This window comes from Microcoleus sp. T3_A4, assembly GCF_036700465.1.
In the GTDB taxonomy this organism is placed as follows: domain Bacteria; phylum Cyanobacteriota; class Cyanobacteriia; order Cyanobacteriales; family Microcoleaceae; genus Microcoleus.
On the sequence record NZ_JAUBOY010000001.1, the window covers coordinates 117,904 to 309,015 of the forward strand.

149 protein-coding genes and 1 tRNA gene (1 of these 150 only partly in view) are annotated in these 191,112 nt (G+C 45.3%); 66 read left to right on the plus strand and 84 right to left on the minus strand.

Annotated features, from left to right (window positions below):
* The 3 genes from QUA07_RS00520 to QUA07_RS00530 form a co-directional block, all read right to left on the minus strand.
* On the minus strand, positions 1–894 hold the 5' portion of the coding sequence (locus tag QUA07_RS00520; RefSeq protein ID WP_333321552.1) for a hypothetical protein. The gene continues 168 nt to the left of window position 1, outside the view; the window shows 894 of its 1,062 coding nt (coding positions 1–894); it begins with the start codon at positions 892–894; its stop codon lies off the left edge, out of view.
* A gap of 56 nt (positions 895–950) precedes the next feature.
* Positions 951–3,227: an FkbM family methyltransferase gene (locus QUA07_RS00525; RefSeq protein WP_333321554.1), complete on the minus strand. Its 2,277-nt coding sequence runs from the start codon at positions 3,225–3,227 to the stop codon at positions 951–953.
* A 478-nt stretch (positions 3,228–3,705) separates the two neighbouring features.
* Positions 3,706–4,317: a DUF5678 domain-containing protein gene (locus QUA07_RS00530; protein WP_333321556.1), complete on the minus strand. Its 612-nt coding sequence runs from the start codon at positions 4,315–4,317 to the stop codon at positions 3,706–3,708.
* A 489-nt stretch (positions 4,318–4,806) separates the two neighbouring features.
* On the opposite strand from QUA07_RS00530, the gene QUA07_RS00535 reads away from it, so the two are divergent.
* Positions 4,807–5,796 carry a methyltransferase domain-containing protein gene (locus QUA07_RS00535; RefSeq protein ID WP_333321558.1) on the plus strand — a complete coding sequence of 330 codons (990 nt, stop codon included), beginning with the start codon at positions 4,807–4,809 and terminating at the stop codon, positions 5,794–5,796.
* A 172-nt stretch (positions 5,797–5,968) separates the two neighbouring features.
* On the opposite strand, the gene QUA07_RS00540 is transcribed toward QUA07_RS00535, so the two are convergent.
* The 4 genes from QUA07_RS00540 to nadD all read right to left on the minus strand — a co-directional run bounded on the left by QUA07_RS00540 (position 5,969) and on the right by nadD (position 15,687).
* Positions 5,969–11,809: an FkbM family methyltransferase gene (locus tag QUA07_RS00540; RefSeq protein WP_333321560.1), complete on the minus strand. Its 5,841-nt coding sequence runs from the start codon at positions 11,807–11,809 to the stop codon at positions 5,969–5,971.
* 357 nt (positions 11,810–12,166) lie between these two features.
* Positions 12,167–13,138 (minus strand): GDP-mannose 4,6-dehydratase, encoded by a 972-nt coding sequence (locus QUA07_RS00545; RefSeq protein ID WP_333321562.1) that lies wholly within the window; start codon positions 13,136–13,138, stop codon positions 12,167–12,169.
* A gap of 621 nt (positions 13,139–13,759) precedes the next feature.
* A complete protein-coding gene (locus QUA07_RS00550; RefSeq protein WP_333321564.1) occupies positions 13,760–14,779 on the minus strand; it encodes a type I glyceraldehyde-3-phosphate dehydrogenase in 1,020 nt (339 codons plus the stop codon).
* Between the two features lie 191 nt (positions 14,780–14,970).
* Positions 14,971–15,687: a nicotinate (nicotinamide) nucleotide adenylyltransferase gene (nadD, locus tag QUA07_RS00555; RefSeq protein WP_333321566.1), complete on the minus strand. Its 717-nt coding sequence runs from the start codon at positions 15,685–15,687 to the stop codon at positions 14,971–14,973.
* 620 nt (positions 15,688–16,307) lie between these two features.
* Here nadD and murC point away from each other — a divergent pair.
* The 4 genes from murC (at position 16,308) to QUA07_RS00575 (ending at position 20,134) form a co-directional block, all read left to right on the plus strand.
* On the plus strand, positions 16,308–17,864 hold the full coding sequence (gene murC / locus QUA07_RS00560) for a UDP-N-acetylmuramate--L-alanine ligase (protein WP_333321568.1): 1,557 nt from the start codon (positions 16,308–16,310) through the stop codon (positions 17,862–17,864).
* Between the two features lie 150 nt (positions 17,865–18,014).
* Positions 18,015–18,971, plus strand: coding sequence for a UDP-N-acetylmuramate dehydrogenase (murB, locus tag QUA07_RS00565; RefSeq protein WP_333057143.1), 957 nt, complete (start codon positions 18,015–18,017; stop codon positions 18,969–18,971).
* A gap of 62 nt (positions 18,972–19,033) precedes the next feature.
* A complete protein-coding gene (locus QUA07_RS00570) occupies positions 19,034–19,384 on the plus strand; it encodes a YbaB/EbfC family nucleoid-associated protein (protein WP_006634273.1) in 351 nt (116 codons plus the stop codon).
* Positions 19,385–19,633: 249 nt separating this feature from the next.
* The gene (locus tag QUA07_RS00575; RefSeq protein ID WP_333321570.1) at positions 19,634–20,134 is read left to right on the plus strand and encodes a low molecular weight protein-tyrosine-phosphatase; all 501 of its coding nucleotides are present in this window, start codon (positions 19,634–19,636) and stop codon (positions 20,132–20,134) included.
* 1 nt (position 20,135) lies between these two features.
* On the opposite strand, the gene QUA07_RS00580 is transcribed toward QUA07_RS00575, so the two are convergent.
* The 3 genes from QUA07_RS00580 to QUA07_RS00590 all read right to left on the minus strand — a co-directional run bounded on the left by QUA07_RS00580 (position 20,136) and on the right by QUA07_RS00590 (position 23,977).
* The gene (locus tag QUA07_RS00580) at positions 20,136–21,536 is read right to left on the minus strand and encodes a hypothetical protein (protein WP_333321572.1); all 1,401 of its coding nucleotides are present in this window, start codon (positions 21,534–21,536) and stop codon (positions 20,136–20,138) included.
* A gap of 50 nt (positions 21,537–21,586) precedes the next feature.
* Complete coding sequence (locus tag QUA07_RS00585; RefSeq protein WP_333321574.1) at positions 21,587–22,321, minus strand: response regulator transcription factor; 735 nt, start codon at positions 22,319–22,321, stop codon at positions 21,587–21,589.
* Positions 22,322–22,384: 63 nt separating this feature from the next.
* Positions 22,385–23,977, minus strand: coding sequence for a glucose-6-phosphate isomerase (locus QUA07_RS00590; RefSeq protein WP_333321576.1), 1,593 nt, complete (start codon positions 23,975–23,977; stop codon positions 22,385–22,387).
* Positions 23,978–24,440: 463 nt separating this feature from the next.
* On the opposite strand from QUA07_RS00590, the gene dusB reads away from it, so the two are divergent.
* Both dusB and argF read left to right on the plus strand, forming a co-directional pair.
* Positions 24,441–25,451: a tRNA dihydrouridine synthase DusB gene (dusB, locus tag QUA07_RS00595; RefSeq protein WP_242724764.1), complete on the plus strand. Its 1,011-nt coding sequence runs from the start codon at positions 24,441–24,443 to the stop codon at positions 25,449–25,451.
* A gap of 99 nt (positions 25,452–25,550) precedes the next feature.
* On the plus strand, positions 25,551–26,471 hold the full coding sequence (argF, locus tag QUA07_RS00600; RefSeq protein ID WP_333321578.1) for an ornithine carbamoyltransferase: 921 nt from the start codon (positions 25,551–25,553) through the stop codon (positions 26,469–26,471).
* Positions 26,472–26,596: 125 nt separating this feature from the next.
* On the opposite strand, the gene QUA07_RS00605 is transcribed toward argF, so the two are convergent.
* The 3 genes from QUA07_RS00605 to QUA07_RS00615 all read right to left on the minus strand — a co-directional run bounded on the left by QUA07_RS00605 (position 26,597) and on the right by QUA07_RS00615 (position 29,312).
* Entirely contained in the window at positions 26,597–26,953 is a 357-nt protein-coding gene (locus tag QUA07_RS00605) for a Uma2 family endonuclease (RefSeq protein ID WP_333321835.1), read from the minus strand.
* Between the two features lie 379 nt (positions 26,954–27,332).
* On the minus strand, positions 27,333–27,992 hold the full coding sequence (locus tag QUA07_RS00610) for a response regulator transcription factor (RefSeq protein ID WP_333321580.1): 660 nt from the start codon (positions 27,990–27,992) through the stop codon (positions 27,333–27,335).
* Between the two features lie 117 nt (positions 27,993–28,109).
* Entirely contained in the window at positions 28,110–29,312 is a 1,203-nt protein-coding gene (locus QUA07_RS00615; RefSeq protein ID WP_333321582.1) for a sensor histidine kinase, read from the minus strand.
* A 359-nt stretch (positions 29,313–29,671) separates the two neighbouring features.
* Between QUA07_RS00615 and QUA07_RS00620 the strand changes: the two genes are divergently transcribed.
* Positions 29,672–31,036: a calcium-binding protein gene (locus QUA07_RS00620; RefSeq protein ID WP_333321584.1), complete on the plus strand. Its 1,365-nt coding sequence runs from the start codon at positions 29,672–29,674 to the stop codon at positions 31,034–31,036.
* A 551-nt stretch (positions 31,037–31,587) separates the two neighbouring features.
* Here the strand turns inward: QUA07_RS00620 and QUA07_RS00625 are convergent.
* Both QUA07_RS00625 and QUA07_RS00630 read right to left on the minus strand, forming a co-directional pair.
* Positions 31,588–33,222, minus strand: a complete 1,635-nt coding sequence (locus QUA07_RS00625) for a family 10 glycosylhydrolase (protein ID WP_333321586.1) — start codon at positions 33,220–33,222, stop codon at positions 31,588–31,590.
* A gap of 172 nt (positions 33,223–33,394) precedes the next feature.
* Positions 33,395–33,634, minus strand: a complete 240-nt coding sequence (locus tag QUA07_RS00630; protein WP_333321588.1) for a CopG family transcriptional regulator — start codon at positions 33,632–33,634, stop codon at positions 33,395–33,397.
* Between the two features lie 142 nt (positions 33,635–33,776).
* Between QUA07_RS00630 and QUA07_RS00635 the strand changes: the two genes are divergently transcribed.
* The 4 genes from QUA07_RS00635 to QUA07_RS00650 all read left to right on the plus strand — a co-directional run bounded on the left by QUA07_RS00635 (position 33,777) and on the right by QUA07_RS00650 (position 38,508).
* Positions 33,777–34,064 carry a hypothetical protein gene (locus QUA07_RS00635; RefSeq protein WP_333321590.1) on the plus strand — a complete coding sequence of 96 codons (288 nt, stop codon included), beginning with the start codon at positions 33,777–33,779 and terminating at the stop codon, positions 34,062–34,064.
* A 12-nt stretch (positions 34,065–34,076) separates the two neighbouring features.
* Positions 34,077–34,400 (plus strand): hypothetical protein, encoded by a 324-nt coding sequence (locus QUA07_RS00640; protein ID WP_333321594.1) that lies wholly within the window; start codon positions 34,077–34,079, stop codon positions 34,398–34,400.
* Between the two features lie 53 nt (positions 34,401–34,453).
* Positions 34,454–37,015, plus strand: coding sequence for a BsuBI/PstI family type II restriction endonuclease (locus QUA07_RS00645; RefSeq protein ID WP_333321598.1), 2,562 nt, complete (start codon positions 34,454–34,456; stop codon positions 37,013–37,015).
* A 128-nt stretch (positions 37,016–37,143) separates the two neighbouring features.
* A complete protein-coding gene (locus tag QUA07_RS00650) occupies positions 37,144–38,508 on the plus strand; it encodes an MFS transporter (RefSeq protein ID WP_333321602.1) in 1,365 nt (454 codons plus the stop codon).
* Positions 38,509–38,832: 324 nt separating this feature from the next.
* On the opposite strand, the gene QUA07_RS00655 is transcribed toward QUA07_RS00650, so the two are convergent.
* Entirely contained in the window at positions 38,833–40,191 is a 1,359-nt protein-coding gene (locus QUA07_RS00655; protein WP_333321606.1) for a calcium-binding protein, read from the minus strand.
* Positions 40,192–40,404: 213 nt separating this feature from the next.
* Positions 40,405–41,766 carry a calcium-binding protein gene (locus QUA07_RS00660; RefSeq protein WP_333321611.1) on the minus strand — a complete coding sequence of 454 codons (1,362 nt, stop codon included), beginning with the start codon at positions 41,764–41,766 and terminating at the stop codon, positions 40,405–40,407.
* A 135-nt stretch (positions 41,767–41,901) separates the two neighbouring features.
* Here QUA07_RS00660 and QUA07_RS00665 point away from each other — a divergent pair, with 135 nt between their 5' ends.
* The 4 genes from QUA07_RS00665 (at position 41,902) to QUA07_RS00680 (ending at position 44,680) form a co-directional block, all read left to right on the plus strand.
* Complete coding sequence (locus tag QUA07_RS00665) at positions 41,902–42,105, plus strand: hypothetical protein (RefSeq protein ID WP_333080852.1); 204 nt, start codon at positions 41,902–41,904, stop codon at positions 42,103–42,105.
* 4 nt (positions 42,106–42,109) lie between these two features.
* The gene (locus QUA07_RS00670; protein WP_333321613.1) at positions 42,110–42,646 is read left to right on the plus strand and encodes a GNAT family N-acetyltransferase; all 537 of its coding nucleotides are present in this window, start codon (positions 42,110–42,112) and stop codon (positions 42,644–42,646) included.
* A gap of 323 nt (positions 42,647–42,969) precedes the next feature.
* Positions 42,970–43,716: a HEAT repeat domain-containing protein gene (locus QUA07_RS00675; RefSeq protein ID WP_333321615.1), complete on the plus strand. Its 747-nt coding sequence runs from the start codon at positions 42,970–42,972 to the stop codon at positions 43,714–43,716.
* A 37-nt stretch (positions 43,717–43,753) separates the two neighbouring features.
* Entirely contained in the window at positions 43,754–44,680 is a 927-nt protein-coding gene (locus tag QUA07_RS00680) for an Rpn family recombination-promoting nuclease/putative transposase (RefSeq protein ID WP_333321617.1), read from the plus strand.
* A 111-nt stretch (positions 44,681–44,791) separates the two neighbouring features.
* Here QUA07_RS00680 and QUA07_RS00685 read toward each other — a convergent pair whose 3' ends face one another.
* From QUA07_RS00685 to QUA07_RS00705, 5 genes are all read right to left on the minus strand, one after another.
* Entirely contained in the window at positions 44,792–45,565 is a 774-nt protein-coding gene (locus QUA07_RS00685; RefSeq protein WP_333208643.1) for a class II aldolase/adducin family protein, read from the minus strand.
* Between the two features lie 95 nt (positions 45,566–45,660).
* Positions 45,661–46,338, minus strand: coding sequence for a hypothetical protein (locus QUA07_RS00690; RefSeq protein ID WP_333321619.1), 678 nt, complete (start codon positions 46,336–46,338; stop codon positions 45,661–45,663).
* A gap of 176 nt (positions 46,339–46,514) precedes the next feature.
* A complete protein-coding gene (locus QUA07_RS00695) occupies positions 46,515–47,762 on the minus strand; it encodes an NAD(P)/FAD-dependent oxidoreductase (protein ID WP_333321621.1) in 1,248 nt (415 codons plus the stop codon).
* A gap of 24 nt (positions 47,763–47,786) precedes the next feature.
* Positions 47,787–47,945 (minus strand): rubredoxin, encoded by a 159-nt coding sequence (gene rd / locus QUA07_RS00700; protein WP_333321623.1) that lies wholly within the window; start codon positions 47,943–47,945, stop codon positions 47,787–47,789.
* 369 nt (positions 47,946–48,314) lie between these two features.
* Entirely contained in the window at positions 48,315–49,082 is a 768-nt protein-coding gene (locus QUA07_RS00705; protein WP_333321626.1) for a ChaB family protein, read from the minus strand.
* A gap of 594 nt (positions 49,083–49,676) precedes the next feature.
* Here QUA07_RS00705 and QUA07_RS00710 point away from each other — a divergent pair.
* From QUA07_RS00710 to QUA07_RS00725, 4 genes are all read left to right on the plus strand, one after another.
* On the plus strand, positions 49,677–50,366 hold the full coding sequence (locus QUA07_RS00710) for a polysaccharide deacetylase family protein (protein WP_333321628.1): 690 nt from the start codon (positions 49,677–49,679) through the stop codon (positions 50,364–50,366).
* Between the two features lie 4 nt (positions 50,367–50,370).
* Entirely contained in the window at positions 50,371–51,357 is a 987-nt protein-coding gene (locus QUA07_RS00715; protein WP_333321630.1) for a DUF6263 family protein, read from the plus strand.
* A gap of 166 nt (positions 51,358–51,523) precedes the next feature.
* The gene (locus tag QUA07_RS00720) at positions 51,524–53,005 is read left to right on the plus strand and encodes an S-layer homology domain-containing protein (RefSeq protein ID WP_333321633.1); all 1,482 of its coding nucleotides are present in this window, start codon (positions 51,524–51,526) and stop codon (positions 53,003–53,005) included.
* 279 nt (positions 53,006–53,284) lie between these two features.
* A complete protein-coding gene (locus QUA07_RS00725) occupies positions 53,285–53,959 on the plus strand; it encodes an acetoacetate decarboxylase family protein (RefSeq protein ID WP_333321635.1) in 675 nt (224 codons plus the stop codon).
* Between the two features lie 222 nt (positions 53,960–54,181).
* Here the strand turns inward: QUA07_RS00725 and QUA07_RS00730 are convergent, their stop codons facing one another.
* Entirely contained in the window at positions 54,182–54,661 is a 480-nt protein-coding gene (locus tag QUA07_RS00730) for an orange carotenoid protein N-terminal domain-containing protein (protein WP_333321637.1), read from the minus strand.
* A gap of 288 nt (positions 54,662–54,949) precedes the next feature.
* Between QUA07_RS00730 and QUA07_RS00735 the strand changes: the two genes are divergently transcribed.
* The gene (locus QUA07_RS00735; protein WP_333321639.1) at positions 54,950–55,537 is read left to right on the plus strand and encodes a Uma2 family endonuclease; all 588 of its coding nucleotides are present in this window, start codon (positions 54,950–54,952) and stop codon (positions 55,535–55,537) included.
* An 86-nt stretch (positions 55,538–55,623) separates the two neighbouring features.
* Here QUA07_RS00735 and QUA07_RS00740 read toward each other — a convergent pair whose 3' ends face one another.
* From QUA07_RS00740 to QUA07_RS00755, 4 genes are all read right to left on the minus strand, one after another.
* Positions 55,624–58,755 (minus strand): MFS transporter, encoded by a 3,132-nt coding sequence (locus tag QUA07_RS00740; RefSeq protein WP_333321641.1) that lies wholly within the window; start codon positions 58,753–58,755, stop codon positions 55,624–55,626.
* 454 nt (positions 58,756–59,209) lie between these two features.
* A complete protein-coding gene (locus QUA07_RS00745; protein ID WP_445242829.1) occupies positions 59,210–59,404 on the minus strand; it encodes a hypothetical protein in 195 nt (64 codons plus the stop codon).
* Between the two features lie 84 nt (positions 59,405–59,488).
* Positions 59,489–60,505, minus strand: a complete 1,017-nt coding sequence (locus QUA07_RS00750; RefSeq protein WP_333321643.1) for a hypothetical protein — start codon at positions 60,503–60,505, stop codon at positions 59,489–59,491.
* A gap of 45 nt (positions 60,506–60,550) precedes the next feature.
* On the minus strand, positions 60,551–60,952 hold the full coding sequence (locus tag QUA07_RS00755; protein ID WP_333321645.1) for a hypothetical protein: 402 nt from the start codon (positions 60,950–60,952) through the stop codon (positions 60,551–60,553).
* On the opposite strand from QUA07_RS00755, the gene proS reads away from it, so the two are divergent.
* From proS to QUA07_RS00770, 3 genes are all read left to right on the plus strand, one after another.
* Positions 60,951–62,756 carry a proline--tRNA ligase gene (gene proS / locus QUA07_RS00760; protein WP_333321647.1) on the plus strand — a complete coding sequence of 602 codons (1,806 nt, stop codon included), beginning with the start codon at positions 60,951–60,953 and terminating at the stop codon, positions 62,754–62,756. The genes QUA07_RS00755 and proS overlap by 2 nt on opposite strands.
* A gap of 419 nt (positions 62,757–63,175) precedes the next feature.
* A complete protein-coding gene (locus tag QUA07_RS00765; RefSeq protein WP_333321649.1) occupies positions 63,176–66,148 on the plus strand; it encodes an adenylate/guanylate cyclase domain-containing protein in 2,973 nt (990 codons plus the stop codon).
* 113 nt (positions 66,149–66,261) lie between these two features.
* A complete protein-coding gene (locus tag QUA07_RS00770) occupies positions 66,262–68,322 on the plus strand; it encodes an adenylate/guanylate cyclase domain-containing protein (protein WP_333321651.1) in 2,061 nt (686 codons plus the stop codon).
* A gap of 84 nt (positions 68,323–68,406) precedes the next feature.
* On the opposite strand, the gene rpmB is transcribed toward QUA07_RS00770, so the two are convergent.
* From rpmB to rppA, 5 genes are all read right to left on the minus strand, one after another.
* On the minus strand, positions 68,407–68,643 hold the full coding sequence (gene rpmB / locus QUA07_RS00775; RefSeq protein WP_006634309.1) for a 50S ribosomal protein L28: 237 nt from the start codon (positions 68,641–68,643) through the stop codon (positions 68,407–68,409).
* Positions 68,644–68,798: 155 nt separating this feature from the next.
* Entirely contained in the window at positions 68,799–70,787 is a 1,989-nt protein-coding gene (gene htpG / locus QUA07_RS00780; protein ID WP_333321653.1) for a molecular chaperone HtpG, read from the minus strand.
* Positions 70,788–71,040: 253 nt separating this feature from the next.
* Entirely contained in the window at positions 71,041–72,372 is a 1,332-nt protein-coding gene (rppB, locus tag QUA07_RS00785) for a two-component system sensor histidine kinase RppB (protein ID WP_333321654.1), read from the minus strand.
* A 188-nt stretch (positions 72,373–72,560) separates the two neighbouring features.
* A complete protein-coding gene (locus QUA07_RS00790; protein ID WP_333234509.1) occupies positions 72,561–72,791 on the minus strand; it encodes a hypothetical protein in 231 nt (76 codons plus the stop codon).
* Positions 72,792–72,877: 86 nt separating this feature from the next.
* The gene (gene rppA / locus QUA07_RS00795; protein ID WP_333321656.1) at positions 72,878–73,567 is read right to left on the minus strand and encodes a two-component system response regulator RppA; all 690 of its coding nucleotides are present in this window, start codon (positions 73,565–73,567) and stop codon (positions 72,878–72,880) included.
* Between the two features lie 301 nt (positions 73,568–73,868).
* On the opposite strand from rppA, the gene QUA07_RS00800 reads away from it, so the two are divergent.
* From QUA07_RS00800 to QUA07_RS00810, 3 genes are all read left to right on the plus strand, one after another.
* Entirely contained in the window at positions 73,869–74,873 is a 1,005-nt protein-coding gene (locus tag QUA07_RS00800) for a multicopper oxidase domain-containing protein (protein WP_333321658.1), read from the plus strand.
* A 160-nt stretch (positions 74,874–75,033) separates the two neighbouring features.
* Positions 75,034–76,065 (plus strand): helix-hairpin-helix domain-containing protein, encoded by a 1,032-nt coding sequence (locus QUA07_RS00805; protein ID WP_333321660.1) that lies wholly within the window; start codon positions 75,034–75,036, stop codon positions 76,063–76,065.
* A 73-nt stretch (positions 76,066–76,138) separates the two neighbouring features.
* Positions 76,139–77,083 carry an FTR1 family protein gene (locus QUA07_RS00810; protein ID WP_333321663.1) on the plus strand — a complete coding sequence of 315 codons (945 nt, stop codon included), beginning with the start codon at positions 76,139–76,141 and terminating at the stop codon, positions 77,081–77,083.
* Between the two features lie 113 nt (positions 77,084–77,196).
* On the opposite strand, the gene QUA07_RS00815 is transcribed toward QUA07_RS00810, so the two are convergent.
* The 6 genes from QUA07_RS00815 to QUA07_RS00840 all read right to left on the minus strand — a co-directional run bounded on the left by QUA07_RS00815 (position 77,197) and on the right by QUA07_RS00840 (position 84,351).
* Entirely contained in the window at positions 77,197–77,676 is a 480-nt protein-coding gene (locus tag QUA07_RS00815) for a hypothetical protein (protein ID WP_333321665.1), read from the minus strand.
* Positions 77,677–77,715: 39 nt separating this feature from the next.
* Complete coding sequence (locus QUA07_RS00820; protein ID WP_333321666.1) at positions 77,716–80,829, minus strand: efflux RND transporter permease subunit; 3,114 nt, start codon at positions 80,827–80,829, stop codon at positions 77,716–77,718.
* 90 nt (positions 80,830–80,919) lie between these two features.
* Positions 80,920–82,866 carry an efflux RND transporter periplasmic adaptor subunit gene (locus tag QUA07_RS00825; protein WP_333321668.1) on the minus strand — a complete coding sequence of 649 codons (1,947 nt, stop codon included), beginning with the start codon at positions 82,864–82,866 and terminating at the stop codon, positions 80,920–80,922.
* 202 nt (positions 82,867–83,068) lie between these two features.
* Positions 83,069–83,266 (minus strand): hypothetical protein, encoded by a 198-nt coding sequence (locus QUA07_RS00830; RefSeq protein WP_333321670.1) that lies wholly within the window; start codon positions 83,264–83,266, stop codon positions 83,069–83,071.
* Between the two features lie 172 nt (positions 83,267–83,438).
* Positions 83,439–83,576: a hypothetical protein gene (locus QUA07_RS00835; RefSeq protein WP_333321672.1), complete on the minus strand. Its 138-nt coding sequence runs from the start codon at positions 83,574–83,576 to the stop codon at positions 83,439–83,441.
* A gap of 43 nt (positions 83,577–83,619) precedes the next feature.
* The gene (locus QUA07_RS00840) at positions 83,620–84,351 is read right to left on the minus strand and encodes a DUF305 domain-containing protein (protein ID WP_333321674.1); all 732 of its coding nucleotides are present in this window, start codon (positions 84,349–84,351) and stop codon (positions 83,620–83,622) included.
* Positions 84,352–84,672: 321 nt separating this feature from the next.
* Between QUA07_RS00840 and QUA07_RS00845 the strand changes: the two genes are divergently transcribed.
* The 4 genes from QUA07_RS00845 (at position 84,673) to gloA (ending at position 88,230) form a co-directional block, all read left to right on the plus strand.
* Positions 84,673–84,867: a heavy-metal-associated domain-containing protein gene (locus QUA07_RS00845; RefSeq protein ID WP_333252630.1), complete on the plus strand. Its 195-nt coding sequence runs from the start codon at positions 84,673–84,675 to the stop codon at positions 84,865–84,867.
* 36 nt (positions 84,868–84,903) lie between these two features.
* Positions 84,904–87,159: a heavy metal translocating P-type ATPase gene (locus QUA07_RS00850; RefSeq protein ID WP_333321677.1), complete on the plus strand. Its 2,256-nt coding sequence runs from the start codon at positions 84,904–84,906 to the stop codon at positions 87,157–87,159.
* 19 nt (positions 87,160–87,178) lie between these two features.
* Positions 87,179–87,691: a cupredoxin domain-containing protein gene (locus tag QUA07_RS00855; protein ID WP_333321680.1), complete on the plus strand. Its 513-nt coding sequence runs from the start codon at positions 87,179–87,181 to the stop codon at positions 87,689–87,691.
* Between the two features lie 110 nt (positions 87,692–87,801).
* Entirely contained in the window at positions 87,802–88,230 is a 429-nt protein-coding gene (gene gloA / locus QUA07_RS00860; protein WP_333321684.1) for a lactoylglutathione lyase, read from the plus strand.
* Between the two features lie 115 nt (positions 88,231–88,345).
* On the opposite strand, the gene QUA07_RS00865 is transcribed toward gloA, so the two are convergent.
* From QUA07_RS00865 to QUA07_RS00875, 3 genes are all read right to left on the minus strand, one after another.
* Positions 88,346–90,121: a hypothetical protein gene (locus QUA07_RS00865; protein ID WP_333216259.1), complete on the minus strand. Its 1,776-nt coding sequence runs from the start codon at positions 90,119–90,121 to the stop codon at positions 88,346–88,348.
* A gap of 407 nt (positions 90,122–90,528) precedes the next feature.
* A complete protein-coding gene (locus QUA07_RS00870) occupies positions 90,529–91,500 on the minus strand; it encodes a DUF459 domain-containing protein (RefSeq protein WP_333321689.1) in 972 nt (323 codons plus the stop codon).
* A 5-nt stretch (positions 91,501–91,505) separates the two neighbouring features.
* The gene (locus QUA07_RS00875; protein WP_333321692.1) at positions 91,506–92,921 is read right to left on the minus strand and encodes an MBOAT family O-acyltransferase; all 1,416 of its coding nucleotides are present in this window, start codon (positions 92,919–92,921) and stop codon (positions 91,506–91,508) included.
* 275 nt (positions 92,922–93,196) lie between these two features.
* On the opposite strand from QUA07_RS00875, the gene QUA07_RS00880 reads away from it, so the two are divergent.
* The 3 genes from QUA07_RS00880 to QUA07_RS00890 all read left to right on the plus strand — a co-directional run bounded on the left by QUA07_RS00880 (position 93,197) and on the right by QUA07_RS00890 (position 96,706).
* A complete protein-coding gene (locus QUA07_RS00880) occupies positions 93,197–96,145 on the plus strand; it encodes an AAA family ATPase (protein ID WP_333321694.1) in 2,949 nt (982 codons plus the stop codon).
* Positions 96,146–96,227: 82 nt separating this feature from the next.
* Positions 96,228–96,458: a DUF433 domain-containing protein gene (locus QUA07_RS00885; RefSeq protein WP_332947108.1), complete on the plus strand. Its 231-nt coding sequence runs from the start codon at positions 96,228–96,230 to the stop codon at positions 96,456–96,458.
* The gene (locus QUA07_RS00890; RefSeq protein WP_332947107.1) at positions 96,455–96,706 is read left to right on the plus strand and encodes a DUF5615 family PIN-like protein; all 252 of its coding nucleotides are present in this window, start codon (positions 96,455–96,457) and stop codon (positions 96,704–96,706) included. Before QUA07_RS00885 ends, QUA07_RS00890 begins: the two co-directional genes overlap by 4 nt.
* Before the next feature lie 287 nt (positions 96,707–96,993).
* Here the strand turns inward: QUA07_RS00890 and QUA07_RS00895 are convergent, their stop codons facing one another.
* Positions 96,994–97,224: a photosystem II protein, Psb35-related gene (locus QUA07_RS00895; protein ID WP_006634333.1), complete on the minus strand. Its 231-nt coding sequence runs from the start codon at positions 97,222–97,224 to the stop codon at positions 96,994–96,996.
* Positions 97,225–97,790: 566 nt separating this feature from the next.
* Here QUA07_RS00895 and treS point away from each other — a divergent pair.
* Entirely contained in the window at positions 97,791–101,171 is a 3,381-nt protein-coding gene (treS, locus tag QUA07_RS00900; RefSeq protein WP_333321701.1) for a maltose alpha-D-glucosyltransferase, read from the plus strand.
* A gap of 347 nt (positions 101,172–101,518) precedes the next feature.
* Here the strand turns inward: treS and QUA07_RS00905 are convergent, their stop codons facing one another.
* The 4 genes from QUA07_RS00905 to QUA07_RS00920 all read right to left on the minus strand — a co-directional run bounded on the left by QUA07_RS00905 (position 101,519) and on the right by QUA07_RS00920 (position 107,703).
* On the minus strand, positions 101,519–101,839 hold the full coding sequence (locus QUA07_RS00905) for a 2Fe-2S iron-sulfur cluster-binding protein (RefSeq protein WP_242724852.1): 321 nt from the start codon (positions 101,837–101,839) through the stop codon (positions 101,519–101,521).
* Positions 101,840–101,951: 112 nt separating this feature from the next.
* Positions 101,952–102,599, minus strand: a complete 648-nt coding sequence (locus QUA07_RS00910; RefSeq protein ID WP_333205972.1) for a sigma-70 family RNA polymerase sigma factor — start codon at positions 102,597–102,599, stop codon at positions 101,952–101,954.
* 399 nt (positions 102,600–102,998) lie between these two features.
* Positions 102,999–106,709 carry a hydantoinase B/oxoprolinase family protein gene (locus QUA07_RS00915; RefSeq protein WP_333321705.1) on the minus strand — a complete coding sequence of 1,237 codons (3,711 nt, stop codon included), beginning with the start codon at positions 106,707–106,709 and terminating at the stop codon, positions 102,999–103,001.
* Positions 106,710–106,854: 145 nt separating this feature from the next.
* Entirely contained in the window at positions 106,855–107,703 is an 849-nt protein-coding gene (locus QUA07_RS00920; RefSeq protein ID WP_333321706.1) for a M28 family peptidase, read from the minus strand.
* A gap of 47 nt (positions 107,704–107,750) precedes the next feature.
* Between QUA07_RS00920 and QUA07_RS00925 the strand changes: the two genes are divergently transcribed.
* Together QUA07_RS00925 and QUA07_RS00930 are read left to right on the plus strand one after the other, a co-directional pair.
* Complete coding sequence (locus QUA07_RS00925) at positions 107,751–108,857, plus strand: AAA family ATPase (RefSeq protein ID WP_333321710.1); 1,107 nt, start codon at positions 107,751–107,753, stop codon at positions 108,855–108,857.
* Between the two features lies 1 nt (position 108,858).
* On the plus strand, positions 108,859–109,530 hold the full coding sequence (locus tag QUA07_RS00930; RefSeq protein WP_333321712.1) for a phage tail protein: 672 nt from the start codon (positions 108,859–108,861) through the stop codon (positions 109,528–109,530).
* Between the two features lie 30 nt (positions 109,531–109,560).
* Here the strand turns inward: QUA07_RS00930 and QUA07_RS00935 are convergent, their stop codons facing one another.
* Positions 109,561–110,634: a DMT family transporter gene (locus tag QUA07_RS00935; RefSeq protein ID WP_333321713.1), complete on the minus strand. Its 1,074-nt coding sequence runs from the start codon at positions 110,632–110,634 to the stop codon at positions 109,561–109,563.
* Between the two features lie 278 nt (positions 110,635–110,912).
* Here QUA07_RS00935 and sppA (QUA07_RS00940) point away from each other — a divergent pair, with 278 nt between their 5' ends.
* Both sppA (QUA07_RS00940) and aroH read left to right on the plus strand, forming a co-directional pair.
* Positions 110,913–111,731 (plus strand): signal peptide peptidase SppA, encoded by an 819-nt coding sequence (gene sppA, locus QUA07_RS00940; protein ID WP_333321714.1) that lies wholly within the window; start codon positions 110,913–110,915, stop codon positions 111,729–111,731.
* 108 nt (positions 111,732–111,839) lie between these two features.
* Entirely contained in the window at positions 111,840–112,265 is a 426-nt protein-coding gene (gene aroH, locus QUA07_RS00945; RefSeq protein ID WP_333321715.1) for a chorismate mutase, read from the plus strand.
* A gap of 160 nt (positions 112,266–112,425) precedes the next feature.
* On the opposite strand, the gene crtR is transcribed toward aroH, so the two are convergent.
* Complete coding sequence (gene crtR / locus QUA07_RS00950; RefSeq protein ID WP_333321716.1) at positions 112,426–113,316, minus strand: beta-carotene hydroxylase; 891 nt, start codon at positions 113,314–113,316, stop codon at positions 112,426–112,428.
* A 431-nt stretch (positions 113,317–113,747) separates the two neighbouring features.
* On the opposite strand from crtR, the gene pyk reads away from it, so the two are divergent.
* Both pyk and QUA07_RS00960 read left to right on the plus strand, forming a co-directional pair.
* Positions 113,748–115,535 (plus strand): pyruvate kinase, encoded by a 1,788-nt coding sequence (pyk, locus tag QUA07_RS00955; RefSeq protein ID WP_333321717.1) that lies wholly within the window; start codon positions 113,748–113,750, stop codon positions 115,533–115,535.
* A 94-nt stretch (positions 115,536–115,629) separates the two neighbouring features.
* Positions 115,630–115,701, plus strand: a tRNA-Thr gene (locus QUA07_RS00960).
* A gap of 508 nt (positions 115,702–116,209) precedes the next feature.
* Here the strand turns inward: QUA07_RS00960 and QUA07_RS00965 are convergent.
* From QUA07_RS00965 to QUA07_RS00990, 6 genes are all read right to left on the minus strand, one after another.
* On the minus strand, positions 116,210–117,268 hold the full coding sequence (locus QUA07_RS00965) for a potassium channel protein (protein WP_333321718.1): 1,059 nt from the start codon (positions 117,266–117,268) through the stop codon (positions 116,210–116,212).
* A 125-nt stretch (positions 117,269–117,393) separates the two neighbouring features.
* On the minus strand, positions 117,394–120,207 hold the full coding sequence (locus QUA07_RS00970) for an AAA-like domain-containing protein (protein WP_333321719.1): 2,814 nt from the start codon (positions 120,205–120,207) through the stop codon (positions 117,394–117,396).
* Between the two features lie 19 nt (positions 120,208–120,226).
* Entirely contained in the window at positions 120,227–120,742 is a 516-nt protein-coding gene (locus tag QUA07_RS00975) for a type IV pilin-like G/H family protein (protein WP_333321720.1), read from the minus strand.
* Positions 120,743–120,849: 107 nt separating this feature from the next.
* The gene (locus QUA07_RS00980; RefSeq protein WP_333321721.1) at positions 120,850–121,371 is read right to left on the minus strand and encodes a type IV pilin-like G/H family protein; all 522 of its coding nucleotides are present in this window, start codon (positions 121,369–121,371) and stop codon (positions 120,850–120,852) included.
* Positions 121,372–121,487: 116 nt separating this feature from the next.
* Positions 121,488–122,048, minus strand: a complete 561-nt coding sequence (locus QUA07_RS00985; RefSeq protein WP_333321722.1) for an SPFH domain-containing protein — start codon at positions 122,046–122,048, stop codon at positions 121,488–121,490.
* Positions 122,049–122,170: 122 nt separating this feature from the next.
* Positions 122,171–122,716: an NfeD family protein gene (locus QUA07_RS00990; RefSeq protein WP_333321723.1), complete on the minus strand. Its 546-nt coding sequence runs from the start codon at positions 122,714–122,716 to the stop codon at positions 122,171–122,173.
* Positions 122,717–122,891: 175 nt separating this feature from the next.
* On the opposite strand from QUA07_RS00990, the gene QUA07_RS00995 reads away from it, so the two are divergent.
* Positions 122,892–124,646, plus strand: coding sequence for an AAA-like domain-containing protein (locus QUA07_RS00995; RefSeq protein ID WP_333321729.1), 1,755 nt, complete (start codon positions 122,892–122,894; stop codon positions 124,644–124,646).
* 336 nt (positions 124,647–124,982) lie between these two features.
* Positions 124,983–126,083 (plus strand): iron-containing redox enzyme family protein, encoded by a 1,101-nt coding sequence (locus QUA07_RS01000; RefSeq protein ID WP_333321733.1) that lies wholly within the window; start codon positions 124,983–124,985, stop codon positions 126,081–126,083.
* 177 nt (positions 126,084–126,260) lie between these two features.
* Here the strand turns inward: QUA07_RS01000 and QUA07_RS01005 are convergent, their stop codons facing one another.
* On the minus strand, positions 126,261–126,980 hold the full coding sequence (locus QUA07_RS01005; protein ID WP_333321735.1) for an SAM-dependent methyltransferase: 720 nt from the start codon (positions 126,978–126,980) through the stop codon (positions 126,261–126,263).
* Between the two features lie 251 nt (positions 126,981–127,231).
* Here QUA07_RS01005 and QUA07_RS01010 point away from each other — a divergent pair, with 251 nt between their 5' ends.
* Complete coding sequence (locus QUA07_RS01010) at positions 127,232–127,864, plus strand: hypothetical protein (RefSeq protein WP_333321737.1); 633 nt, start codon at positions 127,232–127,234, stop codon at positions 127,862–127,864.
* 223 nt (positions 127,865–128,087) lie between these two features.
* Here QUA07_RS01010 and QUA07_RS01015 read toward each other — a convergent pair whose 3' ends face one another.
* Positions 128,088–128,330, minus strand: coding sequence for a ChaB family protein (locus QUA07_RS01015; RefSeq protein WP_333258473.1), 243 nt, complete (start codon positions 128,328–128,330; stop codon positions 128,088–128,090).
* A gap of 1,153 nt (positions 128,331–129,483) precedes the next feature.
* On the opposite strand from QUA07_RS01015, the gene QUA07_RS01020 reads away from it, so the two are divergent.
* Together QUA07_RS01020 and QUA07_RS01025 are read left to right on the plus strand one after the other, a co-directional pair.
* The gene (locus tag QUA07_RS01020) at positions 129,484–130,383 is read left to right on the plus strand and encodes a hypothetical protein (protein WP_333321739.1); all 900 of its coding nucleotides are present in this window, start codon (positions 129,484–129,486) and stop codon (positions 130,381–130,383) included.
* A gap of 71 nt (positions 130,384–130,454) precedes the next feature.
* A complete protein-coding gene (locus QUA07_RS01025) occupies positions 130,455–131,291 on the plus strand; it encodes a DUF4142 domain-containing protein (RefSeq protein ID WP_333321741.1) in 837 nt (278 codons plus the stop codon).
* 470 nt (positions 131,292–131,761) lie between these two features.
* Here QUA07_RS01025 and QUA07_RS01030 read toward each other — a convergent pair whose 3' ends face one another.
* Positions 131,762–132,130 carry a Lin0512 family protein gene (locus QUA07_RS01030; RefSeq protein WP_333321743.1) on the minus strand — a complete coding sequence of 123 codons (369 nt, stop codon included), beginning with the start codon at positions 132,128–132,130 and terminating at the stop codon, positions 131,762–131,764.
* A gap of 301 nt (positions 132,131–132,431) precedes the next feature.
* Between QUA07_RS01030 and QUA07_RS01035 the strand changes: the two genes are divergently transcribed.
* On the plus strand, positions 132,432–133,346 hold the full coding sequence (locus QUA07_RS01035) for a branched-chain amino acid transaminase (RefSeq protein WP_333321745.1): 915 nt from the start codon (positions 132,432–132,434) through the stop codon (positions 133,344–133,346).
* Between the two features lie 329 nt (positions 133,347–133,675).
* Here QUA07_RS01035 and fghA read toward each other — a convergent pair whose 3' ends face one another.
* Complete coding sequence (gene fghA / locus QUA07_RS01040) at positions 133,676–134,530, minus strand: S-formylglutathione hydrolase (protein ID WP_333321747.1); 855 nt, start codon at positions 134,528–134,530, stop codon at positions 133,676–133,678.
* 95 nt (positions 134,531–134,625) lie between these two features.
* On the minus strand, positions 134,626–135,735 hold the full coding sequence (locus QUA07_RS01045; protein WP_333321748.1) for an S-(hydroxymethyl)glutathione dehydrogenase/class III alcohol dehydrogenase: 1,110 nt from the start codon (positions 135,733–135,735) through the stop codon (positions 134,626–134,628).
* A 78-nt stretch (positions 135,736–135,813) separates the two neighbouring features.
* Here QUA07_RS01045 and QUA07_RS01050 point away from each other — a divergent pair, with 78 nt between their 5' ends.
* The 3 genes from QUA07_RS01050 to sppA (QUA07_RS01060) all read left to right on the plus strand — a co-directional run bounded on the left by QUA07_RS01050 (position 135,814) and on the right by sppA (QUA07_RS01060) (position 139,771).
* Positions 135,814–136,497: an SDR family oxidoreductase gene (locus tag QUA07_RS01050; protein WP_333321749.1), complete on the plus strand. Its 684-nt coding sequence runs from the start codon at positions 135,814–135,816 to the stop codon at positions 136,495–136,497.
* 145 nt (positions 136,498–136,642) lie between these two features.
* Complete coding sequence (gene fni, locus QUA07_RS01055; RefSeq protein ID WP_333321750.1) at positions 136,643–137,692, plus strand: type 2 isopentenyl-diphosphate Delta-isomerase; 1,050 nt, start codon at positions 136,643–136,645, stop codon at positions 137,690–137,692.
* Positions 137,693–137,950: 258 nt separating this feature from the next.
* The gene (gene sppA, locus QUA07_RS01060) at positions 137,951–139,771 is read left to right on the plus strand and encodes a signal peptide peptidase SppA (protein WP_333321751.1); all 1,821 of its coding nucleotides are present in this window, start codon (positions 137,951–137,953) and stop codon (positions 139,769–139,771) included.
* A 235-nt stretch (positions 139,772–140,006) separates the two neighbouring features.
* Here sppA (QUA07_RS01060) and QUA07_RS01065 read toward each other — a convergent pair whose 3' ends face one another.
* Positions 140,007–140,276, minus strand: coding sequence for a GlsB/YeaQ/YmgE family stress response membrane protein (locus QUA07_RS01065; RefSeq protein WP_333128479.1), 270 nt, complete (start codon positions 140,274–140,276; stop codon positions 140,007–140,009).
* A 299-nt stretch (positions 140,277–140,575) separates the two neighbouring features.
* On the opposite strand from QUA07_RS01065, the gene QUA07_RS01070 reads away from it, so the two are divergent.
* Entirely contained in the window at positions 140,576–141,763 is a 1,188-nt protein-coding gene (locus tag QUA07_RS01070) for a tetratricopeptide repeat protein (RefSeq protein ID WP_333321758.1), read from the plus strand.
* A gap of 125 nt (positions 141,764–141,888) precedes the next feature.
* Here QUA07_RS01070 and QUA07_RS01075 read toward each other — a convergent pair whose 3' ends face one another.
* Complete coding sequence (locus QUA07_RS01075) at positions 141,889–142,599, minus strand: carbonic anhydrase (protein WP_333321760.1); 711 nt, start codon at positions 142,597–142,599, stop codon at positions 141,889–141,891.
* Between the two features lie 234 nt (positions 142,600–142,833).
* Here QUA07_RS01075 and QUA07_RS01080 point away from each other — a divergent pair, with 234 nt between their 5' ends.
* Positions 142,834–143,649 (plus strand): MOSC N-terminal beta barrel domain-containing protein, encoded by an 816-nt coding sequence (locus QUA07_RS01080; RefSeq protein ID WP_333321763.1) that lies wholly within the window; start codon positions 142,834–142,836, stop codon positions 143,647–143,649.
* A gap of 19 nt (positions 143,650–143,668) precedes the next feature.
* On the opposite strand, the gene ylqF is transcribed toward QUA07_RS01080, so the two are convergent.
* Entirely contained in the window at positions 143,669–144,523 is an 855-nt protein-coding gene (gene ylqF, locus QUA07_RS01085) for a ribosome biogenesis GTPase YlqF (RefSeq protein ID WP_333321765.1), read from the minus strand.
* A 205-nt stretch (positions 144,524–144,728) separates the two neighbouring features.
* Complete coding sequence (locus QUA07_RS01090; RefSeq protein WP_333128466.1) at positions 144,729–145,142, minus strand: universal stress protein; 414 nt, start codon at positions 145,140–145,142, stop codon at positions 144,729–144,731.
* A 183-nt stretch (positions 145,143–145,325) separates the two neighbouring features.
* Here QUA07_RS01090 and QUA07_RS01095 point away from each other — a divergent pair, with 183 nt between their 5' ends.
* Both QUA07_RS01095 and QUA07_RS01100 read left to right on the plus strand, forming a co-directional pair.
* Positions 145,326–146,525 carry a phosphoglycerate kinase gene (locus QUA07_RS01095; RefSeq protein ID WP_333052811.1) on the plus strand — a complete coding sequence of 400 codons (1,200 nt, stop codon included), beginning with the start codon at positions 145,326–145,328 and terminating at the stop codon, positions 146,523–146,525.
* Positions 146,526–146,716: 191 nt separating this feature from the next.
* On the plus strand, positions 146,717–147,442 hold the full coding sequence (locus QUA07_RS01100; RefSeq protein WP_333321767.1) for a pentapeptide repeat-containing protein: 726 nt from the start codon (positions 146,717–146,719) through the stop codon (positions 147,440–147,442).
* Positions 147,443–147,541: 99 nt separating this feature from the next.
* Here the strand turns inward: QUA07_RS01100 and QUA07_RS01105 are convergent, their stop codons facing one another.
* The 3 genes from QUA07_RS01105 to QUA07_RS01115 all read right to left on the minus strand — a co-directional run bounded on the left by QUA07_RS01105 (position 147,542) and on the right by QUA07_RS01115 (position 152,796).
* A complete protein-coding gene (locus tag QUA07_RS01105; RefSeq protein WP_333037484.1) occupies positions 147,542–148,207 on the minus strand; it encodes a response regulator in 666 nt (221 codons plus the stop codon).
* A 313-nt stretch (positions 148,208–148,520) separates the two neighbouring features.
* Positions 148,521–149,864: an EAL domain-containing response regulator gene (locus QUA07_RS01110; RefSeq protein ID WP_333321769.1), complete on the minus strand. Its 1,344-nt coding sequence runs from the start codon at positions 149,862–149,864 to the stop codon at positions 148,521–148,523.
* A 1,027-nt stretch (positions 149,865–150,891) separates the two neighbouring features.
* Positions 150,892–152,796 (minus strand): serine/threonine-protein kinase, encoded by a 1,905-nt coding sequence (locus QUA07_RS01115; RefSeq protein WP_333321771.1) that lies wholly within the window; start codon positions 152,794–152,796, stop codon positions 150,892–150,894.
* 302 nt (positions 152,797–153,098) lie between these two features.
* Between QUA07_RS01115 and QUA07_RS01120 the strand changes: the two genes are divergently transcribed.
* Complete coding sequence (locus tag QUA07_RS01120; protein ID WP_333321773.1) at positions 153,099–154,628, plus strand: phenylacetate--CoA ligase family protein; 1,530 nt, start codon at positions 153,099–153,101, stop codon at positions 154,626–154,628.
* Between the two features lie 188 nt (positions 154,629–154,816).
* On the opposite strand, the gene QUA07_RS01125 is transcribed toward QUA07_RS01120, so the two are convergent.
* From QUA07_RS01125 to QUA07_RS01145, 5 genes are all read right to left on the minus strand, one after another.
* Positions 154,817–155,911 (minus strand): Rho termination factor (modular protein), encoded by a 1,095-nt coding sequence (locus tag QUA07_RS01125; RefSeq protein WP_333321775.1) that lies wholly within the window; start codon positions 155,909–155,911, stop codon positions 154,817–154,819.
* 420 nt (positions 155,912–156,331) lie between these two features.
* Complete coding sequence (locus QUA07_RS01130; protein ID WP_333321777.1) at positions 156,332–157,261, minus strand: ParB N-terminal domain-containing protein; 930 nt, start codon at positions 157,259–157,261, stop codon at positions 156,332–156,334.
* A complete protein-coding gene (locus QUA07_RS01135) occupies positions 157,261–158,763 on the minus strand; it encodes an AAA family ATPase (RefSeq protein ID WP_333321779.1) in 1,503 nt (500 codons plus the stop codon). Before QUA07_RS01135 ends, QUA07_RS01130 begins: the two co-directional genes overlap by 1 nt.
* A 182-nt stretch (positions 158,764–158,945) precedes the next feature.
* Positions 158,946–159,998, minus strand: coding sequence for a fatty acid desaturase (locus tag QUA07_RS01140; protein ID WP_333321783.1), 1,053 nt, complete (start codon positions 159,996–159,998; stop codon positions 158,946–158,948).
* A gap of 257 nt (positions 159,999–160,255) precedes the next feature.
* Positions 160,256–160,462 carry a hypothetical protein gene (locus QUA07_RS01145; protein WP_333321785.1) on the minus strand — a complete coding sequence of 69 codons (207 nt, stop codon included), beginning with the start codon at positions 160,460–160,462 and terminating at the stop codon, positions 160,256–160,258.
* A 195-nt stretch (positions 160,463–160,657) separates the two neighbouring features.
* On the opposite strand from QUA07_RS01145, the gene thrC reads away from it, so the two are divergent.
* The 3 genes from thrC (at position 160,658) to purU (ending at position 163,500) form a co-directional block, all read left to right on the plus strand.
* Complete coding sequence (gene thrC / locus QUA07_RS01150) at positions 160,658–161,782, plus strand: threonine synthase (RefSeq protein WP_333321788.1); 1,125 nt, start codon at positions 160,658–160,660, stop codon at positions 161,780–161,782.
* Between the two features lie 129 nt (positions 161,783–161,911).
* On the plus strand, positions 161,912–162,532 hold the full coding sequence (locus QUA07_RS01155; protein WP_333321790.1) for a Uma2 family endonuclease: 621 nt from the start codon (positions 161,912–161,914) through the stop codon (positions 162,530–162,532).
* Between the two features lie 113 nt (positions 162,533–162,645).
* Positions 162,646–163,500, plus strand: coding sequence for a formyltetrahydrofolate deformylase (purU, locus tag QUA07_RS01160; RefSeq protein ID WP_333321792.1), 855 nt, complete (start codon positions 162,646–162,648; stop codon positions 163,498–163,500).
* A gap of 137 nt (positions 163,501–163,637) precedes the next feature.
* Here the strand turns inward: purU and QUA07_RS01165 are convergent, their stop codons facing one another.
* Positions 163,638–164,627, minus strand: coding sequence for a mechanosensitive ion channel family protein (locus QUA07_RS01165; RefSeq protein WP_333321795.1), 990 nt, complete (start codon positions 164,625–164,627; stop codon positions 163,638–163,640).
* A gap of 415 nt (positions 164,628–165,042) precedes the next feature.
* Positions 165,043–165,678, minus strand: coding sequence for a hypothetical protein (locus QUA07_RS01170; protein WP_333321797.1), 636 nt, complete (start codon positions 165,676–165,678; stop codon positions 165,043–165,045).
* A gap of 129 nt (positions 165,679–165,807) precedes the next feature.
* Between QUA07_RS01170 and QUA07_RS01175 the strand changes: the two genes are divergently transcribed.
* Both QUA07_RS01175 and QUA07_RS01180 read left to right on the plus strand, forming a co-directional pair.
* Entirely contained in the window at positions 165,808–166,833 is a 1,026-nt protein-coding gene (locus QUA07_RS01175; RefSeq protein ID WP_333321799.1) for a YihY/virulence factor BrkB family protein, read from the plus strand.
* Positions 166,834–167,071: 238 nt separating this feature from the next.
* Positions 167,072–167,734: a hypothetical protein gene (locus QUA07_RS01180; protein ID WP_333321801.1), complete on the plus strand. Its 663-nt coding sequence runs from the start codon at positions 167,072–167,074 to the stop codon at positions 167,732–167,734.
* A 91-nt stretch (positions 167,735–167,825) separates the two neighbouring features.
* Here QUA07_RS01180 and QUA07_RS01185 read toward each other — a convergent pair whose 3' ends face one another.
* The 3 genes from QUA07_RS01185 to QUA07_RS01195 form a co-directional block, all read right to left on the minus strand.
* Positions 167,826–168,518, minus strand: coding sequence for an MAE_28990/MAE_18760 family HEPN-like nuclease (locus tag QUA07_RS01185; protein ID WP_333321803.1), 693 nt, complete (start codon positions 168,516–168,518; stop codon positions 167,826–167,828).
* Between the two features lie 2 nt (positions 168,519–168,520).
* Positions 168,521–169,603 (minus strand): DUF262 domain-containing protein, encoded by a 1,083-nt coding sequence (locus QUA07_RS01190; protein WP_333321805.1) that lies wholly within the window; start codon positions 169,601–169,603, stop codon positions 168,521–168,523.
* Between the two features lie 160 nt (positions 169,604–169,763).
* Entirely contained in the window at positions 169,764–169,997 is a 234-nt protein-coding gene (locus tag QUA07_RS01195; protein ID WP_333321807.1) for a hypothetical protein, read from the minus strand.
* Between the two features lie 204 nt (positions 169,998–170,201).
* Between QUA07_RS01195 and QUA07_RS01200 the strand changes: the two genes are divergently transcribed.
* Together QUA07_RS01200 and QUA07_RS01205 are read left to right on the plus strand one after the other, a co-directional pair.
* On the plus strand, positions 170,202–170,378 hold the full coding sequence (locus QUA07_RS01200) for a ribbon-helix-helix domain-containing protein (protein ID WP_190662896.1): 177 nt from the start codon (positions 170,202–170,204) through the stop codon (positions 170,376–170,378).
* Positions 170,379–170,431: 53 nt separating this feature from the next.
* A complete protein-coding gene (locus QUA07_RS01205) occupies positions 170,432–170,608 on the plus strand; it encodes a ribbon-helix-helix domain-containing protein (protein ID WP_333321809.1) in 177 nt (58 codons plus the stop codon).
* A gap of 117 nt (positions 170,609–170,725) precedes the next feature.
* Here the strand turns inward: QUA07_RS01205 and clpB are convergent, their stop codons facing one another.
* A complete protein-coding gene (gene clpB / locus QUA07_RS01210) occupies positions 170,726–173,341 on the minus strand; it encodes an ATP-dependent chaperone ClpB (protein WP_333321811.1) in 2,616 nt (871 codons plus the stop codon).
* Between the two features lie 542 nt (positions 173,342–173,883).
* Here clpB and QUA07_RS01215 point away from each other — a divergent pair.
* Entirely contained in the window at positions 173,884–174,576 is a 693-nt protein-coding gene (locus QUA07_RS01215; RefSeq protein ID WP_333321813.1) for a DUF2259 domain-containing protein, read from the plus strand.
* A gap of 481 nt (positions 174,577–175,057) precedes the next feature.
* Here QUA07_RS01215 and QUA07_RS01220 read toward each other — a convergent pair whose 3' ends face one another.
* From QUA07_RS01220 to polA, 4 genes are all read right to left on the minus strand, one after another.
* Positions 175,058–176,773: an ATP-binding protein gene (locus QUA07_RS01220; RefSeq protein WP_333321815.1), complete on the minus strand. Its 1,716-nt coding sequence runs from the start codon at positions 176,771–176,773 to the stop codon at positions 175,058–175,060.
* 457 nt (positions 176,774–177,230) lie between these two features.
* Positions 177,231–177,752, minus strand: coding sequence for a hypothetical protein (locus QUA07_RS01225; RefSeq protein WP_333321817.1), 522 nt, complete (start codon positions 177,750–177,752; stop codon positions 177,231–177,233).
* 531 nt (positions 177,753–178,283) lie between these two features.
* Positions 178,284–178,856: a thermonuclease family protein gene (locus QUA07_RS01230; RefSeq protein WP_333321819.1), complete on the minus strand. Its 573-nt coding sequence runs from the start codon at positions 178,854–178,856 to the stop codon at positions 178,284–178,286.
* 11 nt (positions 178,857–178,867) lie between these two features.
* The gene (gene polA / locus QUA07_RS01235) at positions 178,868–182,083 is read right to left on the minus strand and encodes a DNA polymerase I (RefSeq protein WP_333321822.1); all 3,216 of its coding nucleotides are present in this window, start codon (positions 182,081–182,083) and stop codon (positions 178,868–178,870) included.
* 200 nt (positions 182,084–182,283) lie between these two features.
* Between polA and QUA07_RS01240 the strand changes: the two genes are divergently transcribed.
* Positions 182,284–183,612, plus strand: a complete 1,329-nt coding sequence (locus QUA07_RS01240; RefSeq protein WP_333321824.1) for a J domain-containing protein — start codon at positions 182,284–182,286, stop codon at positions 183,610–183,612.
* A 47-nt stretch (positions 183,613–183,659) separates the two neighbouring features.
* Here QUA07_RS01240 and QUA07_RS01245 read toward each other — a convergent pair whose 3' ends face one another.
* The 3 genes from QUA07_RS01245 to QUA07_RS01255 form a co-directional block, all read right to left on the minus strand.
* Positions 183,660–185,345, minus strand: coding sequence for an EAL domain-containing protein (locus tag QUA07_RS01245; RefSeq protein ID WP_333169516.1), 1,686 nt, complete (start codon positions 185,343–185,345; stop codon positions 183,660–183,662).
* Positions 185,345–187,717, minus strand: a complete 2,373-nt coding sequence (locus QUA07_RS01250; protein WP_333321827.1) for a PAS domain S-box protein — start codon at positions 187,715–187,717, stop codon at positions 185,345–185,347. Before QUA07_RS01250 ends, QUA07_RS01245 begins: the two co-directional genes overlap by 1 nt.
* Positions 187,718–188,257: 540 nt before the next feature.
* Positions 188,258–189,448, minus strand: coding sequence for a WD40 repeat domain-containing protein (locus tag QUA07_RS01255; protein WP_333321829.1), 1,191 nt, complete (start codon positions 189,446–189,448; stop codon positions 188,258–188,260).
* Between the two features lie 252 nt (positions 189,449–189,700).
* On the opposite strand from QUA07_RS01255, the gene QUA07_RS01260 reads away from it, so the two are divergent.
* Both QUA07_RS01260 and QUA07_RS01265 read left to right on the plus strand, forming a co-directional pair.
* Complete coding sequence (locus QUA07_RS01260) at positions 189,701–190,075, plus strand: DUF1257 domain-containing protein (protein ID WP_333321831.1); 375 nt, start codon at positions 189,701–189,703, stop codon at positions 190,073–190,075.
* 46 nt (positions 190,076–190,121) lie between these two features.
* On the plus strand, positions 190,122–190,982 hold the full coding sequence (locus QUA07_RS01265) for a DUF6920 family protein (RefSeq protein ID WP_333321833.1): 861 nt from the start codon (positions 190,122–190,124) through the stop codon (positions 190,980–190,982).
* Positions 190,983–191,112: the final 130 nt, after the last annotated feature.

Below are 191,112 nucleotides of genomic sequence, written 5' to 3' on the forward strand. Positions count from 1 at the left end.
ATGAATGACTAAATTAGCTTTGGTTGCATCAACAATCGGTTTTTTAGAGTTTAGCGCCATGTAGACTAATCCATTGTCCCAAGCTACACGTCCAATCAAAAAATTAGGTATTTGAGGCCACAAATTTCGGGTAAATACTAAATAATCAATATAACAATCTTCACGGAGTTTCCCCGATCTAGCTACTAACTCCCTTAACTGATTTTCCCAATCATAGACACCTAAATCCAACATTACAGGAATATCAACATCATTTCGACGACCTATCATCAAAAAATTCTCAAATTTAGCTTTTACTTTGTCAATTGCTGGCATGAAATCACTTGTGAGAATGATATCTGCATTAACATATACTAAAATATCTGTTGATGAAATTCTTTGAGCTTGTTCAAACATATCATTCAGAAAAATTGTTCCATATTCATTACGTTTTACATTAGGAATATGGCGCAAACCCAACTCGCTTGCTATTTTAGCTGCTCCTTGTTCATCTCCAAACAAAATAATTTCAGGGCGAGGCTCAAGTAATGTCCAACTTTTTAACGCATTACGTTGAATTACCCTAGAGTGTCCGACAAAAGGCTTTGCTGTTGCAAAAATAGTTATGCAACTTCTGGATACTTGACTTCGGGCAGAATTCTGATTGCTTCTACTGAATATATCAATGGGTGGGTGTCCGCGCTCCAAGTCTGTCTTAATTTGCAGGAGTTTAGATTGCGATCGCTCCAAGTCTGTCTTAATTTGCTCTAACGAAGATTCTTTCTTCGACAATTCTAGTTTATGTTGATTCACGCTTGTGGCTTTGGACTCTTCTCTCCGCTGCTTTTCTCTCACATTCAGCCTTTCTTGATACAGTTCCATGTCATCAATTAATATATGTTCTAGATCATTCATCGTTATTTTTTCTTCTTTGCTACTCAGCAACTGCATAGCAACCGCTGAAGTTTTTCTTAGGAAAACTGTCCTGCCAGTATACCATTATAGCTTGTTGGCTTAATCGCAACTGCCTGACGAACCAATTGTTTCCACTCTTCTGAGTTGGTGAGTGAATAGGTATCGAGTTGTCGCCCTTTTTCTAAGGAGAAATTTGCAAAACTCTCTAACCAGTTGACGATTGTTTCTGTTTGGGAAGAAGGCGTGCATTTTAAGGATTCGTGCAAGCACTTTTGCATCTTGCCCACATCGCCGTTTTGGTAAGCATACCACGCATCCCAGACTAGAAGTCTGTAGGGCATCTGACTCTGAACACCTCGATCACTAACCGCATCTTGCTGGAAATGCGATCTATCCAACTCTTCTTGACTACGATGGAGTTGAGACTGATAATGCTGACATTCTTCCTGAACTTGGGCAAGTTGAGACTGATAATTCTGGGACTCTTCCTGAACTTGGGCAAGTTGAGACTGATAATTCTGGGACTCTTCCTGAACTTGGGCAAGTTGAGACTGATAATTCTGGGACTCTTCCTGAACTTGCACCAGTTGAGACTGATAATTCTGGGACTCTTCCTGAACTTGCACCAGTTGAGAGTAGAACCGCTTCAATTCATGTTGAAGTTGATGGTTTTGAGACTGTGACTGCTGCACTATTGCTTCTGTCTGACGCTGCTGAGCTTGGGACTGTTCCAATTCTCCTATAACCTGGACAAGTTGAGAGTGCGATCGCTTCCATTCCATGCTCCTGCTGCGGAGTTTAGACTGCGACTGTTCTAATTCTCCCTGAACTTGTCCAATTTGAGAACCCAATCGCTCCGCTTCCAACTGAATATGCTCTACTTGGGAGTTGCACTGTGCTAATTCGGCCTGAGTTTGATGCAGTTGAAAACGAGAGCGCTCTAATTCCCACTCAATTTGATGCAGTTGAGAATTCTTGTGTGCTAACTCTGCTCTATTTTGATGCAGTTGTGACTGCGACTGTTCCAATACTGCCTCAGTGGAGCGCAGTTGTGACTGCGACTGTTCCAATACTGCCTCAGTGGAGCGCAGTTGTGACTGAGATTGTTCCAATACTGCCTGAGTGGAGTGCAGTTGTGATTGAGATTGCTCCAACTCTGCCTGAGTGGAGTGCAGTTGTGATTGAGATTGCTCCAACTCTGCCTGAGTGGAGTGCAGTTGTGACTGAGATTGCTCCAACTCTGCCTGCGTCGAATGCAGTTGTGACTGAGATTGCTCCAACTCTGCCTGCGTCGAATGCAGTTGACCTTGATACTCTTGCAACAGTGTCTCAGCTTGTTGCATTTGATCTTGGAATTGTTCCAATACTTCCTGTGTTTGATGCAGTTGACTTTGGTACTGTTGCGCTTCCCCCTGAATCTTTTGGAGCAGAGCCTTACACTGTTCCAACTCCTCTCTAGTCTGGTGCAACTGAAACTTAGACAGCTCTAATTCTTCTGTTCCCGATATTGTTATTACATTTTTATTGTTTCCTGAACCATCGCTTGGGGGGGTTGTTTCATTATAGGGAGCGCAAACTTTTGCAACTTCATCTTGGGCTATATTAAAATCCCGAAAAGCAATAATGTTTCCATAGCCACCCTTCGGATAAAATATTGAATCTGGTTCTAAAGTAGACGATTGCAATTCAAATATTTTGGCTTCTGTATCAACCGCATTATCTATCATAATGCTGCAATTATATCCGCACTCCTTCAAGGCTCTGATACACTCCATAGTAGCGCCCACATACTTGGGCGACCAACCATATTGACCTTTTTCCTTATAGTCGCCACCCCCATATTCAAACATAACTACGGTTGGCAGCCAAGCTTTGGGTAATCCCCCCAATTTAGTAAGAACCGTAGACTCCGCACCTTCTATGTCTAGCTTTAAACAAGTTACTTTTTGAGCGTTTAAGTTTAACAGTAATTTAGATAAGGTCAATGATTGTACTTCTCGTGTTTCTGTAGAAACACCAAACCAGTCCGACTCAAGAGAAGCATAATTACTATCCCATCCAGCAGCCGCATTTCCTAAATGAATAGTCTTAGTGCCGTTGACATCTGATAGACAGGCTTCTATCAAAGTGATGCCGTCATATTGACACAAAACCCGCACTCCCTCCACAGGGAGGGGTTCAACGGCGATAGTTTTAAATCCCAGCATAGAAAACATCTCGCAGTAAAATGCAAATGTTCCCACCCCAACATCTATACAAAGGCCTTCTCGCTTTTCGTCTACCAGGGGAAGAACATAGCTTAAAATTCTTTGACAACAAGCTTCCACACGCATCAGCAATCCTCCTAACTTATGATTTTGATTCCAAAAATGAGTATGTAATAAATATTCTATTTTTAACTTTTACTCGCTCTAGGACAACCTACTCCCAAAATGGTTTCTCAGAAGCTTACCACAAATGAGGGTAATTTTTGCCCGATCGCCCCCAATGAACTCCAAATGAACTCAAGCCGTTGCCTTTCCAAGGATATCAGACTTCAGACCTCTGAGGATGTTCCCGCACGCACGAGGTATTATAGATGGCCGATCGCCCCTTGCCCTCAGCCATCGAGCTTAACAATAGATATTACCCCAAAAATCAACACAGGAAGACGATCGCACTCAATCGATCGACCAACACGCGCGATCGGGTAAACTAGAAAGGTCGATCGGGCTCTACCCGCGTGCCATTGACTCAAAGCCCAACTTCTGCATCAGAGTCAAGCACTGGACTCGGCACATACAAAATTAAATTAAAGTCGATCGAGGCAGTTTACTGCGATCGCCGCTTAAAAATAATTGTCTCCTCAGCTTGCTTAAATTCTATATCAAACAAATCAAACACCACCTCTCGACCCAAAAGTATTTCCTGGCAAAAATCTGTTTGTGCCCAAGCGACAGGCGCACTAAAAACATGACCATCTAACTCTATTTCCACCTCTCGTAATAAATATTCAATACTGCCACCAACTCCTTCTGCTTTATTATTAATTTCTCCTTCCGCCTTAGCACAGCCTAAATCCCTCCCTAATTTCTTGGTGATTAAACTGAGTTCAGCGCCCGAATCAACAAGTATTTTAACTTTCACTGCGTTATGAGACTTCATTATTAACTCATACTTAGGTTGCCAATCGTGAGCTTTTAATGTCCTCATTCTCACAGGATAAAAGCGGATAGGTTCTACAAACTCGCTTTCAAATATACGCTCAATTACATAATCTAAGCTTGACAAGCTTGGATCGATACCACTCTTCATTTTGTCATAATCGCGATCGTGACTAATCACCCCTTTGTTAGTATAAGCTATCCACTCACCCCGATATTTTTTTAACTCCGGTCGATGAGCTTTATACCAATCATTGGCTGTAGGATACTCTGGTTCCATAATTAAATCACTTTCTTGTATTTTATAAAATCATCTATCCTTGGGTTAATGATATCTCTCGCTACAAAATTTTATCAAACATAATTTACTTTTGTCGCGATCGGGCTTTTGTATCCCATTCTACTACATAGGGTAAGTTTTGCCCGATCGCCCCAATGAACTCCCAATGAACTCAAGCCGTTGCTTTCCCAAGGATATCAGACTTCAGCTCTCTGAGGATGTTCCCGCAAAACCAGGTATTATAGACAAGCGATCGCCCGCCAAGCCCTAAGCCATTCAGCTTGGAACAAAATTATCTATCCAAAAAGTAAACAAGCCAAAATCAACCCAAAAAAAGCTGTGACCCAATTCGACAAAGGCAATCAACTTCTACAAGGAGGTAAGTTTAGAGAGCTAACAGCCTCAACTGCACCACAGATAGCAAATTAACATCAAATCCGACAAGTAGCTCGGAAATAAAAATTTGGAAATAGCTTAAGGAGAAGCGACATGAGCAACATAGTAGAGCAAGATGAGAACTTAATTTTGTGCGTAGATGAGTCCTGGTCGGATGACTATGCTATTGGGATTCGGGGTTGGATTGTCAGCAAAAAGGGAAGTTTAGAGCAAGTTGAAATCTGTGTGGGCAATACTTGCGTGCCAATTACTTCTTGGCATCCGCGCCCTGACATAGCGATAGCGCTACCGCAATACTACAACGAAAAATGTGGCTTTGTGGTTCATCTAAACCGCACTGCTCAGCACAATGCCACATTTTTTGTGAAAGTTCCGGGAGGAACATCAAGTAAGACCATAGCTTTCGCCGGATCGAGACCACCTGAACCGGACAGAAATATCTTCCCCGAAGGTGGTGGAATTCACGGCGAGTTTATGCAGTTAGTCAATGATAAACATCTCAAAGTTTTAGAAATTGGCTCGCGAATCGTCTCCCCCGGAACTGTCAGCCACAGGCAATTATTGAGTGGCGCAGCTTCTTACACCGGCTTTGACTATTATCCAGATGCAAATACAGATGTGGTGGGGGACGCTCATAAATTGTCTCAATACTTTCCCGATAGGCGGTTTGATGCTGTTTTTTCTATGTCCGTGTTGGAACATTTAGCAATGCCTTGGGTAGCCGCAATGGAAATTAATAAGGTGCTAGAAATAGGAGGATTTACCTTTCATCACACTCATTTTTCCTGGCCTTCCCATGAGATACCTTGGGACTTTTGGCGTTTCACGGACGAAGGTCTTAAGGCTTTATTTACGCCAGCGTTAGGATTTGAAGTGATCAAAGCTGCTTTTCACGAACCGATGCGCTTGCACTTTGATTATCTGAGGCCTAGCCAAGAAAGATTTCCGCTTACTCCTGTATTTGGAGGAGTAGTCATCCTTGCTAAAAAAGTAGCAGAGATTAATTGTGACAAGTTCAGATGGGATGTAACACTGGAAGATGTTTTGATACCAGGCAGCCATTACCCAAAACCAAATACTTAAGTGTTATGTTCCCTATGCTTTCAGCTTCGCTAAAGCTGAAAGCATACACTAGGTCAATTGATTGAGTTGCAAGAGGCGGCGCAGCATTAGGTGGCTGATGGTTAATTGAAGGTATAAGAGAGACTTGGCTGTAGTTTGATCGCTTGTTGATAATAAGCGCGATCGCTTCATCCTATTCCCCAACCACAGTCATAATTTCCTTTAACTTATCATGAGCCTCAGAAAAACTTGGGTTTAAATAAACAGCCCTGCGGTAACACACGATCGCCCGCTCCTGCTTCCCTTGCTCTAACAGAGTATTGCCCAGGTTAAAGTATTCCTCTGCCGTTGTTTGAGGTTCCAAAATCACGGCTGCATAAGAACACTCGACAGCTTCATCTGGCTTACCAATTTGCGAAAAAACCTTAGCCAAGTTACGGTAAACACCAGCAAAATTCGGTTGAATCGCGATCGCCTTTTGGTAAGATGCGATTGCTTCTTGCCACTGTTGCTGCTGTGCGTGAATAGTCCCCAGGTTTGCTAAAGCTTGAGCAAAATCAGGTTGAATTTCCAAAGCGCGAAGGTACCAACTCTTTGCCTCATCCAGTTTACCCTGAGCTTGCAAGACATTCCCCAAAGTCTTGTACGCCGGAGCAAACTTGGGTTGAATCTTTAATACTTGCTCGCAAACTGCGATCGCATCTTCTAACTTTCCTTGAACTAAATACAACTCTGCCAGTTGATTTAACGGAGCTGCAGCACTCTCCATTTGTTGCAGTTGAGCCTGAACTTCGATGAGCTGAGACTTAGTTTGTGCGAGTTCTTCCTGAGTTTTTTGGTATTGAACCTGCCGGAGTTCAAGCTCTTCTTTAATTGGTTGCAGTTCTTCTTGAACTTCTTGTAGTTTAGTTGTAAATTGCTCAAATCCCCCTGCATTTTGGTGCAGTTTTGTCTGAGATTGCGATCGCTTCAATTCTTCCTGGGTTTCGTCTGGCTGAGAATCCAGTTGTCTGACTTCTTTGGATAAGGCATCTGTTCCAGCATCTTCAAGCTGTAACTCTCTGTAACTTTCTTGCCAGAGTTCAACATTATGCCAATAATTATCATTGGCAAGCTCTAAAATAATGGCAGGTACGTTTTGGCTTTGAATATCTTCTATTTGAGTCGGTTTAGGGCCGTGAAAGTGCAAAATCTTCGAGGCTGGATTTGTAGACCAATAAGACTTCCAATTCAGCGTAACATCTAGCCTCTCCCACTTATCTGCAAAAAACCTGTTATAAGCACCTTGGTCGAAAGCTAACTGGATAAGTTCGTCAAAATTCCTATCAATATATTCATTGAATTCTTTGTCTATTTTTTTGAGGTTTTTGACATTCATGTACAAAACCCCACTATTCATATAACTCCAATCATCTGGCGAAAATTCAGGTGCTGCTGCTAAAAAATTACAATCAAATTCCTCCAAATATTCGCACACATCGTCAACAAACATCACATCGCAATCTGTGTAGAAAATGTATTCATCATCTATGTCATAAATTTCTAAAATTTGCGGAATGTCTATTCTCAGTAAAGCTCCTGCTGCTACACTCCTGCCAGGTTCGTGTCGTGGGGTATTGAGCTTATCATAGTGGCGACTTCTATGATGTATGATTTCCACATGATTTCTCCTTAACCAATCAGTTAGTTCGTTTTCTTGACCATCATAAATACAAAACGGTTGTAAAGATGTTCTTTTGATGGCTGTATAAACGGCAACTTTAATCATTTGAGCATAAGCTTCAAATGCCGGGCTATCACTATTAACAGCAAAAAACCATTTTATTTGATTCTTTTTCAAGGAAGCTTTATCATCTAGTCTTTGAATGCGAGCGCGCGATTGAAATTGATATTTCTCTAGTTCTACTTGCATCCGATTCACCTTAGATTGCCAGCAGTCTTTTTCTATCACAAGTTGCATTATTTTAGATTGAGATATTGCTGAATTAACAGCTTGCTTCACTTGAGGAATTAAACGCTGGACAGTCAAATCTTCCACTTCATTTCGATCTCTGGATTCTACAACTTCCAAATCTTTGATAAAGAAAACAGCATCGCCTCGCATCACCTTTTCTTTCATTTCTTGTCGAGAGCGAGTATAGTAATGATTGAGCCGCAACTTTTTGGTTGAAACTCTTTCTGTTATTGAACCACCTAAAAATTCTTTGTTTTCTGTAACTATAGAATGTTCTTGATTTGCTGGCAGGAAAAAATGAGGACACTGAGGGCGCAGGATTTTGTCCGGTTGTACGATACTTTTTACATACCTATTTGGCTCATAGTCATCTTCCGAGCGCCTAGTATAATTTTGTATCTGTAGTCCTTCTGGTTTAGTTTGATGCCCTGAAGAGCCAAAATATAGCATATTGACTGCTACTCCAGCCACCCCATTAAATTCTGCCAAGACTTCTTTTAAATCCTCCTTTTCTGTAGGAAATAAAAACTCATCCACATCTATAAAAGCCATCCATTCTGATTCTTGTCTGTAATTTTCCAGACAATGCTCGTATGCCAATATTTGTCCGGGAACAAATGGCCAATCGTGCAAAATTACTTGCCCAGAACGAACATACTCTTCAATAATATCAATCGTGCCATCACTGCTATTATTGTTGTATAAATAAAATCTTTCAACCCCTACTATTTTATGAAACTCTAACCACTCTATTAGGTAGGGAGCTTCATCTTTCATAATTGCACAAACGCTGAGGTGACACTTTTCTCTTTTATTTTGTTGAACAGTTACAGTTGATTGAAATTCGTTTTCAGTTGGTTGCAATTGCAGCCATCCCATCTGAACGCGGGTGTTATCTTCCAAGATGACTTCAATATGTATTTTTGATTCCGTGAGATTTTCTGTTAATTCTAATACGGTTGAATAACCGCTGTATTCCGATCTAGGGATTCCAGGAAAGGCATTTTTCACATCGGGGCGATATTTCCACACAGGAATGCTACTGATAACTCGATCGTCAACCAGTAATTCAACACTCTTAGCTAAAGATTTTTTACCTAACACCCACCCGCCAATCAAAATCTTACCAGTATGTTGGGAACCTTTCGCGGGCGCGTCTATACTAAATCCCCACAGCAACTCAGTATCTTCTGAAGATATTGATACGGAATCTATCGTTTTCACACTTTTCACTTGGTGTTGAAACTCTGGGGCTATCGCCTGATTAGGATTATCGCGCAGCAGTGGCTCGCTATTCCAAGGATCGAATGCAATCATTTTTTGCATTTGCAAGTGGGGACGGAAGAAAAATTTGCACCGTTCATTTAGCATCGATGCGGCAAACGAGAATGTGCTATTGGAAATTGCCAAAACATCGCATTGGCTCAAAATGTAAAAATCAGGATAGAAAGGTGCTTCTGGCATTTCTACACCCAAATCTTTGACTGTTATCGGATTGTAATTCGCAAAATCCCCGACAACCGTTTCGATTTCATCGCTAGCAATAAACAAAACGGGTTCATCTAGAGTTTCCCACAGACCGTCCAGCCATTCCTTGTACCATCCACTCGGAGCAACGGTCAGATACGGCACAACAGTATGAACGCTTCTGTAATCACCGCGCCGCAAATGTAATCCAACAACTGTTTTACCTTTGGAACGCAAGCGATCTAGAGCCTCTATGACCTTCCCTTCGACTTCTGGTAGAGGTTTGAATAAAGATTGGAAATATTCTTTATGTTGGGCGTGATATTGAGTGTGAAACTGAAAATAGCCCTGGAAGTCTACATTTTTCAACGGTTCCGGTGCATTGAGAATTGCCGACTCGGAAAGTTTGTAAGGCTGCGCTTGTTCTCCAACTAGAGGTAAAGGCTTAGAAATACGCGCATCATGGTGACCGAATAGATACTGACCGATCCAAGCTGGTGTTTCTACCCTAAGATTGTGTTCCCTTGCGTAAGTTCTCAAAAACGCATACAGAAATATTTGATTTCCCAACCCAGCCATATTCTCCATGCCCAGTACGGATGAGGTAATCGCTGGTTTTTTCACATAGATTGCATCTCCCCAAGATGGGTGAATTGGGGTTGTGGTTGCTACCCGCTGAAAACCGTGGCCTTCGAGAAATTCGTCTAACTGGTCAATTAACGCGCAGCCTTCATACAGTTCTTCGTAATTAACTTCTGTGTTGATTAACTCAACAGATTTCAACCAATTGGTTGCTCCTTGCAAAGCCAAGAGTTCTGCACCTTGGATATCTATATTTAATATATTAAAGTCTGAAGGATTGAGTTCCTGTTCTTGCAGTAGAGTATCGAGTGTTTTGGACTGTACTGTTATTTGATGAGTTTCCGTGATGTGGGGATAAATCTCTTGATGGTGCTTCAAAGGCAGAATAGAACTGCTTTGATCGAAGGAAGTAACGTGCAAATCCACAGTACCATTGTGATCGCCGATCGCACAGTTGACCGAGCGGACATCGGGCATCCCGGTTAGATTTGTTTGCAGGCGTTCAAATACCGTTGGGTTGGCTTCTACGAACAGCACTTTTTGCGCGCCCATTTGTTGATATGCCGTGATTTCTATGCCTTCATGAGCCCCAACATGAATCACGCCACGTGGCGCGATGGCATACTGCCGACCAAGTTCCTGTATGTTAAGCTTTCCGTCGGTTACTTCACCCAAAACATTGGAGCGGAATCGCTCATTAACAGCCAAGAAATTGCTGAACTCAAAGTTTTCATCCTCTGGCAAAAAGGTGGGTTTGTATTCTAACCTATCCGGCAAAATCTTAAAAATTGAATAGCGGAATTTTTCCAAATACTCAAATGCTTCTTTTAACGTTGTTTTTGAATCGAGATAAGTTCCACCATATTCAAATTGCAGATAATCTACTCTACCTGTTTCTAGAAAATATTTAGCTCCATAGAGAACATCTAATTCGCCTCCCTCAACATCTATTTTGATAAAATTAATTCTTTTAATCCCGTGGCGCTGACAGTAATTGTCGATAGTTGTCGTCAAAACTGGTATTTCTTTAGGCGGATTCAGCCACCCTTCTTTTTCAACATCGAACCGGCGGTAAAATGTACTCAAGAGTGGATTGGCTTCGTAATAATAAAATGTCTTAACTTCTTCCTTCTGCCCTACAGCTAGATTGTTTGAAATTACTTTTTTATCTAGGTTCTGAATCAGCTTTTTGTAGACATGAGGAATTGGTTCAAACAGGTGAATTTCTACATCATTTCCTTGGCTCACCACTTCCGCTGTCCAATCCCCAGCATTAGCACCTACATCAAAAACTACATTTTTTTCCTTAATAAATCTCGCGACCACTTGGCTTTCACCACTACTTTGAAAGGTGGTATTTATTATTTTTTCTGTTTCTTTCTTTTCTTCTGGGGGCTTGGGCAAAGCAGTAGCTACCCGCAGTTCACCTGTTCGCGAAAACTCTTCCCATGCCTTAGTATTAGCATCTTGACAAAACTGAGCTAAAACTGATTTCGCTCGTTCAGGCACAGAAACTATGGCATCTTCAAAAATAACGGTATATCTGCTTGTTTTCGCCGATAGTGTAGCAATTATTTCATTAAGGCTCGGCCACTGTTCTATACGGTGAGGACTTGGTGGGGGAGACAAAAACAATCGAGCATCGTCAATCAGGATAAAATGTTCGCATTCAGAATTATTGATTATTTCCAATTCTTCAAGCAGCGGACACTCATCATCTTCTCCCGCTGTACCGCCGCCCATCCAATGAGCATCTAACCAAAACAGAGCAGGCTCATTGAGTTGAGGAACGACTAATTTAAGTTGTTCTTTTGTATGACCCCACAAAAATTCTATATTTTTTACATGGCTGTAAGCACTGGATGTAGATTCATATATGTGCTTAGCAAATTCTATTGTGAATACCTTTTGAAAATGCTCTGCCGCCCACACAGATGTGCTGCCTTGAAAAGTCCCCGTCTCTACAAATGTTGGCAAATTATATTCATTTTTCAGCACCAACATTAGCTGTTTGCAATCTCCCAAACCCATCTTAATTACTCCTATACATTTTTTTTAAACACATACCTACAGTCTCTCTGAACCAGCCTTTTTTTTGGCAGTGTTTAGAGATTAACATATCTTGGCTGCCCGTGAGATTTCAAAGACCTCATCCTGACAAGATAAAACCTAACTCGTTCCACAAATTCACTTTCAAATATACGATCGAACACATAACCCAATTTAGGTATATCAGCCGGAATCCCGTCCTTCATCTTTCGATAATCGCGATCGCAACTAATCACACCTTAGTTAGTATAAGCTATCCACTGACCCCGATATTTTTTCAACTCACGGCGATTGGCCTTATACCACTCCTTAGCTGTCGTATATTCTGCCTCCATATTTTCACCTGATAATTTCCCCTCCAATCTGCCTCGCTTCCACCATCATCCGCACCACATCAGGCATCTTATACTTCGCCTCCCATCCCAATTTTTCTTTTGCTTTAGCCGGATTTCCCCTCCCAACTGCAATCTCCGTTGGTCTGTAGAGACTAGCATCGGTTACTAAATGTTCCTGCCAATCCAAACCCGCAGAAACAAACGCTGTCTGCACAAACTCCTCCAAAGGATAGCTTACACCCGTGGCAATTACATAATCGTCCGGTTCATCCTGCTGCAACATCAAATACATCGCCTCCACATATTCCGGCGCCCAACCCCAGTCCCGCTGCACTGAAATATTTCCCAAATGCAGTTTTTCGGAACTACCCGCAGCAATTCGGCACACAACAGATACAATCTTTTGGGTGACGAACCTCTCCGGCCGCAGCGGCGACTCGTGATTGAACAGAATACCAGAACAAGCAAACAAATTGTAAGCTTCCCGATAATTCGCTACTTCCCAAAATGCCGTTGCTTTCGCTACCGCGTAAGGACTTCTGGGGCGAAAAGGCGTATTTTCATCCGCTGCACTGCCTCCAGTATCCCCAAAACATTCGCTAGAACTGGCATTGTAAAGTTTAATTTTGCCACCAGTAAACCGAATTGCTTCTAACAGATTTAATGTGCCTGTGGCAATGCTTTCGAGGGTTTCTACGGGTTGTTCAAAAGACAGACCGACGGAACTTTGACCTGCTAGATTGTACACCTCATCTGGCTCTATTTTGGCAAGCACTTGCAAGACGCTGCGAAAATCGTTGAGAGACATGGATTCTAGTTTTACTCTGTCTCGAATGCCCAAACGGCCCAGGTTTCCGAAACTAGACATTTGGGCGTCCCTGGAAGTGCCGCAAACTTCATAACCTCGATCGAGCAAAAGTTTAGCTAAATAAGCTCCGTCTTGACCTGATATACCACAAATTAGCGCTTTTCTCATACCACATTTGGCTTCCAAAACTACACCGTAGCTGTTGCTCTTTTTCCAGTTGTTTAACTTTTAGAAGTCGGAATTTTTATTTTTTTAATATTTGGGGTTTTCGGAGAACTTAACCAAAGCAATTTTAAGCGCTTACTACAAACAACAAATTTATCATCAAGCAGACCCGAAAGCCCGATCGAAGTATTATTGCAAAAAGTTCGATAGCTGGGAGTAACAGCATACAGATATCGTAGGGAGACGGCACTGCCCATTGGTGTCAACTTAACGTCAAACCCTGTCACAGACTGCTGTTTGACTATTAACCCTAGATCCCCCCTAGCCCCCCTTAATAAGGGGGGGACAAGAGTATTATCAAAGTCCCCTTCTTAAGGGGGATTTAGGGGGATCTAGACTTGGCTATAAACAAGAGATACCAAGGCTTTCAGGCTTAAGTTGACACCTGTGGACACTGCCGTGTCCTGCGCCATATTTCATTGTCTCCTCGCCAACTATCGACTGCCAAAAGTCTCTACCGCTCGAAAACAGAAATAATCAGTCAGCTAGAAATCGACTCAAAAGTACAAAATATCAGCATTTTTTACCTTCTGCCGAATGACTAATGCCTTCTGCCTTCGGGTACTAGGCTTCCCAACGTTCGGCGACTAATTCAGCCAAGTCAACCACCCGCTGACTGTAGCCCCACTCATTGTCGTACCAAGCCAACAGCTTCACCATGTCGCCATCCATCACCAGCGTCAAGCTGGCATCCAGTATCGAAGAAGCATCGTTTCCGCGATAGTCGCATGAAACTAAAGGCAAATCGTTGTACTCCAAAATCCCTTTCATGGAGCCAGAGGCAGCTTCTTGGAACACTTGATTTACTTGCTCGGTAAAAGTCTTTTTCTCTACCTGAGCCACAAAATCCACTACGGACACATTGGGAGTCGGCACGCGCATGGCAATACCATTTAACTTACCCTTCAATTCTGGAATCACCAAAGCCACAGCTTGCGCCGCTCCGGTAGAAGTCGGCACAATATTCATCGCAGCAGCCCGGGCCCGCCGCAAATCTCGGTGGCTGGCATCCAGCAAGCGCTGGTCGCCAGTATAGCTGTGGGTAGTGGTCATCATGCCTTTGACGATGCCAAAATTTTCGTGCAGCACTTTCAGTACAGGAGCCAGACAGTTAGTAGTACAGCTAGCATTGCTGATGACTGTGTAGTCACTGTGCTTGTAGTTGTGGTGGTTGACTCCCATCACATAAGTGCCAACTTCAGAACCCTTGCCGGGAGCGGTAATTAGCACTTTTTTAGCGCCGGCAGTGATATGCTTCGATGCACCAGCTTGGTCAACGAAGACACCGGTTGATTCAATAATCAGATCAATACCCCAATCTTTCCAAGGCAAGTTTAGCGGGTTGCGATCGCTCACGCATTTAACTGTCTTCCCATTTAGGGTAATGGAATTTTCATCCGCACTGATGTCCACATTCTTCAACGTTCCCATCATGGAATCGTATCTGAGCAAGTGAGCATTACTTCTGGGATCGGAAGTGTCATTAATAGCTACCAACTCTAGCTGGCTGTTTTCTCTGCCCAGCCAGCAGCGCGCAAAACTGCGCCCGATACGTCCAAAACCATTGATCGCGACTCGAATCACTTTAGTACCTCCTAACGATGGCAGCCCCTAGCTCAGGCTTAAATTTTGGAAAAATTTAAGAATTGACTTATGACACAAGATCATATCGCAAAGGTCGATCCTTTATAACTTTTTGTGTCGATCAAAAAAGCTTGAACTTTTCTAGAAGGCTGAAATTGCAAGGCAGAAGGCATTAGGCTTTCTGCCGCTGGTTACTGGTAAAGCTGATGGGCAGCAATATAAGTTTGTACAACTTCCGGGACTAAGTAGCGGAGGTTGCGACTTTCGGCGCAGCAGCGGCGGATGTGGCTCGACGAAATCTCGATCGCAGCCATGGACAGCACCTCCCAGCGAATTTTCACGTCCAAAAGAGCCATTTGTTCGGCAACTCGTCGGCCCACAGCATTTGCCTGAACCTGCATCCTGTCTCCCCCGGAATCGATGGGTTTTCCACTCGGACAATCTCCCCACTCTGACACTCCCTCTATCTCCTGGCTTTCTCCTGTCTCCCCATCTCCCTGAGTCGGACGTGGGGCCACCAACCAGTCGCACAACCGGGCAATTTCGGCGCACCGGTGCCATTTGGGGAGAGTAAGGAGTGCGTCACTACCAATAATCCAGTACCAGCGATGATCGCCTGGATACAATTTTTGCAAATACAGCAGGGTGTCGATCGCAAAACAACTGCCTCTGGGATTTGCCGACGACGGCGAAAGTAGGAAGTCGGGGCGATCGCCGATCGCCAGAGCGAGCATTTCCCGGCGCTGCTCAAAACTTGCCAAATCCGGGCGCTCTTTGTGAGGAGGAGAGCGATCCGGTACCCAAATGACTCGATCGAGATTAAATTGACTCGCCGCCGTCTCGGCCACCAACACGTGACCCCAGTGAACCGGATCAAAAGTCCCCCCCAAAATCGCTATTTTCCCCATATTTCCCCAAAATCAGGATTAGTAGAGACATCGCGCCAATTTTATGTTTATACACTTTTAACCGTAAGCTCTATCACTTTTCCACTTATTCGACTAACTGAATAACTTGGTATATATACAACTAAGTGAGAATACATATTATCTATAGTTGAGTTGCGATCGTGTCAATCTCTGACTTTCAAGAAAAAATGACCGTACAACTAGATAAATGACTACAAAATGAGCGAAATTTTGTTGTTCGTGGTAGTGTTTGTAAATCCTTATGGGTTTTACCCTCAATCTTGGTAGAAAGGTTGTGGGGCTTTTGCTGCCGTATCCCAGCACAGCAGGCGGATCGAAATAGAAAGAATGCAGGAGTATGCAATCACCCAAAATTAGTCTATTGACCCCGACCCCAGACCCCGTTTTCTGTTACCTGCAATTTTCGAGCTGTGACTGTTCCGGAAAACTACTCGGTACTAAGTCATATAGGATACAAGACAAACATCTCTACAAGTCCCGTAAATCTAGGGACGCGCAGAGAATTTTGTACAAAATCTCTAGCGAACTGTATCCTGAAAAAACAATTCTTGATATGATATCGCGTGTTATTGGCGTGGTGTGGTGTGTGAGGAGCAAAGATGCCGAGTTCTGTTGATTTTAGCGGTAGACCATTTCATTTCATCGGCATTGGTGGGATTGGGATGTCAGCCCTTGCCTACATTCTAGCTAAACGCAAGTTGCCTGTGTACGGCTCCGACATTAAATCGAGTCACATAACCGAGCGCTTGCAAGGAATGGGAGCTCATATTTTTTGGAGTCAAGACGCCAGCAATTTTGAATTATTTCAAACGGCCCTCAACGGTAGCAGTCCCGACTGCGGGCAACAGGAAAGGGCAGTATCCTCGATAGTCGCGGGTACGGTAGGGACTTCTGTCGCGACAGCCAAAGCTCTCCAATTGAACGGCAACGGTTCAAGCGCCCAAGCAATTCCGGGATTGCCTCAAGTAGTATGTTCGACGGCTATTCACCCAGCAAATGCCGAATATCGAGCTGCTTTAGATTTGGGCTGTCCGATTTTTCATCGATCGGATGTGTTGGCAGCGTTAATTCAAGATTACCAAAGCATAGCCGTAGCCGGGACTCATGGCAAAACTACTACTAGCAGCTTAATCGGCTTCATGCTGATGGCTGCCGGTCTAGACCCAACCATCGTAGTAGGAGGCGAGGTAAATGCTTGGGAAGGCAATGCCCGTTTGGGGGAAGGCCCCTACTTAGTTGCCGAGGCTGATGAATCCGACGGTTCTCTTGTTAAGCTAGTAGCCAAAATTGGCATAGTGACGAATGTTGAACTGGATCATCCAGACCATTACGATACCCTTGACCAGGTAATAGACACATTTAAGGTGTTTGCCCAAAACTGTCAAACCTTGGTGGGCTGCATTGACGACCAAATCGTCAAAGACTGCCTTCAGCCTAATGTCAGTTATAGCTTGCAGCCCGACAGCGGTGCTGACTACACGGCTTCGGGCGTGGAGTACGGAGCAGAAAGCACCAAGGCCCGGATTTGGGAGCGAGGAACTTTCCTAGGGGAAATGGAGTTGAAGTTGCTGGGCACACACAATCTCAGCAATGCACTAGCTGCGGTAGCAGTGGGCCGATTGTTGGGGTTAGAGTTTTCGGCCATTGCCAAAGCGATTGCTGGCTTTGAAGGAGCTCGCCGCCGTTTTGAGGTGCGGGGCTTTCACAATGAGATCCTGTTTGTGGACGACTACGCCCACCATCCTAGCGAAATTCGTGTCACCTTGGCGGCGGCTCGCTTGCGGATCGAAGGTAGCGAAAAAAATCCCAAATCCCGAAGAGTGGTTGCAATTTTTCAACCCCACCGTTACAGCCGGACTCTTACATTTTTGCCAGAATTTGCTCAATCTTTTGGGGATGCTGATTTGGTTGTGGCTTGCGATATTTATAGTGCTGGGGAACCAAATTTAGGAGAAATTAGCGGGCAGCAAGTTGCTGATTTGATTGCTAAAGAAGGCCGAGATGTTGAGTTTGCGCCTTCCCTAGAGTCAGTCACTAAGTTTTTAACCAAAAATCTGCAACCGGGGGATTTGGCTCTGTTTTTGGGCGCTGGTAATCTGAATCAGATTATTCCAGAGGTTATGGCTTTTTATCAACAAGCCGATCGCCCCGATTAGCTCGCGAACTGAGTAGAGTTGATCGACATTATGGCGTGGCACGTTGTGCCGAAACTTCTGTCGGACGGCTCGCTCAAAGCGGCCACATAAGTTAGCTAAACGAATTTTCAACCACGTCTTCGAGCGAAGGTATTTTTAAGGATTTTCAAGATGGTGACTATCTCGAATGACTCCTCTGTTAAGGACAATCGGCGAGTGTATTCTCCTATTTCTTTGCGGGGAACTGATTGCAAGATTAATTCCCAAGTTTCGCTGGCGGGCCTGACTTCCTTCCGAGTCGGTGGCCCGGCCGAGTGGTACGTTGCTCCCCGCAGTATGGAGGCTTTGCAAGCGAGTTTTGCCTGGGCACACGATGAGGGGGTGCCGGTGACTCTGCTGGGTGCAGGTTCTAATTTGTTGGTGAGCGATCGGGGTTTGTCCGGTTTGGTCGTCGGCACTCGCTACCTGAAACAGGTGAATTTTAATCCAGAAACAGGTCAAGTTACAGCGGGGGCGGGAGAGTCAATTCCCCGCCTCGCTTGGTTGGCGGCTAAACGGGGCTGGAAAGGTCTAGAATGGGCAGTCGGCATACCGGGTACGGTGGGAGGGGCTGTGGTGATGAATGCAGGCGCTCACAGAGGCTGTACTGCTGATATTCTAGTCAATGCTCGCGTCCTATCCCCTGGCGGCAAGGTGGAAATTCTGACTCCCCAAGAGTTGGAGTACCGCTACCGGACTTCGGTGCTGCAAGGGGGCGATCGGCTAGTAACAGAAGCGACTTTCCAGTTACAGCCGGGATTTGATCGATCGCAAGTAATGGCAGAAACTAATGACCATTTCAGCCAGCGGCGGACAACTCAACCTTACCACTTACCGAGCTGTGGCTCAGTCTTCCGTAACCCCGGCCCCAAGACGGCAGGTTGGTTCATCGAACAAGCGGGACTGAAGGGATATCAGATCGGCGGCGCACAAGTGGCTCAGCGCCATGCTAATTTTATTCTTAACTGCGGGTCGGCAACGGCCAATGATATTTTTCAAGTGATCCGCCACGTTCAACAGCAAGTCGAGCAGCGGTGGTCGCTGTTGTTGGAGCCAGAAGTTAGAATACTGGGAGAGTTTCCCTTCTAAGGCATCATTGAAGTAATACGGAAACGGCAGACTGCCAACCCACACACCATCAAAAAGTAGTTATGACAAAATCAGGACAAGGATTTGGCTTCGGCCTGGGAAAAATGAAAGAACTGACTGAAGCTTTCAAAAAAGCTCAGCAGGTTCAAGAAGGAGCTAAAAAGCTCCAAGAAGAGTTGGATGTAATGGAAATTGAGGGAACAGCCGGCGGCGGCTTGGTCAAGGTTTTTCTCAGTGGCAACCAAGAACCCCGCCGCGTGGAAATCTCACCGGATGCCCTCGGTGAAGGTGCTGATGTGGTTTCTGAACTCGTCACGGTGGCGATGCAGGATGCTTACGCTAAGTCTACGATGACGATGCGGGAGAAAATGGAAGAACTCACCGGTGGACTAAATCTCCCCGGTTTCGGTTAGTCATTAGTCATCAGTCAATTGTTGACTGTTGACTGTTGACTGTTAACTGTTGACTGTTGACTGTTGACTGTTGACTGTTGAGTGATTAAACTTTCTGGAAAACCCCTATACTAAGGTGCGTCGCTGCTCCATGTTCGATAGAACTTGCAGATTGACTCTGAAAGCGACGCACCCTACAAATTAGCAGTGTTGACTGACTAATAACTAATAACTAATAACTAATAACTAATAACTAATAACTAATAACTAATGACTAAATTATTATTTGTCTGCCTCGGAAATATCTGCCGATCGCCCTCAGCAGAAAATATAATGAATCACTTAATTGAACAAGCTGGTTTGAGCGATCGTATTAGCTGCGATTCTGCCGGAACTGCTAGCTATCACATTGGCAGCCCCCCTGACAGGCGGATGGCATTGGCGGCCAGGAAGCGAGACATTGAATTGTTAGGCGAAGCCCGCCAATTTACCAGGAAAGATTTTGAAAATTTTGATTTGATTCTGGCGATGGATCGGGATAATTATCGCAATATTCTTGCCCTGGATGCGGCTGGAAAGTATAAAGATAAAGTGCGGCTGATGTGCGATTTTTGCCAGAAATACGACCTTAAAGAAGTGCCAGATCCTTACTACGGTGGCCCGGAGGGATTCGATCGAGTAATTGATTTGCTGCACGATGCTTGCGAGGGTTTGTTGGAGTACGTTGTCAGTCAAGAAAAATTAACAGTTGGCGGTCAGCAATCAATTTAAATTAAAAAAGTGCCTTTTTCCGCCCGAATATTAGCCATGCTGTAGGGGGGACAACGCTAACAAAACTCGTAACTAGGGAGATAAAAGTTGTTCCCGCTCCTCCTCCCAAGATGATACTGGGTGACAAAGAAAAAGTTAAACTTGTCAATACAAAATGGGGAGAATTGATACTCAAAGCCGCAATTGGCAGCAAAATAGATGGATACCAAGGCATTAGCCAAGGTGTAGCAAACAAAAACAAAGTGAGAGTCGTCCATCCAATATCTGATACCAAATTAATTTCCGAATATTTTTTGCGGAATAATGATTTAATTAACGTCCCTGTATAGTAAACAATCCAGCTTAAATACGCAAAATATTTGACTAATAATAGAATACTTTTCCTAGTTTCAACACTTACATTGGGCAAAAAATTCAGAAATAGATTGATGCCATGGTGAAACGATCGAGCGGTTGCCCCGGCGGTTCCCGGATTTAAAAGACTTCTCCAAGCTGAAACTGTTGGCAGAAATGTATAAGTTATCACCGTGATAATTAATAAAGAAAGCAAGACTGATGCTGCTAAATCTTTCCACCGACGCTGCTTGCATAGGAAAGCAAAAACTAAGGGTAGCCAAATTATAGGTAAGGTTTTTACTAAAAAACCTACCCAAATTGCCAAAATTGCCAAAACATAACGTTGGTAATAAATACATCCTATTAAAACGATCAATGTATTGGCAAGAAGAACGTCAAGGTGAGCATTAGCTATTTGCTCGTTCAATAGCATGGGATTGACTAAATATGCCAGTGTTATGAGGTTACGGTTTTCAGAATTTATTAGCAACCGCCAAATTAAGTAGCCATTGAGCGTGTGTACCAACACGCAGATTATTTTAAAAATATAAACTGCTAGTAAAGGGCTAATTGCTCCACCCAGGGCTGATAGGGCAAAAAAGAATAAAGAAACGGGGCCGTAGGTAGAAGTTTGCCCCCAGTGGAGAAAGGGAGATAAGTTAGAAACGAAGCTAGCGGAACTATTCAGATAAGGATTAATTTTTTGTAAGGTCATCGCTCCGTAATGCAAGTACAAATAAATGTCACTGCTTTGGGGATAAGCTATGAGGGCAAGTGCGAGGAAGGGGATTGCATACTTGCAAATGTCTAAAAAGTTGAAATTTGTGTGCTTTTTTTGAATTAACCAGATAATATATGTAACTGTTGCTATCAAGTAGGAACCGTTAATTATAAGTCGGATGGGGCTGAAACCGCTGGTAGGGAAATCGTTATAGTTGTCTCCACCCTGTAAAACGCTGTAATACTTGGTGATTCCCATAGAGGTCATGGCCATACAGAAAATTATGGAAGATGCTAATGCTGCAGCATATAGAATTTTCTGATTTTTTAAGTAATTGTTGACCATGATGTTATTTATTTAGTGTGGTAAGTGCAGGTAACTTTCTTCGTTGGCAGTTATCTGACTAAATGATGTTCCATCGCAAAGCGAACGAGTTCTGCTCGGTTGTTACTGTCAGTTTTTCTGAATAAGCTGCTGACGTGCTTTTCGATAGTTCGAGGGCTGAGGTGAAGTCGGGAGCCTATTTGAATATTAGAAAGACCTTCTGTCAGCAAATCTAGCACTTCTCGTTCTCGCTGGGTCAAAGTCGGGGCGTTTTCGCTTGGAGATGCCCGTGAAGCGGAGCCATCCCGTAGGGAATCGCCTGTGTTTGACTTTTGAGTTAAAAAATCTTCTTCTGGCTTGTCATTGGCTCTGCTGCGTGCCTCTGTTGGCGTCGGTTCTGGTTCCGGGGAACGAGAGGGTGCCTGAGCGATTAGAGCGTAGCGATCGAGCAAAGAGCGAATAACCGCCCCCAACTCCTGGAGTTCAAAAGGCTTAGCCAGATAATTGTCGCACCCCATCTGATAGCCACGAATCCGTTCCTGCGTGCTCGTGCGTTCCGTCAAAAAAATCACCGGCAGCAAGCGGAAAGCGGGACGAGTCCGAACTCGTCGCACGAATTCGTAGCCATCCATCTCGGGCATTGTAATGTCGGTAACAATCAAGTGGGGCTGAAATTCATCTACCAAGCCTAAAGCTTCTTTGCCGTTCTCAGCAGCGATTACAGAGTATCCGGTAAATTCTAGATAATCGGTAATTGACAAGCGAGTCGCGAAATCGTCGTCAGCAACCAGAATCGTTAATGGCATGGGGGAATTAAAAATTAAACATTAAAAGTGAAATTAATCACTTTTAATGTTTAATTCTACTGTTTAATTCTCTTGATAACTTGCAGTTAAAGTAGCCGGTTGTCCTAATTTGCCCTCCAAAGCTACGCCGCGCCCGTTGGCTGCCAAATGCCGCAGAGTTTTGTAAATTGTCTCGATTTGCTCTGGTCTTCCTGCTTTTTTTGCTATTTCTGCTACAGACAGAGGTTTTTGGGTGTCTTTGAGCACTTGTAGTACCCGTTGCTGCAAGTCCAATACAGCAGCGGCTGCTTTTTTGCCTGCTTCAACCCCTGGCTGGTGATAGGCATTGACATTCACCAAGGAACCGTAAAAACCTACGGCTCTTTCGTAGAGGGCGATTAATGCTCCTACTGTCCGAGGGTTGACTTGGGGAATTGTGACAGTAATGGAATCTCGGTGATTTTCGTACAAAGCTTGTCGAGTTCCCTGCAATAAACCCGACAAATAATCTCCGGAAGTGACGCCGGTTTCTACTTCTGGGGAAATGCCTTGTCTGTCTTGCAAAACTTCGATAAATGTTAGGAAGAAATTCGGCACGCCGTCTCGCAGTTGCTGGACGTAGGCGTGTTGATCGGTGGTGCCTTTGTTGCCGTAAACTGCGATACCTTGATGAACTGTGTTGCCGTCTAAATCTTCCTGTTTGCCGATCGATTCCATGACTAATTGCTGCAAGTAGCGGCTGAACAATAGCAGTGAATCTTTGTAAGGCAAAACTACCATATCTTTTTCGCCACGTCCGTTGCCAGCAAAATACCAGGACATTGCTAACAAGGCGGCGGGATTGTTTTTAATTTCGGTGGTTCTGGTAGCTTCGTCCATGACTTTAGCGCCGTCTAGCATCGCCCGAATGTCGATGCCTTGCAAAGCGGCTGGCAAAAGTCCGACTGCTGACAATTCGGAAGTGCGTCCTCCCACCCAATCTGCCATTGGAAAAGTGGTAATCCAACCTTCGGATTTGGCTAATTTGTCTAGTTGGCTGTCAACTCCGGTGATGGCAATTGCTTGTTTGGCAAAATCCAGTTTTTCGGCGGCGAAGGCTTTTTGAACTTCGATCATACCGTTGCGGGGTTCGGGGGTGCCGCCGGATTTGGAGATAGTAATTACTAGGGTGCTGGCGAGTTTGTCTTTGATTTTGTTAAGGATGCGATCGATCCCAGCCGGATCTGTGTTGTCGATAAAATGTATTGCTAGGGGCGGAATGTCTGGGGATAAAGCTTCGGCGACAAATTGGGGGCCGAGGGCGGAACCGCCGATGCCGATCGAAATTATGTCGGTAAATTGCGGAGCAAAGGGCGGTTTAATATCGCGGTTTTGAACCTTCTTGACAAATGCTTCGACTTGTGATATGCCTTCGACTATTTCTTGTTTTAATTCTGGAGTGGGAGCTAAATCGGGGTTTCGCAGCCAGTAGTGGCCCACCATGCGGTTTTCGTCGGGATTGGCGATCGCACCTGCTTCCAAAGCTGCCATGTCTTTGAAAGCTTTGTCAAATTTGGGCTTCAGTGCTGCTGCGAAAGCGTCATCGAATCCCATGCGGCTGATATCGAGGTAAAGTCCCAATCCCTCGTGATAGTAAAGCCAGTCTTGATAGCGTTGCCAGAGTGCTGCGGCGTCCATAGGAATTCTCTACAATTTTTTTAATGTTCGATCGGCGTCGTCAGGAATCCACCAATTGTAGTTTAAAACGATCTGATGTACGGCTTTTGCACAATCCCAATAAATTTAATCATTAGTCGTCTGAAGGCAGCCGGTTCTGAAGGCAAGCAGAGCATTCGGCAGAATTAAACAATAAAAATATGACTTGGGCAACACTCTTAGTAGGTAGATCCCCCATTAATGGCCACACCCCATAGATAGAGCGAAGAGGCACAGAGATTTAACTGTGGTCGGCGTTGGCGTTTGAGTTCTGGTTTCACAATATTCAAATTCCGGCGATCGGGATGTGTAAAATAGGCATTGCCGTGAGGTTAAATATACTTTTAGCTGCCACTCAATAATCGGCTAAAAATATAGTTAACAACTGTCAACTATCGGAAGTGTAGTATAATATACAGATATTAGAATTAAAGTGCGATCCACTATGCTTGCTCTATCTCCCGAATTAAAAGAAAGGTTAGCAACTCCGCTCAAAATCGGCGATTTTGAAGTTAAAAGTCGCGTCCTGCAATCGCCATTATCCGGCGTTACCGATTTGGTATTTCGTCGCCTGGTGCGCCGCTACGCGCCGGATTCGATGATGTACACGGAAATGGTGAACGCTACGGGTTTGCACTACGTGAAGCAACTGCCGAGAATTATGGAAGTTGACCCAAACGAGCGTCCGATTAGCATTCAATTGTTTGACTGCCGGCCGGATTTCTTGGCAGAAGCGGCCCAGAAAGCAGTGGCAGAAGGAGCGGATACTGTTGATATTAATATGGGCTGTCCGGTTAACAAAATTACTAAAAACGGCGGCGGTTCTTCTCTGCTGCGAGATCCGGAAACAGCCGAGGCAATTGTGCGGGCTGTTGTGGAAGCGGTTGATGTTCCTGTCACGGTGAAAACTAGGATTGGTTGGACTGACAAAGAAATTAATATTTTGGAATTTGCGAAGCGGATGGAAGATGCGGGAGCAAAAATGATTACCGTGCACGGCCGCACTCGATCGCAAGGTTACACCGGCCCGGCAAAATGGGAGTGGATTCGCCGAGTTAAAGAAGTTTTATCGATTCCTGTTATTGCTAACGGGGATATTTTTTCAGTGGAAGCAGCGATGCGATGTCTGGAAGAAACCGGCGCCGATGGAGTGATGTGTTCGCGGGGAACTTTGGGCTATCCTTTTTTGGTGGGAGAAGTTGATTATTTCTTGAAAACTGGTGTGGAAAAGATAGCTCCGACACCAATTGAACGGCTCGAATGTGCTAAGGAACATTTGCGGGCTTTGTGGGAATATAAAGGTGAAAGCGGTGTCTGCCAAGCGCGCAAGCACTTAACCTGGTATGCTAAGGGTTTCCCCGGCGCTGGGGAATTGCGGGGCGTGTTGGCTGTGGTAGAAACGGTTGAACAAGGTTGCGATTCGATCGATCGCGCGATCGAGCAATTGCCCGCATAAACCTTACCCGCAGATGTCAATTAGGGATTACAGAAACAAAATTCACCTCTGCGGGCTAAGATTTAAGACACAGTTAAAAATTTGTGTGTGGGGGAAAGCATGGATTCGTTAAAAGGGCGAGATTTATTAAGTCTGGCAGATTTAAGCATAGATGAATTAAATTATTTGCTGGATCTAGCAGCCAGTTTAAAATCGGGAATGGTCAAGCTGAAACGCAATAAAGTTCTCGGCTTGTTATTTTCTAAAGCTTCAACGCGAACGCGGGTAAGTTTTACGGTGGCAATGTATAAATTGGGAGGGCAAGTGATTGACCTAAATCCCAACGTTACACAAGTCAGCCGCGGTGAACCTTTGGTAGATACAGCCAGGGTTTTAGACAGATATTTAGACATTTTGGCGATTCGGACTTTCGAGCAAAAGGACTTAGCAACTTTTGCCAACTATGCGAAAATTCCTGTAATTAATGCGCTGACAGATGACGAACACCCATGTCAAGTGCTGGCGGATTTAATGACAGTAAAAGAGTGTTTCGGCAAGTTGGAAGGGGTGACTTTGACTTATTTGGGCGATGGCAATAATATGGCTAATTCGCTGATGTTGGGCTGTGCAATGATGGGGATGAATGTGAGAATTGCTTGTCCTCAAGATTTTCTGCCCAATCCTGAAATTGTGGAAAAAGCGAAGGATATTGCTAAGGGAAAAACTGAGGTAACTGTTACTGTTGACGCCAAAGCTGCGGTGAAGAATGCTCAAGTTATTTATACTGATGTGTGGGCGAGTATGGGACAGGAAGAGGAAGCAAAAAGCAGGGTTCCTTTGTTTGAGCCTTATCAGGTAAATGAACAACTGGTGGATCTGGCCGATCGCAATGCGATTGTATTGCACTGTTTGCCGGCACACCGAGATGAAGAGATTACGGATGCGGTAATTGAAGGAAGTCGATCGCGCGTTTGGGATCAGGCAGAAAATCGGATGCACGCTCAGCAAGCTTTGCTCGCAAGCATTCTAGAAAGCGATTAGGAATTAGCTAAAAATTGGTCTTTCAAGCGGTTTTTAATAGTCCCTTTAGGGCGGGCGAGGAGCAATAGCCCACAAGAAAATTTAATTTTTGTGGAACGGGCATCTTGCCCGTTCTTAATGGGTGTTCAATTCGATATAATAGGTGGCAGCATTTCTTGAATTGCGATATTGAAAGCGGGAAATTCGATAGGTGAAATGCTCGCAGTTTCCGCAAGAATAACCTCGCTTTGATACCCATCTTCCGCAGGTTCTCGAAAAACGTGCAGTTGTCTTTCGCCCACATTGAGCACCCAATAATCGGCAATTCCCGATCGCGCGTAAGCTTTGGCTTTAATTTCGCGATCGAAAGTTAAGCTGCTGTCTGCCACTTCGATAATGAGATAGACTTCTGAGGGAGTCGGATGGTGAGTCGCATAGTCAAAAGGATCGATTCTGACTACGGCGATATCTGGTTCGGGTTCGGAATTGTCATCAAGGGCGATCGGATATTGAGTATAGACAGCAGCCTGGTCTGGTTTTCGAGAATTTAGCGCAACAGTGTCGCCGTGCGTCTAGTAGCACAAGTATGAGCAGTTCCTTTCGCACTCATTTTGATAATATTTCCTAAAATTAATTCACCTCGCTCCTCTGGGTGAAAAAATCCCATCTCTCCCAGCATCTGATATTTTTTAACTGTCCATTTGTGGATCGTAAAAGGGGCTTCTGTTATCAGCCTAGTTTCACCAAAAATATCGCAATTCCATCCAGGATAATTTGATTGTAGCTGAGGTAAAGTATGCAGCGGTAATCAGATCAGGATTGTGCAGCCTCTCTCTGCGATCTCTGCGCCCTCTGCGGTTAATAAAAAAACAATAAAGTGATTCAGGTTTCGATCGCAGAATGGGCATAAATTGCCAACTGCGATCGATTTCGCAAGTTTAACCGATTCAGTAAATGAGTGACATGAGTCTTCACTGTTCCCTCAGAAATAAACAACTGCTGGGCAATATCTCGGTTGGCTAAACCTTTACCAATCAACCGCAATACCTCTTGTTCGCGCGGGGTTAATTGTGCCACTGCAGGGAGTTGTGAGAGTTGAGTAGTAGGTGTTGGAGTCGTAGGTGCTGCACAAAATCCTGTTATTAGCTTATCCATTAAACCAGGAGCCAGTTGAGTATAACCCGATTGCACCAAACGAATTGCTTGTGCTAACTCTTCCGATGGCATATCTTTCAACAAATAGCCCTTGGCTCCGGCTCGCATCGCATCAACAATATATCCATCGTCATCAAAAGTAGTTAAAACCAAGACACTCGTGTTGGGAAATGACTGACAGATCAGGCGAGTTGCTTCTCTACCATCCATCACGGGCATTTTTAAATCCATTAATACAACATCGGGTTGGAGAGCTTCGACTTGCTCTATGGCAGCTTTACCGTTGTGGGCAATTCCAATCACTTCTAAATCTGATTCTAGGCTTAACATAGCCTTGAGTCCTTGGCAGATAAGCTGCTGATCGTCAACTAACAACAGACGAATCATGGGATATTCCTAAAATGTATTATCCCATGATAGTTCTTAATTACACAGACAAAGAAAAAACGCCAAAAGAGGTTACGTTAATTTTACACTTTGTTACATCAAGTAATTTATTTTCGCCTACCTACTTAACGGCAGGCTAACATCGATTCTACACCCCGCTCCGGGTGATGTTTCCAGGTGAAACTCTCCGTTGAGAGAAGCAATTCGCTCTTGCATCCCTCGCAATCCAAACCCGCCAGTACCACTTTCTAATTGGAACCCCCGCCCGTTATCTTCAAGAGTCAAAAGCACTCGATCGCACGTTGTTTGCAATTGCAGGCGAACCTCGGTAGCTTGGGCGTATTTGCAAATGTTGGTCAACGCTTCTTGCACGATGCGATATAGCGTTTTGACAACTGGAGGTGGTAACACAACTTCCACGCAAATGCTGCTGGTAACAGTGACACCCGTACTCTGGCGAAAGTCTTCCATCAGCGAGGCAATCCCCTGTTCCAAGGGTTCTTCTGCCTCTGCGTCTGCCCTTAGCGCATTTACCGATTGTCGAACTTCTTTCATCGCCACTTTACCGAGTCGCTGGGCTTGTTCCAAAAACGGTTGTGCCTCTATTGGGTCATGTTGCCAGAGTTTCATGGCGGTTTGCAGTTGAATGTTGAGCGAAGTCAAGGCGTGACCCAGGGAATCGTGAATCTCTCTTGCAATGCGATTGCGTTCCTGAACCGCTGCTAAATCTTCTATTTGCAGGGCATATTCCCGTAGCTGTGCGTGGGCTTGCGATAGTTGTTCCTGGGTTCTGCGTTCTGCTAGTAAGGTACTGACCAACTGCGACACGAAAAATAGCCCCAATCCAAACATCAACAATTCTGCAGTCTGGTGCATCCAAATTTGCTGTTGCTCGACATTAGGCAACATTAGGGGTATCACTCTTTGAAGATACTGAACTTGATGAAACATATACATTACCAGCGACAGACCTGCCACGATCCATCGACCGGGGGATTCAAATAAAAAACAACTGCGAATCAACACGATCAAATACAGCGTCGGTAGGATATGGAGATATCCCAAGGTAGTTCCGTAGAAGATCAGACTCATTTCGATCGCCGTATAGAGATAGCGAAACGAAGTTTTGCCCGCAGGTAAGATCCATCCCATCAAGCCCAGGGAGATCAGGATCAGAATGTGCTGTACGGGAAGACTTTGACGCTGCCACGCTTCGATGGCGGCCATCACTCCACAACTGCCTAACATGATCCATTCGGTGTACAGCAGAAAGCGAAATGGTTGAGGTTGGGTTTTTAGTAGGGATGCGATCGCAGTCATGGCAGGGGCTTCCAGTAGTTCTGGCTCTCAAATATTCCCCAAAAATACTGCAAGTCAGAGTGAATGTCGATAAAACTCGGCAATTTTCTAACTTTCGCTGATGCCACCCCTCGGAACTATGACTAAAGTTATAGCCGATCGGGATAGGAAGCGCGAACATCGGACTCGGCAGTGATGGGCGATCGCAACTTTTGGCAGATGAGGGGGAGATCGAAAATATCTATTTCGTTGATGTCAGAAGCGAGACGTTTTTCAGATGTGTTGAACTCGGTTGAGTTCCTAAGATTGTGACATAGCAAACCAAAGCAAACAGTTTTGATTTTGCTGAATACTTCACTTAATATTTAGGAGCAACGAACATGGCTGTAATTAATGGAACCAACGGCAACGACAATCTGAACGGTACTGCTGCGAGCGATACCTTGCGGGGATTAGACGGAAACGATAATCTGTTTGGCGGTTTTTTTGGGGACGATCTTCTGGATGGTGGAAACGGAAACGATACAGCGACCTATCTGGGATTTGGCAATAACATAAATGCTTCATTAGAGACGAACAAAGCAACTTTTTTTGGAGGTAGCGGGACTTTCATCAGTATTGAAAACTTAATTGGCGGTAACAATCAAGATATCTTAACTGGCAACGGTTTTGACAATCTGATTGATGGTGGCCCTAGCGGTGACGACATCTCGGGCCGGGCGGGGAACGATCGCCTACTTGGTGGAGCCGGATTCGATATTTTAAGAGGAGAATTAGGAAATGATAACCTTCGAGGTGGCGACGATACGGATTTGCTAGAAGGTGGCGATGGGTTTGATTTCCTAGCTGGCGATAAGGGCAACGATACGATGATTGGTGGCAGCGGAGACGACAACTTTCAATGGGTGGATGGCGACGGCAGCGATCTGATTCAAGGCGACAGCGGTGGCGATAACTTGTTGTTCAACGGTTCGATCGCGCAAGGGGATAATATTGATATCACCCAATCGGGCTTGAACATTGTATTGCAGCGCACCAATCTCGTCCCCGTAACCTTAACAACCACAGGCATAGAGAGTTTCAATGCAATTAACGGTGGCGGTGGCGATGATGTGTTAAATGTCCGCAATCTAGGCGCGACAAGCGGTGTCGAATTTATCCAATTCACGGGGGGAGAAGGCAACGATCGCCTGAATACAACTAATGTATCAGCAAACATCAATGCTAGTGGTGGTAATGGAAATGATATTCTCGTAAGCAGTAACGGGAACGACGAGCTATTTGGTAATGGAGGAAGTGACGTTCTTTCCGGGGGTAACGGGAGCGATCGAATTACAGGTGCCGAAAGAGGAGGAGGCAAGGGTGAATTTGATGTGCTAATTGGCGGTGCAGGAGCAGATACTTTTGTGCTCGGAGAGCTCGGGCAAACCAGTTATGATGATGGCAACGGCTTGTTAGACAATGCTGCGGACTTTTTCAATGGTAACATTGGCATTGATGGTCTGAGCGATTTTGCCCGCATCTTAGACTTCAGAATCGGTGAGGATGTTATTCAACTGGGTGGGTCGAGCAATAGCTACGTGCTCCGACCCGTCCCTGGTTCCCTGCAAGGAGGGAGTGCAGCTCAAGATGTGGGAATTTTCAAGAACAATGGATTTGCACAGCCCCTTGAGTTGATCGGGATCGTTCAAGATGCACCCTCTGGTCTAAATATCAACAATTCAGCGCAATTTAAATTCAGCTAGTTTTCAGGCGATCGCACTGCTTTAAGTTTGAATCGAGTACGGTGTTGTGTGGCACAAAAAACACACAACACCGTTTGGCGATCGACCCAAACATTGCCCGCAGTTTAATATTGGGGGAATACCAGAAACGCCAGCCGTTGTGGCTTGAAATTTAAGATATTGTCAGCTGGATCGGGCGCTATAAGATAGTTTGCGGTAATAGTTTCAGCCTAACTTGTTTTCATGCTGTCAGCTTAAAGCGTTTTCTGGCAGTCCGGGGTTTAAACCCCTGCCTCATAGCTTAAGGAATGAGAATTAAATAACTTAGAATTTTTATGGTTCTTGTGGGCTCGGCGTCCCGCCCGTCCAGAAAGGGCGGGCTAAGAGTGTCCAACCCCTACTTCCGACAAACTTGTGTAAATTATTTAATTCGCATCCTAAGTCGGTTAAAACCGACTGCAATTATTAGCATTATTATTTAAATGAATGTTATAAATAGATTATTCATGAATTAGTAAGGTACGCCATAAGCACCTTACTAACCCTGGGGTATTTCCGACTAAGCTGACACGCTACAAACTAGCAAAATTTACTTTTGTGACTTCACCTGCGGCAACATTAACTGTTTGTTGAATTTGACTTCCGTCAACTTTCAACTGATAAGTTCCCGGAGAAAGCTCGATCGCCCCAAACCATCCTTTGCCATCGGCGCGCAGTTGACGCACCTTGGCAGCAGCATCGATCGACTGCAATGTCAAGCTCGCACCGTCGCAAGTTTGAGCGCACCGCTGCAAATTTCCGGCGATCGCACCTGTAGTCGGCCGCGACTTCCAAGGCATATCGGGAACCGCTGCTGCTGTCGCCCACACAGGCTGAGTTTCATAGGTTTTGCCCGTCGCAGCATCAACGTATTGACTCGGCTGCGAAAGTGCGGTGTAAAACAAATCGTTGCTTTGGGGAACGTATTTCCAAGGCTGGCGGGGCAAATCACCGCTACCGCCCGATCGCAGTTCCACATTCGTGTACACGTTGCTGCTAGCGTAGGAATACAGCACCGTACCCGCTACGTGATTTCCTGTCGCAGAAGGCGCTTCGGCGCGGCGAACCTGCGCTAGGGTATCTTCGATGTAGTTGAGGTAATTGCCGGGGCCGATCGCAATTTGGCGGTTGTACTGGTGGTTTTTGGCGAACTCGATCCAGTGGTCATAAGCGAGTTTTTGCGATGGTTTGTACTCGCGCTGGTAAGTCATCGGCATCGCCATGTCTACGATCCCTTCTTCCAGCCAAGCGCGCCAATCCTGCAATACTTCTTTGTACGGCTGCGTTTGATACCAAGCTGCATCGTTTTTCGGGCCGTCGCCCCAGGCGATCGTGGCGGCGGTAATTTTAACGCGCGGTTTGATTGCAAGGCTTTCTACATAAAGCTTCCGCACTAAATTTGTTACCTGATCGCGCCGCCACTGCATCCACGCGGGATCGCTGGGTGCGGGTTTGCCCGATCGACCTGTTTGCTGATTGAAACGGGCGATCGCAGTTGGATTGTAGCCCCAAGTCGGCCCGCCGTAGCGCACATAATCCAACTGTACGCCGTCCACATCGTAGCGCTTGATCAAGTCCAAATAGACGGAAACAGTATAATCTACGGCGTCTGGATGACCGGGATCGAGGAAACCGGGTGATTCCCCCCCGTAAGTCAGCATCGCCCAATTGTCGTTTCCTGGGGCAGAAGGCCCGTGTTGTTGCCAAACGTGACCGGCGGGAAGTTTGGTGCCCGAAACCACCGGCAGCGTCACCATCCAAGCGTGTACTTCAATGCCTGCGGCGTGGGCTTTGTCAATCAAATCTTGCAGGGGATCGAAACCGGGGGGAACGTTGGGATCGAGAGTGCGGGGTTCGATCGCACTCGTGTAAAAGGCATCGCCACGGCGGCGGACTTGGGCGACGATGGCGTTGGCATTTGCCCGCTGCGCGTCTGCGATCAATTTTGTGACTTCTTGAGGGGTTTTGAAGCCGGGGTTGAAAGCGTCCACCCAGAAGGCGCGAAATTCGGCGGTTTGGGTTTGCGGGGGCATAGTTGCGTTAGCGAAGCCCTCGAAGAGGATCGCGCGGGATGGGAAGTTGGAGAACCAACCAGGAGTCAGCAGAAAACTAATTGTTAAGCCAATCAGGAACAAGCTTGACAAAAAGAATGTTTTGGTATTTCGCATCAGAAATGTGTGAGAGAGCGTTTAACAGTCCTTTACGGACTTTTGGTTTGAGCGTCCGCTTGACATTTTCGCACAATGGTACAGTTTTGTGTTGTAAACGGCAATTTTTTAATCTAATGTCATTAATAAATAAACAGATTGATTATGAGTAAACCGCCTCAAAAACCAGCAACTAACCGCTTGTTAATTTCACAAAAACTGCTTGGACTTCATCATCGCTGGCAAAGTCTCCAGCTTCGGCATCGGCAACGCCTTTATTAATCTCATCCAGCAGCCATTGATAGATGTCCAGGTAAGAAGCGATGGCTTCGTTCAAAACATAAGTTAAATCGCGATCGGTGACAGTAGCGATCGCCTTCAGCGCCTCTTTTTTTTCGGTATCTAGGAGAAATGTAAAACTTTCTTGACTCATGGCTGCCCTTTGCTGTTATGGGAAGAGAGTAAACTGGTAATATGATAGCGTATTGTTTCCAATTTTAGCGAAAATAAACTGAAAGGGCGAAAATTTGCTACCTGCTTGCTACAATAGGTAAAAAAACAGAGAGCGCCTTGATATGACTGCGATCGAACAGCCAGTAATTAAAACAAATTATGACTTATTTGACCTCGTGCGTACCAGACCCAAAATGTATTTAGGCAATAACGGAAAAACCCTGACTGCACTTATGGCTTTTGTGACTGGCTACTATTTTGCCTGTTTCCACAATGGACTTAAACTTGATGAAGGAACACCTCCATATTCGCACTTTGTTCACTGGATACCGTATCGACTTTTTGGAAAGCCAAACAACCTGCCTTGGGAGTTCATGGAAAACGAGCTCGGTCAATCTGCTGCTTTTTAAACTTTCTTCGAGATGCTTGACGAATTCCGCAGTCTCCAACCGTGTCTTCTTTCCAGCATACAGCCAAGTAGCAAACATCAACCAACTGGTAAAGTTTTAATTCATCAAGGAAATCCTGAAGATAGTTTGCCCCGACCTGTGCCGTCAATTATTATAATTTTTGGTTATCCAAATGTCCCAATTTGCTTCATTAGTTATGAATATGCCAATCATCCGCCTTATGAAACAATGTATCATTCATTAAAAGAAGCGCTGGAATTTGTCAAGGCATATCTAAATATTCAAATAAGTGAATGGAATTTTACAGAAACGGGTAACGATCGCATTCAAACATAAATTTTGCTGAAAAATTCTATTTACTTATTAAAATAAAAGTTAAATTAAATCTTATGCAATCCCATTTTCAAACACTAACTGTTCAAAGTAAAAATACCATAATTAGCAGCAATTTGCTCGATCGAGTAGATGGCTGGCGCCAAGAAGCAACCCGAAAGTTGCAGCAAAGCCAGAGAGGAGAAAAAGGACAATTTTTAACACCTTCCTCAGTCGCAAGTTTGATGGCGCGAATGTTTGAATTCAACTGTCCCGATATATCGCTTTTAGATGCCGGTGCAGGAATTGGTTCCCTGTTAGCAGCCGTTGTTTGGGAACTTTGCCAGCGCCCAAACAAACCGCACAGCCTTCACGTTACAGCTTATGAAATCGACCTTATTTTGATTGAATACCTCAAGCAAACTTTAGAATTGTGCAGTATAGAATGTCAGCGTTTTGGGATATCTTTTACCTGTGAGGTTCGCGAAATTGATTTTATTCAAGATAGCGCCGATATGTTGCAACCCAATCTATTTACACAACAAGCAAAACGGGAATTTAGCCATGCAATTATCAATCCTCCCTATGCCAAGATAGACGCTAAATCCCAAGCCCGCACCTTGCTGCGTTCTATAGGACTAGAAACCAGCAATCTCTACGCTGGCTTCACAGTTGCTGCCGCTCACCTGCTCAAACCAAACGGTGAATTAGTGTCGATTACTCCCCGCAGCTTTTGCAACGGTTTATACTTTCGAGACTTCCGCAAAGTATTCCTTCAAATGATGGCTTTACGCCAAGTACACATCTTTGAATCCCGACAGTTGCCATTTCGCGATGATGCTGTGCTGCAAGAAACTATTATTGTGCGCGCCACCAAACAAATAGAACAGCCAGATACTGTACTAATTACCTCAAGCGGCAGCGCGGACGATGACCTGGTTTTGTCTCACCAACTGCCCTATACCTCCCTAATTAATCCCAAAGATTCCGAGCAATTTATTCGGATTTTACCGGATTCTGTCAGCCAGAAAGTAGTAGAGCAAATGGCTCAATTTACTTGCACGCTAGAGGAATTAGGCTTAACAGTTTCCACCGGAAAAGTTGTAGATTTTCGTGTTCGCTCTGACTTGCGACTAAAACCTGAAAACGGTACAGTTCCGCTGATTTATCCTGCACACTTCTCCACTGGCGGTGTTGAATATCCCACAGCAACGAGAAAGCATCAAGCTTTAGCTGTCACGGAAAAAACTGCTGCACTCCTCGTACCTAACGAACATTATGTTTTGAGCAAGCGCTTCTCCTCAAAGGAAGAGAAAAAGCGAATTGTTGCAGTTGTCTGGGATGCCAATAAAATTAATAGTTCTCGCGTGGGTTTTGAGAACCATTTGAATTACTTTCACCAACAGGGACGCGGATTAGACCTCACCCTGGCGCGGGGATTGGCAGTTTATCTAAATTCGAGCTTGGTAGATGCGTTTTTCCGACTGTTCAACGGACACACTCAAGTTAATGCTACGGATTTACGCACTTTGAAGTATCCTAATGTAGAGCAATTACTTTTACTTGGCGCACAAATAGGAGAAGTATTTCCTACACAGCGGGAGATTGATCGACTTGTCGAGACACAACTGCTTAACGCGACAAATCCGTTAGAAAATAGCCCAATGACAATCAAGAACCGTATTGATGAATCTCTAGAAATACTTGCAGCGCTGGGGTTTCCAAAAGGTCAGCTTAACGAACGTTCCGCCTTAACCCTTCTGGCTTTGCTTGAGCTCAAGCCAAAGGAGGCTTGGGAATCGGCAAAATCTCCACTTCGGGGAATCACACCAATTATGGAATTTATGGAGCAGCAATACGGTAAAAAGTATGCGCCAAATACGCGGGAAACTGTGCGTCGCCAGACTGTGCATCAGTTTCTCGATGCAGGTTTAATTGTTGTTAATCCTGACAGTCCCGAACGTCCGGTGAATAGTCCAAAAACTGCATATCAGATAGAAGAAAGTGCTTTGGAACTGCTGCGAACTTATGGCACTTCTGACTGGGACAAGAATCTTCGCGCTTACCTCGCCTCCGTCGAAACGCTGAAGCAACGATATGCACAAGAGCGAAAAATGGCGCGAATTCCAATTACAATCGAAGGTGATGTAAAAACTCTTTCGCCCGGAGCTCATAACGTCTTAATATCAAAGATTGTCAGTGAGTTTGCTGAGCGCTTTACTCCTGCTGGCAGACTGCTTTATGTCGGAGATACCGATGAGAAGTTTGCTCATTTCAATCAAGCCTCGCTAACTGCATTAGGCGTTACAGTCGATGCTCACGGTAAGATGCCAGATGTAATTGTTCACTTCACTGAAAAAAACTGGTTGGTGTTGATTGAAGCTGTTACTTCTCACGGCCCGATTAATCCAAAACGCAAAACAGAGCTTGAGAATCTTTTTAGAAGTTCGACAGTACCTCTGGTGATGGTGACAGCTTTCCTCAGCCGCAAGGCAATGGCGGAATATTTATCTGATATTTCCTGGGAAACTGATGTCTGGCTAGCAGAAGACGCTACTCACCTGGTTCATTTTAACGGAGAAAATCTTTTGCAGGCTTATTCCAAAAATGAAAATATTTGTGAGTCAAAAGGATGCTAAAATTCACTGTTTATATGGCTGCCGCTGGCATCGGAATGACATATACTGTGATGCCAGGGGTTGAATTGACCGGAATTGTCGATCGCACTCAGTAAATCAAATAAGTAACTAGGTAAAATATCTCTGCAATGGAAAAAAAGCATAACGCTGGATTGTGGGTATCAGTATTATACTTCGCTCAAGGTCTCCCTTACACCGTCGTTAATTTAATGTCGGTGATTTTTTTGAAAGGTATGGGAACCAGCAACGAATTGATCGGATTGACAAGTCTGTTGTCTTTTCCCTGGGTTTTAAAAGGTTTGTGGGGGCCAGTTGTTGATTTGTATTCCACCAAACGCAAGTGGATTTTAACCACCGAAATCATTTGTGCTTTTCTGTTTGCTTTCCTGGCTTTTGGTGTATTGACGCCGGCACCGATTATTATATCACTTGTGATCTTTACCGCGATCGCCTTTGTGTCCGCTACTCACGATATCGCCATTGACGGATTTTATTTAAACACTCTAAATAAAGACCAACAAGCACTATTTGTCGGGGTTCGCAACACGGCTTATAGAGGTGCTGTCATTGCCGGTAGCGGTTTATTGGTTTTCTTAGCCGGGAAACTGGCCGAACAGCATTTAATCACCGGAAATACAGGCGACACCAAAATATATCAAAACATTCCGCTGTCACTTTTCGGTTCGGATTTTAGCGTGTCGGCGCTTAACTACGGATGGGCGACAGCCTTTGGCATTTGTGCGATTATGTTTGTGCTGATATATCTTTTTCAGCGGTGGTATCTTCCCTATCCTAGAAATTACGATCTGGAATCCGACACTCCTCAACAAAGAACCAGCTTTATCGAAGCATTCAAAACTTATTTTCAGCAAGATAAAATAGGTTGGATTGTGGCTTACGTCTTGATTTTTCGCTTGGGCGATGCCTTGACGTTTAAAATGGCTCCGCCATTTTTGATGGATAAAGTTGAGAAAGGAGGCTTAGCAGTTTCTACGTCGGATATGGGCTTATTATCCGGTACTTTAGGGGTAATGTTTCTGTTAATTGGAGGGTTGCTGGGCGGCTATTTAATTGCCAAACAAGGATTGAAAAAATGGATGTGGCCGACGGCAATTCTGCAAAATTCGACTAACGTGCTGTATTGGCTGTTGGCAATCAATCAACCGGGGATTGAATGGGCTTATGCTGTAAACTCGATCGAGCAATTTACTTACGGACTGGGCGTAGCTGCCTATACAGTGTTCTTGATGCGGACTGTCCGCCCTGAATACGAAGCATCTCACTATGCAATTACAACTGCTTTTATGGCCGCAGGAGTGCTGATTCCGGGCGTTTTTAGCGGCTACTTGCAGGCGAGTCTCGGTTATCAAAATTATTTTTTGATGAGCGCGCTGGCTGTGATTCCCGGTATGCTGACGATTTTCTTTCTGCCCCTAGAAGATGAGAAAAAATTAGCATCCATGCCCAGACCTGGACTGGACGATTTCGATTAATATCAAGTCCGGTCGCTATAACTATAATATTCGGGCGGGTCGGGTTTACCAATGTCTGCACTACTTTTGGAGATTTCGGTCAACCCCTCCCTACAGGAATATTGATGTTTGTAATCATGGAATGAGTATAAATCAATACGCTTGGGTTAGCGCTTTCAGACGAATTTCATTTCACGCATTTATGAGAGTTCCAGACTTGTGAAAGGAAATCAGATTATTCTTACCCCAAGCGTATTGGAGTATAAATTATGTGCGCTTGCGTTCATAAAATAAGGACACAACAATGTTGTGTCCCTACCGAATATCTGTATTGCCAGCCGCCAACTAAATCGCAATAAAATCACTAGCTGTTAGCGGACTACTTGGAATGCCAGGAATACTGGCAAGAACTTCGCCATTACGGGCCAGTTCAATCGTCGTTATAAAATCGCCTGCAGTAACCCTCACTTGGTTGAAGGTCAAACCTCCGCTCAAACCGATTAAATCTTGACCCTTTTGAAAGTCTACAAGTGTATCTGTACCGGCACCTGCTCCTAACACCAATACGTCGCGTCCAGCGCCACCAATTAAGAGATCCGCACCCATTGCGCCAATGAGTGTATCGTCTCCTTCTCCACCGTTCAAGTTATCATCTCCTTTGCCGCCTAATACCAGGTCGTTGCCGCTGCCACCGCTGATAATATCGTTGCCTTTGTTGCCACTGAGAGTGTCGTTTCCCCCATTGCCAGTGATAATATCGTCCCCTGCAAAACCTGATGCTGTATTGTTGGCATCGTCGCCTACTAAATTATTAATTTGGGAGAGTTCGAGAGCAGTTTTCATAGCCACAACGTTTGCTAAAAATGAGCTTCCCGGAGTGGTTCTTAATTGCTCTAAACTGCTGCGCGATTCCAGCGAGCTTGCCAAGTCGGGCAGTGCAAAGTCTAAGCCAGCTAACAGCTCTAAATAATCTGAATCTGGGAAAGTGAAATCAGGGCGGTTCAACTGGTCTACAGAGATTTCTCTCTGAGTAAAGCCGGGAGGAGGAGAAGTTAACAAACCGCTTTGGGTGTGCTTTTCCAAGACAAGTAGCGGGTTGATAACCGGGTTAGTAAATGTTTGAAGAACTACTTTTCCGGGGAGAAAAGCTTCTCCTCCCAAACTAACAAAATCGCCCTCAACTACGTAGTGAGTTACATTTTTTCCGGGGCCGACTTTCTGCTTGAATGTATTGACTGTACTCTGAGCAACTCCGGGAGAATTGAAGGTGACAACATCTCCGATCGCAGATGTGAATTCAGTGGCGGCTAGTTGCGTTATGGCGCCGCCCAAGCTGTGTCCCAGAAGGTCTGGTGGCAAGCGGCTGGGGTTTTTGGCTGTATCTTGACTGATTTGTGTCAACCAATTTCCTAATGCTTGTTTGTTAGCTTCAAATTGGTTGAAACCGGTGCCCCGCGGGTCTGCGTTGGCAATATCGTCTATGGGCGTGTCAGTGCCACGAAATACCAAAACAGGCGGTTTGTCTGGGGTGGTGGAAATTAAGCCGATCGCGTGAAATCCAGTTCCGGGATCGTCAAAGGTGCGATCGATTTGGTAGCCAGCAGCACTCAAGCCTGTTTGAACTAAAGTTTGAAACTGGGGCTGGTCATCTATGTAAGCAAGTTGCTTGGCTATAGTTTCGTAAGCGGCGGGGGAGGAGGGCATATTTTTTTATTTCCTGTCGTTTGAGGGGGAATTAGTTTTTAACCTACTTAACTAAGTTTACTATAAACTTCGTTTATTGACCATATTAATTGGTCATTTTTATGGGCTTTTTAGGGGCAAATTGATAGAGATTTTTTAATACAAAAAAACTCTCGCTACAAAACCCAGGCAGGTTTTGCGCCACCAAAAATACAAATTTTGAGCACCCTAAAGCTATACAAAATCTACCCGGGTAATAGCGCTGGCACCTACGCCTCTGAGAGTAGCAAGAATTTCCCCAGTAGCCGGGATAGTAATTAAAGCTCCGTCAACACCTTGAGTTACTATAACTTGAGGAAAAGTTAGACCCCTCGACAGTGTAATTAAATCTTCACTATCTTGAAAATCTAAAATCACATCTGCTCCGCCGCCGGATTCCAATACAAAGCGATCGCGCCCCGCACCACCAATTAAAAAATCGTTGCCAAACTCGCCGGAAACCAAATCATTTCCGTCGCCACCCTCCAAATAATCGTTATCTCTGCCGCCGTACAAGAAATCGTCGCCATCACCACCGATGATGCTGTCATTACCTCGATTGCCTCTGAGAGTATCGTTACCGCCGTTGCCGATAACTGTATCCTCTCCAGGGCCGCCGGTAGCAGTATTGTTCCGAGCGTCGCCTGATAAATAATTCGGTTGCAAGGGAGCTAAACCGTACTGCATTTGTCTGATTAACTGCACAAAAGAAAATTCTGGTGCTGTTCTCACACTCTCTGCACCGCCTCTGCTTCTGATCGCTACTGAGACATTTGGCAGGGCAAAATTCATCGCACCGATAAACTCGTTAAAATCGGAATCGTTGTTATAAGTAAATTCAGGACTGTTTAATTGTTCTACGGAAATTTGCCTCTGCAAAAAACCCACGGGCGGAGTAGTTAACAAATTTTCAGTTCGATGTTTTGCCAAAACAGTTAAGGGATTAATACTCGGATCGGTAAAACTTTGGATAAATACTTTACCCGGAATAAATGCTTCACCAAACAAGCTGACGAAATCTCCGCTGACAATGTAGTGAGTGACATTTTTGTTGCCGACTCTGCCGAGATTTCTCCGAAAACTGGTGAATGTATTCGCGGAGACTCCCGGAGAGTTGAAAGTAAAGATATCTCCGGTCAGAGATGTGTATTCGGTTGCTACAATTTGAGCGACTGCTCCGCCCCAACTGTGTCCGATGACATCTGGCAATAATTTGCTGGGGTTTTTACCAGTATTTTGACCGATTTCTGTGAGCCAATTTTTGATATTATCTTTGTTCTTTTCAAATTCAGGTAAACCAATGTCCCGCGAGTCGGAAAAGATAGCATCGCCGTCGATGAAGTCTGTACCTTTAAATACGATGACGGGCGGGTTTTCGGGATTGGATGAACCGAATCCGATCGCATAAAAGTTGGTTTCTGGGTCGTCGAATATGCGATCGATATAGTAGCCATTAGTATCTAGGAAAGTCGAAACTTCATTTTGCGCGCTCGGCTTTTGATTCAAAAAAACAATTGATTTAGCTAGAGCTTCATAAACAGCAGGCGAGGCACTCATAATATTATATTTTCTGTTCGTTGGTATTTGCGAGCGCTCAGGCTTGAGCTAATTGTCCAATGGCAGCAATTATAGCTGACAAGATTTGTATGGTACACTTGATAATATCAACTCAAGAATTAAGTTTTTGCGGTTATGGGTATCATTCGTCAATACATTGCTCCATTAATAGCGGTATTAGTATTTTTCGCGGCTCTGGTAGCAGTCAGTGCTCGCATATTTTTGCCTGGTGACATGGCTGCCCCGGCACCGATTGAGGAAGCGATCCCCCAAAAGCAAGCGGCAGTAGTCAATCCAATGTTCTTGGGGCTAAATGATGCGGCTCTCCGTGTCCGCTGAGCTGATGTCTGCTCAACTAATACCGGGTTACTGGCTGCGATCGGGATCGGGACTCGATCGAGCAAAACTGGTAAAATTTATGCACCGGACTTACCGAGAGCTTTACCCGGATGGGGAATTGGGACATTTGGCTCAAACTGTCGAGCAGTATTTTTCTAACCAGACGCCGGTTTGGTGGGTAGAGTGCCAGAAAAACAGCCAGGAAGAGGCAGAAATTTTGCCGGCGCTTCCCTCCCAGTATCTCAATCCCTCATCTCAAGCCCAAAATCTCCAATCCGTTGTCGGATGTTTGTGGTTGGGAAATGCGATCGACCAAACCACCGGAGAACGCTACGCTCACATTTTTTTGCTGTACGTAGCACCGGAACATCGCCGTCTAGGAGTCGGTGCAGCTTTAGTTATTCATGCTGAAAATTGGGCGCGGGAAAGGGGCGATCGGCAAATTGGTTTGCAAGTATTTCTCAGCAATCAGCCGGCGGTGAATCTCTATCAAAAATTAGGCTATCAAAGTCATTCCGTCTCGATGCTCAAGTCTCTTTGAAAAATAAATTCTACTGGTTGGGAATCAGGGCTAAAGTCCTGATTCATCCAAATTATGAGGACTGAATTCCTCACTACCAACTTAAGTAAAAGCAGAGATATTCGTTTGTAGTAACTCATATGTTGCACCATTCTCAATTAGCCTTTTATGAACAGGCTTTTGGGCCTGTTCCACAAAAGATAAATTTTCTTCTTGTGGAACAGGCCCGAAAGCCTGTTGCTGACAATGGTGCAATATCGCGCGCACCCTACAATTATTGACTGCTGAGTGCTGACTGCTGACTGAGTTGCTTAGGAGCATCCTCTGTGCGGTAAAGTTTTTTTATGAACAATAACGACTACTCCAACGCCCTTGATAGTGATACGGAACTGGAAAGCCCTTTGGATCAATTTGACGAATCCGAACCCCCGCTGCCAGATCCCGAGGAAATGCTGCCTTTGCTGGAATCCCCGGAACCTCAGCACCGGATGATTGCGGCGCGGGCTTTTTGCGAACTGCAGGACGATCGAGCAATTTCGCATTTAATTAATTTATTGAGAGACGGTTGCCCCTTGGTGCGAGTGAGCGCGGCTTATGCGTTGGGGCGAAATCCGAGTCCCGATGCTGTGGAACCGCTGATTCTTCAGCTTAATCGCGATTGGAACGGTTACGTTCGCAAAGGGGTAGTTTGGGCCTTGGGAAATTGCAGCGACCACCGCGCTTTGCCATCTTTAATTGATGCTCTGAAAACTGATATTTCGGCGGTGCGTTTGTGGGCGGCGAGTTCTCTGGGTCAAATGGCAAAAGTTGGTTACTATGTGGTGATTGCGGCGATTCCGCCGTTGATTGAAGCGCTGCGGGGAGATGCTGTATCTGCTGTGCGAAGTAATTCCGCTTGGGCGATCGGGCAACTGGCTCGCGAATTGCCGAATAATATAGTGTACGCTGGGGCGATCGATGGTCTGATTGAAGCTTTAGAAGAAGATGAAGATATGGGCGTGCGGGAAGATGCTAAATCTTCGCTCTTGCGAGTTGGCGACCCGCGCGGATTGCAGATAATTGAAGACTTAGAAATGGAAGGACTTTTGTGATTGAAACGCCCCAATTACTAATTACCCATTACTAATTATGCCTTTCATCAGTGCTAAAACAGAATTTGGTTTCAAAAAAATCTTTGCTTCGCCCCAGAGCAAAGACATTTTGATTAGCTTCCTCAATGCTATGCTCTATGACGCAGAGCCAACCATTGAAGACTTAGAAATTATTGACCCTTACGCCGCGCCGAGCGTTACTGGATTAAAAGACACTTACCTGGATGTTAAAGCCAAAATTACAGGCAACAAAACTGTGATTATTGAAATGCAGGTAATAAATGTAGAAGCTTTTACTAAACGGGTAGTGTACAATGCCACCAAAACCTACGCAACTCAACTCAGACCCAGGGAAGGATACTCTAAATTAAATCCTCTGATTGGTTTAACAATTACAGATTTTATTCTCTTTGAAAATACAGAAAAATTTCTCACCCATTTTGTATTTAAAGAACTCGAAGAAAACTTCGAGTATTATAACAGAGAAATCGAATTAGTGTTTGTCGAACTGCCCAAGTTTAACAAAGAACTGGAACAAGTAGAAAACCTAATTCAAAGCTGGATTTATTTTATAAAAAACGCTCCCCTATTCGATGAAATTCCCGAAAAATTTGCATCAATGCCCGAAATTCAAACAGCTTTTTCCATCGCCAGCAGAACTAATTTAACCCTTAAGGAATTAGAGGAATTGGAAAAGCGGGAAATGTTTTTTGAAGACCAACGCGGTGCTGTTATTAAAGGGATGCAAGAAGGTCGCCAAGAAGGTCGCCAAGAAGGTCTAATTGAGGGGCAAACAGCATTAATCCTGCGTCTACTCCGGCGGCGCACTGGCGAAATCCCACCAGAAACTAAAACTCGCATTCGGCAGTTATCTCTCGAACAATTAGAGGATTTAGGAGAAATCTTGTTAGATTTTACCAGTCAAGAGGATTTGATAGCTTGGCTTGACTCGGCTTCCGCATGAATTTATAACTTTTGCACTCCTGATACTAAATCCGGCTTTAATACCCCCTTCATTCTTTATTTGCCACAGGCGGACTGTGTTTGTGTAATAGCGGTTTCAACCGCCGAGTTTCTAATCTAATAAGTCGGGTTCCCGACGCACAATCATGTCATAAAGCGGTTGAAAGCTAAACCATCCCATACGGTGAGACCCTACTTGTTGCTGTGTCAAACGCGCACATTCTGGCTTGATGAGAATAGGTTTTCCTGCTGCTTCGGCCATTAACTGCGCTTGACAAGAACGTTCCATTGCAATAAACCACCAAGCCGCTTCATCTACTGTTTGACCTACTGTTAACAGTCCGTGATTTTGTAAAATAATAGCTTTTTTCTCACCTAAAGTTTTGGCGATGCGTTTAGCTTCTTCGATTTCCAAAACAACTCCGGTGTAATCGTCAAATAAAGCTTGGTCTTCATAAAAAGAACAAGCATCTTGCGTCAGCGGGTCAAGCAGGCGGCCCAAACTCGACCAACTTTTGCCGTAGGGAGAATGAGCGTGGGCTGCTGCGATTACGTCTGGGCGGGCGCTGTGCACTTGGGAATGAATGGCAAATGCTGCTTCGTTTACGGGTTTATTTCCTTCAACAACTTCGCCTTTGTGGTTGACTAAAATTAGGTCGCTGACTCGAATTAAACTAAAGTGCATCCCAAAGGAATTGACCCAGAAATGGTCTAGGTGTTCGGGATCGCGGACGGTGATGTGTCCGGCAATTCCTTCGCTGAATCCGAAGCGGGCAAATAATCGGAATGCGGCGGCTAAACGCTGTTTGCGGTGGCGGCGTTCTTCTTCAACTGAGTTGAATGTCGGGGGTTGAAAAGTGACTTTGGGGATTTTTATTGCAACCATAGATTTGGGAATTGGGCATTGGGAATTGGGCATTGGGCATTGGGCATTGTTAACCGTTGACTGTTAACAGTTAACTACTGACTACTGACTACTGACTACTGACTACTGACTTTATCTTCGCTGAGACGCAAACCTGCTATGTTTTTGCAGTCGAAGGTGGCGTTGTTGCCGGGGCGACGTTCTATTAATTCGATGATTTGTCCGGCGGGGTTTTGCAGAAACCACTGGGTTAATGAGCCGTAGTCTAGAGGACGCTCTGATAGCGGTTTAAAGTTTTTATTTTGCCATATTTTAGCAGCATTCTGCACGTTTTCGACTCGAATCGCGACGTGGTGAACTGCTGCTAATCCTCTTTCTTCCTGGAAACGGTTTTTTTGGTCGCCGGCTGCGTGGGGCGCATCTAATACTACTAAGCCGCCCGCTGGCATTAATAAGGTCATTAAATGCAGCCACAAGTCGGAGGGAACATTAATGTTTTCCGCACAAAAGTTAATCGGGAACAAGTCGGGGCCTTCAACTGTTTTGGCGCCGAAGGGGTAAAAAGATTTGGCGTAGTTTTCGAGTTCGGTGCGGCTAGGAAATGTGATGACAAAGTGGTCGATCGCAACTTGTTCGTCGTACAGGTGTGTTTCAAACGTCCAGGTTGTTAAATATTCGGGAGTGATAAATTTGGGGTTGAATTCCAGCAAGCCATTTTTTTCGATGAAAGGTGAGTCAAGATGGCCCTCAAGGTTGCGATCGAACTTTAGGGTTTGTAGATTCAAGTTTTTCATCTGTATTCGCCGATGTTAACTCCGCAAAACTGCGAATTGTGTCTACAAGCTGAAGTTGACACACATTTGGTGCGCCTTAATTCAAAAATAACACAAAACTTAATATTGGTAAGCCGATCGCCCGATCGCAACTCCCAAACCTTTATAGAGCAAGTATTCCCCAATCTAAAATCGTATCATTTGCCGATCGCGTTCCCGGCCAACCACGCCGTAGTCCAGGCACTTTGGAAGTTGAAACCGCCCGTCACGCCGTCGATATCCAAGATTTCGCCGGCAAAGAAAAGTCCGGGACAGCGGCGGCTTTCCATTGTCTTAAAATCTACTTCTTTGAGGTTGACACCGCCGCAGGTGACGAACTCTTCCTTAAATGCGCCTTTTCCGGCAATCTGATATTCGCCTTGAACGAGTTCTAGCAGGAGGCGATCGAGGATTTTGTTAGATAAGTCTGCCCAGCGTTTTTGCTCATCAATGCCGATCGAACTTGTCAAACGTTCCCAGAGGCGGCGCGGCACCGGAAACGGACAGCTAGAGACAATCAATCGGTGCGACAACTGCGACTTCACCGCTAGCAGTTGCTGCCGCAAAACTTCCGCATTGTACTGGGGAAGCCAATTAATCAGCACAGATGTTTTATAATGGCGATCGTGCAAAAATCTCGCACCCCAAGCAGAAAGTTTTAGTACAGCAGGCCCGCTTAAACCCCAGTGAGTAATTAGCAAAGGCCCGCTTTGTTCTAATTTAGCTCCCGGCAATTTCACCTTAGCATTAGGAACAGAAATTCCGGCTAAATCTTTGATTCTGCTGTCGGAAATATTAAAAGTAAATAGAGAAGGAACAGGCAGTTCTACAGTATTACCTAACTCTTTTGCCCACTTATAACCCGAAGGATTGCTGCCTGTAGCCAGAAGAATGCGATCGCACTTAAAACTCTCCCCAGACTTCAACTCAATTTCAAATCTAGGGGCGGTGTCCCCTTGTTCGCCCTCTGCGTTATTCCCGGTTAATTTCTTTACTGAAACGACTGCATCACCAGTGCGAATTTTTACGCCTGCATCCTCAGCAGCCCGGATCAAACAGTTAACAATTGTCGCCGAATCGTCTGTGATCGGAAACATTCGCCCGTCTTCTTCTGTTTTCAACTTCACACCGTGACCGGCAAACCATTCTACAGTATCGCGGGGTTGAAATCGAGTAAAAGCACCGCGCAGAGCTTTCCCACCTCTGGGGTAATTCTGCACTAAAACACCAGGGTCAAAACAAGCGTGAGTAACGTTGCAGCGCCCGCCGCCAGAGATGCGAACTTTTGCCAGGAGTTGCCGGCCAGCTTCTAGTAAAGTGACGCGGGCTTGCGGGTAGGTTTTGGCACAGGTAATTGCACTAAAAAAACCCGCAGCACCGCCACCTATGATTGTAATTTTGAGCATTCGATCGGACAAATTTTTTCTCGCTTATTCTGGTTCAAAATCGGATTTTGCCGCCCCGCAAATGGGACAAACCCAATCGTCGGGGATATCTTCAAAGGCAGTACCGGGAGCTATGCCTCCGTCGGGGTCGCCTAGTTCTGGATCGTAGACGTAATTGCAAACTGTACAAACGTATTTTTGCATTTGCTTAACTTAATTTTATATTGTAAGCCTATAGATTGTACTTGACAACGCAACCTAGTGCAATACCAATTTCAAACAGTAATGAGACTTTTCGTAATTTCCAAGTTTTTACGAATTAATATCGTTTCCGGTAGTACCGGAATTATTAGCCAAAATTAGGACACGGCAGTGCCGTGTCCCTACAATATTATTTTCGGTAGGGACACGGCAATGCCGTGTCATCTATATCATAAGGAGTGCAACCGGAATTGATATAAGTTTTGCACCATCTTCAAATCTAAAATCTAAAATCTAAAATCGTCAAAGCCTCCAAAACCGCAGTTCTAGAGGCTTGATTGTATTTTTTATTAGTTTACTGCGATTGGAAGACTAGACTTTCGTTAAAGGCTTAGTCCAAACGCCGCTTTCATCTTCTTCGTACTGCTGGTGAATGGCATTCCAAGCGGTGTGTTCCGCTTGTATCGAGTCGTTGCTTTCATCAAATGCGGCGTTGTAGGATTCCATAAAGGTTTTTTGAGCAGCTTCCGACAGGTGCGATCGCACTTCTGGAGATAAGTCTGCCGGACTATTGCAGCGACCTTTGACGGCGCGCGGCAGCGTCATTTCGCTAACTGAAACTTCTTCGCCACCTGCACTTTCTAGCAAGAGTTGAAATTCGCCCGATTTATCTGCGGGAACTTCTGCCATCACGAGAAATTCGCCTGCTTCAACACGGGTTTGATAGATAGTTGCTTTGTCTTCGGGCATTCCCAAAGCGACTAAAGCGGAAACTAGACCCGCACCGGCCGAACCTGCGATCGCGCCGCTAGCAGCACCCAACAGTACAGCACCCAGCGGGCCCGCCGATACTACTGCACCGACAAAGGGAATAAACAGGACACCGACGCCTGTTAGCAAACCCAAAAAAGAACCGAATAAGGAACCAAAAATCGCCCCGCTTCGGAGACCGCCTAATATCACATCTTTTTTAGTAATAAAGCCGGCAATTTTAGTTTTTGATTGAAAGTTTTTTCCCATTACTGAGATGTGGTCGCGGGAAACTCCGCGATCGAGCAAGCGCCGAATTACGCCGTCTAATTGTTCTTCTTCCTTAAATACGGCTGAAACTGTGCGTTCGGCTAAATATTCCTCGGTCATTTTTCCTCCTTGATGGTTTTTCGATTAGTTGTGCTGGTTTTCAGTATAGGAGCACACCGCAGGGCGATCGCATCAACCGCGAGATAGAGGTCGATACGAGCCGATATACTTTGAGGATCTATCAAAAGAGTTAAAGTTTTTTTTAAGTGCGATTGTTCATCTATGATTCGAGATAGTTATTCAGATAATATAATTTTTTAATCTTGCTATCTTATTCTATCTTAAAGGCTTAAATTTTATCGTAAATTCCGATAGCAAGCGCTTTCCATCAGCTTTTTGGGCTGCTAGATTTGCCTCAATTTTGTCTGGCTTCGCCTAATATTAGGCTAGTAGACCATAAATTTGCGAGCGAGTCAAATGCGGTTTTTAATTAATGATTTTTTCTGGAGTCAGCCCAGCATTAAAATCAATAGCAATATTTTTTACGGTAATTCGGGTTGTGGCAATGGGGGGCGGCAGTCGCAAGTTCCCGGCGTGCGGACAATTAGCGTTCCAATATCAACGGCAGTTGTCATATTTACCTCGATTGAGTTAACTTTATTCTATTGTAACGCAGCTTCATTTCTACCCGATCGCATTTATCAAGGTTAATCAATGCCATTAGCACCCCTGTTTCCTGTCGTTCATCCCATCCTCAAATCTGCTTTTCCCAGATGTCTGTGGACGGGAGATATCAACAGCCGAGAAATTGCCCTCACATTTGACGACGGGCCGCACCGTCAGCACACACCTCAACTTTTAAAAGTTTTAGATAAATACGACATCAAAGCTAGTTTTTTCTGGCTAGGTTTTTGCGTGGATCGGCATCCAGAAACGGCTAAAGAAGTGTACGATCGCGGACACTGGGTCGGCCTCCACGGCTATCAGCATATATCGTTTCCCAAACTAAAAACCCACGAACTCAAACAAAGTTTAGAAGACACGCAGAAAGCAATTGCCAAAGCTTGCGATTTAGACCCAAAATTAATCCTGGACGTGAGACCGCCCAATGGCATTTTTACGCCGCGAACATTAGAGTTATTGCAACAGTGGGAATATCGCCCCGTAATGTGGAGTGTCGTCCCGGAAGATTGGGTGCGACCGGGGGTGAGGAAAGTTATTAGTCGCATCGTGCAGCAAACTGAAAACGGATCTATTATTGTACTGCACGACGGCTATTGTGGCGGTGAAGATGTTGCAGCTTCGGCCGATAAAATAATTCCATTGCTTTTGTATAAAGGTTACAAATTCGTGACAGTCGATCGGCTGTGGGAACAGACCAACATTCAAATAACAGGAAATTAAATCCATGAAAAAAACACTGTTTGTAGCATCTCTTTGTTTGGCGAGTGCCGGATGGGCGATCGAGCTTTCTCCTGCTTCCCTAAGTGCAGAAACTCCACTTCTAGTGCAGCAGCCAGCCCCTGGCGTATCCGCGCCTGTCGCCAACTCCAAAACCCCACAAGTGGAACTGCTAAATCCGGGAGTGGAACCACGACAGGAACTGCGTTTAAAACCAGCTATTGATGTCAAAGAAACAACTGTGATGACCGTAAAAATGGATATGGAAATATCCGCATCCGGTCGGTCTTCGCCTGGGGCTAAAATTCCAGTATCGGTGATGACTTTCGAGACAAAAGTCACTAAAATTGATCCCAATGGCGATATTCACTACGAGTTTGCTTATACTAACTCAGATATCGCCGACGATACTGGAAATATGCCGCCAGCCGTCCGAGATGCCATGCGTTCCGCACTCAAAAGCATGGTGGGAGTGAAAGGCTCTTTCATCATGGACAATCGCGGTTTTCATAAAGGAGGCGACATTATTTTGCCCGAAGGAGCTGACAACAACCTCAAACAAATGGTTCGACAAATGTCTAAATCTCTAGAACAACTAGCCTCGCCGCTGCCTGCCGAAGCAGTCGGAAAAGGAGCCAAATGGCGCGTTTCTTCTTCCTCTGATTTCAGTGGCATGAATGTGAATGAAATTGCTACCTATGAATTGGATAGCTGGCAAAATGGGGTTGTGTCTCTGAATGTAAGTATAGAGCAGCAAGCCAACCCCCAAAATCTTACCTCTCCCCAACTGCCTGCTGGAACTACCCTAACCCTAAAATCTTTTAGTTCTCAGGGTCGGGGAGCAGCCACAATGCGCTTGGATAGATTAAATCCTTTTCGCTCTACTGTGTCTATTAGTTCAAATAGCGAAATGAGTGGTAAAACTGCTGGCAGTTCTGAAGAATTAACAATCACAACAAAAATGGCGATGGAGATGACTTTAGAGTCGAAGTAAGCTTTATTATAGGAACTCGAAAAATTAGGGACACGGCAGTGCCGTGTCCTTGGTCGTCGGTAAATTTTTAATAAATGGTATTAAATCTGGTTAATATAGCTGATATTATATAAACAAAGTTTCCCCAAGTTTGGAACGACAATTTGTAAGTAGAGGAGTCTGTTCTATGATTCGATCGCACAGACGGCAAGCTATTATCGGTTTAGTGGTAGCCCTAGTGATAATCATCGGAAATTTAATGTTTCCGGGTCTGAATGTAGCGCCGGCATTTGCTCAAGCCAAATTTAAGGATGTTAACAACCATTGGGCGCAAGCTTGTATTGAGGAGTTAGCAGATAAAAAAATTATCAGTGGCTACTACGAAGACGGCAGTTTTCGCCCGAATCGCCCCGTCAGCCGCGCTGAGTTTGCGGCGATGGTTCGCATGGCTTTTCCCGATGCCAAAACCGTCCGAGCTCCGATCGACTTTGCAGATATTCCTACAAATTACTGGGGTTTTAAAGCAATTCGAGAAGCTTATCAGACGGGTTTTATGTCTGGATACAGTGGCAGTATCTTTAACCCCACTTTGAATATTACCCGCTGGCAGGCTTTGGTAGCTTTAACCAGCGGCTTGAAATATACACCTACGGGGTCGGGGGCTGAGATTTTGGATGCGACTTTTGAAGATGCGCGGGACATTCCCGAACTAGCTAGAAGTGCGATCGCCGCCGCCACAGAAAAACAACTTGTGGTCAATTATCCCGCCGTCAAACAGCTAGAACCTACACGCAATGCTACTCGCGCCGAAGTCGCAACTTTTTTCTGTCAGGCGATCGCCAAACCCGGCCAAACTGCCTTAGTTCCTACCCAATATATTGCCCAAGTTCCGGCGAATATCGGCCCGCCGAGAACAACAGAAACCTCGGAAGCGGGGAAAGTTCGGGCGGAAGTTTCTTTCGTAAAAGAAGCAGAAAATGCTAAAAATCTCCGCATCAGAATTATCCGCGACGGTAAAAGTTTATTAGAAGAACCAGTGCTGATTCCGACTCGCTCTCTAGTAGATAACCCCGACCAAAGAGCCAGCGAAGAAATATCAGAAGGACGTTTTTTATCGCTACGAATCCGTGATTTAGACGGCGATAAGGAACCGGAAGTGCTGGCAGATTTAGTCTCAACCAAAAGCGGCGTCCGCTGCTGCAATTATTCGTTTATTTACCGCTACGACTCGGCAGCTAACAAATACACTCATATCAAGCATTTCTGGGGCAATGTGAGTTACGAAATAGTCGATTTGGGCAAAAATGATCTCCCAGAGTTTAAGAGTCAGGACGGTAGATTTTCCGAGGCTTTTACAAATTACGCTGATTCTCGCTTTCCGCTGCAAATTTGGCAGTACCGCCAAGGTAAAATGCAAGATGTTAGCAAACAGTATCCGGTGGAAGTATACACAAATTCTGCTGAGCTTTGGCTGGAATCTAACAAGCGTCTGAGTGAAAATGGGGAGGTGAAAGGGGTGTTGGCTGCCTTCATGGCGAACAAGTATGTCATGGGCCAGGAGGCGGAAGGTTGGCAGTTGTTGGAGAGGGTTTATCAAGGGCGCGATCGCACTCAATTCTTTGGGAAGTTGCGGGAGTTTTTGGTAAGTACGGGTTATGCCAGTAAGTAGACTTCGAGGTTTTTAACTGCAGATGAACCCGGATAAACGCTGATAATATCTGTAGGGGCGGGTTTGAATAATAATATCTAATTCCTATTGACAATATTACTAAACCCGCCCCCCTACAACAGATAACCCACGTCAATTATTCATCAAATTTCTCGTCACATATTAATTTGTTTAAATAAACTAAATTTCCTCACAAGGTGTGAAGAAATGCAAAGGGCTGTCGCTTTTTAGACCCTAAGCTAAAATAAAGATAAAATCTCAGATATTTAATCACTGAAAATGGTATATCCACCTGCACCTTGGAATCTGCAAGGTTATGCTGTTCAGACTTTACAATTGGTAGATGTGGCACGAGTGCGCCCCTTGGTTCCCTCTGAGTTAGAAATAGTCTCTTTATTGCCCGGAAAAACCCTAGGTGGCATTTATATATCCTCCTACGGGTTGGGTTCGGTGATGGAGTACAATGAGTTAATTGTAGTTAGCGCGATCGCCAATTATGCAGGAAAATGGGGCGCTTGGATTTCCCACATCTACGTAGACAATCCTAACTCGGTAGCCGGCGGACGCGAAATTTGGGGGCTTCCTAAAGAATTAGCTCAATTTAGTTGGGAAGGCAGCGATGCGGTAAAGGCAACACCGCTAGGCTACCGCGTCACGGTTTGCCAAGAAAACCGTCAACTGTGTAGCCTCAATTACAGCCAGCAAACTTTAGCCTTACCGCTGCCTTTTAGCGGAAATGTTTTCAGCGCTGACCGCAGCAATTTGCTGTTGTTTAAAGGAGGATTACAGTCTCGCATCGGTTTGATCCAAGGCGAATTAGAAGTGGCAGAAGAAAGTCCTTTTGCCACTTTAAACTTAGGCCAGCCCTTGCTAACATTTGCCTGCGAAGATATGCGTTTAACAGTCGGTGCGCCGGAATGTGTGGGAAACAGAGTCGTTGAATTCAGTTATTAGCTGTAAAGTGCGGGTATTTTCCGTCAACCTAAAAAAACAGAACAGCCAGAAACCCGGTTTCTTGAAGAAGCCGGGTTTCTGTCGCGACGTATTAGTTTGAGCTACTTACTAATCTTTTTGAGGAGTTAGGCATCCAACGGCTAAAAACCGGGTTTTTTCCTAAATGCGTCGTTGCGACATCCGAGAAACCGGGTTTTTTTTCGTAGTAAGTAAGTCCTATTTTTAAATGCCAGCCCCCGGAGCTGCTTCAGCACCCATTTCTAAAACTGTACCGCGAAGGAAATCAATTTGCTGCTGAAAGTCCATCCCCTGAACCTTTCCTAATAAAGCTTTTCCGGCGTCAGGAAGTTGATAGTCGGGAGGCATAGGAATAATAGTTCCTTCGTCCATTCCTACTGCTAGAAAATACCAAAAAGCCAGCTTGGTTTCTGGGCTCATCGAGCCGTACATCCGGCTGATTTCAGTATTGGCTTTTGAGGCAATGTCGCGCATTACTTGTAGTTGTGCTTCGTGGGGCAGGGGTTTGACTTGCTCGAACAAACCCTGAGCGATTTCGGAACCGGAAGCACCGGGAGCCGCTGGCGTTATTGACTTGCCCATTTCGGTGTAAACAAACCACAGCACACCTAATTGGTCGTCTACACTCAAGCTCTGGATATCTGCTTTTCCTTGGTCGTAAGCACCGGCAGTAGTAAAAGTCATTCAAGCCTCCAAAATAATATCTATTGCTCAGTTTTCTTATTTTTTAGAAAACTTTTGTTTGCTACTTAAGTTAAAGTACCTAATAAATAGTGATGCTAGAATCTTGCTTAAGACAGAGATGATCCCGGACATAAGTTCGGGGAGTAAATTAACCAAAATTGCGAAAATTTGCAACCAAAGGATGAGGAAAATTTGACCAGATTGTTGTTAGCGGAGCTCATGATTAGCATTGTTTAGCCGATCGACGATCGCCTATAATCGCAACAGACCTGTATTTAGGTGGCTGTTATGTCGATCGCAACTGCAAAACGCTTCACCATAGCGGAATATCATCGCCTCACAGAACTGGGGTTCTTTGGTGAGGACGATCGAGTTGAGTTAATTAATGGAGAACTTGTGAAAATGGCAGCTAAAGGTACCGCTCACGAAACCTGTCTGAGAAGATTATTGCGGGAATTAAGCGCCATAGTAGCAGAGCGGGCAACTTTACAGTGTCAATCTCCCATCGTTTTACCGACACACAGCGAACCTCAACCTGATTTTTCGCTCGTACAAAATCGCCCTGACGACTATCTATCCTCTCACCCCTGTCCAGGGGATATACTGTTGCTGATTGAGATTGCAGATTCTTCTTTGAGTTACGACAAAAAGGTTAAGCTCCCCCTTTATGCTGAAGCCGGAATCTCGAACTATTGGATATTTAATTTATTACAAACTTGCTTGGAATGTTACAGCGATCCGTATCAGAATGCCCCTGGCCAATTTGGTTGTCGCAGGACGCTGATTTTTCTGCCCAACGAGTCTGTTAATCTGCCTTATTTTCACGACTTGGCGCTCGATTTATCGAGAGTATTTCCGCCAACTATAGAATCCTGAAGGACTCTGATATTATTCCAAAGAAAATAGGCTGGCAAATAGCCAGCCTAGAATCAGGAGAACTTTATTTCCAATTGGTGGAAAATCTAGCTAAACAAACCCGAAATCCCGTTGACTGCTATTGCTCCCGCCAAAGCCGAAACAACCACAGAAGTCAGAGCCGTACCGAACAGCCACCAAGCAGCAGTTGCTGCGGCTTCGCGCGCATCTTCTGCTTGCTGCTTGGTCTTGTTTTTGAGCTGTTTAATGCGTTTTTTGGCTTCATTTTGCAGGCGTTCTGAACGCAATAAAACGCTGTCCCGGGCTCCTTCCATTTGGTCAACAATTCGGTGAGCGTCTGTCTCGGAAATATCGGAACGAGAACTCAGCAGGGCAACTAAAGTACCGCGATCGAACTCACCTAAACGCTCTTTAATCGCGTCAAATCCTGCCTGCGGGTCATCAAACACTTTACGCAAGTCCCGCTTGATGCCTTCGTAGTTGAGTTCTGGTCGATCGAGCGAATTGAGGTAATCCCGGATTTTCCCGAAAATACCATCCATTGCTGACTGGAACTTGTCCTGAACCATTTGAACTTGTTCGACAATTTGGTTGCGGACAGATTCAATTTGGTCGGCAATTCTGTTAGCTTCCTCGGACGAGATGTCTTCCCGCTGCGACAGCAATGCTACCAGAGTCGATCGATCGAAGTGCTTCAGGCGATCGCCCAAACTTTGCATCCCCATTCCCGGCTCACTAAACAGCAACTGCAAATCGCGTTTGATGCTTTCAGGATTGAGTTCTTCCTTGTCCGTATTCCGCAAGTAATTTTCCAAACTGCCTTGGAAATCCCGGACTGTTTTCTGAGCGCGAGATGCCAAGCGGCGGGGCGATTTCACGATGCTGCGAATCGAATCTTGCACGCGATCGATCGTCCGATTGATCTGTTCTTCGCTCAAATCTTCCCGCTGGGACAGCAACTTGACCAAAGTTTCGCGATCGACCTGAGAAAGTCTATCCCGAAGTGCCAAAGCACCCTCTTTCGGATTTTCAAACAATTGAGTTAAATCTCGATTGATGCCTTCTGGATCGAGTTCTTCCAGGTTTGTATTCCGCAGGTACTCGCCAATTTTTGCAGTAACTTCCTCGTACTGTTGCTTAGCTCTATCTGCCACCATTTGCGGCGCGTGGATAATGTTATCGCGCACAGATTCGATCCGGTCGATAGTCTGATTGATCTGTTCTTCGCTGAGGTCTTGGCGCTGTGACAGCAACTGCACCAGCGTATCGCGGTCGAATTGAGACAAGCGTTCTCTCAGCGCTTTAAATCCGGCTTCCGGGTCGTTTAACAGCGTTTGAAACTCGCGCTCGATAGCTTCAGGATTGAGCTCTTCCTTATTAGTATTGCGGAGATAGTCTTCTACCTTTTGTCGCAATTCTTGGGCTTTCGATTGCGCTTGCTCTTGCAATTCTTGAGCTCTAGAAATCACGCGATCGCGCGAACTTTCGAGCCGCCCAATTAACTGATCGGCTTCCTCTGGACTGAAATCTTCCCGCTGACCGAGCAACTGCACCAAAGTATCGCGGTTAAACTGCGAAAGGCGATCGCGCAAAGCCTCAAAACCAGCATCCCGATCTTCCAAAAGCGCTTGGAAATCCCGCTCGATACCTTCAGGATTCAATTCTTCCTTGCCGGTCGATCGCAAATAATTCTCAATCCGGCTCCGCAAATCTTGAGACTGTTCTTCACCTGCAGCAGCTTGCACAATTTCCAACACTTCTTGTCGGACACCTTCAAGCTGTTCGGCAATTTCCGTCACCTGTTCAGGAGCAAACCCCTCACGGCGGCTGAGAATCCCTACAAAATAATCGGGATTAAACAGCTCTAACTGGCGCAAAACGGCCCCCGGAGAAGCTTCCGGGTCGTAAATCACATCCCTAAATTCCTGCTTGATTGTCTCCCGGTTGAGATGCCAAGGTTGGGCATTCATCAAGTAGTTTTCCACATCAGCCTTAGCTGTATTGAAAGGCAGCGCAGGCACTTTGTCGCCCACCTTAGAAGCCAAAGATTTAGCTTGTTCCGTCCCTTTGGCTGTCAGTTGCTGCAACTGACCAGAGATTTTTTCAACATCCAAATCAGACAAATCCGTCCGCGACAAAACAGTGCCCACAAGAGATTCGACACCCAACTGCATCGCTCGCTTCATGCCGCTGCTGGATTTCGATTTGTTTTCCCTACTTTCCAGAATTTGAGACAGCTTGGCGTTGAGTTCGTCAGACTTCAGCAAATCGGGAGCCGCAAACTTGAGAAAATCAACCAACTCTAAATTCGGGTCTTTCTGCTCTTGCTGCTTGCCGAAAGTTTGCTTCCAAACGCCTTCGAGTTGGTCAGCAACTTGAGTTATTTCCTCTTGAGAAAAGTCTGTGCGACTCTTAACTAAATCCACAAAAGTCTGGCGGTTAACATTCTTCAGAACGTCGCTTCCCGCAAGAGATTTGATATCTGCATCGCCCAGCAACTTTTCAAATTGACCGCGAATTTCCTTAACATCTAGTTTCGGTAACTGCAAAGAACCCACATAATCTTGCAGTGTTTCGCGAATGCTCTCCGGGTCTACAGCCGAACTCAACTCGCGGCGTACAGCGGCAACAGATGCCTCTACAGTATTGACCATTTGGTCGCTGGCCATCTTGCCGCCGATCGCTGCACCAGCAGTACCCATGACGCCTTGAACGCCGGAAAAAGCAGTTTTTATCAAGGAACCGATCATGGAACCGACGGCGCTAGAACCGAGCCACACCAGCGTTAAGAAGTACGCCGACCAAATGACTACACCAATAATTGCCGCTCCGTCTACCGAGGCAATTGAAGTTAGTTTGACCGCCAGAAAACAAGCCAAAAATAAAGCCAGGTTAACGGTGACTAAAATCCAACCCCCGACTAGACCTTCGATTTTCCGAACTTTACTGCCTAAACTTTCCGACTCATCATCATCGTCATCGTCGGGTAAAGCCTCGTCCCAATTTGAGATTTTGGCAGCGATCGAGAAATTTGTTAACAGGAATTGGAAGCCGAAAGCCATAATGACTCCGGCGATTAATGCCACGAAAAACTGCGGGCTTAAAAACATCAGCCCTCCGATATCGGGGTGGTCAAATGGCACATCCATTTCTACTGGCATTTGGGCAATATTGAATTTGGGACTGTACAGCGACATTAATAACTCGCTTTCAAACATAATTTACCTCCTAATTTTTTATGCCTAACTCGGCATGGCGAAAATTATCCCCAACTTTTTTATAGGGGATTTTGTAATCTTTAGATGATGGTTTGTTTTGGTTCGGCTTTATCTTACGGAAAGCCTTATTTGTGAAATTGGGATGAGTAGTAAATCAGTTCTCTAGTTATCTCATCCTTATTGCTTATTATGGCTGTGGAAGCTAAAAAATAAATCCGTCTAAAGTCAGAAATCAGTCTTTCTGGGACTAATAGCAGCAGAGTTCGCATAAAAGTGGCAAGTTTGAGGCGGGGGGCGATCGCCACCAGTTCTAAATAGTAGTAAAGTGCGATGTGGTGTACTCTACATATCGTAGAGTGCGCTAGCGAGTTAGGATTCCGTTTGATTTTCCGGCTCAAAACGAGCGAGTAATTGCGATCGATCGAGCTGCATAATCATTCGCGCTCTCGATGGGTTATAGTTGAATTAAAGGCTCGATTAGTTGGGATAATTCTTCATCTATATTGCCAAAATACACTTGTAACAGACTCTCGACTATCGGGCGTTTACTTTGCTGAATACCTTGCTGAATACCTTGCTCGATAGCTTGCTGAATACCTTGCTGAGTTGCTTCTTCAAGCCGTTGTAAATAGAGTTGTGACAGTTCCATAATTAACTCCCGATTTTCTCGATATATAATAAATAGTAAAGTGATATTTAGCGCCCCCTACATATCGTAGAGCGCGCTGCTGAGTTAGGATTCCGGTTGGTTTTTCGACTCATCGAAACGAGCTAGTAATTCAGAGCGTTCGAGCTGCATAATCAGTCGCGTGCGATCGAGGGGTTCTAGCTGAATCAAAGGCTCGATTATTTGAGCTAATTCTTCATCAATCTCGCCAAATTTTACTTGTAGCAGATTCTCTACTATCAGGCGTTGAGCGCGCTGAATACCTTCCTGGATACCTTGCTGAATACCTTGCTGAATACCTTCCTGGATACCTTGCTGCATACCTTGCTGCATACCTTGCTGAATACCTTGCTGGACACCTTGCTGGATACCTCGCTGCGTTGCATCTTCCAGCCGTTGCAAGTAGAGGGGTGACAGTTCCATAATTAACTCCCGATCTTCTCGATCTATGTCTTGACGTACTTCTAATATCGTTCGCAAGTTGTACAACAATTCTAACGCATTCAACCGAAACACATTATCTGAGGGTAATTCTCTCAATTCGGCAACCGCTTGCTTCTGCACGTTTCCCTTCCCCAAAACTCTCAGCCACAGCGTTTCTGGAGTGCGGGGCAGTTGGTGAATGGCAATAATCGCTGCTTTCAGAGATGGGCCCAGAAAATAAACTCCATTTACCCAATTTTCCGGTTCGGGAATGGCTCGAAATCCAGCTAGCATCGTATCGGAAACAGTCGGCGACAGTATCCAGAGTTGGGGCAAGTCTGCCTCTGCAATCCGGGTATTTTCTCTAGCTGCGGCCCGTTCAAATTCGCCGTGGATATCGAAGAGTTTGCCCAGACAACTGCGAATTTCTCCGATTTGGACTGGGCTGCGGAAGGGTTCAAATACAGCGGGTTTTGCTGCGATTTGACCCAAAATGCCGAGGGCTGTTGCTTCGACTTCCGGTTCGGCTTTCGGGGAAAATAAAACGTCAACCTGCCTCACTTCTCCAGCGACATCCCGGCTGGTTTCTACATTACCGAGAGGGGTTAATAGTTCTTTCAAATACTGTTTAGCAAATTGGTCGTGGATGAATCTAGTCATGATAATTTTTAGCTATCAACTGTTTAAAAACCTCGCCATCAACTGTCAACTGTCAACTGTCAACTGTTTGCAGCATTTACCCTCACAGTTGCGAAGGCTGCGAATACAGCCGTAATCCTCGAAACGTTGACTGTGTTTGCGAACAGTAGGATAGGCAAGCAAATGTAAAGGAATTCCGATTATTTTGTAAAGCAATCGACCAGCAGCATGAACAATATCCCAAATTTCGCTTAAATTAGGTTCTCGAACAAATTCTCCTATTTCATCTTTTAAGGCAAGCCACTGAGATTGCACCGTAGGAGAGTGACAATTATCAAATACTGCCATACCTTTTTCGTAGTTTTGCCAAATTTTATTCATATATTTAATCAAATCCGCCTCACCTCTGATAATATCAGAAGTTAATCTGAGATTACAATCATCCGGTATTTTAAGGAAATCAGCCATGCGACTCTCTCAAATGCTTTTTGTTACCCTGCGCGAAGACCCGGCAGAAGCAGAAATTCCCAGTCACAAATTATTACTCCGTGCCGGATACATCCGGCGCATCGGTAGCGGAATTTACGCTTATCTACCTTTAATGTGGCGAGTTCTCAAAAAAGTATCTCAAATTGTCCGCGAAGAAATGGACGCTACCGGCGCTCAAGAATGTCTCCTCCCGCAATTGCAACCGGCCGATTTGTGGCGGGAATCCGGTCGCTGGGACACCTACACTCAAGCTGAAGGTATTATGTTTGCCATGACAGATAGGCAGCAGCGAGAATTGGGACTGGGCCCAACTCACGAAGAAGTGATTACTACAATTGCTAAAGATATGATTCGTTCCTATCGGCAATTGCCTTTACATCTTTATCAAATCCAAACTAAGTTCCGCGATGAAATTCGCCCGCGTTTCGGGTTGATGCGCGGTCGCGAATTCATTATGAAAGATGGCTATTCTTTCCACACTAACGAAGAAAGTCTGAAAAAAACTTATCAGGATATGGCTCAAGCTTATAGCAATATGCTGCGCCGATCGGGCTTGCAATTCCGAGCAGTAGATGCTGATTCTGGAGCAATTGGTGGCTCTGGTTCTCAAGAGTTTATGGTGTTGGCTGAAGCGGGAGAAGATGAAGTTCTTTATACTGAAGATGGTCAGTATGCAGCTAATGTGGAAAAGGCTGTATCGATGCCTGCTGATGCTGAACCGTCGCCATTTGCAACTTTTGAAAAGCGGGAAACGCCGGGAACTGAAACAATTGATAAACTTTGCAATTTTTTGAAATGTTCTCCGACGCAAGTTGTCAAAAATGTGCTTTACCAAGCTGTTTACGACAATGGCATGACTGTTTTGGTATTGGTAAGCATTCGCGGCGACCAAGATGTGAATCAGGTAAAGTTGCTGAATGAGTTGACGAAGTTAGCGGGCAATTATCAAGCTAAAACTGTTTTATTTTTGACTGTTCCCGATGCGGAAGCTCAGCGGAAATGGGCAGCTAAATCTTTACCTCTCGGTTATATGGCTCCCGATGTTGGTGATGATTATATCGCTGGAAGCAAGCAGGTAAACTCTAAGTTTTTGCGTTTAGTCGATCGCACTGCAGTTGACCTGACAAACTTTGTCACCGGTTCAAACGAATCAGGATACCACGTTGTCGGTGCTAATTGGAACAAAGAATTTCCTCTACCAGCAACGGTTGTGGGTGTCAGAACAGCCAAAAAGGGCGATCGGGCCGTGCACAACCCCGAACAAACCTTGCAAAGCGCCAGAGGCATCGAAGTCGGCCACATCTTCCAATTAGGAACCAAATACTCCCAAGCAATGGGCGCTACCTACACCAGCGAACAAGGCGAAGAAATGCCCTTTGTTATGGGCTGCTACGGCGTCGGCGTGTCGCGGCTAGCTCAATCGGCCGTAGAACAATCCTACGACAAAGACGGGATAATTTGGCCAGTGGCGATCGCCCCGTATCACGCCATCATTAGCATCCCTAATATTTCCGACGCCCAACAAGTAGAAGTCGCCGAAAAACTCTACGCAGAACTCAACCAATCGGGCATTGAAACGTTACTAGATGACCGCGATGAACGAGCCGGAGTCAAATTCAAAGATGCTGATTTAATCGGCATTCCCTATCGCATTGTTCCGGGCCGTTCGCTGAAAGCAGGCAAAGTTGAAGTCGTGGAAAGAGCCACTCACAAATCACATGAAATTCTTCTTGATGAAGTAAATTCTACTTTAAAACAGTGGATTGAAGCCGCCATCAACTAAGACTTTTTAACCCGTAAGGTGCGCGCTAGGCGCACCTACATTTAGGCTCGCAATGTGCGCGGTGTACACCCTACATTAGCTCCCCTCTTGGGAGCATCTCAATGAAAGCAGCCAGCTAGAAATTGGAGTTGGGAGGCAGGAGACAGGATGCAGCAGGAAAGAGGAGGAAAGAGGAGGAAAGAGGAAGAAAGAAGGAGCCAGAAGAAGTGTTTTTACAAATAATATGAGATGCTCTTCCCTCTTCCTGACATCCATGACATCCATGACATCCATGACATCCGTTACATCCGTTACATCTGTTACAGAATCCGTTGCCGAACTTCCCTCTTCCTGACATCCATGACATCCATGACATCCGTTACAGAATCCGTTGCCGAACTTCCTTGAGATGTGAAATTATCTAAAACTTAAAACTCGGTATGAATCTGAACCTAAATCAGTTTCTGCGATTCCCTCAATCCCGAATTGGGCGGTACTTGGCCCAAGTAACTGTCGTTGCTGTTGCTTACGCCGTGGGAGCGAGGCTAGCAATTTCAATTCAAGGTGTCAATCCTTTTGCTGCCTCGGTGTGGCCACCCGCAGGAATTGCACAAGCTGGACTTTTATTGTTTGGGAGTAAAGTCTGGCCTGCCATAGTTTTGGGCACATTTTTGCTCAATTTGGTTAACCCAAATGAACAAATATTCGTGGTTTGGCTGGGAGGAAACGCCGGGGCGATTCTGCAAGCTGTTTTTGCAGTAACTGTCCTGAGCTGGTTCCGGTTTCGTCCCTCTATCGAGCGCTTGAAAGATGTAATTAATTTAATCTTGTTTGGCGGTCTAATTGCTACTCAAATCAGTTGCACTATTGGGGTGTTTTCTCTATATTTAGCTGGAAAAATAGAGTGGAGTGAATATTGGTCTGCTCGATGGAATTGGTGGTTGGGAGACACAATGGGAGTTTTAATTATAACTCCCTTAATTTTAATATTTATTCGTCCTCAATTGGCAGGAGATCGTTTAAAAATACAAACAGAAACAAAGAAAAATTATTTAATTGAGCGAGGAGTATGGTTAATATTATTAATTGGGGTGAGCTGGCTGGTCTTTGAGTCGAAACAAGAAGCTTCTATTTCTCGTTATCCCCTGGAATATTTGCCGTTTCCTTTGATAATGTGGGCGGCGCTTCAATTCGGTCAGCGAGCCGCTGTCCTAGCATCGTTTATTGTCTCAATTATCGCAATTTTTGGCAGTTCTCATGGAGGGGGGCCCTTCACAGCCAAAGCTGACAATATTAATCAGGCTATCTTATTTTTGCAAGCTTTTATGGGTGTAATTACGATTACCTCGCTCTTATTGGCAGCGACAGTAGCTGAACGCACATCAGCAGAGTATTCTCTGCGGGAGAGCGAAATTAAGTATCGAGAATTGGTAGAAAATGCTAACAGTATTATTTTGAAAATGGATGCTGATGGCAATATTATTTTTTTTAACGAATTTGCCGAAAAATTCTTTGGTTACAAGGAGGAAGAAATTTTGGGAAAAAATGCCTTGGGAACCATTATTCCACAGACGGACATGGAAGGGAATAACTTAGAGTTGGTTTATAGTCAACTTTTACAAAATCCCGATCGCTTTACCAGCTATGAGAATGAAAATATCCGGCGCAGTGGCGATCGCGTTTGGGTATCTTGGGCAAATAAACCGCTGGTTGATTCAGCGGGCAAACTTTTGGGCATCCTCTGCATCGGGACAGATATCACCGATCGCCGAAAAGCTGAAATAGCGTTGCAAAAGCTTAATGAAAAGCTGGAAATCCGAGTTGAAGAGCGGACAAATGCCCTGAAACAAAGCGAAGTTCAGCTACAAAAACAGAAATCGGCATTAATTGATTTAGCCAAAAATAAAGCGCTGAATCAAGGCGACTTAACAAAAGCGCTTCAAGAAATAACTGAAACTGCTAGCCGTACTCTGGAAGTTGCCCGATCGAGCGTCTGGCTGTACGATCGCACTAAATCCAAGATGGAGTGCCTAGATTTGTTCGATCGCACTCTCAACCAACACTCACACGGTTTGAAATTAGCAGCAGCAGACTATCCTGTCTATTTTCAAATACTGCGAGAAGAACGCGCAATTGCTTCCTTTGACGCGCAAAACGATTTTAGAACTAAAGAATTTGCGGAATCTTACCTAATTCCCTTGGGCATCACTTCTATGCTAGATACGCCGATTCAAATAGGCGGAGAAACAGCAGGAGTTCTCTGTTTAGAACACGTAGGAATGCCCCGCTTTTGGACGATTGAAGAACAAAGTTTCGCTGTTTCTCTAGCAGACTCTGTAACTTTCGCAATGGAAGCGCGAGAACGCCAGCGGGCTGAAGAAGCGCTGCGGCAAGCTGAAGAAAAATACCGCAGCATCTTTGAAAATGCGATCGTCGGCATTTTTCAAACTACCCCAGATGGGCAATATCTCAGCGCCAATCCTGCTTTGCTTCGCATTTACGGTTACAGTTCACGCGAGGAATTGGTCGGCACATTAACTGATATTAGCCAACAGCTTTATGTTGACTCCGAACGCCGGGCAGAAATTGTCGGCTTAATAGAAGAACAAGGCAAAGTATCGGATTTTGAATCTCAAATTTACCGCCGAGATGGCAGCATAATTTGGATTTCGGAAAATACTTATACCGTGCGCGATTCCTACGGAAATTTGCTTTATTACGAAGGTACTGTTCAAGATATCACAACTCGCAAACAAGCTGAAGCAGCTTTGCGCTTAGAACAAGAAAAATCCGATCGTCTCCTGTTAAACGTTTTACCACAACCCATTGCCGACAGATTAAAACAAGACCAAAGCATCATCGCCGATACTTTTGCCGAAGTAACAGTATTATTTGCAGATATAGTCGGTTTTACCCAAATTAGTTCCCAAATTTCTCCGCCAGAATTAGTTTCTTTGCTTAACGACATTTTTTCCACATTCGATCGCCTAGCAGAAAAGCACGGATTGGAAAAAATTAAGACCATTGGCGACGCTTACATGGTTGTAGGAGGATTGCCGATGCCCCGCAGCGATCATGCAGAGGCGATCGCCCAAATGGCGATCGATATGCAGCAGGCAATTACTAACTTCAGTAATATCCACAATCAAGATTTCAACATCAGAATTGGCATTAACACCGGCCCAGTTGTCGCTGGAGTAATCGGTATTAAAAAATTTATTTACGATTTGTGGGGAGACACAGTTAACACCGCTTCCCGCATGGAATCCCACGGCTTGCCGGGGTGCATTCAAGTCACCTCTGCAATTTATGATATATTGCAGGACAAGTATGTATTTGAAAGTCGCGGCGCGATCGAAGTTAAAGGCAAAGGCGAGATGAACACTTACTTTCTTACAGGCATCAAGTTATAGCATAAAAAAAAATGAAGAAGGAAGAAGCAATATAAGAAGTCATGTTTCAAAATTAAGAATTACCTAATCTTCGGGCGCGGTTGCTATAGTTAGTTAAAAATCTAACCCTCAGTATGATTCCCCAAAAAATTCAGTTTCTGCGATTTCCTCAATCTAGAAATTGGCAATACTTAGCACGAGTATCGGCCATTGCTTTTGCTTACGCTGTGGGAGCAAAAATAGCTGTTTCAATCCCAGGCGTAAATACATTAGGTACGTGCGTCTGGCCACCCGCAGGAATTGCACAAGCTGCACTTTTATTGTTCGGGCGGCAGGTGTGGCCGGGAATAGCTTTAGGGGTTTTCTTTTTCGATACTATTAACCAAAAAGTATCCTTAATAAGTGGATTAGTATCTGCCTTAAGTGCTTGTCTGCAAGCTTTGATCGCATTTAGTTTGTTGCAGAAACTAAAGTTTCGCCCGTCACTAGAGCGGCTCATAGATGTAGTCAATTTAGTTTTCTGCGGGGCTGTAGTTGCCACTCAAATTAACTGCACTCTCGGCACGCTTCGCCTCTGTGTAACTGGTTTAGTTGAGTGGAGCGAATATTGGCACATTCGATGGAATTGGTATCTCGGAGATACATTAGGAGTTTTAATTTTTACTCCCCTGCTGTTGATTATATACAGCCCAAAACTAGCGCCAACTCCTTCACAAAATACAGGTTCTCAAACAATTGTAAATCGAATCAGTGCCGCAATATGCCTGGTGTTATTAGTAACAGTCAGTTGGCTAGTATACAACTCAAAAAGTGAAAGTAATCTGTCCGGTTATCCCCTCGAATACTTGCCATTTCCCTTGGTAATTTGGGCAACCATTCAATTCGGTCAGGTAGGGGCGGTTTTAGCATCTTTCATTGTATCCAGTATCGCCATTTGGGGAGGTTCTCAGGGAGGTGGCCCCTTTATTGCCAAAGCGGAAAATATCAATCAGGCAATCTTATTTTTGCAGGCTTTTATGAGCGTAATTGTAGTTACATCGCTGCTGTTGGCGGCGACAGTAGCCGAACGCGCCTCAGCCGAAAATTCGCTGCGCCAAAGCGAAATTAAGTATCGGGAATTAGTGGAAAATGCTAACAGCATTATTTTAAAAATAGATAGGGCAGGAAATATTACTTTTTTTAACGAATTTGCACAGAAATTTTTTGGTTACGATGAAAAAGAGATAATTGGCAAAAACGCCGTGGGAACAATCATTCCCCAGAGAGATACAAGAGGAAATGACTTGGCAGCCAAGTTGAGAGATATTTTGGAAAACCCAGAACAATATACGCGCAATGAAAATGAGAGTATCCGGCGCAACGGCGATCGCGTTTGGGTATCGTGGGCAAATAAACCGCTGTTTGACGCGGCAGGAAAGTTCGCGGGAATGCTGGCAATCGGTACGGATATCACAGACCGCAGGCGGGCTGAAATGCAGCTTGTAAAGCTGAATGACGAGTTAGAGTTTAGAGTGAAAGAACGAACTAATGCTCTGAATGAGACTTTAAGTGCACTGCGAGTTCAACAGGAACAATCAGAACGCTTGCTGTTAAATATTTTGCCTGAAGAAATAGCAAATCGGTTGAAGCGGGGAGACAGTACGATCGCCGACACTTTTGCTGATGTTACTGTCTTATTTGCGGACATAGTAGGCTTTACTCAACTCAGTTCGCGAGTTTCTCCAACGCAATTAGTTGCCTTGCTGAATGACATCTTTTCGACATTTGACAACCTAGCAGAAAAGCACGGATTGGAAAAAATTAAGACGATTGGCGACGCTTACATGGTAGTTGGAGGTCTGCCCATTCCTCGCAGGGCTCATGCAGAGGCGATCGCAGAAATGGCCCTCGATATGCAGGAGGCAATTACTGACTTCAGCAATCTCCACAATCAAGATTTCAGCATCAGAATCGGCATTAACAGTGGCCCGGTTGTTGCCGGAGTTATTGGAATTAAAAAATTTATTTACGATTTATGGGGAGACACCGTTAACACTGCTTCCCGCATGGAATCTCACGGCTTGCCGGGGTGCATTCACGTAACAGAGACAACTTATCAGCAGTTGCGAGAAAAGTATTCCTTTGAAAACCGCGGCGCGATCGAAGTTAAAGGCAAAGGTCAGATGACTACTTATTTACTACAATGCCGAAAATAGCTTTAGTAAAGGTTTTTCTCTAAAAATAAGGGCGATCGCACTCTCAAATGTGCGATCGCCCTCATTTTAATTTAGCCAAGTTTTTTAAAGCTTGTACAGGTTAATTCCAGCTTCCTTCGCCATGATTTCCAAACCCTTGTGTTGCAAGGTTTTAATTGCTTTTGTAGAAAGGTGCAATCTTACCCAGCGCTTCTCCTGTGGCCACCAAACCCGCTTCCACTGCAAATTGGCGTCTTGCAATTTGTGAGTGCGGTGGTGCGAGTGAGAAACTGCAAAACCGTTATTCGCCTTCTTTCCCGTTAGCTGACATTTCCGTGACATATTGCCCTCCAGATTACCGTTTTTTTGCGTGCAGCCTTTTATTATACCCGAAGGAAGAAGGAAGAAGGAAGAAGGAAGAAGGCTTGACTTATCCCTTTACCAATAGAAATAAACTCTTACTCCCCCCCTTAGCAAGGGGGGGTTGGGGGGGTTAATTACATTGCACGTTCAGTCAACTTTGTCAAGACTTGATTCGATCGCTCGACAAAATCCTTCATCCCTTCAGCATCGAAACCCTTCTGGGCCATCAAAGCCAAGTCGTAAACGTGGTGACAAATCATACTCGCCAACTGACTTGACGGAGACTCCCCGCCGCCTTGAATAATCGCACCCTGACTCAAACTCGCCAGATTTTGAATCAGCGGGTGAGACGTATTCACCAGCAAAACGTGGTCTTCGGGGAATTCGGCCGCTTGCTGCCGCAAAAGCGCCGTCATGTCCCGCATCCGGCGCACATCTTCCGGCAAAAGTACGATCGCAGGTGGCGTCCCCTCCGCAGAGTCAGACTTCAAAGCTTCTGTGCGAATGTTCACTTTCGGCTTATTGAGAGCTTTTTGGAACATTTCTTTAACTTGTTCGCTGCGAGTTTTATTCGTCGCCGGATCGACAATTTCCGCTTCTTTTTCTTTGTCAATTAGCGTGTCGTCGATGTCGGAATCAACCCGCGAGAATTTGACATCTGAGTGTTCTCGTTCCAAGAAACTGATAAAGTGCGTGTCGATGAAAGAATCCATAAACAGCACTTCTAAACCTTGGCTTTTGTGCATTGCCACGTAAGTTGCTTGAGAGGCAGGATCGGTACAATAAAACACGCGATTTTCATGGCGTTTTTGATTGCGTTCCAAATACTCTTTCAGCGTCGTGTAAGGTTGCGTCGAAGTAGAAGTTTCCGACTTCGGAGTCACATCCTGCCACAAATCTCCTTCCTCACTTTGCACCTGAACTTCGGGCGTTACAGTTTCTGGCTTCTCGGCTGTTTGTTCGTAGGTGCTGCGGTAGATTAAAATATCTTCGACTTGCTTTTTGAACTTGTCATCGTTGAGAGTTCCGAACTTGACAAAAGTGCCGATATCTTGCCAGCAGCGGATGTATTCGTTACGGTCGTCGCGGTAGACTTCTTTGAGGCGATCGCCCACTTTTTTCGCAATATAATCAGCGATTCTCCGCACAGTGCGATTGCTTTGCAAAGAACTGCGAGAAACGTTCAGCGGAATGTCGGTACTGTCAATAACGCCCCGCAGCGGCATCAAGAATTTCGGGATAATTTCTTCGCAGTGGTCGCTGACAAAAACCTGGTTGCAGAATAGCTTAATATTGCCTTGGGTAACATCGACATCCGGCCGCAGTTTTGGAAAATAAAGAATCCCGTTGACAATAAAAGGATAATCTGTATTCAGGTGTACCCACAGCAGCGGCTCGTCTTGGTACGGGTAAAGGTGGCGGTAAAGTTCTAAGTAATCTTCTTTTTGCAAGTTACTGGCTGATTCCCGCCAAATTGCTTTGTGCTTGTTGAGTTCCTCTCCCTCAAATTTGATGGGAACTGGCATGAAATCGCAGTAAGTTTTGATTAACTGCTTAATGCGACTGGGTTCTAAATATTCTTGTTCTTCGTCTTGGAGAGTAAGAGTAATAGTAGTGCCGCGTTCCGTGCGGGAAGATTCTGATAGTTCAAAAGCGGGAGACCCGTCGCAAGACCAGTGTACTGCTTGGGAGCCTTCTTGGTAAGAAAGAGTATCAATCTCTACTTTCTTCGCCACCATGAAAGAAGAGTAGAAACCTAGACCAAAGTGACCGATGATTGCGTCGTCGCCGTTGCCTTGGTATTTTTGAATAAATTCTTCTGCGCTGGAGAAAGCGACTTGGTTGATGTATTTTTTTACCTCATCGGCGGTCATGCCGATGCCGTTATCGGAAATTGAGAGGGTTTTGTTTTCTTTGTCGACCGCTATGGTGATTTGCGGTTCGCCCATGTCGCCGCCGTATTCGCCGGAACGAGAAACCATTTTGAGTTTGGCAATGGCATCCACTCCGTTAGAAATTAGTTCCCGCAAGAAGACTTCGTGGTCAGTATATAGCGACTTCTTGATAATCGGGAAAATATTCTCGGTATGGATGGAGATTGTTCCCTGTTCTAAAACTGTCATAATTTTTCTCTCTGATGACTGCTAATTGCTGAGAAATAGCTATTTAATGATTTTCGGCGATCGTGCTCTCTTCTGCAAAAGGGATTACCACAAAAAGATGATTCGGTTTTCCCCACATCTTGCACAATTCTCAATCAGCCTTTGACGGGCGGGCAGGATGCCCACCCCACAACAAGAATCACTCTTTGTGGAACAGGCCGGAAAGCCTGTTCTTGAGGATGGTGCAAGATGTCAGTTTCCCTCACATAGTAGCTCACAAAGGCAACCGCAGCAGGAAAGTAGCGCCCTGCCCCAATTCGCTGCTGGCGCTGAGGCTGCCACGATGTGCCCGGGCAATGGTTTGGGCGATCGCCAATCCCAGTCCCGAACCGCCGGTATGGCGCGATCGATCGCTATTGACTCGGTAAAATCGATCGAATATTCGCTCTAAATCTGCCGCGGCGATCCCAATACCGGTATCTTGAACCTGAACGATCGCCTCGATGTGATTGCAATCTAAAATAACTGTTACTTTCCCGCCCGCCGGAGTGTATTGAATGGCATTAACAATTAAATTAGCAACTAAGCGATAAAGTTGGTCGGAATTGCCGACAACATTTAATTGCTGCTGTACGCGCATTTCGGATGTTAGGGCTACCTTTGAGGCGATCGCCAAAGCTGCCAATTCCTCTACTAAATCGCTAACAAGGTCATTCAAACAACACAATTGAGGGCGATCGCGTATCACTTGATTATCCATGCGAGCCAGTAGCAGCAAATCAGCCACTAACTGAGTCAGTCGTCGGTTTTGGCGCTCTACAGTTCGCAAAATTTCCCGCGCTTCTTTTTCATCCAATTGAGGCGTCAACAGCGCCGATTCTACTGTCGCCTGCGAAGCCGCTAAAGGCGTCCGCAATTCGTGAGCAGCATCCGCTGTAAACTGTTGGATTTGTCGGTAGGAAGAATAAATCGGTTTCATGGCCAATCCTGCCAACAACCAACTAGCAAAGCCTATCAAAATCAATGCTGTAGGCAATCCTAATTTCAAAACCCATTTCACTGTACTGAGATAATCATTGAAGTCTTGCAGGCTCCGCCCAACTTGAAAATATCCCCAATCTTGCTGTGTTTGGGTGTGTAGCGCTACAGAAATTTGGTGGTAAACATTGCCTTTGGTATCAGTTATTGTTTGCCAGTATTGGGAGTTAAATGCTGGTGGTAATTCTTCGGGATAAGCGCCTGCGGTAGCAATTAATTTGCCCGAATCATCAAATAAACGAATATAGTAATAGCCTTGGTTGATAGCGCTTAAAATATGGCGGCTTGGCAACTGTTCTGTAATGCCTTTAACTCCCATTAGGCGGAGGTTGGGCAAAAGTTCGTTTACTATTGGCTCCAAGCGTCCGGGCTGCTGCAATTTGAGTTCTAGGCTGTCGTGTAGCGTCCCGGCTACCGATTCTAATTCCCGGTCTATGGCTACCCAGTGAGCGTGGGCGATCGCCTTGTATACCCCAAATCCCAACAAGCTTAAAATCAAACCCATTACAGCCGCATAGGAAATGGCTAATTGCCAGCGAGTTCGATTAAATAGTTTATTTTGATTCACCTTTCATATCTTGCTAGTAATTGTAATTGGTAATTAGTTGAAGATGATATTTTTTTTCCTACCACAGAGAACGCAGAGGAGGAGAAAAGAGAGAATAAGCTCTTAAATAATCAGGTTTATGACACCCGTGTCTAAGTCTTATAAAAATAAACATTTCCAGGTAATAATACATTTTTTATATTTGGCTGTCATGCCAAATCCTCATGTTTTAGGAGTTCTGCATATTCGCTTATTCCGAGTTCCGCAAGTTGTCGGTCTTCTTCGGCAAATTCGCCGTAGAGTGCAGCTAAGTTAGTTTCATCGATTGCTGGAATAGTAGCTAATCGGGCACGGAATTTTAGGAAGGCAATAAATTCAAATACTTGTTTGAGTTGTTCTAGATCGAGCTTTTCTAGCTCTTGTTGGATTAAATCTTTCATAGCAGTCATTTTGACTATCGAGTTTTCTATATTATAGCCAGATACTGGAAACGAGATATAATCCGCCCGCTGTTGCCCCTACAGCTTTAATTTCTCATGCGGTATCCGACGCCGTGTACAGTTTCAATTAAATTCGTGCCGCCAACAGACTCAAGTTTTCGCCGCAGCAAGCGCACTTGAGCTGCTACCACATTGCTAAAGGTATCTGCACTCGCCTCCCATAGCTGATTCCGAATTTGGTCAGTGGTGATAATTTGGTTGGGATGTTTCATAAAGTATTCTAGAAGTTGAAACTCTTTCTTTGTTAGATCAATTATCTGGTTGTTGCCACTTCGATCGAGATGGCACACAGTTCGATTTCCGCAGTCCAAAACCAGATTTCCTACCTGTAGCTGTTGCGGTTGAATTTGGGGCGATCGCCTTTGCAAAGCCCGCAATCTTGCTAATAGTTCCGCCATGCCAAACGGTTTAACTAAATAATCGTCAGCCCCGGCGTCTAGTCCCGCAACTTTATCTTCCATTCGGTCTTTTGCTGTTAGCATCAAAACTGGCAGAGCGCTATTTTTAGCACGCAATCTCCGCAGCAGTTCCAATCCTGACAATCCTGGTAGCAACCAGTCAAAAATAGCCAGGTTATATTGCATCCAGTGACTGTCTAAATATTCCCAAGCTTCACTGCCATCCAAAGCCCAATCAACTATATATTTTTCCTGCTTTAAGGTTCGCTCGATCGCTTTCCCTAAATCGGGCTCATCTTCAACTAGCAAAACTCTCATAACTCTAATTTATAGCGGTAAATCCTTATACATTGTTAGCGCTCGGCAGCATCTACCCCAACATCTAACCTCACATACTGAGATGAAATCAGCATGAAATTTTATGACCGAAACTAATTGGATCGCAAGCCCCCGGATTGATTCCAACGCACAGGCTGACTGACGGGAATAAATCTAAAATCTACAATCTAAAATTGATTGACTTCGCAGAAAAAGATCACAGTTGACAATAATTGACAACAAGCTGGAAATGTCTTATACTCAAACGCAATCAAAATTTTGAGAATATTTTTCAATAAGTATGACAGATTTATCCGATCGTCCCGCCATGAAAAAGCCGGGACGCTGGAGTCGCCGCCAACTGCTACAGCTAGGAATAGCTGGGGCTGGGGTAGCGGGCGGCGCGATCGCACTTCAACATTTGACTCGCAAACCGACATCAGTCGCGAGAATACCGCCCCTGCCCGCAGATGCACTCACCGTCAGCAATATCAACCCGATGCAAATTGCGCGGGATTTTGATTACGGCACGGTGACGCACGAAAACGGGCGCACAGTTCGGGAATTTCGCCTGGAAGCTAATACTTCGATCGTCCAACTTAACAGCGCCGTCACTTTCAACACCTGGAACGTCAACAATCGCGTGCCGGGGCCGACATTGAGGGCAACTGAGGGCGATCGAATCCGCGTCATTTTTTATAACAAAGCCGGAGATTCTCATTCGCTGCACTTTCACGGCGTTCATACCAGCGAAATGGATGGCGTTAAACCAGTGAAACACGGTTCGGTATTTATTTATGAATTCGATGCCAATCCCTACGGAGTGCATCTATATCACTGTCATATTGAACCCGTAACTCGCCATATAGGTAAAGGACTCTATGGAATGTTCATCATCGATCCGCCAAAACCCCGCCCTCCCGCCGATGAAATCTTGTTAATCATGGGAGGATACGACGTAAACGACGACAAAAAAAACGAGCTTTACGCTTTTAACGGGTTGCCCAATTATTACATGAACAACCCGATACCTATTTACCAAAATCAGCTAATCCGGCTCTACGTTCTCAACATGATTGAGTATGAAGCGGCAGTAAGTTTTCACCTGCACGCCAACTTTTTTGACGTATATCGCACGGGAATGACTTTGACTCCCAGTGAAAGAACCGATGTCATCACAATGGGAGTAGCTGAAAGACATATTTTAGAATTTACTTACGGCTATGCTGGAAAATTTATGTTTCATCCCCATCAAGATGCGATCGCCGAAGCTGGCTGCATGGGGGTATTTGAAGTCATCACTTAAACCAAATTCTGCTACCAGAGTGGGGCGATTCAAATAAAGTATGAAATTATTTGACAAGCTCGATCGCAAATAGGTAGAATGAATAGCTCACAAATAATTGAGAATTATTCTTAATAACTTGTGAGTCGAAAAGCACATAACGTAAAAATTAGCAACTGCCATGTTACAATCCTTTCGCTTATTACCGACCGCCACGGCTACAGCCATCCTCGTTGCTCTGGCTGGTTGCGCTTCCACCCCCACGGCCAGCAACACCGACAGCAGCGCCTCACCCGTTGCTACAGCCAGTCCCGCATCCACAAGCGGTCACAGCATGAACCACGGCGGCAAAGGCGGCATCAACATCAATACTGCCATTCTTTCAGAGTTAGATAAACTCGAAGCCAAGTTAGGAGTACCGGCACTTTCTAACAAAATTCAAGCCAGCCGTCCTTACGGCAAAGTCGAAGAATTAGTCTCCAAAAATGTCATTACTCAAGCCCAATTCGACCAAATAAAAGACTTGGTAACTATTGAAAATGTGGTGCTGACAGGCGAACCCAAAGATGTAGACTACATGACTAAACTTGGCTTGATGAAAGGGCATCTTTTCGTAGCCCAAGAACTATTGGATCAAGGCAAACCCGACCAGGCAGAACCACACATCGGGCATCCAGTCGAAGAAATTTATGCCGATGTGGAAGATCAGCTAAACGATCGTAAAATTCCTGAATTTAAGACTACTTTAATTAAATTGCAGGATTTAGTTAAAGCGGGTGCAAAAGATCCGGCTCAAGTGAAGGCGGAATTTGACACATCAATGCAAGCAGTTGACGGAGCAATTGCCGCCCTTCCCGAAACGCAGCGCAAAGATCCGAAATTCGTGCTGCAAGTGATTAACGGCTTGCTAGATACAGCTAATTCCGAATACGGAGCCGCAGTTGCTAACGGCAAAATTTCCGCAATTATTGAATATCAAGATTCGCGGGGTTTTGTCATGTACGCGGAAATGCTGTACAAAGATATAGCCGAGCAAGTGGCTAAAACCAGCCCGGAAATTGACAAAGCAATTGTGGCTAACATGACAGAACTGAAGACAAATTGGCCAACGGCGATCGCACCCCCCGCCCCCGTCAAAACCACCGAACAAGTCAACCAGCTAGTTAAAACCATCGAAAGCGACAGCCAAAAAGTTCTCAAACCCGCCTCTTAAAAAAGTTAACTGAAACCACGGTAATTGGTAAAAAGATTACCAATTACCTCCCGATATTACCTCAACTAAAAAAATGAATTTTGGCGAAGCATTGCCCACATTTGTAATTACTCTCCGCGAAGGAGTCGAAGCCGCCTTAGTTGTCGGAATCGTTCTCGCTTGTCTCAAAAAGTCGGGACAAAGTTATTTAAGTCCTTGGGTTTTCGGCGGTGTTGGCGTTGGACTGATTGCCAGCGCTTTGATAGGTGTACTTTTCGGCTGGACTATTCAAATTTTGTCCGCATCCAATCAGCCTTTTGCACCGATTATGGAGTCGCTGCTAGAGGCAATCTTTGGGCTTGTGGCGATCGCAATGCTGAGTTGGATGCTGATTTGGATGACCAAGCAAGCGCGATTTATGAAAGCCGAAGTCGAAGGCGCTGTGAGTGCCGCCTTAACGCACAACTCTCATGCCGGTTGGGGCGTATTTAGTTTAGTTTTTATTGCCGTTTTGCGCGAAGGGTTTGAAACTGTTTTGTTTGTCGTCGCCAAGTTTCAACAAGGCATTATTCCAGCCCTCGGCGCTTTGGGAGGAATACTTTCAGCAGCCGGACTTGGTGTCCTGCTGTTTAAATGGGGAGTCAAAATTAATATCCGCCTGTTTTTCAAATATATGGGCATTTTATTGCTCTTCATTGTAGCGGGTTTAGTGGTATCTACTTTGGGATTATTTGACAGCGCGGTGAATATTTTATCGCAAGCAAATCGCGAGTCAGCAGGGATGTGTTTCTATTACGAAAGATTTACTAAAATCCACTCCTGCATTCTCGGGCCGATGGTGTGGAATACCTCGAAATTGCTTCCCGAAGAAAAGTTTCCCGGTTTGTTGTTGAGTGCGCTGTTTGGCTACACGGATAAGCTCTATGTCGTGCAGGCGATCGCCTATTTGATATTTTTAGGTACTGTCGGTGGCATCTACTTCCAAAGTCTGGCAGGTAGAGTTTTCTTCCCATTCAAAAAAACTCAGGTAACGAAATAGGAAATAAAGTGCGAGCGAAACGCGATCGGCTTGTTAGTGGAAATGCAGAAGGCAGTTGTTTGTTGCTAATAACTAATGCGCCCCTAACTTAGAGCGCATTAGTTATTAGCTATCTATTGATTGAAGGTAAAACGACCGTCAACTTTTTCTCCGTTAATATCCGCAGTCACTTTCACGGGATAACTTCCTGCATCTTTGCCGGGAAACACCACAGCGTAATGTTTGCCCTCAGCATCATACTTGAGAGCTAGGGTTTGCTGCTTTCCATTCGGCAACTGCACTTGAGCCGTCACTTTGGCGTTAGGAACTGGTTCTTTTTTCTCCCCTTTTTGCAAAAATAAATCTAAATGAGTTCCGGTAGCTTCTTTTTCCGGTACAAACTCTAAATAGTAAGCTCCCGACTTTACAACTTGCCCCCCTTGAGTTGCTGTTGCAGGAGCAGTGGCGGGAGGCGAAGACGCAGGTTGAGAGGCGACAGGAGGGGAGGCTGGAGTGGTATTTGGATCGCTTGCTTGGTCGCCTTTACTGCAAGCTCCCAAAAACATCAATCCGACACTACCTAGAACAATTAAATTTGACTTAAGCGATTTCATTTGTTTGACTCCTTGCTGACTGACAATAATTAGAAAATATCACACATTAACTACCTTGCCGTCTTCAATAACTCGCTGAGGTTGTTGAGGTCGTAAAAAATGCCCAAATTGAGCATACAAAGCTGGTAAAACTAACAGAGTCAAGGCAGTAGAAGTAAATAACCCTCCTAAAACTACGACTGACAGCGGTTGCAAAATTTCCTTGCCCGCCCCACCTTCAAATACTAAAGGTGCTAAACCCAAAGCTGAAGTTAAAGCGGTCATCAGGATGGCGTTGAGCCGTTCCATCGAGCCTTTAATAATTGCTTCCTTAAAAGGCAGTCCTTCAGCCAATTTAGTGTTGTAGTTGTCTACTAATAACAAGCCGTTACGGGTAGCAACGCCAAATAATGTGACAAAGCCAACCAGGGAAGCTACAGAGATGATGCTACCAGTCAAAGCTACCGCAATTACTCCTCCCACTAAGCCGATCGGCAAATTAATCATAATCATAGCAGTTGAAGGAATTGACTTGACGGACAAGTACATCAATACTGTAATTACCAAAAAGGCGATCGCACTAAATATCATAATATTTTGCGAAGCTCTTTGCTCGGCTTCAAATTGACCACCGTACTGGATAAAATAGCCAAAAGGCAACTGCACCTCTCGTTTGACTTTAGCTTGAATTTCATTCACAACCGATCGCAAATCCCTACCTTTAGCATTAGCCGCCGCTACAATCAGGCGAGAAACATTCTCGCGGTTAATCGTATTGGGGCCCGTACCGTATTTAACAGTCGCAACTTGGGCGAGGGGAATCTTGTTACCGCTTGGAGTATCAACCAGCAAATTCTGAATAGTTTCTAAGTTATTTCGGGCTTCCGGCTGCAACCAAACAACTAAGTCAAAAGTTTGCTGCACCTCCAAAACTTGAGAAACAACCTTGCCGTTTAAAGCTGTCTCAATTATTTCAGAAATCTCTCCGATTTTTAAACCGTATCTACCCGCAGCTTGACGGTTAAACTTAATTTGAATTTGTGGCACTGGCACCTGCGGTTCTAGTTGCAAATCCACAATGCCTTCCACTGTTTTCATTTGCTCTTCAACTTTGGCACCGATGCTGCGAAGCTGATCCAAATCCGGGCCAAAGATTTTGACAGCAATCTGACTCCTGACACCAGATAAAACCTCATCCATCCGGTGAGAAATAAAACCGCCGATATTTGGTGCAACTCCCGGCAATTTACCAAACTCCTGCCGCAGCGACTCCAAAGTTTTCGGCCTGTTTTTCATGCCCTCCTCGCTTAAACCGATATCAATGTGAGCTAAATTAACTCCTGCAGCATCAGCATCACCCGGAGCTCTGCCCGATCGCACTTGCACGTATTGAAACCTGGTATCATCCTTCAGTGCATCTTCAATAGCAAAAGCCGCGCTATCTGTTGTCTCCAAAGACACCCCCGGATAAAGCATAATAGTATTCACCAAAGTTTGCTCCTGAAACTCCGGCAAAAACACCCGCCCAAAAGATGGCAAAATAATTAATGCAGCCACTATACTAGCAGCCGCAAAAGCTAAAATAATCGCCGAATAACGCATTGAAATTCTGATACAATAATGATAAATATGCTTGCAAAATCTCGGCAACCAAGGTTCTTTACCACTCATGCGTTTGGTAGGCAACAAAATAGCGCAAAGGGCCGGAGATATTAACAGCGATTCCAGACTAGAAATCACCACAACTACCAAATAAGTAATCCCCATAGGCGTAAAAATTCGACCTTCTACACCGGGCAAAGTAAAAATTGGCGAAAACACCACAATGCCAATAACAGTGGCTCCAATTAACGAATCGCGCACCTCCTGACTGCCATCAAAAATCACATCCATCACCGGGCGACGATGAAGAGAAGACGCATTTTCTCTCAAATTGCGGTAGGTATTTTCGGCATAGACGATCGCATCGTCGATCGCAGTGCCGATCGCCACCGACAAACCCCCCAAAGTCATCGTATTCAGCCCCAGCCCCAGCCAATACATCGCCAGCAACGCCAACAGCCAAGTTAGGAAGAAATCCAGCAAAACAACCGCCAGAGTGCGCCAATTCATCAAAAACGGGATGAGAATCAGGGTGACGATAATGCTACCTTCAACTAAAGCCGATCGCACATTCTCCACCGAGGAATTAATATATTCTTCCTGTCGAAAAGTCACAGTAACTGTAATATCTTTTGGCAGAGCTTCCTGCACCTCAGCCATTGCTGCCTCAACCGCTTTCGTTACCGTCGGAGTATCAGCAACTGGCTGTCTGTTTACCATGACAATCACAGCTTTTTTGCCGTTGAAACTGCCATCGCCCCGCTTGATTGCAGCACCAATCTTGACATCAGCCACATCACTAATTCTGACGGGTGTTCCGTGGCGAGAGTCGATCGCCGATTGCTGCAAATCTTCCAGAGACTCAATCCGCCCCACCCCCCGGATTAAAGTTTCTCGATCCGGCGTAATTAAATACCCCCCCGGCGCGTTAACATTCGCAGCCGCCGCCGCTTCAGCAACTTGCTGCAAAGACACATTAAAAGCTTTCAACTTGGCAGGTTCTACTAATACTTGATACTGCCTTTCTTCGCCGCCGTAAGCTACTACTTGAGCAACGCCAGTCACTGCCAAAAGCCGATTTGTGACTTGCCAATCAACTAGACGGCGCACTTCCATCAAAGGAGTAGTTTCCGAGGTAAAAGCATAGGTAATAACAGTGCCCACAGGAGAAGTTGTGGGAGAAATTTGTGGTGTTTCTACCCCAGCCGGAAGTTTGCTTTGCGCTTGCTGCAACCGTTCTGTGATCAACTGCCGCGCTTGATAAATTTCAGTTCCCCAATCAAAGATTACCTTAACCGCAGAAAGGCCCACAGCCGAAGACGATCGCACTGCTGTCACCCCAGGAGTTCCATTAATTGCACTTTCAATTGGTAGTGTTACCAAAGACTCGATTTCTTCCGGCGCGAGCCCCGGTGCTTCTGTCTGAATTTCGACTTGCGGCGGTGCAAAAGGAGGGAAGACATCAAGGGACATTTTGGGGATGATAGAAAATGTCCACAGACTAACAATAATCGTGGCGACAAGGACTAGCCAGCGACGGTTAATTACCCATCTAAGAATAGTGCTGAACATTTAATAATTTGGGAATTGGGCATTGGGAATTGGGCATTGGGCATTGATAAAAACAGCTCTCCGTGTATCCGTGACTTTCGTGTCGTGCTGTTACTTTAAACTCTTGACTTCTGTCTCTTGAGTTTTAACGTGATGGTTGTTATTGTTTAACAGCAATTCCTCGTCCCAGGTCGATGTAGAGGCGGAAAAACCATTATTTGCAGCATGGTTTCCAGAATCCGCTGCTATTGCTGGCAATTTGCGCCGATTTCCCCACAACACGCCGGCTGTGAAAGTCAGAGATGCGATCGCAACTCCTCCCCCTATTCCCGCCCACCATAAAGACACGGGTAAATTATTAAAATTAACCTCTGTTGCTTTTGGAGTTGCGTCTTTCTTTGCCTCGTCTTTTGAGGGCTTGCTGTCCCCCCGCAAAGATTGTGCGTAAAGTTGAGGTGCTCGCTGCGTTACTATCAAATCTCCCTCGAATAAACCCCTCTTAACTTCAACTAAATCTCCGGCCGTTTGACCGAGTTCAATTTCAACCGCTTGATAAGCATTGCCATTTTGGACGTAAACGGTTTTTTTCCCGCTAACATCCACTACCGCCGCACTCGGAATTGCTAAAATATTTGTGGCAGTTTTGTCTGTTAAAATCTCCAACTCCGCAAACAGTCCTGGCTTTAATTCACCGTTAATATTATCTAGTTCTGCTTTCACGGGTACAACCCGCGTTTCTCCTGACACGGATGACCCAATTAAGGCGATTTTTCCCTTGAAAGTGCGATCGGGTAAATTAGCGACTTTTACCCTGACTTCCTGGCCCTGTTTTACTTGATTCAGGTCTTTTTCGTAAATATTGGCTGTGGCAAAAACGCGGCTGTCATTTAAGAGGCTCATCAACGGTTTTTCAGCGTTTACTGACTCGCCTGGGGTAATTTCGCGATCGGCTACCGTGCCCGAAATCGGAGCAACTACGGTAACGAGTCCTTGATCGTTGGCAACAGTTCCTAATTGTTGCAGTCGCGCTTGATAGGCTGCGTCAGCCAAGCGAATGCGCGACTGAGCGACTTCGACGGCAGTTTTGCCGCGTTTGAGTTGGTTCTCGGCTTCTAGGACTTCCCGGCGACTCTGAGCTCTGGTAAGTTGAGCTTTTGCTTCTGCTACTCTGCCTTGAGATTCCCGCAATTCCCGCATTGGCAGGTCTACTTCGGCTTGTTTAATTTCGGTTTGGGCTTTGATAACTTCAGGACGGCTTTTTGCCTTAGCAACAGCGGCTTTTGCTTCTGCGAAGTGGGCTTGCGATTCCAGCATTGTGCGCCGCGCGATCGCCCCAGATGCCACTAATTCTTTGTCGCGATCGAACTGTTCTTTAGCCACTGTCAGTTCAGTTTCTGCCCGCGCTATTTCTGCTTGCGCTATTTCAACTTGACGCTGATAGTTTTCTTGAGCGGCTTGCACCACGGAACGATTATTTACTAATTCTTGTTCTTGCTGGTACTGCTTAGTTACCGCTGTCAACTGGGTTTGGGCTTGGGCGATTTCTGCTGCGGATATTTGACTTTGGCGATCGTAATTTTCTCGTGCTAGTTTGAAATCTCCTTCCGCTTGCTGCAAATCGGCCTCAGCTTCGGCACGTTTCGAGAGAGATTCAACCCGCAATTGTCCTAATTCTGAACTCGATACAACCGCAAGGGTTTGACCTTTTGATACTTTGTCCCCAGGCTTAACCAGCAACTCTACTACTTTCCCAGCAACAGGAGCCGTAACTTCTACTTTTTCGTTGGGTAAAGTTTCAATTTGTCCTGTGGTTTTGATGCCGATATCTAGTCGCTGGCGAGCGGCAGGGGAGACTTTAATTCCTAATCGTTTTGCTGTTTCGGCATCGACAGAAATAGCAGCAGGAGTTTCAGTTGTTTCGCCGCTATGGTGAAATTCATTTCCGTGGCCAGCGTGGGCAAAAACAGCGGCAGGAGAACTTAGCAAAATTAGGCTGAACAAACTTCCCGAAAAGCTGCTAATAATTGCCGGAGATTGAGCATATTTATGAAATATCATCTTTGGCATTGTCCTTGAAATCAGGTTGAGTGCCACAGGTTTAGCAGTTGGTATTTTGCCAAGGTAAGTAAGTGATACCCATTAAGTAAAGTTACTTATTAGCATTTTCCAAGAAGCGACCGCTAAGCAATGACCAAGAGCTAGAAATGCTCTACTCAACCTAGTATTTCATGGTCAAATGAAATTAGGATGAAATTTCGCATCAGCAGCCCAGATGCCCACCAGATTCTAAAATACGAAGATAAGTTTCGCCTAATGACAAGCGATTGGGCTGTATATTTTTTTCCGGTTTTTTAATCTCTGCTCGCGCTTCAATTTCGTTTGTCAATGCGCTGACTAGATCATCTACGGCTGTATTTGATTTATAACTGGTGTTTAATTCCAAGCTATTCAATATCATACACTACCCTCTCTATCTATATAGCTTTTTGCTGACCTATCTACTACTTTAGACGTAGATTCGATCCAGTGTCTACAGTATTCTTACGTAACTTTCTACTACTTTAGAGGTAGGACGGTTCAATTATCTACAGTATGTGTAGTGTAGGTACTCTCAGGAAACTGAGGTGGAGTCAGACAAATGCTGACAGCCACAGTCGAGCTACATTACTTTGTCTACCAAGGTTGTCGCCACTTTTTCCTTTGCTCAATTTCTTGCTTTTGTGAAGCAAGTATTTTCGGAAATCTTGAGCTACTGTGATTAATGTCACTCATTTTGGGGATTTGTGTCACCTTTTGTTTAGGGTAGCTAAATTACTGTTTATACCAAGCTTGCCGCCACTGTTTCATTTGCTGAATTTCTTGCTTTTGCGAAGTCAGAATTTCTTGAGCTAATTTCTTCATTTCCGGGCGTTTTGACTTCTTCAAAGCATCTTCAGCCATCACTAAAGCTCCTTCGTGGTGAGGAATCATCGCATTAATAAATCGCAAGTCAAATTGGTCGTCAGCGGCCCCTAAATCCATGCTCATCATCATGCTTTGCATTTGTTCGGGAGTCATTGCCATCATGTGACCCATGGGACCGTGATAAGCCATCGGCGTACTGCTGGCTTTGGGATACCAAGTTTTTCGCCACTCTTTCATTTGATTTATTTCGCGTTTTTGAGCAGCAATTATATCAGTGGCAAGTTTCTTCATTTCTGGGCGTTTGGATTGTTTAAGCACATCTTGAGCCATGTTTACAGCACCTTGATGGTGTACTGTCATGCCATCAATAAATCGCAAATCGTAGTCGGCATCAGCAGGGCCTAAATCCATTGACATATCGTGATTCATGCCATGATTCATGCCATGATTCATGCCACCCATGCCACCGCCTTGTACCACGTCTTGCTTGTTGTTTGCTTCAGTTGCAGCCGTAACATTTGGGGCTTGAGTTTCGCTGGAAGGGGCTTTTGAACAAGCTGCAAGCACTCCACTGGTAAAAGCGGCTGTGGCGGTCAACATCAGCGCTGCAAAGCCTGTTTTCAATGAAATTGGTTTCATAGAGCTTATATCCTTAAAACTGCCATTTATTTTCAGTTTTTCATATATAAATGAAATTAGGATGAAATTTTTCTGGCAAACTTGTAAAGAATTATTTCTGTGCCCTCGATCGCACTCAAAGTTAAGATTTACAGAACTCACTTGCACCTAATTATCTATGTACACAGTGCGCGCCTTACCCCTAGGGGTAGCGTGTCAAACCACTTTTTTCATAATTCCTGATTTATTTTGCAATTCCCCTTGACTCTCCAGTGTACTGGAGACATTACAATACAGTTAATTCATTGATTGAGCAGAGTAGTTTCTGCTGAGGTTCAAATTATGACTTTTCAGCTAAAAGTTCCTAAGATGGCTTGTTCTGCTTGTGCGACTACAATCACAAAAGCAGTCCAAGCCATTGACTCAGCCTCAACGGTTGAGGCTGATCTCAAGACAAAATTGGTCACGATTCACACCGCTAAGTCAGAAAGTGAAGTTAGGAAAGCGATCGCATCGGCGGGCTATCCAACTATTTAAAGACAAAGGGTAAATGTCTCATTGAGGATGGCATCTATGGACAATCTCACACTTAAATTGCGGGGCATGAGTTGTGCTTCTTGTGCTTCATCTATCGAACAAGCAATTCAATCTGTTCCCGGCGTAATTGAGTGCCATGTCAATTTTGGGATGGAACAAGCAACCATCCAATACGATTCCAAGCAAACCAACTTAGAAACAATTCAATCGGCGGTTGATGATGCGGGATACCAAGCTTTGCCGCTTCAAGAAATGGCGGCGCCAGAGGATGATTCCGAACAAGCCGATCGCAAATCTGAATCTCAAACCTTGCAGCGGAAACTCTGGACAGCAGGTATCATCAGCATCCTGCTAGTTGTGGGCGCTATTCCAGCCATGACCGGCTTGCACCTGCCATTTATTCCCGCGTGGCTGCACAATTATTGGCTGCAATTAGCCCTGACATCCCCCGTACAATTCTGGTGCGGGAAATCGTTTTATGTGGGAGCTTGGAAATCCCTAAAACGGCGGGTGGCGACAATGGATACCTTGATTGCCTTGGGTACCAGTGCTGCTTACTTTTATTCTGTATTTGTGACATTTTTCCCAGGTTTATTCACAGCCAAAGGTTTAAATTCTGGCGTTTACTACGAAGTTGCAGCCAGCGTTATCGCCTTAATTTTGTTGGGGAAAACCCTAGAAAATCGGGCGAAGGGAGAGACTTCGGAGGCCATTCGCAAACTCATGGGTTTGCAAGCAAAAACTGCTCGGATAATTCGCAACGGGGAAGAGTTGGAAGTGCCGATCGCCCAAGTGGAAATTGGCGACATCGTGCAGGTGCGGCCGGGAGAGCAAATCCCGGTAGACGGAGATGTTATTGAAGGCTCTTCCACAGTAGACGAAGCAATGGTTACGGGAGAAAGTTTGCCTGTCAAAAAGCAGCTTGGCGACGAAGTTATCGGAGCCACAATTAACAAAACTGGCAGCTTCAAGTTTCGGGCGACAAGAGTTGGTAAAGATACATTTTTAGCTCAAATTGTCAAGATGGTGCAGGACGCACAGGGGTCAAAAGCACCGATCCAAAAGTTAGCAGACCAAGTGACTGGTTGGTTTGTTCCCACAGTAATTGCCGTCGCTTTAGCTACTTTTCTTATCTGGTTTAACGCGACGGGAAACTTCACTCTAGCCACAGTGACAATGGTGGAAGTGCTGATTATTGCCTGTCCCTGCGCTTTGGGTTTGGCGACTCCGACTGCTGTGATGGTGGGAACTGGTAAAGGTGCAGAAAATGGGATTTTAATTAAAGGAGCCGAGAGTTTAGAATTGGCTCATAAAATCCAAATTATCGTATTAGATAAAACGGGAACTCTCACAGAAGGCAAGCCGACTGTAACTGATTTTGTGACAATTAAAGGAACGGAGAATAGCAATGAGTTAAAGTTGCTGCAATTGGCGGCGTCTGTAGAGCGAAATTCGGAGCATCCTTTGGGGGAAGCTGTTGTTAGATATGCTCAATCTCAAGAGGTTAATTTGACGGATGTTAAGGATTTTGAGGCGATCGCCGGGAGTGGCGTGCGCGGGGTTGTAGGCGGAAAGTCGATCGCCCTGGGAACGCTGAGGTGGATGCAGGAACTAGGCTGCGATACTGAATATCTGGAACTGCGCGCGAGAGCTTTGGAAGCTGCGAGCAAAACGGTTGTTTGGATGGCTGTAGCAGGCAAAATAGAGGCAATTCTGGGCATTGCGGATGCTCTCAAACCATCGTCAGCGCAGGCGGTGAAAGCACTTCAAAAACTCGGTTTAGAGGTGGCGATGCTGACGGGGGACAACCGCGCGACTGCGGAGTCGATCGCCCAATCCGTGGGCATTACTCGCGTTTTTGCGGAAGTTAGACCCGACCAAAAAGCAGCTCAAATCCAAGCCCTGCAACGGGGAGGAAAAATTGTCGCGATGGTGGGAGATGGGATTAACGACGCACCGGCTTTGGCCTTAGCAGACGTGGGAATTGCGATCGGCACCGGCACAGATGTGGCGATCGCCGCCAGCGACATTACCTTAATTTCAGGAGATTTGCAAGGCATAGTTACAGCAATTAAACTTTCCCGTGCCACCATGCGGAACATCCGCGAGAATCTGTTTTTTGCGTTTATTTATAACATCGCTGGAATACCAATCGCGGCGGGCATTTTGTACCCCATTTTTGGCTGGCTGCTAAATCCAATTATCGCTGGTGCAGCAATGGCTTTCAGTTCAGTCTCTGTACTTACTAATGCTTTGCGATTGCGGAATTTTCAAGCCAAATCTAGTGCATAAATTTGGAGGAATTAGAAAAATGTTACAGCCTAGTCAAATTTGGGGAAGTCTCGCGAGTTTAGGACTTGTGATGGGAATGGCATCGGGAGTTCAAGCTTCCGAAATGTCCGTCCAGCATTCTACTTCAACGACTAAATTCCGCAGCATTGAACAGCCACTAGGTTTAAAAGTTGGCGTCACAATAGGTGGTTTGACATTAATCGGTTTGGAATTGTGGTGGTTTTTGTTCAGTAAAGCTAAAGGGCAGCAAGCTGAATATATTCAGGGGATACAAGAGTTGACTATTACTGTAGACGGGGGTTATGAGCCTGCCACTGTAGTTGTGAAAGTCGGTCAATTAGTCAGGCTCAATTTCTTGAGGCGCGATCCCAACAGTTGTCTTGAAAAAGTGTTGTTACCAGATTTTCACATTGTGCGAGAATTACCTCTAAATCAGGTAACGGCTGTTGAATTCACCCCTCAACAACCTGGACGATACCTATTTACTTGCGGCATGAATATGTTTAGGGGTGTGGTGGAAGTACAAAGCTAAATCAAATAGACAGTTGTCAACCTGCGGCAATTGCGACGGTTGAGGCGCGAGTTTTTTCAGCAAGAAATCGCTAAAATAGATGAAAGCTTAAAAAATTTGGAGTGAGCTAAATGCAACTACTACACACGATGCTCCGAGTCGGCAACCTGGAAGAGTCCCTCAAATTTTACACCGAGGTTCTGGGCATGAAATTGCTGCGAAAAAAGGACTATCCAGACGGTAAATTTACTCTGGCTTTTGTGGGCTACGGCCACGAATCAGACACTACAGTTTTGGAATTAACATACAACTGGGGCGTCACAGAGTACAATTTGGGGGATGCTTACGGTCATATTGCGATCGGCGTTGACGACATTTACGGTACTTGCGAAGAAATTAAAGCCCGCGGCGGTAAAGTTAGTCGCGAACCGGGCCCGATGAAGCACGGTTCAACAGTCATCGCTTTTGTGCAAGATCCAGATGGATATAAAGTTGAATTAATTCAACTGGAAAATCAAGGTAGCAACACCCATAAAGTAGCAGCAACAACCGCATCCTAACTTTCTTAAGAGGGGGAAGGGGAAGGAAAAACTATCTTCCCTCTTCCGTTTTCCTTTGGACAACAGTCGTACCCACAACTGTCAACTGTCAACTGTCAACTGTCAACTGAAACTTTTAATTCGATCGCACCGACGGGACAAACTGCTGCAAATAAATTTTTTGCCACAATATAGAAAAACTGCTCCCTATTTGGCTTAAGCTATCAAATTTTGGAATTAATTTAGATTCTCGGCGCTGGTCTAAAGCAGCTATCCCAGAAAAAAATACAGATAATACTAACAAAAATACTACTATCACACTAAATAAAATAGTCCAATAAACTAGAAATTCGCTTGTGTAGCTGACCCCGAATATCCAGTTAATCACTAAATCCGATAAATACAAAAACAGCCCTACTGAAAACCCCACCCTGAATAATAGCCACGTCCACTTAAACATATCTGTTGCAGTCTTGCTATTTTTGGACGCAGAAAGTTCTAACTCTCTAATTTGGCTGTTAATATTTGAGGTGATTTCATACAAAGTATACTGCAAAGCATCTCTGATATAATTGAGTTCATTGTCCAGGTTTATGCACTGCTCGGATGTACTTTTATCCAAGCTCAGGTTTTGGATTTGTTTGCGGTGCGCCGCCAGTTTATTGTCTAGAGTGTAATCCCATTTTTCCAGCCGATCTACAGTCAAATATAAAAGTTCCTTATTAGCATCTAACAAGCTCTGGCAATTTATGATTGACTTAACTAACTTGCTGAGATTGTTGATATACTCCTCTAGAGTATTTTGGGATTCCCTTTGTTTAGCTGACAATAAACTTGCGAGTTCGACATCCCGATCGCCACACAGCGACAAAGCCTCACCATACAAGTCGTCAATTTCCATTTTACCGAAATACAGAGACGCTTTGTACTCTTCTATTTCGGGAAGAGTCAGACATTCTAAGGGCTGATATTTTACATTAAATTTATATACAAGCGCTGTCATAATCTGCGCCGATTTGCGGTCTAGGTTATCTTTGTAAGGTTCTAAAATAATTGTAGCTAGATTTTTGACTTTCGCTTCCGGGTGGTGCAGGAACTCAAAAATTTTGGCAAGTATTTTAGAGAATTCCCAGTCATTAAAATTATTTTCTGCAACTTCCAAAAAGTTTGTTACCGCTGCATCGTTTTCAGCATTCAATTTGTACGGGCCCGTAAGTGCGATCGCAGCAAATACTCGATCGATCCAAAACAGATATTCTTCGCAATCCATTGGCAGAATGGGCAGCAGCCAGCTAGGGCCGTACACCCAAAAATCGAGACAATTCTCATATTCCTTGTGGCTGTCATGTCTGCTGCTGTCACCTAAAGCAAATTTGTTGCTTGCTAATAGTTGAATTTGCTCTTCTACAACCCGTCGCTCAATTTCCTCTGCATTGATTGTGGAATTGACAGCACCTTCCTTGCCTTGCCCTTGCCCTGCTTCATCCAACCAAATTGACTTAATACTAACAGCCCCAGACCACCGAATTAAAGGAGTCACTCCCCCTCGCGCTTCCTGTTCTAACGCCGCCAGCAGATTTTTGCTAAAATCACTTGCTCTAGCTTCTCTCTCACTTGATATCAGCCCCTCTCGTACCTTCCCCAATGCCTGAATTGCCAAAGCCCGAAACAGCAAATTCGGATGCGGTTTTCTGACGGCTTGCGGTATATTTTCTCTGAATATTCCGCTGTTGGGTACGCCCAAAACTTCAGCAAAAGGCTCGATGCCGCACTGTTGCAGGAATTTTTCAACTAGGTTTATTCTTTGCCAAGGTTGAGTATATTTAGTGAGAAGGAAGATTAGTGCTGTGCCGCTGCACCCCCTTGACTCAGGGATGTTAGTGCGATCGAGTTTCCACACATTGCTCGTCATAATTTGTCGCGATGACAATTACTATATCTTGACGCTGTTGTTTGATGCTCACTTCAATTTTACATCTACTGCTGCTTTTTGTCAATATTCTTCCTGGACGCATAGGGAATTTGAAACCCGGTTTCACGAGGAAGTTTATTATAACTCAAGCCTAGATTTTCCCTATAAAGCTAGTTAATAAAAGCCAATATGAACCCCGAACTAAATATCAATAGTCCGGACTGTTTTTAGTTCTTAGGCTGAAACCCTCGATTTTCCGTTGGTAGTTCGATCGCCGAATCGCCTTGAAACCCTTATTCTACGGTTGGCAATCAAAAACTGTCCGAAGTATTGTAAATATATTATTTAGCAATAATTGGTCAAATGTCCAAAGTATAGGTTGGGCAACGAAACCCAACCTAATATAGTTATTTTTTGGTTGGGGCTTTTAATATTTTGTCGCTTACCATTTGATCAACGATTAAGTCGCTGATAATTTGAGCTCCGTGGGAGGTAAAGTGCAAGCCGTCATTATTTTTAACATAGCCTCGCTTACCCGATTTATTAGCAACTACTGGAACAAATTTTCCTGCTTGTGCAAATGTCTCCCAAGTAGAAATAAATTCGATTTTGGATGAAGATTTGCTGGCATTTTTATAAATATCGTTCATGATGGGAAAAGCTTTTAGATACGAAGATTTGTTAGGGATCGATTGACCGACCCAATACACTTTTCTGACGGATGACGAATCCAGTAACTTGGCATATCTTTCAACTCTTTCTTGATAAGCTTTTTGCCATTCCTTGGTCAGGACAGCGCGGCCTTTTCCTTGAGAATCAATAATATTTTGACGGTCATTTGCTCCGAACAAAACTATCACTACATCCGGCTGGTAATTATTAAAAATTTGGCTAGTTCTGGCATACCAATCATAATAATCTATCCGATTTAATCCAGTCGAGACCTTATAGTCTATTTTGGTATCGGCGATATTGTATTTTTTCTTAAGAGTGTACTGGAGTTGAATTCCTAAGTCGAACATTACGGAATCTCCAATAAATAAAAATTTGCGATAAGGTATGGTCAGTTTGGGTTTAGCTGGAGTTGGTTTTTTAGCAGTAGCAGGCTTTGGGGGTTGAACGGCAGTTTTTGTTTCGGTTTTGACAGGAGGAAGTTCTGATTCTTTGGGGATGGTATCGAAGTTAATATCTTTAATTTTGCTCCAAAAATCTTGTTCGGATTTTCGGAAACCGTCTATTTCAATCTGGCGCGCGGCTTGTTTAATTTCTGGACTGGCGAAAGGAGTGGAAGCGAAGCTTTTCAGAAATAATGATAAATTGGAAAATATTAAAGTGAGAATGACAGAAGTAACAATTAGCAAAAATTCCCGGTCTTTCATATTTCTTAAAAATTAAAGTAAATAAAAGGCGGAACGGTACTTGGCCCCAACATCAAGATAGTATACACGAGCAGCGAAACTAAGACAACCCGAAAGAAAATGTTTTTTAATGACAATAGGGTTTGCAATCGTTGGGAGATGCGATCGCCCCACAAGTTGATCGCGCCAATGACTGCAATTACTAAATACAATTGCCAAAAGTTAAATTGAAAAGTTGCTACAGCAGGATTGACAATTCCTTCAAAAAAACTCACCGCAGTTTCCCAGTTGGGAGTGCCGAAAAATACCCAACTACAAGTAACAAAACTAAATGTTAACAACCAACTGCAAAATTTAGCAAATCGGGGAAAGGCATAGTCTAATTTAAAGTGGATAGCTTGGGGGATATCTTTACATAAATGGTTGACAATTAATCCTAAACCGTGAATTGCTCCCCAGAAAATAAAGTTTAAACCGGCGCCGTGCCACAATCCGCCGATCGCCATTGTTAAAAATAGATTTAGGTACTTTCTCAACTTGCCGTATTTGTTGCCGCCCAAGGGAAAGTAAAGGTAATCCCTCAGCCACTCGGAAAGACTGATGTGCCACCTTTTCCAAAATTCTTGCAGACTGAGCGATCGGTATGGCATATTAAAGTTAGCAATGGGTTTAAAACCCAGCAAACAGGAGATGCCGTTGGCTAAATCCGAGTAGCCGCTGAAATCTACGTAAATCAAACAGGAATAGGAAATTGCCGCGAGGATTAAATCGATGCTGCTGTACTGCTGGGGGACTTTGAATGGCAAGTCAGTGAAGTTAAACAAAAAGCTGGCTAAAGTATATTTTTTGAATAGTCCCGACAAAATCAAAACTATAACTTCTTCAATTTTATAGTCGTATTTTTCCTGTGAATTTAGCTGCAAGTAAAATTCGCGAGCTCGCGAGATTGGCCCGGAGGCAATTTGCGGAAAGTAGGTAATGTAGGCGGCATAGTCTATAAATTTTGGGCAGGGGATTTTCTGCTGGTAGCAGTCGATCAAATGAGAAATCATTCTAAAAGTATAGAAAGACACGCCGACGGGGGCGATTATTTGCAAAACTGGAAAGTTGGCTGGAATTTGTAGCTGGTTCAGGATCTCAAATAAAGAAGTTACAAAGAAGTTGCAATATTTAAAGATGCCGAGATAGCCAATGTTAAAAATGAGACCGGAGATTAAAGCAATTTTTTTATACTTACTGTTGCAGAGAACCCGGAGAATGATATAATTAGAAAATGTAGAGAGAATGAGGAGCAAGAGAAAGTCGAAACTCCAAAAGGAATAAAATAATAAACTTGAAATTAACAAGACAATTTTATACAAATCGACTTGGGGTTTCACAGAGACGATCAGGCTAAAAATAATTAGGAAAAAAACTAGAAATTGGTAAGTGGGAAATAGCATAAGTCTCCGCCGATAAAAAATCTTGTTTCGGGCAATATTTTTATAAGTACGGCCAGCTAACCTATCCCGAAGGATATCGCCAGAGTCGGTCAGAACGCACCAAATTTCGGGGTGGATTGCGGAGTGTAAGCTTTTGCAACAGGTCAATTAGGTCACAACTTCCGCCGTAGTTAACCGCACTCATAAATTCATAATCCTGTTTAAAGATTATGATGGTTGTGAGACTATGTATTAACGGATAACAACAGGAATCCCCTTGATTGCGAGGAACCAACGTGCAGCCAACAGACCCTAGCAAATTTACAGATCAAGCCTGGGAAGCCATTGTCAAATCCCAGGATGTAGCCCGCCGCTTTGCCAATCAGCAGCTAGAGGTTGAACATTTAGCCATCGCCCTTCTCGAACAGCAAGGCCAGGCAAACAGCATTCTCAGCAAAGCTGGAGTCGATGCCGCCCGCTTTGCCCAGCAGTTAGATGCTTTTGCCAAACGACAGCCCAGAGTTGCCAACGCTGACCAACTATACCTCGGTCGCGGCTTAGAAGTGATGTTAGATGTTGCCGAGGCCACCAGGGCGACTTGGCAAGATAATTTTATCGCCGTTGAACATTTATTAATTGGCTTAGTAGAAGACGAACGAGTCGGCCGCAGGTTGCTGACAAAAGGCGATGGGCCGCCGGGCCGCCCCGGTTACGATCGCAAACCCCCAGCCGGTACACTCGATCGACCAAAACTCGAAGAAGCAATCAAATCTTTCCGCGCCACTGCTAAAGCCCAAGAAAAAAATTCCGAAACGAAAGGCAGCCGCAGCAACGCTAAAGCCCAAGATCAAGATGGCGAAGCTAACTCCGACGCCCTCAGCAAGTATGGCCGCGATTTGACAGAAGCCGCCAAAGCCGGCAAACTCGACCCAGTAATCGGCCGCGACGAGGAAATCCGCCGCGTGGTACAAGTTCTTTCCCGTCGTCAAAAAAACAATCCAGTGTTAATTGGCGATCCCGGAGTCGGAAAAACTGCGATCGCCGAAGGTTTAGCCCAGCGAATTGTCAACGGCGACGTACCGGAATCTTTGAAAAATCGCCAGCTATTTAGCCTCGACATGGGCAGTTTAATTGCTGGGGCAAAATTCCGGGGCGAATTTGAAGAACGATTGCGGTCTGTTCTGCGGGAAGTCATCGATTCCGACGGGCAAATTGTCCTATTTATTGACGAATTGCACACGGTTGTCGGGACTGGCGGCGGCGGCAGTTCCGGTTCGGGAATGGATGCGGGAAATTTGTTAAAACCGATGTTAGCGAGAGGCGAATTGCGCTGCATCGGCGCTACAACTCTCGACGAATTCCGCAAGAATATTGAAAAAGATCCTGCACTAGAACGCAGATTTCAACAAGTATTTGTCGGCGAACCCAGCGTTGAAGATACTGTTTCGATTTTGCGCGGATTGAAAGACCGTTACGAACGCCACCACGGGGTAAAAATTACAGATTCGGCCCTGGTAGCTGCTGCAACTCTGTCTTTTCGCTATATTTCCGATCGCTTTTTGCCGGATAAGGCGATCGACCTGGTAGATGAAGCGGCCGCCCACTTGAAAATGGAGATTACCTCTAAACCCGTGGAATTGGAAGGAATCGACCGCCGGGTGATGCAGTTGGAAATGGAAAAATTGTCGATCGAGGGCGAAGGAAAAGGTGCTCTCGCCCCTGGGCTCGGCTTCCGCGTCGAACGCATCACATCGGAGATTGACATCTTAAAAGTCAAGCAGGAAAAATTGTCCTCTCAGTGGTTGGGCGAAAAGCAGTTGTTGGATGCAATCAATAAATTGAAAGCAGAAGAAGACCAACTGCGAGTGCAAATCGAACAAGCAGAAAGGGCTTACGATTTGAATAAAGCCGCACAGTTAAAGTACGGCAAGTTGGAAACTGCGGTGCGCGATCGCGAAGCGAAAGAAGCGGAACTTTTGAAACAGCAAGCTCAAGGTTCTTCCCTGCTGCGCGAAAAAGTTACTGAGGGCGATATTGCGGAAATTGTCGCTAAATGGACGGGCATTCCGGTTAACCGATTGTTAGAATCAGAACGCCAAAAATTGCTGCAATTGGAAAAACACTTGCACCAAAAAGTCATCGGTCAAGAGGAAGCTGTAACAGCCGTGGCAGCGGCAATTCGGCGCGCTAGGGCGGGCATGAAAGACCCCGGCAGGCCGATCGGCTCTTTCTTGTTTATGGGCCCCACAGGCGTTGGAAAAACTGAGTTAGCGCGGGCGTTGGCGGAGTTTTTGTTTGACAGCGATGATGCGATCGTCCGCATCGATATGTCGGAATACATGGAGAAGCACAGCGTTTCCCGGTTGGTAGGAGCTCCTCCCGGATATGTCGGTTACGACGAAGGCGGACAACTTTCCGAAGCAGTGCGGAGACATCCTTATTCGGTAGTGCTGTTTGACGAAGTGGAAAAAGCGCACCCCGACGTATTTAACATTTTGCTGCAAGTGTTGGATGACGGCAGAATTACCGATTCTCAAGGTCGAGTGGTTGACTTTAGAAATACCGTAATTGTGATGACTAGCAATATCGGCAGCGACCACATTTTAGACGTGTTTACTAAGAAGGAAAAAACCGTCAAAAAACCTGCTAATCGGAAGCAGGAAACGAAAGATTTGTCAAGTCAAAAGACAGATTATAAAGTGGCTGCCGACGGTACTGTCGAGGTGTCGGCCCAGCGAGTTGATGGTGATACTGTAACCAAGAGTGAAAACAAGACTGAAAACAAGACTGAAAATGAAAATTTATTGACTCAAGAACGGGAGACAGACCAAGAGTACGAACAGATGTTAAAACGGGTGATGACAGCGCTGCGATCGCACTTCCGGCCCGAATTTCTCAATCGGGTGGACGAGATAATTTTGTTCCACACTTTGAGCAAGGTCGAATTGCGGCAAATTGTCAGCATTCAAGTCAAGCGGATCGAGCGTTTGTTGGCAGAGCAAAAAATTACTTTGGAACTGTCCGATGCGGCGAAAAACCATATCACAGATGTCGGTTACGACCCGGTTTACGGCGCTCGTCCCTTGAAACGCGCCATCCAGCGGGAGCTGGAAAACCCGCTGGCTAACAAGATTCTGGAAAATGCGTTTGTTGAGGGCGATACAATTGCGATCGACTGTGAAAATAACTCTTTGCAATTTCGCAAAAAAGACTCTCTCCCCGCGCTAGTAGGTAACAGTTTGTAGTTGCATTTAGGAACAGGCTTTCTGGCCTGTTCCACCCAAAATTAATCTTCTTTTGTCCCAGAAATCCTGGTAGTTTAAAATCATGAAACAACTAACTAGAATCACTCTGAATCCAGAAGTAATGGGAGGAAAACCCTGCATTCGCGGCTTGCGAGTCACTGTGGGTACTATAGTCGGACTGATGGCATCCGGACACTTACCGTCAGGCATTTTGCAGGCTTATCCCTACCTGGAAGAAGCAGATATATATGAAGCACTTGCCTATGCAGCGTGGCGAGTTGAAGAAGTAGAAATTCCTCTCAAAATAGCGTGAAAATTTTGATTGATATGAACCTGTCACCTGAATGGACTGTCGTATTTACTAAATACGGAATAGAGTCTCTTCATTGGTCTACAGTCGGCGATCCTCGTGCCACCGATCGCGTTATTATGGAGTGGGCGCGAGTAAATGACTATGCCGTATTCACTCATGATTTAGATTTTGGCGCACTGCTGGCCGCAACCCAAGCTGATGCTCTAGCGTGTCATTCAAGTCCGTATTCAAGACGTGCTGCCTGCTAATATAGAGAGTTTGATTGTGGAAGTGTTCCATCAATTTGAGCCACAAATTGAGTCGGGGGCGTTCATTTCTGTGGATGAAACGCGCTCTAGGGTGAGAATTTTGCCGATTACACTTCGATAATTATTTATGGCCTGTTTCACAAAAATTAATCTGCTTGTGGAACAGGCATCTTGCCTGTAATTCAAAAATTAAGAACAGGCATCTTGCCTGTTCCACAAAAAATTAATCTGCTTGTGCAACAGGCATCTTGCCTGTTCTTGAAAATAGTCAAGCCTGCTACTTAATATTACGAATTGCTCATCGTGCGGCTGCCGTAAGCATCCATGCTGTAGGCGGGAACGCGAACGCGGTAATCAATTTCTGTTCCCGTCACTGATTTTGCCAGTTGTTCAAAAGATTCATCGTTCCAATTCCGCTCGTGGATGGGCTTTGACTGTTCGCCCAGGAAATATGCTTGAGTGCCAATTACTGAGGCCGCGACCCAACCGACGATTAAAAGAGCGATTACAATAGTCATTTTTGCTTTTTCCTTAACTTTTGTTGCTTTATGTAAACTAATGTAACGAAAATTATTAATAAACGTCAAGGTAGTGTAATGTCGTGGCAACCGTCCGGCAGGTAGTAAATACCGCACCTAATCCTGAGTCTGTAGGGTGCGCTTAGTGTCAACAAGGGCTCGATCCCCCCTAGCCCCCCTTAATAAGGGGGGAACAAGAGTGTTCTCAAAGTCCCCCTTATCAAGGGGGATTTAGGGGGATCTAGACTGGGCTAGCAGCGAGAGATACAGAGGGGTTTCAGGCTTAAGTTGACACGCCTTGGTAAGGTGGGCGCTACCGCCCATCGGTAGCTAGCACAGTACCCGGATTGTGAACTGTATCCGAAATAGCAAAACAGATTTTTGAGATTTTATAGTTAAGAAATTATAAGTTTTGCGTTAATAAATTACGATTAAAAGTCTGCCGCTGGCATGAGGAATTGCGGTCAAATTATGAGTTATGATTTATCGGTTTGGATGGGAACTAACAAATCCCAATTACCAAATTTTAAGTACAAATTACTAATTACCAATCATCGCTACAAATCATGCCCAACTCAATGTTAAATGACGACCCCTTGTGGTTCAAAGACGCGATTATTTACGAAGTACCAGTTCGGGCTTTTGCCGACAGCAATGCAGACGGGATCGGCGACTTTAGAGGACTCACAGAAAAACTGGATTACCTGCAAAACTTGGGAGTAACAGCAATTTGGGTACTGCCATTTTTTCCTTCACCGCTCCGAGACGACGGCTACGATACATCTCACTATACTACGGTCAACCCGATTTACGGCACATTAGAGGACTTTAAAGACCTTTTAGAAGCAGCGCACCAACGGGGAATTAGGGTCATTATTGAGTTAATTGTTAACCACACTTCCGACCAGCACGCTTGGTTTCAGCGAGCGCGTCGCGCCCCGAAAGGCAGTAACGAAAGAGATTTTTATGTGTGGAGTGACACGCCGGAAAAATATCAAGATGCTCGGATTATTTTCCAAGATTTTGAAACATCTAATTGGGCTTGGGATGCGGTAGCAAAAGCTTATTACTGGCACCGTTTTTATTCCCACCAACCCGATTTGAATTACGACAATCCCGCCGTCCGCCAAGCCATTTTAGATGTAGTAGATTTCTGGTTGGCACTGGGAGTAGACGGACTGCGAATGGATGCGGTGCCTTACCTGTACGAGCGCGAAGGTACTAACTGCGAAAACCTGCCCGAAACTCACCTATTCCTGAAGCAATTGCGGCAGCACGTAGATGAGAAATTCCCGAACCGGATGCTGCTGGCTGAGGCGAATCAGTGGCCGGAGGATGCGGTTGAATATTACGCTAATGGGGATGAATGTCACATGAACTTTCATTTTCCGCTGATGCCGCGTTTATTTATGGCTTTGCATATGGAAGATAGCTTCCCAATTAGCGACATTCTCCAGCAAACTCCACATATTCCCAATAATTGTCAGTGGGCATTATTTTTGCGGAATCATGATGAATTGACGCTGGAAATGGTGAGTGATGAAGACCGAGATTATATGTATCGGGTTTATGCTCAAGACACTCAGGCGAGAATTAATTTGGGCATCCGCCGCCGCTTGGCTCCTTTGATGGGAAATAACCGCCGCCGCATTGAGTTGATGAATGCTTTGCTGCTGTCTCTTCCGGGTACGCCGGTGCTTTACTACGGCGATGAAATTGGCATGGGAGACAATATCTATTTGGGCGATCGCAACGGGGTGAGAACTCCGATGCAGTGGAGTGGCGATCGCAATGCCGGTTTTAGCCGCGCGAACCCGCAGCGCCTGTACGCACCGCCAATTGTTGACCCTGAATATCACTACGAATCTGTTAACGTGGACGCGCAGCGGGCGAATCCGAGTTCTCTTTGGTGGTGGATGAAACGCCTGATTGCAATTAGGCAGCGCTTCCAAGCATTCGGTCGCGGAACTTGCGAGTTTCTGTACCCGGAAAACCGCAAAGTTTTAGCTTTTGTACGCACTTATCAAGACGAACACATCCTCGTAGTGGCTAATTTGTCACGCTTTGTCCAGACGGCAGAATTAGACCTGGCGCCTTTTAAAGGTGCTGTTCCGGTGGAGATTTTCGGCCGCACGGAGTTTCCTGCTGTTGGCGATTCGCCTTACTTTTTGAGTTTGAGTCCTCACACGTTTTACTGGTTTACTCTTACTGTTAAACACGAAGATTTTTCGCTGCACGGTGTTCCCACAGACTTGCCTACTTTGGCGGTCATAGGTAATTGGAAAACTGCTTTTGCTACAAGTCAGTTAAGCGATATGCTGCTTAATCTTTTGCCGGGATACTTGCGGCGTAATCGCTGGTTTAGCGGTTCTGATAGGACAATTCAATCTTTAGAAATAAGTGAGGTTGTACCGATTGAATGTAAAGATAGCGCGGGAGAGGAATCTCAAGTTTACATTCTGTTTTTGCGGTTGAATTATACTGAAGGTATGCCGGAAACTTACGTTTTGCCTTTAGGGTGGGAAGAGATTAAAGGCGATGTGGACGATCGGGCGATCGCGCGCCTGCACTTCCCAGAAACCAAAAAGGAAATCGGGGTACTATTTGATGCTGCTGGGGAGAAAGGTTTTCTGAGCGCGCTGCTGGGGGCGATCGGCAATTCTCGCAGTTACAGAGGTGGTGCAGGTCAACTGGTAGGAATTGCCGACAGTTCATTCAACTCAGAACAAGATTTATCGCAGCTCGATCCTCACCTGTTTAAAAAAGAACAAAGCAATACATCCGCAGGTTACGGCGACCGCTTCGTCCTGAAAATATTGCGAAAAATCGAGGAAGGAATCAACCCCGAATTAGAAATCGGACGCTTTTTAACAGAGCGCAACTCGATCCAACACTATGCTCCAATTGCCGGAGCATTGGAATATCACACACCAGCACAACAAGTCCTTACAGTCGGAATCCTACAAAAATTAATCCCCGACAGCGTAGATGCTTGGTCTTATACATTAGACACACTGCGCGACTATTTCGAGCAAGTAATGACAGTAGAAGCAAAGCATTCTGGCGAGAATTTATCTACTGCCCCGGAAAATTATTTGCCGAACGCTTTGACCGGACAAACCCAGCGACAGCCAAACTCGCTAGTAGCGGATTTATCCCTAGAAATTCCGCCATTAGCTCGCGAACTCATCGGCTCTTACTTAGCATCAGCCGAGCTTTTAGGTCAACGGACAGCCGAACTTCACCTCGCTTTAGCGTCTGACGCAGAAAATCCCGCTTTTGCCCCAGAAAGCTTCACCTCCTTTTACCAGCGTTCCATCTATCAACACATGAGAAATCTGGCGGGAAGAACTTTGCTGGATCTGAAAAAACGGCTGTCCAAACTGCCGCCAGAAATACAAAAATCGGCGCAAAAGCTCCTCAACCGCGAAGATTTGCTCATGGAACGTTTCAAGTCTATTTTGAACTTGAGAATCACCGCCGATAGAATTCGCTGTCACGGGGACTTTCATTTCGGGCAAGTTCTTTATACAGGTAAAGACTTCGTAATTATTGATTTCGGAGGAGAACGCGATCGACCCTTAAGCGAGCGGCGGATGAAGAGGTCGCCCCTGCGAGATGTTGCAGGAATGCTGCAATCTATAAGTTACGCTGTTACTTTGGCACTCCGCAATGAAGTAGAAAGCGGCATGATTCGCCCTGAAAATCTCCCGGAGATGCAGCAGTGGGCGAACGTTTGGCACCGCTGGGTCAGCCTAACTTTTGTCAAGAGTTATTTGGCGACTGCAGCCGATGCAAGTTTCTTGCCCAAATCTATACCGGAACTACAAGTTTTGCTGGATGCTTACATTTTGGAAAAAGCGGTTGCCGAGCTAGCCTACGAACTCAATTACCGCTTAGATTTCGCGGAAATTCCGCTTCAGCGGATTCTACAATTGCTGAATTAATAAGGGCGGGTTTATCTATACTCGTTAGGGTGCGTGGCTTTTTAGTTCCTCAATTAACAGCGAGATGCTAGAAAGTCACGCACCTTATATCAATTCCGGTTGCACTCATACATGATTGTTGACTGTTGACTGTTGACTGTTGACTGTTGAATCGGGGTCGAAAAACTGAATGGTTGAGTGTTAACTGTTGACTCGATTTTATTATTCTGATGCAACCGGAAACGATATGACACCATACCAAATCTACTTTGATAACGATTTGATCGGCGAATATAATGCGCTCTTCTACAAACAAATTTCGCGCCCCGCGAGGCTAGAAGAAAAGATGGTAAAAAAATGATTTCGTATTACTTAAAATAAAGAGCGGCTTGATATAAAACTTGTTCTTGATGAGTTAACAAAGTGCAGTCAGAAAGCGGGTAAGCCACACAAGTAACAGCATAGCCAGCTTGCAATTCTGAGGGCTTCAAAAACTTTTGTTCGCTTTGGTCGATTTCACCGCTCAGCAGTTTGACAACGCAAGCAGAACACTCTCCTTGCTTGCATCCATTCGGCAAGCGGATGCCGGCATCTTCTGCCATATCTAAGATATACTGGTCGTCTGGTACTGCGATCGTGCGATCGAGCGCAAGTTCCTGATTCACCAACCGAACTTGATAAACTGCCATTTTTTTCTTATTCCTTGCGAAAGGGCGGGTTTACGATGCTGTTAGTCCTAGCAAATATTTCGGGTAAAACCCGCCCCTACAACTAGAAAGGGCGGATTTATATGGTGTATATCTAGACAAGTGCTTCTTGATAATCGAGATTTTCATCGAGATAAATAGCCCGAATATCCTCCGGCAAATTTGATTCTAAAGTTTGATATCCTTTTTGCAGTAAAGCCTTTACCTGAGCTGGCGAAATAGCTTCGCCTTCTGCTTGCAAATAAGCTGCAATTCGAGTTTCGCTCCAGCGGAAAGTCTGAGCCATCAACACCACTAAACGCGGCAGCGGCGCTAACAATTCTAAGGCTTGTTTGACGTAACACCATAGGGGAGGCGGAGCCGATTGTAAAGAGTAGTGAATCGACTCAACAGGGGGCAATTCCGCTTGATTGATGCAGACGGCGGTGACATTAATCAGCCAGTTTTGGAGACTGAGATTTCCGCCATCAGACTCTTGGATTTCGCGGCGCAAATCGAGGCCTCGGAGTTCGTGATAGATGTGCAGCCAAGTGTGGGCAAACAGGTAATCGCCTTGTACGGGCGATCGTACGGAATGGCGAATCAGGGAGTGTACAATTTGAGCGTAGCGGCAAAAAATCGCCGTGAAGAACCTACCCTGATCGGGATGGTTTTGAAACAGAGTCAATAATTCCTGGTCGCTGTGGTGAAACAGGGATTTGACCACAGGATGGTTGAATTCGGAAAAATTAGGTGTTTGCACAATTGTTCTGGAAAGGTTTGGAGAATAAATGCGGGTGCAGCCCGATTCTACACGATTTGTCGATCGACATTCCAGAGTTGAGGGCCATTTTTTAGCGGTGCGGTGCCAGCAGAGCGGTATTTCTGGCATTTTGTCCCTCTTTCAAGATAATATATACTTTTCACTTGTGCGAGCGAGCTTTTCACACCTCAGAAAAGTTATCAAAAACTCTGGCTATATTACTTCCCCTAAAAAAGAATCTTCACCAGAACAATGCGTGTCGGTTCATCACGATAAATTAAAAGCTATGGCTTACTTATATCGTTTCCGGTAGCATCAGGATGATGCCGAGGACAGGGCACTGCCGTGTCCTGACTGTGGGTAATATTAATTCTGCTGCTACCGGAGTTGATATTACTACTATAAATAACCATATCCTCCGCCCCCCGGAGTCTCAATGACAAACACATCCCCCGGCTGCATTTCCACACTCGCCGTACTCCCCAAATCCTCAACTTTTCCATCAACGGTTTCAACATAATTCCGTCCAACTTTCCCCGCTTCACCCCCATTCAAACCGCAAGGAGAAATCACACGCCGGCCCGATAAAATACCAGCAGTCATCGCATCCCGAAACCGCACCCTGCGTACCACTCCATTACCGCCACGATGATATCCATTCCCGCCGCTATTAGCCCGAATTGCAAAACTTTCCAACAACACCGGGAACCGCCATTCTAATACTTCAGGATCAGTTAAACGCGAATTAGTCATGTGGGTTTGAACCGCATCCGTACCATCAAAACTTGCACCCGCACCCGCACCGCCGCAAATAGTTTCATAATATTGATAGCGCTGATTTCCAAAGGTAAAATTATTCATAGTTCCCTGAGAAGCAGCCATCACTCCCAAAGCGCAATACAAAGCATCGGTAATATTCTGCGAAGTTTCCACATTACCTGCAACCACCGCCGCTGGATAGCGAGGATTCAGCATACAGCCTTCGGGATTGATGATTTCGAGAGGTTTCAAACAGCCCGCATTTAGAGGAATATCGTCATCTACCAACGTGCGGAAAACATACAAAACAGCAGCTTTGCACACGGCTGCGGGAGCATTAAAATTGTTGGATTGTTGAGCAGAAGTGCCTGTAAAATCTATTTTTGCACTGCGCGCAGATTTGTCAATTGTAATCGCTACCTTAATTTGTCCGCCACTATCCATCGGATAAGTAAACTCGCCATCTTGCAAAACATCAATTACCCGCCGCACTGACTCCTCAGCATTGTCTTGCACAAAGCCCATATAAGCTTGCACAGTCTCTAATCCATAATGTTCTACCATCTTGAGAAGTTCTTCTGCGCCGCGCTTGTTAGCAGCAATTTGTGCTTGCAAATCGGCTATGTTTTGAGCGGAATTGCGAACAAAAAAATTCCCCGCTGTCAGAAGTTCTAGTAATTCTTTTTCTCGAAAATTGCCCTCGCTTACTAACAATAAATTGTCAAGCAATACACCTTCTTCAGTTACTGTTGTACTGTTAGGAGGCATGGAACCGGGAGTAATGCCGCCGATGTCAGCGTGGTGTCCCCGCGAGGCAACATAAAACAAAGGAAGGGAGGAATCACCATCAAATACTGGAGTAATAACGGTGATATCTGGTAAATGCGTGCCGCCGTTGTAGGGATTGTTAGAAACATAAACATCGCCCGGTTGAATCGCATTGCCTTGTGCTAAAATTAAAGCTTCAACGCTTTCGCTCATCGAACCCAGATGTACGGGAATGTGCGGCGCGTTGGCAACTAATTGCCCGTTTTTGTCGAAAATTGCACAGGAAAAGTCGAGACGTTCTTTGATGTTGACTGAGGAACTTGTGTTTTGCAATGTGACGCCCATTTGTTCGGCGATCGCCCGAAACAAATTATTAAAAATTTCCAGCAAAACCGGATCTGACTTAACCGCAGATAAACGCGAATCAACGCGGATATTATCTGCGTCCATCTGCGTGCATCTGCGGTTCAAAATTAAATCATTATTTTCGGTGATTTCCCCTTCCCAGCCCGGTTCTATAATATTAGTTCCCGTAGCTTCAACAATCATAGCAGGGCCTTCTATGCAGTCGCCCGATCGCAAATCGTCTCTCTGATAAACAGGCGTTTCCTGCCACCCGCCAGCAACATACATTTGCACCGTTGAAATTGGTTGCACAGGCAAGATACCCGTGCCACCAGAGGGGGAAATTGTGGATGCTTCCGGCACATCCATTCTTTCTACAACTTCCACAGAAACCGCTTCCACAATCAGCGGTTTTTCGGGCATAATAAAACTGTAACGCTGTCGGTGTGCTGATTCAAATTCAGCCTGCATGACCTCAATATTGTCAGCAAAATCTACCGCCAAAACCGAGTCACTTCCCTGATATTTTAAGCGCAGCTTCCTAATAACTAAAACCTCTGACTCATTCTCTGCATTCTCTGTGCCTCTGCGGTTCAATTCCCTCTTCCCCTCAGCCTCCAATGCAGTTAAAATATGATGTAAATCAGTAATTAATTCGAGACTTAATTGTTGCTCGATCGCCCTTTCACGAATAGCCCGCACATCAGCCAAACCCATACCGTAAGCCGACAACACACCCGCATAAGGGTGAATAAACACCCGTTTCATCCCCAAAGCATCGGCGATCGCACAAGCGTGTTGGCCGCCCGCACCGCCGAAACAGCACAATGTATACTCCGAAACATCGTAACCGCGCTGAAGCGAGATTTTTTTGACAGCATTTGCCATCTTTTCCACCGCGATCGCCAAAAAACCCTCCGCCACCTCTTCGGCCGTTCTATCGCCCCCAATTTCCCCCGCTAATTGCACAAATTTTTGCTTTACTACGTCAGGGGCGATCGGCAAATCTCCATTCAATCCAAATACTTTCGGGAAAAAATCCGGTTGAATTTTACCCAACATCACATTACAATCAGTCACCGTCAAGGGGCCGCCTTTGCGATAGCAAGCGGGCCCAGGATTGGCCCCTGCAGACTCCGGCCCGACGCGGTAGCGAGCCCCGTCAAAAAAGACTATTGAACCGCCGCCGGCTGCTACAGTGTGAATTGCCATCACGGGCGATCGCAATCTCACCCCAGCAATTTCTGTCTCAAATTCGCGTTCGTATTCGCCGTTAAAATGGGCAACATCTGTCGAAGTTCCGCCCATATCAAAGGTAATAATTTTATCAAAACCTGCCTTTTTGCTGGTTTGAACAGCACCGACAATTCCCCCAGCAGGCCCGGATAAAATACTGTTTTTTCCTTGAAATTGTGCCGCGTCCACTAAGCCGCCATTCGATTGCATGAACATTAATTTGGGGAATTGGGAATTGGGAATTGGGAATTGGGCATTGGGCATTAATAATCCCTCGTTCCCGGAATCGGCCTCGATTAACTGACTGATTACTTGTTCGACGTATCGACGTAAAATCGGAGATAAATAAGCATCGACAACCGCAGTATCTCCCCGCGAAACTAATTTCATCAGCGGGCTAACTTCGTGAGATACTGAAATTTGAGTAAAGCCAATTTCTTTCGCTATTTTAGCAACTTGTTTTTCGTGTTCCGAGTAGCGGTAGCCGTGCATGAATACGATCGCACAACTGCGAATTCCCTCATCGTATGCTTGCTGCAAAGACGGGATAAACTCGGGATTGACAGCAGTTAACTCCTCACCTTGAGCGCTGTAGCGTTCTGCAACTTCAATAACTCGATCGTACAGCATCTGGGGCAAAACAATGTGGCGCGCGAAAATATTGGGGCGGTTTTGATAGCCAATTCTCAGCGCATCGCGGAAACCTTTAGTAATTAACAGAATTGTGCGATCGCCCTTTCGTTCCAGCAAAGCATTTGTCGCCACCGTCGTCCCCATTTTAATCGCTTCAATTTCGGCGGCGGGTATAGCTGCGTCGGCGGCAATTCCCAAAATGTCGCGAATTCCTTGCACTGCTGCGTCTGTGTAGCGTTCTGGGTTTTCCGACAGCAGCTTGTGAATGACTAATTTACCGTCGGGGCTGTTGGCGACAATATCGGTAAAAGTGCCGCCGCGATCGATCCAAAATTGCCAGCGAGTGCGATCGGGAGAAGTAGGATTCATATCTCTTTTTTTTGAAATTTTTGCTTGATTAATTTACAAGTATTCAACAAACTTCTGTTCGAGTCAATTCATAAAGCTCATAACTTCTGGTCATAAAAGTCATAATTTCTGGTCGCTCAAACTAGCAGGCGCTCGATCGTGTTAATTATAGATGTCGAATTCCCTTGACTAGCCCCTGACAAACACCAGCCAGAAAATCCAAATCCAAAGTCTCAATCCTATCGCTTTCTCGATGATAATGCGGATTTCGCATATTAGCAGTATCAGTCACCATAATAGCCGGATAACCATTATCCCAAAAAGGAACATGATCGCTGCGGCGAGTATCCGGCACAATTAAACCTCGATTCGGCACCGGCAGCCACTCGCAGGGCTGACCAGATTTGCGAATTTGGCCACTCAAATTAATCAAATCGGGAACCGTCCGCAAAGTGCCAATTAAAGCAATAAAATTACCACTATTTGGATAAAAATATTTCAAGCCAGCGGGATAGCTTTGAGAATTAGGATTATGGTTGCAATAACCCAACATTTCCAAAGAAATCATTAACCGGATTGACTTTTGCTGTTGCTTGTATTTAGCTGCATGATGACTGCTTCCCAAATAACCGTATTCTTCCATATCGAAGGCGACTAATTGCACTGGATATTTGAGCGGTCCAGATGCGATATCCCTTGCGAGTTCCAGCAAAACAGCAACACCAGTAGCATTATCATCTGCCCCAGGTGATCCGGGTACAGTATCGTAATGAGCACCAATTACGATCGGCGGCAACCGCTTCTTAACCGCCGGATCGGAGGGGGGTAAATCCAAAATCAAATTGTGATGAATTCGGCCGCGCACCGCAAAATCGTCAATTTCTACAGTTCCCCACTGTGCCAACTGTTCGCGGATGTATTGCTGGGCATAAAAATGCCCTTCGGATGCGAGGTATGGATTGCGATCGCGTACAATTTGAATCAGATGGCTGTGCAAGCGTTCTTTGAGATTCATGCGATCGGAGATACAATGAGTACACTAAGATTATATTGGATTAAATTATGATTGGAGAAGTCAGAATCGAAAATTATAAGTCCATTCAAAAGCTGAAGCTAGAATTAGGACGAGTAACTGTATTGATCGGTGAAAATGGTTGCGGTAAGAGTAATATCCTAGAGGCGATCGCCCTGGCTTCTGCGGCGGCTGATGACAAGCTGGATAACGAGTTTTTAGCTTCTCGGGGCATCAGAGTGACAGAACCTCAATTAATGCGATCGGCCTTTGAAATGGAAAATTTGGTTAAAGATATCAAAATTGACTTAAGATGGAATGATGGACAAGAATTTAAGTTTCGTTTACAAAATGATAACTCTCCCTATTCTCAGTGGCTTAATGACAGCAATTATTATAGTTCTTATACTCCAGTCTACGATTTTGCCAGTTATTATACTGACACCCATATAGAAAAAAATAAAATTTTTAAACATCAGGCTTACCAAATACTTTTTTTAAAAAAATTTATAATTTACTCTCCGGAAAACCAAGCCTTACGAACTTTTGAAAAAGAAGGTCAAATTCAACCATTAGGCATTAATGGAGAAGGTTTGTTTAAACTTTTAAAATTTTTGAGTTCAGATAACCAGCAGCAGCTTAATGAAATTAAAAAAAAGCTGCAACTGATAGATTGGTTTCAAGATTTTGAAGCTCCTCCAAATTTATCAAATATTCAAAACTCTCTCCAAATTAAAGATAGATATTTAGATAAAAATTTAACTTACTTAGACCAAAAAAGCTCTAATGAAGGCTTTTTATTTTTACTCTTTTACTTTGCCTTGTTCATTAGCGATATCACACCTAAATTTTTTGCAATTGATAACATTGACGCTTCCCTCAACCCCAGATTATGTCGTCGCTTAATCCAAGAATTAGAACAACTCGCAAAAAAACACGACAAACAAGTTATATTTACAACTCACAACCCGGCTGTTTTGGACGGTTTGGATTTAGATGATGATGAACAGCGGCTGTTTGTGATCTACCGCAACCAATTAGGGCATACTAAAGCTAGACGCATTCTCAAACCTGAACCTCTCGAAGGACAGGAACCTGTAAAATTATCCGAGGCTTTTTTGAGAGGCTATATCGGAGGGCTTCCTAAGAATTTTTAATATGATTAGTTTTGGATTAATTACTGAGGGATTGACTGACCAGATTGTGATTGAAAATATTTTAGCAGGATATTTCAAGAATCCCGATCTAACGATTAACCCACTACAACCAGAAAGAGATAAAGATGATGAAAATAAATTTAAAGGTTATGGTAGTTGGAGTCAAGTCTTTGCTTATTGCCGTTTAAGAGATTTTAAAGAGTCGTTTCAATTTAATGACTATATCATTATCCAAATAGACACGGATGTTTCACAAGATTATGGTATCCCACAGCAAGACGAAAATGGTGAATTTACTCCTCAAGAGTTGATTGGCAAAGTTATTGAAAAGTTCAAACAAGAAATTGGCGAAGATTTCTACAGTCAATGTCAACAGCGAATCATTTGGGCTATCTCAGTACACTCTATTGAGTGTTGGTTGCTGCCACTGTATTATAAAGACAACAAAAAGTCTAAATTCAAAAAGTGTTTAGAAACGTTAAATAAGGAGCTTGTAAAGAAACATGATTTTACAATTGACGCCAAAAAGCCTGAATATTATCGGGACATTTCCAAACAATATCGCAAGCATAAGGATTTGATGGCTTGTTACCAACACAATCCCAGTTTGACAAATTTTGTAGTAGAGATTGAAAGCAAAAAAATTGTTATTCCTTTAGAAGACGAGTGGTAAAGTTTCCCAATTCTCCATAAACTCCACCTGCTAAACTTCCGATTCCATTTCGCCTACCCGCACCTGCACCGGCAATTCTACAGAATTCAACTCAGAAGACTCTAACAATCCTGTTGCTTCAACTTCAGCACTCGCTTCACCGTGCCGCACTTTTCGCAATTTCTCACCCAAAGTATCCCGCTGATTAATCAAATAAATACTAACCAAAGTCAGCCCCACCCCCATCGATTGCAGCGGATTGAGAACTTCGCCCAAAAACAAATTGCCGAACAGCAAAGCAAATACAGGCGTAAGAAAGGTAAGAGAACTTAAACTTGTTAGACTGCCACTCGAAGCAAAATAAAAGAATAAACCGTAGGCGATCGCACTTCCGAACACAGTAGAATAACCTAACGCCATCCAGCCGGAAAAATCAATATTCACAAACTGATCAGACTCAGTTGCAGCCGAAATTGCCAACAGCGGCAAACCGCCCAAAATCATGTGCCAGCCCGTCGCCACTACCGGGTCAACATACCGGCAAACCCAGCGCACCAAAACCGTACCCACAGCCATCGACAAAGCAGCCAACAGCATCAACCATTCTCCCCCCTGAAACAACTGTTCGATACCCGCAGAAACTTGCCTGTTTTCAGGATGAAAAAGCCCCAAAATCCAGCCATCCGGCAACCCAATTAAACTGATGCCGACTACGCCAATCACTAATCCCAACCAGCCCCAAAAACCAATTTTTTCTTGAAATAGCCACAAACATAAAATCGCCACAGCTAGCGGCTGAGAATCAATCATCACCGAACCCAAGCCCGCACCGGTTCTCGCCAAACCTTCGGCTAAAAAGCCTTGAAACAAAGTAGCGTCAACCAAAGCAAACAGCGAAATCCACAGCCAAGCTTTCCAACCCTGCGGCTGCGGTTTGCCCATGAATGCCGCCGCCAGCAGCACCAACACGCCCGCAGGTACTAAACGCACGAATGCCACAAACAGCGGCGTTGTGTGCGGCATCACGCCCTTCATGGCTACCATCGCGGTTCCCCACAGGAAAAACGGTGCAATCAGCAACAGCGGGGCAAAAGGCAGTTTTGAATCGGTAAGCTTTAGCTGCATGGCGGAGACTCCAAATAATTGATGAGAGTGGCTCTCAGGAAAATGATGTAGATTTGTTAAGCAATTTTTACAATTATATATTGGTGTTGGGTTAAGTGCGATCGCACAAATCTCGGCAATTATGAACAGGCTTTCCGGCCTGTTCCACAATCGAGAATTTTCTTGTGGAACAGGCCGGAAAGCCTGTTGCGAACACAGGCACAACATCTACCCCGATGAATAAGGCACACTATAAGAAGTTAGCTACAAAAATCCGTAACATTGCCTGTACACTGCCCATGATTTGGCCATTCAAGCCTCGCTACCGCAAACAAATCGCCCGTATCGAAATCACCGGCGCCATTGCCGGAGAAACCCGTAAACGAGTCCTAGAAGCTCTCAAAACCGTTGAAGAACGCAAATTTCCCGCCTTGCTGCTGCGGATAGACAGCCCCGGCGGCACTGTCGGCGATTCCCAGGAAATTTACAGCGCACTCAAGCGTTTGCGCGAAAAAGTCAAAATTGTCGCCAGTTTCGGCAATATTTCAGCTTCTGGCGGAGTTTACATCGGCATGGGAGCCGAGCATATCGTTGCCAATCCCGGTACAATTACTGGCAGCATTGGTGTGATTATCCGGGGCAACAATCTAGAACGGCTGTTAGAAAAAGTAGGCGTTTCTTTTCAGGTGATTAAATCGGGGCCGTATAAAGATATCTTGGCATTCGATCGAGAATTGACAGATCCTGAACAGCAAATTCTGCAAGACTTGATCGACACCAGCTACCAGCAATTCGTGGGAACCGTTGCTGAAGCCCGGAAATTGACCGTTGAAAACGTGAAAAGTTTTGCCGATGGTCGGGTTTTTACCGGTCAGCAAGCCTTAGAATTGGGTTTGGTCGATCGACTGGGAACAGAAGAGGACGCTCGCCGCCTTGCCGCCGAACTCGCAGGCCTCGACCCGGAAAAAACCGAGTCTTGCACGCTAGAAAAACAAAAACCTTTCCTAAATCGTGTCTTGGGGAGTAGTCTGGATATATCCGGGCTTTCAGCTTACAATAATTTGCTGGAATTCGAGCTTTCTACTAGCGGTTTGCCGCTGTGGATGTATCGCCCGTGATTAAATAGTCAGTTGGCAGTTGGCAGTAGTCAGTTGACAGTGGTAATTGGTAATTAGTAATGGGTAATTGTAACTAGCAACTGACAACTAGCAACTGACAACTGACTAATGACTAATAACAAAAATATGGAGGAAATTTGCGTGGAGTGGCAAGTGCGGGGGATTCGTGGGGCAACAACTGCTAGCGAGAATTCGGTGGCAGCAATTCGAGAAGCGGTGAGAGAATTGTTAGATGAATTAGAAGCAAAAAATGATATAAATCCAGATTTAATTATTAGTGCTACGTTTTCTGCTACTCGCGATTTAGATGCTGTGTTTCCGGCCGCGATCGCCCGCGAACGTTCTCACTGGTGCAATGTTCCTTTGTTGGACGTACAGCAAATGCACGTTGAAGGTGCTTTGGAACGCTGCATTCGGTTTTTAATTCACGTCAATTGGCCGGCACATACTGAAATTTATCATCCTTATTTGCGGGGAGCTCAAAATTTGCGTCCCGATAGGAATTTAGCGGTGGCGGTGGCTGGGGAAAAATAATAGATTCACTTTGGGCTTGATTTAAAAGTTAACTCACCATTACAGGTGGGTTTATTTTTTACGACGGGACTTGATACAGGACAAAACCTGCCCTGGGGATATATGCTTAAAAGCTTTTATTAGAAAAAAACCCGGTTTCTTTGAGAAGCCGGGTTTTTTGTCAATCAGACGCTTTCTTGTGATGCAGCCTAATCCCTAAAAAAATGTCATATATAAAACTCCAAAAGTCCTTTTTCCCTTCCAATATTCCCAAAGTTTGAGGAGAACCCTTTTCATCTAACAGCGGCTTGACAGCCTCATAAGCAGGCTTGTAATTGTACCAAGGAATCGAAGGCCACAAGTGATGGATCAGATGATAATTCTGCCCCAAAATTAAGATATTCAGAATCGGACTCGGATATACTCTGGCATTTTTCCAGCGATCGCGCTCGTGAAACGGACGGTGCGGCAAATAATCAAAAAATAACCCCAAGGCCAACCCCACCACCAAAGCCGGAGAAAACCAAAAATTCAGGACGTAATCTAAATGGCCGTATTGAATCGAGATATACACGATCGCGATCACAAACAAACGGCTGAGAAACCATTCCAATAATTCGTATTTCCGCCACAGTTTGCGCTTAAAAAAGAAAATCTCGTGGTAAAAAAACCTCGCAGCAATCAACCACAAAGGCCCGCCCGTAGAAACATAATGGTCTGGATCGTTATCTGGGTCATTGACATGGGCGTGATGCTGCATATGTACCCGTGTAAACACCGGAAAAGCAAAACCCAACATCAGCGCGCTACCGTGTCCCAAAATAGCATTGATCGTGCGATCGCGATGGGCCGCATTGTGAGACGCATCGTGAATCACAGTTCCAGCCATGTGCAAAGCCAACACGTTCAGCGTAAAACAGCACCACTGCGGCCATCCCCAGCACCAGAAACCCAAGTTAGAAATCACGATAATCACTACTGCACTCAAAAACAGCAGCAGTGTCGGATTGAAGTCACCGGGAGGACTCAGAAACTCTTTCGGCACTGTCAGCGGCCGTCCTGCCTCCGACATCTTTGTTAAGACTCCTTAATATTTCACACTTGCGTAGTATAAGATACAAGCCGGACAATAGTAAAGTTTTATGAAAGAACAGAGTTCGATCGCCAGACACAAACGTCTGCACAAGCAAAAAAGTATTGCTGTTGTACAAGGATACCAGTGCTAGAGTAGCCACAAGAGCTCAGCAGACCAAATAAAATAAATGGGTATGTCTGTATTTATGTCAAGCCTGAGAGCGAAAAATTTGCAAAAAAGAGCGCTCCCCAAGAAAAGATTACCGATCGGTAAAAAGTCAGATATTCTATATATTGTTCAATACCTACTTTTTTGACGACTATCAAAATTTTTAAGAGTTGAGACTAGCGTCATTGCTTGTAGTGCAAAGATGAAACGTTAGCCGAAATTTAAACAAGAAATCCACCTGCCTCCCCAGAACACCGCTGATGCAATTGCCAAAAGCCCTACGCCGGACTAAAATCGTCGCCACCATTGGCCCAGCAACTTCTGACCCACAAGTGCTGCGCCAGCTCATAGAAGCAGGTGCCACAACTTTGCGACTCAACTTTTCCCACGGAACAGAAGAAGACCACCAGCGCAGCATTCGCTTAATCCGGCAAACATCCTTTGAACTCAACCAGCCGGTTGCCATCCTCCAAGACCTCCAAGGCCCGAAAATTCGTTTAGGGCGCTTTGAGACAGGCTCTATAGTTGTCAAAAACGGCGATCCTTTCATTCTCACCAGTCGCCAAGTTCCAGGCACCGAACTCATTTCTTCCGTCACCTACGACCCCCTAGCAGACGAAGTTCCAGAGGGAGCAGTAATTCTGCTTGACGACGGGAAAGTGGAAATGCTGGTCGAAAAAGTAGACCGCGCGGCGCGGGAATTGTACTGCCGCGTCGTAGTCGGCGGGCCGCTTTCCAACAACAAAGGGGTGAATTTTCCGGGAGTTTACCTGTCAATTAAAGCGCTGACTGATAAAGACCGCAAAGATTTAATGTTCGGCCTCGACCAAGGTGTCGATTGGGTAGCCCTGAGCTTTGTGCGGAATCCCCAAGATGTGCTCGAAATTAAAGAGCTCATTGCCAGTGCGGGCAAGCAAGTACCGGTGATTGCCAAGATCGAAAAGCACGAGGCGATCGAACAAATGGAGGAAATTCTCACCCTTTGCAACGGCGTGATGGTCGCCCGCGGCGATTTGGGAGTGGAACTACCCGCCGAAGACGTGCCGATTTTGCAAAAGCGCCTGATTGCTACCTCCAACCGCCTGGGTATTCCGGTAATTACCGCTACCCAGATGCTCGACAGCATGGTAAGTAATCCTCGTCCCACCCGCGCCGAGATTTCCGACGTGGCAAACGCGATTCTGGACGGAACTGATGCGGTGATGCTGTCAAATGAAACTGCTGTCGGCAAGTTCCCCGTCGAAGCGGTGGCGACGATGGCAAGAATTGCGGTGCGGATGGAGAGAGAAGGAATTAAGCGGAATATTAGGAATGTAGAAGATATTGGTCGATCGATCCCCAACGGTATCAGCCAAGCAGTCAGCCAAATCTCCGAACAATTGAACGCGGCGGCCATCATGACGCTGACCAAAACCGGCGCCACAGCGCGCAATGTCTCGAAGTTCCGACCGAAAACTCCGATTTTGGCAGTTACTCCTCACGTAGACGTAGCCCGACAACTGCAATTAGTATGGGGAGTAAAACCCTTGCTGGTGCTGGATTTGCCCTCCACCGGCCAGACATTTCACTCTGCCATGACAGTCGCCCAGGAAAAAGAGTTAGTGTCCGACGGAGATCTAGTGGTGATGACCGCCGGTACTCTGCAAGGGGTTGCGGGATCGACGGATTTGATCAAAGTTGAGGTAGTGACAGCAGTTTTAGGCAAAGGCACCGGTGTCGGTTTGGGATCGGTGAGTGGCCTGGCCAGGGTTGCTCGCACTGCTGCGGATGTAGGCAATTTCCACCCTGGAGAAATTTTGGTAGTGGAACACACAAGCGTCGCTTTTGTGGAGATGATTCGGAAAGCCGCAGGTGTGGTGACGGAGGAGGACAGTTTGACTTCTCACGCCGCGATTATCGGTTTGCGCTTGGGCGTGCCGGTGATGGTGGGCGTAAAGAATGCCACGCGGGTAATTCGGGACGGAACTATGCTGACGCTGGATATGCAGCGGGGTTTAGTTTATTCCGGGGCCAGAGGCGGCTCAACTGACGCGGAAGTGACCGTTTAACTGTTGGTGAGCAAGGAGTTGTGGAATTTTGAATTAAATTCTACGACTCCTTGCTTTTTTCGCTATAGTTGTGCTATAATCCAAAATTGTCTGTGCCGATGTAGCTCAGGGGTAGAGTATTCGATTCGTAATCGAACGGTCGTGGGTTCAAATCCCACCATCGGCTTTGGGTTTCAGCGATTTTTGTCTATGACTTGTCTATGATTGTTGCAAATCTGTAGCAAAACGCAGTTTAACTGCTCAAAAATGCTCTGGGCAAAGTAGCCGAGAGCATTTTTATTTGCCCTAAATCCTTGTGTGGTGGAGATTGTGAATTTTTTAAATTCATATCGTTTCCGGTTGCATCGGTATTGTTCAAATGTCCAAACAGTCAGTTGTCATATCAATTCCGGTTGTATCGGAAGGATGAAACCGCAGAGGACACAGAGGATACAGAGAAAGGGAAGAGAGAGATGAATACAGGACGATGCCAACGGATTTGATATCATATCGTTTCCGGTTGCATTGGAATAATAAAATCGAGTCAACATTTAACACTCAACAATTCAGTTTTTCGACCCCTCCTTCTACAGTCAACAGTCAACAGTCAACAGTCAACAGTCAACAGTCAACAGTCAACAGTTAACAGTCAACAGTCAACAGTCAACAGCCAACAGTACAAACCTGACATCGTATTACTTTGGGGGCCGGGGGATGCGAAAACTCAGGGGACTGAGGATTTGATTGAGAGTTCGCAGTTGTTCAGCAGTACCCAAACAAATCAGCATATCTCCTCCTTCGATCGCAGTTTCTCCGGTAGGCCCGACAATCAAAGTCCCGCCAGCGCGCCGCACTGCTAAAATCAAGGCCCCCGATTGCGATCGCAACTTGGCATTTCTCAAAGTTTGCCCGACGTAGACACAAGTATTGGGATCGACCAAAAATTCTTCCATGTAAAAAGAACTCTCGGTGCCCGTCAAAACACCGTCTAAAAAATCCATAACTTGAGGTCGCAAAGCCGCCGCCGCCATGCGTTTTCCGCCGGTAATGTAGGGGGATACGACGGCATCGGCGCCGCCCCGCTGCAACTTCTTTACCGCTTCTTCTGTGGTGCCGCGGGCGATCGCCCGTACCTTCGGATTCAGAGTTTTCGCTGACAGGACAGTGTATAAATTCTCGGCATCCGAAGGCAAAGCTGCTACTATGCAAATTGCGCGATCGATCCCCACACTCACCAAAATTTCGTCTAGAGTTGCGTCTCCTTGGACAGCCGTGTACCCCAGTGCCAAAGCTGCCTCAACCGACTGCACCGCCGAATCTATCACCACAAAAGAGATGTTTTCGGCCTGAAATTCCAAGGCAATTTGGCGGCCAGTGCGCCCAAAACCGCAGAGAATATAATGCCCGATCAAAGAATCTACCAATCGTCGCTGCTGCCTAATTCTTGCTCCTTCTTGAAAATATCCTTGAATCAGCGCTTCTGTAAAGCGGTTGACGATGAAACCTATCACAATCACGCCCATCAAAATCAGGCATATGGTAAACATTCGCCCACGTTGACCGAGGGGGTGAAGTTCACCGTAGCCGACAGTTGCTAGGGTAAAGACTGTCATGTAAGCGGCATCGAGCAAAGACCATTTTTCCACCAGGCAATACCAGAGAGTACCCGTGCAGAAAATGCCACCCAGGGCGATGACTCCGTTTCTTAAGTCTTTTTGCAGGCGCTGGTACTTTTGTTCTAGAGTTGAATACACCGATCGGGCTGACCTATTACCTATTACCTGCTACCAATTTTAACGATATCAGCCCTAGACGCAGGGGCGGTCAAAAAGCCAGTTTCTGCCTAGATACTTTGGTGCCCAACTCAAGATTTTGACTCTTAACCCGGTTTTTTTTGCGTGAGTTCCGACTGAGTTCCAATCCCATCGCAGAGGTGGCGATCGTTTGGATTTGCGATCGGATTTGTCTGAAAATAATTGCGGGCTCCATCGCAACCCTGCAGCAACAAATCGTCTAGATTAAAATTCCACAGCATCACCGTACCGTCAGCACTAGCAGTAGCGATCGCTTTGCCGTCTGGACTAAAACTCGCACTCCAAACAGCATCATTGTTACCTTTTAAAGTTTTGAGCAATGTACCGTCAATGTTCCACAGCCTCACCATTTTGTCTGTGCTTGCAGATAGCAACATTTGACTGTCGGGACTAAAGCTGATATTTGTCAATCCACTTGTATGCTTTAAAATACTTAGCGGTGTGCCGTCTTTGCTCCAAATTCTCGCAGTTCCCCCAGCATTTGCACTCGCCAGCATTGCTCCGTTTGGACTGAAAGTTACACTCATAATTTTATCACTTTCAACCTGTAAAGTTCGGAGCAATTTGATATCGTTGCTTGCTTCGATTGAGTGCTGTTTTTGCAACTTTTCCACAACCTTTGTCAAACTCCAAAGTTTAACAGTACCATCAGTGCCAGCCGCAGCAATTATCTGGCCGTCTGGGCTAAAACTCGTGCTGGTTATCCAACCTCGCTCCACTTTTAAACTTAACAATTCTTCACCGTTTATTTTCCATAGTTTAACTGTCCCATCGGCACTGGCTGAAGCAATGATTTTACCATCTGGACTCAAACATACGCTTGTTATTTGACCGTTGTGTCCTTTTAAATCATGAATCAATTTGCCATTTTTTTGCCAAATTTTTACACTTCTGTCGTCGCTGGCTGAGACAATAATCTCACCGCTAGAATTGAAAATTGCCCTTCTAATTTTATCAGTATGCCCGGTCAATGTTGCTTGCAAAGATCCATTAGTTTGCCAAAGCTTGATATAATTATCATCGGTAGCAGTCACAATTGTTTGACTGTCGGGACTGAAACTCGCGAAAGCAAGGGTACTGGCTTGAGTCTGCAAGCGGCGGCGTTCCCGAAAGTTGTAAACTGCCTGTTCGAGGGCGATCGCCACTCGCATCTGAATATCTGAACTCACTCCGAGCGATCGTTTCATTTCTGTAACAGCTCTGATGCTTTCTAGCAAAGCTTCTTCTTTTTTATCCGCAGCAAATAGCGTTTCAGATAGCAAAATGAGAGTGAGAATTTTGTTGTTTCTTTCTTCGATTGACGGTTTAACCCAAAAAGCTACTATCAGGATTGATATTAATATGGCTGCGGCTCCTGTAACTGTTTGCACTCTCAGTTGTTGCTCGCGCCAAAGTTTAGCGGCAATCGCTTTTTTCTGCTTTTGTGCTTCGCTTAGTTCCTCTAGTAACTTTTTTTCGCGGCGCAGTTGTTCAATTTCTGTTTGAGTTTGTTTTTCGCGATCGCGCAATTTGGCAAATTCCGCTTCTTGACTCGCACCTAAAAATTGATAATCTTGGGTGTTCAAGCTTTTATTTGCCGCCCACTGTCGCGCATCTTCCAGTGCTTGACCGCGCAACAAGCGAGATTCGTCTTGACAATTTGTAGCTATCCATGCTGTTAGGGATTCAGCATAGGGGCGCAAGTCGCCGAGCGCTTTTTCTACCCAGCTATGGCTGAATATAGCTGCGTAAATGCGGTTGGATACGGTTAATTTGCCGGCTCGTTTTACTACTAACCCACTCAGCCGCAATTCTGTTTGTTCGGGAGTATCATCCGCCCAGATTCCTCCTACCAGGGCGGGCACGGGGGCATCGCCCCTACAATCGGGGGGTTCTGAAAGTGGCAATATTTTTTGGTAGAGTCCTAATAACCTACTGGCGTGGTGCTGACTTCTGAGAAGGCGATCGCGAATTGTTTTGATGTGTACCGGTTCATCCGATGATTCCCAATTATCAATAATATTAGATTGCACTATCTCGCTAATTAATAAGTGATTTGTAGTATTTTTTTCAGTTTGGCTTTCATCCGTTGAATCTGATATAATAGAAGCGGGCGCTAAGCTTTTTAAATGGTGTAGAATCAGCTTGCAAAGCTTTTGAGTCAGAAATGGCTGTCCTCCAGTCCAGTCCAAAATCTCTTTTAAAACCTCTTGAGGATTGTCTACTTTTCCCTCAAACCCCTTTGCTAAAGGCAGAGCTTCCTGTAACTTAAAACCCTGCAATTCAATAGCTAAACCGATATTAAAGGGTGTGCGAGTTGCATCGCTAATTAAATCCGATGGCGTAGCTACTCCCAGCAAAGCAAATGTAATGCGCTGGTATTCTGAAGAGTGAGCGCGTTTATTGTAGCAACATCTAATTAATGCAAAAAAATCATCTAGCGGTTCTTGGAAACTCAGAACGCTATCAATTTCATCAATAAAAATGACCAGGTTTTGAGAAATTTTGACCAGCAGCAATTCTTCAATTAACTCTCCTAAACGCTGCACCGGCGGCATCAACTCTCTCTCCCGCCACCAAGCCATAAACTCGACGGGGTTAAACAGGTTGAAGCTGCACAAGAGTTTGTAAGCGACACCGCCGTACCACTTATCTAGAGAGACTTGCTGGTTGCCAATGTCCGAAAGGTCGATCGTAGCACAGGCAATGCCATCAGCCGAGAGTTTTTGTACAGTTCGCACCAGCAAACTGGATTTGCCCATTTGTCGGGAATTGAGCACGTAACAAAACTCTCCGGCTTTCAGGGCTTGATAAAGTTCTGAGTCAGCTTGTCGCACTACATAAGTAGGTGCATTTTGCGGGAGACTGCCGCCGATTTGATATTGGTAATCGACTGTCATTATCTAGCCTCTAGTTAGATTAGTTTTTCAGTTCTATAGTGCCTGTAGCACAAGCAATTTTACCATTTTGATTGGTGGGTTCTGGTGGTTTAATTGTACCAGGAGAATCAGCTTTGCACAATATAGATGTGGTCGTTATTGTATTTTTAGAAGAATTTGAGTCTACTTTTGTAGCAGGAATTACAAAGACACCACCGACATAGCTTTTAAGGTCTTTTTGCTTTGAGACTCCATAATTAAATGTTGCTGTTTTTGTGGTCAGTAGTGAATATTGGTAAGTTTTTGTCTCGGTTTTAATGCCAATTCCTAACGCTTTAACAGAAGTTCTAAAAAGACTTTTTTCGGCAAAATAGGCTTGCTGACATTGGTTTATTGAGCTAACAGACTCGTAGGCTTCCGATTCCTTTACGATCCTAACCCTAGTCAGAAATAATCGCACAGGGAACGAAACAATTACTCCAAGCCCGATTAAAACTAATAAGCGTCCCCAACCATCAAATGAAATGCTAGCTGATTTATAATTTTGTTGACTCATTGTTTTGTATTCTCTCTATTTGTTGTAAAGACTTTAGTCCGGTAAATCTCAATTGAATGCCGATTTGAGCTTGGTAATCGACTGTCATTATATTGCGTATAGTTAGATTATTTTGGCACTTGTCTTGTGCCTTGGCCACAAGCAATTTTACCATTCTCATAGGTGGGTTCCGCTGGTTTAATTGTACCGGGAGAATCAGCTTGGCAGAATATGGATATTGTTGTTATTATTTCATCTTTAGCAGCCTTGGGCTCAACTTCTTTAACAGGAACTAGAAAGACACCGCCGACATAACTCTTAAGTTGTGGTTGCTTGGAGACTCCATAATTAAAAGCAGTTTTCTTTGTGGCGCGAACTGAATACTTGTAATTTGTTGTCTCCGTTTTTATCCCAAGTTCCAAAGCATTAACAGAACTCGAAAAAAGTCTTTTTTCGGCAAAATATGCTTGCTGAGCTTTGTTAATTGAGCTAACATACTGTTTTGCTTCCGCCTGCTTGCTTCTATTGGTTTTATTTAGATAAAATGGCACAGCTATCCCATTCATTACTCCAATACCAGTTATAAGTAATAAGCATCCGCAACCGCGAGAAGCTGCATTGCGAACTATTGCTTCTTGATTTTTAGTCATGGTTTTGTCTCCTTAGATGGTATATACGATGCGAATTAAAGTCGGCGAGGCAGAACCTCTGGATCTGCGTTACCAGGAAGAGCCTGGTAACGAGGAAAACGAGGGAATACTAATCCTTAAGCTCGCAGCTTTTGTACTTCTTTCCTGTCAATGGATGTTGGCTGAACCACTTTGCTGCCGATCGCAAAATCGCGCAATTCCACTCTCGTAAACTTCACACCCCAAGGATCTGTCGTTGTATCCAACTCTTCCACTAAAGCATTATTAATCTCATGTCGAGCCGTGTAGAGTTCCTCAACAGATAATTTAGCAAGGTGAGTGCGAATTGAAAGAATCAGCATATTTAACATCGCTTCCTTGAGATTCTGCACTTTGTAGGAAGCTTTTTCTAAGTCAATGATTCGCCAGTACACAATAAAATCAACATTGATGGCCACCCGATCGCGCGTTGTGCATTCTTGCGGTGGCAAGTTTAAAATTTGCTCGCGCAGAGTTTGTTTATAGGCGACTGTTTCGACAAAGGGAATCAAAAATGTTATACCCGGTTCGAGCTTTTTTCGATCATACTTTCCGAAAATTTCAACTAATGCCTCATCTCCTTGACGGACAATTTTTACGCTGTTGGCTAAGGATACTCCGGTGATGGCAAACAATACCGTCAAAAAATACTGATACATAGTGAATCTCCTGGTAAATAGTTGACAGTTGACATTTGATAGTGATTTCTTAGTCTCTTAGAGGGACTTTGTTTGGCAAGAAGCGATTTCAATCGCCGAGTAATAAAAGAGCTAACTGAGATTTAGCTGTTGATATGAATTAATCTGTCAGGTACAACAATCAGCGTGTTTCCTTCGCGGCGCAAAACGTAAACTTTTTGTCTGGGTGCGATCGCCCCTTGGGAATCTTCGTTGCGAGCTTTCCAAGAAGCCCCTTCATAAATCACCATTCCGGTTTCTCCGGGGAAAATTTCGGAGATAGTTGTCGCTTCCGTTGCTTCGGGAATCACAAACTTTTTGCGAACAATAAAAATTGGTCGAATCCAGATGCTCAGCGCGAGGGCTATCCCCATCCAGTAGAAGATTTGCCAGTCAAAATCTTCATACATTATGTTCGCCCAACTAAACTGAAATGCTACAGCTCCTCTCCACAAAATAAAGGCTTCAATTAAAGCCGAAGCTCCCATCATTAGCAGGTAAAATCTGTATTTTTGGGGCTGAGTTTTGATAATTAATAGCTCCATCGCACTAAGCACAACTCCGATCAGCAACCAGAATAGGGGCGGGGTGAAGGCGAAACCTGGTTGATTAGTGGCTGACGCCAGCGACCAAATTAAGATAGAATACACAATGCTTTTACCTCGTTTTGATGGGATTCAACCTTGTTATTTCTAATCTAATCAGGTGGCTATTTGAGTTGGCGACTGAGTTATTGGAAAAATCATCGACTTTTCATCGACTTTTCATCGACTTTAGGTACGGTTGGCATTTATGATGGTTTCAGTGTTTTGATTGTGATAAGCAATGCCACGATCGCTAAGGGTGCGCGAAGAGTGCATTCGCGCAGTTAAATCCTGCCTCCTGAGAAATGGTTTCCCCAGTCAGAAAATCCTGGCTGAGGATTTAGGGATGGCCCAATCTACAGTCAGCCATTTTCTGAATGGCAAACCTGTGGATTATGCCAATTTCATCGAAATTTGTCGCGGATTGGGGCAGGAATGGCGCGATATAGCCGATTTTGAGGCGAATTCAGAGCCAGAGGAGGTACTGCTGGTGAGGGCCAAAGTGGCGATCGTCCGATCGACCTTACACAATACGCTTTCTCAGCAGTTACACCAAGCTTTGAGTGCGGGAGGCCACGAGGTCTTTTTTATTAACAACACCAGCGACTCAGGCTCATATTTAAAGCGTTGCGATTATTTGTTGTTGCTGATTTCCCAAGAATCGGCCGCGAGCGAAATGATATTGGAACAAGTGCAGCTAGCCAAAGAACTGCACAATTCAACTGCTCATAAACCCGCAATTTTACCGATTTTACTTGAATCAAATACACCGCTTTCTTTCGATTTACTGAGCTATTTAACAGGAATTCAGCCCTGGCTGTGGCGCGGTGTTGGCGACTCATTTAAGTTATTATCACAAATTTTAACCATTATCAAAGAAGGTCGCACATCGTTAACTGCCGACCATGAATTAGCTGTAGAATGGAACGCAATTACTAGCACCAAACAGTCAATAATTCAACCCCTGCCAGCAGCGCCGCCAGAATTGCCGGGAGGACAAGTTGAAATAGCTTCTCGTTTTTATATCGATCGCCCTCCGATCGAATCCCGCTGTTACGAGACGATCGCCCAACCGGGAGCACTGATCCGCATAAAAGCACCCAGACAAATGGGCAAAACTTCCTTGATGGCGAGGATTTTGCATCACGCAGAACAGCAAGGTTCTCGCACGGTAGCGCTGAGTTTTCAGCTAGCCAATCGGAAAATCTTCGCTAATTCAGATACATTTTTGCAGTGGTTTTGTGCTAGCATCGGTCAAGAGTTAGGAATGCTGGAGCAGTTGCCCAAGTGTTGGGAATTAGCCGCTTTGATTGGCAGCAATCAGTGCTGCAAGGCTTATTTTGAACAGTATTTGCTTTCAGAATCCTCAAAACCTCTGACGTTAGGCTTGGATGAGAGCGATCGCCTGTTTGAATCACCGGAAATTGCCGACGACTTTTTTGGGTTATTGCGAGCTTTACACGAAGAAGCAAAACGGCGAGATATTTGGAAAAGATTGCGTTTGATTGTGGTACATTCGACCGAAGTTTATATCCCGCTGGATGTGAATAAATCGCCGTTTAATGTGGGGTTGCCCATTGATTTGCCTGAGTTTAATTCGCAGCAAGTGCAAGACTTAGCAGCGCGACACGGAATCAATTGGAGTGATACAGAAGTGGCAGAAATGATGGCGCTAGTGGGAGGAAATCCCTATTTAGTGCGACTAGGAATGTATCATATTTCGCGTCAAGATGTGACTTTAGATCGGTTAGTGAAAGAATCTGCAACTGAAGCGGGAATTTATAGCGATCATTTGCGGCGGCATTTATGGAATTTAGAGAAATATTCGGAATTAATGGAGGCGATGAGAGAGGTTGTGAGTGTTTCCCAGCCAGTTAGATTGAGGTCAGAATTGGGGTTTAAGTTAAATAGTATGGGGTTGGTGAAATTGGATGGAAATCATTGCATTCCCAGATGTCGGTTGTATCAGGAGTATTTTGGCGATCGCCTAGGTTGATAGTCATAGGTTGTACAGTTTTCAAGAACGGGCAAGATGCCCGTTCCACAAAAACTCCATTTTCTTGTGGAACGGGCATCTTGCCCGTTGCTAAACAGGTGATTGAGAATGATGCCTGATATAAGTTAATACCAATTGCCTAAACGTTGTTACCTTTACTCACAAGTTGAAAAGGGTATGAGGCGGTAGCGGTCAAATCTCTATCAATGGAAGGGTGTATGCGGCTGATGGATTCGGTATCGTGAAATTAAGTAGCCATTATCCTCAGCAATCTGCAACGGTTGGCTGTTTTGGCAGGCAGCACCACAATAATTAGAGTTAGCATAACTTGATTCCATGCAAAACACGATAGACATACTTCCTTCTTCAGACTCGCGGACTCTTTCCAAAAAGCAATCCGTACTCCCAAATTATGAAGCAGCCGATCGACAATTTGTCAATTTGCTAGAAGTCGAGGATTTAGACAAGACGGTGGCGACAAAACCGTTACTTGTCAGCGATTTTGAAAGCGCGATCGCCTATGCAATTCAAGCAGCTTACCAACAGGAACCGGGCGATGAGGCCGCTCACCGCTTCTTGCAGCGCGTACTTTACCGTATCAACCGCCTCAACTTGTTTTGGTACGATGATTTGCGCCGCTACAACAACGAGCGATCGCACTATTTGCGTTCCGTGCGCGATCGCATTGAGGAACCTTGGCAGCAGTGGGAAATCGCACAACTCGACATTGCAGCGCTGCAAAAATTGCCGGATGTCAAGCAAGCCCTGCGCGATCGCGCGGCCGCCGATGTCGATCCTCCGCTAACTGAGCTCGATCGCTATTTGCGCGAACACATGACTGAAGAGGGATACAAACACCTGCTGGCGATCGCCTCCTTCGACGGTTTAGTGGAAGCCAGCCGTGTTTCTCGCATCATCGGCGGTGCCGGCAACGAAATTCAGTGCACCCTTACGCGAGTGCTGATCGAAGAATACGGCGGCGGTCGTCTCCCCCGCAAGCATTCGACCTTTTTTGCCCAAATGCTGGCTGAATTCGGGATGAGTACGGAACCCGAAGCGTACTTCGATTTAGTGCCTTGGCAAGTGCTCGCAAGCATTAATCACAACTTTCTGCTGACGGAACGCAAGCGCCATTTTCTGCGCTACAACGGTGGACTCACTTATTTTGAGGTCGCGGGGCCCGTGGCTTACCGCAATTATCTAGCCGCCGCCCAGCGTCTGGGCCTGTCGCAGGCTGCGATGGGTTATTGGGAACTGCACATCAAAGAAGATGAGCGTCACGGCCGCTGGATGTTGGATGAAGTGGCGATCCCGCTGGTTGATAGATACCCACAGGAGGCTTGGGAACTGGTGTTGGGGTACGATCAGGAGAAGTCGATCGGCGATCGGGCTGGGGCTGCTGTGGTGCGATCGATCAAAGCCACAGAACGGAATTAACGGCTATTTAGGGTGCATAAGTCTTGGATGCACCCTAGATCTTGCACCTTTCTCAATAAGCCTTTGAGCAACAGGCAAGATGCCTGTTCCACAAAGAGTGTATTTCTTGTGGAACAGGCATCTTGTCTGTTGCTGACAATGGTGGAACACGCAAGATGCACCTGCCAGCGCTGTATTTCACAATGCTGTCATTAACTGAATGAGCTCGATCGACAAATCTCTTTGCGACTTTTGGTGCTTCTTAAACAAAACTCCAGCCAGCAGATAGATATTTTCCGTATAAAAAGCCATTCCCTGTTCTCTGAGAGTGGCGATCGCGCTTTTCACTTTGGGTTCCGAACTATAATAGCCAAAAGTTAAAGGTGCAATTTCAAAATTCGCAACCGAGTAGCCTCGATCCAAGGCATAATCGATCAAACCCACAGGATTAGAATAGCTAGAAACCATCAGCAAAACTTCATCGCTGCCCAAAGATAAAAGTTTCTTAGCAATTGTACAACCATCATTCCCGCCGTGCAACAGTGGCTGGTAGATTTTATCATCTACCGCAGGCAAGTAAGGGGGATTTGAGATGACACAATCCGCCGACTCGTATAAAGGCGAATCAAAAAAAGAGCAATTGTTGACGGTGTATTTTTCGCTGAGTTGATATTCTTTAATTTGAGACTGAGCAATTTTCCAAGCTACATTATTTAGCTCAAATCCCTGTATTGTCCCATCAAAATCACTTCTCAGCAAAGACTTAATAACTGGACTTCCCTCTCCTGAACCAAACTCTACGATAAGTCGAGAATTGTCACTAGCATTTAACACTAAACTTTCCAAGCAGTGCGCGTAAAAATCCGATTCTTCCGGGCAGTGGAATACCTGTTTGAGAGGATGGGATGAAGTGAGCATAAATTCTGTAACAAAGTTGACTATTTTAAAAGTATCGAATAAGTAATATCCCAGCCATCTGTCGCAAGAGCTATTTTATCAAACTCCTCTGCAATCTCTCTCTTCCTGTTTGATCTCGTGCGAGCAAATAACTATTACTGCCGACAGATTCTACAATTAACTAGATTAATCCGATTGACAGATTGCAATTATAGCGATTGCTGGTGAGATAGTACCTAAGCAAATAATTGTAAGTTTTAAAAGTGTCAGATATGAGCTTTTTTAATTATTCAGTTCCGCCTCTGCGCCGGAAACAGATTAACATTGAGGTTCAGGAGTTAGAAGGGCTTTGGCAGGTTCAGTTTCCCCTTGGCAAAGATCGATTTTATTCACAATTTTACACTTGTCTCGATCGAACTTGCTTGCTGTGGAGCTTGCTGTTAATAGCCATCTTCGGCACAGCACAATTTTTTTCTGTGAGTTGGATGCTGCAAGCAGGTTTGTGGTCAGCGCTCAGCCTCGTAGGTACAGCAGCAATGGTAAGCATGACATACTCTTGGGTCAAAATAGAACGCCTGATTTGGGTGCTTTACGGTTGGGTAATACTAATGTTATTAGGATTGTTGCTGACCGATTTAGCAATTTTTCTCAGTTGGGGAAAAGTGTTGGCGAATCTCTGTACCCTGTGGTTGGGCATGAGCGGAATAGGGTATTTAGGGACTGGATTTGCAGTGCGATCGCGCGCGCTTTTAGCAGCAAGTTTATTTCACCTGTTGGGGATTTTAATTTTGCCTTACACTGGCGGTTGGTCTTTCCTCTTTACTGGAACCGTAATGGTATTTAGCTTGCTCGTTTTAGCCGAACTGCAATGGGATATGCGCCAGCCTATTAACAGGCTGCATTAACTTCTATACCACCGCGATTCTAACAACTATCAACGTAAAGCATTAACCACAAGTGATGAGTACATTGCTCATGAATGATGATATCATGCCCGCTAGAATAACGTCACTGCAATTGGTTGGTAGTAATAATTCTTCGTTCTCATCAAAATTTGAGGAATGAAGCCCTCACTACACAACGGATAGGGGTTATGTTAGCGGACACGATATTACTGATTGCTGATAACTAATTGCCACCAGACTGTACAGATTTGCGGGTTTGGTTAGTATCGTCGCCCTTGTGATGCCACGTGCCACCTTCGCCTTTAACATATTCAGATTTTACACTGTTCCAAGCAACGCTAGTAGCACCATCTGCGCTCATTCCATCTTCGCTAGCGCTCTTAAAAGCAGCCTGAAAAATTTGTTTAGCTCCTTGGGGGAGTTCTTGTGCTTCTGAAGGTAAGGTGTCAAATTGTTGTTCTGGCATAATGACCTCTAATTATTAAACATAAATTTAATCTTATATACGAGAAGCAACTACTTTCCTCTCTCTAAAAGCAAGTTTTAAACCGGATTTTTATCATTCCTAGGACAGATGTAATATTAAATTTATTCTGAGCGGCTAAGGCCATTGACTTGCCGTTGCAGGTTCAGCCGTATTTGGGTAATTTATTTTCTGAAACAGCCCTTAATCGGATTTGGGCTTTTTCACTTGCAAATTTATAAATAGAGATGAAAATTAGATAGCGAATTCTGGCAATAATTCGATACAGCCTAGTTGAGGTCTGCTTGTGAAATGTGTTAGGGAATAAGCGCTATCTGGCATAGTTTTGGCTTTACTATAGGAGAGTTTAGCCGATCGCACTCAGAAGCAATTCTCACGAGTGCGCCACCCCTGCTTAATTTAATGTCGCACGGGCCCGACTCGGATAGCCCTCAGTTCGCCTTCCTGTTTAACGCAAGTCAAAGCCCAGTCAAAAGCCTTGCTGTTTCGGGATTGTAGGTGTTCGGGCTACTCAGAGCGAGCGATCGGCGTTTTGAGATAATTTAGTTTCCTGAGAAAGTTTGAGCTGTATGCTACCAGGGGCAAAATTGTCAGCAGCAAGTTAAGAAAAAATAGCGATCAAAAAAATTTTAAACTAACTCATCTGGCGGAGTGCTAACCCAAAAGTGACGGTGACAAAATCCAGAATTTCTGCCTCAAAGCACCAGCAGCCGGGGAAAATTTATAGGAATATCAGCGCCCTTGTCTCAGAAAGCCGGTTGATGCGTATATGTCTCGTTACTCAACCCAAAATTTTTCAGATCAACCAGCTTTTTATCCCCCGTATACAAATTTTAATTTAGCTAGTCTGCCGCTCAATCAAATTTCATCCACCACCTGAAATAAAAAGCCATTTTGTCAAATATTCCTAAAGATGAATGGCGAACTTGAAGCATACGTAATAGCTTATAAACTGTTAACGTAGCGGTGTAATTAATCAGGAAAAAATCATCGAGGCAACGGGACTAAATTTGCTCCCTTACCTTCATTATCCCGCAGCAAAGGTTATAAAATTTGCACGTTACGCTGTCAAGTTGACCCTGCTGTTTTGGCATCACAAGCGATCGCAGCACTCTATGCAAAAGCAAGCATTACCATGAAATCTTCTAAATTGTTGAAAGTTGTTTTAGCAAGCGCTTGTACTTTAGGTTTAGCAACGGTTTCCTTAGCACTGCCTGCTTCAGCCCAGTCGGGCGGTGCTGGCGGCGGCGGTGCTGGCGGCGGTGCTGGCGGCGGTGCCGGCACAGGCACAAGCGGTACAAGCGGTACAAGCGGTACCGGTACAACTGGCACGGGTATAAGCGGTACTGGCACAAGCGGTACAAGCGGTACTGGCACAAGTGGTACAAGCGGTACGACTGGCACGGATACAACCGGTACCAGCGGTACGAGTGGCATCGGTACAAGCGGTACAAGCGATACAACGGGTACGAGTGGCACCGGTACAAGCGGTACAACGGGTACGAGTGGCACCGGTACAAGCGGTACAACGGGTACGAGTGGCACCGATACAAGCGGTACAAGCGGTACGAGTGGCACCGATACAAGCGGTACAAGCGGTACGAGTGGCACGGGTACAACGGGTACAAGCGGTACAACTGGTACGACCGGCACCGGCACAAGCGGTACAACCGATACCACTGGCACGGGTACAACGGGTACAAGCGGTACAACTGGTACGACCGGCACCGGCACAAGCGGTACAACCGATACGACTGGCACGGGTACAACGGGTACAAGCGGTACAACCGGTACGACTGGCACGGGTACAAGCGGTACAACCGATACGACTGGCACTGGTACAACAGGTACAACCGATACGACTGGCACTGGTACAACAGGTACAACTGGTACGACATCGACGCCGGCTGATACTAATTCTGGAGTTTTGAGTGCTCGGCGCGATAGCCCCAACAATTTCGGGTGGCTGGGTGCCTTGGGCGCGTTTGGTTTGATCAACTTGTTTCGGAAAGGCAGTACGCCATCCCATCGCTAGTTTGGGGGGATTCCCTACGGGATAGCTTCGCTTGACGTACTTTTGAAAACAACTTAGAGGCTTAGAAATTCATGACTTCACTCAATCGCAAAAGTTTGTTCAAAAAATTGGTAACAGTTGCCGGAATTGCCGGCGTTAGTTCCTTGATAGCTGTGCCGGGATTCGCAGAATTAAACCGCCAGACTCACGGCTTCAACCAGTCGGGCGATCGAGTTTTTGAGCTTGCTGATAGCGACTTAAACGATCCTAATTCTCCGGGACCTTCTGTTACAGATCCTAACAACAACAATCCTGGCGGTTCTCCCAACACTCCAAATACCCCCACCAACAACACTCCCGGCCGTTCTCCCAACACTCCAAATACCCCCACCAACAACACTCCCGGCCGTTCTCCAAATAGCCCCATCAACAACACTCCCAGCCGTTCTCCCAACACTCCCACAGGTGCCGAAACTTCGCCTAATTCTCTCAGCAGCCAAGACAGAAACTTTGTCATGCAAGCAGGTCAAATTGGTATGCTGGAAGTGGAACTCGGCAGATTGGCAGTGCAGCGCGGTTCTAGTGCAGGTGTGAAACAATACGGGCAAGAAATGGTTGAGGAACACACCCAGGCTAATCAAGAACTGATGCAGGTAGCAATGCAAAAAGGCGTAAAACTGCCAACCGAAATGAGCAGCCAGAACACAGCTTTGATGGATCGACTTTCCGGACTATCCGGTACAAGTTTTGACACCGCTTACAAGCAGGCTATGATCGACAGCCACACTCAGGCTATTGCTTTGTTTCAGGCTCAATCTCAACAGGGACAAGATCCCGAATTGAAGGCTTGGGCCACCCAGAAGTTGCCGAACCTTCAGGCACACTTGCAAATGGTTAACCAAATGTTGGCAGATACCAGCAAGCCGTAATATTAGGTAGAGGAGGTAGAGTCAGATCGCGTTTTAGGCGATCGGACTCTACCTTTTGTGTTTTGATAGCCAACATTAATAAATTCTTTTAAACGCTATAATTTTTGAGAACAATGGAAGATTTTCTCCGCAGCTTGTTGGGCAGCAATATTACAGCGACGTGGCTGTTATTAATCGTAGGGTTTTGCTGGATTGCTTACATACCCGGTCGCCTGAGAAATTAAAAATTATCCATTAAAACTTCAAAATTAACTAGGTAGGCGCAAGCGCAAATAAACCTTACCGTTGAACAGACTAAGTTATAGCGTGCCTCAGAGCATCAGCTTTTCTATGATATTTCATGCCAGATCTCTGACGCCCCCTAAAACTTAGCCTAAATTAATCATTTTTTAACAGACAGGCGTTCGATCGCCCGATCGCGGAAACAAGCAAGTGCGATCGGGCGATTTATTCAAACAATACAAAATTAATTAGTCCTCAGTGTCCACAAAAACACTCACAGCCGCCACAGCGATTAGCATTTCATCATTTTTATCATTCAGAGAGGCGATCGCCCTTCCTGGCACAATCATGCCTCCTTGCTCCACAATCAGAGTTTTGCTGCCAAAAGGCAGCACCCCCAACACCTCCTCCGCGCGCACTTGTTCCGGGTAAGGAACAGCCACCTTAACCTCAACAATCATCTGATTGGGGTCAGTCAAACCCGCCACTTCCCAGACGCCTAGGAGAGCATTGTGAGCGATCGCATTCCGTACAGCCCTTGCACAGGCTACAGTCGGTTCCTGCCCGTGCTGGTCTATACCCATCCCCATTTCAATGATGAAACATTTACGTGCCATTGTTGCCCCTTGGTTGATTTTTGTTTGTAGTCGTTAGCGTAGCCCTCGAAGAGGATCGCACTTTTTGCCAAAACAATTATCAACCAAACTGACCGCTCTCGATATCTCGATATTATTTTATAAATTGATATCAAAACAAAAGAATAATACCAGTCTTAAAAAACAATCCAACTGTAGGCAAGCTTCAAATCCTTATGAAATCAGTCCTTCTCAATCTCAAATCTCAAATGGTATAACTTATGGTAATATAACCAAATTCAGCTTTCCTCGCGGACTGCCAAACTCATCGCCAGCTTGAATCATGGATAGTTTTCTACCAATTGCCTACTTTCAAAACCAATTTCTCCCATTTACCGACGCCAAAATTTCCATAGCAACCCACGCACTGCACTACGGAACCGGAGTTTTAGGCGGGTTGCGGGGAATTCCCGACCCCCAAAATGCCGATCGAATATTGCTATTTAGATTAGACCGCCACTGTCAAAGATTAAGTCAAAGTGCCAGCTTCCTTCACTGCGATTTACCAGCCAGCAAAATCCAACAAATAATTATTGATTTTGTCCAGAAAAACAAACCAACAAAATCATTTTATATCCGCCCTTTTATCTACACATCCAGTTTAGGAATTGCCCCCCGACTGCACAACGTAGAAACCGACTTTTTTGTCTACGGATTAGAACTTTCCGACTATTTGCCCAAAGAAGGAGTCAACTGTAGAATTAGCTCTTGGTATCGGCAAGAAGACCGCAGTTTGCCCTTAAGAGGTAAAATTAGCGGCGCCTACATCACCTCAGCTTTAGCTAAAACAGAAGCAGTAGAATCCGGCTTCGACGAAGCAATTATGATGAACACTCAGGGAAAAGTCAGCGAAGCTTCAGGAATGAACATATTTGTCGCAAGAAACGGTAAATTAGTTACTCCCGGTTTCGAGCAAGATATTCTCGAAGGAATTACCAGAGACAGCGTAATCACAATCGCCAGAGACTTAGGAATTGAAGTCATAGAAAGACCCGTTGATAGATCAGAACTGTTGATTGCAGACGAGATTTTCCTCTGCGGAACCGCAGCCAAAATTACGCCAATTAAGCGAGTAGAAAACTATCACTTGCCCACAAACCGACCCATCACCGAAAAGATTTTGGACAAACTAACCGGGATTATCGAAAATCGCGACAGCAATTATAAAGACTGGGTATTTCCGATTGATCTTAATTAACCGAAAATACCTGTGCTCGTAGAAGCGAGTTTACTCGTTACCAGGCTCTGCCTGGTAAAGCAAATCAGGAGGCTCTGTCTCCACATTTTATCTGTTCTAGGGCTGCCACGAAGTAGACGCATGAAAAACCCGGTTTCTGGGCCCCCGTGCGTAATTCCTATTTTACTTGTCACTCGTTACCAGGCTCTGCCTGGTAAAGCAGATCAGGAGGCTGTGCCTCCACATTTCATGGCAGCCTTTCGAGGCAGAGCCTCTGGATATCGGTTCCCCGGCAGAGCCTAAGAACCAGTTGTTGTGGAGCAGGCATCTTGCCTGCTTCCTGCTAGAAACTACCCGCACAAAACAGCCGCGTGATGGCGAATGTGATCCTCCATAAAACTAGCTATAAAATAATAGCTATGATCGTAACCTTCCTGCATCCTTAAAGTTAGTGGCTGTCCCGCTTTTGCACAAGCCTCCGCGAACACTTCCGGCAACAACTGCCCGTCAGCCAGATAGGAATCAGCAGTGCCGCAGTCAATCAGAATCGGAGAGTTGTATTGCGCCTCAAGCACCAATTCGCTAGCATCCCAAGTCTTCCAGAGTTCTTTGTCGCTGCCGAGGTAGTGTCCAAAAGCTTTTTGTCCCCAAGGGCAGCGCATTGGCGCGGAAATAGGCGCAAAAGCGGAAACTGAAAGATAGCGAGATCCATTTTTCAAAGCACAAATTAAAGCCCCGTGTCCGCCCATCGAATGACCGAAAATTCCTTGTTTTTCCGGTATCGCCGGAAAATTTTCGGCGATTAAATTCGGCAATTCATCAACGACATAACTGTACATTCGATAGTGAGAATTCCAAGGTGAGGCTGTCGCATCAACATAAAAACCCGCACCACTTCCTAAATCCCAATCGTCATCTTCCGCAGGGATGCCAGTGTTGCGCGGGCTAGTGTCGGGCGCAACCAGCATTAACCCATATTTTGCCGCAAATTGTTGCGCCCCCGCTTTTGCCATAAAGTTCTCTTCTGTGCAGGTTAAACCTGATAGGAAATACACAACGGGTACGGGTTGAGATAAAGCTTGCGGCGGCTGATAAACAGCAAATTTCATCTCGCTGTTGCAAGCGGAGGATTGATGGCTATAAAAGCCGAGTTTGCCACCGAAACTTTTCTGTTCTTTGTGCAGTTTTAGGGATTCTGAGAGCATAATTGGGAATTGGGAATTGGGAATTGGGCATTAAGCTTTGTTCTATCCGTTACATCCGTTACAAAATCCGTTGCCGAACTTCTTCCTTCATAAACTCAAAATGTCAAAACTGTGCGAATTACTTCGCCTTTGTGCATCAATTCAAAGGCTTCATTGATTTTGTCGATCGGCATTACCTGAGTTACCAGACTGTCAATATCAATTTTACCGTCCATATACCAATCAACAATCTTAGGAACATCAGTTCGACCTTTCGCACCGCCAAAAGCCGTCCCTTTCCAAACCCGGCCAGTTACTAGCTGAAACGGGCGGGTACTAATTTCTTGACCGGCTCCCGCTACCCCGACAATTACGCTCACGCCCCAACCTTTGTGGCAGCATTCCAAAGCTTGTCGCATCACATTAATGTTGCCGATACATTCAAAACTGTAATCAGCTCCACCTTTGGTTAAATCTACCAAATAAGGTACTAAATCGCCTTCCACTTCGCGGGGATTGACAAAGTGAGTCATGCCGAATTTTTCCGCCATCTCTCGCTTGTCGGGATTCAAGTCTACGCCGACAATCATGTTAGCTCCCACCATGCGAGCCGCTTGAATTACATTCAAACCCACGCCGCCCAAACCGAAAACTACCACATTAGAACCAGGCTCTACTTTCGCAGTATTTATGACAGCGCCGATGCCAGTTGTGACGCCGCAGCCGATTAAACAAACTTTATCAAAAGGAGCATCTTCGCGAATTTTTGCTACTGCAATTTCTGGCAATACTGTATAATTAGCGAAGGTAGAAGTTCCCATGTAATGGTAAAGTTTCTGTCCGTCTATGGAAAACCTGCTCGTGCCGTCGGGCATAACTCCCTGGCCTTGAGTCACGCGAATTGCTTGACAGAGATTTGTTTTGCGGCTCAAACAATATTCGCAGTTGCGACATTCGGGAATGTAGAGAGGAATTACCCGATCGCCCACTTTGACACTCGTGACTCCCGGCCCAACTTCTGCGACAATGCCGGCTCCCTCGTGGCCTAAAATAGCCGGAAACAAACCTTCAGGATCGGCACCGGAAAGAGTGTAAGCATCAGTGTGACAAACACCCGTGGCTTTAATTTCCACCAGCACCTCTCCAGCCCTCGGCCCATCCAGATCCACCGTTTCAATACTCAAAGGTTTGCCGGCACTACGAGCAACTGCTGCTTTTACTTTCATGCTTTCTCCTGCGATCGATTTGTCAATTCACCAGTCAATATGTATTGTATTACTTAATGTCAAACTTGGAGCAAATCTATGACAAAATTAATTGTAATTACCGGAGTCAGTCGCGGTCTAGGTCTTGCCATGACCGAAAAGTTTATTGAATTGGGACATACAGTTGTGGGATGCGCCCGTTCTTCCGAAGCGGTGGAAAAACTCCAACAAAAATATAGTGCGCCCCACCATTTTACTTGTTTGGATGTCACCAACGACGATCGAGTAAAAGCTTGGGCAACAGAAATTATGGCAAAAAAGGAGCCGCCAGATTTGCTCATCAACAATGCAGCTTTAGTCAACCATCCCGCGCCGCTTTGGTTGGTCAGCAGCGAAGAATTTTCCCAGCTAGTAGATATTAATATTAAAGGTACAACTAATGTAATTCGCCACTTTGTCCCGGCAATGATTGCTCGAAAAAACGGCATAATTGTCAACTTTAGTTCTGGTTGGGGAAGGTCAACTTCGCCGGAATTTGCGCCCTATTGCGCTTCTAAGTGGGCAATAGAAGGACTTACGCGAGCGCTCGCTCAAGAATTGCCCGCAGGTATGGCAGCAGTTCCTTTGAATCCGGGAATAATTCACACCGATATGCTGGAGATTTGTTTCGGCGAAGATGCGGCAAGTTACACATCAGTCAAAGCCTGGGTGCAAAAAGCAGTTCCTTTTTTACTAAAATTAAAACCTTCAGATAACGGAATGCCGCTGACTGTTCCTGGATAATACAGCAACCCTGGCAGGATTTACGCACATCTTTCTTTTCTTCTCCTCTGTGCCCTCTGTGCCCTCTGCAGTTCATTAAAAAAATTCAAAAATGAAATAAAATTGCTATATTCCCAAATCACAACTCTTTCCCCAAATAGCCACAGTGAACTTGCCGCTAACCTCCCCGTCGCAAACCGAAACCCGCAAAGCAGACCACCTGCGGATCTGCCTCGAAGAAGACGTACAATTTCGCGAAACTACCAGCGGCCTAGAACGCTACCGTTTTGATCACTGCTGTTTGCCAGAACTCGATCGCACCCAAATCGATTTAACCTCCACATTTCTCGGCAAAAAACTAGCCGTTCCCCTGCTAATTTCCTCGATGACCGGCGGCACAGAATTAGCCCAGACAATCAATTATCGCCTCGCTGATGTCGCTCAAGAATACAAACTAGCAATGGGAGTCGGTTCCCAGCGAATAGTTGTAGAAAATCCTCACCTAGCTCCTACATTTGCCGTCCGTCGCCGCGCTCCCGATATTCTACTGTTTGCCAATATCGGAGCCGTTCAATTAAACTACAATTACGGTTTGGAAGAGTGCCAAAAAATTGTTGATATTCTCGAAGCAGACGCACTAATTTTGCACCTCAATCCGCTGCAAGAGTGCGTCCAAACCGAAGGCGATACTAACTTTAAAGGACTGCTAGATAAAATTGCAAAATTGTGCGATAAATTACCAGTACCAGTTATTGCTAAAGAAGTCGGCAACGGTATTTCAGGAAAAATGGCAAAGAAATTGCTCGCCGCCGGGGTAGGTGCGATCGACATTGCCGGAGCCGGAGGTACTTCTTGGGCGAAAATAGAAGGAGAGCGAGCTAAAGATGGGAAGCAGCGCAGGTTGGGCGCAACCTTTGCCGACTGGGGAATACCGACAGCCGAGTGCATTGTCAGCACCCGCGCCGTAGCACCGGATGTTCCTCTGATTGCCTCTGGAGGCTTGCAGAATGGGTTGGATGCAGCGAAGGCTATAGCCCTTGGCGCGGATATTGCGGGACTGGCGCGACCGTTTTTACAAGCTGCTGCGGAATCGGAATCAGCCGCAGGCGTTCTAGCTGAGGCTTTAATTGCAGAAATCGCCACCGTGATGTTCTGTACGGGCTGCGGTAATTTGGGTGAGTTAAAACATTCTGGGGTTTTGGAAAGGTTAAGATAAAAGAGAGTCAGCAGTCAAAAGTCATTAGTCAGCAGTCAAAAGTCATTAGCTAATAACTACGACAGGAAATAATTGTTTAGTCCTAGTTGCAGGAATTACCCATAATATCGTTTGCGCTGGCATCGGAATAATATTTTTTCGAGTGCAGTGCGAGCGACCAGCTCCCACGCTCGGTATTATTCCGTTCTAACCGGATTTGCTATAACTAATGACTAATGACTATTGACTATTGACTAATAACTAATTACCAATTATCTAATGAAAGATTTCCTAAAATATACCTGTGCAAGTTTACTGGGAACCTTCCTAGGAATGTTGCTGCTGGGCAGCATCGGATTGGGGGGACTGGTACTACTAATTGCTATGGCGGCATCGTCGTCTAAAGATTCAGGCCCGCAAGTCAAAGATAAGTCTGTATTGGTATTAGACCTTTCTTTAAATATCACCGACAGCAAACCGAGCCGTAGCACTAGCGCGGCGATTGAAGAAGTGCTTTCGGAAGATTCCGGCGATACAGTGACGCTGCGGACTGTTTTAGACACGATCGAATATGCGAAAAAAGACCCGAAAATCGTTGGCATTTATCTCGAAGGTAGCTCGGATTCGAGCAGCAGCGGGTTTGCCAATCTCAAAGAAGTTCGATCGGCCTTGCAGCGTTTCCGAGATGCCAAAAAACCCATTTTTGCTTACCAGATGGACTGGAATGAGCGAGATTATTACCTCGGTTCTGTTGCTAATACAATTGCCGTCAACCCTTACGGCGCTTTGGAAATCAACGGTTTTAGCAGTCAGGGAATGTTTTTCACGGGTGCTTTGGAAAAATACGGCGTGGGAGTGCAAGTGACTCGCGTCGGCAAATACAAGTCAGCCGTTGAGCCGTTTTTGCTCACAAAAATGAGTCCCGAAAATCGCCAGCAAACTCAAAAGTTGCTCGGAGATATGTGGGGAGAATACCTGAAAACTGTCGCTCCGAGCCGCAAAGTGACTGTTCCGCAACTGCAAGCGCTTGCAGATAAGGGCGGAACTTTGATGGCTGACGAAGCTCTCAAAAACAAGTTAGTTGATAAAGTTGTATACTTTGACGAAATATCGACCGAACTCAAAAAACTCACAGGAACCGATCGCGAAAACAAATCTTTCAAGCAAATTAGTTTGAAAAACTACGCAAGAGTTGCTGAGGATAAAAACTCAACTCGCGCTAACAAGAAAAACCAAATTGCTATACTTTACGCTGAAGGAGAGATTGTAGACGGCGAAGGGGGCCCGACTGAAGTAGGAGGCGATCGCATCGCTAAAGAAATGCGGAAAATCCGAGAAGATGACGACGTAAAAGCAGTGGTTTTGCGGGTCAACAGTCCTGGAGGCAGCGCGACGGCGGCCGAAGTCATTGGACGCGAAGTGATGCTGACGGGGAAAAAGAAACCTGTTATCGTTTCGATGGGCAATTTAGCAGCATCTGGTGGCTATTGGATTGCGATGGGTTCCAGCCGCATTTTTGCCGAACCCAGTACGATTACCGGTTCGATCGGCGTTTTTGGAATGTTGCTCAACGTCGAAAAGTTGGCTGCTAACAACGGCCTAACTTGGGACGTGGTGAAAACCGCCCGCTTTGCGGATACTAACACGGTTTCCCGTCCGAAAAATCCTCAAGAATTGGCGAATATTCAGAGGGTAGTCGATCGCATTTACGATCGATTTATTACTAAAGTCGCCGACTCCCGCAAACTGCCGAAAAACAAGGTACAAGAAATTGCTCAAGGCAGAGTGTGGTCTGGTACGGCTGCGAAACAGTTGGGTTTGGTCGATGAAATTGGCGGCCTTGAAGATGCTGTGAGAGAAGCTGCTAAGCAAGCTAAACTCGGCGACGATTGGAAGTTGGAAGAATATCCAAAACGCCGCACTTTGGAGGAGCGAATTTTGGAAAGAATTTCCGGCGTTCACGTGTTGCAACGAGCCGCCAAACTCGACCCGCTAACGGCGGAATTTAAGAAAATGCAAGATGACTTGGCTGTGATCAAGTCTATGAACGACCCGCAGGGGATTTATGTTCGCTTGCCTTTCAACTTGCGGATTGATTAATTAATTGATGATACCAAATCCGGGATTTTTACCTGTTTATTCTTCAGTCCCCCTCTGTTCGGACGAAAGTTTGGCTCTGGAACCGTTGTAAGCGCTGAGTCTGATAGGGGTTTTTAACCCGGATTTGGTAAAAGTAGGCTGACGCACCTACAAACAACTGAAAAACCCGGTTTCTTGAAGAAACCGGGTTTATGAATACCTTAAAAGTCGATCGACTGGGAATTGGCAATATTTGTTATGCAGCACGCTGAGTTAACAATCCCCAGATGAATAGTAAAACGATCGCGCCTACGACTGCAAAAGCTATGCTGGGTAAAGTCAATGCTCCGAAGGATGCTCCCCCGCTCGTCCCCAGTAAGACTTGACCTAGATAACCTCCCACTAGCGCGCCCAAAATTCCTAAACCTGTTGTTGCCAGAAAACCGCCGCCTTGACTTCCCGGATAAATGGCTTTGGCGATCGCACCGGCAATCAGTCCTAAAACGATCCAAGCAATAATTCCCATTTCTCTTTCTCCTGAATACTTAAACTTTTCTTGTGCCTTGTCTTATGTTCTTAGAATAACAACCCCTATCCCGCTCTTACCTCTACCGCAGGGATGAACCGGAAGTGGTAGGATTTCTCATTAATCGTCCGAGTTTGAGGCTTTTTAATATCTCAAAAGAGTTAACCCACTTTTTCGAGGGAAGAAAGGTACTTATGCTCAAAGCAAAAAGGAAATAGGAGAATTTTTTCTGGGACTTTTTGTGTTTTACTGGTAAAAAAATTACAATAATTTTGTGAAATGAGGAAAGTTTGCGCCCGATGGATCTGACTCTGTGCATGATTGTGAAGAATGAAGAGGCAACACTGTCGCGGACTTTGGACAGCGTTAAGGGTGTTGTTGACGAAATGGTTGTGGTGGATACGGGATCGGGCGATCGCACCCGTGAAATTGCCAGAGAATCCGGGGCGAGGGTTTATGACTTTGAATGGTGCGACGACTTCGCAGCGGCGCGCAATGAGTGCCTGAAGCACGCCCAGGGCGACTGGATTTTGGTGTTGGATGCCGATGAGGTTTTGGTACCGGAGATTGTGCCTCAAATTAAGCAGGCAATTGCGAGCGATCGGCTGCTGCTAATCAATCTCATCCGCCAAGAAATCGGTGCCTCTCAATCTCCCTATTCCCTAGTGTCGCGCTTGTTTCGCAATCGCCTCGATATCCGCTTTTCTCGCCCCTACCACGCAATGGTAGACGACAGCGTGGCTGAGATTTTGCAGAGGGAACCACAATGGAAAATAGTTTCTCTCCCCGATGTGGCGATTTGGCACTCTGGTTATCAAAAAGATGCGATCGCCGCAAAAAGTAAATTCCAAAAAGCTCAAGCAGCAATGGAACGCTATATCGCTTATTATCCAAACGATGCTTATGCTTGTAGCAAATTAGGTGCGCTGTATGTAGAAAGCGGGCAAATCGGGCGGGGAATTAATTTATTAACCAAAGGCTTGACTGCCGAGGCAATTGATGATTCTATTGTTTACGAACTGAACTATCATTTGGGAATTGCTTATCGCCAGCAGCAGCAGTTTGCCAAAGCAAAAGAACATTATCAAGCTGCAATTAATACCAATGTGTTCCCGCCGCTCAAGTTGGGTGCTTACAATAATTTGGGCAATTTGTTCAAAGAGGAAGGAGATTTGAAATCTGCTGAAAAAGCTTACAAAGCAGCTTTAAAAATTGACCCTAATTTTGGAGTAGGTCACTACAATTTGGGACTGACGCTGAAGGCAGCCGGAAATTTAGCAGATGCCATCGCCTATTACAGACAAGCGATTAAAATCGATCCAGAACACGCGGAAGCTCATCAAAACTTGGCAGTAGCCTTGCTGAAAATTGGCAAAATGCCAGAGAGTTTAGCAGAATTCAAAAGAGCGATCGCCCTTCACGAACAGCGCCGCCCATTTGAAGCAGAACGCCTGCGCCGGGGACTGCAAGAAATGGGTTTACTTTAAACTTGCATATCTACTTTATCGTTACCCAATAATTCTTAGGGGCAATCCCCTATGGTTTCCCCTCGCTCCCCAAGGGTAGGCAAAGAAAGGCACTACCCTACAAATTCTGAAAATTACCAGCAAAATCAAGCAATTATCTCTACTTTGCCGCTATCCAAATCGTAGCGGCCCCCAACCACTTTAAGCTTGCCCGCTTTGACTGCTTTAGCTAAAATAGGCGAGGAGGATTGTAACTTATTTACATTCATTTTCACATTAGCTCTGACTGCGTTATCCCAGGCATCGCCTTTTTGACCTTTGGTCGAATCAACTGCTGGTTTAATCGCTGCCACCAAAGTGCTAATGTGACCCGGCACAGCTTTGCCATCTAAAGCTGCTTTGACAGCACCACAGCGTTCGTGACCCAGAATTACTAATAGGGGCACGCCTAATTCTAAGGTCGCATATTCTATATTTCCGAGCACCACATCGTCGAGAAAATTGCCAGCTACTCGGATATCAAATAAATCCCCCAATCCTTGGTCGAAAATAATTTCGGGAGCAACCCGCGAATCAGAACAAGCCAGGATGGTTGCAAACGGATGTTGACCCTTTGCTACTTCTACAACTCGCGATCGAGCTTGGTCGGGAAATGTCCGTTTTTGCTGAATGTAGCGTTGATTCCCCGCCATCAATTTCTTGAGAGCACCGTCGGGAGTAATGCCAGAGATTGCCTCTGCCTTTGCTGCTTCGGCTTGTAAAAACGCAGGTGCCAAGCTTGCCGCCAGCATCCCTGCACCAGCCCTCAACATTAAATTGCGTCGCGAAATCATGCTTCTACTTCCGCTTTCAGTCATTGCTTAAAACTCGGTTCAATTTTTTCTATTTTATACCATAATATCTACCACAAGCTCAGTCAGACTTCTTTGATTTTTCTGTACAAGGTGTTCCGGCACAATGTAACATTCAAAAAAGTGGCCCATTTTTATTTCATTCATATTTTATTTAGTAAAGTCAACTGCCGTCATCCTTCTACCGGCAGGGGATGCTAGAATATATCTAAAACGACAATTATTTACCAATGGCTCGAAATGTCCTACGTCGCCAGCATTCATATCTATCCGGTCAAGTCCCTTGACGGCATAGCAGTCAGTCAAGCCACTATTCTAGCCAGCGGAGCTCTAGAAGGCGATCGTTCTTTTGCAATCTGCGATGCAGCAGGAGAATTGGTTAACACTAAGCACAACAGCGGAGTCCGTTTTCTACGCTTATCCTTTGACATCAAAAAGAGAATTGCCGGTCTGAAAATTCAAGGCACTGAACAAGAAATATTTTTTCATGTAGATAGAGAACGCTTGGGAATAGAATCTTGGTTGAGCAACTACTTCGGTTTCCCCGTCAAGTTGATTGAAAACTTGCTGACTGGTTTTCCCGACAATCTCGCTGCACCAGGGCCAAGCATTATTAGTACCGAAACAATTGCCGAAGTTGCATCTTGGTTTCCGAGAGTTTGCGTTAACGAGATGCGCCAGCGCTTGCGAGCTAATATTGAAATAGGAGATGTCCCGGCTTTTTGGGAAGACCAACTTTTCTCACAATCCGATGAAATTGTGAGGTTTAAAATAGGGACTGTAATATTTGAAGCTATTAATCCCGGTCAGCCATGTATCCTATCTACGCGAAATTATGGGGCGAAAGCAGGCGATCCAAATTTTAACAATATACTAACAGCCAAACAGAAGGAAATCATGCCTGAATTGGTAAAACAAGGGCCTTTAAATCACTTTAGTCGGCTGATAGTTAACACGCGACTCGCACCTCAACCAGCAGAAAAAATATTACACATAGGAGACGAAGTTCACATTATCAGCGTCAGCAACTCTCTATTGAATACCATTTCTGATTAGTTGTAGGTTACGAGTCTGATCAAGCCGGCGGCAACTCCAAAGAAAGTTGACCCAAAACACCAGTTCTAAAATCGTTTAACATCTGCCGCGCCGTTCGTTCGACATCTCCTTTATACTTGTCTTTTGCGACCTCGTGCAAATAATCTTCACCATTACTAGATGCTGGATCTAATTTATACCTGGATTTGAAACCAGATAGTGATATCAACGTGTCATCAGCCGCCTCCAGCCCTTGCAGCAAATCTACCATCGCTGCTGCTACTACCTGATTGTCGTAAGCTGCTTCGCCAATATCTTCGCAAATAGCTAATTTTATGGCATTTTCTTGATTGTTAATTCGGGTTGGGATCACTCCGGGCGCGTCTAATAATTCAATTTCGTCAGAAATGCGAATCCATCGGAGCGATTTAGTTACTCCAGCTCTGCGGGCACTGTCCACCACTCTCCGCCCTAACAGCCGATTAATTAGAGCAGATTTTCCGACATTGGGAAAGCCCATCACCACTGCACGGACTGGACGGGGCAGCATACCTCGATCGAACCTTCTTTTATTTAGCTGCACCCCAGCATTCTGCACCGCATCCGCCACAGCGTCTACTCCGTGACCGTGCTCGGCATTGGTAAAATACGCCGTTTCCTCTTGGGTATCAAACCATGTTTCCCACGCCTCGCGCGATCGAGGTGTAATCATATCCATGCGGTTGATGACCAATACTCGCGGCTTGCCGCCCACCCAACTCGGCATTTGGGGGTGATAAGTAGCCAATGGAATGCGGGCATCTCGGACTTCTAGCACCACATCTACCCGCTTTAACTGTTCTTTTAATGCCCGTTCAGCTTTGGCAATGTGACCGGGATACCAGTGAATTTTCATTAGTTATTAGTTATTAGTTATTAGTCAGCAGTCATTAGTCAGCAGTCATTAGTCAGCAGCCATTAGTCGCTGTGTCAGGGCGGGTTTAAGCATACCCTGGATTTACATATATAGATACAGGTGAACCCGCCCCTCAAGAATCTACGTTTATTTAGTCGGACATGATACAACACGTGACTAATGACTAATGACTAATAACTAATAACTAAGGCACAATCAAAACTGCACAAGGAGACAGATTGATCACCCGATTGGTAACGCTGTCAGACGCCCCATCATCGGTTAAACCCATCCCCCGACAGCCCATCACAATCAAATCGGCCCCAATTTCGTCAGCCACATCGCAAATCGTGAAAGCAGGTTTGCCTTCCCGTTCGATGATTTCAGCTTCAATTCCCTGCTGGGAAAACATCGATTGGGCCTCAGAAAGAAGTTTAGCGACTGCTTCGGGGGAAGTCATCACCTCTCGCGCGGGGGCGTCGGCCTCCTCGGCTGGGGGTTCGACTACCGAGAGAATAACTAAGCGAGAACCGTAGGTTTTTACGATATTGACCACCTTTTCGGCAGCTTCGCGGGCTTCTCGGCTTTGATCTACAGGAAATAAGACTGTCTTGAACATACTGCACATCTCCGGGACACGGACTCCGATAAAATGTTTAGGTTAAGCCAATCAGTGCCGTTTGTTCCATCTTCCGTTTTTTGTACGGGCGCGGTTGAATGCGTCCGAGGCCGGGGTGCAAGTTACCAGTGCCGCCATTTCAACGGAATTCGACAAAAACACACATATTAGGAGGTTAATCCTGTGACAAAAAAAACTGTAGCAAATTTATCGGCATCGGACTTATCGGGCAAACGGGTATTGGTGCGGGCGGACTTTAACGTGCCGCTCGACAACGGCAATATCACCGATGATACTCGCATCCGGGCGGCTCTGCCGACAATTCAAGATTTAGCGTCCAAGGGCGCTAAGGTGATTTTGTGCAGCCACTTCGGCCGTCCCAAGGGTGTGACAGAGAAGTTGCGCTTGACGCCGGTTGCTGTGCGCCTGTCGGAATTGTTGGGCAAAGAGGTCAAAAAGACTGACGACTGCATCGGTGATGAAGTCGCTGCTACAGTCGCCGCGATGCAAGATGGCGATGTGCTGTTGCTGGAAAATGTCCGCTTCTACCCAGAAGAAGAAGCAAATGACCCGGAATTTGCTAAGAAGTTAGCTTCTGTGGCCGATTTGTATGTCAATGATGCTTTTGGTACTGCTCACCGGGCTCACGCTTCTACTGAGGGCGTTACTAAGTATCTGAGTCCTTCTGTGGCTGGGTTTTTGATGGAGAAGGAACTGCAATATCTCGGCAGTGCGATCGACAATCCTCAGCGTCCCTTAGCTGCTATAATCGGCGGTTCTAAGGTTTCCAGCAAGATTGGAGTCATCGAAAAACTGCTCGAAAAGTGCGACAAACTGCTGTTGGGCGGTGGCATGGTTTTCACGTTCTACAAAGCTCGCGGCTTGAACGTTGGCAAGTCTTTGGTGGAAGATGACAAGCTGGAACTGGCTAAGTCTTTGGAAGCTAAGGCGAAGGAACGGGGAGTTGCTTTTCTGTTACCTACTGATGTGGTAGTTGCTGACAAGTTTGCTGCTGATGCTAACACTCAAACTGTTCCTGTAGAAAGCATCCCCGACGGTTGGATGGGTTTGGATATCGGCCCGGATTCAGTAAAAACTTTCCAAGATGCTTTGGCCGATTGCAAAACTGTCATCTGGAACGGGCCGATGGGCGTGTTTGAGATGGAGAAGTTTGCGGTGGGAACTGAAGGAATCGCTCATTCTTTGGCTGGACTTACTAAAACTGGTACTACCACAATTATCGGTGGTGGTGACTCGGTGGCGGCTGTTGAACAGTTGAATTTAGGTGAACAAATGAGCCACATTTCTACTGGTGGCGGTGCTAGTTTGGAGCTACTCGAAGGTAAGGAATTGCCTGGTGTTGCTGCTTTAGATGAAGCTTAATTAAGTTAAGTAGGGCGGGCTTTGCCCGCCTTGCTGTCAGCAGGTCTATATCCTTGGCTGCGAATCATTTTTTTGAGGGTTTACCGCAGAGGGCGCAGAGAACGCAGAGTAAGAGAAAAGAGAGAAAGATATGGGTTTAAATTCTACAGTTTGCTAGTATAATTTGTTTGAAGTAGCAGTGAGGTTTGTTTGTGAAACTTAAACTCTTGGCAACTGTAACGGCAAGTTTAGCTTTGTTTGGGCTGACAGCTCCCGTTAAGGCTCAAAATCCCGATCATGTTAGGCAATTGCTGGAAACTAAAGAGTGCGAGGGCTGTGACTTAAGAAATGCTGATTTGTTCAAGGCTAGCTTGTACAGAGCTAATTTAAGAGGAGCGGATTTAAGCGGAGCAAATCTCTATGAAGCTAATTTGCTAGAAGCGGATTTAAGTGATGCTAATTTGGCAAATGCTAACTTAGTTAATGCCGAGATGTACGGTGCTGAATTGAATGGTGCTAATCTGCGAAATGCGGATTTGTCTAATGCTTTTTTGGGGCGAGCGAATCTGACGAGTGCGGATTTGCGCGGTGCTAAACTTTTTAATGCGAATCTGGGCGAAGCTTATCTGCTGCAAGCTAATTTGTCGAATGCCGATTTAAGGCGGTCGCTGTTGTTTAGAGTTAATTTGAATCGTGCGAATTTAAGCGGAGCGGATATGTCTTTCGCGGATGTGCGCGATACTAATTTGCAGAATGCTATTTTGTCAAATACTAGGCTTCCTCGGGCTCAATTGACCGGGACAAATATTGAGGCGGCGAATAATGTGCGGCAGGCTGATTTGGAACGTGCCAACTTGCGAGGTACGAATTTGGGGCCAGGGGTTTGCGTGATAACTAATTTTCCTTATTGTGTTTTGAATGTGGAAGAAAAATTTTAGACTCTAGTTCCAAGATTCATCTGGGGAGTAAATCTAAAATCTAAAATCTAAAATCTAAAATCCCCTGGCTGGCTGGCGCACCCTAAGTTGAGATCCGAGCTAAGTTTGAGGTGGTTTGTATCCTCTTTCTAGGGCAAATCTCACAAGCTGGGCACGATTTTCTAACTGTAATTTGCTGAAAATGCTGCCTAAATGAGCTTGCACAGTCCGGGGGCTAATAAACAGCCGATCGCTAATTTGTTTGTTAGTATAACCCTGGATAACCTCCCAAAAAACTCTTTCCTCGGCTGGTGTTAAAGGCAAAGGTGCAGGTGCTGGCAATACTGCCACAAATTGTGGTTCCACCGCCCTACCGCTAGAAGTTTGCAGCAGTCGGACAATTTCGGCGTGAATGCGGTGAGAGCGCTCTAACTGCGCTTTTACCTTAGCTAAAATTTCTTCAGACTGAAAAGGTTTTACCAGATAATCGTCACCGCCGATCGAATGACCTTCAACTTTTGACTCCAACTCGCCTTGACCCGACAAAAATATAAAGGGGACTAACTGTCCCAAACGGGTAGTTCGCAAACGGCGACAAAACTCAAACCCGTCCATTTCCGGCATCATGACATCTGAAATTACCAAATCTGGGGGGGCATTTTCAAACATGGAGAGCGCCTCAACCCCTGAATTAGCGCATTCCACCCGATATCCTTGACTTTCCAGGTACATTGCTAAGACTGTTTGACAGTCTGCTTCGTCGTCCACCACTAATATTCTTTCCATGACAGGCTTGCACCAATTCCAGTTGGACAGTTATTGAAACTGCCAGTCCCAAAGTAGGAACTTAATTGAGTTTACCTGCTGCAACTTAATAAAGGCTTGCAATTTCAAGACGCCACAATTTCTCAAATAATCCAATTAGCGGCGCCTAGCGCCTAAAAGGGGAAGCAGTAGAGCAATATGGGGAACAATCTCTTTCTTTGATTGGCCTATCATCAAAAGGTACAACTTTTTATGAAGAAGCGTCAACTTTTATGCCGAAAATATAAGGTAAAAGAAAGAATTTTATCCTATAAAACAGAAATTTTGGTGACACTTACACTATTCCTAGACCCGACATTGAAAGGTTTTTAGATTTTTCGGGTTCGGACACAGGTACAAAAGGAACAACGCGACCAGGTGCTGCTGGGGGCGGCGCGAACAAACTCGGGTCGGCAACCAACATACTTTCAATTATCGCTGCTGGTTCGGGGCGACTGAACAGATACCCCTGCATGATATCGCACTGATGTTGTTTCAAAAAATCTAGTTCTGCTTCTGTTTCCACTCCCTCAGCAATTACAGTCATATTCAAACTGTGACCCAGTAAAATTACTGCTGTAGTAATAGCAGCATTTTGAGTATCTTCGTTGGCATTACGGACGAAAATTCGATCGATCTTTAAACTGTCAAAAGCAAATTGCTTAAGATATCCTAAAGTAGCGTAACCGGTGCCGAAGTCGTCAATAGCAATCCGAATTCCTAGAGCTTTTAGTTGGTTTAAAGTAGCGCCTGCTACTGTCGCATTTTCCACCAAAGCGCTTTCGGTCATTTCTAATTCTAAATTAGCAGGCTCTAAACCTGTAGTTTCCAATATTTGGACGATTCGCGCCTTGAGTTCCGGGTCGGACAACTGCCGGGCCGACAAGTTTACTGATATTGTAAAGGGCGAAAACCCCGCCGCTAGCCAACTAGCGGCTTGAGCGCAAGCTGAAAGCAGTACCCACTCACCAATCTGAATAATTAAACCTGTTTCTTCTGCTAAGGGAATAAATTCGCAGGGAGAAATTATACCTCGATCGGGATTTTGCCAGCGCACTAAAGCTTCGGCGCCGATAACTTGACCAGTCGCAATATTCACCTGCGGCTGATAGTATACCTGAAACTCACCTTGTGCCAAAGCGTGGCGCAGCAAAGCTTCGAGAGCAAACTTTTCCGGAGAGAGGGTTGTAACCTTGGTGGAGTCGTTAACTAAATCTTTGAGTCTGGCTTCTGCTTGGTGAAGTGCGACTGTTAGCGGTTGAGTAATAGTTTGCCGTTTCAAGACGCGAGAAGCAATGGCTCCCAGCAATTCAGCTTTGGTAAACGGCTTTGTCAAGTAATCGTCTGCCCCCAATTCCATCCCCCGACGAAAATCGGTTTTGTCACTTTGAGCCGTGAGGAAAATAAATGGAATTGTTGCAGCTAGCGAGTTTTGCCGCAGAGTCCGCAACACGTCATAACCGTCGAGTTCCGGCATCTGCACGTCACACAAAATTAAATCCGGTATCTCCGAAAGTGCCATCTGCACCCCAGCTCGACCGTTCTCTGCCGCAATGACCCGGTAGCTGTGAGATTCCAGGAGTTGCAGAAGAGTTTCCCGGATTAATTCGTCGTCCTCAATTACCAAAATTTTGAGCATGATACTTAGATAACAGATGGCACTATATATCTGAACCTGACTAACTCTAGCATACTCAAACTAGGGAATTAGTAATTGGGCCAATTAGCCAATAAATGATTAGCCAAATGGCTGAATATTTTCCCTCGGTTCTTAAGTCACAATCAAAGAACTGCCTAAATTGGGAAGATTTCGCTCTCTTTCAAGAGCAGAAAACTGCTGCGCCCGACTCCTTTGATAAACTTTTATTACAAAATAGCCAATATTTCTCATAAAAAAAATTAGCGAACAGTTTCAGTGCGCCGATGGCGAAAATTACTCAGGCTATCACTTATATGATGTCCGGTTAATTGTTCATAATTAGTCCGTGTTTGTACTAAAAACTAGAGTTTTCTCTCCATGGATGAATCAGGATGCAGCATCCTGATTCATCCAAAAAAATATACTTGCTTTCAGACAACAGTAGTGGAGAGATAAAAATTTTAGATTAAGGTTCAATCTCCCAGATTCATCTGTGAAGTAAATCTAACATCTAAAATCGACTAACGGAAAACTTAATTATGGTTCTATAGCAATCATTGCCGGAGTCGTAATTTTTTTACCCCACCCCAACCCTCCCCTTGGGTTCGGGGAGGGAGTAAGAAGTTCACACATGATTTAGGATTGCTATATAACCGGAAATCCTATTATCCACGGCCTAAATTCACAGGCTGAGTGGAATTCGCGCAAAACTTGGAATCTACAATTGCAGAAGTGATACTGACAGCGTGCATGGATGATGACGGAATTATCCGGGCTTGCGGAACTACCACGGTCTTTTTACAAACCAGCTCGCTACTGCCTACAGAGGCAAAGTTCCAAGCATAAAATTCGGGACTGCTGACTGTCGCATTGGCCGGATGTAAACCTAGTGCAGTCACTAATACTAATCCAAAAGTCACTAAAGCTACGATCGCGAATCTCAGCATATTCTTTGTTTGAACAGGAAAACTTACCTGATTGGTATTACCTTATTATTGCCTGGGTGGATAGAGAGCGTCAATAGCAGTTATTCCGCCGTCAGGTTCAACTCGTAAGCGATCGGCTCAGATGCTTGAGAAACTACCACGAATTCATAAAAACCAGCATCATCCAGCAATCCAGACCAACTAAGTCCTTCTGCATCTTCCAGCAAAGCTCGCGCGCCCTTTGTCCGCCCCGGAGTATAAATTGACAGTAGGGTAGATTTGCGCGGTGCTTGCAAATTCACGCGCAAAGTTTGATTTTGAGCGAACCTGGCAATGTAAGCTTTCCCTTCTCCGGGTTTGAGATTCCCTGTGAGGCTTTTGCTCTTCGATAGGCGGTCAAATTCAACGCTTTCAACAGTTGCTCCAGCTTGTAAGGCTTCGAGTTCGTCGGCGGTAATTGCTTGCCAAATTTGTCCGATCGGCAAACCAATGATATTGCGATCGCGCGGCTGTTGTGGAAACCAATAAAAGAACCTAGCATCAGCCAAATCGTACAAAGCCCGACTACTCAAATTCAGCTTGTTAACCTCAGTTTTCCAGCGATCGATATCAGTGGTGTCGTAAGTGCCCAACCGCGCTCTAGCGTCGCTGCTGAGATTTTCCAGCTTATCGAGCAACTCGTCGCCGATTTTCTGCCACCTTTCGCGCCATTGGCGATCTTCATCGCCTTCTTTTAACAATCGTCCCCCCAATTCCGGGTATTTGGCATAAAAAGTCTCGTCCACAAGGTTGACGTAACCGCTATAGAATCGATCGTCAATTTTGAGCTTGACAAAGCGATCTTGCAAAGCATCTTCTTGCTGCTGCTTCGGGCTTGGAGGCTGGGAAACTTTCTGCACTTTTGATTGCAGATTTAACAAAGAATTGCCCGCAAACCAGCCAACTCCCCCCATAGTTGATAGCACAGCCACCACAAACAAAACCATTTTCCAAGCAGGCATCTTTTGCTGATTGCCAATAGCAGCAATTCGCACCGGAGTTCCCGGCAGTTTTGGTGTGGGAGCGGGCACGGGTATAGGCGAGAAATCTGGTGGCTGGGTGATCCCAAAATCCGGGGCTGGTGGCAAAGGTGGCTGTAACGGCGGATTGCCGGAGAGAGCGAGCATTACCTCGCGAGCCGAGGAGTAACGCTGGCTCGGCTGCTGAGCAAGCATTTTATCCAGCACCAGGGACAAATTCGGAGACAGAGAACATTCCCCCCGCCAGTTCCAATTCAGGGTATGGCTGTCGATCAATTGATGGGGTTCCTTCCCAGTCAGCAACACCAAAACCGTGGCCGCCAGAGCGTACAAATCGCTGTGGGGAGAGACAATGCCCATCTGCATCTGTTCGACGGGAGCATAGCCGAGCTTGCCGATGCGAGTCGCGGGGGCGGGAGTGCCGTTAGCCTCAGCGAATAGAGACTCTACGGTGGCGGCGACTTGTTTTACTCCGCCAAAGTCGATCAGCACGGGCATCCCGTCAGAACTCCGCAGAATCAGGTTGTCCGGGGAGATGTCGCGGTGAATCACTCCCAAAGAGTGAATGTATTCGAGCACGGGCAAAATCTGCAGCAGTAATTGATTGATTTCTGCTTCTATAAACCGCAAACCCTGACGCTTGCGGGCGTCGAGCAAAAAGCGGTAAGTTTGGCCAGGCACGTAGTCTTGGACGAAAAATAGGTAGCCTCGATCGCTGATACTGACGCGGAAGAGTTCGCGAAAGCGCGGGATTTGATTGTGTTGCAGCTTGTAGAGCACTCCCGCTTCCCGCTCGAACAGTTCCTCGGATTTTTGTAAAGCGTAACTTCCATGTACTTGGGGCGCAAATTCTTTTAAAACGCAGGGTTCGTTAAATCGGTGGGCATCTTCTGCTAGGTAGGTGCGCCCGAAGCCTCCGTGTCCCAATTCGCGGACGATGCGGTAGTGATTGTTGAGAGTTATGCCGGGGTAGATGGGATTGTTCATTGGAACTTGCTGCGTCGGATTTTCACGCTTGACTGAGACTGGGAGTTTTGGGCGATCGCTGAATTAATCTTGCCACAGTGTATCAGTGTTTATTAGTCGATCGGCAGCTTGGCTATCCCCTGTGGTTATTGTGAAAACAGCGGTTTCGTGCTATGGAAGTTTATCTACTGCGCCATATTTTCGAGCGACCTCAAAATGTGTTCAAATTTTTAGTGTCCAGCCCAATGTGCGATCGGGTGTTAGCGCTACTAATTGAATCTTGAGCGATCGAGGTGCTAAATACCCATTTTAAGGAGCAAATCATGCAGCCAGAACAGCGTCAGCGAGCAATGGGGGCTTTTGAAGAGTTTTTAAGGGCGCCGCTTCAGGAACGATTGCAACACCAGCAGAATCGAGTTGCCGAATCCGGGGCGATCGCGCTTTTTCAAAAAGTCGCGGCCACAGTACCAGCTTACCAGACTTTCCTAGCTGCACTTAACATCAATCCCGCCTCAATTCAAACCTTTGAAGACTTCCAAAAATTGCCGCTAATTACCAAAGAGAATTATTTACGCTGTCACCCGCTACCTGAGTTGTGTCACCAGGGGAAATTAGAAACTTGCGATTTCATTGCTGTTTCATCTGGTTCGACAGGAAACCCGACGTTTTGGCCGCGTTTTATCAGCGACGAGTTGCAAATTGCCGCTCGTTTTGAACAAATATTTCACGACAGTTTTTACGCCGACCAACGCTCAACTTTAGCTGTCATTTGCTTTGCGTTGGGAACTTGGGTAGGCGGAATGTACACGGCAAATTGCTGCCGCTATCTAGCGAGTAAGGGCTATCCAGTTACAGTTGTGACGCCTGGGAATAATAAGACTGAAATATTTCGAGTAGTGCAGGAACTTGGGGAGCATTTTGAGCAAGTAGTTTTGTTGGGATATCCGCCGTTTATCAAGGATGTGATAGATAGCGGAATTGCTGGGGGTGTGGAGTGGCAAAAATATCGAATTAAGATGGTGTTTGCGGGGGAAGTGTTTAGCGAAGAATGGCGGAGTTTGGTGAGCGATCGCACTAATTCTGACAATCTATATTACAACTCTGCGAGCCTTTACGGTACGGCAGACGCGGGCGTTTTGGGCAACGAGACACCGCTGAGTATTTGCATCCGCCGCTTTTTAGCAAACAATCCCGAAGCAGCACGCAATTTATTCGGGGAATCGCGGTTGCCAACGCTGGTGCAGTACGATCCGAAAAGCCGCTTTTTTGAAGTGAATAATGACGGCACGCTGTTATTTTCGGGCGACAACGGCATCCCGCTAATACGCTATCACATCTCGGATAACGGCGGTTTAATTTGTTACGAAGCAATGCTCAATTTTTTGGCAGAATGGGGATTTAATCCTGTCGCACGTTTGCAGCAAGAAGCAGGTATGAAAGTTTCTGATTTTCCCAGAGGAATTCGCTGCTTGCCATTTGTGTATGTATTTGGGCGATCGCACTTTACCGTTTCCTACTTCGGTGCCAACATTTACCCGGAAAATGTCACCGTAGGTTTAGAAGTTCCCACCATTCGGGAATGGGTGACGGGAAAATTTGTACTGCAAGTCAAGGAAGATGCGGATCAAAATCGGTTTTTATCGGTGGTTGTGGAATTAGCAGCGGGGGTGGAGGGCGACGAGGAGATGCAGCAGGCGATCGCATCTTCAATTCTCGCGCAATTGCGGCGGCTAAACAGCGAATTTGCTAATTACGTGCCGCCAGAATATCAGTTACCTGTGGTGACATTAACGGAGACGGGCGATGCGGAGTATTTTCCGATTGGGGTAAAGCACAGATACACGCGGCAGTAAACCGTGTTTTTGTGAGTAGGGGCTGGACTAAATTGTATCGGGATCGATATTTAATTATCGCAGTTTCGCGGCCAGGCGATCGGCTCGTTTCTGCGCCCAAAACTATTCTGAAAGCCCGATCGCGCTTTTTGGCATAAAACGCGATCGAACACCGAACAATTAGTTTTTAACTATTAGCAACTACCGTTTTATCTGCCGTCAGCTTCCCTGAGAGCCGCCAGAATTTCTGGTCGTTTCATGCGCGCGTAGCCCCGCAGTTTCCGCTCTTTACCGATCGCCTTCAACCCTCTCAGCGAAAGACTTTCGTAGTCATCCTCTGGGGACGGGGACGGAAACGGCAACTCTAACTGCAACTGCGGTAACTGAGGTTTTTGCTGTGCTTTCGACTGCTTCTTAGGCTGCGTTTTTGACTGCTTCTTCGGCTGTGCTTCGGGCTGTATTTCTGAGTGCGTAGCTGTGGCTCCCAGTTGGCGGCGGAGCGTTTCAATTTGATTTTTTAGGTCATTTTCTACGTCTTCAATGGCGTCGGAAACAAACTGATTAATTGTTTCGACTGTGCGTTCTAATTTTATTGACAGCAGTTTTTCCAGTTCATCCAACTGTCTCAAAGCACCTTCAAGATTTACCTCAGAAATAACAGCCGATGTTGGCGGACGGTTGCTGCTCGATTGTTCAATTTTTTTAGCCATTTTATCTACCTTTTCATGAAATGCTTTTTCCACTTGTTCGAGCAAATGCTTAATCTGTTCTATTTGGTTACGCTCAAAGTTCTGCTCAGTTAGAGCTTTTACGTGCTTTTTTAGCAGGTCTTCATTTTTTTTAACAGATTGTTCTATTTGTTTTGTTAGACTATCTACCTTTTTTTGAAATGATAGCTCAAATTGTTGCAGTAGAGTGTCAATTTGTGCTGTTTTCTGAGTCGGTTGCGGAGCTAAATGTTCCATTTCTGCTTGAGCAACAGCTACCTCCTCGTCGGTCATTTCAAATACCCACGCCCACATTTGCTCGATGCCGAGTTCTTTAGCAACAATACACCAATCTGAGCCGCAGACAACTTCATATTCTTCTTCGTTGCTGTAAGCTTCTGTAGGGCGTACAATTAAAGGAATTAAGTTGCTGCCTTGCTCGATCAGACTTCTCCTAAGAGCTTCGCGGCGTTCGCGAGGAATTTCCCCCCGATGAGGCTCTGGTATGGCAATTTGGGAAGTGTAAATCTGACTGTGACTAATTGGCTTAATCCGCAAATATTCAACTATTGGGTTTTGATCGGACGATCGATCCATCTTGTTACAAGTCCCCTTTTGTCATTAAAATCTGGTGTTTGGGTATTTATGTATGTTTGCACTTTACAGCCTGCGTTTTAAGGGATGCAGGACTAACCCAAGAACTCTAATTGTAGGGTGCGAGACAAACACCTTACCCAGACCGTGGTAAGTTAAAGGGTTTCTTGGGTTGAGTCTTCCCAGTCTGCGATCGAACTCGGTTATCTGGGGGAGATATGGTGTTGCTGCTGTACCTGTGCGGATGGCTGTGCGGTGACACCCCGGACGATCGGCAAAAGTTACTGCAATTCCTAAAAAAAGCGACTGTGATGAGTTTAACTGCCTGCGGGACACCAAGCATACACTGCTTTACTCATCTTTACTTTTTTTGGTGTAGAGACTCACTGAGTCAAAGTTAGCAGTGGTGGCAAAAATGGCGAGTTATGAGTATTTTTGCCACTTGTCAATTATTTTAATCATTGTTTTGTCGGTTAACCCATCAATACGTTTGACCGCACTTGTAAATGACACAAACGGCTGCACCTCTCGTTCTTTGATTATTCTTTTGATTACTGGAGACTTCAAGCCCGCATCTTGAAAATTCGCCAACATTTTAAATTCATCTAGGGTATTGAGTGCTTCCAACGCCGACATTGATTCGGAAGCTACGTTTTCAACTTGTGGTATCCTCTCTACCACCACTGGTTTTTCGGGTGGCAACTCAGATTTTAACTCATTAATTCTGTTTGCTAAACCAGCTTCAACTAACAGAGATACTTGTTGTAAGATTCGGTTTTCAAGTTCTTGTATACTCTGGGCGAAAACTTTTTGTTCACGGGCGTACTCGGCTTTTAAGTCATTAATTTGACGGGCCAACTGAGCTTCAATATTTGTTAGTCGCTGTTCTAAACTAGATGAATCTTGGGGAGTTTCATTTTCACATAAATTAGGGACTTCGACCAAAGAAACCGGGTTTTTTATTGAATCTGCAGGCTGTGACGAAGTATTTTCCTCAAAAAACCCGGTTTCTGGGAGATCAACTAACTTCTCAGTGATTGCGGTTTTTCTGATAATTTTAAGTTGTTCGAGGAGAAGTTCTTCATTTTCTTCTTCCAGGATGAATGCTCCGATTGTCTCGCCTTTGGGAGCATCTATTTCCTTTGCTCTCGCCGCCGCATAATATTCAAAGTCTCCGTCTACTATTTCGTAAGCATCCATACCGTTTCGGCGGACAATTATCGGATTAATCAATCCTCCTGACTCTAAAATCAGTCGCGCTAATTTATCCAAATCAGCATCTGCAAAATTGGAACGTGGAACTGCGGATGTAATTCTTTTCACTGCAACCAGTGACGGAAATAATTTTTTCATTAGTTTTTACCAATTTTTTCTAAAACTTCTATTGCTAGCATTTCAAATTCTTGGGAGGCGATGGAATCTGGCTTAAAGTCTAGCACTGAAATCGGATCTGCGATTTCCATATTTCCCACGATTTGCATTTGTTCTGCACACTTTGCTAAATCGTCTCTCTCGTAAATTACGCTGTCCATGATTTCCAGACCGTAGCGTTTGGGAATTGCCTCCCTCCGCTTGGGCAAACTATACTGTACAAATTTAGTATTAGTTGAGATTTTGCAGGGGAGTACGCCTAAAATTGCGATCGGCTGTTTGCCGATTATTTTCCTGAATGCGTTAACTTTTTTGATAAAATCCTTGACATTAACCAATCCTTGATTGGCAAAAGGTTTTAAGTCAGAAGGAATAATTAAATAATCCGCCGTAATTAGGGCAACTCTGGCGTAAAAATTCAAAGAGGGCGGCGTATCGATCAGTACAATATCATATTTATCCTGTGCTACTGCTAGTTTCTGAATTAAAATCAGGCGACTGTAATCTAGTTGATTGAATTCGGTTTCTTCGTGCATCAAATTGATGTGGGAAGGAATCACATCAATTTCGGGATGGCAAAAAGTTGACTTTCGAGCTACTTCTGCAATCGAGAAAAAGTCTTCTGATTGCAAAACTTGAAGAATATTATTATCTTTCAAATCGTCTTGTTCTTCATCCTCAAATTTTACTAAACCTGTCGCAAATGTTGTATTAGCCTGACTGTCTAAGTCGATTACCAAGACTCTTTTACCTTGTTTGCTAAGCGCAGCAGCTAAATTGACTACTGTTGTAGTTTTGCCAACGCCGCCTTTATTGTGGTAAACTGCAATAATTTTCATCGTATTTTGGCTTTTTTGGGGAACGGTTACATCGGATTTAACTTGAGGCTTAACGGGATTATTTTCAGGTATTTGTTCCGGTTCTGAGATGTGACTTGGCTCAGGTTCTGCGGTGGCGGGATTGCGGTGCTGTACTGGGACTTCGCTAATTAACTCAGGACTAACCAAATTAATTTTACTATCCTCCAGTTCGAGATTATCGGGATTTTTTATAAATTTTAAACGATCTCTGCCAATTAAAGCGATAATTTCATCAATTCTATTTTCAAGGTCTTTTCCAGCACACTTAAAGACTAGCTGAATATCATCAACGACTCTTTGGTAAATTCTAATTTCTTTACCGTTAGTTATGAGGCCGTAGCGGATGCTCAAACTTGTTAAATAGCGATTGAGTTTTCGCAGGTGGCGGTCTAAATTTTCCTTCGGATGTTTAGCCTCCATAACTACACTCATCGGCGATTCTGCATCGACAACTATGGGGATAACTTGGGTGGCAAATGAGAGGAAGTCTAGACGAATATTCCCAAATGCTATTTCTTGGTGCCAAGTATCGGGCGTATAGCCTAGTTTTGGTAGCAGATAGCTGACAATCAGTTTGCTTTCTACTTCGCTTTCGTTGCGACAGTTATTGGGATTGAAAGTCATTCGATTTTAGATTTTAGGTTTTAGATTTTAGATTGGGAATGACTGATTTAATAATGGTACGGATTGTGATATTCACAGTAGGGCGCGCATTCCGCACCTTACAAAGGCTACGGATTGTAATATCGAAAAACCCGGTTGTGTTTGACCAACCGGGTTTTTCTGGCATTTATCGCGTTTAAAACTTACTTTGTTTTAGCGTTAAATTCCTGCAATGTTTGATAGCCACCAGCGGGATTGTACAAGTGACAGTTGTCGGCAATCCGCTTCATTAAAGACCAAGAAAATTTTGTTTCGTAGAGATGATCTTGCCAATTTTCCTTTAAGCTGCTGTGGGCGAGGCGCAAATTGTACCAGGGAATAGCAGTTGAAAGGTGGTGGGGAACGTGGACGTTAATGTCGTGGCACAGAAACTCTACCCAGCGGGGATAATCGCAGTGAACTGTTCCCGATAGTTGCGCTTGGGCTTCGTTCCATTCTTCGGGTTCTTTAAAGGAAATATCTGGTGCTGTGTGGTGAACGATCGTAAAAGTGCTCATCCAGAAATGGTAAACCAGCCAGGGCACTAACCAAAATTTGACAAATCCCCAAATGCCTGTGGTTGCAATTAAAATCGGAAATCCGATCGCAGCACCGATTAAAACGACAAAAACTGAAAACCGCACTTGTTCTTGTTTCTGTTTGCCTTTGAAGCGCCACCACATGAAGTGCACTTTTCCCCAGTGGGCGATCGAGCCGATCCACCACATTGGACCAAATATTAAACTATAAGCTATTTGTAAAGCCTTGGGCGCAGCAGCGTAGTCTGCTGCTGTCATCGGGTGCCAAGCATTATCCTCGCCAAGTTTGTTGGTGTGTTTGTGGTGATAATTGTGTCCGTGCCGCCATGCGTGAAACGGATAAATTAACGGCAGAAATGCAATATGTCCGACTAAATCGTTTACCCAGCGGCGGTTAGCAAATGACCGATGACCGCAGTCGTGACCGATCACAAAAAAACCGGTTAATCCGGTGCCTGTGAAAATCCACATTAGGGGTAGTAGAAACCAAGGAGAGACTGCTATGCCCCAGTAACCGACAGCAACTAAAAGAACGTTGACAATTACTTTTGTCCAAGCTTTGCGGGGGTTTTTGACGAATACTTCCCGCGGCAGGGTTTTGAGAATATCTTTGAGGCGCAGGTTGGAAGTGTCACTTGCGGATGTCAAATTTAGTGGTTTTTCGATCGATGCTGTCATAAACTGATTTCGATTCTCCGTATGCCATGAGGATGGCTTAACAAATTAGCGCAATAAAAAAGCGCCGTAAAATGTCAGCTCGTTGCCAGCAAGCAGCAGACGAGTTGAGCTGTAGGCAAGCGCGTTTTAGCAAAAGCTAGCGATCGCTATCCGCAGTTAGGAATTTCTAGCACTTTCGGCAAAAAACACTGCGGGTAGCAAAACCTTTGTTTTTATAACACAGGGGCAGGACAATTAGCATTAGCGACTGTTGTCTGCTAATTGCTGTTGCTGCCCGAAATGGGGTCGATCTCCCGCAAGCCAGCGATCGAGCGTTGCTGTTTGAGGCTTTGTACTTCCAGCAGCAAGGATTCGATTTCTGCTTGCAAGTGCAGGAACTTAACTTGCTGATCGGCTTGGTAGGGGCACTTTACCAAATCTACTTTGCGGGCAAAACTGGTCGATAGGGTAGAAGAACTAGCCATTTCGGGGTTGCTCGCGGTGACTTGAGGCCGGGAAAGAGTGGATGAATTATTTGACATTAGTAATTGAGTAGACATATCTACACATTCACACCATTAAGTTACTTTAACCTGAACCGATCGTATTAAACATCAAATTAACCGATCAAGCTAAAATTAGTGTAAATTCCTTAGCCATTGCCTAAAACCATTGACATCGTGACCCTGATTCTACCTGCTACTGACTCTGCTGCTAACTCCGCTGCCCGCGCAGCCGAGCCGAAACGCTACGGCTGGCCCGGCTTGATCGAAGCTTATCGCCCCTACCTGCCGGTCACAGAAACCACGCCGGTAGTGACCCTCCAAGAAGGCAATACTCCCCTGATTCCAGCACCTGCGATCGCCTCTATCATCGGTCGAGACGTGCGCGTCCTGGTGAAATACGACGGCCTCAACCCCACTGGTAGTTTCAAAGACCGGGGGATGACAATGGCGATTTCCAAGGCGAAGGAAGCTGGTGCCGAAGCTGTAATTTGCGCTAGTACCGGCAATACTTCGGCCTCCGCCGCCGCCTACGCCCGACGCGGGGGGATGCGAGCTTTCGTGTTGATTCCCGAAGGTTACGTGGCTTTGGGCAAGCTGGCGCAAGCTTTGCTTTACGGTGCGGAAGTAATTTCGATTGGGGGAAATTTCGATCGAGCCTTAGAAATTGTCCGCGAAATGGCTGTCAATTATCCGGTGACATTGGTCAACTCCGTCAATCCTTACCGCTTGGAAGGTCAGAAAACCGGAGCTTTTGAAGTGGTGGACGCCTTGGGCGACGCCCCCGACTGGCTGTGCATTCCCGTGGGAAATGCGGGAAACATCACAGCATACTGGATGGGTTTTTGTCAATACCACCAAGCCAAAAAATGTTCGCGCTTGCCGCAGATGATGGGATTTCAAGCAGCCGGGGCTGCACCGTTGGTAACGGGCTCACCGGTATCGCACCCAGAAACCTTGGCGACGGCGATTCGGATCGGCAACCCCGCTAGCTGGAAACAGGCGATCGCAGCTTCCGAAGCCAGCCGCGGCAGTTTTGCTGCCGTCACCGACGCCGAAATTCTGGACGCTTACCGCTTGTTAGCATCGCAGGAAGGGATTTTCTGCGAACCGGCGAGTGCAGCTTCTGTGGCCGGCTTGCTGAAGGTAAAAGATCAAGTTCCGACTGGGGCGACGGTGGTTTGCGTGTTGACTGGTAACGGTTTGAAAGACCCGGATACCGCAATTAATCACAGCAACAATATGTTTAAAAGCGGTATTGCTCCGACTTTGGATGCAGTAGCTGGGGCGATGGGATTTTAAAAGAAGGAAGAGGGAACAGGGAAATATGAAAACTCTTTGTCATCTTCTCTCTCTTCTCTTCCTCTGCGTCCTCTGCGTCCTCTGCGGTTCGTTAAAAAAATTCTTAATTCATCACTAGGAGCAAACAGAATGGTTCAATCACCTGCCAAACTTCTAAGTGTTGATGAATTTATTGCCAACTTTGGCGACAGCGAGCGTTACGAACTAATCGATGGTGAATTAACCGAAATGGAGCCCACGGGGCCGCACGAACAAGTATCCGCCTTCCTCGGGCGAAAACTCAATGTAGAAATCGATCGTCTGGATCTACCCTACTTTATTCCCCCTCGCTGTCTCATCAAATTATTAGGAACAGCAACAGCGTTCCGCCCCGACGTACTTGTAGTAGATCGAACTCAACTAATTAATGAACCTTTGTGGCAACAAGAACCTGTAATTACATCGGGAAACTCAATTAAACTAATCGCTGAAGTCGTCAGCACCAATTGGCAGAACGACTACGCCCGCAAAGTTGAAGATTACGCAATGCTGGGAGTGCCTGAGTATTGGATTGTGGATTATCTGGGCATTGGCGGCAGAGAATATATTGGCAAACCCAAACAGCCGACAATTACGATTTGTATGCTGCGAGAAGATGAGTATCAAAAACAGTTGTTTCAAAAGAGCGATCGACTGATTTCTTCACTCTTCCCAGACTTGCAGTTAACCGCACAACAAATCTTCGGAGCAAGCAGTATTTTAAATTCCTGATTACCAAACGGCGGTAGTTCGAGTAACAGTAAGCTGCGTAGCGTACACCCTACAGAATAACTTCAAAGAGCTTGTATGCTGCGGAGCGTCAATAAAACTTTAGCGATTATACAATGACTAGCCCTACTGCAACCCTGTTAATTGCCTGTCCCGATCGCAAAGGACTCGTCGCCTTACTTGCCAATTTTATCGCGTCCCACAACGGCAATATCATCCACGCCGATCACCATACAGATTTTACCGCCGGATTATTTCTGAGCCGGCTAGAATGGCAATTAGATGATTTTGACTTAACCACCGAACAAATAACACCTGCTTTTAGTGAAATTGCCAAGGATTTACAAGCCAATTGGCAACTGCATTTCTCCCAAAAAATTCGACGGCTTGCGATCTGGGTCAGCCGTCAAGATCATTGTTTATTAGACTTAATTTGGCGACAGCGAGCGCAAGAAATCAGAGGTGAAATTCCCCTGATTATCAGCAACCATGAAAATTTAAAGCCCATTGCCGCACAATACGGTATCGACTTTGAGTATATTCCCATTACTAAAGACAATAAAGCTATTCAAGAAGCACAACAGTTAGAACTTCTTAAAAAATATAATATTGATTTAGTAGTTCTGGCTAAATATATGCAAATTTTGAGTCAAGACTTTATCATAAAATTTCCCAAGGTGATTAATATTCACCATTCATTTTTACCCGCGTTTGTGGGTGCAAATCCCTACGAAAGGGCTTATGAAAGAGGGGTAAAAATTATCGGTGCAACAGCCCACTATGTTACCCCAGATTTAGATGCGGGCCCGATTATCGAACAAGATGTTGTGCGCGTCAGTCACCGCGATGAAGTATCTGATTTGGTTCGCAAAGGTAAAGATTTAGAAAGGGTTGTGTTAGCAAGAGCGGTGCGATATCATTTACAAAATCGTGTTTTAGTTTACGGCAATCGGACTGTGGTTTTTGCTTGAAAATTAGGTATCATATCAATCCTGGTTTGTTACTCCTTTGATCACTCGGCGGGTGATATCAATTCCGGTTGCACGATCGCAGTGTAGCGACTCCCAAAGTTTTCTCAACTTGATATTTTTCATGAATTGTGACGCGCTTAAGATTGTCCATTGTCGTCAATTTGCGATCGCCCTTGCCTCAGTTTTCGCACAGAGTTACTAATACGACGAGGTTTCGGAACTTTACCTTTGTCTACTGGCCATCCTTCACGTTGCTGGGAGTGATCGCCATCGGTTTCTTCGGTTTGATCGTACAACAAGATGTTGCGCGTGGGATAAGGCAAATCGAGGCCGTTTTCCACATATAGCTTTTTTTTAATAGCACAAATTACCTTGTCGCGCGATCGCAGATCGTCAATTCGGCGCGGCGGAGCAATCCACCACCGAACGCGGATATTGACCGTACTTTCTCCTAGATCCATCGCCAGTACATCGGGTGCAGGAGCTTTCAAAACCTCCTTCAGGCTGTGGAGTGCTTCCAGGATTAACTGCTTGGCCTGGTCAATATCGTCGCCGTAACCAATACTAATATCGTATTCCATGCGGCGTTTATCGAAAGCAGTATTCACTGTCACCGAATTCGTAAACAATTCGGCATTTGGAATGACAATCCGCCGACCATCATAGGTTTGGATTGTTGTAGCGCGGGTCTCAATATTTTCTACCGTTCCCTCAAAGTTTTTAAACACAATTTGGTCATCGATTCGGAACGGTTCCGTCAACAGAATTAGGATACCGGCTAAGAAGTTTTGCAAGATATCGCGAAATGCAAAACCAATGGCCACCCCGCTAATTCCCAGCAGTTGCACCAAATCGCCAGCTTTTAATGTAGGAATTACAATCGAAAGAGAAATAAATAGACCAACTAAAACGATCACACTCTGGGCTAACCGTCCTAACACCAGCCCCAAATTTCGAGCTTGGTGGTGGTGGCGGGTAAGTCGCCTGACCACTCTCTTAATTTGCCTCCCCACAAAGTAAAAAATTGCAAAGACAATTAAGGCCAGCACAATATTAGGCAGCATGATCATAAAGCTGTCGATCATGCTCTGAATCTTTTTCCAGACTATAGATATCTCTGCCTTCATGAAGTTTCCTCGCGCATCAGTCGTTGTCGATAGTAGTAAAATTTAGCTCGATTAAGTTCTATCTAAAGACTGTAGGTTGGTACGACGCGAGGAAGATTTTTTGGCAGTCCTCAAAATTTTGAATGCAGATTATAGGTTGGGATATAGTACAGTTACATCGATTAGTATATTATCCGTAGATGCGGAATAATATCCACTCAGCCCTTCATCGGAATTATTCATCTCTCTTCCCTTCGTCTGTATCCTCTGCGTCCTCTGTGGTTTAATCATTCCGATAGAACCGGCATTGAATATCATCAAGAAGCTGAGAAATTAATGCCGCTTAATTGCAGGAAAAGCAAAAACAACACATCGGTAACTAAATCCCACCTGCTAAGGGGAGTCGCCATGCCGACAATTCCTTAATTTGTAACTCCTAATTCCCAAAGGGCGGTAAATCGAGTAACTGATTTTTAGAAGGTGGAAGTTGGGCGGGATTTTTGCCTGTTTGGGCGGAAGTTTGGCGGATTTCTATCGCAGTTTCGCCAGGATTTGCAGTGCGAGTAGGTACTATTTCTAAAGAATATACTGTCTCGGTTTTTGCAGGGGCAGGATTTTGGGCTTTGGTGAGCAAGTCAACGGCATCTCCGAGGGCGCTAGTTAAATTTTTGCTAGTTTCGGCGTGACGGGCTTCTTCTTGTTTGAGGGCTTGAGTGAGTTGTTTAACTTGTTCGATCGCCCGATCGCGCTCTTCGAGGACTTCTGCTAACTTAGCTTTAAGTTCGCCAACTGTTTGCAGTTGTTCGACTTCCTGCTGGCGAGCAACTCCAGCATCGTCGCCTTCGGGTGCAATGGGGGAAAAATTTTGTAATTGCTGTATTTGTGCTTCCAGAGAAGCGATGCTTTGCTGAGTTAATTTAGCATCATTCCGCCGCTGCTCGGCTTCAGTATTGTAGAGTTGGCGCCACTGAGCGGCACTTTCACCAGCCTCATCGCGATCGCGCGAAACTTCTGTTAACTGCTGTTGCAGCCGCTTGATTTCATCTAACCACTGTCTGACATCCTGAGCCATAATATTGATTTTAGATTTTAGATTTTAGATTTTAGATTGGGGAATTGGGATTTGGCAATTGCGAGTTGATAATGGCTTAATTAATTAACGACTTGTGTACCTCATCTTTCGCCCCATTGCCTGTGCGCTATGAACATTTTTTACTGGTTGCGCTACCTGATTTTAGCTTTGTTTAAGGCATTTTTGAGGCTGCTTCGAGCTCTCAAACGGAAATTTGGTGGTTTTTGGCTGTTTTGTCGGTGTTTGACTTGGGACACGCTCAAAGAAGTCGGCGCGAAGGCAGGAGAACAGCGCTTGCCGGGGCTGTCTGCGGAAATGGCCTACAATTCTATGCTGGCGCTGTTTCCGGGGCTGTTGGCTATCTTATCTGCGATCGCCCTCTTTGAACCTTTGCAGTCAACACTTTATCAAATCGCCCGTCTTTTGGGCGAAATTATACCCGATGACGTGCGGAAGTTGATTGGTGGCTTAATCAAAGAAATTCTGTTAACTCGCAGTAAAGGGCTGTTTTCGGTGAGCTTTCTTGGGGCGATTTGGGCATTTTCTGGAGTAATGAGCGCGGCGATGGCTGCACTCGATCGCATCCATGACATCCCCAGCGATCGAGCTCGACCATTTTGGAAAGCAAAACTTATTTCTCTGGCGCTGAGTATCGGTACAATTGTGCTGTTAATTCTAGCATCGGGAGTAGTCTTTGTCAGCGACTTAATTGTACAAGCTATTGCCCGCCAGAGTTGCCTGCTGGAGTCCGTCGCCAATTGCAATTTAAAAGATGTTCAAAATTGCTTGCTACTCGCCAGCACTTGCCCTTTGGAGTCGCAACTGTTAGGTGTTTGGCGGTTGTGGCGGTGGCCGATTTCTTTGGGAATTATATCACTAGCTTTTGCCTTTGTTTACCGCTACGGGCCTAGCCGCCGTCAACCAGATATTCCTATTTTTTCGGGAGCTGTTTTTGCTGCTATTTTGTGGGCGCTTTTTTCAGCTTTATTTCGGTTTTATGTTTTGCATTTGGGCAATTACACTTGGACTTACGGCACGATTGGAACTTTTATTGTGTTGCTGCTGTGGCTCGATCTTTCTTCTTTGGTGATGCTGATCGGCGCTCAGTTGAATGTGACAGTGGGAAAGGCAATGAAACAATCAAAATTAAAATAATTTGTTAAGTTTTAATTGTTAATTCTTATTTGTTATTTGCCGGATGCTGGCTTACCGACGGAGTAAAGTGCTGAGGATACCCGCAACAAAAGACAACAAAATTAGTATCCAGATAACACCACCGGGAATGAATGTCAATATCCCAACACCTCTGAGAATCCAAACTAGGAGGGTGAGGCCCAGGATAGTCAAAAAGATGCGGGTAGATAGTCGCATTTGAAATCTAGGAGAATTAGTCATGTTGAATGTTAAAGTTTTGTCTGGATCAATGATAGCTGCTTTGCTGGCGATCGGCAGTTACCTGACTTTAATTTCGGTTCCCGGTTCCGCTGTTGCGCCTGGGGGTGCAAATAAGCTGGGGGAAGCGGCAAATGCGGCTCAAAAAACACCTTCTGCCAGTTTAACAATTTTCGATCGCACAATTGGAGCGGCGAAGGTGGGGATGACTTTTGGACAATTGAAAAAGGCTCTGGGTTCGACGGCGCAGTTTAAGGTAGAGTCTCCTTTTGTGGTAGACTTTGATTCTGTGGCAGTTAGTCGATCTGGAAAAGTGCAATATCGGATTATCTACGCTGCGGGGACAAAGCTAAAAGATACGGATGTCATTGAACTTTTGATGACTGAAAATGCTAATTATAAAACAGTTCAGGGCGTCGGGCCGGGAATGACTCTGAAACAAGCTGAGGCAATTTACGGCAAGGCTACTTTATCTTATAACGTGGATAATGAAATGAGAGAAGGGGTTGTATTTGCCAAGCAACCAACTAGAAACATTATGTTTGTTCCCAAGGCTGAAGGGAAACAATTTGCGGGAGTTTATGGCGCTGGTAAAGGGGGATTTTTTCAGACTAATAAGTATCACCCGAATGCTGTAATTAAGTCTGTGATGGTGCGGAAGTAGCCTTCACATCATTCCCAGAAACCGGGTTTCTTCCGAGATATCTCGCCACCCAACCTAAATCATCCGAGAAACCCGGTTTCTTAGCCTAAAATTAAGGATTACCTGTAGTTACGTCCAAATACTCTTGATTGTCAAGATAAGTTTTAATATTCTCCAGTATTTGACGTAGGTATTCTATGACTTCATCCTTAATCTTTAAAAGATCCTCAATAGTCTTACCTTGCCCCACTTCCTTAAAAGACTTAACTCCGTGGGCTAAGTCGTTCCTTTTGTCTTTAATATCTACAAGGCTTTCCCCGTTCTTTGTCTTAGCAAAGTCTGTTTGATATGAAAAACCGTATTTTTTGGCTATTTCTTTAATCAACCTAGCATCCACATTCCCTGAAAATAGTTTTTCGCCGTCAAATGTAGCTATGATGATGTCTGTAGATATTTGGTTGATTTGTAAATGAATTTTCTTAGGAGAACGGTTTTTAAGATTTTGAAGAACAATCATTTTGATTTCTGGTTGGAGTTGATCGAAGGAGATTGCTTGATTTTTTAACTCATCAAATATGGCTACAATGGCATTTCGCAGAGTGGATTCAACTAAGTTATACAATAACAACAAGCCATTGGCTTTTAGAGTTTTTTCCAACTCAGGATTAAGACTTTGTATTTGATATTGTCCAGCACTATCGGCGACAGCTAACTTAGTGGTTTGTTTGCTCAAGCCATGTAAAAAGATGAAGTAATCATCTACCTCTTGAGCGCGTGTATTGAAATCTAAGAGTACAGTATTCATCTTTAGCCTAGCAGTCGATCGCGGACATACTCAATGCGTAAAACTACTTTATTTTTAGAACTGCTAGCATCAGATTTTGTGAGATCCTTAAATTGTTGTGAATTAAGCAATTCTGTTGACTTTGGCTCAAGATGGCTGTTTTTTCTCAAAGCAAGAGCAACACCGACAGCCAGAGACTCGAATTTAATCCGAGTTGTTGTTCTTGCGCCATTTTTACCTTGGCGAAATCCTTGAGGAAAATATTTTTCTACAAAATTTAGCATTGACTCGAATTCTGCCCGCATTTTTTCGCTATCGAATTTCGGATCTGCATTTACTTGCTTCAGATACTCATCAAGGAATATGTTTATCTTACTATTAAACTTCTCATAGTTATTTAAAAATGCAAAAAAACGCAACACAAATTCTTGCGGTTCGCGACTGCGAATAGCAGACTCAGAAAAAGCGCATAATTTGCGGAACTTGTCATGTTTCGATAGTTCCTCAATCAGTTCAAGAAACTGGCCGGGCAGTATGCCTCTGCGCTTTTCCATCTCGTTTAGATCGACACTACCTGTATTAATGCGTTCAAATAAATCTCTTCGCACTTCCTCATTTGCACTTTCAGTTAGTTGAATCATCCGAAGTGTAGTGCGGTTGAAGCGCCTCTGACGGGCTAGGGGCAAATCAGAAAATTTAAATCCATTTAAACTCTGTATTTTCTTTAAATCTGTCAATGTTAATTCGTTATTGATAAATCTAGTTAGAGTCCGAATGCGTTGTGTACCATCTATTATTTCTAAACGGGCTTCATCGTTTTCGTCCTCATGGATGTCAGCAACAAAAATATAAGGTATTGGCAGACCCAAAATTATAGACTCAATAAACTTTGACTGCCTTGCGTCATCCCAAGCCATTTCACGTTGGTAGTCGGGGATGAACAACTCATTGGTATCATCATCCTTTCCTTCCATATATTTTTGAACGAGTATTTCGACTGGATACTCTTTGGTATCGTAATTAACTAGCTGCTGCTTGTCGCGGATTTCGGCTTCAGCAGCATCAACCTTTTTGTGTTGCTCGGTAATTTCTAGTTTCGATCGCATATTCTTAAATAATAATCGGAAATTGCGGAGTGAATAGACTTATCGGTACTATGATTTTACCATGAAAATTTGGGACTTACTTCGTAAAAGCGATCGCACTTATCAAAAAAAGTGCGATCGCCAATGTTTAGTTAACTGAAACCGCCACGAAAATTACCATTTATAACGCGCTGGTGACGGGATTGGAAAGGCGGCCCAACGCAGATAAACGGTGACTGTCCCCACTGGAATCGAACACAACCTCAAACTTAACGTGGGGTATAGTTTGCCGCAAAAACTGAAAATGCCCGTCTGCATCTGAACGACTGCGGAAGCGGGCAACAATAATCCATTGCTGAGAGGGTAACAAACGGGCGATCGCCCAACAGCACAAGCGGTCTTTGTATGTCATCATAGAACTCGTCTCCATTGATATTTTGGAGCCAGAGCCAGCCCGTAACCTTGGACAGTGAGGGGCTGGCTTCTGACGTTTTAAGGCCTGAGCCTTATCTACACTAATAGCATAAATTGATGTCATTGACATCAAATGACACACAAAGAGATCAAAGGGTGTTGGAGTGTAAGATTGAAGACAATTTAAGTAAAACCATGCCTGCCAATGCCTTCACGAATGCGAGTCACAGTTACACTGCCCGAAGACGTTCATCAAGCCTTGTCTGAATGGGCCGAAGAGGAAGATAGAACGCTCGCAAACCTGCTCTCCCATGTGGCAGCTAAAGCAGTCAGAGAACGTCAAGAGCAGAAAAAAGATAAATCAGAAGGCGATCGCCCTTAAGCGATGGCAACGGCGTAAGATGGACTGTGTTGAAATGTTTTGCAGTGCAACAAATGGCTTCACGGGGAAGAGTTACCGCATACTTGCCAGAGGAGATTCAAAAAGCTCTCGAAGAATGGGCAGAAGAAGACAGCAGATCCGTTAGCAGTTTGGCAACCTACCTGCTGACTAAATCTGTTCGAGAAGGCCAAGAACAGAAAAAAGATAAATCAGAAAGCGATCGCCCTTAAGAACGATCGCCCGCAATCCCATCCGCGTCCATCCGCGTCCATCCGCCTACATCTGCGGTCAAAAAAAGAACCCTCGCCTCAAAAAAATAAGGTGGGCCGCAGCCCACCCTACTCAAATTATTTGGCAGTCACCAACTGTGCCGGCAGCCGCTTAAACGCCAATCTTTCATTCTCGATATCCACAAAAATGGTATCGCCGTCAGCAAAATCTCCCCGCAAAATACCCTTCGCCATTTGCGTTTCCAACTCGCGTTGAATTCCCCGCTTCAGAGGCCGCGCACCGTAAACCGGATCGTAACCAATTTCTGCTAAGAAATCGATCGCAGATTCCGACAATTTCAGAGACATTTTGCGATCGGCTAAGCGTTTTTCCAAGCGCTTAACTTGCAACAGCACAATCTGTCGCAGTTCCGTCTTACTCAAACCGTGGAAGATAATCATCTCATCAATCCGGTTCAAGAATTCAGGGCGGAAAGTTCCCCGCATCGCTTCCATCACCCGACTCCGCATTTGTTCGTTATCTCCGGCCACATCTAAGATGTATTGAGAGCCGACATTCGATGTCATAATAATCACAGAATTCTTAAAGTCTACCGTGTGACCTTGAGCATCAGTAACGCGGCCGTCATCCAGAATTTGCAGCATGATGTTGAATACATCCGGGTGCGCTTTCTCGATTTCATCGAATAGAATCACTGAGTAAGGACGGCGGCGCACAGCCTCAGTTAATTGTCCACCCTCATCGTAGCCAACGTATCCCGGAGGCGCACCAATTAACCGCGAAACTGCGTGTTTCTCCATGTATTCCGACATATCAATTCGCACGATCGCTTCTTCCGTGTCGAACAGATAAGCCGCTAATGCTTTGGCTAACTCGGTTTTACCAACACCCGTGGGGCCGAGGAAGATAAAACTCGCAACCGGACGATTTGGGTCGGCTAAACCTGCGCGCGATCGCTGAATTGCATCTGCAACCGCAGTCACTGCTTCATCCTGTCCAATTACCCGCTTGTGCAGTTCATCTTCCAAGTGCAGAAGTTTCTGCATTTCCGATTCAACCAACTTGCTAATCGGAATTCCCGTCCACTTGGAAATAATCTCCGCAATGTCACCTTCCGTGACTTCTTCCCGCAGCAAAGTTTTACCTGTGGTTTGAGTTGCTGAAAGTTGAGATTCAGCTTCTTGCAGTTGTTTTTGTAATTCGGTTAACTTGCTATATTTCAACTCAGCAGCACGGTTCAGGTCATATTTTAATTCAGCCTGCTGAATTTCAATATTCACCTTATCAATCTGTTCTTTAATCTTTTGAATGCTGCCGATCACACCTTTTTCCGATTGCCACTGGGCATTCAAAGCGCTTTGCTGTTCCTTGAGGTTCGCTAAGTCTTTTTCCAGTCTTTCCAAGCGTTCGATCGAAGCCGCATTGCTTTCTTTTTGCAGCGACAGTCTTTCCATTTCTAGCTGCAAAATCCGGCGATCGATTTCGTCGAGTTCTTCCGGCTTGGAGGTAATCTCCATTTTGAGTTTAGCTGCTGCTTCGTCCACTAAATCAATGGCTTTGTCGGGGAGGAAGCGATCGCTAATATATCGAGTAGACAAAGTAGCCGCCGCCACTAGGGCGCTGTCAGAAATTTTAACGCCGTGGTGAACTTCGTACCGTTCTTTCAATCCCCGCAAAATCGAGACAGTATCTTCAACAGTGGGTTGGTCAACATAAACTTGTTGAAAACGGCGTTCTAGTGCCGCATCTTTTTCGAGGTACTTGCGGTATTCGTCGAGAGTTGTTGCACCGATACAGCGCAATTCTCCCCTCGCTAACATGGGTTTAAGTAAGTTGCCGGCATCCATCGATCCTTGAGTTGCGCCGGCCCCGACAACGGTGTGAATTTCATCGATAAATAAGATGACTTTGCCGTTGCTGTCCATCACTTCTTTGAGCACCGCTTTCAAGCGTTCTTCAAATTCCCCCCGGAATTTTGCCCCTGCAATTAATGCGCCCATATCTAAGCTAATTAATTGTCTGTCTTTGAGAGATTGCGGCACATCTCCGGTGATAATTCGCTGGGCGAGTCCTTCGGCGATCGCAGTTTTGCCGACTCCCGGTTCCCCAATCAATACCGGATTATTCTTGGTGCGACGGCTCAAAATTTGAATCGTGCGGCGGATTTCGTCATCCCGTCCGATTACCGGATCGAGTTTGCCTTGACGCGCGGCTTCAGTCAAATCTCGGCCGTATTTTTCCAGCGCTTCGTATTTGCCTTCTGGATTTTGATCGGTCACTTTGTTCTTCCCCCGGACTTGGGTAATGATATCTTTGAGCTTGGCTTCATCTAGTTTAAATTCTTGTAGTAAATTTTTGCCAAAGCGATCGTCCTTAACGTAACCTAGTATCAAATGCTCGATCGAAATAAATTCATCGCCGTAGTCTTTGCGATAAGTTTCGGCGCGATCGAGTAAAGTGTCGAGAGAACGACCGAGATAAACGTTGCCGCCACTTCCAGTGATTTTGGGCTGACGACTGATAAACTCATCAGTGCGATCGCGCAATTTTGCTACAGAAACTCCCGCTTTGTTAAATAAGCTGCTAGCAAGTCCCGATTCTTGTTCCAGCAAAGCTTTCATCAAATGTTCGCTTTCTAGCTGCTGCTGCTGACCTGCTTTGACGATTTCGGGGGTGCGGGCGAGGGCTTCCCAGGCTTTTTCGGTAAATTGGTTTGGATTATTTGGTTGCATAAATTTTAATTCCCTGCATTAAAAATGATGATTGCTGTAGAGGCAATTGCTCGATCGCCCATACAATTGTCATTGTAGGGAGTTGCAGACGGGGGGCGGATCGGTGTTCCCCTATCTTGAGATAGGTATTTCCGTCCTGTGTAGCAGTCTCTCGCAAGGAAAAGCAAACTTTCGCACCTAAAAGTTGGGCTCTTGGATCAGACTGAGATGTTGCACCATTGTCAATAAGCTTTTTATGAACAGGCAAGATGCCTGTTCCCCAAGAAGAAAATTCACTCTTTGTGGAACAGGCATCTTGCCTGTTCTTGAGAATAGTGCAAGATGTGAGATAAGACCAAATCTCACATTAAAAATGCTTTCTAGTGCCACTTGAAAAAACGGCACATTCTTAAACAGTCTCCTGCTGCGGAAAATGGAGAAACACTCATGTAAATAGGAGAGAGGACTTGAGAAGCGTCACAGTCCTATAGCGAAACCCGAAGCGTTATTGTTTTACTCATCAATAACAGCCGCTATAACTCTCACACCTGGAAAATATAGCTATGAAAATTGTACGTTTAATTTCGTTAGGTATTATAGCAAGTTCCGCGATCGCACTAGCCCCTGAAGCTTTGGCAAGTACCTGGCGTGCCGCACACCGGATGTCTGGCTTTTCCGCCGACAGCAATTACTACTTGTATCTAGAAAGTTCCAGAGATACTGGAGCGGGAATTCCCAAAGCCGAATTGCAAATTGTCCAAGTTGCTGCAAATTCCTGCATCAAAAATGGGTGTATCGAAACTAAATATGGCGAGCCTGACTCCAATAAAAGCACTAAAATGGCAGAAGATGACTTGCTTAAAAAAAGTTGGAATAGCAGGCAAACTTTGAAGTTAACTCCTCCTCAAGCTGGAACTAAACTGAACATTATTTCTCGTACTCCCGGAGCCAATGGAAGCGAGACCGTCGCCGTCAAAGTCAATACAGCAAAGCCGTTACAAATTCGCCTGGAACAGCGGCAAAAAAATGCTTCGGCTGGCAGAGAAAGCGCGGCCATGCGTCTTGTAATTAATCATAACGGTCGGCAGCGTGTCCTCGGAACGCTGAACAATTTTCAAGATTGGGTGTTCTCTTATTCAATCCGAGAAGTTCGTTTGTCTCCGAACCGGCGCAATGTCGTTGTCCTGGTGGACAAGACAGAACGCACTTTTGAAGGAGTCTTGAAAACTACTGTTGTACAAGGCTTTGTTCTGTAGGCTTGCTATATTCCCAGGTTTTGACCTGGGAATTATCAAAACTTACGCAGAACCCCTATATGTAAGGAATGAAAAATCAATAACTTGCACAATTAAACCCCAGAAGCCTTGCTCCAAGGTAAACTATTGCTCTATTAGTCACCTTATTTATTTTTCATTCCTAAGATGTGCAGCGTTCACCTACAGATAGAGTCTGTGCGTCAGTCCGGGTTGTTAATTATTCTTTATTTTGATAATTGATATATCAATACATTTTAAAATTTCCCTCTTCCTTCCTCCCTCTTTCTTTTTCCTTGAATATCTGCCTCCTGACTATTGACAAATGCTCAATAATTAATCCGTATATCCGTGTCAAAATCCCTATCTTGCCTGACCGAAAGCATCCAGGATACAAGCCCCCGAATTTATCCGTGGGGTCAAGGCTTCAATTCTTTAATCTAAAATCTAAAATCTAAAATCTAAAATCTAAAATCGATTGACTTCATGCCTGCATCACAACCCGTTCCGGGAGACTGACAATAAAAGTTGAACCTTTACCGTCTTCGCTTTCGACGCTAATTTCGCCACCGAGAATTTGACACAAACGCTGGCTAATTGTCAATCCCAAACCTGTGCCTCCATACTTGCGGGTAGTCGAAGCATCAGCTTGGGTAAAAGGTTTAAATATCTGCTCTAATTGCTCGTTTGTCATGCCGATGCCGGTGTCGCTGACTCGAAACATTAAAACTTGAGAAGTGTAGCTTGAACCCGATTGAATATCATTATTTTTATTTGGTTTCGTCGGTCTTGATTTTTCAATTTTAATTCTTTCCACGCCGATAGTAATGACGCCTTTTTCGGTAAATTTGGCAGCATTGCTGAGCAAATTAAGGAGAATTTGCCGCACTTTCGGTTGGTCGGCGTACATTGTGCCAAGTTCGCCTTTTGTTTTCAGTGCTAAAGCATTGCCTTTTTTTTCTACTAGCGGTTGAGCCGTAGTCATCACTTCTTCAATCATGGTCGCCACGTCGAAGTTTTCCAAATAAAGGGTGACGTGACCGGCTTCTATTTTGGAAATATCGAGGATGTCGCTAATCATATCCAGCAGGTGTTTGCCTGCGGTTTGAATTTTTTCTAAGTCCGGGAGAAAGTCTTCTGAACCGGAATCTTGAGCATCTTCTTGCAGCATTTCGCTGTAGTTAATGATGGCGTTGAGGGGGGTGCGTAGTTCGTGGCTCATGTTGGCGAGAAATGCACTTTTCGAGCGGTTGGCAGCTTCGGCGGCTACTTTTGCTTCGTGCAATTCTTCTGTGTATTCGGCTACTCTTTGGATTAGTTCGTTGAGGGAAATTGCTAGCATTCCCACTTCGTCGGAAGTAGTGACGGGTACTTGCAGGTCAAAGTTAGATTCTTCTGTGACTCGCTGAGCGATGAGGGTGGTGGCTTCTAAGGAGCGAGCGATCGCCCCGCTGGTGTATGCTGCTAGAATTGCTGCGATCGCACCTGATATCAAGAGAGAGCCAACGAGAATGAGAGTTCCGAGTTTTTCGGCATTTTCGTAGGTTCTCAATGCCTCGTCTGCTTTCTCGCGAAAGTTGACGGCCAGTTGGGCTGAATCCTCGGAAAACTGTTTGAGTTTCAAAGCAGTTTCGCCCGCCACAAAATTGTTCAAGTTCCGCCCGAAAGCCTGCTGCTGTTGCGGATTCAAAGCAGATAATTTCGCAGTAGCCAACAATTTTTGTACTTGTTGAAAGTATGATTCTACGGTTTTGCCGTTGACTTGAGCGAACTGTTGAAGCAGTTGGTAGTCTTTGGCAATATCGGCATTCTTCGTCGGCGGTAGGGTTTGCAGTTGTTCGAGGATGCCGCTCATCTGAGCAACGCGAGTCAGGAATTCCGATCGTTCCTGATCGAAAATTTGCGGTTTGGTCGTCAGACTCGCGAGCTCTTGCTGCTGAATTCTGACTTCCTGCACCGTGTTATTGAGGTTTGTCAGGATTTCCGCTTTATCTCGGTCGATCGCTAGTTTTTCTCTAACTTGCTGTTTGTGATAGGATTCTACTCCCCGTCCCGCCACAGCACCCAAAACGGCAATACCAATGACCAAGGCGTATCCGCAGCCGATTTTCTGCCTGATACCTAAGCGGCCCAACAGACTTTTCAACCCTATTTGAGGACGGTTCTGCAGTTGATTTTTCAAAGCTAAGGTTAAAGACATGGGCAATGTACTCGTCACCTTTGAGAGGCACCATCTATATTCTAATTGATGCCTGCATGAGGGTAAATAAAGTTCTGGCTTCAAGCCAGGTTTCGGCAGTTGTGGGGTCTTTGCAGGGTTCCACAGCTCGATCGGCTTGACAGTTTGGAGCAGTTATGCGTAACAAATTATAGCAGAAGGAAGAAGGCTCTTCGGCTGCCTTCGGCTACATTCCCTTCGGCGATGCGATCGGGCAAGTCGCGGTTCCTGAGCCAAGTCGAAGGGCAGGGCAAGTCGCTCAGAGTAAAAAAAGCAAGAAGTAAGAACCAGTCAAAGGCATGGTTTCACTAATTAAGAACCTACTCACCGTCTGGCGTGGTTGCGAGATAAGTTGCGAGTTATAAGTTGCAAGTTATGAGTTAGATTTCTGATTAAAAACTCTACTCTACTCGCAACCCACAACTCTATCGCTGTTCCCCTACTGGCAAAGTCGAAATTGTGCTATCTCAGCAGGAATTCTTGAAGCATTAGGTACGCTAGCAGAGGCAGGAACGAAGATTCCCAGGCCGTAACTGCAACCCTCTGCCGTCGTGCATTCCCCAGGCTTAGCAGTGATTTGATATTCGCCTTGGGAGGGGGGAGTAAAAGAGATTGACGCCAATTCGCCTGTTTTTTGACTCACAGCGACTTCCTGACCGCTTGCATCCTTGAGAGATAAGTTTAAATCCTGGCAATTTCCGTCGCAAGTGGCAACAAAAACATACTCCACATTAGGATGCAGCGTTGCTCTAAAAGGAGATGAAACTTGCTTGCGAACTTGGCCCAGCAACGGCACAAATACTAATTTTTGACCGTTGCTTTTCCGCTGGTCAACTTCTGTTTTCAAGCGACAAATAACCGTTTTTTCGTTTTCGGTCAGTTCTTGAGCAATCGCATTTCCTACAATTGCAGTACCGAGGATCAGGGCAAGGCCGGAAATAACCAGATGTTTGAAATTCATTGATGTCCCTTAAAGTTAATTTTGGGTGATTGCAATAGACCGCTTTTGTCAGCAGTCTATTAGTTTATCTGGAGCCTATCACATTTGTTGACTTTTCCGAAAAAACAGGTCGGAGAAAAGTGCGATCGAACTCATGTCTAGTTTGAGATGGATCTGGCGTCAGCTATCGCCGAAACTCCACAGATTGTAGACCGTAGGAGCAGAACCTCGTCCTGATTGTATTCTACTAAATTAGGACTATCGGCATCGGTATCTAGAAACCCGCTTTCTGGGCCGATGCAGAGCAGCTAAACCTAAGATTTATAGTAGAGACGGGGTTTAACAAAACCTGAGTAAGTCCAAGACTGTAAATATCTGATACAGGTTCCCATATTCCACGCCAACAACATAATCCTGTCCCTGTCAATATACAAATCGGTTGAAACTTGTGGCAATACTAGACTAACAAAACTCCGAAGGCAAGAGTTAGCTCGTACTCCTACCATTTTCCTTCTTTTTACCAGATCGCGAAGTCGAGCGGGTTTCTTCCAATCATTTATCACTGTTCCGAAATTTCCACGCGGGAACAAACTTAGAATCTCCCCAAACGCCGCGGCGATTTTTCTTAGCTTCGGCTTCCGCTTGTTCCAAAATACTTGCACTCGGACAGTTTTTCAAGTAAGGACGGTAAACCATTGCTAATCCTTCGCGGGTCAAAACTTCTTGGGCAAATGTACCATTTGGCAAGCGAACTTCGCTAACTTTGCGGCCGTAGCGGTCAGTATCCGTGACGGTCAAAACAACGCGACCGCCCCCTTGTTTGACAAGCTGCTGCATTCTTTGGTGCGCTAGGTTTCCCCACTTAAATTGATTTTTCTTTGCTGCTGCTTTGCTATTTTTCTCAGCATTGGTGTGCGCGACTTCCGGTGCATCTACACAGGCAAAACGCACTTTTATATCTTTCCCGGCGCTATCGCTGGCGACAAGGGTGTCACCGTCGCTGACTCGCTTGACAGCATAGTTGTTGGGCGCTAACTTTTGTGGACACCCGAATAGTAACAATAGCAGAGCAACTGCACTTAAGGTTTTTATTTTGGGGAAAATGGCGATTTTAGGTTGGCTCATATTTCTGTGTTTTATTTAGTTTCCATCCAATTTTGCCCAGCGTGGATGTCAACTATCAGCGGTACCATACCTGGCGCATTTTCCTTCGCACTTGTATTTTTCGGCAGAGCATTTTCCATCGCACTTATAATTGTCGGAGCATTTTCCATCGCAGTTCTAATTTTCGGTTGCAATTCTTCCCATTCATCGGGAGGTACTTCAAATATTAATTCATCGTGAACTTGCAGCAGCAGCCGCGCCTGATAGTTTTGCAAAATTTTGTGTACCTCAATCATGGCAAGTTTAATGATATCAGCACTGGAACCTTGAATGGGAGCGTTGGCTGCGGCCCGCAAAGATTGGGCATCATCTCTGCTGAGAGATTTAAGTCTATCGGAGTGAATGTCTTGGGGATTGCGCTCTTTTTTAAAGTCGCGGAGGCTTTCGCTCTCGAATTCAAAATAGCGGCGGCGGCCTAGAATTGTGGTAACATAGCCGAGGGCGATCGCCTCTTTTTTTACTTTCTCCAAAAATTCAAAAACTTTACTGTAACGTTCGTTAAATCGCTTAATAAACTCTTTGCCGTCTGCTGCGCTTTTACCCATCGATTTGCCAAACTTAATCGCCCCCATACCGTAAACTACCCCAAAATTAATCGTTTTGCCAAACCTGCGCTCGTCGGGAGTAATTTCTTCCTTTTCAAACAACAGTTGAGCCGTCACGGTATGCACATCTCGGTTATTTTGATAAGCTTCAATTAACACAGGTTCTTGACTCAAATGAGCCAAAATTCGCAGTTCGATTTGAGAATAGTCAGCCGACACCATCAGCCAACCTGCTTCTGGTAAAAAAGCCTTGCGAATTTGCCGTGAAAACTCTGTGCGGATGGGAATATTTTGTAAATTGGGATTGGAAGAAGAAAGCCTTCCCGTACCAGTTGCAGCTTGGTTGAAATCTGTATGCACTCGCCCAGTATCCGCACGCACTAACTGAGGCAAAGCATCGACATAAGTTGATTTCAACTTGGATAATGTTCGGTGTTCTAATAAATCGTCTACAATCGGGTGGTCTCCTTGCAATTTATCCAAAACAGCCGCATCTGTAGAGTATCCCGTCTTAGTTTTGCGAGACTTTTTCTGAAACTCATCGGGGATTTTTTCTAACAAGATTTCGCTGAGTTGTTTCGGGGAACCTAAATTAAACTTTCTCCCCGCTGCTTGATAAGTTTTTTCTTCTATTTCTGTTAAGCTCTTTTCTAGCTGTTGCGACAGTTCTTGCAGGTAAGCTGAATCAATGCGAATTCCGCAGTATTCCATTTCTGCTAAAACTGGTTCTAGGGGCTGTTCTACTTCCAGCAATAACCCCTCCAAAGTTTTTTCGGGAAAGCTAGATTCATCAGCTTCCTTCAATTTGGCTTTAAGTTCCCCAACTAAGTGAAATGTAGTGTAAACATCCATGCCGCAGTAGTCGGCTACTTCTCGAATGCTGATGTCAGCAATTGTTTTGTTTTTTGGTACTAATTGATTATAACTTTTGGGATTAGTGCGTAAGTATTCCCTTAACGATTCGCTGACACTGTGATTGTCTTCTGACTCGACTAAGTGTTTCTTGGACAATTCGCTGAGACTGTGGCTGGTTTCGGGATTGAGTACGTAACTGGCTAGCATGGTGTCGAAGACGACTCCTGCTAGTTTAATTCCCTGACATCGCAGGATCGATCGATCGAACTTAGCATTTTGCAGCGCTTTCGGATACTTCTCGCTTTCCAAAATCGGACGCAAAGCATTTAAAACTGTGGCTTTGTCCAAGTTTGTGCCCGTTTTGTGTCCCGTGGGAATGTAAGCGAGATCCTCTTCACCGATGCCCCAACAGCAGCCAATTCCGACTAATTCGGCGTCTCGCGGTTCGAGGGCGGTGGTTTCGGTATCCCACGCCACGGGTGAGGTTTTGTCGGTGAAAGTTTCCAGCAGTTGGACTAATTCGTTTAACTGTTCGGTTGTTTGAATTATTCGGGGTTTAATTGGCAGTTTTTTCTGTTGCTGAGCGGCTTTGGTATCATCATGGCTCCAAAAGGATAAGGCTTTTTCTTCTGAACTTTCAGAAGTTTGAGGTGACTTATCTCTTGTGGGGTGGGCATCTTGCCCGCCCTTTGCAACAGGCAAGATGCCTGTTCCACTGTCGGCAACAGGCAAGATGCCTGTTCCACTGTCGGCAACAGGCAAGATGCCTGTTCCACTCGCCAGTGAATTGATTGTGGGGTGGGCATCTGGCCCGCCCTTTGCCAATGGTTCTTCTACACCACCAAAACGCTTTTGAATTTGTTTAACTTTGCTTAAAAATGTTTTAAATTCCAACTTTTCCAGCATAGGAATCAAGGCTGATTCGTCAAAACCTATAAGCTTGCAATCTTCTAAATTGATTTCTAATGGCACGTCTTGGACAATTGTCGCCATGCGTTGAGAATGATAAGCAGCTTCTTTGCCTTCTTCTAGCTTTTTCTTAGTTGCTCCTTTAATCTCATCTATAGCAGCATAAATTCCATCAAGGGAATTGTAAGCTTCCAGCAATTGCAGGGCGGTTTTGTCGCCGATGCCTTTGACTCCGGGGATGTTGTCGGATTTGTCGCCGCAGAGGGATTTGTAATCTATTACTTGTTCGGGCAAAATACCGAGTTTGGCTTTGACTTCTTCCGGGCCGTATTCTTGGGATTTGCCTTTGCCCGATCGCCTGAGTTCATCGGTACTCAAATATAATACGCTGATTTGTTTTTCGGTTTCTACTAATTGAAACAAATCTCGATCGCCCGTGAGGATTTTGACCTGATAACCCGCCGCGCTGGCTTTGTTTGCCAAAGTTCCCAAAACATCGTCTGCCTCGTAGCCGGGAGCAGTTATTGCAGGTAAATTCAAATAGCTGAGGAGTTCTTGCAGGTTTTTGATATCGGGAATAAAATCTTCGGGAGTTTCCGCACGACCGGCTTTGTAAGTTTCGTCTGCTTCGTGGCGAAATGTGGGCGTGGCGAGGTCAAAGGCGATCGCCATATACTGGGGGTCGTGAGCCGCCATTACTTCCAGCAGCGACTTGAGAAAGCCAAAACAGACGCTGGTGGGAATGCCTGTCGTAGTTCGCAAGCCTCCGTCTCGACTTTTGGCGAAGGCGAAGTAGGAGCGAAAGGCCAGGGAGTGACCGTCAACTAAGATGAAGATGGGAGCTTGATTTGCCGACACAGACACAAATACCGATCGCACGAAAGGATTTTCTCATTGTACTCAGTTGTCCGCCTGCATTGATCGACCAGAAGGATGGCCCGCAGACTTGAGGACGCTTGACACTCGATCGGATCTCGGCTTACTGTGCAGCTTGGCTGAGAATAGTACAAGATGTTAAGTACGATTCCCTACGGGATAGCTTCGCTTCACGCGAATTTACAAACACCTGCCCCAAGCCTATGGCTGACATTAATCGATGCTACGAAATCCTCGAAATTGAGCCGGGAAGTTCCCTAGAAGAAATTAAGCGCGCTTACAGGGATTTAGCGTTTGTGTGGCATCCCGATCGGTTTGCCCACAACGATCGCCTGCAACAAAAAGCTCAACAACGATTAACAGAAATTAATGAAGCTTACCAGCAGTTGGTGTTGTTTCTGAGTCAGCCTGAATCATCGAGGTCGATCGAAAAACAGTTTCCGCAGCCACCGCCGCCTGCGCCGGAAAAGCCGCTGAGAAGGCCTTCTCGAAAATCAGCCGCTAGGCCTGGTTCCCAGCGCAGTCAAACCCGCCCAAAAACCGCCTCCAAAAAATTTCAAACTCAAAAGAACTCTTCAAGCAAGAAACGATTTACAACTCAAAATCGCCAAGCGTGGCGGGGCAGAAAGCAACCAGGGCGAAGCGTTGCGAGGGAAGCACGGCCATCTCAACACTATCGAAAGCTTACCTCGAAAAGGAAAAAAGAATTTTCAACTCAATACTCAAAACCGCGAAGCGCGCCGAGGGAAGTGCGGCCATCTCAACACTATTCAAGCTTCCCTTGGTGGCCGCTGGCAATCGCCGTGGCGAGTTACGCTTTGACCGGTTGGATTTTGACGAAATCAGCCGCCCCGCTGTGGATGTGGGCTTTAATCTGCGGTGCAGATTGGCTGTGGGCCGCAATTTTGCTGGCGGAGGGTTCAGCAACGCCTAGAGTGTGGCTGGCGGCGTTAGTTTTGGCTGGGGCGGTAGGGGGGTCGATCGCTGGTTTTCAGGCGGGAGGAAAGGTCACAGGGGCTGCTTGGGCCGCAGTTGGGGCTGGTTTGGGGGCGATCGCCAGTTCCGAGGCTGAGTCTCGGGCTGTGGCTGCTGTTTTGGCTGTAGGGGGAGTAGTGACAGTGGTGGGATTGCTGGCGGGAACGGTTCCTGGGAATTATTGGGTTAAGGCGTTGGTGGCGGCCGTGTGTTGGGCGATTGTCGGCTTGACGTGCGGGCTGGCGACGGAACTAGGCGTCAATTCTGGCGGCCCCGTCGGGCTCTCTGGTGCGATCGGGCTGGGGATTGGGGGGTGGGCTGGGGCTTGGGCTGGGGCGGGCTTGGAGGCGATCGTCGAAGCCTTGGCTATCGCCGGGTCTAAGACTGTTTATGGGGCTTGGGCTGCGCTCGGCATTATTGCTGGAGTTGTGGCGCGGATGGTAGCTGCAGAAAGGTTGATCCACACCAGCAGCGGGCTTTACACGGTTATCCTGTTGGTGGCTACTTCGGGTTTCGGGCTGTGGCTGGGAAGTTGGTTGGGCGATCGTATCTTTTAAATTAGCCAGTTGTCAGTTGTCAGTTGTCAACAGTCAACAGTTAACAGTCATGAGCATTGCAACCGGAATTGATCTAAATTCCAGCACTTATCGCTTTTCAGCAGCGCTTCAAACTCAGACCTTGGCAAAGCCTGACTGAAAATATAGCCTTGAATTTCGTCACATTCGTGCTCGCACAAAAAATCAAGTTCCTCCTTATTTTCTACGCCCTCAGCCACCACCGTCATGTTCATGCAGTGTGCCATTTGAATAATCGCTATTGTGATCGCTGCATTTTGGCGATCGTCTGCAATGTTGCAAATAAAACTCTTGTCTATTTTTATCGCATCAAACGGAAAGCGTTTCGGATAACTCAAAGAAGAATATCCAGTCCCAAAATCATCAATTGCTATCCTAATCCCCTGATCTTTCCACATCGTAAAAGCTTTAGCTGCTGCAATTTCGTCTTGCAAAACCAGACTTTCCGTCAGTTCTAATTCCAAACACTTGGGATCAAGACCAGTTTCTGTTAATATCTCCCTGACTCTTTCCGTGAAATTTTTGCGCTCGAATTGACGGGCTGACACGTTAACTGCCACTCGCAGGGGCGGCAAACCTGCTCTTTGCCATGTTTTAGTTTGCCTGCAAGCAGTCTCTAATACCCATTCACCCAACGGCGCAATCAAGCCAATTTCTTCAGCCATTGGAATAAATTCCCCCGGAGAAACTCGCCCCCGTTCTGGATGATTCCAGCGCACCAAAGCTTCAGCACCAATAATTTTACCTGTTTTGATTTCTATTTGCGGCTGATAGTATACTTCAAATTCTGAGCTTTTTAAAGCATGGCGCAGTGAAGTTTCTTGAAGAAGTGTATTAATAAAAAAATTAGCATTCTTTGCCGTATAAAAATGATAAGTATTGCCGCCTTTCTGCTGAGATTGATACATTGCTATATAAGCATTTTTCAGCATTTCATCTCCGTCAGTGCCGTCTCCGGGATACAAGCAGATCCCCATACTAGCAGTGACAGAGACTTCGCAATCTTTGACAATCATACCTTGGGATACAATATCTAAAATGCTTTGAGCAATCTTAGCCACATCCTGTTTTTCTGCAACTGGTTTGAGAATCAGCGCGAATTCTGCCGCTTCCAAACGAGCAACAATATTAATGTTGTCCATGCAGTTAGTTAGGCGCTGGGCGATGCTGCAAAGCACTGAGTCGCCGATATCGTGTCCCCAGGTACTGTTAATGCGGTTGATTTTATCTAAGCTAAGCGTGACAACGGGAATGACTCCTGACAATTCTTTTTGACCATCTAATACTCGACTTAAATTTTCTCGCAAAAATGAACGATTCGGCAAATTGGTCAAGCTGTCATACTGATGTCGGTAGAGTGCCAGTTGAATAGTTGTGTGCAAGTTTTTTTCTTCAAAGGGCTTGACAATATAGCCGAACGGTTTTGTAATATGTACTCGTCGCAAAGTAGTTTCATCGGCATAAGCTGTTAGATAAACTACCGGAATTTGAAAGCGCAAGCGAATTTCTTCGGCTGCTGTAATGCCGTCGATTTCTCCTTGCAGGTTAACATCCATTAAAACTAAATCCGGGCGCAAGTTGGCGGCCGATTCAATCGCTTCTTCTCCAGAATAGACCATGCCAGTTATTCTATATCCTAGAGATATCAAACTGTCGGAAATGTCTTCCGCAATGATGCTCTCGTCTTCAACGATCAGAATTTTTTTGTTGGACACTAATTTTTCTCCTCAGAGTGCAACTTGGGTTGAGAAAAGGTTATTCTAAAAGTCGTGCCAGGAGTTTCTAACAGTTCTATTTTCCCCCGGATTTGCTTGACTAAAGACCCGACCAGTCGCAAGCCCAAAGTTCGGGCTTTGCGATAATCTAAGTCTTGAGGGAAACCAATTCCGCTGTCGCTCACAGTTAGCACGCAAACTCTGTTATTATCTAAAGTGAAATCAATGTTAATTTTACCTTTAACTTGTCCTTTAAAGGCATATTTTAGGGCATTTGTCACAAGCTCGTTGATAATTAACCCGCAAGGAACTGCCGTATCAATATTAAGAGAAGACGGCGCAATATTTGTTTGCAACTTAACGCCTTCTGCATGAAGTTCATAAGCTTGGAATAAATTGTGGGCGAGATTTTGGATGTATTCAGCAAAGTCAATGTTTGACAAGTCTTTGGATTGATACAATTGTTCGTGAACCAGGGCCATTGATCTGACTCGGTTTTGACTTTCTTTTAACATTTCACTAACGTGGCTGTCTTGGATGTAGCGTGACTGAAGTTTGAGCAAACTGGAAATAACTTGGAGGTTGTTTTTGACACGGTGGTGAATTTCTTTGAGGAGAACTTCTTTTTCTGCGAGGGATGCTTTGATGCCATCTTCGTCGCGCTTGCGATCTGTAATATCCCGCACTACTCCTTGAATTACTTTTCGTCCCTTAATTTCCATTGCATTTAACAGCACTTCAGCGGGAAATTCTGAACCGTCGAGTCGTTTATGTACCCAGTCAAAGCGACAGCTACCTGTTTGCATTGCTGTCGATATTCTCTGTATTGCTAGACTGGATGAGTCTTGTCCACTAGGCTGAAATTGTGGGGAAAAGTCGCTCAGTTTTTTGCCGTAAAATTGTTTTGTGTTGCTACAGCCAAATATTTTTAAGGTAGCGAGGTTGCAGTCAAAAAACTCCTTTTCGTCAAGCAACATTACTGCGTCGCTGGTGGCTTCATAAAGGCTGCGAAATTTGTGTTCTGATTCTTGCAACGAGCAGATCAATTGGTTTTTGAGAGCTTCCGCACGCTTGCGGTCGGTAATGTCTATTCCTACGGAAACTGCTGCGCTTCCCTGATGATATTTCTGAGCTACTATCAAATAGTTGCGGACGAAACCGTTAATTTCAATGTCTATTTCTTGCCAGGTTTGCTGAGATGAACTGTCAAAAAATTTTCTGATCAGTTCTCCAAAAGTCGAGCCTTTGTCGAGAAAGTTGATTTCTTGACCGACAAAGCTTTCAGGAGACAGGTTGAATGAGGTTGCTAAGTGCTGGTTGACTCCTATATACCGCAAATCTGAACTAATCCAAGAAATCAGTCCGGGTACGGCATCCAAAACGGCGCGAAGTTGGTCTGTAGCTTCTTGGAGTGCTTCTTCCGATCGCTTGTGATCGCTAATATCTGTCGCCGTTCCGCACAAGCCTAAAATAGCGCCGTTTTCAGCTTGGTTGACGATGCTGTTGACGCGCAGGTGGACGGGAGTACCGTCTTTACGAATGTGTACTGTTTCGTAAGGAGAATTAGCTGTTTGTGGCTGAAGTTTGGTTCTCGCTAAAAGTTGGGCAAATATTTCTCTTGGTCTACTTTCTTGATCGGGAACTAAAAAATCGGTGAAGCGGCGTCCGATCATTTCTGGCGGTTCGTAACCGTAGATGCGTTTGGCGGCGGAATTGACAAAAGTCAAGAGGCCTTCAATATCGATCGACCAAATCAATTCTTGGGAGGTTTCTACGAGGTTGCGGTACTTTTTTTCGCTTTCGGCAAGTGCTGCATTGAAGACTGCCGTCTGCAGCTGAAGTCTTTCTTCTAATTCTTGATTTGCCGTTTCCAGAGTTGCGATGGAGTGCTCGCGCTCGGTAATTTCAGTAGAAACACCAACTGCGCCGACAACTTCGCCGTTTCCATCTCGCAGGGCTGCCGATCGAATTTCGTGAATAAAATGCCCCTCTCGGGCATTCCAATTGCGATCGTTTCCTGCTAATACCTCGGCAATATTTTCTAACATATCTGGTTGGCTGCTGTAAACTTCAAAAATCGATAGCCCGACAGTTGCACATGGTTTGAGTCCCAAATTTTCTAATCCTTTCCCTGCTGCAAGGGTTAACTTGCCGTCTCTGTCTGTTGCCCACAGGAAAATAGGGGCACAACTGACAGCGGCGTGAAGGGTTTCGTTGGCTTGTTTGAGCCGATCGATTTCTGCGTGAAGCAGTTCCTGGGTGGTATTTAATTCTACCGTTAGTCGATCGGCTTTTTGCTGCCAACTGGCAGCAGTATCGCACATTTCTGCGAGATTGCGGGAACGACAGATGGATTGGTTGCAGTGTGACATGGTTACTCTAGGGCGCACTGTATATTTAACCCTAGCCTATCTTTTAAGCATAAACTTTTTCAGTCAAATATTACAATTAGCAGGAATACTCATCCGACCCAGATGCGATATATTAAAGCTACTTTAAAGGATTCAGAAATTGCGGCTCGCTCAGGCTTTTCGGCGACAGTTCACAAATTGATAATAAGCTGAATAATGCCTGCCAGTCGGTATTTTTACGGTAACTATTTGTAGTAGTGCAAAAATAAGTTCCGCGATTTTAGGCTTGCACAATAACTGGGATTGTAAATTTATTATATTTGTTTGCGTAGATTCACGCACCGAGGAATCTAGAATCTGGAATTTGTAAATATAGCCAGCACCTGAATGGTTAGGAGGTACTTAATTTGTGAAAATCATGAGGTCGATTCCCTCTTCTTTCTGCCTTCTGCCCTATTCCCTATGCCCTATTCCCTATGCCCTATTCTCTATTCTCTATTCTCTATTTCTTCCATCCGCTACATCCGTAGAGCGAATCCGTTGTCGAACTTCCTTCTTTCTTCAATTAACTCCCCAAATTTTGACAGTTTTATCTAAACTGCCGCTGATAATAGTTGCACCATCGCTGCTAAAAGTAAGACAAGTAACAGAGTTTTGATGTCCGCTGAGAGTGTGAATATGTTCGCCGGTACTGGCATTCCAAAATTTGATATTACCATCCGCACTAGCACTAAAAACAGTGAGTCCGTCGGCACTAAAGGCGATCGCATTTATCGAGTTAAAATGCCCTGCTAAAGTGATTGAACTATCTGGATTCGATAGCTGCCGCAGTTGAATATTTCTGTCCCAGCCGCCAGTAGCCAAAGTCTGCCCGTCTGGGCTGAAAGCCAGACAATTCGCGTAACCCTTAATTGTTTGGGAGCATTCTCTGCTGCGGAGGTTCCACAGTTTAATTGTACCGTCAGAACTGCTGCTAGCGAGAGTTTGTGCGATCGGGCTAAAAGCAAGACTAACAATTCCTGCTTTATGAGCTCCCCAAGTTAAAAGACTGCCAAAGGTACAGATTAACTTACCCGTCTCTAAATTCCAAATTTTGATAGTAGTATCTGCCGAACCTGTGGCGATAACTTGACTGTCGGGACTGATGACAATTGCGCTAATTTCCGCTTCATGTCCGAGGGAAGTATGCTGCAATTCTCCTCCCTGCCAAATTTCGATCGCGCGGTGTTTCGGAGTATTTCTGCTCCTCACAAAAACTTCGCTTTCTTGGCAAAGCACAAAAGTTTCTTGAGCGCGGGGATACTTGTCAACACTATAGAGTATTTCTCCTGTCTCTACATCGCAAATTCTAACTATTTTCCCGTGCAAACTCGCCGTGCGAGATCCTCCGGGACTAATCGCAACATTTGTCCCAGTTTTCACACTGCGGATGCAGTCAAAAAGCTTGTAAGGCACGAAGTCTTTTAAAGCTTGGCGCACTAGAGGTTCTGTCCTCGATCGCAAAATTAAATAAGCAACTCGCTGCACTTCTGGTGCGGAGTCAAGCAGCGCCTCAATTGCTAAATTTAAACCAGCGCCTCCGTATTTAGGAGCATCTTTAACAGCGGCAATCCGAGCCTCGATACTAGGACTGTTGAAGCGCTGCTTGACCCCAGCGATCCCTCCCAAAACAGCGCCGGCGATCGGGATTTGACTTTGGCCGCCGAGGACGGCATCATATTCTCTGGGTTGGTTAGGATTATCGGCCATCATAGGATTTTAGATTTTAAATTTTAGATTTGAAGAATTGGAGGATTGAAGAAAGCGAACTCACGGATGAATCTGGGGAATTGTTATCGGATACTATGTTTTTAATTTCTGCACAGATGAATCCGGAAGCTTGTAACCTGGCTGCTTTCGCTGACGCTCAAACCTGGTTTAAGAGCGCCATTTCTAACTTATTGACTGTTGCACTTGATAGTATTATAATCAAATCAGCGTTTCACACAAAAATCCGAAAGTGATATGTCACACTTCACAACTATCAAGGTTCAGATCAAGAACGGCGAACTGCTACATCAAGTGTTGGAAGAGTTGGGTTATCAAGTAGAGTGCAATGTGCAGGTACGGGGTTATCGCGGTGACAAAACTAATGCGGAGTACGTGATTCGGCAATCCAATGGTTACGATTTGGGTTTTCGCCGCAGCGAAGAGGATTACGAATTGGTGGCGGATTTTTGGGGCGCTCGAATTAATCAGCAGGAATTTGTTAATTTAATTAGTCAAAAATACGCGCGCAAAAGTTTGATGGCGGCGGTGCAGTCAGAGGGTTTTAATGTTGAAGAAGAGGAAACTTTGGCAGATGGAACGCTGAGAGTTGTAGTGGGTAGATGGGTTTAAGACTCGCATTTGATTAACTTGTTTTTACCTATCAAGAGGAATCACCATGTGGCGATCGCCGATCGTACTAATCATTCTCGCGCTAGTAGTTGGCATTGTTGGGGCGATCGCCCTTGGAGCATACCGCTGGCATCTGGGTACCAAGGAACTGCGAGCCAATCTGGAAGCTGCACGCTTGCCGATTAAACCTCTCACATTTGATGCGCGGGAAATCGCCGATTTACCCCAGCCCGTGCAGCGCTACTTTCGTGCGGTGCTCAAGGATGGACAACCGCTAATTGCAACAGCGCGGGTTTCCCACGAAGGCACGTTTAACATGAGCGAAACCGCAGAAAAATGGAGCGCCTTCACCTCAACTCAATTGGTAATTACTCAGCGCCCTGGCTTTGATTGGGACGGGCGAATTGCCATGATGCCCGGTATCAATGCGTTCGTTCATGATGCCTACATTTCTGGCGAAGGCATCCTCCATGCGGCGCTGCTGGGCCTGGTGACTCTGGCGGATATCCGCGGCACCCCAGAAGCGGCACAAGGGGAACTGATGCGCTTTTTCGCGGAGGCTGCTTGGTATCCGACGAGACTGCTGCCGAGTCAGGGTGTTCGCTGGGAGGCGATCGACAATTCTTCCGCCAGAGCAACGCTACAGGATGGCGACACCGCTGTTTCCCTGGATTTCCGCTTTGATGAAGCAGGGCTAATCGCCACTGTCCGCGCCGAGGCCCGCGCCCGTACAGTTAACGGGGGAGTGGTGTTTGCGCCCTGGCAAGGCCGTTTCTGGGACTACGAATTGCGAGACGGTATGCGGATTCCGCTTTCGGGTGAGGTGGCGTGGCAACTGCCTGATGGCTCGCTATTTCCCTACTGGCGGGGCCGCATCACGAATGTTGCCTATGAGTTTGCACGATGATTCTAGTTTGTGTTGTAGGGTGCGTCTGAGATTTTCTCCCCTATTTCATGGGACAATACTCCGGACAGTTTTTAAGCAGCCAGAGTACCATAAGACAAGACTGAAGGAAGGTTAGGGTGATTTAAAATCA

Coding starts and splice junctions, on each gene's coding strand:
- QUA07_RS00525 (WP_333321554.1), bottom strand. CDS start 3,227: ATGCGTGTGGAAGCTTGTTGTCAAAGAATTTTAAGCTATGTTCTTCCC.
- QUA07_RS00530 (WP_333321556.1), bottom strand. CDS start 4,317: ATGGAACCAGAGTATCCTACAGCCAATGATTGGTATAAAGCTCATCGA.
- QUA07_RS00535 (WP_333321558.1), top strand. CDS start 4,807: ATGAGCAACATAGTAGAGCAAGATGAGAACTTAATTTTGTGCGTAGAT.
- QUA07_RS00540 (WP_333321560.1), bottom strand. CDS start 11,809: ATGGGTTTGGGAGATTGCAAACAGCTAATGTTGGTGCTGAAAAATGAA.
- QUA07_RS00545 (WP_333321562.1), bottom strand. CDS start 13,138: ATGAGAAAAGCGCTAATTTGTGGTATATCAGGTCAAGACGGAGCTTAT.
- nadD (WP_333321566.1), bottom strand. CDS start 15,687: ATGGGGAAAATAGCGATTTTGGGGGGGACTTTTGATCCGGTTCACTGG.
- murC (WP_333321568.1), top strand. CDS start 16,308: ATGCCGAGTTCTGTTGATTTTAGCGGTAGACCATTTCATTTCATCGGC.
- murB (WP_333057143.1), top strand. CDS start 18,015: ATGGTGACTATCTCGAATGACTCCTCTGTTAAGGACAATCGGCGAGTG.
- QUA07_RS00570 (WP_006634273.1), top strand. CDS start 19,034: ATGACAAAATCAGGACAAGGATTTGGCTTCGGCCTGGGAAAAATGAAA.
- QUA07_RS00575 (WP_333321570.1), top strand. CDS start 19,634: ATGACTAAATTATTATTTGTCTGCCTCGGAAATATCTGCCGATCGCCC.
- QUA07_RS00580 (WP_333321572.1), bottom strand. CDS start 21,536: ATGGTCAACAATTACTTAAAAAATCAGAAAATTCTATATGCTGCAGCA.
- QUA07_RS00585 (WP_333321574.1), bottom strand. CDS start 22,321: ATGCCATTAACGATTCTGGTTGCTGACGACGATTTCGCGACTCGCTTG.
- QUA07_RS00590 (WP_333321576.1), bottom strand. CDS start 23,977: ATGGACGCCGCAGCACTCTGGCAACGCTATCAAGACTGGCTTTACTAT.
- dusB (WP_242724764.1), top strand. CDS start 24,441: ATGCTTGCTCTATCTCCCGAATTAAAAGAAAGGTTAGCAACTCCGCTC.
- argF (WP_333321578.1), top strand. CDS start 25,551: ATGGATTCGTTAAAAGGGCGAGATTTATTAAGTCTGGCAGATTTAAGC.
- QUA07_RS00610 (WP_333321580.1), bottom strand. CDS start 27,992: ATGATTCGTCTGTTGTTAGTTGACGATCAGCAGCTTATCTGCCAAGGA.
- QUA07_RS00615 (WP_333321582.1), bottom strand. CDS start 29,312: ATGACTGCGATCGCATCCCTACTAAAAACCCAACCTCAACCATTTCGC.
- QUA07_RS00620 (WP_333321584.1), top strand. CDS start 29,672: ATGGCTGTAATTAATGGAACCAACGGCAACGACAATCTGAACGGTACT.
- QUA07_RS00625 (WP_333321586.1), bottom strand. CDS start 33,222: ATGCGAAATACCAAAACATTCTTTTTGTCAAGCTTGTTCCTGATTGGC.
- QUA07_RS00630 (WP_333321588.1), bottom strand. CDS start 33,634: ATGAGTCAAGAAAGTTTTACATTTCTCCTAGATACCGAAAAAAAAGAG.
- QUA07_RS00635 (WP_333321590.1), top strand. CDS start 33,777: ATGACTGCGATCGAACAGCCAGTAATTAAAACAAATTATGACTTATTT.
- QUA07_RS00640 (WP_333321594.1), top strand. CDS start 34,077: ATGCTTGACGAATTCCGCAGTCTCCAACCGTGTCTTCTTTCCAGCATA.
- QUA07_RS00645 (WP_333321598.1), top strand. CDS start 34,454: ATGCAATCCCATTTTCAAACACTAACTGTTCAAAGTAAAAATACCATA.
- QUA07_RS00650 (WP_333321602.1), top strand. CDS start 37,144: ATGGAAAAAAAGCATAACGCTGGATTGTGGGTATCAGTATTATACTTC.
- QUA07_RS00655 (WP_333321606.1), bottom strand. CDS start 40,191: ATGCCCTCCTCCCCCGCCGCTTACGAAACTATAGCCAAGCAACTTGCT.
- QUA07_RS00660 (WP_333321611.1), bottom strand. CDS start 41,766: ATGAGTGCCTCGCCTGCTGTTTATGAAGCTCTAGCTAAATCAATTGTT.
- QUA07_RS00665 (WP_333080852.1), top strand. CDS start 41,902: ATGGGTATCATTCGTCAATACATTGCTCCATTAATAGCGGTATTAGTA.
- QUA07_RS00670 (WP_333321613.1), top strand. CDS start 42,110: ATGTCTGCTCAACTAATACCGGGTTACTGGCTGCGATCGGGATCGGGA.
- QUA07_RS00675 (WP_333321615.1), top strand. CDS start 42,970: ATGAACAATAACGACTACTCCAACGCCCTTGATAGTGATACGGAACTG.
- QUA07_RS00680 (WP_333321617.1), top strand. CDS start 43,754: ATGCCTTTCATCAGTGCTAAAACAGAATTTGGTTTCAAAAAAATCTTT.
- QUA07_RS00685 (WP_333208643.1), bottom strand. CDS start 45,565: ATGGTTGCAATAAAAATCCCCAAAGTCACTTTTCAACCCCCGACATTC.
- QUA07_RS00690 (WP_333321619.1), bottom strand. CDS start 46,338: ATGAAAAACTTGAATCTACAAACCCTAAAGTTCGATCGCAACCTTGAG.
- QUA07_RS00695 (WP_333321621.1), bottom strand. CDS start 47,762: ATGCTCAAAATTACAATCATAGGTGGCGGTGCTGCGGGTTTTTTTAGT.
- rd (WP_333321623.1), bottom strand. CDS start 47,945: ATGCAAAAATACGTTTGTACAGTTTGCAATTACGTCTACGATCCAGAA.
- QUA07_RS00705 (WP_333321626.1), bottom strand. CDS start 49,082: ATGACCGAGGAATATTTAGCCGAACGCACAGTTTCAGCCGTATTTAAG.
- QUA07_RS00710 (WP_333321628.1), top strand. CDS start 49,677: ATGCCATTAGCACCCCTGTTTCCTGTCGTTCATCCCATCCTCAAATCT.
- QUA07_RS00715 (WP_333321630.1), top strand. CDS start 50,371: ATGAAAAAAACACTGTTTGTAGCATCTCTTTGTTTGGCGAGTGCCGGA.
- QUA07_RS00720 (WP_333321633.1), top strand. CDS start 51,524: ATGATTCGATCGCACAGACGGCAAGCTATTATCGGTTTAGTGGTAGCC.
- QUA07_RS00725 (WP_333321635.1), top strand. CDS start 53,285: ATGGTATATCCACCTGCACCTTGGAATCTGCAAGGTTATGCTGTTCAG.
- QUA07_RS00730 (WP_333321637.1), bottom strand. CDS start 54,661: ATGACTTTTACTACTGCCGGTGCTTACGACCAAGGAAAAGCAGATATC.
- QUA07_RS00735 (WP_333321639.1), top strand. CDS start 54,950: ATGTCGATCGCAACTGCAAAACGCTTCACCATAGCGGAATATCATCGC.
- QUA07_RS00740 (WP_333321641.1), bottom strand. CDS start 58,755: ATGTTTGAAAGCGAGTTATTAATGTCGCTGTACAGTCCCAAATTCAAT.
- QUA07_RS00745 (WP_445242829.1), bottom strand. CDS start 59,404: ATGGAACTGTCACAACTCTATTTACAACGGCTTGAAGAAGCAACTCAG.
- QUA07_RS00750 (WP_333321643.1), bottom strand. CDS start 60,505: ATGACTAGATTCATCCACGACCAATTTGCTAAACAGTATTTGAAAGAA.
- proS (WP_333321647.1), top strand. CDS start 60,951: ATGCGACTCTCTCAAATGCTTTTTGTTACCCTGCGCGAAGACCCGGCA.
- QUA07_RS00755 (WP_333321645.1), bottom strand. CDS start 60,952: ATGGCTGATTTCCTTAAAATACCGGATGATTGTAATCTCAGATTAACT.
- QUA07_RS00765 (WP_333321649.1), top strand. CDS start 63,176: ATGAATCTGAACCTAAATCAGTTTCTGCGATTCCCTCAATCCCGAATT.
- QUA07_RS00770 (WP_333321651.1), top strand. CDS start 66,262: ATGATTCCCCAAAAAATTCAGTTTCTGCGATTTCCTCAATCTAGAAAT.
- rpmB (WP_006634309.1), bottom strand. CDS start 68,643: ATGTCACGGAAATGTCAGCTAACGGGAAAGAAGGCGAATAACGGTTTT.
- htpG (WP_333321653.1), bottom strand. CDS start 70,787: ATGACAGTTTTAGAACAGGGAACAATCTCCATCCATACCGAGAATATT.
- QUA07_RS00790 (WP_333234509.1), bottom strand. CDS start 72,791: ATGAAAGATTTAATCCAACAAGAGCTAGAAAAGCTCGATCTAGAACAA.
- rppA (WP_333321656.1), bottom strand. CDS start 73,567: ATGAGAGTTTTGCTAGTTGAAGATGAGCCCGATTTAGGGAAAGCGATC.
- QUA07_RS00800 (WP_333321658.1), top strand. CDS start 73,869: ATGACAGATTTATCCGATCGTCCCGCCATGAAAAAGCCGGGACGCTGG.
- QUA07_RS00805 (WP_333321660.1), top strand. CDS start 75,034: ATGTTACAATCCTTTCGCTTATTACCGACCGCCACGGCTACAGCCATC.
- QUA07_RS00810 (WP_333321663.1), top strand. CDS start 76,139: ATGAATTTTGGCGAAGCATTGCCCACATTTGTAATTACTCTCCGCGAA.
- QUA07_RS00815 (WP_333321665.1), bottom strand. CDS start 77,676: ATGAAATCGCTTAAGTCAAATTTAATTGTTCTAGGTAGTGTCGGATTG.
- QUA07_RS00820 (WP_333321666.1), bottom strand. CDS start 80,829: ATGTTCAGCACTATTCTTAGATGGGTAATTAACCGTCGCTGGCTAGTC.
- QUA07_RS00825 (WP_333321668.1), bottom strand. CDS start 82,866: ATGATATTTCATAAATATGCTCAATCTCCGGCAATTATTAGCAGCTTT.
- QUA07_RS00830 (WP_333321670.1), bottom strand. CDS start 83,266: ATGATATTGAATAGCTTGGAATTAAACACCAGTTATAAATCAAATACA.
- QUA07_RS00840 (WP_333321674.1), bottom strand. CDS start 84,351: ATGAAACCAATTTCATTGAAAACAGGCTTTGCAGCGCTGATGTTGACC.
- QUA07_RS00845 (WP_333252630.1), top strand. CDS start 84,673: ATGACTTTTCAGCTAAAAGTTCCTAAGATGGCTTGTTCTGCTTGTGCG.
- QUA07_RS00850 (WP_333321677.1), top strand. CDS start 84,904: ATGGACAATCTCACACTTAAATTGCGGGGCATGAGTTGTGCTTCTTGT.
- QUA07_RS00855 (WP_333321680.1), top strand. CDS start 87,179: ATGTTACAGCCTAGTCAAATTTGGGGAAGTCTCGCGAGTTTAGGACTT.
- gloA (WP_333321684.1), top strand. CDS start 87,802: ATGCAACTACTACACACGATGCTCCGAGTCGGCAACCTGGAAGAGTCC.
- QUA07_RS00865 (WP_333216259.1), bottom strand. CDS start 90,121: ATGACGAGCAATGTGTGGAAACTCGATCGCACTAACATCCCTGAGTCA.
- QUA07_RS00870 (WP_333321689.1), bottom strand. CDS start 91,500: ATGAAAGACCGGGAATTTTTGCTAATTGTTACTTCTGTCATTCTCACT.
- QUA07_RS00875 (WP_333321692.1), bottom strand. CDS start 92,921: ATGCTATTTCCCACTTACCAATTTCTAGTTTTTTTCCTAATTATTTTT.
- QUA07_RS00885 (WP_332947108.1), top strand. CDS start 96,228: ATGAAACAACTAACTAGAATCACTCTGAATCCAGAAGTAATGGGAGGA.
- QUA07_RS00895 (WP_006634333.1), bottom strand. CDS start 97,224: ATGACTATTGTAATCGCTCTTTTAATCGTCGGTTGGGTCGCGGCCTCA.
- treS (WP_333321701.1), top strand. CDS start 97,791: ATGCCCAACTCAATGTTAAATGACGACCCCTTGTGGTTCAAAGACGCG.
- QUA07_RS00905 (WP_242724852.1), bottom strand. CDS start 101,839: ATGGCAGTTTATCAAGTTCGGTTGGTGAATCAGGAACTTGCGCTCGAT.
- QUA07_RS00915 (WP_333321705.1), bottom strand. CDS start 106,709: ATGAATCCTACTTCTCCCGATCGCACTCGCTGGCAATTTTGGATCGAT.
- QUA07_RS00920 (WP_333321706.1), bottom strand. CDS start 107,703: ATGAATCTCAAAGAACGCTTGCACAGCCATCTGATTCAAATTGTACGC.
- QUA07_RS00925 (WP_333321710.1), top strand. CDS start 107,751: ATGATTGGAGAAGTCAGAATCGAAAATTATAAGTCCATTCAAAAGCTG.
- QUA07_RS00930 (WP_333321712.1), top strand. CDS start 108,859: ATGATTAGTTTTGGATTAATTACTGAGGGATTGACTGACCAGATTGTG.
- QUA07_RS00935 (WP_333321713.1), bottom strand. CDS start 110,634: ATGCAGCTAAAGCTTACCGATTCAAAACTGCCTTTTGCCCCGCTGTTG.
- sppA (WP_333321714.1), top strand. CDS start 110,913: ATGATTTGGCCATTCAAGCCTCGCTACCGCAAACAAATCGCCCGTATC.
- aroH (WP_333321715.1), top strand. CDS start 111,840: ATGACTAATAACAAAAATATGGAGGAAATTTGCGTGGAGTGGCAAGTG.
- crtR (WP_333321716.1), bottom strand. CDS start 113,316: ATGTCGGAGGCAGGACGGCCGCTGACAGTGCCGAAAGAGTTTCTGAGT.
- pyk (WP_333321717.1), top strand. CDS start 113,748: ATGCAATTGCCAAAAGCCCTACGCCGGACTAAAATCGTCGCCACCATT.
- QUA07_RS00970 (WP_333321719.1), bottom strand. CDS start 120,207: ATGACAGTCGATTACCAATATCAAATCGGCGGCAGTCTCCCGCAAAAT.
- QUA07_RS00975 (WP_333321720.1), bottom strand. CDS start 120,742: ATGAGTCAACAAAATTATAAATCAGCTAGCATTTCATTTGATGGTTGG.
- QUA07_RS00980 (WP_333321721.1), bottom strand. CDS start 121,371: ATGACTAAAAATCAAGAAGCAATAGTTCGCAATGCAGCTTCTCGCGGT.
- QUA07_RS00985 (WP_333321722.1), bottom strand. CDS start 122,048: ATGTATCAGTATTTTTTGACGGTATTGTTTGCCATCACCGGAGTATCC.
- QUA07_RS00995 (WP_333321729.1), top strand. CDS start 122,892: ATGCCACGATCGCTAAGGGTGCGCGAAGAGTGCATTCGCGCAGTTAAA.
- QUA07_RS01000 (WP_333321733.1), top strand. CDS start 124,983: ATGCAAAACACGATAGACATACTTCCTTCTTCAGACTCGCGGACTCTT.
- QUA07_RS01005 (WP_333321735.1), bottom strand. CDS start 126,980: ATGCTCACTTCATCCCATCCTCTCAAACAGGTATTCCACTGCCCGGAA.
- QUA07_RS01010 (WP_333321737.1), top strand. CDS start 127,232: ATGAGCTTTTTTAATTATTCAGTTCCGCCTCTGCGCCGGAAACAGATT.
- QUA07_RS01015 (WP_333258473.1), bottom strand. CDS start 128,330: ATGCCAGAACAACAATTTGACACCTTACCTTCAGAAGCACAAGAACTC.
- QUA07_RS01020 (WP_333321739.1), top strand. CDS start 129,484: ATGAAATCTTCTAAATTGTTGAAAGTTGTTTTAGCAAGCGCTTGTACT.
- QUA07_RS01025 (WP_333321741.1), top strand. CDS start 130,455: ATGACTTCACTCAATCGCAAAAGTTTGTTCAAAAAATTGGTAACAGTT.
- QUA07_RS01030 (WP_333321743.1), bottom strand. CDS start 132,130: ATGGCACGTAAATGTTTCATCATTGAAATGGGGATGGGTATAGACCAG.
- QUA07_RS01035 (WP_333321745.1), top strand. CDS start 132,432: ATGGATAGTTTTCTACCAATTGCCTACTTTCAAAACCAATTTCTCCCA.
- fghA (WP_333321747.1), bottom strand. CDS start 134,530: ATGCTCTCAGAATCCCTAAAACTGCACAAAGAACAGAAAAGTTTCGGT.
- QUA07_RS01045 (WP_333321748.1), bottom strand. CDS start 135,735: ATGAAAGTAAAAGCAGCAGTTGCTCGTAGTGCCGGCAAACCTTTGAGT.
- QUA07_RS01050 (WP_333321749.1), top strand. CDS start 135,814: ATGACAAAATTAATTGTAATTACCGGAGTCAGTCGCGGTCTAGGTCTT.
- sppA (WP_333321751.1), top strand. CDS start 137,951: ATGAAAGATTTCCTAAAATATACCTGTGCAAGTTTACTGGGAACCTTC.
- QUA07_RS01065 (WP_333128479.1), bottom strand. CDS start 140,276: ATGGGAATTATTGCTTGGATCGTTTTAGGACTGATTGCCGGTGCGATC.
- QUA07_RS01070 (WP_333321758.1), top strand. CDS start 140,576: ATGGATCTGACTCTGTGCATGATTGTGAAGAATGAAGAGGCAACACTG.
- QUA07_RS01075 (WP_333321760.1), bottom strand. CDS start 142,599: ATGACTGAAAGCGGAAGTAGAAGCATGATTTCGCGACGCAATTTAATG.
- QUA07_RS01080 (WP_333321763.1), top strand. CDS start 142,834: ATGTCCTACGTCGCCAGCATTCATATCTATCCGGTCAAGTCCCTTGAC.
- ylqF (WP_333321765.1), bottom strand. CDS start 144,523: ATGAAAATTCACTGGTATCCCGGTCACATTGCCAAAGCTGAACGGGCA.
- QUA07_RS01090 (WP_333128466.1), bottom strand. CDS start 145,142: ATGTTCAAGACAGTCTTATTTCCTGTAGATCAAAGCCGAGAAGCCCGC.
- QUA07_RS01105 (WP_333037484.1), bottom strand. CDS start 148,207: ATGGAAAGAATATTAGTGGTGGACGACGAAGCAGACTGTCAAACAGTC.
- QUA07_RS01110 (WP_333321769.1), bottom strand. CDS start 149,864: ATGCTCAAAATTTTGGTAATTGAGGACGACGAATTAATCCGGGAAACT.
- QUA07_RS01115 (WP_333321771.1), bottom strand. CDS start 152,796: ATGAACAATCCCATCTACCCCGGCATAACTCTCAACAATCACTACCGC.
- QUA07_RS01120 (WP_333321773.1), top strand. CDS start 153,099: ATGCAGCCAGAACAGCGTCAGCGAGCAATGGGGGCTTTTGAAGAGTTT.
- QUA07_RS01125 (WP_333321775.1), bottom strand. CDS start 155,911: ATGGATCGATCGTCCGATCAAAACCCAATAGTTGAATATTTGCGGATT.
- QUA07_RS01130 (WP_333321777.1), bottom strand. CDS start 157,261: ATGAAAAAATTATTTCCGTCACTGGTTGCAGTGAAAAGAATTACATCC.
- QUA07_RS01135 (WP_333321779.1), bottom strand. CDS start 158,763: ATGACTTTCAATCCCAATAACTGTCGCAACGAAAGCGAAGTAGAAAGC.
- QUA07_RS01140 (WP_333321783.1), bottom strand. CDS start 159,998: ATGACAGCATCGATCGAAAAACCACTAAATTTGACATCCGCAAGTGAC.
- QUA07_RS01145 (WP_333321785.1), bottom strand. CDS start 160,462: ATGGCTAGTTCTTCTACCCTATCGACCAGTTTTGCCCGCAAAGTAGAT.
- QUA07_RS01155 (WP_333321790.1), top strand. CDS start 161,912: ATGGTTCAATCACCTGCCAAACTTCTAAGTGTTGATGAATTTATTGCC.
- purU (WP_333321792.1), top strand. CDS start 162,646: ATGACTAGCCCTACTGCAACCCTGTTAATTGCCTGTCCCGATCGCAAA.
- QUA07_RS01165 (WP_333321795.1), bottom strand. CDS start 164,627: ATGAAGGCAGAGATATCTATAGTCTGGAAAAAGATTCAGAGCATGATC.
- QUA07_RS01170 (WP_333321797.1), bottom strand. CDS start 165,678: ATGGCTCAGGATGTCAGACAGTGGTTAGATGAAATCAAGCGGCTGCAA.
- QUA07_RS01175 (WP_333321799.1), top strand. CDS start 165,808: ATGAACATTTTTTACTGGTTGCGCTACCTGATTTTAGCTTTGTTTAAG.
- QUA07_RS01180 (WP_333321801.1), top strand. CDS start 167,072: ATGTTGAATGTTAAAGTTTTGTCTGGATCAATGATAGCTGCTTTGCTG.
- QUA07_RS01185 (WP_333321803.1), bottom strand. CDS start 168,518: ATGAATACTGTACTCTTAGATTTCAATACACGCGCTCAAGAGGTAGAT.
- QUA07_RS01190 (WP_333321805.1), bottom strand. CDS start 169,603: ATGCGATCGAAACTAGAAATTACCGAGCAACACAAAAAGGTTGATGCT.
- QUA07_RS01195 (WP_333321807.1), bottom strand. CDS start 169,997: ATGATGACATACAAAGACCGCTTGTGCTGTTGGGCGATCGCCCGTTTG.
- QUA07_RS01200 (WP_190662896.1), top strand. CDS start 170,202: ATGCCTTCACGAATGCGAGTCACAGTTACACTGCCCGAAGACGTTCAT.
- QUA07_RS01205 (WP_333321809.1), top strand. CDS start 170,432: ATGGCTTCACGGGGAAGAGTTACCGCATACTTGCCAGAGGAGATTCAA.
- clpB (WP_333321811.1), bottom strand. CDS start 173,341: ATGCAACCAAATAATCCAAACCAATTTACCGAAAAAGCCTGGGAAGCC.
- QUA07_RS01215 (WP_333321813.1), top strand. CDS start 173,884: ATGAAAATTGTACGTTTAATTTCGTTAGGTATTATAGCAAGTTCCGCG.
- QUA07_RS01220 (WP_333321815.1), bottom strand. CDS start 176,773: ATGTCTTTAACCTTAGCTTTGAAAAATCAACTGCAGAACCGTCCTCAA.
- QUA07_RS01225 (WP_333321817.1), bottom strand. CDS start 177,752: ATGAATTTCAAACATCTGGTTATTTCCGGCCTTGCCCTGATCCTCGGT.
- QUA07_RS01230 (WP_333321819.1), bottom strand. CDS start 178,856: ATGAGCCAACCTAAAATCGCCATTTTCCCCAAAATAAAAACCTTAAGT.
- QUA07_RS01240 (WP_333321824.1), top strand. CDS start 182,284: ATGGCTGACATTAATCGATGCTACGAAATCCTCGAAATTGAGCCGGGA.
- QUA07_RS01250 (WP_333321827.1), bottom strand. CDS start 187,717: ATGTCACACTGCAACCAATCCATCTGTCGTTCCCGCAATCTCGCAGAA.
- QUA07_RS01255 (WP_333321829.1), bottom strand. CDS start 189,448: ATGATGGCCGATAATCCTAACCAACCCAGAGAATATGATGCCGTCCTC.
- QUA07_RS01260 (WP_333321831.1), top strand. CDS start 189,701: ATGTCACACTTCACAACTATCAAGGTTCAGATCAAGAACGGCGAACTG.
- QUA07_RS01265 (WP_333321833.1), top strand. CDS start 190,122: ATGTGGCGATCGCCGATCGTACTAATCATTCTCGCGCTAGTAGTTGGC.